Annotated in this window: 195 protein-coding genes, 20 tRNA genes, 1 other RNA gene and 5 pseudogenes (1 of these 221 only partly in view); 145 read left to right on the forward strand and 76 right to left on the reverse strand. The window is 42.8% G+C overall.

The window, feature by feature from the left end; translation table 11 throughout:
- From I1A42_RS12600 to I1A42_RS12655, 12 genes are all read left to right on the forward strand, one after another.
- On the forward strand, positions 1–205 hold the final stretch of the coding sequence (locus tag I1A42_RS12600) for an MSHA biogenesis protein MshP (protein WP_196123651.1). 227 nt of this gene lie to the left of the window's left edge; 205 of the gene's 432 nt are visible here — the last part of the coding sequence; its start codon lies off the left edge, out of view; it ends in the stop codon at positions 203–205.
- Positions 206–208: 3 nt separating this feature from the next.
- Positions 209–3,835, forward strand: coding sequence for a DUF6701 domain-containing protein (locus I1A42_RS12605; protein WP_196123652.1), 3,627 nt, complete (start codon positions 209–211; stop codon positions 3,833–3,835).
- A 156-nt stretch (positions 3,836–3,991) separates the two neighbouring features.
- Complete coding sequence (locus I1A42_RS12610) at positions 3,992–5,035, forward strand: rod shape-determining protein (RefSeq protein WP_161154020.1); 1,044 nt, start codon at positions 3,992–3,994, stop codon at positions 5,033–5,035.
- A gap of 97 nt (positions 5,036–5,132) precedes the next feature.
- Positions 5,133–6,023 (forward strand): rod shape-determining protein MreC, encoded by an 891-nt coding sequence (mreC, locus tag I1A42_RS12615; protein WP_161154019.1) that lies wholly within the window; start codon positions 5,133–5,135, stop codon positions 6,021–6,023.
- Positions 6,010–6,501 carry a rod shape-determining protein MreD gene (gene mreD, locus I1A42_RS12620; protein ID WP_329604823.1) on the forward strand — a complete coding sequence of 164 codons (492 nt, stop codon included), beginning with the start codon at positions 6,010–6,012 and terminating at the stop codon, positions 6,499–6,501. Before mreC ends, mreD begins: the two co-directional genes overlap by 14 nt.
- Complete coding sequence (locus I1A42_RS12625; protein WP_196123653.1) at positions 6,498–7,070, forward strand: Maf family protein; 573 nt, start codon at positions 6,498–6,500, stop codon at positions 7,068–7,070. Before mreD ends, I1A42_RS12625 begins: the two co-directional genes overlap by 4 nt.
- Before the next feature lie 251 nt (positions 7,071–7,321).
- Complete coding sequence (gene rng / locus I1A42_RS12630) at positions 7,322–8,791, forward strand: ribonuclease G (RefSeq protein WP_161154016.1); 1,470 nt, start codon at positions 7,322–7,324, stop codon at positions 8,789–8,791.
- An 11-nt stretch (positions 8,792–8,802) separates the two neighbouring features.
- Positions 8,803–12,696: a YhdP family protein gene (locus tag I1A42_RS12635; protein WP_196123654.1), complete on the forward strand. Its 3,894-nt coding sequence runs from the start codon at positions 8,803–8,805 to the stop codon at positions 12,694–12,696.
- A 12-nt stretch (positions 12,697–12,708) separates the two neighbouring features.
- A complete protein-coding gene (locus I1A42_RS12640) occupies positions 12,709–13,536 on the forward strand; it encodes a carbon-nitrogen hydrolase family protein (protein WP_196123655.1) in 828 nt (275 codons plus the stop codon).
- Between the two features lie 2 nt (positions 13,537–13,538).
- The gene (gene tldD / locus I1A42_RS12645; RefSeq protein WP_196123656.1) at positions 13,539–14,987 is read left to right on the forward strand and encodes a metalloprotease TldD; all 1,449 of its coding nucleotides are present in this window, start codon (positions 13,539–13,541) and stop codon (positions 14,985–14,987) included.
- Positions 14,988–15,146: 159 nt separating this feature from the next.
- Complete coding sequence (rraB, locus tag I1A42_RS12650) at positions 15,147–15,563, forward strand: ribonuclease E inhibitor RraB (protein ID WP_196123657.1); 417 nt, start codon at positions 15,147–15,149, stop codon at positions 15,561–15,563.
- 105 nt (positions 15,564–15,668) lie between these two features.
- A complete protein-coding gene (locus I1A42_RS12655; protein WP_196123658.1) occupies positions 15,669–16,457 on the forward strand; it encodes a glycosyl hydrolase 2 galactose-binding domain-containing protein in 789 nt (262 codons plus the stop codon).
- Positions 16,458–16,460: 3 nt separating this feature from the next.
- Here the strand turns inward: I1A42_RS12655 and I1A42_RS12660 are convergent, their stop codons facing one another.
- The 3 genes from I1A42_RS12660 to argR form a co-directional block, all read right to left on the reverse strand.
- Positions 16,461–16,847, reverse strand: a complete 387-nt coding sequence (locus tag I1A42_RS12660; RefSeq protein WP_196123659.1) for a DUF2061 domain-containing protein — start codon at positions 16,845–16,847, stop codon at positions 16,461–16,463.
- Positions 16,848–16,991: 144 nt separating this feature from the next.
- Positions 16,992–17,960 (reverse strand): TAXI family TRAP transporter solute-binding subunit, encoded by a 969-nt coding sequence (locus tag I1A42_RS12665; RefSeq protein ID WP_196123660.1) that lies wholly within the window; start codon positions 17,958–17,960, stop codon positions 16,992–16,994.
- 622 nt (positions 17,961–18,582) lie between these two features.
- Positions 18,583–19,053, reverse strand: a complete 471-nt coding sequence (gene argR / locus I1A42_RS12670) for a transcriptional regulator ArgR (protein ID WP_161154008.1) — start codon at positions 19,051–19,053, stop codon at positions 18,583–18,585.
- A gap of 335 nt (positions 19,054–19,388) precedes the next feature.
- Between argR and mdh the strand changes: the two genes are divergently transcribed.
- Positions 19,389–20,324: a malate dehydrogenase gene (mdh, locus tag I1A42_RS12675; RefSeq protein ID WP_161154007.1), complete on the forward strand. Its 936-nt coding sequence runs from the start codon at positions 19,389–19,391 to the stop codon at positions 20,322–20,324.
- Positions 20,325–20,422: 98 nt separating this feature from the next.
- On the opposite strand, the gene ispB is transcribed toward mdh, so the two are convergent.
- A complete protein-coding gene (gene ispB / locus I1A42_RS12680) occupies positions 20,423–21,394 on the reverse strand; it encodes an octaprenyl diphosphate synthase (RefSeq protein ID WP_161154006.1) in 972 nt (323 codons plus the stop codon).
- A gap of 272 nt (positions 21,395–21,666) precedes the next feature.
- Here ispB and rplU point away from each other — a divergent pair, with 272 nt between their 5' ends.
- The 6 genes from rplU (at position 21,667) to folA (ending at position 25,670) form a co-directional block, all read left to right on the forward strand.
- Positions 21,667–21,978 carry a 50S ribosomal protein L21 gene (gene rplU, locus I1A42_RS12685; RefSeq protein ID WP_008072988.1) on the forward strand — a complete coding sequence of 104 codons (312 nt, stop codon included), beginning with the start codon at positions 21,667–21,669 and terminating at the stop codon, positions 21,976–21,978.
- 20 nt (positions 21,979–21,998) lie between these two features.
- Positions 21,999–22,256, forward strand: a complete 258-nt coding sequence (rpmA, locus tag I1A42_RS12690) for a 50S ribosomal protein L27 (RefSeq protein ID WP_161154005.1) — start codon at positions 21,999–22,001, stop codon at positions 22,254–22,256.
- A 217-nt stretch (positions 22,257–22,473) separates the two neighbouring features.
- Positions 22,474–23,649 carry an Obg family GTPase CgtA gene (gene cgtA, locus I1A42_RS12695; protein ID WP_161154004.1) on the forward strand — a complete coding sequence of 392 codons (1,176 nt, stop codon included), beginning with the start codon at positions 22,474–22,476 and terminating at the stop codon, positions 23,647–23,649.
- 160 nt (positions 23,650–23,809) lie between these two features.
- Positions 23,810–24,571: a threonine/serine exporter family protein gene (locus I1A42_RS12700; RefSeq protein ID WP_196123661.1), complete on the forward strand. Its 762-nt coding sequence runs from the start codon at positions 23,810–23,812 to the stop codon at positions 24,569–24,571.
- Between the two features lie 4 nt (positions 24,572–24,575).
- Positions 24,576–25,043 carry a threonine/serine exporter family protein gene (locus I1A42_RS12705; protein ID WP_196123662.1) on the forward strand — a complete coding sequence of 156 codons (468 nt, stop codon included), beginning with the start codon at positions 24,576–24,578 and terminating at the stop codon, positions 25,041–25,043.
- Positions 25,044–25,124: 81 nt separating this feature from the next.
- On the forward strand, positions 25,125–25,670 hold the full coding sequence (gene folA / locus I1A42_RS12710) for a type 3 dihydrofolate reductase (protein ID WP_329604824.1): 546 nt from the start codon (positions 25,125–25,127) through the stop codon (positions 25,668–25,670).
- A gap of 48 nt (positions 25,671–25,718) precedes the next feature.
- Here the strand turns inward: folA and apaH are convergent, their stop codons facing one another.
- The 6 genes from apaH to lptD form a co-directional block, all read right to left on the reverse strand.
- The gene (apaH, locus tag I1A42_RS12715) at positions 25,719–26,534 is read right to left on the reverse strand and encodes a bis(5'-nucleosyl)-tetraphosphatase (symmetrical) ApaH (protein WP_196123663.1); all 816 of its coding nucleotides are present in this window, start codon (positions 26,532–26,534) and stop codon (positions 25,719–25,721) included.
- A 10-nt stretch (positions 26,535–26,544) separates the two neighbouring features.
- Positions 26,545–26,925 (reverse strand): Co2+/Mg2+ efflux protein ApaG, encoded by a 381-nt coding sequence (apaG, locus tag I1A42_RS12720; protein WP_196123664.1) that lies wholly within the window; start codon positions 26,923–26,925, stop codon positions 26,545–26,547.
- A gap of 58 nt (positions 26,926–26,983) precedes the next feature.
- The gene (gene rsmA, locus I1A42_RS12725; RefSeq protein ID WP_161153998.1) at positions 26,984–27,793 is read right to left on the reverse strand and encodes a 16S rRNA (adenine(1518)-N(6)/adenine(1519)-N(6))-dimethyltransferase RsmA; all 810 of its coding nucleotides are present in this window, start codon (positions 27,791–27,793) and stop codon (positions 26,984–26,986) included.
- 13 nt (positions 27,794–27,806) lie between these two features.
- Positions 27,807–28,805 (reverse strand): 4-hydroxythreonine-4-phosphate dehydrogenase PdxA, encoded by a 999-nt coding sequence (gene pdxA / locus I1A42_RS12730; RefSeq protein ID WP_202436353.1) that lies wholly within the window; start codon positions 28,803–28,805, stop codon positions 27,807–27,809.
- Positions 28,789–30,081: a peptidylprolyl isomerase SurA gene (surA, locus tag I1A42_RS12735; protein WP_196123665.1), complete on the reverse strand. Its 1,293-nt coding sequence runs from the start codon at positions 30,079–30,081 to the stop codon at positions 28,789–28,791. The genes pdxA and surA overlap by 17 nt, the downstream gene beginning before the upstream one ends.
- A gap of 65 nt (positions 30,082–30,146) precedes the next feature.
- Positions 30,147–32,501, reverse strand: a complete 2,355-nt coding sequence (lptD, locus tag I1A42_RS12740) for an LPS assembly protein LptD (RefSeq protein WP_196123666.1) — start codon at positions 32,499–32,501, stop codon at positions 30,147–30,149.
- Between the two features lie 154 nt (positions 32,502–32,655).
- Here lptD and djlA point away from each other — a divergent pair, with 154 nt between their 5' ends.
- On the forward strand, positions 32,656–33,513 hold the full coding sequence (djlA, locus tag I1A42_RS12745; protein ID WP_161153994.1) for a co-chaperone DjlA: 858 nt from the start codon (positions 32,656–32,658) through the stop codon (positions 33,511–33,513).
- Positions 33,514–33,865: 352 nt separating this feature from the next.
- Here djlA and I1A42_RS12750 read toward each other — a convergent pair.
- The 12 genes from I1A42_RS12750 to mutY all read right to left on the reverse strand — a co-directional run bounded on the left by I1A42_RS12750 (position 33,866) and on the right by mutY (position 38,155).
- A tRNA-Asn gene (locus I1A42_RS12750) sits at positions 33,866–33,941 on the reverse strand.
- Positions 33,942–33,967: 26 nt separating this feature from the next.
- Positions 33,968–34,043, reverse strand: a tRNA-Thr gene (locus tag I1A42_RS12755).
- Between the two features lie 38 nt (positions 34,044–34,081).
- Positions 34,082–34,157 (reverse strand) — tRNA-Asn (locus I1A42_RS12760).
- A gap of 26 nt (positions 34,158–34,183) precedes the next feature.
- A tRNA-Thr gene (locus tag I1A42_RS12765) sits at positions 34,184–34,259 on the reverse strand.
- A gap of 91 nt (positions 34,260–34,350) precedes the next feature.
- Positions 34,351–34,426: transfer RNA gene (locus I1A42_RS12770), tRNA-Phe, on the reverse strand.
- 652 nt (positions 34,427–35,078) lie between these two features.
- Positions 35,079–35,154 (reverse strand) — tRNA-Asn (locus tag I1A42_RS12775).
- 7 nt (positions 35,155–35,161) lie between these two features.
- Positions 35,162–35,237: transfer RNA gene (locus I1A42_RS12780), tRNA-Phe, on the reverse strand.
- A 6-nt stretch (positions 35,238–35,243) separates the two neighbouring features.
- Positions 35,244–35,319: transfer RNA gene (locus I1A42_RS12785), tRNA-Thr, on the reverse strand.
- 93 nt (positions 35,320–35,412) lie between these two features.
- A tRNA-Phe gene (locus tag I1A42_RS12790) sits at positions 35,413–35,488 on the reverse strand.
- Between the two features lie 106 nt (positions 35,489–35,594).
- Entirely contained in the window at positions 35,595–36,722 is a 1,128-nt protein-coding gene (gene mltC / locus I1A42_RS12795) for a membrane-bound lytic murein transglycosylase MltC (protein WP_196123667.1), read from the reverse strand.
- 89 nt (positions 36,723–36,811) lie between these two features.
- Positions 36,812–37,084: an oxidative damage protection protein gene (locus tag I1A42_RS12800; protein WP_161153992.1), complete on the reverse strand. Its 273-nt coding sequence runs from the start codon at positions 37,082–37,084 to the stop codon at positions 36,812–36,814.
- A 12-nt stretch (positions 37,085–37,096) separates the two neighbouring features.
- The gene (mutY, locus tag I1A42_RS12805; RefSeq protein ID WP_196123668.1) at positions 37,097–38,155 is read right to left on the reverse strand and encodes an A/G-specific adenine glycosylase; all 1,059 of its coding nucleotides are present in this window, start codon (positions 38,153–38,155) and stop codon (positions 37,097–37,099) included.
- A gap of 230 nt (positions 38,156–38,385) precedes the next feature.
- On the opposite strand from mutY, the gene trmB reads away from it, so the two are divergent.
- Positions 38,386–39,105, forward strand: coding sequence for a tRNA (guanosine(46)-N7)-methyltransferase TrmB (gene trmB, locus I1A42_RS12810; RefSeq protein WP_161153990.1), 720 nt, complete (start codon positions 38,386–38,388; stop codon positions 39,103–39,105).
- Positions 39,106–39,180: 75 nt separating this feature from the next.
- Positions 39,181–40,101, forward strand: a complete 921-nt coding sequence (glsB, locus tag I1A42_RS12815; protein ID WP_196123669.1) for a glutaminase B — start codon at positions 39,181–39,183, stop codon at positions 40,099–40,101.
- A 54-nt stretch (positions 40,102–40,155) separates the two neighbouring features.
- Here glsB and hemW read toward each other — a convergent pair whose 3' ends face one another.
- The 6 genes from hemW to I1A42_RS12845 all read right to left on the reverse strand — a co-directional run bounded on the left by hemW (position 40,156) and on the right by I1A42_RS12845 (position 44,579).
- Positions 40,156–41,331 (reverse strand): radical SAM family heme chaperone HemW, encoded by a 1,176-nt coding sequence (gene hemW / locus I1A42_RS12820; RefSeq protein WP_196123670.1) that lies wholly within the window; start codon positions 41,329–41,331, stop codon positions 40,156–40,158.
- A complete protein-coding gene (locus I1A42_RS12825; RefSeq protein ID WP_161153987.1) occupies positions 41,331–41,930 on the reverse strand; it encodes an XTP/dITP diphosphatase in 600 nt (199 codons plus the stop codon). Before I1A42_RS12825 ends, hemW begins: the two co-directional genes overlap by 1 nt.
- Positions 41,931–42,065: 135 nt before the next feature.
- Positions 42,066–42,362, reverse strand: a complete 297-nt coding sequence (gene yggU, locus I1A42_RS12830; protein ID WP_196123671.1) for a DUF167 family protein YggU — start codon at positions 42,360–42,362, stop codon at positions 42,066–42,068.
- Positions 42,362–42,919 (reverse strand): YggT family protein, encoded by a 558-nt coding sequence (locus I1A42_RS12835; RefSeq protein ID WP_161154040.1) that lies wholly within the window; start codon positions 42,917–42,919, stop codon positions 42,362–42,364. The genes yggU and I1A42_RS12835 overlap by 1 nt, the downstream gene beginning before the upstream one ends.
- A 77-nt stretch (positions 42,920–42,996) precedes the next feature.
- The gene (gene proC, locus I1A42_RS12840) at positions 42,997–43,815 is read right to left on the reverse strand and encodes a pyrroline-5-carboxylate reductase (RefSeq protein WP_196123672.1); all 819 of its coding nucleotides are present in this window, start codon (positions 43,813–43,815) and stop codon (positions 42,997–42,999) included.
- A gap of 56 nt (positions 43,816–43,871) precedes the next feature.
- Entirely contained in the window at positions 43,872–44,579 is a 708-nt protein-coding gene (locus I1A42_RS12845) for a YggS family pyridoxal phosphate-dependent enzyme (RefSeq protein WP_196123673.1), read from the reverse strand.
- A 25-nt stretch (positions 44,580–44,604) separates the two neighbouring features.
- Between I1A42_RS12845 and I1A42_RS12850 the strand changes: the two genes are divergently transcribed.
- Both I1A42_RS12850 and I1A42_RS12855 read left to right on the forward strand, forming a co-directional pair.
- Complete coding sequence (locus I1A42_RS12850; RefSeq protein ID WP_161153983.1) at positions 44,605–45,642, forward strand: type IV pilus twitching motility protein PilT; 1,038 nt, start codon at positions 44,605–44,607, stop codon at positions 45,640–45,642.
- 64 nt (positions 45,643–45,706) lie between these two features.
- On the forward strand, positions 45,707–46,813 hold the full coding sequence (locus I1A42_RS12855; RefSeq protein WP_196123674.1) for a PilT/PilU family type 4a pilus ATPase: 1,107 nt from the start codon (positions 45,707–45,709) through the stop codon (positions 46,811–46,813).
- Positions 46,814–46,878: 65 nt separating this feature from the next.
- Here the strand turns inward: I1A42_RS12855 and ruvX are convergent, their stop codons facing one another.
- The 7 genes from ruvX to metK form a co-directional block, all read right to left on the reverse strand.
- Positions 46,879–47,304 carry a Holliday junction resolvase RuvX gene (gene ruvX, locus I1A42_RS12860; protein WP_161153981.1) on the reverse strand — a complete coding sequence of 142 codons (426 nt, stop codon included), beginning with the start codon at positions 47,302–47,304 and terminating at the stop codon, positions 46,879–46,881.
- Between the two features lie 37 nt (positions 47,305–47,341).
- On the reverse strand, positions 47,342–47,905 hold the full coding sequence (locus I1A42_RS12865) for a YqgE/AlgH family protein (RefSeq protein WP_161154039.1): 564 nt from the start codon (positions 47,903–47,905) through the stop codon (positions 47,342–47,344).
- 38 nt (positions 47,906–47,943) lie between these two features.
- A complete protein-coding gene (gshB, locus tag I1A42_RS12870; RefSeq protein WP_196123675.1) occupies positions 47,944–48,900 on the reverse strand; it encodes a glutathione synthase in 957 nt (318 codons plus the stop codon).
- Positions 48,901–48,912: 12 nt separating this feature from the next.
- The gene (rsmE, locus tag I1A42_RS12875) at positions 48,913–49,644 is read right to left on the reverse strand and encodes a 16S rRNA (uracil(1498)-N(3))-methyltransferase (protein WP_196123676.1); all 732 of its coding nucleotides are present in this window, start codon (positions 49,642–49,644) and stop codon (positions 48,913–48,915) included.
- Positions 49,645–49,775: 131 nt separating this feature from the next.
- Entirely contained in the window at positions 49,776–50,480 is a 705-nt protein-coding gene (locus I1A42_RS12880; protein WP_196123677.1) for an endonuclease, read from the reverse strand.
- A gap of 135 nt (positions 50,481–50,615) precedes the next feature.
- A complete protein-coding gene (locus I1A42_RS12885) occupies positions 50,616–51,128 on the reverse strand; it encodes a SprT family zinc-dependent metalloprotease (RefSeq protein ID WP_161153977.1) in 513 nt (170 codons plus the stop codon).
- A gap of 115 nt (positions 51,129–51,243) precedes the next feature.
- A complete protein-coding gene (gene metK, locus I1A42_RS12890; RefSeq protein ID WP_161153976.1) occupies positions 51,244–52,398 on the reverse strand; it encodes a methionine adenosyltransferase in 1,155 nt (384 codons plus the stop codon).
- 319 nt (positions 52,399–52,717) lie between these two features.
- Here metK and tkt point away from each other — a divergent pair, with 319 nt between their 5' ends.
- From tkt to mscS, 5 genes are all read left to right on the forward strand, one after another.
- Positions 52,718–54,715, forward strand: coding sequence for a transketolase (gene tkt / locus I1A42_RS12895; RefSeq protein WP_196123678.1), 1,998 nt, complete (start codon positions 52,718–52,720; stop codon positions 54,713–54,715).
- Between the two features lie 240 nt (positions 54,716–54,955).
- Positions 54,956–55,984 carry an erythrose-4-phosphate dehydrogenase gene (gene epd / locus I1A42_RS12900; protein WP_161153974.1) on the forward strand — a complete coding sequence of 343 codons (1,029 nt, stop codon included), beginning with the start codon at positions 54,956–54,958 and terminating at the stop codon, positions 55,982–55,984.
- A gap of 169 nt (positions 55,985–56,153) precedes the next feature.
- On the forward strand, positions 56,154–57,314 hold the full coding sequence (locus tag I1A42_RS12905) for a phosphoglycerate kinase (RefSeq protein WP_196123679.1): 1,161 nt from the start codon (positions 56,154–56,156) through the stop codon (positions 57,312–57,314).
- A 160-nt stretch (positions 57,315–57,474) separates the two neighbouring features.
- A complete protein-coding gene (fbaA, locus tag I1A42_RS12910) occupies positions 57,475–58,551 on the forward strand; it encodes a class II fructose-bisphosphate aldolase (RefSeq protein WP_161153972.1) in 1,077 nt (358 codons plus the stop codon).
- Between the two features lie 249 nt (positions 58,552–58,800).
- On the forward strand, positions 58,801–59,661 hold the full coding sequence (mscS, locus tag I1A42_RS12915) for a small-conductance mechanosensitive channel MscS (protein WP_161153971.1): 861 nt from the start codon (positions 58,801–58,803) through the stop codon (positions 59,659–59,661).
- Between the two features lie 57 nt (positions 59,662–59,718).
- Here the strand turns inward: mscS and I1A42_RS12920 are convergent, their stop codons facing one another.
- Positions 59,719–60,357 (reverse strand): LysE/ArgO family amino acid transporter, encoded by a 639-nt coding sequence (locus tag I1A42_RS12920; protein WP_196123680.1) that lies wholly within the window; start codon positions 60,355–60,357, stop codon positions 59,719–59,721.
- Positions 60,358–60,484: 127 nt separating this feature from the next.
- Between I1A42_RS12920 and I1A42_RS12925 the strand changes: the two genes are divergently transcribed.
- The gene (locus I1A42_RS12925) at positions 60,485–61,381 is read left to right on the forward strand and encodes a LysR family transcriptional regulator ArgP (protein WP_161153969.1); all 897 of its coding nucleotides are present in this window, start codon (positions 60,485–60,487) and stop codon (positions 61,379–61,381) included.
- 622 nt (positions 61,382–62,003) lie between these two features.
- On the opposite strand, the gene pykF is transcribed toward I1A42_RS12925, so the two are convergent.
- Positions 62,004–63,416, reverse strand: coding sequence for a pyruvate kinase PykF (gene pykF, locus I1A42_RS12930; RefSeq protein ID WP_161153968.1), 1,413 nt, complete (start codon positions 63,414–63,416; stop codon positions 62,004–62,006).
- Positions 63,417–63,844: 428 nt separating this feature from the next.
- On the opposite strand from pykF, the gene I1A42_RS12935 reads away from it, so the two are divergent.
- From I1A42_RS12935 to hypB, 30 genes are all read left to right on the forward strand, one after another.
- Positions 63,845–64,615 carry a DeoR/GlpR family DNA-binding transcription regulator gene (locus I1A42_RS12935; protein WP_161153967.1) on the forward strand — a complete coding sequence of 257 codons (771 nt, stop codon included), beginning with the start codon at positions 63,845–63,847 and terminating at the stop codon, positions 64,613–64,615.
- A 68-nt stretch (positions 64,616–64,683) separates the two neighbouring features.
- The gene (gene glmS, locus I1A42_RS12940; protein ID WP_196123681.1) at positions 64,684–66,516 is read left to right on the forward strand and encodes a glutamine--fructose-6-phosphate transaminase (isomerizing); all 1,833 of its coding nucleotides are present in this window, start codon (positions 64,684–64,686) and stop codon (positions 66,514–66,516) included.
- Between the two features lie 549 nt (positions 66,517–67,065).
- The gene (locus I1A42_RS12945) at positions 67,066–67,341 is read left to right on the forward strand and encodes a hypothetical protein (RefSeq protein WP_196123682.1); all 276 of its coding nucleotides are present in this window, start codon (positions 67,066–67,068) and stop codon (positions 67,339–67,341) included.
- A 49-nt stretch (positions 67,342–67,390) separates the two neighbouring features.
- Entirely contained in the window at positions 67,391–68,179 is a 789-nt protein-coding gene (locus I1A42_RS12950; RefSeq protein WP_161153964.1) for a ParA family protein, read from the forward strand.
- Positions 68,180–68,207: 28 nt separating this feature from the next.
- Complete coding sequence (gene bcsA, locus I1A42_RS12955) at positions 68,208–70,313, forward strand: UDP-forming cellulose synthase catalytic subunit (RefSeq protein WP_196123683.1); 2,106 nt, start codon at positions 68,208–68,210, stop codon at positions 70,311–70,313.
- Positions 70,310–72,517, forward strand: coding sequence for a cellulose biosynthesis cyclic di-GMP-binding regulatory protein BcsB (gene bcsB, locus I1A42_RS12960; protein WP_196123684.1), 2,208 nt, complete (start codon positions 70,310–70,312; stop codon positions 72,515–72,517). The genes bcsA and bcsB overlap by 4 nt, the downstream gene beginning before the upstream one ends.
- Positions 72,518–72,609: 92 nt before the next feature.
- Positions 72,610–76,359: a cellulose biosynthesis protein BcsC gene (locus I1A42_RS12965; RefSeq protein ID WP_196123685.1), complete on the forward strand. Its 3,750-nt coding sequence runs from the start codon at positions 72,610–72,612 to the stop codon at positions 76,357–76,359.
- A gap of 32 nt (positions 76,360–76,391) precedes the next feature.
- The gene (locus tag I1A42_RS12970) at positions 76,392–77,402 is read left to right on the forward strand and encodes a glycosyl hydrolase family 8 (protein WP_329604825.1); all 1,011 of its coding nucleotides are present in this window, start codon (positions 76,392–76,394) and stop codon (positions 77,400–77,402) included.
- 109 nt (positions 77,403–77,511) lie between these two features.
- Positions 77,512–77,598 (forward strand) — tRNA-Leu (locus I1A42_RS12975).
- A gap of 308 nt (positions 77,599–77,906) precedes the next feature.
- Entirely contained in the window at positions 77,907–78,518 is a 612-nt protein-coding gene (locus I1A42_RS12980; protein WP_161153960.1) for a 4Fe-4S dicluster domain-containing protein, read from the forward strand.
- A complete protein-coding gene (gene hyfB / locus I1A42_RS12985) occupies positions 78,515–80,548 on the forward strand; it encodes a hydrogenase 4 subunit B (protein WP_196123686.1) in 2,034 nt (677 codons plus the stop codon). The genes I1A42_RS12980 and hyfB overlap by 4 nt, the downstream gene beginning before the upstream one ends.
- On the forward strand, positions 80,548–81,501 hold the full coding sequence (locus tag I1A42_RS12990) for a respiratory chain complex I subunit 1 family protein (RefSeq protein ID WP_196123687.1): 954 nt from the start codon (positions 80,548–80,550) through the stop codon (positions 81,499–81,501). Before hyfB ends, I1A42_RS12990 begins: the two co-directional genes overlap by 1 nt.
- A gap of 13 nt (positions 81,502–81,514) precedes the next feature.
- Entirely contained in the window at positions 81,515–82,954 is a 1,440-nt protein-coding gene (locus I1A42_RS12995; protein WP_196123688.1) for a hydrogenase 4 subunit D, read from the forward strand.
- Positions 82,955–82,964: 10 nt separating this feature from the next.
- Positions 82,965–83,612, forward strand: a complete 648-nt coding sequence (gene hyfE, locus I1A42_RS13000; protein ID WP_161153956.1) for a hydrogenase 4 membrane subunit — start codon at positions 82,965–82,967, stop codon at positions 83,610–83,612.
- A 4-nt stretch (positions 83,613–83,616) separates the two neighbouring features.
- Complete coding sequence (locus I1A42_RS13005; RefSeq protein WP_230389385.1) at positions 83,617–85,203, forward strand: hydrogenase 4 subunit F; 1,587 nt, start codon at positions 83,617–83,619, stop codon at positions 85,201–85,203.
- Positions 85,204–85,217: 14 nt separating this feature from the next.
- Entirely contained in the window at positions 85,218–86,960 is a 1,743-nt protein-coding gene (locus I1A42_RS13010; RefSeq protein WP_196123689.1) for a hydrogenase large subunit, read from the forward strand.
- A gap of 9 nt (positions 86,961–86,969) precedes the next feature.
- Positions 86,970–87,566, forward strand: coding sequence for a formate hydrogenlyase complex iron-sulfur subunit (locus I1A42_RS13015; RefSeq protein ID WP_196123690.1), 597 nt, complete (start codon positions 86,970–86,972; stop codon positions 87,564–87,566).
- Positions 87,563–88,378 carry an NADH-quinone oxidoreductase subunit B family protein gene (locus I1A42_RS13020; RefSeq protein ID WP_196123691.1) on the forward strand — a complete coding sequence of 272 codons (816 nt, stop codon included), beginning with the start codon at positions 87,563–87,565 and terminating at the stop codon, positions 88,376–88,378. The genes I1A42_RS13015 and I1A42_RS13020 overlap by 4 nt, the downstream gene beginning before the upstream one ends.
- Positions 88,365–88,796, forward strand: coding sequence for a formate hydrogenlyase maturation HycH family protein (locus I1A42_RS13025; RefSeq protein ID WP_161153951.1), 432 nt, complete (start codon positions 88,365–88,367; stop codon positions 88,794–88,796). Before I1A42_RS13020 ends, I1A42_RS13025 begins: the two co-directional genes overlap by 14 nt.
- On the forward strand, positions 88,796–89,254 hold the full coding sequence (gene hycI, locus I1A42_RS13030) for a hydrogenase maturation peptidase HycI (RefSeq protein WP_161153950.1): 459 nt from the start codon (positions 88,796–88,798) through the stop codon (positions 89,252–89,254). Before I1A42_RS13025 ends, hycI begins: the two co-directional genes overlap by 1 nt.
- Positions 89,255–89,486: 232 nt before the next feature.
- Complete coding sequence (locus tag I1A42_RS13035) at positions 89,487–90,035, forward strand: 4Fe-4S binding protein (protein ID WP_196123692.1); 549 nt, start codon at positions 89,487–89,489, stop codon at positions 90,033–90,035.
- A gap of 15 nt (positions 90,036–90,050) precedes the next feature.
- Complete coding sequence (gene fdhF / locus I1A42_RS13040) at positions 90,051–92,195, forward strand: formate dehydrogenase subunit alpha (RefSeq protein WP_196123693.1); 2,145 nt, start codon at positions 90,051–90,053, stop codon at positions 92,193–92,195.
- A gap of 87 nt (positions 92,196–92,282) precedes the next feature.
- Entirely contained in the window at positions 92,283–94,328 is a 2,046-nt protein-coding gene (locus I1A42_RS13045; protein WP_196123694.1) for a sigma 54-interacting transcriptional regulator, read from the forward strand.
- A gap of 18 nt (positions 94,329–94,346) precedes the next feature.
- Positions 94,347–95,177 carry a formate dehydrogenase accessory sulfurtransferase FdhD gene (gene fdhD, locus I1A42_RS13050; RefSeq protein ID WP_196123695.1) on the forward strand — a complete coding sequence of 277 codons (831 nt, stop codon included), beginning with the start codon at positions 94,347–94,349 and terminating at the stop codon, positions 95,175–95,177.
- A gap of 360 nt (positions 95,178–95,537) precedes the next feature.
- Positions 95,538–97,967: a carbamoyltransferase HypF gene (gene hypF / locus I1A42_RS13055; RefSeq protein ID WP_196123696.1), complete on the forward strand. Its 2,430-nt coding sequence runs from the start codon at positions 95,538–95,540 to the stop codon at positions 97,965–97,967.
- Positions 97,968–97,994: 27 nt separating this feature from the next.
- Positions 97,995–98,249, forward strand: a complete 255-nt coding sequence (locus I1A42_RS13060; RefSeq protein WP_196123697.1) for a HypC/HybG/HupF family hydrogenase formation chaperone — start codon at positions 97,995–97,997, stop codon at positions 98,247–98,249.
- Positions 98,246–99,379, forward strand: a complete 1,134-nt coding sequence (gene hypD, locus I1A42_RS13065) for a hydrogenase formation protein HypD (RefSeq protein ID WP_196123698.1) — start codon at positions 98,246–98,248, stop codon at positions 99,377–99,379. Before I1A42_RS13060 ends, hypD begins: the two co-directional genes overlap by 4 nt.
- On the forward strand, positions 99,376–100,374 hold the full coding sequence (gene hypE, locus I1A42_RS13070; protein ID WP_196123699.1) for a hydrogenase expression/formation protein HypE: 999 nt from the start codon (positions 99,376–99,378) through the stop codon (positions 100,372–100,374). Before hypD ends, hypE begins: the two co-directional genes overlap by 4 nt.
- A 9-nt stretch (positions 100,375–100,383) precedes the next feature.
- Positions 100,384–100,725 carry a hydrogenase maturation nickel metallochaperone HypA gene (gene hypA / locus I1A42_RS13075; protein WP_196123700.1) on the forward strand — a complete coding sequence of 114 codons (342 nt, stop codon included), beginning with the start codon at positions 100,384–100,386 and terminating at the stop codon, positions 100,723–100,725.
- Positions 100,726–101,805 (forward strand): hydrogenase nickel incorporation protein HypB, encoded by a 1,080-nt coding sequence (gene hypB, locus I1A42_RS13080; protein WP_196123701.1) that lies wholly within the window; start codon positions 100,726–100,728, stop codon positions 101,803–101,805. It begins immediately after the preceding gene.
- An 80-nt stretch (positions 101,806–101,885) separates the two neighbouring features.
- On the opposite strand, the gene I1A42_RS13085 is transcribed toward hypB, so the two are convergent.
- From I1A42_RS13085 to I1A42_RS13100, 4 genes are all read right to left on the reverse strand, one after another.
- The gene (locus I1A42_RS13085; RefSeq protein ID WP_196123702.1) at positions 101,886–103,640 is read right to left on the reverse strand and encodes a lysophospholipid acyltransferase family protein; all 1,755 of its coding nucleotides are present in this window, start codon (positions 103,638–103,640) and stop codon (positions 101,886–101,888) included.
- Between the two features lie 145 nt (positions 103,641–103,785).
- Entirely contained in the window at positions 103,786–105,177 is a 1,392-nt protein-coding gene (locus I1A42_RS13090; protein WP_196123703.1) for an NAD-dependent succinate-semialdehyde dehydrogenase, read from the reverse strand.
- Positions 105,178–105,609: 432 nt separating this feature from the next.
- The gene (locus I1A42_RS13095; RefSeq protein ID WP_196123704.1) at positions 105,610–107,076 is read right to left on the reverse strand and encodes a leucyl aminopeptidase; all 1,467 of its coding nucleotides are present in this window, start codon (positions 107,074–107,076) and stop codon (positions 105,610–105,612) included.
- Between the two features lie 234 nt (positions 107,077–107,310).
- A complete protein-coding gene (locus tag I1A42_RS13100; RefSeq protein WP_196123705.1) occupies positions 107,311–107,958 on the reverse strand; it encodes a glutathione S-transferase family protein in 648 nt (215 codons plus the stop codon).
- A gap of 111 nt (positions 107,959–108,069) precedes the next feature.
- On the opposite strand from I1A42_RS13100, the gene I1A42_RS13105 reads away from it, so the two are divergent.
- Positions 108,070–108,918: a LysR family transcriptional regulator gene (locus tag I1A42_RS13105; protein ID WP_196123706.1), complete on the forward strand. Its 849-nt coding sequence runs from the start codon at positions 108,070–108,072 to the stop codon at positions 108,916–108,918.
- A gap of 60 nt (positions 108,919–108,978) precedes the next feature.
- Here the strand turns inward: I1A42_RS13105 and I1A42_RS13110 are convergent.
- The 5 genes from I1A42_RS13110 to rpsU form a co-directional block, all read right to left on the reverse strand.
- Positions 108,979–109,054, reverse strand: a tRNA-Ile gene (locus I1A42_RS13110).
- A gap of 154 nt (positions 109,055–109,208) precedes the next feature.
- A complete protein-coding gene (gene rpoD / locus I1A42_RS13115; protein ID WP_161153934.1) occupies positions 109,209–111,092 on the reverse strand; it encodes an RNA polymerase sigma factor RpoD in 1,884 nt (627 codons plus the stop codon).
- Between the two features lie 102 nt (positions 111,093–111,194).
- Positions 111,195–112,943, reverse strand: coding sequence for a DNA primase (gene dnaG / locus I1A42_RS13120; RefSeq protein ID WP_196123707.1), 1,749 nt, complete (start codon positions 112,941–112,943; stop codon positions 111,195–111,197).
- A 96-nt stretch (positions 112,944–113,039) separates the two neighbouring features.
- On the reverse strand, positions 113,040–113,483 hold the full coding sequence (locus I1A42_RS13125; RefSeq protein WP_161153932.1) for a GatB/YqeY domain-containing protein: 444 nt from the start codon (positions 113,481–113,483) through the stop codon (positions 113,040–113,042).
- Between the two features lie 31 nt (positions 113,484–113,514).
- Entirely contained in the window at positions 113,515–113,730 is a 216-nt protein-coding gene (gene rpsU, locus I1A42_RS13130) for a 30S ribosomal protein S21 (protein ID WP_001145625.1), read from the reverse strand.
- A 255-nt stretch (positions 113,731–113,985) separates the two neighbouring features.
- Between rpsU and tsaD the strand changes: the two genes are divergently transcribed.
- Positions 113,986–115,008, forward strand: coding sequence for a tRNA (adenosine(37)-N6)-threonylcarbamoyltransferase complex transferase subunit TsaD (gene tsaD, locus I1A42_RS13135; RefSeq protein WP_196123708.1), 1,023 nt, complete (start codon positions 113,986–113,988; stop codon positions 115,006–115,008).
- A gap of 101 nt (positions 115,009–115,109) precedes the next feature.
- The gene (locus I1A42_RS13140; RefSeq protein ID WP_196123843.1) at positions 115,110–115,922 is read left to right on the forward strand and encodes an alpha/beta fold hydrolase; all 813 of its coding nucleotides are present in this window, start codon (positions 115,110–115,112) and stop codon (positions 115,920–115,922) included.
- A gap of 72 nt (positions 115,923–115,994) precedes the next feature.
- Here I1A42_RS13140 and plsY read toward each other — a convergent pair whose 3' ends face one another.
- Positions 115,995–116,600: a glycerol-3-phosphate 1-O-acyltransferase PlsY gene (gene plsY, locus I1A42_RS13145; RefSeq protein WP_161153930.1), complete on the reverse strand. Its 606-nt coding sequence runs from the start codon at positions 116,598–116,600 to the stop codon at positions 115,995–115,997.
- Between the two features lie 191 nt (positions 116,601–116,791).
- Between plsY and folB the strand changes: the two genes are divergently transcribed.
- The 11 genes from folB (at position 116,792) to rpoS (ending at position 124,620) form a co-directional block, all read left to right on the forward strand.
- Positions 116,792–117,145, forward strand: a complete 354-nt coding sequence (folB, locus tag I1A42_RS13150) for a dihydroneopterin aldolase (RefSeq protein WP_161153929.1) — start codon at positions 116,792–116,794, stop codon at positions 117,143–117,145.
- Positions 117,142–117,642, forward strand: a complete 501-nt coding sequence (folK, locus tag I1A42_RS13155) for a 2-amino-4-hydroxy-6-hydroxymethyldihydropteridine diphosphokinase (RefSeq protein ID WP_196123709.1) — start codon at positions 117,142–117,144, stop codon at positions 117,640–117,642. The genes folB and folK overlap by 4 nt, the downstream gene beginning before the upstream one ends.
- A gap of 4 nt (positions 117,643–117,646) precedes the next feature.
- A complete protein-coding gene (locus I1A42_RS13160) occupies positions 117,647–118,417 on the forward strand; it encodes an undecaprenyl-diphosphate phosphatase (protein ID WP_161153927.1) in 771 nt (256 codons plus the stop codon).
- A 329-nt stretch (positions 118,418–118,746) separates the two neighbouring features.
- Positions 118,747–119,028 carry a cell division protein FtsB gene (gene ftsB, locus I1A42_RS13165; protein ID WP_161153926.1) on the forward strand — a complete coding sequence of 94 codons (282 nt, stop codon included), beginning with the start codon at positions 118,747–118,749 and terminating at the stop codon, positions 119,026–119,028.
- Positions 119,028–119,729, forward strand: coding sequence for a 2-C-methyl-D-erythritol 4-phosphate cytidylyltransferase (gene ispD, locus I1A42_RS13170; protein WP_196123710.1), 702 nt, complete (start codon positions 119,028–119,030; stop codon positions 119,727–119,729). The genes ftsB and ispD overlap by 1 nt, the downstream gene beginning before the upstream one ends.
- Complete coding sequence (gene ispF / locus I1A42_RS13175; RefSeq protein ID WP_161153924.1) at positions 119,726–120,202, forward strand: 2-C-methyl-D-erythritol 2,4-cyclodiphosphate synthase; 477 nt, start codon at positions 119,726–119,728, stop codon at positions 120,200–120,202. The genes ispD and ispF overlap by 4 nt, the downstream gene beginning before the upstream one ends.
- A gap of 18 nt (positions 120,203–120,220) precedes the next feature.
- Complete coding sequence (gene truD / locus I1A42_RS13180) at positions 120,221–121,267, forward strand: tRNA pseudouridine(13) synthase TruD (protein ID WP_161153923.1); 1,047 nt, start codon at positions 120,221–120,223, stop codon at positions 121,265–121,267.
- A gap of 7 nt (positions 121,268–121,274) precedes the next feature.
- On the forward strand, positions 121,275–122,027 hold the full coding sequence (gene surE / locus I1A42_RS13185; RefSeq protein WP_196123844.1) for a 5'/3'-nucleotidase SurE: 753 nt from the start codon (positions 121,275–121,277) through the stop codon (positions 122,025–122,027).
- Entirely contained in the window at positions 122,020–122,646 is a 627-nt protein-coding gene (locus I1A42_RS13190; protein ID WP_161153922.1) for a protein-L-isoaspartate(D-aspartate) O-methyltransferase, read from the forward strand. Before surE ends, I1A42_RS13190 begins: the two co-directional genes overlap by 8 nt.
- Entirely contained in the window at positions 122,646–123,563 is a 918-nt protein-coding gene (locus tag I1A42_RS13195) for a peptidoglycan DD-metalloendopeptidase family protein (RefSeq protein ID WP_196123711.1), read from the forward strand. The genes I1A42_RS13190 and I1A42_RS13195 overlap by 1 nt, the downstream gene beginning before the upstream one ends.
- A 76-nt stretch (positions 123,564–123,639) precedes the next feature.
- Positions 123,640–124,620, forward strand: coding sequence for an RNA polymerase sigma factor RpoS (gene rpoS / locus I1A42_RS13200; RefSeq protein WP_196123712.1), 981 nt, complete (start codon positions 123,640–123,642; stop codon positions 124,618–124,620).
- A 78-nt stretch (positions 124,621–124,698) separates the two neighbouring features.
- On the opposite strand, the gene mutS is transcribed toward rpoS, so the two are convergent.
- A complete protein-coding gene (gene mutS, locus I1A42_RS13205) occupies positions 124,699–127,260 on the reverse strand; it encodes a DNA mismatch repair protein MutS (RefSeq protein ID WP_161153919.1) in 2,562 nt (853 codons plus the stop codon).
- Between the two features lie 84 nt (positions 127,261–127,344).
- Here mutS and pncC point away from each other — a divergent pair, with 84 nt between their 5' ends.
- The 23 genes from pncC (at position 127,345) to luxS (ending at position 143,618) form a co-directional block, all read left to right on the forward strand.
- The gene (pncC, locus tag I1A42_RS13210; protein WP_161153918.1) at positions 127,345–127,830 is read left to right on the forward strand and encodes a nicotinamide-nucleotide amidase; all 486 of its coding nucleotides are present in this window, start codon (positions 127,345–127,347) and stop codon (positions 127,828–127,830) included.
- A 157-nt stretch (positions 127,831–127,987) separates the two neighbouring features.
- On the forward strand, positions 127,988–129,031 hold the full coding sequence (gene recA / locus I1A42_RS13215; RefSeq protein WP_161153917.1) for a recombinase RecA: 1,044 nt from the start codon (positions 127,988–127,990) through the stop codon (positions 129,029–129,031).
- Between the two features lie 116 nt (positions 129,032–129,147).
- Entirely contained in the window at positions 129,148–129,621 is a 474-nt protein-coding gene (gene recX, locus I1A42_RS13220; protein WP_161153916.1) for a recombination regulator RecX, read from the forward strand.
- Positions 129,622–129,829: 208 nt separating this feature from the next.
- Positions 129,830–132,412, forward strand: a complete 2,583-nt coding sequence (alaS, locus tag I1A42_RS13225) for an alanine--tRNA ligase (protein WP_196123713.1) — start codon at positions 129,830–129,832, stop codon at positions 132,410–132,412.
- Positions 132,413–132,608: 196 nt separating this feature from the next.
- Entirely contained in the window at positions 132,609–133,796 is a 1,188-nt protein-coding gene (locus I1A42_RS13230; RefSeq protein ID WP_161153914.1) for an aspartate kinase, read from the forward strand.
- 90 nt (positions 133,797–133,886) lie between these two features.
- Entirely contained in the window at positions 133,887–134,084 is a 198-nt protein-coding gene (gene csrA, locus I1A42_RS13235) for a carbon storage regulator CsrA (RefSeq protein ID WP_004415691.1), read from the forward strand.
- A gap of 183 nt (positions 134,085–134,267) precedes the next feature.
- Positions 134,268–134,360, forward strand: a tRNA-Ser gene (locus tag I1A42_RS13240).
- A gap of 39 nt (positions 134,361–134,399) precedes the next feature.
- A tRNA-Arg gene (locus tag I1A42_RS13245) sits at positions 134,400–134,476 on the forward strand.
- Between the two features lie 26 nt (positions 134,477–134,502).
- Positions 134,503–134,595 (forward strand) — tRNA-Ser (locus I1A42_RS13250).
- Between the two features lie 65 nt (positions 134,596–134,660).
- Positions 134,661–134,737, forward strand: a tRNA-Arg gene (locus tag I1A42_RS13255).
- A 91-nt stretch (positions 134,738–134,828) separates the two neighbouring features.
- A tRNA-Arg gene (locus I1A42_RS13260) sits at positions 134,829–134,905 on the forward strand.
- 93 nt (positions 134,906–134,998) lie between these two features.
- Positions 134,999–135,075: transfer RNA gene (locus tag I1A42_RS13265), tRNA-Arg, on the forward strand.
- Positions 135,076–135,168: 93 nt separating this feature from the next.
- A tRNA-Arg gene (locus I1A42_RS13270) sits at positions 135,169–135,245 on the forward strand.
- A gap of 93 nt (positions 135,246–135,338) precedes the next feature.
- Positions 135,339–135,415 (forward strand) — tRNA-Arg (locus tag I1A42_RS13275).
- Positions 135,416–135,508: 93 nt separating this feature from the next.
- Positions 135,509–135,585: transfer RNA gene (locus I1A42_RS13280), tRNA-Arg, on the forward strand.
- Between the two features lie 247 nt (positions 135,586–135,832).
- Complete coding sequence (locus I1A42_RS13285) at positions 135,833–136,102, forward strand: oxaloacetate decarboxylase subunit gamma (RefSeq protein WP_161153135.1); 270 nt, start codon at positions 135,833–135,835, stop codon at positions 136,100–136,102.
- Between the two features lie 2 nt (positions 136,103–136,104).
- Entirely contained in the window at positions 136,105–137,892 is a 1,788-nt protein-coding gene (oadA, locus tag I1A42_RS13290; RefSeq protein ID WP_196123714.1) for a sodium-extruding oxaloacetate decarboxylase subunit alpha, read from the forward strand.
- Between the two features lie 9 nt (positions 137,893–137,901).
- Complete coding sequence (locus tag I1A42_RS13295; protein ID WP_196123715.1) at positions 137,902–139,032, forward strand: sodium ion-translocating decarboxylase subunit beta; 1,131 nt, start codon at positions 137,902–137,904, stop codon at positions 139,030–139,032.
- Positions 139,033–139,181: 149 nt separating this feature from the next.
- On the forward strand, positions 139,182–140,132 hold the full coding sequence (locus I1A42_RS13300; protein WP_196123716.1) for an NADP-dependent oxidoreductase: 951 nt from the start codon (positions 139,182–139,184) through the stop codon (positions 140,130–140,132).
- Positions 140,126–140,593 carry a YqaA family protein gene (locus I1A42_RS13305; protein WP_196123717.1) on the forward strand — a complete coding sequence of 156 codons (468 nt, stop codon included), beginning with the start codon at positions 140,126–140,128 and terminating at the stop codon, positions 140,591–140,593. The genes I1A42_RS13300 and I1A42_RS13305 overlap by 7 nt, the downstream gene beginning before the upstream one ends.
- 307 nt (positions 140,594–140,900) lie before the next feature.
- Positions 140,901–142,466: a glutamate--cysteine ligase gene (gene gshA, locus I1A42_RS13310; protein WP_161153131.1), complete on the forward strand. Its 1,566-nt coding sequence runs from the start codon at positions 140,901–140,903 to the stop codon at positions 142,464–142,466.
- A 1-nt stretch (position 142,467) separates the two neighbouring features.
- Positions 142,468–143,073, forward strand: a complete 606-nt coding sequence (locus I1A42_RS13315) for a transglycosylase SLT domain-containing protein (protein ID WP_196123718.1) — start codon at positions 142,468–142,470, stop codon at positions 143,071–143,073.
- A gap of 26 nt (positions 143,074–143,099) precedes the next feature.
- A complete protein-coding gene (gene luxS, locus I1A42_RS13320) occupies positions 143,100–143,618 on the forward strand; it encodes an S-ribosylhomocysteine lyase (protein WP_161153130.1) in 519 nt (172 codons plus the stop codon).
- A 66-nt stretch (positions 143,619–143,684) separates the two neighbouring features.
- On the opposite strand, the gene I1A42_RS13325 is transcribed toward luxS, so the two are convergent.
- Positions 143,685–144,968, reverse strand: coding sequence for an HlyC/CorC family transporter (locus I1A42_RS13325; protein ID WP_161153129.1), 1,284 nt, complete (start codon positions 144,966–144,968; stop codon positions 143,685–143,687).
- Between the two features lie 85 nt (positions 144,969–145,053).
- A complete protein-coding gene (locus tag I1A42_RS13330; RefSeq protein WP_161153128.1) occupies positions 145,054–145,848 on the reverse strand; it encodes a cytochrome C assembly family protein in 795 nt (264 codons plus the stop codon).
- 213 nt (positions 145,849–146,061) lie between these two features.
- Between I1A42_RS13330 and ffh the strand changes: the two genes are divergently transcribed.
- The 11 genes from ffh to I1A42_RS24745 all read left to right on the forward strand — a co-directional run bounded on the left by ffh (position 146,062) and on the right by I1A42_RS24745 (position 157,304).
- The gene (gene ffh / locus I1A42_RS13335; RefSeq protein WP_161153127.1) at positions 146,062–147,435 is read left to right on the forward strand and encodes a signal recognition particle protein; all 1,374 of its coding nucleotides are present in this window, start codon (positions 146,062–146,064) and stop codon (positions 147,433–147,435) included.
- Between the two features lie 223 nt (positions 147,436–147,658).
- Complete coding sequence (gene rpsP, locus I1A42_RS13340) at positions 147,659–147,907, forward strand: 30S ribosomal protein S16 (protein WP_161153126.1); 249 nt, start codon at positions 147,659–147,661, stop codon at positions 147,905–147,907.
- A 28-nt stretch (positions 147,908–147,935) separates the two neighbouring features.
- Complete coding sequence (gene rimM, locus I1A42_RS13345; protein ID WP_161153125.1) at positions 147,936–148,490, forward strand: ribosome maturation factor RimM; 555 nt, start codon at positions 147,936–147,938, stop codon at positions 148,488–148,490.
- 26 nt (positions 148,491–148,516) lie between these two features.
- On the forward strand, positions 148,517–149,260 hold the full coding sequence (gene trmD, locus I1A42_RS13350; protein WP_161153124.1) for a tRNA (guanosine(37)-N1)-methyltransferase TrmD: 744 nt from the start codon (positions 148,517–148,519) through the stop codon (positions 149,258–149,260).
- Between the two features lie 41 nt (positions 149,261–149,301).
- Complete coding sequence (gene rplS / locus I1A42_RS13355) at positions 149,302–149,655, forward strand: 50S ribosomal protein L19 (protein WP_161153123.1); 354 nt, start codon at positions 149,302–149,304, stop codon at positions 149,653–149,655.
- A gap of 242 nt (positions 149,656–149,897) precedes the next feature.
- Positions 149,898–151,355 (forward strand): gamma-mobile-trio recombinase GmtY, encoded by a 1,458-nt coding sequence (gene gmtY / locus I1A42_RS13360; RefSeq protein ID WP_196123719.1) that lies wholly within the window; start codon positions 149,898–149,900, stop codon positions 151,353–151,355.
- Positions 151,355–154,027, forward strand: a complete 2,673-nt coding sequence (gene gmtZ, locus I1A42_RS13365) for a gamma-mobile-trio integrase GmtZ (RefSeq protein WP_196123720.1) — start codon at positions 151,355–151,357, stop codon at positions 154,025–154,027. The genes gmtY and gmtZ overlap by 1 nt, the downstream gene beginning before the upstream one ends.
- The gene (gene gmtX / locus I1A42_RS13370) at positions 154,027–154,704 is read left to right on the forward strand and encodes a gamma-mobile-trio protein GmtX (RefSeq protein ID WP_196123721.1); all 678 of its coding nucleotides are present in this window, start codon (positions 154,027–154,029) and stop codon (positions 154,702–154,704) included. The genes gmtZ and gmtX overlap by 1 nt, the downstream gene beginning before the upstream one ends.
- Complete coding sequence (locus I1A42_RS13375) at positions 154,704–155,141, forward strand: VPA1267 family protein (protein ID WP_196123722.1); 438 nt, start codon at positions 154,704–154,706, stop codon at positions 155,139–155,141. Before gmtX ends, I1A42_RS13375 begins: the two co-directional genes overlap by 1 nt.
- The gene (locus I1A42_RS13380) at positions 155,138–156,916 is read left to right on the forward strand and encodes an AAA family ATPase (protein ID WP_230389386.1); all 1,779 of its coding nucleotides are present in this window, start codon (positions 155,138–155,140) and stop codon (positions 156,914–156,916) included. The genes I1A42_RS13375 and I1A42_RS13380 overlap by 4 nt, the downstream gene beginning before the upstream one ends.
- Positions 156,897–157,304, forward strand: a complete 408-nt coding sequence (locus tag I1A42_RS24745; protein ID WP_230389387.1) for an ATP-dependent DNA helicase — start codon at positions 156,897–156,899, stop codon at positions 157,302–157,304. Before I1A42_RS13380 ends, I1A42_RS24745 begins: the two co-directional genes overlap by 20 nt.
- A 229-nt stretch (positions 157,305–157,533) precedes the next feature.
- Here I1A42_RS24745 and I1A42_RS13385 read toward each other — a convergent pair whose 3' ends face one another.
- Positions 157,534–158,145, reverse strand: coding sequence for a LysE family translocator (locus I1A42_RS13385; protein WP_196123723.1), 612 nt, complete (start codon positions 158,143–158,145; stop codon positions 157,534–157,536).
- A gap of 116 nt (positions 158,146–158,261) precedes the next feature.
- Positions 158,262–159,182 (reverse strand): LysR family transcriptional regulator, encoded by a 921-nt coding sequence (locus I1A42_RS13390; RefSeq protein WP_196123724.1) that lies wholly within the window; start codon positions 159,180–159,182, stop codon positions 158,262–158,264.
- Positions 159,183–159,455: 273 nt separating this feature from the next.
- On the opposite strand from I1A42_RS13390, the gene I1A42_RS13395 reads away from it, so the two are divergent.
- Positions 159,456–160,472 carry an IS110 family RNA-guided transposase gene (locus I1A42_RS13395; protein WP_196123725.1) on the forward strand — a complete coding sequence of 339 codons (1,017 nt, stop codon included), beginning with the start codon at positions 159,456–159,458 and terminating at the stop codon, positions 160,470–160,472.
- Positions 160,473–160,911: 439 nt separating this feature from the next.
- Here I1A42_RS13395 and I1A42_RS13400 read toward each other — a convergent pair.
- From I1A42_RS13400 to I1A42_RS13415, 4 genes and pseudogenes are all read right to left on the reverse strand, one after another.
- Positions 160,912–162,074 (reverse strand): annotated as a pseudogene (locus I1A42_RS13400) (IS3 family transposase).
- Between the two features lie 752 nt (positions 162,075–162,826).
- Positions 162,827–163,774: pseudogene (locus I1A42_RS13405) on the reverse strand (IS30 family transposase).
- A gap of 257 nt (positions 163,775–164,031) precedes the next feature.
- Positions 164,032–164,778 carry a phosphatase PAP2 family protein gene (locus tag I1A42_RS25335; protein ID WP_196123726.1) on the reverse strand — a complete coding sequence of 249 codons (747 nt, stop codon included), beginning with the start codon at positions 164,776–164,778 and terminating at the stop codon, positions 164,032–164,034.
- Positions 164,775–165,773, reverse strand: a complete 999-nt coding sequence (locus I1A42_RS13415) for a bile acid:sodium symporter family protein (protein WP_196123727.1) — start codon at positions 165,771–165,773, stop codon at positions 164,775–164,777. Before I1A42_RS13415 ends, I1A42_RS25335 begins: the two co-directional genes overlap by 4 nt.
- An 81-nt stretch (positions 165,774–165,854) precedes the next feature.
- Here I1A42_RS13415 and I1A42_RS13420 point away from each other — a divergent pair, with 81 nt between their 5' ends.
- Positions 165,855–166,649 (forward strand): AraC family transcriptional regulator, encoded by a 795-nt coding sequence (locus I1A42_RS13420; protein WP_196123728.1) that lies wholly within the window; start codon positions 165,855–165,857, stop codon positions 166,647–166,649.
- 434 nt (positions 166,650–167,083) lie between these two features.
- On the opposite strand, the gene I1A42_RS24750 is transcribed toward I1A42_RS13420, so the two are convergent.
- On the reverse strand, positions 167,084–167,920 hold the full coding sequence (locus I1A42_RS24750; RefSeq protein WP_230389388.1) for a recombinase family protein: 837 nt from the start codon (positions 167,918–167,920) through the stop codon (positions 167,084–167,086).
- A gap of 65 nt (positions 167,921–167,985) precedes the next feature.
- Positions 167,986–168,435 (reverse strand): annotated as a pseudogene (locus I1A42_RS13430) (CobW family GTP-binding protein); the annotation flags it as partial.
- Positions 168,436–168,663: 228 nt separating this feature from the next.
- On the opposite strand from I1A42_RS13430, the pseudogene I1A42_RS13435 reads away from it, so the two are divergent.
- The 5 genes and pseudogenes from I1A42_RS13435 (at position 168,664) to I1A42_RS13455 (ending at position 175,191) form a co-directional block, all read left to right on the forward strand.
- Positions 168,664–169,536: pseudogene (locus I1A42_RS13435) on the forward strand (aspartoacylase).
- Positions 169,537–169,632: 96 nt separating this feature from the next.
- Positions 169,633–169,946: pseudogene (locus tag I1A42_RS13440) on the forward strand (transposase); the annotation flags it as partial.
- Between the two features lie 115 nt (positions 169,947–170,061).
- A complete protein-coding gene (locus I1A42_RS13445) occupies positions 170,062–171,084 on the forward strand; it encodes a nickel/cobalt transporter (RefSeq protein ID WP_196123730.1) in 1,023 nt (340 codons plus the stop codon).
- Between the two features lie 724 nt (positions 171,085–171,808).
- Positions 171,809–174,451 carry a TrlF family AAA-like ATPase gene (locus tag I1A42_RS13450; RefSeq protein ID WP_196123731.1) on the forward strand — a complete coding sequence of 881 codons (2,643 nt, stop codon included), beginning with the start codon at positions 171,809–171,811 and terminating at the stop codon, positions 174,449–174,451.
- 179 nt (positions 174,452–174,630) lie between these two features.
- Complete coding sequence (locus I1A42_RS13455; protein WP_196123732.1) at positions 174,631–175,191, forward strand: hypothetical protein; 561 nt, start codon at positions 174,631–174,633, stop codon at positions 175,189–175,191.
- A gap of 427 nt (positions 175,192–175,618) precedes the next feature.
- Here I1A42_RS13455 and degS read toward each other — a convergent pair whose 3' ends face one another.
- The 3 genes from degS to zapG all read right to left on the reverse strand — a co-directional run bounded on the left by degS (position 175,619) and on the right by zapG (position 178,818).
- Positions 175,619–176,680 carry an outer membrane-stress sensor serine endopeptidase DegS gene (gene degS / locus I1A42_RS13460; protein WP_161153122.1) on the reverse strand — a complete coding sequence of 354 codons (1,062 nt, stop codon included), beginning with the start codon at positions 176,678–176,680 and terminating at the stop codon, positions 175,619–175,621.
- A gap of 197 nt (positions 176,681–176,877) precedes the next feature.
- Complete coding sequence (locus I1A42_RS13465; RefSeq protein WP_161153148.1) at positions 176,878–178,245, reverse strand: Do family serine endopeptidase; 1,368 nt, start codon at positions 178,243–178,245, stop codon at positions 176,878–176,880.
- A gap of 123 nt (positions 178,246–178,368) precedes the next feature.
- Positions 178,369–178,818 (reverse strand): Z-ring associated protein ZapG, encoded by a 450-nt coding sequence (zapG, locus tag I1A42_RS13470; protein ID WP_161153121.1) that lies wholly within the window; start codon positions 178,816–178,818, stop codon positions 178,369–178,371.
- Between the two features lie 152 nt (positions 178,819–178,970).
- On the opposite strand from zapG, the gene zapE reads away from it, so the two are divergent.
- The 8 genes from zapE to sspB all read left to right on the forward strand — a co-directional run bounded on the left by zapE (position 178,971) and on the right by sspB (position 185,253).
- A complete protein-coding gene (gene zapE / locus I1A42_RS13475) occupies positions 178,971–180,074 on the forward strand; it encodes a cell division protein ZapE (protein WP_196123733.1) in 1,104 nt (367 codons plus the stop codon).
- Between the two features lie 267 nt (positions 180,075–180,341).
- Positions 180,342–180,770 (forward strand): 50S ribosomal protein L13, encoded by a 429-nt coding sequence (rplM, locus tag I1A42_RS13480; RefSeq protein ID WP_161153119.1) that lies wholly within the window; start codon positions 180,342–180,344, stop codon positions 180,768–180,770.
- A 15-nt stretch (positions 180,771–180,785) separates the two neighbouring features.
- A complete protein-coding gene (gene rpsI, locus I1A42_RS13485) occupies positions 180,786–181,178 on the forward strand; it encodes a 30S ribosomal protein S9 (RefSeq protein WP_161153118.1) in 393 nt (130 codons plus the stop codon).
- Between the two features lie 236 nt (positions 181,179–181,414).
- Positions 181,415–182,011 carry a ubiquinol-cytochrome c reductase iron-sulfur subunit gene (gene petA / locus I1A42_RS13490; protein ID WP_161153117.1) on the forward strand — a complete coding sequence of 199 codons (597 nt, stop codon included), beginning with the start codon at positions 181,415–181,417 and terminating at the stop codon, positions 182,009–182,011.
- Positions 182,008–183,270: a cytochrome b gene (locus tag I1A42_RS13495; protein ID WP_161153116.1), complete on the forward strand. Its 1,263-nt coding sequence runs from the start codon at positions 182,008–182,010 to the stop codon at positions 183,268–183,270. Before petA ends, I1A42_RS13495 begins: the two co-directional genes overlap by 4 nt.
- Positions 183,271–183,999, forward strand: coding sequence for a cytochrome c1 (locus I1A42_RS13500; protein WP_161153115.1), 729 nt, complete (start codon positions 183,271–183,273; stop codon positions 183,997–183,999). It abuts the gene before it with no gap.
- 98 nt (positions 184,000–184,097) lie between these two features.
- A complete protein-coding gene (gene sspA / locus I1A42_RS13505; protein WP_161153114.1) occupies positions 184,098–184,733 on the forward strand; it encodes a stringent starvation protein SspA in 636 nt (211 codons plus the stop codon).
- 10 nt (positions 184,734–184,743) lie between these two features.
- The gene (sspB, locus tag I1A42_RS13510; RefSeq protein ID WP_161153113.1) at positions 184,744–185,253 is read left to right on the forward strand and encodes a ClpXP protease specificity-enhancing factor; all 510 of its coding nucleotides are present in this window, start codon (positions 184,744–184,746) and stop codon (positions 185,251–185,253) included.
- A 71-nt stretch (positions 185,254–185,324) separates the two neighbouring features.
- Here sspB and I1A42_RS13515 read toward each other — a convergent pair whose 3' ends face one another.
- Genes I1A42_RS13515 through I1A42_RS13530 form a run of 4 tightly spaced genes read right to left on the reverse strand, consistent with a single transcriptional unit; the run spans position 185,325 to position 188,670 of the window.
- Positions 185,325–185,897 carry a BON domain-containing protein gene (locus I1A42_RS13515; RefSeq protein WP_161153112.1) on the reverse strand — a complete coding sequence of 191 codons (573 nt, stop codon included), beginning with the start codon at positions 185,895–185,897 and terminating at the stop codon, positions 185,325–185,327.
- 4 nt (positions 185,898–185,901) lie between these two features.
- Positions 185,902–186,492, reverse strand: a complete 591-nt coding sequence (locus I1A42_RS13520; RefSeq protein WP_161153111.1) for a phosphoheptose isomerase — start codon at positions 186,490–186,492, stop codon at positions 185,902–185,904.
- Between the two features lie 3 nt (positions 186,493–186,495).
- Complete coding sequence (locus I1A42_RS13525; protein ID WP_161153110.1) at positions 186,496–186,870, reverse strand: YraN family protein; 375 nt, start codon at positions 186,868–186,870, stop codon at positions 186,496–186,498.
- Positions 186,871–186,873: 3 nt separating this feature from the next.
- Complete coding sequence (locus tag I1A42_RS13530; RefSeq protein WP_161153109.1) at positions 186,874–188,670, reverse strand: penicillin-binding protein activator; 1,797 nt, start codon at positions 188,668–188,670, stop codon at positions 186,874–186,876.
- Positions 188,671–188,739: 69 nt separating this feature from the next.
- Here I1A42_RS13530 and rsmI point away from each other — a divergent pair, with 69 nt between their 5' ends.
- From rsmI to lpxC, 16 genes are all read left to right on the forward strand, one after another.
- Positions 188,740–189,597 (forward strand): 16S rRNA (cytidine(1402)-2'-O)-methyltransferase, encoded by an 858-nt coding sequence (gene rsmI, locus I1A42_RS13535; RefSeq protein WP_161153108.1) that lies wholly within the window; start codon positions 188,740–188,742, stop codon positions 189,595–189,597.
- A 110-nt stretch (positions 189,598–189,707) separates the two neighbouring features.
- An RNA gene (gene rnpB / locus I1A42_RS13540) (RNase P RNA component class A) lies at positions 189,708–190,100 on the forward strand.
- A gap of 179 nt (positions 190,101–190,279) precedes the next feature.
- Positions 190,280–191,230, forward strand: a complete 951-nt coding sequence (gene rsmH, locus I1A42_RS13545) for a 16S rRNA (cytosine(1402)-N(4))-methyltransferase RsmH (protein ID WP_161153107.1) — start codon at positions 190,280–190,282, stop codon at positions 191,228–191,230.
- 22 nt (positions 191,231–191,252) lie between these two features.
- Complete coding sequence (gene ftsL / locus I1A42_RS13550; RefSeq protein ID WP_161153106.1) at positions 191,253–191,570, forward strand: cell division protein FtsL; 318 nt, start codon at positions 191,253–191,255, stop codon at positions 191,568–191,570.
- Positions 191,567–193,342, forward strand: coding sequence for a penicillin-binding transpeptidase domain-containing protein (locus I1A42_RS13555; protein ID WP_161153105.1), 1,776 nt, complete (start codon positions 191,567–191,569; stop codon positions 193,340–193,342). The genes ftsL and I1A42_RS13555 overlap by 4 nt, the downstream gene beginning before the upstream one ends.
- Positions 193,343–193,357: 15 nt before the next feature.
- The gene (gene murE, locus I1A42_RS13560) at positions 193,358–194,851 is read left to right on the forward strand and encodes a UDP-N-acetylmuramoyl-L-alanyl-D-glutamate--2,6-diaminopimelate ligase (protein ID WP_161153104.1); all 1,494 of its coding nucleotides are present in this window, start codon (positions 193,358–193,360) and stop codon (positions 194,849–194,851) included.
- The gene (locus I1A42_RS13565; protein ID WP_161153103.1) at positions 194,848–196,206 is read left to right on the forward strand and encodes a UDP-N-acetylmuramoyl-tripeptide--D-alanyl-D-alanine ligase; all 1,359 of its coding nucleotides are present in this window, start codon (positions 194,848–194,850) and stop codon (positions 196,204–196,206) included. The genes murE and I1A42_RS13565 overlap by 4 nt, the downstream gene beginning before the upstream one ends.
- The gene (gene mraY / locus I1A42_RS13570) at positions 196,206–197,288 is read left to right on the forward strand and encodes a phospho-N-acetylmuramoyl-pentapeptide-transferase (RefSeq protein WP_161153102.1); all 1,083 of its coding nucleotides are present in this window, start codon (positions 196,206–196,208) and stop codon (positions 197,286–197,288) included. The genes I1A42_RS13565 and mraY overlap by 1 nt, the downstream gene beginning before the upstream one ends.
- A 25-nt stretch (positions 197,289–197,313) precedes the next feature.
- Complete coding sequence (murD, locus tag I1A42_RS13575) at positions 197,314–198,636, forward strand: UDP-N-acetylmuramoyl-L-alanine--D-glutamate ligase (protein ID WP_196123734.1); 1,323 nt, start codon at positions 197,314–197,316, stop codon at positions 198,634–198,636.
- Between the two features lie 15 nt (positions 198,637–198,651).
- The gene (ftsW, locus tag I1A42_RS13580) at positions 198,652–199,848 is read left to right on the forward strand and encodes a cell division protein FtsW (protein WP_161153100.1); all 1,197 of its coding nucleotides are present in this window, start codon (positions 198,652–198,654) and stop codon (positions 199,846–199,848) included.
- Complete coding sequence (gene murG / locus I1A42_RS13585) at positions 199,835–200,899, forward strand: undecaprenyldiphospho-muramoylpentapeptide beta-N-acetylglucosaminyltransferase (protein WP_161153099.1); 1,065 nt, start codon at positions 199,835–199,837, stop codon at positions 200,897–200,899. The genes ftsW and murG overlap by 14 nt, the downstream gene beginning before the upstream one ends.
- A gap of 10 nt (positions 200,900–200,909) precedes the next feature.
- The gene (murC, locus tag I1A42_RS13590) at positions 200,910–202,370 is read left to right on the forward strand and encodes a UDP-N-acetylmuramate--L-alanine ligase (RefSeq protein WP_161153098.1); all 1,461 of its coding nucleotides are present in this window, start codon (positions 200,910–200,912) and stop codon (positions 202,368–202,370) included.
- Positions 202,371–202,605: 235 nt separating this feature from the next.
- On the forward strand, positions 202,606–203,337 hold the full coding sequence (locus I1A42_RS13595) for a cell division protein FtsQ/DivIB (RefSeq protein WP_408063532.1): 732 nt from the start codon (positions 202,606–202,608) through the stop codon (positions 203,335–203,337).
- Entirely contained in the window at positions 203,330–204,595 is a 1,266-nt protein-coding gene (gene ftsA, locus I1A42_RS13600; protein WP_161153096.1) for a cell division protein FtsA, read from the forward strand. The genes I1A42_RS13595 and ftsA overlap by 8 nt, the downstream gene beginning before the upstream one ends.
- Before the next feature lie 30 nt (positions 204,596–204,625).
- Positions 204,626–205,822, forward strand: coding sequence for a cell division protein FtsZ (ftsZ, locus tag I1A42_RS13605; RefSeq protein ID WP_161153095.1), 1,197 nt, complete (start codon positions 204,626–204,628; stop codon positions 205,820–205,822).
- 96 nt (positions 205,823–205,918) lie between these two features.
- The gene (gene lpxC, locus I1A42_RS13610) at positions 205,919–206,836 is read left to right on the forward strand and encodes a UDP-3-O-acyl-N-acetylglucosamine deacetylase (RefSeq protein WP_161153094.1); all 918 of its coding nucleotides are present in this window, start codon (positions 205,919–205,921) and stop codon (positions 206,834–206,836) included.
- A gap of 104 nt (positions 206,837–206,940) precedes the next feature.
- On the opposite strand, the gene I1A42_RS13615 is transcribed toward lpxC, so the two are convergent.
- Positions 206,941–207,402 carry a DUF721 domain-containing protein gene (locus I1A42_RS13615; RefSeq protein ID WP_161153093.1) on the reverse strand — a complete coding sequence of 154 codons (462 nt, stop codon included), beginning with the start codon at positions 207,400–207,402 and terminating at the stop codon, positions 206,941–206,943.
- Between the two features lie 465 nt (positions 207,403–207,867).
- On the opposite strand from I1A42_RS13615, the gene secA reads away from it, so the two are divergent.
- From secA to I1A42_RS13645, 6 genes are all read left to right on the forward strand, one after another.
- Positions 207,868–210,582 carry a preprotein translocase subunit SecA gene (gene secA / locus I1A42_RS13620; RefSeq protein WP_161153092.1) on the forward strand — a complete coding sequence of 905 codons (2,715 nt, stop codon included), beginning with the start codon at positions 207,868–207,870 and terminating at the stop codon, positions 210,580–210,582.
- Positions 210,583–210,681: 99 nt separating this feature from the next.
- Complete coding sequence (gene mutT / locus I1A42_RS13625) at positions 210,682–211,080, forward strand: 8-oxo-dGTP diphosphatase MutT (RefSeq protein WP_161153091.1); 399 nt, start codon at positions 210,682–210,684, stop codon at positions 211,078–211,080.
- Between the two features lie 100 nt (positions 211,081–211,180).
- Positions 211,181–211,990, forward strand: a complete 810-nt coding sequence (gene dapB, locus I1A42_RS13630; protein WP_161153090.1) for a 4-hydroxy-tetrahydrodipicolinate reductase — start codon at positions 211,181–211,183, stop codon at positions 211,988–211,990.
- A 493-nt stretch (positions 211,991–212,483) separates the two neighbouring features.
- Entirely contained in the window at positions 212,484–213,623 is a 1,140-nt protein-coding gene (gene carA / locus I1A42_RS13635) for a glutamine-hydrolyzing carbamoyl-phosphate synthase small subunit (protein WP_161153089.1), read from the forward strand.
- 16 nt (positions 213,624–213,639) lie between these two features.
- A complete protein-coding gene (carB, locus tag I1A42_RS13640) occupies positions 213,640–216,870 on the forward strand; it encodes a carbamoyl-phosphate synthase large subunit (RefSeq protein ID WP_161153088.1) in 3,231 nt (1,076 codons plus the stop codon).
- A gap of 215 nt (positions 216,871–217,085) precedes the next feature.
- Positions 217,086–217,865: a TSUP family transporter gene (locus tag I1A42_RS13645; RefSeq protein ID WP_161153087.1), complete on the forward strand. Its 780-nt coding sequence runs from the start codon at positions 217,086–217,088 to the stop codon at positions 217,863–217,865.
- Here the strand turns inward: I1A42_RS13645 and I1A42_RS13650 are convergent.
- From I1A42_RS13650 to gltB, 10 genes are all read right to left on the reverse strand, one after another.
- Positions 217,807–218,661 (reverse strand): LysR family transcriptional regulator, encoded by an 855-nt coding sequence (locus I1A42_RS13650; protein WP_161153086.1) that lies wholly within the window; start codon positions 218,659–218,661, stop codon positions 217,807–217,809. The two genes, I1A42_RS13645 and I1A42_RS13650, sit on opposite strands and share 59 nt — an antisense overlap.
- Positions 218,662–218,706: 45 nt before the next feature.
- Positions 218,707–219,120 carry a VOC family protein gene (locus I1A42_RS13655; RefSeq protein WP_161153085.1) on the reverse strand — a complete coding sequence of 138 codons (414 nt, stop codon included), beginning with the start codon at positions 219,118–219,120 and terminating at the stop codon, positions 218,707–218,709.
- Positions 219,121–219,325: 205 nt separating this feature from the next.
- Positions 219,326–220,204, reverse strand: a complete 879-nt coding sequence (pdxY, locus tag I1A42_RS13660; protein WP_161153084.1) for a pyridoxal kinase PdxY — start codon at positions 220,202–220,204, stop codon at positions 219,326–219,328.
- A 376-nt stretch (positions 220,205–220,580) separates the two neighbouring features.
- Complete coding sequence (locus I1A42_RS13665) at positions 220,581–221,201, reverse strand: TRIC cation channel family protein (protein ID WP_161153147.1); 621 nt, start codon at positions 221,199–221,201, stop codon at positions 220,581–220,583.
- Positions 221,202–221,275: 74 nt separating this feature from the next.
- Positions 221,276–222,115, reverse strand: coding sequence for a vitamin B12 ABC transporter substrate-binding protein BtuF (btuF, locus tag I1A42_RS13670; RefSeq protein WP_161153146.1), 840 nt, complete (start codon positions 222,113–222,115; stop codon positions 221,276–221,278).
- Positions 222,116–222,140: 25 nt separating this feature from the next.
- The gene (locus tag I1A42_RS13675; RefSeq protein WP_196123735.1) at positions 222,141–223,094 is read right to left on the reverse strand and encodes a cobalamin biosynthesis family protein; all 954 of its coding nucleotides are present in this window, start codon (positions 223,092–223,094) and stop codon (positions 222,141–222,143) included.
- Positions 223,095–223,105: 11 nt separating this feature from the next.
- Complete coding sequence (gene mtnN, locus I1A42_RS13680) at positions 223,106–223,798, reverse strand: 5'-methylthioadenosine/S-adenosylhomocysteine nucleosidase (RefSeq protein ID WP_196123736.1); 693 nt, start codon at positions 223,796–223,798, stop codon at positions 223,106–223,108.
- 132 nt (positions 223,799–223,930) lie between these two features.
- The gene (locus I1A42_RS13685) at positions 223,931–224,335 is read right to left on the reverse strand and encodes a DUF1499 domain-containing protein (RefSeq protein WP_230389505.1); all 405 of its coding nucleotides are present in this window, start codon (positions 224,333–224,335) and stop codon (positions 223,931–223,933) included.
- Positions 224,336–224,542: 207 nt separating this feature from the next.
- Positions 224,543–225,955: an FAD-dependent oxidoreductase gene (locus I1A42_RS13690; RefSeq protein WP_161153080.1), complete on the reverse strand. Its 1,413-nt coding sequence runs from the start codon at positions 225,953–225,955 to the stop codon at positions 224,543–224,545.
- Between the two features lie 19 nt (positions 225,956–225,974).
- Positions 225,975–230,438 (reverse strand): glutamate synthase large subunit, encoded by a 4,464-nt coding sequence (gltB, locus tag I1A42_RS13695; RefSeq protein WP_161153079.1) that lies wholly within the window; start codon positions 230,436–230,438, stop codon positions 225,975–225,977.
- Between the last annotated feature and the right edge of the window lie 248 nt (positions 230,439–230,686).

Here is a 230,686-nt window from a genome sequence, read left to right on the forward strand (position 1 = left end):
TGCATGTAGTACATGGAATGCAAATTCATCTGCGGGGGCGGATGTTATGGCAAGTATTCCCAATTGCCAATGGACATCAACTTGCGCCAATGAAGGCACGTTGTCGATCAACAGTACGACCTACTATCGAATAGAAACGACGGTAACTTGTGGTAGTGGAAATTTCCAAGTTCAACGGGTTCAGGATGTTTGGATTAAGGAGTAGCCAGTGAGTAAATGTCTCCCTAGCGTTTGGTTGGCGGTATTATTAAGCCTGCTTTACAGCTCAGCCAGCTTTGCTCTCAGTTTTTCTGAATGTTCTGCATTACGCTCTGATCGAGATTTTGCCATTTCATTTAATATCACGAATGCTCAATTAAATGAGACGGTAGGCGTATTAAAAAGTTTAACTCTATTAGATATTATTCCCGATAATATATGGACCAACAGTTCAACGACTTATGCTGAAATTTATGATGGAACGATGCAGATTGGGCAAAATTATCGGATTTGGCTTGAGTATCGTGCGAGTGGCGATTTATCGAATAGCGGCACTCTAACCTATTACCGATTAGTCGGCAAAGTGTGGGAAATTTACAATCAGCAAATCGTTAATTTATATGGTCTGCTTTCTACTTCACTGGAAATTTATAGCGTCGGTACCACCATACAAAACCTTGGCTGTGATGTGACGAATGTTGCGCCACCAATGATAGAACAGCGCCCAGCGTTGTGTGATTTATTCCCTGAGCCAGCGCAAAGTTGGATCACGCAAGGTACATCTGAATATAGCTATTTTTCCAATAGTACACTAGATGTACGTAGCTCAACGATTGAAATTAACGGCTGGTCGGATGCTTATAAACAAAAGAACGCGGTACAACTTTATTATGTCAGTAATCCCAGTGTGCTATGGGATGCAGTGTGGGTTGGGTTTGATGATGTGCCACAGGATCGCGTTCAGGATACTTATGGTGCTCCAAGCGTTGATTTATGCGATGGCGTGAGCTGTTATCCAGGTGATGGAGATGGGCGCATTGATGAACGGAAAATACCATCCCCCCCGTTAGTGAGTGCGTCATATACGAGTAATCAAAATCTCACTATAACTAATGGGTTATTTGATTTTACTCGCTATGATCGTGTTTGCTCGTCCTCTTCAGCTACCACTGGTTTGTGTTATTACCAAAATCTGTCCAGTACGACCGTTGCCATTTACATTAAAAAAGATGTTCAGAATTTAACTATTTCGGGTTTAAGTAATGGTGGTAAGACACTTATTGTGCACTTTACCGATGGGATTAACATTGAGCATTTTGAATTTTTAGGGAAAACGGATCTTTATTTTGACTCAGATACAGAAGTTAATTTCCAAACTTTTTACTCTGATGATGCGGCGACAATGACATTTGGTAGTAATGTCTGGATTAATATCTCAGGGACCGATTCACTTTCCTTTGCTGCGGGGGATTTCCTTCTTTACGGTAATGTAAACTTTAACTACGTTGGTGAGTCTACCGATGGTTTTGCTTATCCAGTTATTTATGGCCCCAGAGCGACCTATGCTTTACAAGGGAATACCTTCAAGGGGTATTTGTTAGCTGAAAATGTTACGTTGAGTCAATCAATGGTGGTTCAGGGGGCTGTTACCGCTAATTATTTACTGATGGCCGATAACTCAAAGATTATTGCCTTAAATGGTGAAGCTCAATGTGCCATTTCTAATGATCAGACTCAATATTCATTAACTATTGAACCTGCTGAAGATTATTCTTTAATTTGTAAGGTTCAGGAAGTGGTATTTCAGGTGTTTGATGACGACGGTAATGCGGCGACAGATTTTGCTGGAACTATACACGTTTCTCCTTACAGTAATTTGTCGGTGACGACAGGAAGTGGCAGTGGTGGTGTGTATCAGCCTGATAGCACTGGTAAACTAGTGGTTAATCTTTCCTCTAGCCAAGCTGATGATGTGACTTTATCGACTTATCTTTCAACGCAAACTGATACTTCTCAGACTGTCTCGGGAACCTACCATTTTGTTCCTTATACCTTTGATGTTGATGATCAGTATGTAATTGCGAATAAACCTCAATCGGTGCCGATATCCGTCCAAGCTTGTGATGATAGTGGTGGTGTTATTGATGTTAGCTATACCAATACCCCTTCTTACTCATCAGACTGGGTGGCCCCAACGAGTGGGGTTGGGCAGTTGACTATGAGTGATCTTGCATTCTCTTCTGGGACTGCGACCGCAACGCTGACGATGGAAGATTCTGGTGTAAAAACGGTGACCTTAACCGATTCAAAATTTAACTGCTCTTCTTATAGTAGTGACTGCCCTATCAAAGGCAATGGGACTTTACAAGGAAGCTTTACGGTCTATTCACGGCCATGGACATTTGCGGTTTGTCCATCTGATGGTGATGCCATGAATGGCAATATCACCGATGCAACCAGTGAAGGTTTTAAAGCAGCAGGAGCAAGTTTCGCTCTACATATTAAGCCTATTCGGTGGGTTTCTAACGGCAGTGTGTCTGGGGCGATAGAAACAACGAACTATTGCGCTTCTCCAGTGACACAAAACTTTTTCTCAACCCACACTCAATTGGCCGCAACAGTGAACTTAGATCATGATGTTGCCGAACCCAGTGGCGGCGCTTCCGGAGTGTTAAAAGATGGCGACGGAGATACGTCAGTTACACTACTGAATACTGATGGCACAAGTAATAGTTACTATGATTTTAGTGGCTTAACTTGGAGTGAAGTCGGGGTATTACAGATACAAGCGAACACTCAAAGTAGTTACCTCGGACAAACAATTCAGACAGGCTATCGAAATATTGGACGTTTTTATCCCGCCTATCTAACCATTACGTCGAATAGTTGGACATATGCGAATAATTTAGATGAATTTGCTTATATGAACCAACCCATTAGCTATAGTTTTAATGTAGAAGCACAAAATATGTCGGGTGGGGCGACGACCAATTATGGCGACTTTGGGGCAAGCTTAATTGCCAATATAAAATTAGTGGCGGTTAACACAAATGCTGGTAATGAAAATAACGGAGCGCGGGTCGCCGATTATGATGAACACTATTGGGGGGATACCACAAGCTGGAGTGGGGCTGCGTTATCAGTCACTCGTTCATTTACATTATTAAAAAATGAAACGGTAAGTTCACCTTATACAACATCTCCAGATGGTCCTTTTACTTCGGGGTTTGGGCTAGAGGTGACAGATAGCATTGATAACGTTGATTTCACCGATAAATCTTTGGCGCGTTATACTAACCAAATTCTCGATAGTACTAATAAAGCATTTCCAACTCAGCCCGATTTCCGCTATGGTCGGATGGTATTATCGGATGTGGGAGGGAACTCTGAGTCCACTTTAAGTGTCCCACTGAAAACCCAGTATTGGAATGGAAGTCAATTTGTTGTGAATACCGAAGATTCAGGCTCGGTGTTCTCTACCGCTGGCGATGGACTCTGTAAACAGACGATTTGGCAAAATACTGTTCAGTCATCAAGTTCAACGTTGAGTGGTGCTTCGGCAGCGGTGGCTGTCACTAACGGACAAAGCTCCGTGGTAAAAGTACTGCCTGATAGCGATACCGATTTGAGAGAAAAAGTGCGTTTTTGGATTCGTTTGGATGATAGTTCAACGGTGTCTCCTCAAACCACATCATCAGCAGATATTGACTGCGGAAGCACTTACCTTAATCAACCATGGCTACAATATAATTGGCGTGGGGTTGGGGATGAAGATCCTTCTGCTGTTGTCACGTTTGGTATTTTTCGCGGCAATGACCGTGTGATCTACCGAGGTGAAGCGCGAATGAATAACTGATGCCCGAGCTTATTTTCGGGATGGAAGTTAGGAATTTGTTAGAAATTACCCGTTTCGCTCTATGTTTATGCACCAATGCCTTGCTGTGATCGCAAGGCGTTGGTACATTTAGAGCAATTTTTTATCTTCTTAATTCTTGCAGGACGAGCGAAGAATATGTTCAAAAAACTTCGTGGCATGTTTTCAAATGACCTATCTATCGATTTAGGTACTGCCAACACACTTATTTATGTAAAAGGACAAGGTATTGTTCTTGATGAACCCTCAGTGGTTGCGATTCGCCAAGACAAAGGTCGCGGTGGAAAAACAGTTGCAGCTGTAGGTCATGCTGCAAAACAAATGCTGGGTCGTACGCCAGGAAATATTTCCGCAATTCGTCCGATGAAAGACGGCGTTATTGCCGATTTTTACGTGACAGAAAAAATGCTGCAGCATTTTATCCGTCAGGTACATGACAACAGCGTATTAAAACCAAGCCCACGTGTTTTGGTTTGTGTTCCTTGTGGTTCAACCCAAGTTGAGCGCCGCGCGATTCGTGAATCAGCACTGGGTGCTGGCGCTCGTGAAGTTTATTTAATTGATGAACCGATGGCAGCTGCAATTGGTGCAGGCCTTCGTGTATCTGAACCAACAGGTTCAATGGTGGTCGATATCGGTGGTGGTACGACTGAAGTTGCTGTTATCTCATTGAATGGTGTTGTTTATTCATCTTCTGTTCGTATCGGTGGTGACCGTTTTGATGAGGCGATCATTAATTATGTACGTCGTAACTACGGCAGCTTAATTGGTGAAGCAACAGCAGAAAAAATCAAACACGAAATTGGTTCTGCATACCCTGGCGATGAAGTGCAAGAAATTGAAGTGCGTGGTCGTAACCTTGCTGAAGGTGTGCCTCGTAGCTTTACGCTTAATTCAAATGAAATTCTTGAAGCACTGCAAGAGCCGCTAACAGGTATTGTTTCTGCCGTCATGGTTGCTCTTGAACAATGTCCTCCTGAACTTGCTTCTGATATCTCAGAAAACGGTATGGTACTCACCGGTGGTGGTGCCTTATTGAAAGATCTTGATCGTCTACTTACTGAAGAAACTGGTATTCCAGTTGTTATCGCTGAAGATCCACTTACTTGTGTGGCTCGTGGTGGCGGTAAAGCTTTAGAAATGATTGATATGCACGGTGGCGATCTTTTTAGCGAAGAGTAACCGCTTGTCAGGTTCTTCTGGTATGAAGAACCTGCATTTAACTAAGGTCTTTGATGATATTGTTGAATGACCAGCGTTTAATTCTAGGATTATTAAGATGAAGCCTATATTTGGTCAAGGACCATCTCTGCAGCTACGTCTGTTCTTCGCTGTGATTATATCAGCCAGCCTTATGCTGGCTGATAGCCGTTTAGATACTTTTTCTCACGTCCGTTTTTTATTGAATAGCCTTGTTGCGCCTATTCAATTTGCTGCCGATCTTCCTCGAACTATGTTTGATGACTTTTACGAACGTATTAGTACTCATGAACACCTATTAGAGTCCAATAGCAAATTAAAACGTGAAGTGTTAACACTGAAAAGTGATCTGATTCTTCTTGATCAATATAAAGAAGAAAACAAACGTCTGCGTAAGTTGCTGGGATCGTCTTTCGTACGAGACGAAAAGAAAATGGTCACAGAAGTGATGGCGGTAGATACGTCTCACTATCGGCATCAAGTCGTGATTGATAAAGGTAGTATTGATGGTGTTTATGAAGGTCAGCCTGTTATCAATGAAAAAGGGATTGTTGGTCAAGTGACGTTCGTTGCCGCTCACAATAGCCGTGTATTGCTATTGGTTGATCCTAATAACGCTATTCCCGTTCAAAACATTCGTAATGATATCCGGGTGATCGCTTCTGGTAATGGTCAAAGTGATGAAATCCAACTGGAACATATTCCTACAAGTACCGATTTACGGGAAGGGGATATGTTGGTGACATCGGGATTAGGTGGCGTTTACCCAGAAGGGTATCCTGTCGCATATATCACTAATGTGGATAAAGACACGCGCCGCGAGTTTGCATCAATTAAAGCGAAACCTGTCGTCGATTTTGATCGGTTACGTTACCTATTGCTGATTTGGCCAAACGAAGATAGTCAGCACAAAGCATTACATGCTGATATTAAGCAGATGGAAAAAGAGGATAAGAGTGACTCTAACTAACGACTGGAAAGGGCGCCTAGTTATTTGGCTTTCTTTTTTGTGTGCACTGATATTTCAAACCATTCCATGGCCTGGGTCGTTAGATTTAATTCGCCCTGCTTGGTTATTCCTCGTTATCTGTTACTGGGTGTTAGCCATGCCACACCGAGTGAATGTCGGAACAGCATTAGTGCTGGGTTTATTGTGGGATCTCTTAGTTGGGTCGACGCTTGGCATTCGCGGAATGATGTTTTCTATCGTCGTGTATATCGTAGCGATGAACTTCTTGGTTTTACGTAATATGGCACTTTGGCAACAAGCGGTTGTGATCGGATTTTTGGTCATGGTGCTTGAAGTACTTATCTTCCTTGGTGAGTATCTCATTCAAGATGTGGCCTTTAATCCTATGTCTTTGTGGAGTGGGGTGATCAGCTGTGTTCTGTGGCCATGGATGTTTTTATTGTTACGAAAAGTGAGACGTCACTGGCATTTAAAATGAATAGGCATAAACTAGTATTGGCGTCTGGATCTCCCAGACGTCGTGAGTTATTAACTCAATTAGGCTATAACTTTGATGTCATTGTGACTGATGTCGAAGAAGCCAGACATGAAAAGGAGTCAGCCCGGGATTACGTGCAACGTCTCTCTTGTGATAAAGCGCTGGCTGGTGTCGCTTTATCGGCTCCTGATTCATTGGTCATTGGTTCTGATACGATTGTCGTGCTGGGAGAACAAGTATTAGAAAAACCAAGTGATTTCTCTGATGCTCAGCGAATGTTACGCTCCCTATCTGGCGGTGTTCATCAGGTGATGACCGCAGTAACTATTGCAAATAAACAGCAGCATCGTTCAATCGTCGTTGTCACCGATGTGTGGTTTAAGCCACTGACCGACAAAGAAATTGAAGATTATTGGTTAACCCAAGAGCCGCTAGATAAAGCCGGTAGCTATGGTATACAAGGTATTGGTGGGCGTTTTGTGACGCGAATAGAAGGAAGCTATTACGCGGTTGTCGGATTGCCTCTTTACGAAACTGATCAATTAATCCAAACATTTATCCAGTCTTAAGGTATTGTTATACTTAAATAAAATAACGAGTAGTACTTCTTGCTGCTCTTTATTTTACTCGAATGTGTTGATGCAATATTGAACCGAATATTTACACATCATATGGGTATAATTAAAAGGCCTTGTTTCACGTCAATAATGTAATTAAATCATTATGATATGACGTAATTTTCATTCACCAAATCGTATTGCCTTCTCTTGCTCTGTTATGAACATGGTTTGGTAAAAAATTAATTTATTGAGGTTTATCCATGTGTGCAGAATTGCTTTTAAACGTGACACCTAGTGAAACGCGGGTGGCGATGATTGAAGGCGGAGTCCTTCAAGAAATCCATGTCGAGCGCGAAGCTAAGCGTGGTATCGTTGGCAATATTTATAAAGGAAAAGTAAGCCGAGTTTTGCCAGGTATGCAAGCGGCTTTCGTCGACATTGGCTTAGAAAAAGCAGCCTTTCTTCATGCTTCTGACATCGTACCGCACACAGAATGTGTGTCAGAAAATGAAAAACAACAATTTCAGGTGCGCGACATTTCTGAATTAGTGCGTCAAGGACAAGACATCGTCGTCCAAGTTGTGAAAGATCCACTGGGAACGAAAGGCGCACGTTTAACGACGGATATCACCCTTCCTTCACGTTATCTTGTGTATATGCCTGGCGCAAGTCATGTGGGCGTTTCGCAGCGTATTGAGAGTGAAACGGAGCGTGATCGTTTAAAATCAGTCGTCGAACATTATTGTGATGAGCATGGCGGATTTATTATCCGTACTGCTGCCGAAGCGGCGAACGAAAAAGAGTTAGCCCAAGACGCCGCCTTTTTGAAACGGCTTTGGTCAAAAGTAATGGAGCGCCGCCGCAAATATAAGACGCGCTCAACGTTATACGGTGAACCCGGATTAGCGCAACGGTTACTGCGAGATTTCGTTGCGACAGATATCACCAAAATATTGGTCGACTCTCGTCAAGAGTTCGAAAACCTGAAAGAGTTTACTTCAGAGTTTGTTCCTGAACTGACGAGTAAGTTGGAGCTTTATGAAGGTGACAAACCTATCTTTGATATGTACGACACCGAAAATGAAATCCAACGAGCTTTAGAACGAAAAGTCGAACTTAAATCTGGTGGCTATCTGATTATTGATCAAACTGAAGCCATGACGACGATCGATATTAATACCGGGGCTTTTGTTGGGCGACGAAATTTAGAAGAAACGATTTTTAATACTAACGTTGAAGCGACCCAAGCTATCGCTCGTCAACTTCGTTTACGTAATTTAGGTGGTATCATCATTATCGATTTTATTGATATGTTATCTGATGAACACCGTAAGCGAGTACTAACTTCGTTAGATGCAGCTTTGAGTCAAGATCGAGTGAAAACCAACATCAATGGTTTTACCCACTTAGGCCTAGTTGAAATGACACGTAAGCGCACGAGAGAAAGTATTGAACATGTATTGTGTTCTACTTGTCCTACTTGTGAAGGGCGCGGTACGGTAAAAACGGTCGAAACCGTTTGTTTTGAAATTTTACGTGAAATCACACGTGTTAATCGTGCTTATGATGCGGATAAGTTTGTTGTCTATGCATCTCCTTCAGTGGCAGATACTTTACAAGGTGACGAATCACATTCACTGGCAGAGTTAGAAGTGTTTATTGGAAAAGAAGTACGTATTCAGGCTGAACCTCTTTATATTCAAGAGCAGTTTGATGTTGTCATGATGTAATAGGACATTGAGTGATCTCGAGATTAACCCTTTTAGGGCGGTTAGTACTTTGGCTACTGGTTAGCTTAATCGTATTGCTTGCGGTAGCAGTCACTTCTCTGCGAGTGCTGCTGCCTAATATGAACCATTTTCAAGGTGAAATTGAGCAATGGGTTAGTCAACAGACCAACATCCAATTTGATATTCAAGATGTGCGGGGTTTCTGGCGAAACACGCACCCTTCCATTGCGCTGCAGGGAGTCACTGCTGATTTTCCTGATGGTAGCGATATCCATTTTTCCTCGGGTCAACTAGATATAGAATTTGACTTGATGGAGTCTCTTTGGGAGCAAAAACCTGTCATTGCTGATCTGACTATTCATAAATTGAAACTGGATGTGAGTTCAGTGGATTGGGTGAATATGCAGAAATCAGATGAGGAAGAGACTGCTCCGCAAGATAAAACCAAGACTCAGCAGCGTATCCTTAATCGTATTGATAGTCTGTTTCTTCGACAGTTAGATAATTTTTCGTTACGTGATTCTACGGTGAAGTATCGAACAGTATCTGGTGAAACACGTCAATTAGATATCGATAAACTTCGTTGGAAGAATCAAGGAAAGCATCACTTCGCTGAAGGTGTGGTAAGCATCGCTGAGGCCAACATTAATTCACTCTCTATTGCGGCTCAATTTGAGGATCACGGTTCATTACGTGATGTTTCAGGGCAGTTTTATGCTGATGCCAAACGAGTGGAAGTTCGCCCATGGCTTACGAAGTATGCCAAAGATAAAACGGGCATCAAAAACGGTGTGGTGAATTTCAATGCTTGGGTAACATTAAAACATAACCAACCGGTAGATGGTTACCTAGAGTTACAACCTTCGGAGCTGACTTGGCAAGATGATACTGCCAATCACGAGTTGTTTATTGAATCTGGGATTGTGAATTTATCCCCGACTCATGATGGTTGGAAAGTAAGTGGGCACTCACTAAAGATTAGGACAGATGATCAATTATGGCCTGATTTAGATGTGGCGTTGGATTGGAAGCCTCATTCATGGCGGCTCAATTTGTCACAACTAGATATCGGCGCGGTTTTACCTTTGACCCGATTGTTTTCTGATTCAACTCAGGCTCAAGATCTCATTAAAAAACTGAAACCGAATGGCACTATTGAAGACTTAAGAGTTTCACGTGGTGATAGTTGGGAATCGCTTCGTTACTCAGCTCGTTTAGCCGATGGTGCTATAGCTCAATGGGATTTATTGCCTGAAGTTCACCACTTACAAGCCACCATTAGTGGTTCAATCAAGAAGGCGAATATCAAAGCATCATTAGCTGATGATGTTCTACCATACGGTGATGTGTTCCAAGCGCCATTACAGATTAATCACGGCAACGTTAATCTTACTTGGCAAAATCAAGCAGATGGTTGGTCTTTGTGGAGTAATAAGGTTGCGGTCGCCACGCCTGATATGAGTGCTGTCGGACAGTTTCGTCTTGATATGCCAAATCAGCAAAGTCCTTTGCTCTCTTTTTACGTAGAAACTGACTTGTACAAAGCTGGCGAAACTTGGCGTTACTTGCCTCGTTTGGCATTAGGTCAAGAGCTAACGGACTATCTATCAACTGCCATTCAAGCAGGTAAAGTCAATACAGCGAAGCTTTTATGGTATGGAAGGTTAGGAGATTTTCCTTATCACAAGCATAACGGTATTTTCCAGGCTTGGGTTGGCCTTAAAGATGGTCGTTTTAGTTTTGATACGGCCTGGCCACCTTTGACTGATCTGCAGTTGAATATGCTGTTTGAAAATGACGCCATGTATTTGGACTCACATTCAGCCAAAATGATGGATGTGACCGCTAAAAGGATTACCGGTCAGATCCCGGCTTTGGTAGAAAATGGTCATATAGAGCTAGAAGCCCAAACAACAGCGGAAGGGAATGCTGTTCGTGACTATATGACGGCGACGCCTTTGGTTGATTCTGTTGGTGCTGCTCTAACTGAAGTTAAGATTAATGGGCAGGTTAAATCTCACTTTCGTTTAGATATTCCATTTACGACCAAAAAACAGCCTCGAGCATGGGGTTGGGCCGACTTGACCAAAAGTACGGTTGATATTGATGCTCCTCCCATTCATATGAAGGACGTGTCTGGACGTATCCATTTTGATAATGATGTGGTTAGCGCTGCAGGTATCACTGGGCAACTTTTAAATCAGCCTGTCTCTCTTGATTTTAAAGGTGAAAGTAATACCAAAGGTTATGGTGTGCAAATTGATACTGTCGGCGATTGGGATGTGAAACCCCTTGCTCCTTATGTTGGCAAGAAGTGGATCGAGCCTCTCAATGGGCATGCACCATGGCAAATGGGAGTGCATTTACAACTGAATGATGTTGGGTTTACGTATCAGGTGGATTTACGCGCTGGATTAACAGATGTGGTTAGCCAGTATCCTTATCCTTTGTCGAAAGCTGAGCGTATTCCAGAAGTGGCTCGTCTTGAAGCTTCGGGCAATCAAGAAAAGATAGCGGCGCGTGTTGAACTGCCGCAAGCAAAGTATCAAGCGAATATTGATATCACGAAACCAACCCCTGTTCTTGAAGCAACGAATTTAGTTCTGGGTAAAGGTAAATTCAAAATCAATCCTATTATGGGCCATCAAGCCACAATCAATACGGATAAATTTAATTTAGATAAGTGGATTGAGTTTTTAGCGAGTGACGATCAAAAGCAGAGCTCAACCGCTACATCCGCCACGAGTGATATTAAAATTCCTGAACCGCAACAGGTCGATTTGCAGGTGAAGGAACTTACTTTAGGTAGCTTAGATTGGCATGACGTGGATTTTTCAGCAAAAGAGAAGAATGCTGGTTGGTCCATGTCTTTAAATAGTCAGGAGGCAAGTGGGAAAGCGACCTACTTAATGTCGAATGATCTCACCGTGTCTCTCGATCGTTTACATCTTTATGTTCCAGCTTTAGATGATCGCGATCCCAAAAAACCATTGATAGTGGATGAAGTAAAAAAGGCAGATCCCCTTATTACTAATTTTGATCGCGAGTTTCACGAATTGATGCCAAACTTAACTTTAGCGATCAATGACTTTTGGTTCCAAGGTTATAAAGTCGGTCAGTTGAATATGGACTTTATCCGCCAAGGCGATTTATTGCATTGGAAAAGTATTGATATCAATAGCGGTACAAATGAAGTACATGCTGATATTGATTGGAAATTAGGTAAAGATACCAGCCATACACGTCTGTCATTGGAAATGAAAGGTGAGAATAATAGTGATCTGATGGATAGATTTGGTATCAGTTCTGGGATTCAAAAAGCTCCCTTTGAATTGAAAACCAATACAGAGTGGGATGGTGCTCCTTGGTCTATGCGTATCAATACCTTACAAGGGGACGTTAGCACTAAGCTTGGCAAAGGGGTTATCTCTGATGTGAGTGGGGCTGCAAACTTATTAGGTATATTTAGCTTAGACTCTTTAATAAGACGAATGAAGTTGGATTTTAGCGACGTATTTGATGATGGGATGGCATTTAACTCGATTACCGGTAGCGGTCGAATTTCTCAAGGTGTCTTCCTGACTAACGATATTGAAATGGATGCTGTTGCGGGAGATTTATCTCTAAAAGGGATGGCTGATCTCAATAATCGTACTGTCGATGCTCAAGTCCATTTTGTTCCAGATATGACATCCGGTATCCCGGTATTAAGTGCTTTTGCTGTCGCACCGCAAACCGCACTTTATGTCTTGGCTATCACAACGGTCATTTCTCCTGTGGTAGAAGTGTTTACTGAAGTGAACTACGAGATCAAAGGTCCTATGGACTCACCAACGGTGAAAGAAATTTCACGTAGTAAAGGAGAGTACACCTTGCCCAAGGAGCTAAAAAAAGTCATTGAATGACAAGGAGGGAATATGGAAAGAGTCGGTGTTATCCAAATGACATCGGGCCCTAATGTCGCAGACAATGTCACCTTTATTGAAAAACAAATTGCTCGATTAGTAAAACATGGGGCACAGTGGATAGTGACCCCTGAGAATGCCTTATTATTTAGTCAACGCACGGATTATCATGCTTATGCTGAACCTCTCGGTCGTGGCCCTATTCAGCTTCGTTTAGCTGAAATTGCCCGCCATTATGGGGTATGGTTGTTAATAGGGAGTATGCCTATAAAACGTGATGATAGCGTGACTTCCACTTCTATTTTGTTGGATTCTCAAGGTCAATGTCAGGCGTATTATGATAAGCTGCATATGTTTGATGTCGATGTTGCAGATAGCCAGCATCGATACCGAGAATCAGAGACGTTTCAAGCAGGAAGCCAAATATCATTAACACAGACGCCATTCGGTGCATTAGGTTTATCCATTTGTTACGATATTCGTTTTCCTCATCTTTACTCCGAATTAAGACAGCGGGGCGCTGAGATTTTTATTGTTCCGGCTGCGTTTACGGCGGTGACGGGTCAGGCTCATTGGGAGGTTCTACTCAGAGCAAGAGCCATAGAAAATCAATGCTGGGTTGTTGCCGCTGCTCAAGGAGGAAAACATCCTTGTGGAAGAGAAACCTGGGGGCATTCCATGGTCGTTAACCCTTGGGGCGAAATTGTTGCTTCATTAGAGCAGCAAGCAGGTAGTTTGATCGTCGATATAGACAGAAGTGCATCGGCTGAGGTTCGTCAGGCGATGCCTATTATCGAGCACGCTCGATTTTCCAATCAATTTCAATCAACAAAGAGCTAGATATGAGTATTAACCGCATTGAAGAAGCACTACTTACACCCGCAGGGCTGACAGAGCAAGATATTGCGGATACCTTGTCGAGCATTGCTACTCGTCAAATTGATTACGCTGACATCTATTTTCAGTCCAGTTGGCATGAGTCTTTAGTATTAGAAGATAGCATTATTAAAGACGGTTCTTTTAATATTGATCGCGGTGTGGGTGTGCGTGCCATCACCGGAGAAAAAACGGGTTTTGCCTACTCAGATCAAATTGAGTTAGCGGGATTAAAGCAGAGCGCAAATGCAGCACGAGGTATTGCTCAAAGTGGTCAAAGCGGACAGGTTCAGGCATTCAAACGTTTGAATGATAGCCAAGCTTACTACGCTGATGTGAATCCTCTCGATTGTTGGGAAAAACAACAAAAAACAGAGTTATTGAAGCAGCTTGATGCATACATCCGTACTAAAGAACCTCTTGTCCAAGAAGTGTCTGTGAGTTTAAGTGGTGTTCATGAGCAGATGCTTGTTGCGGCGACTGATGGCACTTATGCAGGAGATATTCGTCCACTGGTTCGTTTATCTATTAGTGTTATCGCACAAAAAGGCGATCGCCGTGAGCGTGGTAGTTCAGGTGGTGGTGGTCGTTTTGATTACGATTACTTTTTAAATGAGATTGAAGGACAAAAAATTGCCTTCTCTTATGCAGATGAAGCAATTCGTCAAGCGCTTGTGAATTTGGAAGCCGTTGCAGCGCCAGCGGGAACAATGCCGGTAGTACTTGGCTCTGGTTGGCCTGGTGTTTTACTTCATGAAGCTGTGGGGCATGGTTTAGAAGGGGACTTTAACCGGAAAGGTTCATCGGTGTTTTCTGGCAAGATCGGTCAGAAAGTCACATCAGATCTTTGTACTATTGTTGATGACGGTACATTGAAAGATTTGCGTGGTTCATTAAATGTTGATGATGAAGGTGTTGCTGGTCAATACAATGTATTGATTGAAAAAGGCGAACTGAAAGGTTACATGCAAGATAAGTTAAATGCGCGTCTTATGGGTGTGAACCCTACGGGCAATGGTCGCCGAGAATCTTATGCACATCTTCCAATGCCGCGTATGACCAACACATATATGTTACCAGGTGAGCATACTCCGGAAGAGATCATTTCTACCGTTAAGAAGGGGGTTTACGCACCGAACTTTGGCGGCGGTCAGGTGGATATTACTTCTGGTAAATTCGTCTTCTCTGCATCTGAAGCCTATCTTATTGAAAACGGTAAGATTACTACTCCCATTAAAGGTGCCACTCTTATCGGTTCTGGCATTGAAGCAATGCAACAAGTGTCTATGGTGGGTAATGACCTTGGTATCGACCGTGGTGTTGGTGTTTGTGGTAAAGCAGGACAAAGCGTACCTGTAGGTGTTGGTCAGCCAACGTTGAAACTTGATGCTTTGACGGTTGGTGGTACTGAATAATCTAACGTGTCGTATTATAAGCTGCGTTATCAACGCAGCTTTTTTATTTATAGAAATGAAAGATCGGCTAATGATCGTTTTGTAGTGGTAATTCAACGCGATCCATGCCATATTTCGACCCACAAAAATTGATCCTATTTTTACTGTCTGGAGCACACTATGTCTCATGAAGATGATTATCTATCTGTGGAAGAATTGATCGAGATTCAAAAGGAAGAGACTCGCGATATTATAGAGGCCTTACTTGAAGATGGCAGTGATCCAGAAGCGCTCTATGAAATTGAACACCACTTGTTTGCTGAACAGTTTGAAACGCTAGAAAAAGCAGCTATTGATGCTTTTAAAATGGGTTTTGAAGTATTAGAAGCAGAAGAAACTGAAGATGAAGATGGCAATAAATTGCTATGTTTTGACGCGACAATGCAATCAGTATTAAACCCTGAAGCCATTGATGAACAAGTGGAAAAGCTAGTTAACCTCGCTGAAAAGTATGACATCATCTATGACGGATGGGGTACCTTCTATGAAGGTGAAGATGCGCTTTATGACGAAGAAGATGACGACGACGAAGAATAGACTCCGTCTCACTCTTTTCTAAAAGTACCAGCCTTTGTGCTGGTATTTTTATATCTGCTTGGGTATAAAGAAACAAATTCATTACAATAAAATTACTATTTGTTTATGCAGCTTTCGTTAGCCGGTCTGTGGCAACTTTCTCCTCTTACTGATCTCTCTATTCCTCAAGACGATATTACCTTCCCTGCGCCGCTGAGTAAGGTACTACCGGATTCCATCACAGAACAAGAGATTGCGGCTCAAGAGTGGCATCTTATGCATGATGTAGAAATGGATGAAGAGATGATGCGTGCTCAAGCCATTGATTTGGTGCTTGAGGGAATTGATTTCCATGCAGAGGTGCGAGTCAATGGTATTGCTGTTTTTGACTGTGATGGTACACAGGCGATCTACCGTAAAGATGTGAAACCGTATCTGGATAAAGGGGGAAATCGGATTGAAATTCTCTTTTTAGAGGAAGAAGAACCCCTTCTTTTTGAGGAAGATATTACGGATTTCGCTCGTTCAGAGCCTATTAAGCATTATGATACTCGTATCGGAATATGGCGCGCTCCCTATCTGCAATTTATCAATAATACTCGTCTTGATAATGTCACAACGGAGCAAGTTTGGCACTACAGTGGCGGCTGTGAATTACTTGTTCATGTTTACTTTACGAATTTACATCCTGAGCTAGTTTCCGCCTCCGTGAAATTTGATGGTATGACTTATCAAGTCCCTTTGGATGTTCGTTCTCATGAGGCTAGTGTACTTTTTCAAGTAGAAGCTCCAAAAGCATTTAATCCTCAGGATCCTCAACAAGAGGATATGTATCAAGTGGAAGTCGATCTTGATGGGCAGTCGGACTCTCAGTGGATTGGTTTGCACCATTCCTTATCGCAAGCGCTCTTCTGAGCTTCACATACCATGTATTGGGCAACGCCATTGAGTTTGGCGTTGCCATAGTTTCTCGTGTAGATAAAAAATAACGGTATTAATGCTCGGTTCTATCGTTGCCATTATTCCCCCCACTAACCAACTTCCTGATAGTAAGTAAGAGACAGAAAAAGCGATGCTGAAGTGGACAACGGCAAAACTGATTGTTTTTATAGACGTTTGGTTGTGCCATTTCTTAAGCGATGGGAATTTTTGCCAAGCCTGGTCATGCAGATAAAATGCACCGGTATTAATTAAAGGCTCTAGCATTGCAATTAAGCTGCCTAGGATAATATCGCCAGTAAGAATATAGGCAACGGTAAACGCAACCGTAAAGTGGATAGTGGCGAAACTCAATGTCTTTTTCATGGTGATACCTCAAGCTCAATCTACCTTAGGTATATTATTAAGAATGATTATCACTAACGCGAGCTGTTCCTAACGATTAGTGAAATAGGTATCACCGATGAATTGCGATAATGAAGCTATGAATCCTCATCTTGAGAGTTGCAATTATTTGATAAGGCCTATTTCTTTATAATATTTTAGCGCTCCGGGATGCAGTGGAACTGATAAGCCATTTTTTACCATGTCTTCTTTTTTCAAATTAGCAAAAGCAGGGTGTAGGTGTTTAAACGTGTCAAAATTTTCAAATACCGCTTTAGCGATGTTATAAGCAACGTCATCGGGGAGATCACTGCTTGCGACTAGTGTCGCTGCTACACCAAAACTTTTTATGTCTTGATCGGTGCCACGGTACATTCCTGCTGGTACATCAGTGTATGTGTAGTAGGGATGTGAACTTACTATTGCGTCTATTTGTGAACCCGTTGCTGGGATCAGTTTAGCATCGCACGATGTAGTGGCTTCTTTAATGGAGCCATTAGGATGACCAACCATATAGATAAACGCATCTATCTTATTGTCACACAGAGCTTGGGAGCGCTCAGAACCTTTAAGTTCAGACACATATTTGAAACTGTGCTTAGTCCAGCCAAATTCTTTCATTACGACTTGCATTGTTGCTTGATCGCCAGAACCGACATTACCAATATCAATACGTTTACCAGCAAGATCTTTGATATTTTTAATATGCGAATCAGCCCGAGCGATAATATTGAAAGGTTCTGTATGAAGTGAAAAGATCGCGCGCAGTTTTTTGTACGGACCTTGCTGTTTAAATTCACTGCTTCCATGGTAGGCATGGTATTGCCAATCGGATTGAACAATACCTAAATCTAAATCCCCAGAACGAATGCTATTCACGTTGTAAACTGAACCGTTAGTCGACTCAACAGAGCAGCGAATTTGGTGTGTTTTACGCTCTTGATTCACCAGTTTACAAATAGCTCCGCCAGCTGGGTAATAGACGCCAGTGACAGATCCTGTACCGATGGTAATAAACTCTCGTGCGCTAGCGGGAGTAATAGTCGTAATGGCTGAGGCTAGTACAGCAAGATGAAGTAACTTACGAAATGCCATGAATTCCTTTCCTTCATTAATGTTCTGTAAAGAACGAGAGCGCTATCTATTAGCAAAGAACAATGCTAATGGAATTTACGTACCGTCCCTGAATACGCTTTAAAAAGTGGCGGAATAATAACAAAAAAACAGTGAAAAAATGATCAAAATATCGATCGTTAAATAGTTATACCCAAGTAACCTCAAGATGCTGTTTCTGCGAGAATGTATTCGCTCTTAGGCAAGGCACTGATTTGAAGACATAGTCATTCTACGTTGAGAATCAGTAACACAGCCTAGGAGCGAATACAACTCGCCCTTTGGGAGCTCATCAACAAACCTATTTCTGCGCTCAATCACGTTGAAAGGGAATACCATTCCTGCCGTGATTGAGCTTGATCTAGGCTCGTTGATGAAGCTTTGAATCCTGCATCTTGAGGTCATTTGGGTATATTGGATTGTTTTGCGAGGAATAACTCGATCATCCTAAAATGGATGACCGAGGAAGATCATATAATCAAGCAGTGGCTTAATCATCGTTACGAGGCAATATACTCAAATGTCCTATGTCCTCAGCTACACCGTTCAGAGTTTCAGCAACGAATCCTGAACCCGCATTTTGAGGTGACTTGGATATCTGTAATTAGCCTGCATATTCAAACAGTTCACAGACAGAAGCAAAGAGTTGCTCTGTGGGAACTGCTGCCGTAGGAGTAATAAAAATAGTATCGTCACCAGCAACAACGCCAAGGATACCTTCGGATTTACCTAGGGAATCAAGCAAGCGAGCAATTAGCTGTGCTGCACCTGGACCTGTGTGAATAACAACAAGTGCAGGGTTGTGATCAATATCTAACACGAGTTCTCGTAGCGAGCTCGATACCGTTGGGACGCCGAGTTCTGCCGGTAGGCAGTAAACCATTTCCATCTTGGCGTTACGCGTACGTACTGCGCCAAATTTCGTCAGCATCCGTGAGACTTTGGACTGGTTAATGTTCTCGAATCCTTCGCTTTTCAGTGCATCAACGATATCACCCTGTGACCCAAATCTTTCTTCTTTGAGTAGAGCTTTAAAAGCACGAACGAGGTTATCTTGTTTGTCTGTATTGCGCATTTTTCTCTTTATTAGGATTCTATGATGGATTTGCTGCATATTTTCGCATAGATATGCAGGTTTCGCCAAATTATCCCATAAAAATGTCATAAAGGTCACTTAAAGACACAAAAACTACTATATTTATTAGAGGTCCTCTTGAGGTTTCGAGAGAAATTTTCATAATAGCGCCCCCGATTATCGTGTGATGGCTAGTTATGTGTTGAGCGATCTCTCAAAAAGCAAAAGTTAAATTTATGTAATCAAAATGTGATTACTATACTTGCGATGAGTGAACTCACCATACCCTACCAAACACATATATAAGAGACCTGAAGTCTCTAGGAGAACTTAGAATGAAAGTCGCTGTTATTGGTGCCGCTGGTGGCATCGGTCAAGCCCTTGCATTGTTGCTCAAGAATCGTCTACCAGCAGGAACCGATCTTGCTCTTTACGATATTGCTCCGGTGACTCCCGGTGTGGCTGCAGATTTGAGCCACATTCCAACCCCTGTATCAATCAAAGGTTATGCAGGTGAAGATCCTACTCCTGCTCTAGAGGGCGCGGACGTTGTATTGATTTCCGCTGGTGTTGCTCGTAAACCAGGGATGGATCGTGCTGATCTTTTTAATGTTAATGCTGGTATCGTTAAGTCGATAGCAGAGAAAGTCGCTGCGACCTGCCCAACAGCTTGTGTGGGTGTGATTACTAACCCGGTTAACACAACGGTTCCTATTTTTGCCGAAGAGATGAAAAAAGCAGGTGTGTACGATAAACGTAAACTGTTTGGTGTGACGACTCTTGATGTGATTCGTGCCGAAACGTTTGTTGCTGAATTGAAAGGTAAAGACCCTAGCAACATTCGCGTTCCTGTGATTGGTGGTCACTCAGGAGTTACTATTTTGCCATTACTTTCCCAAGTAGAAGGGGTAAGTTTTAGTGAAGAAGAAGCAAAATCGCTCACTTATCGAATTCAAAATGCGGGTACAGAAGTTGTTGAAGCGAAAGCGGGTGGTGGTTCTGCGACACTGTCGATGGGTCAAGCTGCATGTCGCTTTGGATTAGCACTTGTCAAAGCTCTACAAGGTAGTGAAGAGGTTATTGAATACGCTTATGTCGATGGTGGTAGTGAACACGCACCGTTCTTCGCTCAGCCCGTTAAACTTGGCCAAAATGGCGTAGAGGAAGTGCTTCCATACGGCAAACTGAGTGCTTATGAGCAAAAAGAGTTGGCGGATATGCTGCCGACATTGAATAAAGATATTCAAACTGGCGTAGATTTTGCCAAATAATTCTGACTTTTTCAGAGTATTCTGAGTACACAGAAAAACGAAAGCCGACGTTGAGTCGGCTTTTTTATTCCGTAGAACCTAGAAATCAATACTCGGTTCTATTTCGTGCGATTCACAGACATGTGAGCAAGGGTAATCAATGCTTCTTTATATTCGCTGTCGGGAATTGCGCTGAGTTCAGCAATTGCTTTATCTGCTTCTTCTTTTGCTTTATTCGTGGTGTAGTCTAATGATCCTGCTTGATCCATTGCAGATAATATTTCCTCAAGACGATCCATGCCGTTGGCTTTTTCGATCGCTTCACGGATCATTGCCGCTTGTTCAGGTGTTCCATTACGCATTGCATGAAGCAGTGGCAGTGTCGGTTTTCCCTCTGCGAGATCATCTCCAACGTTCTTACCCATCTCTTTTCCGTCTGATGTGTAATCCATCACATCATCGATAAGTTGAAAGGCGGTACCCAAATAGCGGCCGTAGTTCTGCATAGCCAACTCTATTTCTTTAGGCGCTTCTACAAGTAAAGCACCAATTTGAGTTGCCGCTTCAAACAGGCGAGCTGTTTTTGAATAGATAACCTGCATGTAGCTTTCTTCGGTAGTGTCAGGATCGTTACAGTTCATCAGTTGTTGAACTTCACCTTCCGCAATCACGTTTACCGCGTCGCTCATGACAGTCAAAATTGGCATGGAACCAAGTTGAGTCATCATTTGGAATGAACGAGTGTAAATATAATCGCCAACTAGCACGCTAGCTGCGTTACCAAATGCTGCGTTCGCTGTTTCTTTGCCGCGGCGCATATCTGATTCATCGACCACATCATCGTGCAATAATGTCGCCGTATGAATAAATTCAATAAAGGCGGCTGCGAGTGTATGTTTTGTCCCTTGATAGTCTAAAGCGCGTGCAGAAAGAACGGCAAGTAGAGGACGTAGACGTTTACCTCCGCTACTGACGATATAAAAACCAAGTTGGTTAATCAGTGATACATCTGAGTTTAATTGCGCTTGAATTGTTTCATTCACTTTTGCCATATCATTGGCAGTAAGCGCTTGGATAGCTTTAAAATCCATCGTAAATCCGGCTGAAGTTAGAGCCTTTATGGCGTTTAGTTCTTCGATAATTGTTGAATAATACACTAAAAAACGTTGATAAATACATGGTTGAAGGGCATGATCTCGCCACTTTTCTTTGGCGATTAGGTTTTCGCCAATTTTTTTAAATTATGGCTTGTCTTAAGGGCGTCCTTCGAGTAGAATCTGCGCCCTATTGATGATTAGTTTAGCGCACACCCAAAATGCACATTATGTAAGCATACGGCTGTGCGGAAAAAGCGGAGTAAAATATGTACGCTGTTTTCCAATCTGGTGGTAAACAACACCGTGTAAGCGAAGGTCAAACTCTTCGTTTAGAAAAATTAGACGTTGAAACTGGCGCAACTGTAGAGTTCGATAAAGTTCTTCTTGTTGCTAACGGTGAAGATGTTAAAGTTGGTGCTCCTCTAGTAGAGGGCGGTAAAGTTGTAGCAGAAGTTGTACAACACGGTCGTGGCGATAAAGTTAAAATCGTTAAGTTCCGTCGTCGTAAGCACTCTCGCAAACAGCAAGGTCACCGTCAGTGGTTCACGGAAGTGAAAATCACTGGTATCAACGCTTAAGTTATTAGGAGAGTCTAACAATGGCACACAAAAAAGCTGGTGGTTCTACTCGTAACGGCCGCGATTCTGAAAGTAAACGCCTTGGTGTTAAACGTTTCGGTGGTGAATCTGTTCTAGCAGGTAACATCATTGTTCGTCAACGTGGTACTAAGTTCCACGCTGGTAATAACGTTGGTATCGGTAAAGACCACACTCTTTTCGCTCTATCTGAAGGTAAAGTGAAATTTGAAGTTAAAGGTCCTAAAAACCGTAAATTCGTTAGCATCGAAGCTGAATAATTTTAGTTTCTAATGAATCCAAAAGCCCTGCCGTTAGGTGGGGTTTTTTATTTATTTGCGGCTTATAAAATTAGAGCCCATACCAAGGTACTCATCTGAGAGTAGCTTGTTATTTGTTCCATAGTAGTAAGCGATATGTCCTGAGTCGTCGGCTTCTGCTAAAATTAATAGCATTCTCAGTAGATGATATTGCAACGCAAATGATGCGGAGTAAAAAATGAAATTCGTTGATGAAGCGGTAGTGAAGGTTCAAGCTGGTGATGGCGGCAACGGTGTTGTTAGCTTCTGGCGTGAAAAATTCGTTGCCAAAGGTGGCCCTGATGGTGGCGACGGCGGTGATGGCGGCGATATTTATATCGAAGGCGATGAAAACCTTAACACCCTTATCGATTATCGTTTTCAGCGCTTCTATGACGCAGAGCGCGGTGAAAATGGTCGTGGCGGTAACTGTACTGGTAAACGCGGCAAAGACAAAGTTTTACGTGTACCGGTTGGTACGCGCGCGGTTGATATCCACACTAATGAGATTGTGGGTGAAGTTGCAGAGCATGGTAAACGTGTGATGGTTGCTAAAGGTGGCTGGCACGGTTTAGGTAACACTCGTTTTAAATCGTCAGTTAACCGTGCACCTCGTCAGAAAACCATGGGGACTAAAGGGGAAGTTCGTGAACTTCGTTTAGAACTATTGCTGTTAGCTGATGTGGGTATGCTTGGTTTACCTAACGCAGGTAAATCTACTTTTATCCGTTCGGTTTCAGCGGCAAAACCAAAAGTCGCTGATTATCCATTTACCACTTTGATCCCTAGTTTGGGAGTGGTAAGTGTAGTGCCAGAGCGTAGCTTTGTGGTCGCTGATATCCCTGGTTTGATCGAAGGGGCGGCAGATGGTGCAGGTCTTGGTATTCGTTTCTTGAAACACCTTGAGCGCTGTCGTGTACTGCTACATATGATCGACATTATGCCTGTGGATCAAAGTGATCCTGTGCAAAATGCATTAACGATCATTGATGAGCTTGAACAATATAGTGATAAGCTGGCAACTAAACCACGTTGGTTAGTGTTCAATAAAGTAGATCTTCTGCCTGAAGAAGAAGCGGATGAGATCATTCAAAACATCATCGATGCTTTAGGTTGGGAAGAAGATTACTACAAGATCTCTGCAATCAATCGTCAAGGCACGAAAGAGCTGTGTATGAAGTTAGCGAACTTCATGGATGAACTTCCTCGTGAAGTTGAACAAGAAGTGACTGCTGAAGAGTCTGTTGACTTTATGTGGGATGACTACCATAAAGATGCAATGGCTGGTGATAATGTTATCACTGAAGATGATTGGGATGATGAAGATTGGGATGACGAAGAAGATGATGGTCACGTCATCTATGTTCGTGAATAATCTTTACTCGTCTAATTAAGTCGAAGCCGCTGTCAGTTAATGACAGCGGCTTTTTTATATTTTGCGATCTCAATTGTTAGATTAAACCATCGTTGCTGTTTACCGATTGATATATCATCGGCTTTAATATGAATGAGATGATTAAATAGGAAAGGATTCAATGGCCTCTAGACAAAGAGCAGTTTCTCGGCTGATTGCTCATGCCGGAAAGATGCTACTTGCCCATGGAGCAGAGAGTACTCTGGTCGGTGATATTATGCGCCGGATGGGATTTGCCTGTGGAATGAGTGAAGTTGAAGTCTCGCTGTCTGCTAGCTCGCTCGTCGTTACCACTGTGTATAAAGGGCACTGTATTACGACCGCAAGGCGTTGCACCGATAAAGGCCTAAACATGCGTGTTGTGACTCAAGTACAGCGTATTTGTATCATGATGGAACGAGGTTTACTCGATCACACAATGGCGCAACATAAGCTCGATACGGTGAGCCCTAAGCGCTATAACCGCTGGCTGGTTGTTATCATGATTGGATTGTCTTGTGCCTCATTCAGTCGTTTAGCGGGAGGTGATTGGCCTGTATTTGGTATGACTTTTCTAGCTTCAGCGATAGGAATGATGGCGAGACAAGAGATGGCCGCGCGTCACTTTAACCCTTTACTCACGTTTTCTGCGACTGCATTTGTAACTTCTTTAGTCTCAACTCAAGCGATTAATTACCATATTGGTAATACACCAACACTAGTTATGGCTTCCTCTGTATTGATGTTGGTTCCTGGTTTCCCATTAATAAACGCTGTCGCAGATATGTTAAAAGGGTATGTGAATATGGGCATTGCTCGGTTCACGTTTGCCAGTCTACTGACGTTATCGATTTGTCTTGGCATTATCGCAGCAATGCGAGTGACGGGTGTATGGGGATGGTAAGTATATGATTGATCTGATGTTAGGCCTGTTAAATGATATGTTTTTTGCATCAATTCCTGCGGTCGGTTTTGCATTGGTATTTAATGTCCCAGTTCATGCGTTACGATTTTGTGCCATATTGGGGGCTGTTGGCCACGGCTCGCGCTATTTAATGATGCACTTTGGCATTCCCATTGAATGGGCTACATTTTTTGCTGCTTCGATAGTGAGCTTTATTGGTGTGTATTGGTCTAAGAAGTTTTTAGCCCATCCTAAGGTCTTTACTGTCGCGGGGATCATTCCAATGGTACCGGGCGTTTTCGCTTATAAAGCAATGATTGCTATGGTACAGATTAACCATGATGGGTTTTCATTGTTGCTTCTCCAAACGTTGATGGAAAACTTCTTAAAAGCGATGTTTATTATCGCAGGGTTAGCTGTTGGTCTTGCTGTGCCTGGGCTGTTATTCTATCGCCGTAAACCCATTGTCTAGTCATGATGCTTTATACTTCATTGTGCTATTAATATATTCTTGTATAATTTCGAATCTTTCCGTTCACTGAAGGTATTTAAAGTGAAAATTAGCATGATTGCAGCTCTCGCTCATAATGGAGCAATAACTAAAGAAAATGGGTTTATTAATCCCCCACAGAGCAGAGTTATAGGAAGTGATAATGCTATGCCTTGGCATTTACCAGAAGATTTTAAATGGTTTAAAGAGAATACTCTTGGTAAGCCTGTTGTTATGGGAAGAAAAACCTATCAGTCGATAGGACGATTATTACCAAATAGAAAAAATATCATTATTAGTCGAGATCCTAATTTTGACGTCGATGGCGCTATAATAGTACCTTCTATAGAGCAAGCTATTGAGTCGGCTTCTGGGGCTGAAGAAGTTATGGTTATTGGCGGAGGAAGTGTATACGAAGCATTTCTTCCTAAAGCTGAAAAGCTTTATCTTACATTTATAGATGCCGATGTCGATGGTGATACTCATTTCCCTGATTGGAGCAAAGTCAGCGGATGCTGGGAACAGATTTATAATCGTGAGTATAAATCTGATGGAGAAAAGAATATATATGATATGACTTTCGTCATTTTAGAACGTCCAGTGCCATAGAGCTATTTAACTTTCAAAAGTAAAGCCAGTGTCATACTGGCTTTATGTTTAAGATACGTTCTCAAGGGCTTTTTGAGTAAACAGCTTTTTATCTTCCCATCGCAACATGGTGAGTTTTCCTCCCCAAACACATCCTGTATCTAATCCATAAAGGTCGGTGCCAGTGTAGCCTTCTAACGCAGCCCAGTGACCAAAGATAATTGTTTTAGGGAAAGAGACTCGGTTCGGTACTTGAAACCAAGGCATCAATTCTTGGTTATGTACTTCTTTAGGCGGTAGTTTACATTGCATGTCTAAACGAGCGTCTGTGTAGCAAAAACGCATGCGAGTAAAAGCATTGATAATGTATCGGTAGCGATCAATCCCCTGTAATTCATCGGACCATTGATCAGGCAAATTGCAATACATCTCTTTTAAAAGCCACTGCCAGTCGCCGTGATGTAGTATTTCTTCCACTTCTTGTGCCGCACTGCGAGCTGTTACTAAATCCCATTGTGGTGAAATTCCAGCGTGACACATGACAAAATCTTGATGTTCCAGCATCAGAGGTTGATGACGAACCCAGTCGAGTAGTTCATCTCGATCTGGCGCATCTAAAATAGGCTGGGTTTTATCCTTAGGTTTCGCTTTATGAATCCCTAGTGATACGGCGAGTAAATGAAGGTCGTGGTTACCTAAGATAACCTTAGCAGATGACCCCAGAGAGCGAATGAAGCGGAGCGTCTCTAATGATTTTGGACCTCTAGCGACTAAATCGCCAGCGAGCCAAAGTTCATCTTTTTTTGCTTTGAAGTTTGCTTGTTTGAGTAAGAGCTTGAGCTCGTCTAAACAACCCTGAATGTCACCAACGATATAGGTCGACATAATCACTCCATTAATTTAATACATTTGGAACGGCTAAGCGGAAGGGATCTATTTCCGCGAGAAACTCTTTCCCATCTGAATTATGCATGATGTAGTGACCTTGCATGACTCCTACTGGCGTTTCTATAGCGGTACCACTGCTATAGGTGTATTCGTCGTTACCTGGAATAAAAGGTTGTTCCCCAACAACACCATCGCCTTCTACGTTCATCTGTTTGCCATTAGCATCAGTGATTAGCCAGCGACGTCCAATTAATTGAACGGTTTCAGTGCTGAGGTTTTTAACCGTGATGAGATAAGCAAACACATAGCGATTTTGCTCAGGGGTTGATTGTTCAGGGATATATTTTGTGTGAACTTGGATTTTGATACAAGGCTTAGAAAAATCCATATCAACTCCTTGAAATAGTGAGAAAAGAAAATAGGACGACTTTCGTCGTCCTATCTCATTATGCACTTTGGTTGGCATCTAGCCAATTTGCCATTGCAACAAATTGTTCCAGAGTGAGGTTTTCTGGACGCATAGCTGGGTTAACTCCCAAGGCTTCAAGTCGTTCTACGTCGATTAAACCCTTATAGCAGTTACGAACGGTTTTACGGCGTTGGTTAAAACCATCACGAACCACTCTGTCGAGCCATTTTAGACTCGTAGTTGGATGAGGTAGAGTCTCGTATGGCACTAATCGTACAACTGCTGAATCCACTTTTGGTGGTGGAACAAAGGCAGTGGGTGGTACTTCTAAAACAGGAACGACTTTACAGTAGTATTGAGCCATCACGGTTAAACGACCATACGCTTTACTACCTGGTCCAGCAGCAAGACGTTTTACCACTTCTTTTTGTAGCATAAAGTGCATATCTTGGATGTCTTTATGAAACTCAAATAGGTGGAACATTAACGGCGTAGAAATGTTGTACGGTAAGTTACCAAAAATACGCAGCTTGTTGTCTGGCTTCACCAACTGGGTGAAGTCAAAGCGCATCGCATCACCTTCATGGATGGTCAGTTTCTCACCTAATTCAGGATGATTGCGTAGACGTTCTGCTAGATCTCTGTCCAGTTCGATAACCGTTAGTCTATCGATTTCTTTGCCGACAGGTTCAGTCAATGCGCCTAAACCAGGACCAATTTCAACAAGATTTTGCCCAGGTCTTGGATTGATAGCAGAAACGATCCCATCGATGATATATGGATCGTTTAGAAAGTTTTGGCCAAAGCGTTTACGCGCTTTGTGTCCCATATGGACGTCATTTCTCATAATGTTCTCGAAATTAATTCGCTTTCTTATCAACTAGCTCGATAGCTTGTCTTAATGCTGTTTTGAAGCTTCCCATATCAGCAAGACCCGTACCTGCTAAATCAAGCGCAGTTCCGTGGTCAACGGACGTCCGTATAAATGGTAAACCTAGAGTAATGTTTACAGATTGTCCAAAACCTTTGTATTTTAGTACCGGTAGCACTTGGTCGTGATACATGCCTAAAACAGCATCGGCGTTTTGTAAGTATTTGTCATTAAAAATGGTATCTGCTGGTAAAGCCCCAATCAGTTGATAACCTTTTTCTTGACGCAATTTTTCTAATGTTGGGTTAATGGTGTCGATCTCTTCATGACCCAGAACACCATCTTCTCCTGCATGAGGGTTCAACCCACATACGTAGATATTAGGTCGTGCTATAGCAAACTTATTGACTAAATCTGCGTGGAGAATATCAATGATTTTCTCTAAGCGTTCGCTTGTCACCGCTTTAGACACGTAGGCCAAAGGAATGTGAGTGGTAACTAACGCAGTTCTTAAGCCTTCAGTTGCTAACATCATGACGACGAGTGGAGTATTGGAGAGTTCAGCAAAGAACTCTGTATGACCACTAAAGGCCACCCCGGCACGATTTATTACCCCTTTATGCACAGGGCCGGTGACAATAGCATCAAATTCACCATTCATACAGCCTAAAGCGGCTCTTTCTAAGGTTTTTAATACATAACGGCCATTAGCTTCATTAAGTTGGCCAGCTATTGTCGGCTCTTGCTGTGCAATATGATCAACCACTAAGGTTCCAGCTTGCTGCGCACTTGCAGGGCTGTTTGGATTGTAATCGAGTAAATTAACGTGAATACCGAGCTGTTTGGCTCGGTCTTCAAGTAATGATTTATCTGCGCAAATAATTAATTGATGTGGCCAGTCATGTTTGGATAATTCCAAAACCAAATCAGGGCCAATACCAGCAGGCTCCCCCGCTGTTACCACCAACTTTCTAACTGTCACTGTCATCACCTTTTTGAATTTCAATATAAGCGCTTGCTCTTAGTTCTTGTAACCAAGCAGTCGCTTCTTCATTGAATTTACGGTTAAACAAAATGCGATAAGCTTTGTTTTTCATTGCTGCGTCTGTTTTATCTACTTTGCGTCGATCTAACACTTGCACAATATGCCAGCCATGCACGGTTTTAAATGGTTGGCTGATTTGTCCTACCGGTAATGTTTCCACTTGGTGCTTAAACTCAGGAACATACATATCAGGTGTTTGGTAACCCAATTCGCCTTTTTGAGATGCAGAGCCAGGATCTTGGCTGTATTGCTGCGCTAACTCACCGAACGTCGCTTCGCCATTTTTAATACGGCGAATGAAACTATTCAGCTCTTTTTTCGCGCCTTCATCGCTGAGAATTACACTCGGTTTTATTAAGATATGACGGGCATTAACTTCTGTTACAGCAACAGATTTTAGCCCTTTAACTGCTGTGATTTTCAGGATATGAACGCCTGCGCCACTAGTAAATGGGCCAATAATATCACCTTGGTGCTGGTCACTAATATGATCAGCAAAGATGGTGGGCATTTCCTCTTTACGCATCCATCCCCAGTCGCCACCATTGAGGGCTTTAGGACCTTTTGAGTAGCTCATGGCTAATTGGCTAAAGTCTGCACCTGATTTAAGTCTTTTCACTAAATCCTGTGCTTTCTTTTCCATTTCATCTTTATTGTCATCGTTATAACGCAGTTGGATGTGACTGATTTTATATTGAACCGTCGCATTTGTTTGCTGCGCTAACAGTTTAGCCATGTTATCGACTTCAGCAGGAATGATATTAATACGACGGCGAACTAATGCATTGCGAGCTTCACTAATTTCCATTTCCTTGCGGATTTGGTTGCGAAACTCTTCGTAAGTTAAGCCTTCGTTTTTAACGGATTGTTTAAGTTGCTCTATCGATTGTTTATTACGTTGAGCAATATCTTTAATCGCTGCAGTTAGTCGAGCATCATCGATTTTGACACCAATACGTTTCGCTTCTTGTTCTTGTAATTTATCAAGAATAAGTTTATCGATGACTTGATCATGAAGAACAGCAGCCGATGGTAAAGATTTACCACTCTGTTTAACGTTCGCTTTTACCGTTTTTATTGCGTTATCGACATCACTTTGCAGGATCACGCCATCATTGACGATAACGGCAACCTTATCCAGTTCTACCGGTCTAGCCAGTACGTTAGTGCATGTCAGCAGGGTCACTAAACAAATTAAAGCGTGTTTCCACAATTTCATTTTAGATCCTATTGAAATTGAAGGGCTGAATTTTCAGCCCTTAAGTTTAACTATTTGAAAATAGTCTAGTTATTTAAGAAAAATGGTCGTCCGTAGCCTAATGAGCTACTGCTTGATATCAGGTCAGTACCCATATTGGTACCTAATCCAATGATGCCAAAGCTTAAGCCAAAGTTATTTTCGTAGACTGGGTCTGCATCTGGGTAGTTATATAAGCTGCTTTCCCAGTGGTCTAGCTCTCGACTATAGGTAAAGCCCATATACCAACAATCAGAGGTATAACGTAGACCAGCAATCCACTCTAAAGGTTCATCCGTTGTTAAATCATAGAAATATTGCCCGGTCGCGTACCATTTTGGGGATAACTGATAAGCGCCTAACAATCCAACCTGCGATAGACCATCTGTCGTGTAATACTTGTAGTTGTCTTTGGTGATAAAGCTCGCTTGCTCTTGGATGTAATCTAAGCTCACATAGCGATAGTTTGCTTGAACGTAGCCTTTATCGAAGCGATATTCCAACGTGCTGTTTGCTGTTTGTACGTCATTTTTATCAGTATCAAACTGAAGGCCGCCATGATAGAACAAGTAATCATCGTAGTTAAAGTCACTTTCTAATGCCCAAGCTGAGAAGTCAGAGCTGCTCTCTTCATCATCAACGTCTTGAGGTGTTGAGGCTGAATGGAAGTAGAAAATCTGACCAAAAGATAAGTTAAAGCGCTCTTTATACTGGTCATCAAAGAAACGGGTGGTCGCACCGTAACTCACTTGGTTTGCTGACGCTATGTAATCGATACTGCTGTATGGATTAGAACGGAATAACCCGTAATAGTCAGTTTGCAATAGAGTTGTATCGTAGTAAGAGTAAATTTCTTTTTGGTCACGCTTTGGAATATAGAGATACTGAACTTGAGGTTCTAGCGTCTGAGTGTATTCCCCTAAGAACTTATCATTACTTTCTAAGGTAATACCCGCGTGACTTCGAAACTCAGGAACAAAGCGTGAGGTGCTTTCTTTAAGATCGTAACCGTCTGCTTTGATATCCGTGAGATCAACACCAGTGAGATCTTGTTGATAATACGTCCCTAACATGCGAGCTTCAGTTGTCCAATTACCCCAGGTATTTGCCAGTGGAATCGTCAATCCTGGTTCAACGTGAACACGAGTCGCTGATGGCTTGTTATCTGAATCATTTTCAAAACGCGCAATATGGCTTTTTACATCGAAGTCTAGATAACGCATCAATTCTGGTGCGTAGTAGTTATAAGACAGCTCTGGCAGCAATTTGTATGGAAGATCACTGTCACTTTCGGTTAATAACTGGAAGTTACGTACTAGCAGTGAAGCATCCCAGTTATCTGAACGGTATTTTGCTTCACCTTCTTGCATTAGCTGGCCATCTTCACGATTACCAACACTAGAACTCAAATCTGTAAAGTAATCAATATCACTGACTTTTGAGTAGTCGATCGTGAATTTCCAGTTTTTATTGTAAATGCCATTGTGTTCATACTGGAAGCCCCAGCGAGCGCCGTCACCATCATAGTCTTTATCATCAGGGAGATATTCTGAGGTGATTTCCCCAGAGCCTAGTTCAGATAAGTAACGGAATTTACTATTTAATTGTACGCCTCGTTTTTGCATATAGTGCAAAGAGGTTTCTAAATCGTAATTTGGAGCTAAGTTCCAGTAAAATGGCACCTCCATTTCCATACCGTCTTTCGAACCATAGGAAACGCTAGGGTATAGAAAACCTGTTTTACGTTTATCGCCAATAGGCACGGTTAAAAGAGGTAAATACATCACTGGGACGTTTTGAATTTCAAAGCGTGGGTTATAAAAAGTTGCCTCTTCTTCATCTTGGTCGACATCGATGCTTGAAGCAACGAAACGCCACGAGCTATCACCTTCAGGACATGAGGTAATAGAGCCATCTTCAATTTGATAAACTTTTTTACCTGTACGAGCGACATAAACGGCATGTCCACGTCCAGGTTGACAGAGAAATTTATAATCTGTGTTCTCTAATGTCATCTCATCAGAGTTAAGGTTGTTTGTTGCTTTATCTGAACGGGTCTTGACTTGTCCATCATTAAATTGCACATCACCTTCAGCAACGACAACATTTTCTTTTTGATGGAGCGTAACACTTTGCGCTTTGATACGCTTTTTACCCTGAGTGACAACAACATTGCCAGAATAAGTGGCTTTATTACCATTAATTGCTTCTAGCTTATCGGCCTCGACATTGATAGGCTGTTCCTTCGAGTTTTCCTGCTCAGGTTCATTGATGATGCATTGATCAATGGCAGCCGGTTTTAGCGAGCTATTAACTTGAGTGTCTTCAGCAGCTTGAGTTAGAGGCGCGAATAGAGCCGCGCTAATAGAAGCGGCTAAAAACGTGCGGGAAAAACGTAACATTGAATTGTACTATCCTGTTGAGCTTAAATGATTCCTAAAAAATCGGGAGCGAATGCGAAAATTTAATAAAACGATTCATATCATAAAGGAATTTAGCGCTTCCGACACTATCAGACTGCTTTACAACTTAAAAATTCACAGATGAGAGCACATAATGCAGATTTTTGGCAAAATTCTTGGCGCCTTTTTCGGGTTTCTGTTTGGCGGACCGATCGGATTATTATTTGGATTATTTCTTGGCCATCAATTTGATAAAGCTAGACGCTTAAGTCAAGCTGGTTTTTCCTCCGGGGCATTCAATGGCCCGAGTCAGGCCGAACGTCAACAAGAGTTTTTTAATGCGGCATTTGCCGTGATGGGACATGTAGCGAAAGCAAAAGGGAAGGTGACTCGGCAAGAGATTGAGTTAGCGACTCAAGTCATGGATCGTATGGGGTTATCTGGCGAACAACGTCGTATTGCTCAGGATGCATTTCGCCAAGGTAAAGAAGCTGATTTTCCTTTAGACCAAGTATTGGAAAAAATTCGGATTTTAACTTCTGGCAGGTTTGATCTACTCCAAATCTTTATTGAACTTCAAGTTTCATCAGCGTTTGCTGATGGTGAGTTAGATCCAAGTGAACGAGAACTACTTTTTAAAATTGCAGCAGGACTGGGTTTTTCGGCTCAGCAACTCGAACAGCGTTTACGTATGCAAGAAGCTGCGTTTCGTTTTCAACGAGGTGGCGGCTTTGGTGGTCAACAGCAATATTCAGGTCAGCAGCAATCAGGAAGCTGGCAGCAGGAGTCTGCGGCGAGTCAGCTCGAAGATGCTTATGAGATTTTAGGTGTATCGGCCGATGCGGATGCTAAAGCGATAAAACGTGCTTATCGCAAACTGATGAATGAGCACCATCCTGATAAGCTGATTGCAAAAGGGTTACCTCCAGAGATGATGAATGTTGCTAAAGAGAAATCACAGCAGATACAGCATGCTTATGATGTGATTAAAAAAGTGAAAGGTATTCATTGATACCTTTTACAACAAACGAAACCGGCCTTGAGCCGGTTTTTTTATATTGATATCCAAGTAACCTCTTCAGCCTAGAATATATTCGCTCTTAGGATGAAGACATTGTGATTCTACGTTGAAAGGGAATGACCATTCCTGCCGTGCTTGAGCTGGTCCTAGGCTCGTTGATGAGGCTCTGAATTCTGCATGTTGAGGTTATTGGGGTATAGGATTAGAGCTTTTTATTTCTTGCATTCGTAATATGAGATGGCTTTAAACGTGGTAAAGAGGAGGGGGGCTTTATGAATATTCGAGAACGATTAACCTAGGCTAAAACGAAAAAACCACAGCGATTGCTGTGGTTTTCGAAAAGTGGCTCCCCCTGCAAGACTTGAACTTGCGACATACGGATTAACAGTCCGCCGTTCTACCGACTGAACTAAGGGGGAACAGATTGTGTTTCTCGTGAGAGAAATGGTGCCGACTACCGGAATCGAACTGGTGACCTACTGATTACAAGTCAGTTGCTCTACCTACTGAGCTAAGTCGGCACTGAGGTTAAACAGTCAATTAACTATTTAACGAAAAGTGGCTCCCCCTGCAAGACTTGAACTTGCGACATACGGATTAACAGTCCGCCGTTCTACCGACTGAACTAAGGGGGAACAGATTGTGTTTCTCGTAAGAGAAATGGTGCCGACTACCGGAGTCGAACTGGTGACCTACTGATTACAAGTCAGTTGCTCTACCTACTGAGCTAAGTCGGCACACTTTATTTATGTTGTGATGAATAACATCAACCAACTAAATCATGTTATCTGTCGTTGCGTTAACTACGAAACACCAGATTATAAATCGTGGTGCCCGGAGGCGGAATCGAACCACCGACACGAGGATTTTCAATCCTCTGCTCTACCGACTGAGCTATCCGGGCGACGAGGTGTATTAAACGGTTTTTCCGATTTGTCGTCAACACTAAATTGCAAAAAAAAGTTTGTTTGTTGTTTTTATATACTCAATGACTTGTTTTTAGTCATTTATATACAAAAAAAGGGTGAAAAAAACCTTTCAAATTGCAATGGAAAGGGAAGCGATACAGATGGCTGATCGTTTTTAATCCAGTGTTTTAATATGGCAGTGGCTAATGAATTTGCTATACCCTATCCATATTACCCGCCTAAAAAGCAAATCCGTGCTTTACCTAAGAGCGAAACCATTCTCGCTGAAACAGCATCTTGAGGTTACTTGGGGATAAAATCTTATAAAAAGGTCACAGATTTCATATTGTCGCAGTGGCCTTATATTTTTATCACAGTGATAGCAGGCTTAGATCGGCTTTATGTCTCAATTTAGAGTCTGAAAATAGATGAGGTATATAGGGCAGATAAGCTTGTGGTGCTCACGATACTAAATGGTGCAATTTTCTTAAGCTAACTTAAAGAAGGGGGAACTTGTTGATGAACAAGGAACAAGTCTGAGTTCTCTTCCTGAAAAATAGAACGGTAGCAATTGCGCTTTTGGGATAATGCGGAAGAGTGTAACGTAGAAACGAAAAAACCACAGCGAATGCTGTGGTTTTCGAAAAGTGGCTCCCCCTGCAAGACTTGAACTTGCGACATACGGATTAACAGTCCGCCGTTCTACCGACTGAACTAAGGGGGAACAATAATGGTGCCTCGAGGCGGAATCGAACCACCGACACGAGGATTTTCAATCCTCTGCTCTACCGACTGAGCTATCGAGGCAATAAATGGTGCCGACTATCGGAATCGAACTGATGACCTACTGATTACAAGTCAGTTGCTCTACCTACTGAGCTAAGTCGGCACACTTTATCTATTGCGGTTGATGTATGACATCAACAAACCAAATTGTGCTATCTGTCGTTGCGTTAAGTACGAAACACCAGATTATAAATCGTGGTGCCCGGAGGCGGAATCGAACCACCGACACGAGGATTTTCAATCCTCTGCTCTACCGACTGAGCTATCCGGGCAACGGGGCGCTATTAAACGGATTTTCGGTCTTCACGTCAACTTGTTTTTGCAAAAAAAATAAAAAAAAGCGTTAACTGTCGGTATTTTGGACGATTTGCTGCTTTTTTATTTATTATTGAACTCTTTTTGGTAACGAGTGACCTTTTCAAGATAGCGACGTGATTCTGCGTTAGGGTGCTTTTTAGTCAGTGCCCAGTAAACTTGATTAGGCTGGAGACGATTAATATCACTGACTGCTCGACTTTTATTACGGCTAAAAGTATTTAGTACACCGCCTGCGCCACCGTTGTATGCAGAAATCATACTATATTCAAGTGATAGGGGATTATTCACTTCTCTTAAGTAACGATTTTTAAGCAGATAAAAATAGGCCGTCCCTGTGTCAATATTGTTTTCTGGATTAAATAAATATTTTGGTGAAGGTTGGCCTGAACGGTTTTTGACTAAGCGGAATACATCACGTCCCGCCGTTTTGGGTACCACTTGCATAAGCCCATAAGCATTAGCCCAGCTCACCGCGTATGGGTTAAAACTGCTTTCTGTCTTTATTATGGCGTAAATTAGGTCTTCATCGATCCCATAGCGTTTAGCCGCTCTTCTTACGATGTTTGCATACTTGTAACTACGTATTTCAATTTGATCAGCTACCATGGGGATTTCCACATAGTAAGACTTTTTAAAATCGACCTTTTTAACTTTGAGTTGATGTGTAATCAAGTAATCGGCAAAGCGTTTTGCACGCCACGACCATTGGATGGGCTGATGATCTTGATCGACAACCTGTTTATACAAGAACGGTTGTCCTTGAAGTTGTACGTTTTTGGAAGAGAATAAATCGACTTGAGAAGGGTTATCTGGGGTTAGAAGAGTGGTGATAATTGCCTGACGCAAATGTTGCTTTGGTTCTGTCGTCGCAACAGTTTCAACCAAGATTGTCCCTTTATCAAAGTTGACTTCTGTCCGGCTCAGGTAGTTATCTATGTACTTTACGTAGTTACGTTTCCCTGCGATTTTGATTTCTTTACGGCCCCATTTCTGCTCGATTTTGCCGGAAAAACTATTGATTAAGGCATCTAGTGCTGCAGTATCTTTTCTATATTGCCCTGGAAGTTGGGCAAGATTTTTGGCAAAGCGGTTGGTTGGCTCGTAATCTATATCATAGAGTTTGGCTATCATCTCTCGACTACAACCGGTTAAGAGAAACAGAACTAAACAATATAGGTAAGGCTTCATCGCTTCCTCGTCAGGCCATTAGTACGGTGCTTTAATAATTGAGTATCCAAAATAAAAGGGTGAAAGAATCCGTCTTTCACCCTACGCTATTATTCACTTGGTGGGGTATAACCTTCAATGTGGACGTCTTGTCCTTCAAATAGAAACTTAACCATTTCTTCTTCTAGTAATTTACGATGTTCTGGATCCATCATATTTAATTTTTTTTCATTGATCAGCATGGTTTGTTTGTGTTGCCATTCTGCCCAAGCTTCTTTAGATATTGAATCAAAGATGCGTTTACCCAATTCACCTGGATAAAGTTGGAAGTCGAGACCTTCCGCTTCTTTTTGTAGGCGAGCACAAAATACAGTGCGGCTCATAGAGATATCCTCTTAATTATGCATCAATTCAAATGGCAGGCTGTCGAGCAATTGCTTTACAGGGGCTGCCAAACCGATTTGTTCGGGTTGAGTTAAGTTATACCAAAGACCTTTAGTTCCTTCCATTATCATGTCAGGTTTTGCTGACAATTCGAATAAAACTGGCGTGATATCGAGATGATAATGGCTAAAAGTATGGCGAAAAGTGATCAATGTTTCTTGTCTAAGGATCGTGGAGTCTTTGATCCCTCGAGTATCAATCATAGTTTGTAGATCATTGTGGGTATTTTCAGGAAAACAGTAGAGCCCACCCCAAATACCAGTTTGTGGGCGTTGCTCTAACCAAATTTCATTGTCGTGATGGAACATAGCAAACCAAGCTTGTTTCACGGGTTTTTCTTTTTTCGGCTTTTTACCAGGATAATTGAGCGGTGTGCCTTGTTTATAAGCCTGACAACTTTTTTGGACTGGGCAGAGCAAGCATTTAGGATTACTCCGAGTGCAAACCATTGCGCCCATATCCATCATTGCTTGGTTGTATTTATCGACATGTTCTTTTGGGGTATTGAGCTCAGCAAATTCCCACAATTGGTTTTCGACTTTTTTTTGTCCAGGCCAACCTGAAACGGCATAATGGCGTGCTAACGTGCGTTTCACATTGCCATCTAAAATAGCATGAGGCAATTGGTAGACAGAAGAAAGGACCGCTGCTGCTGTTGATCGTCCAATACCTGGTAGGGCATTCATTTCCTCAATATCTTGAGGAAATTCGCCCCCATGTTTTTCAACTACCATTTGAGCGGCTTTATGCAGGTTACGCGCTCGAGCGTAATAACCCAATCCAGTCCAAAGATGCAGTACTTCATCTTGAGGTGCTTGAGCTAAGGCTTGCACGGTAGGGAAGCGCTCCATAAAACGCTCGAAATAAGGAATCACGGTAGCAACCTGAGTCTGTTGCAACATGATTTCCGATAACCAAACGCTGTAAGCAGTTTTATTTTGTTGCCATGGTAAGCTCTTACGTCCGTAAGCGTCATACCAATTGAGGATCGACTTTGCAAAAGGAGTCACGACATGCTCTTTTATTATGATAATGATATAAAATTTAATCACAGTGTAATGGATAGCCAAATACTATGAAAAGACACCAGCTGTGATTTCAGTGGTTCTATCATGGCGAATAATGGTCGAATAACAACACACAATTCATGTGGGATTAGCATTTTTTCGTTTAATACTTGCACCGAAGGCAATTCTTTGGATAATTCCCGCTCTGTTTAATCAATGCGCAGGCAAAACCAATGAGTGAAGTAACCACTAACGAGTTCACTGACGACGGTAAAATTGTACGAAAAATTCGTAGTTTCGTTCGTCGTGAAGGTCGACTAACAAAAGGTCAGGAAGCCGCTTTAAATGAGTGCTGGCCAACAATGGGAATTGATTACCAAAAACAATTGCTAGATTGGAAGGCAGTGTATGGTAATGATAATCCGGTGGTTCTGGAAATTGGTTTTGGTATGGGAGCGTCTTTGGTTGAAATGGCCAAAAATGCACCTGAGAAAAACTTCTTAGGTATTGAAGTACATAGCCCTGGCGTTGGTGCGTGTTTAGCGTCTGCTCGTGAAGCAGGAGTCACTAACTTACGCGTGATGTGTCACGATGCGGTTGAAGTGTTCGAGCATATGATTCCTGATAGTAGCCTGACTACATTGCAACTGTTTTTCCCAGACCCTTGGCATAAAAAACGTCACCATAAGCGCCGTATTGTTCAGCTAGAGTTCGCCGAAATGGTGCGTCAAAAACTGCAAGTGGAATCCGGTATTTTCCACATGGCAACAGACTGGGAAAACTACGCAGAACACATGATTGAAGTGATGAATCAAGCTCCTGGATACAAAAATATCGCTGTAGAAGGCGATTATGTTCCTCGTCCTGATGATCGTCCATTAACCAAATTTGAAGCGCGTGGCCATCGTTTAGGCCATGGTGTTTGGGATATTAAATACAAACGCATTAGCTAATTGAGTCTCGTTACTCGCTAGTTTCTTAATGCCAACATTTACCATGTTGGCATTTTTTTCCCTTGGAGAAAAAGAATGAAACCGACACAAAAGATTTTAACCACTATTTTGGACGAAGTACGTCCTTTGATCGGACAGGGAAAAGTAGCGAACTATATTCCGGCGCTAGCTGAAGTATCAAATCAAAAGCTTGGTATTGCTGTCTTTACCAATGAAGGTGAGGTGATTAAAGCGGGCGATGCTGAAGAAGGCTTTTCTATTCAATCGATTTCGAAAGCGTTGAGTCTCACCCTTGCTATGCGCTTATATGAGCCTGAAGAAATGTGGCGTCGAGTAGGGAAAGAACCATCAGGACAAGCGTTTAACTCTCTTATTCAGTTAGAAATGGAGCAGGGGATCCCGCGTAATCCATTTATTAATGCTGGGGCCATTGTTGTTGCTGATATGCTGCAAAGTCGTTTATCCGCTCCTAGACAACGTTTACTCGAGTTTGTTCGTCAACTGTGTAGTAACGAGCACGTAGTATATGACAAAGTGGTTGCTAATTCCGAGTTGCAGCATAGCGATCGTAATGCGGCGATTGCCTATCTGATGCGTTCATTTGGTAATTTCGAAAACGAAGTATTACCGGTATTGAACAACTATTTTCATGCTTGTTCTATTACGATGAGTTGTGTTGAGTTGGCAAAGACGTTCAGCTATTTAGCGAACAAAGGTCGATCGGTGATTAGTGGTGAACAAATCATTACGCCAACACAAAGTAAGCAGGTGAATGCATTACTTGCCACTTGCGGTTTGTATGATGGCGCTGGAGAGTTTGCCTATAGGGTCGGGATGCCGGGTAAATCCGGTGTTGGCGGTGGGATTATCGCGATTGTTCCTGGGGAAATGACGATAGCAGTCTGGTCGCCAGAATTGGATAAATCAGGTAATTCATTAGCGGGTACGAAGGCGCTAGAGCTATTAGCAAAACGGATTGGGCGCTCCATTTTCTAACGAAATGAACAACGCCACATACTGTTATGTGGCGTTGTGCTTTTTTAGGTTGTGCTACTCATCTTCATCAGCCATAAAGGCTTCGAGCAAATCATTAAGGAACAGTTTTCCTTTGCGAGTAATTTGCCAATGAGTGCTGTTTTCGTCTAAGTACCCCTGATCTATTGCCCAATTGATAGTCGGTCCAATAACCTCTAACGGTAGGCCTGTTGTCGTAACAAAATCTTGTTTGGGACAAGGTTCAATCAAGCGAAAACGATTCATAAAAAATTCAAATGGTCGGTCGATATCGGCGACAAGTTGTTCGCTATCAAGATACGGTTTCACCATATTCTGATAAGCCGATAAGTAGCCTCTAGGATGTTTAATCTTAGTGGTACGAACGATTCTTCCATCAGTAAAGCTGAGCTTGCCGTGTGAACCACAGCCAATTCCTAGGTAGTCACCAAAACGCCAATAATTTAAGTTATGCTGACATTGATAACCGGGTTTACTATAGCCAGATATTTCATATTGAACGTAGCCAGCAGCTGTTAACTTTTGATGACCAGATTCAAAAATATCCCATAATTGATCATCGTCGGGTAATTCAGGCGGTTTTGAATAAAACAGAGTATTGGGTTCGATCGTCAGTTGATACCAAGATAAATGCGGAGGATCTAGCTTGATCGCCTGCTCAAGATCATTCAGTGCTTGATCTTGAGTCTGATCGGGCAAGCCGTGCATCAGATCTAAGTTAAAGCTTTTCAGTCCGATTTGATGGGCAAGGTGCGCCGCATTGATCGCTTCAGCTTGACCGTGAATACGTCCAAGCGCTTTCAATTTATCCGGGGCAAAGCTTTGTACACCTATCGAAATACGCGTAACCCCCACTTTTCGATAAGCGGCAAATCTCTCAGCTTCGATAGTTCCTGGGTTGGCTTCCATGGTGATTTCAATATCTTGCTCGAATGGAATACGCGCTTCTATCCCAGAGAGTAATGCACCAATTCCTTCTGAGGAAATAAGGCTTGGAGTTCCTCCACCGATGAAGATGGAGTGCAATAATCGTGGGTTATCATTGAGGCAATAGCGCTCAATATCACGATCTAAATCTTCAAGTAGTGCTTGAATATAATCGTGTTCAGGGATGTCTTCTTTTAGTGCGTGTGAATTAAAGTCACAGTAAGGGCATTTCTGCACACACCAAGGAATATGGACATATAAACTTAAAGCAGGAGGTGTCAGCATTAAGCGTGTTGCTCTTCTAGGGCTGTAAATAATTTTTTCAGGGCAATGCCGCGATGGGACAGTTGCTTTTTACGAGCAGGTTCTAGCTCAGCAGAAGCACATTGTTCTTCTGGTACCCAAAAAATAGGGTCGTAACCAAACCCGTTTGTACCATGAGATTCCGTTAAGATATGACCTTCCCATTGACCGTGGCATACGAGTGGCGTTGGATCCTCGGCGTGGCGCATGTACACCAATACACAATGGAAACGAGCGGTACGTTGCTCTTGAGGAACACCTTCCATTGCGTTAAGTAGTTTATTCAAGTTCTCTTCATCGGATGCATCTTCACCCGCATAACGCGCTGAATAGATACCTGGCGCCCCTTTTAGATAGTCGACTTCTAAACCTGAATCATCAGCAATAGCAGCAAAGCCCGTTTCTTGTGCAGCATGGCGAGCTTTTATAATGGCATTTTCGATAAACGTTGTGCCTGTTTCAGGAACAGAAGATACGTTCAGTTCAGTTTGCGCCACTACGTCGAAACCAAAATCAGCCAATAGATCGGACATTTCACGAACTTTACCTTGGTTGCCAGTCGCTAATACAATTTTTTTCATTGGGGCTTTTACCTTACTTAAAAGTGGGCTGCGTTATGGCTGCCAAGAATACCAGAATCTAAGTGTAGCCACGAGTCCTACTCTAGATAAAACAATCCCCACGCAAAGGTGGGGATGATGAATGGTGAATACTTATTATGATGGATTGAGGAATGCCAATAGTGACTCTGGTATTTGGCTTGGTTGAGCGATCCTGAGCTGTTTATGTCGGCCCAATTCGCCTTTTTCTATCAGCACGTTACCTTTTGCCACTTTGCACTGTTTGGCCAAAAACTTGGCTAAATGTGCATTGGCTTTACCATCAACCGGTGGCGCGGTAATCGCGACTTTTATTTCATCGCCATGTAATCCTACAATCCTGTCTCTACTGGCTTTCGGTTGGATGTAGAGCCTTAAGATAAGGTCATCCTTGTCCAGCCAAATGGCATCCATTATAGCTGATACCAAATTGGACCAATGATATCGCCCATAAGGAAATTAGCGAATTGCAGGATAATAAATAGCGCTAATACACTCAGGTCTAATCCACCCATTACCGGGATAATGCGGCGCAAAGGGGCTAGCATTGGTTCGGTTAGTTGATGGAATAGATATTCGATAGGGCTACGGCCTTGGCTTACCCAACTTAAAATTGCGCGAATAATTAATACCCAAAATAGCAATCCACCTGCTGCTTTTACGAGAGCCAATAGCCCTAAAAACAGATAGAAAGTGCTGAAGTTCATCGCTCCGCCTGTTGAAATTAGCGTGAGCAATACGAATTTCACAACACATAGTACGTAAGCAAACAAGAGAGTCGCTACATCAATACTACCTATTGAAGGGATAAAACGGCGTAGTGGACCGACAATCGGTTGTGTCGCTTTTACGACGAACTGAGAAAATGGGTTGTAGAAATCTGCACGCGCTGCTTGTAGCCAGATGCGGAGAATCACAACCATGATATACAAGTCGAGCAAAGTGGAGATTAGAAAACTCATTGCGTTCATATAAGGCCCTTTTTGTTGCCATGTATTTAATTGTTCAGCGTGATAGCGGGTACGCATCACGCGTCAAAACACATTCGTTAGAATAGTGTTTCCATTTCTTCAGCCCGTTTAATGGCTGCTTGCATTGCTTTTGCCACAATGCCAGTTAAATCATTTTGATTAAATGTTGCTAATGCTTGAGCTGTTGTGCCACCTTTTGATGTCACTTGTTCACGCAAAGTGGCTAGCTCAAGTTCTGGATTTGCTTGAACCATTTCAGCAGCCCCTAATGCTACTTGTTGAACGATCTCTCTCGCTGTTTGGGTGTCAAAACCAAGGTTGATCGCCTCTTGCTGAATGGCTTCCATAAATAGGAAAAAATAAGCAGGAGCACTTCCCGCTGCTGCTGTAATGTTATTGATCCCTTGTTCTTCGTCGACCCAACATGCTTTGCCTACGGCTGACATTAGATCTTGCGTAAAGGTTTTATCTGCATCAGTGACTGATGGTACAGCGAATAAACCGCTCATACCGCGATTGATTAGTGAGGGGGTATTCGGCATTACGCGCACCAAATTCAATTTGGTATCAAGCAATTCATCGAGTCTTGCCGCTGTCACCCCCGCAGCAATAGAAATTACTAGTTTATTGGTAAAATCGATAGCTTGAAGAGGCTTACAAACATCGGCCATCAATTGCGGTTTCACTGCTAGAACAACCACATCTGCTTCGGTAACGGCTGCGATATTATCCGATGTTGTGCGGATACCATAATCTTGTTCTAGCGGTAAACGGCGAGTCTCTGTTGGAGATGTAGCTAAGATATTTTTTGCAGGGTAGCCGCTTGATACTAAACCAGCAATGATGGCTTTAGCCATATTACCTGCACCGACAAAAGTGATTTTTCTTTGTTCCATCTTAGTCTTATTCTCCAAAAGTTATAGGCTGTTACTGAATGACGATTTGTTCGTTATTACTGTTTGTTGGAATAGTCACGTTGACCAAATATAGCAGTGCCAATTCGTACGATAGTACTACCCGCTTCGATGGCTGCTTCCATATCCCCAGTCATTCCCATAGATATCGTATCGATATCTGGGTAGCGTTGAGCTAATTTTTCCTTCAATTGCGTCAGAGATTTAAATGCTGCAAGTTGCTGTTGATAATCTGACACATTTTCTGGAATCGACATGACTCCTCTTAACGTGAGGTTGGGTAGCTTAGAAATCAATTGGGCAAGTTCAAATAATTGTTGCTCATCGATACCTGATTTCGACGTTTCACCACTCGTATTTACTTGAATAAGTACTTGTAGTGGTGGCATGCCCTCTGGACGCTGATCGTTCAGACGTTGAGCAATTTTAGCTCGATCGATGGTGTGCACCCAAGCAAAGTGTTCTGCAACTGGGCGGGTCTTATTGGACTGTAAAGGACCGATAAAGTGCCACTCAAGATTAAGCTCAGGGTGATGTTGTGTGAAATACTCGACTTTATTCACACCTTCTTGTACGTAATTTTCACCGAATCGAACTTGTCCTGTTTGAGCGGCTTCTAAGACGGCTTCGACAGGTTTAGTTTTACTTACCGCGAGAAGTTGCACCGAGCCTTTTGTGCGTCCAAACTTAGTTTGAGCGCTTTCGATTAGTGATGTGATATGTTCAATATTTTGTTGAATACTCATAGCCAGACTTTAGTAAGGATAATAAATGGATATCGCTGAATTACTGGATTTTAGTGTAAAGCATAACGCCTCAGATCTACATCTTTCCTCAGGCGTGCCTCCCATGGTTCGGATTGATGGTGAGGTTAGGAAGCTCGGTGTTCCTGCATTTACTCATGCCGAGGTACACCGGCTCGTCTTTGAAATCATGAATGATGCTCAAAGGCGAGAATTCGAAGAAAATTTGGAAGTTGATTTTTCCTTTGAACTTCCGAATGTTGGACGCTTCCGTGTTAACGCTTTTCATCAGTCCCGCGGTGGTTCTGCCGTATTTAGGACAATCCCCACTGAGATACCTACCTTAGCACAATTAGATGCTCCAGAGATCTTTAACAAGATCACTCAATACGAAAAAGGGTTAGTTTTAGTAACAGGACCAACCGGATCGGGTAAATCGACAACCTTAGCGGCGATGGTTAATGAGATAAATGCGCATTATAACAAGCACATTCTTACCATCGAAGATCCTATCGAATTTATCCACAACAATAATAAATGTCTGATCAACCAAAGAGAAGTTCACCGCGATACGCTAAGCTTTAAAGCAGCTTTACGATCTGCTCTGCGTGAAGACCCTGATGTGATCTTGGTTGGTGAATTACGCGATCAAGAGACCATCAGTTTGGCGTTAACGGCTGCTGAAACGGGTCATTTGGTGTTTGGTACTTTGCATACCAGCTCCGCTGCTAAAACCATTGATAGGATTATTGATGTGTTTCCGGGAGAAGATAAAGGCATGGTGCGTTCCATGTTATCTGAATCACTCCGCGCCGTTATTGCGCAGAAGCTATTAAAAAAAGCGGGAGGTGGTCGTGTTGCTTGTCATGAGGTTATGCTCGGTACTCCTGCTATTCGTAATTTAATCCGCGAAGACAAGGTGGCACAGATGGTATCCATTATCCAAACAGGTGCCTCACATGGGATGCAAACGATGGAACAGCATGCACGCAAGTTAGTGTCTCAAGGTTTGGTCGATTTGGCAGAAGTACAAAGTAAAATAGAAACGGAGATGGGCAGTTTTTAGTTATCGGATTACGTCTTCGCGCTCTCTCAATAATCCTAGTTGATGGATTTAAGGACAATGCGTTATGTTTCTCGAACAGTGTTTAAGTGGAATGCTTACCCGTAAAGCATCTGATCTGTATATCACAGTGGGGGCTCCCGTTCTTTATCGGGTAAATGGTGAACTGCAAGGTGATGGTGAAAAGCTTACGTTTTCTGAAGTGAATAATCTTCTCAACCGGATGATGGATTCAGAGCAAGTGGAAGATTTTCATCATACTCACGAAGCGAATTTTGCCATAGTTAGAGACAGTGGGCGGTTTCGGGTGAGCGCTTTCTTTCAGCGAGAGTTACCCGGCGCCGTTATACGTCGTATTGAAACGACCATTCCGAGCTTTGAAGAATTGCATTTGCCCGATTTACTTAAAGAACTGGCCATGAAAAAACGTGGTTTAGTGCTGGTGGTAGGCTCGACAGGGTCTGGTAAATCGACCTCCATGGCTGCTATGGTTGGCTACCGAAATCAACATTCGTCTGGACACATTCTTACGGTGGAAGATCCGATTGAATTTGTGCATGAACACGCCGGTTGTATTGTAACGCAACGGGAAGTAGGGCTTGATACGGATAGCTATGAAGTCGCCTTGAAAAACTCACTGCGCCAAGCACCCGATATGATTCTTATCGGAGAAATTCGCTCCCGAGAAACGATGGAATATGCGATGAATTTTGCTGAAACAGGTCACCTCTGTATGGCAACGTTGCATGCGAATAACGCTAACCAAGCATTAGAGCGTATTTTGCATTTAGTACCCAAAGAACAAAAAGATCAGTTTCTATTTGATTTGTCGATGAACCTTCGTGGAGTGATTGGCCAGCAGCTGGTTCGAGATAAAGAGGGTAGTGGACGCCATGCGGCGTTTGAAATTTTACTCAATACTCCACGAGTCTCAGATTTAATTCGTCGTGGTGAACTGCATGAATTGAAAGAAACCATAGCCCGTTCAACAGAATCGGGTATGCAAACTTTTGATCAGTCGCTTTATCAACTAGTGGTTGATAATAAGATTTCTGAGCAAGATGCTATGCATTGTGCTGATTCTGCAAATGATTTACGGATTATGCTCAAGACAAAGCAGGGGAGTGGTTATGGCAGCAGCTCTTTAGCTGATGTCAAAATTGATATGGATTAGCCAGAGTTGCTTTTGTGTTAGTTAATAAAAAAGGTGCTTAAAGCACCTTTTTTGATAGACAGCTCTTATTCGCCCCACTGCGCTTCAAACCAGCTTTCGAGAATGACAACAGCTGATTGACAGTCAATATTACCTTTACTTAGCGCTTTGTAACCACCAAAAGAAAACAGGTCAGCTTTCGCTTCCGCGGTAGATAATCGCTCATCATGTAACTCCACAGGCAAGCCAAAACGACCATGCAGTCGATTTGCAAACTTTTTCGCTCGTGGCGTAATAGCATCTAAGTCTTTACCCCGTAAATCTGTGGGTAACCCCACTACGAGTAAATTGGGCTGCCATTCTTTAATCAGCTTTTCGATATCATCCCAATTAGGAATCCCCTCTTTGGCTTTGATCGCTTTTAGCGGTGAAGCGGTACCGGTAATATCCTGACCAACGGCGCTTCCAATACTGCGAGTGCCAAAGTCGAATGCCATAATTGTTCGTGACATAGTGCTGCTCTATAACTGAATTCGGGATAAAAAGTGGTTAAGCATGGCCAGCTTGGCTGGACAAATGTGCTGGACTAATCCCTAATCGAGCAATGGCTTTGTTCCACTTTTCACTAACCGGCGTATTAAAGATTAATTCCGCATCAGCTTCAATGGTTAGCCATGAATTTTCTGCTAATTCTGTTTCTAACTGCCCTGCATCCCAACCTGAATATCCTAATGCAACGATATATCCAGTAGGCTCAGCATCCGTACCTAATACCGTCAAAATATCTTTTGAAGTGGTCACTGCGATATCATCGGTCATGTTGACACTTGATTCATAGTGATCGTGGGGGCGATGCAGAATAAACCCCCGATCTTCAGATACCGGGCCACCGTTCAAAATAGGTTTATTCAGACTCTCTGTATGAGACTGAGGGTAAGCCGATTCCACTTCAACTTGTTGAAGCATGCCACCGACGGTGACATCGATTGGTGCATTGATGATAAGCCCCATCGCGCCTTCTTCATTATGTTCGCAGATATATACCACGCTGTTTTTGAAGTAAGGATCTTTCATGCTTGGCATGGCGACAAGAAAATGATTGGTCAAATTCATCATATTCTAATCCTCTCGCGTTCAGGAGCTTGGCGCTCCTATTTAGCTAATGCTTTTACGTGGCGTTCTACGGCATCCATCAGTTTACCGATAATCGAAACATCAAATGCTTTTTCGATTTCACGCACGCACGTTGGGCTTGTTACGTTAATTTCTGTTAGTTTGTCACCAATGACGTCAAGACCGACGAAAATCAGGCCTTTTTCTTTTAAGATTGGCGCCACTGTTTCGGCAATTTTGCGGTCCGTTTCGCTGATAGGACGAGCTTCACCGCGTCCCCCGGCTGCTAGGTTGCCACGTGTTTCACCTTCTGGTGGAATACGTGCTAAGCAGTAAGGCATTGGCTCACCATCAACAACCAAGATGCGTTTATCGCCGTTACTTACATCTGGAACAAAGCTTTGTGCCATACAGAAGTTTTTACCGTGATCAGTTAGTGTTTCAATGATAACCGATACGTTTGGATCGCTCTCTTTAACACGGAAGATAGATGCACCACCCATGCCATCAAGAGGTTTCAAAATCACATCACCATGCTTTTCTTTAAATGCTTTAATGGTTTCTGCTTTACGCGTCACAATGGTGTTCGGTGTTAATTCTGGGAACCAAGCTGTGAACAATTTCTCGTTGCAGTCACGTAGACTTTGAGGTTTGTTAACAATCAGAGTCCCTTCAGCTTCTGCTCTTTCTAGAATATACGTAGCGTAAATGTATTCAGTATCAAAAGGAGGATCTTTACGCATTAAAACGGCATCTAATTCAGACAGGCGAATGGTTTGCTCTGAATGAAATTGATACCAACCGTTTGGATCTTCTTGCACGATAACAATTTTAGTATCAGCAAGAGCAACACCTTGATCTAAGTGTAGATCATTCATCTCGATATAATGGATCTCGTAGCCACGACGTTGTGCTTCTAGCATCATGGCAAAGCTAGTGTCTTTCTTGATGTTAATGGATGAGATAGGATCCATTACGATGCCGAGTTTAATCATTATTCTTCTCCATTAGCCTAAATCGCCAAAGCGAACTTGTAAGGCTGTTATAGCGGTTAAGGCGGCGGTCTCGGTGCGTAACACTCGAGGCCCTAACAGCGTTTCTTCAAATTGATATTGGCGAGTCATTTCAATCTCTTCAGCGGAAAGGCCGCCTTCAGGACCGATCAATAATCGCACTTTGGTTACCGGCTCTGGTAACGTATTGATGGAGTAGCGCGCTCGCGGATGTAAGTTGAGCTTTAACCCATCGCTGTGTTCCGCACACCACTCTTCAAGAGACATAATTGGTCGAATTTCTGGTACACGATTGCGGCCGCTCTGTTCACAAGCGCCAATAGCGATTTTTTGCCACTGTTGTAATTTTTTCTCAAAGCGCTTGGCATCAAGCTTAACGCCACAGCGTTCAGAAATCAGCGGAGTAATCACATTTACCCCTAATTCAACTGACTTTTGAATGGTGAATTCCATCTTATCGCCGCGAGAAACGACTTGGCCTAAATGTAAATCGAGAGGGGACTCACAACCATTTTCGACCCGCTCTGAGACATCAACGAGCACGCGTTTCTTCCCTGATTCGGTAATAATGGCCGGAAACTCAGCACCGCTTCCATCAAAAAGAAGGACTTCTTGTCCTTCTTGCATACGAAGTACTCGGCCAATGTGGCCTGCGGCATCTTCGCTTAATGTTACTGTGCCTAGATGTTCAATCGTTTCCGGGTGATAAATACGGGGAATGCGCATGCATGAGTCCTGGACAAATGTGTTTTTCTACTAGCGTCTAACATGGATGCTTTACAGCAAAAAAACAAGGGCAAATGCCCTTGTTACGCTGAGTTTTTCGTTGCAATTCTTTGTGTTGTCGAGAGATAGGACTATTTGTGGCACTGACCTTCAACAAACGGGTTATGATTCCCTTGAATCGCTGCAATTTTTTGATCGCGTTGACATTCCCATGAGCTCACAGGGTAACGGTGGTCCCAAACATTCATCAACTGTCGTTGGGCTTTAGACAGTCTAAAATTATAGCGTTGGCTCATATAGAGATAAGTACGAGCGATGGGCCCGCGCGCTTGTTCTGGAGGCATTGCTTTACGCTGTTTAAAGTCGACCTGCATTGAACACTGACCATAAGTTACCCCTTCAACACCATTCCACTGACTAAAATTGTAATTGGAGCGATCGCCATTGACCTCGCCGATGGCCGGTGTGAGGTTGTGCATATCTGCTTCTATTTTTTTAAAGCCTTTATCATGTCGTTCACAATAACTTCTTCCACCCTTTTGCCAGCACAAACGCTGGTGGCCAAATTGCCACGCAGGAACAACGTGTTCCCACTCAATGCGGTGTGCTCGACGAGGTTGCTTGCGAACATGGTAACCGCAAGATTGTAAATTGGGTTCTCCTTTACGACCATGCCAAGTAATTGCGCAGTCGCAATAAAATGTCGTTGGGTGTGTCTTATACAACTTAACCGCTTGGGTTTTAGCCTGATAAAAACTGGTTGGAGCGTGAGCTGAGCTAAAAGAAGAGAAAGCCATCATCATGATGGAGAGCATTAATGTTTGAAATTTGTTCATTACAAGACTGAAAAAAGTATGATTTTTTTCAGTCTAACACTCAAAAATATGAAATCTATCGGTAACAGAAACGGATGATGAGAAAACACATAATACTGACATAAGGTTAGATATTTTGTTCTTAATCACAGGGGGTTAACTCAAACGTTTTCCCGTAAAGCGTATTTCTTGATGGCAATGTTGGCAGCGATACACTGCTTGACCACGTTGGATTTTATTATGACGGCGGATTGAGAGTTGGTGATGTTGACAGGCGCAAGCATATTCAAAGGTTTTGCCTTGTACTGATAGCACGGAAAATTGATGGGTTGTATCCGGTGCTAAATGGAATACTTGCGTCATGACTGCTTGCCACTCTTTACCGTGCGGACGCACGCGGCCAAACAATTGGTAGGTGACTATATGAGCCACTTCATGTGGGATCACTTGCTCAAGAAAGGCAGTTTTATTTTCATTAAATAAAACGGGATTGAGCCGAACTTCATTAAGGTGCATGTAAGCTTTACCTGCCGCTTTACCACGTAGTTTATAGCTTAACGAGGGGGTAGGCAGAGCAGTAGAAAAATATTGATTTGCTTGTTCTGTACAGCGTTGTAGAACGCTTTGAGCTTGTTTGGTTAAGTCTGGGCCTATGGTAGGTTGAGTCATGCAGTGCTCTAACTTCGGGGGCATTTCTGCTTGGTATACTAATCGAGCTGGCAATATAAAAAAAGCCCTGACGGAGTCAGGGCCTTCTATTCATTTTCAATCTAGCTGCGACGGTTTATTTCAAACCTGCGAATTCACGCAATAGAGCCGCTTTATCAGTCGCTTCCCAAGGGAATTCTTCACGACCAAAGTGACCGTATGCTGCAGTCTTTTTGTAGATAGGTTGCAGTAGGCTTAACATTTCTTGCAGACCGTATGGACGTAAGTCGAAGAATTCACGTACTGCTTTAACAATCACGTCAGTTGATACTTTTTCAGTACCAAATGTTTCGACCATGATTGATGTTGGATCGGCAACACCGATTGCGTAAGAAAGTTGGATTTCACAGCGATCTGCAAGGCCAGCTGCAACGATGTTTTTCGCTACGTAACGTGCTGCGTATGCTGCGCTGCGGTCCACTTTTGATGGATCTTTACCAGAGAATGCGCCGCCACCGTGGCGAGCTGCACCGCCGTAAGTATCAACGATAATTTTACGACCTGTTAGACCACAGTCACCCATTGGACCACCGATAACGAAACGACCGGTTGGGTTAATGAAGTATTTAGTTTCTTTATCTAACCATTCAGTAGGAAGGATTGGTTTGATGATCTCTTCCATCACACCTTCACGAAGGTCAGCGGTTGAAACGCTGTCGGCGTGTTGAGTAGATAGAACGACGGCATCAATACCAACAATTTGGTTATTATCGTATTTGAAGGTTACTTGAGATTTAGCGTCTGGACGCAACCAAGGAAGTGTGCCGTTTTTACGAACTTCTGCTTGACGCTGCATTAGGCGGTGCGCGTAAGTAATTGGCGCAGGCATTAACACGCTAGTTTCGTTTGTTGCGTAACCGAACATGATACCTTGGTCACCAGCGCCCTGTTCTTTAGGATCTGATTTATCAACGCCTTGGTTGATATCTGGTGATTGTTTACCAATAGTGTTGAGAACAGCACAAGAGCCGGCGTCAAAGCCCATATCTGACCCTGTGTAACCAATTTCACGTACGGTTTCACGAGTGAGTTCTTCAATATCTACCCATGCTGAAGTTGTTACTTCGCCACCGACCATAACCATGCCGGTTTTTACATAAGTTTCGCAAGCAACACGTGCTTTTGGATCTTGTTCCAAAATAGCATCTAGGACCGCGTCTGAGATTTGGTCTGCGATTTTATCTGGATGGCCTTCTGATACAGATTCAGAAGTGAACAGGTGCTTAGCCATGATAACTCCAATATTTGTCAAATAAGAGTAGCTTCAAGACCGCGCTACTCCGCACTATCGATTAATATGTAGGCGTTTCTACATCTAGACGTCTATTCTAGGATCCCATAATCAAATTACAAGTTCTTTTTGTTATGAGAAATAAGTAAACGTTTGCAGATTGTCATATAGGCGAGGTGACTGGTGCTGAAAAACTGAGATAGCAACGGGCAAATAAAGCCTAAAAGGATTGCAAAAGGTTTGCAGTGTTACAGGGGCTTTGCGACAATGCAGAGCACATTATTATGGATAATTTATTTCTGCTTTTTTAGGAGCTGACATGTCTTCTCGCAAACAACTCGCGAACGCAATTCGTGCATTAAGCATGGACGGAGTTCAACAAGCTAACTCTGGCCACCCTGGTGCACCTATGGGGATGGCAGACATCGCCGAAGTTCTATGGCGTAGTCACTTAAATCACAACCCTAAAAACCCTAACTGGGCCGATCGCGACCGTTTTGTTCTTTCAAACGGCCATGGTTCAATGCTGATTTATTCACTATTGCACCTTACTGGTTACGATCTCTCTATTGAAGACCTGAAAAATTTCCGTCAGCTTCACTCTAAAACACCAGGCCACCCTGAATACGGTTATGCGCCAGGTATTGAGACAACGACTGGACCGCTAGGTCAGGGGATCACCAACGCTGTTGGTATGGCATTAGCTGAAAAAGCGTTAGCTGCTCAGTTCAACAAAGAAAACCACGATATCGTTGACCACTACACTTATGCCTTTATGGGCGACGGTTGTATGATGGAAGGTATCTCTCATGAAGCGTGTTCACTAGCGGGAACACTAGGTCTTGGTAAACTGGTTGCTTTCTGGGATGACAACGGTATTTCTATTGATGGTGATGTAGAAGGCTGGTTCTCTGACGACACACCAAAACGTTTTGAAGCTTATGGCTGGCATGTTATTCCCGCGGTTGATGGCCATGATCCTGAAGCGATCAATGCAGCGATTGAAGCAGCAAAAGAAGAAACATCTCGTCCAACATTAATCTGCTGTAAAACAATTATTGGTTTTGGTTCGCCAAACAAAGCGGGTTCTCACGATTGTCACGGTGCTCCTCTTGGCGCTGATGAGATTAAAGAAGCGCGTGATTTCCTTGGTTGGAACTACGGTCCTTTTGAAGTTCCAACTGATATCTACAATCAGTGGGATGCTAAAGAAACAGGTGCTGCATCTGAAGCGGCTTGGAATCAAAAATTCGCGGCTTATGAAGCGGCATACCCTGAATTAGCGGCTGAATTCAAGCGTCGTGTTGCGGGTGACTTACCCGCTAATTGGGAAGAAGCAACCACCCAAGTTATCGCTGATCTTCAAGCAAATCCTGCAAAAATTGCATCGCGCAAAGCATCACAAAATGCATTAGAAGCATTTGGTAAATTACTGCCTGAATTTATGGGTGGTTCTGCTGACCTTGCGCCATCAAACTTAACCATGTGGTCTGGTTCGAAGTCATTAACTGCTGAAGATGCATCTGGCAACTACATCCACTATGGTGTACGTGAATTTGGTATGACAGCCATCATCAATGGTATTGCACTTCATGGTGGCTTTGTTCCTTACGGCGCAACGTTCCTAATGTTCATGGAATATGCTCGTAACGCAATGCGCATGGCTGCATTGATGAAAGTTCAAAATATCCAAGTTTACACCCATGATTCAATTGGTTTGGGTGAAGATGGTCCGACTCACCAACCAGTTGAGCAAGTTGCTTCATTACGACTTACTCCAAACATGAGTACGTGGCGCCCATGTGACCAAGTGGAATCTGCTGTAGCTTGGAAATTGGCAATCGAACGTAAAGATGCACCAACAGCACTTATTTTCTCTCGCCAAGGTCTAGCACAACAAGAGCGTACGGCTGAGCAAGTGGCTGATATTGCTAAAGGTGGTTACATCTTGAAAGACTGCTCAGGTAAGCCAGAGTTGATTCTAATTGCAACAGGTTCTGAAGTTGAACTTGCAGTCAACGCTGCGGCAGAACTTGAAAAACAAGGTAAAGCTGTTCGCGTTGTTTCTATGCCATCAACAGATACGTTTGATAAACAAGATGCGGCTTACCGTGAAGCTGTTCTACCTGCTGACGTAACAGCACGTGTTGCTGTTGAAGCGGGTATTGCTGATTTCTGGTACAAATACGTTGGTTTGAATGGACGTATCGTGGGTATGACGACCTTTGGTGAATCTGCGCCGGCAGAGCAACTGTTCGAACAGTTCGGTTTCACCGTAGAAAACGTTGTGGCTAAAGCAAACGAAATTATTGCTTAAGCTAGCTTCAACTCAAATTTTAAAGGGCCGCTTGGCCCTTTTTTTATCCTTGAAATTCAAGTCATGTCTCAATTATCTGCTCTATCTGTATAGGCATCAATTTGCTTATCTGCGTACTTAAATGTAATTAATTTTTAAAGCATTATTGGTTTGGTTAATGAATTTCACTTTCCAAGTGATAACTGTCAATGAATGGAGTAGTATCTGTGCAAACCAACAACAGATATTGGCGCAGGATAGATGCTAAGGGTAGCAATTAATGGATTTGGTCGGATAGGACGTAATGTATTGCGTGCTGTCTATGAAAGCGGCAAAAGTCAGCAGATTAAGGTTGTGGCAGTGAATGAACTTGCCAAACCAGATGCAATGGCTCATTTACTCCAATACGATACCAGTCATGGTCGTTTTGGTAAGAAAATTACAAATGATCAAGAACATATCTATGTTCATCACGATCAAGAGCATTTCGATACTATTCGAATTTTACATTTGGAAGACATTCCAATGTTACCTTGGCATGATCTTGGTGTGGATATCGTACTCGATTGTACCGGGGTGTATGGTTGTCATGCTGATGGAATCAAACATATTGACGCTGGGGCGAATAAGGTACTGTTTTCTCACCCTGGTGCGAGTGATCTCGACAATACGATTATTTATGGCGTTAATCATGAGACGTTAACCAACGAACACCGTATTGTTTCTAATGGTTCTTGCACCACAAACTGCATCGTTCCGATTATCAAAGTGCTTGATGAAACATTTGGTATCGATTCTGGGACAATCACCACAATTCACTCTTCAATGAATGACCAGCAGGTCATAGACGCGTACCATACAGATCTACGTCGAACACGTGCTGCAGGACAATCTATAATTCCTGTAGATACGAAGTTACATAAAGGTATTCAGCGGATATTCCCGAAATTTTCCAACAAATTCGAAGCAATTTCTGTGAGAGTGCCAACGGTTAATGTTACGGCAATGGATTTAAGTGTCACAGTTAACACAAAAGTGAAAGTTAATGACGTAAATCAAACCATTGTGACAGCGTCTCAGTGTACATTACAAAACATAGTTGATTATACTGAAGCGCCACTTGTTTCGATCGATTTTAATCATGACCCACATAGTGCTATTGTGGATGGGTCGCAAACGAGAGTGAGTAACGGGCAGTTGGTCAAGATGCTCGTTTGGTGTGATAACGAATGGGGATTTGCTAATAGAATGCTCGATACGGCATTAGCAATGCAGGCAACTGAGTCATAGCCCACATTTCGAGGAAAAAATATTTATTTTCTGCACTGAAATAAATATCCTCTATCCCGGTTCGAAAAATAGAACATCAAAAAACAGTAGAACACGAAAGAATATCAGAGCCCGGCCTAGGGGCGGGGTGAACAAACTTTATTTCTTTGAAAATTTGAGAGGACAAATCATGTCTGTAATCAAGATGACTGACCTGGACCTAGCAGGTAAACGCGTATTTATCCGTGCCGACCTTAACGTACCAGTGAAAGATGGCAAAGTGACTTCAGATGCACGTATCTTGGCATCAATCCCTACAATCAAACACTGCTTAGCTGCTGGCGCTAAAGTAATGGTGACTTCTCATCTAGGTCGTCCTACTGAAGGCGAATACGCTGAAGAATTCTCTCTACAACCAGTTGTAAACTACCTAAACGACGCACTAGATTGCGACGTTAAACTAGCTAAAGATTACCTAGACGGTCTTGAACTAAACGCTGGTGAATTGGTTGTTCTTGAAAACGTTCGCTTTAATAAAGGCGAAAAGAAAAACGAAGACGAACTATCTAAAAAATACGCAGCACTATGTGACGTATTCGTAATGGATGCGTTCGGTACAGCTCACCGCGCTCAAGCTTCTACTTACGGTGTTGGCGTTTTCGCTCCTATCGCTTGTGCTGGCCCTCTACTTGCTAACGAACTTGAAGCTCTAGCTAAAGCAATGGACAAACCAGCTCGTCCAATGGTTGCTATCGTCGGTGGTTCAAAAGTTTCTACTAAGCTGACTGTTCTTGAATCACTATCAAAAGTTGCTGACCAACTTGTTGTCGGTGGCGGTATCGCAAACACATTCATCGCAGCTGCAGGCCACAACGTAGGTAAATCACTTTACGAAGCTGACCTAGTTGATACAGCGAAAAAACTGATGGAAGAGTGTTCAATTCCAGTAGCAACTGACGTTGCATGTGCTAAAGCATTCGACGAAAACGCAGAAGCTGAAATCAAGAAAGTTGAAGACGTTCAAGATGACGACATGATCTTCGACCTTGGTCCAGATTCAACTGCACAACTAGCTGAAATCCTTAAAAACGCGAAAACTATTCTTTGGAATGGTCCTGTTGGTGTATTCGAATTTAAAAACTTCGAAGCTGGTACTAAAGGTATCTCTGAAGCGATTGCTCAATCTGAAGGTTTCTCTGTTGCTGGCGGTGGTGACACACTAGCAGCTATCGATAAATTCGGCATCAAAGCTGACGTTTCTTACATCTCAACTGGCGGCGGTGCTTTCCTTGAATTTGTTGAAGGCAAAAAATTACCAGCGGTTGAAATGCTAGAGTCTCGCGCTAAATAATAGATAAATAAAAGGAGCGGGAAGTATAGTTCTCGCTTCTATTTGGCTACTTCTCTTAGTCACTATTTTGGTAAATTTGCGCTAGGATTGTTGTGGTAGCCGTAAACAAGATTTAACTAACCGTTTTGTTTTTAAAACGAGAAAATATAGGATCAAATCCATGTCTAAGGTCTTCGATTTCGTAAAACCAGGTGTTATTTCTGGTGATGACGTACAGAAAGTATTTGCAGTAGCAAAAGAAAACAACTTTGCTCTTCCGGCAGTTAACTGTGTAGGTTCTGACTCAGTAAATGCTGTGTTAGAAGCTGCTGCTAAAGTTAAATCTCCTGTTATCGTTCAGTTTTCTAACGGTGGCGCGGGATTCTTTGCAGGTAAAGGTCTAAAACTAGAAGGTCAACAAGCTCAAGTGCTTGGTGCAATTGCTGGTGCAAAACATGTACACACCGTTGCTGAAACTTACGGTGTTCCTGTTATCCTTCACACTGACCACGCAGCGAAAAAACTACTTCCTTGGATCGATGGTCTACTAGACGCAGGCGAAAAACATTTCGCTGAAACTGGTAAACCTCTATTCTCTTCTCACATGATCGATTTGTCTGAAGAGTCTCTAGAAGACAACATTGCAATCTCTTCTAAATACCTAGAACGCATGTCTAAAATGAACATGACTCTAGAAATTGAACTAGGTTGTACTGGTGGTGAAGAAGACGGTGTTGATAACTCAGATATGGACACTTCAGAGCTTTACACTTCACCTGAAGATGTTGCATACGCATACGAAAAACTAAACGCAATCAGCCCTCGTTTCACTATCGCTGCTTCATTTGGTAACGTACACGGTGTTTACAAACCAGGCAACGTTGTTCTGACTCCAACTATTCTTCGTGATTCTCAAAAATACGTTTCTGAGAAATTCAATCTTCCAGAAAACTCTTTGAACTTCGTATTCCACGGTGGTTCAGGTTCTTCTGCAGAAGAAATCAAAGAATCAATCAGCTACGGTGTTATCAAAATGAACATCGATACTGATACACAATGGGCTTGCTGGAATGGTATCCGCGAATACGAAGCGGAAAACCACGATTACCTACAAGGTCAAATCGGCAACCCTACTGGTGAAGACGCACCAAACAAAAAATACTACGATCCACGTGTATGGCTACGTGCTGGTCAAACAGGTATGGTTAAACGTCTTGAAGAAGCGTTCTCTAACCTTAACGCTGTTGACGTTCTATAAGAGGCCGTCGATAACAACCTGTTCTGGTTTAAACCCGCTTTTACGAGCGGGTTTTTTTATATCTAAAAAACGTTAAATTTTGGTCAATCCCTAGAGAATAGGCATAAATTTGCTTAATCTGATGTTAAACTTTTTATAAATATATAACCTTTTGTTTTGTAATGATTTGGTCAATGTCGTGATATTCCATCCTTTATGTGAAGCGGTGATCACAATCAAACATAGTAATGACATCTAGAGGAAATTAAGATGGCGAACGAATCGGGAGTGGATACTTCCATAGTGGACAACTTAGACCATGTCAGCTCATGGGTTCAGAACAACTCGGATATGTTGATTCAATATGGCATCAATATTATTTCCGCAGTGTTGATTTTGGTACTAGGTAATGTAGCCGTAAAACTGGTTTCCGGTAGTGTGGCGAAAGTACTAACAAAGCGGAAGATGGATAAAGCGGTGGTCGATTTTATCAGCGCAATTATTCGTTACTTGTTGTTTATTGTGGTGCTTATCGCCGCCCTAGGTAAAGTAGGTGTTCAAACCGCCTCCGTTGTCGCTGTAATTGGTGCAGCAGGCTTGGCTGTCGCTTTAGCTTTGCAAGGTTCTCTGTCTAACTTTGCGGCCGGTGTGTTGATTGTGGCATTCCGTCCATTTAAGTCGGGTGATTACGTAGAGGTTGGCGGTGTAGCAGGTTCAGTGGATTCAATTCAGATTTTCCAAACAGTTTTAAAATCGCCTGACAATAAAATGGTCGTGGTGCCAAACTCTTCCATTATTGGTGGACCGATTACTAACTATTCACGTCACCAAACTCGTCGTATTGACTTGGTCATCGGCGTATCTTACAAAGCGGATTTACGCAAAACCAAGCAAGTATTACTAGAAACTATTGAGAAAGATGAGCGGATTTTGAAAGATCCTGCTGTTACTATCGGTGTACTTGCTTTGGCCGATTCATCCGTTAACTTTGCGGTTCGTCCATGGGTCAAAACTGAAGATTACTGGCCAGTGTACTGGGACTTAATGATGAACATCAAAGAAGCTCTGGATGAAAATGGTATTGAAATTCCATTCCCACAAATGGATGTTCATTTAGAAAAATTGGACTGATTCTGAGAAGAGTAATAGTAAAAATGGAGGCATTTAACGCCTCCATTTTTTTATGGATTATTTTATGAAATGTTCAAAATACAGATTCTTCGCTAATGAATAAGCAATAATGAACATCGTAGTTGCTACAATCATATCTATGATTTGTTGAGAGCGAGGCCGTGATAAAACAGAGCTGAGTTTAGCGGCACCAATGGAAATGGTAAAAAACCATACGAATGATGCTGTGATGGTACCGATGGCAAATGCGATACGATCATTACCATGAAATTGCCCCCCCAAAGATCCTAAGATAACCACAGAATCCAGATAGAGATGTGGGTTAAGTATTGTTACAGCGAGTGCCCCGATAATCACCATTGAGCGACTTTTAGGCAGGGCTGATTCTTGTGTTTGCGGCTCATTACTACGATATGCAAGCGCACTTTTAAGTGATAGATAGCCATAGACTGATAAGAATACTATTCCTGCGACAGTAATGGCCATCAGGACATTTTCATGCTGACTAAGCAGAGTACCAGCACCAAAAATACCAATTGACATAAAAATAAGGTCAAGAAAACTGCATACAGTCGCGGTCGTTAAATGATGGTTTCGTTTGATGCCTTGATTGAGCACATAAGCATTTTGGGCACCGACGGGAATGATCATTGTTGCCCCTAAAATAAACCCTTGTAGTGTTACCCAGTAGTTCACAATAACCTCTATATATTGCGCTGTTCAAAGATGAGGAGCGCAAGATAGCGGTGAAATTGAAATAAGTATAATTAATCATTTTAATATATTATTAGACTTACTTATTTTTTACGTGGTTGGTGTAATAATGCGCGGATTAGATTACAAATGGATTGAAGCTTTAGATTCTGTGCTGAGTCATGGGAGTTTTGAAAGAGCTGCTGATGACCTTTGCCTATCTCAATCTGCTGTCTCACAGCGGATTAAACAGCTAGAAAAGTTTCTAGCTCAGCCTGTATTGATTCGTAGTGCACCACCCCAGGCTACGCCAATAGGAACAAAATTATTAGGATTGTATCGTCGCGTTAGTTTGCTTGAGCAAGAGGTTATTCCTGAATTAACGAATCACAGCACATTACGCCCGATCAATTTAACGATTGCAACCAATGCAGATAGCTTGGCAACGTGGGTACTTCCTGCTTTGAAGCCGATGATGAGCGACAATTCTTTAGCATTGCATTTTGCTATTTTAGATGAGAACCGCTCGATTCAAAAAATGAAGAGTGGTGAAGCGGTTGGTGCGATTAGTTTAGAATCTCAGGCACTAGTGGGATGCTGCGCTGAATATTTAGGTAAAATGGAATATTTGTGTGTAGCAAGTCCAGAGTTCATTGTTCGTCATTTTGCTGGTGGCGTTTCTCATGATTCATTACTCAAAGCGCCAATGGTTTCTTTCGACCAGCAAGATGAGCAACATAAGCAGTTTCTGCTTAAACACTTTGGCATAACCCAAGAATTATTTATCAATCATAAAGTCGGCAGTTCTGAAGCCTTTGTGGAGATGGCAAAAATGGGGATTGCTTATTGTTTGATCCCAAAACTACAAATTATTCAGGAGCTAGAGCTAGGAACATTGGTTGATATAACGCCCGGAATGTCCATCGTCAACCAAATTTATTGGCACCATTGGCAGCTAGAAAATGGTATTTTGAAAGAGATTTCTGCCGCTATCGTACAAGGAGCCAAAGAGGCATTGGAACAGTGAATGGTTGTCTCTAATTTAAACTATTAATTTTTATATCAATAATTTATGTGGGAATTAATCTAATTTAGATTAAGGTTTAGAACAGCCTATACCAAGTAGCTTATCAATTGAGTGATGAGAGTTGGTCATATATTGCATATAAAGTTTGTGTCAATTTTTGGTAATTTAATTGATAAAATCTTCTTGAGTTGTGTAAGAATTAAGCTAAACTGTGTTTTTTTTAAACACTTTGACCCGTGTATATAGGGATTTTAGTAATAAAATTACGCTAGATGCTCGTTTATATTGCATATATCAGCGAGAATCATAAGGACATCAGACACTCTGGGTTGTATGAGGCAGAGCATGTTGAATCATTTTGTTGTTAGGCTCACGATTAGTAGTCTATTAATCTTAGGAATTAAATTGAGTGCTATCTATTTTCTTCCTATGGTCTTGCTGTTAAATACCCATCACCGCGAATTTTTTGGTTGGTAAACGAACTTTCATCTTACTCAGTTTGAGTCGTTATTATTCATTGAGTTTATGATGACTACGGGCGTTTAAACCTTATGGTTTGGAACATAAAAAAACCGAAGCATACGTTGCTTCGGTTTTTTATTATCTGCGTTATCGCGTTCTATTAAAGAACGTGAACAGATGCAGTGTTGGTTGTGCCTGAAGCAACAAGTGCACCAGAAACCATGATAGCGATATCGCCTTTCTTACCTAAACCAGATGCTAGAGCAAGCTCTTTACCTTGGTGGTAGAAATCATCAGTACTCGCAATTTGGTCTACAACAACTGGAGTTACACCTTTAGTTAATACTAATTGTGCCGCTGTTTTCTTGTTTGTCGTTACAGCAAGAATGTTTGCTGTAGGGAAGTACTTACGAACTGAACGTGCTGATTTACCCGCTTCAGTAGCAACGACGATAATTGGTGATGCTAGTTTCTCAGCGGTATCAACTGCACCTTTACATACTGCTTCAGTGATGCGTAAACGTGGGCTGTCTAGACGAGAACCTAATTCTGCTTTTAGCGCTGAATCAGTGCGAGTTGCGATTTGGTTCATGATGGTAACAGCTTCGATAGGGTATTTACCTTTCGCTGTTTCACCTGAAAGCATTACAGCATCAGTACCGTCCATGATTGCGTTGGCAACGTCGCCTGCTTCTGCACGAGTTGGGCGAGGGTTTTTGATCATTGAATCAAGCATTTGTGTCGCAGTAATTACTTCTTTACGAGCACGGTTACATTTTTCAATCATCATTTTTTGCGCGAAGATGACTTCTTCTGCAGGGATTTCAACACCAAGGTCACCACGAGCAACCATGATACCATCAGATGCTTCAAGGATTTCGTCGAAGTTATCAACGCCTTCTTGGTTTTCAATTTTAGACAGAATGCGAATGTTTTCGCCGCCGTTTGCTTTTAGAACTTCACGAATTTCGCGAACGTCTGAAGCTTTACGGATAAATGAAGCAGCAACGAAATCAACGCCTTGCTCGCAACCAAATTTAAGGTCGTTCTTATCTTTCTCAGCCAAGGCTGGAAGATTAACAGATACACCAGGAAGGTTTACACCTTTGTTTTCACCTAGTGAGCCATTGTTTTGCACCTGACATTTCACTTCGGTATCAGTGGTTGATAGAACTTTCATTTCAATCAAACCATCATCAACAAGGATAGTGTTGCCTTCAGTTAAATCTTGAGCAAAACCAGGGTAAGTCACTGCTACGCGGTCTTTATTACCGATAACAGTTGCGTCTGTTGTGAATGTGAACTCTTGACCAGCAACGAGATCAACGTCTTCACCGTTTTCTAGTTTAATGGTACGGATTTCAGGACCTTTAGTATCCAAAAGGATCGCTAGAGGTTTACCAGTTTCTTCCATTACGCGGCGGAAGTTAGTGATACGAGTACCATGCTCAACAAAGTCACCGTGAGAGAAGTTTAAACGCATAATGTTCATGCCTGCGTTCACTAGTTCAGTAAGCTTCTCATATGACTCAGTTTTTGGGCCAATCGTACAAACGATTTTGGTCTTTTTCATGGAAAATTCTCTCCGGTAAATAATATCAATTTGAAAATTATTTCACTGCCATAAGTGCTCGTGGTGGCAGGTGTATAGCTCTCACTGCCTATCAAGTGTTCTTTTCGAGATGTTTATCACTTATGGCTGAAAGTCTTTCAACAGATTTGATCAATTTGCAACTACATCTGTTAGGTAAAATTTCAGAATTATCGGCATTTCCCTAGGTTACACCGGGAAAGTTACAAAGATACTACGCGTAGTTCTGTAATTTTTTTTCTTTAGGGCTGGAATTCTATCATTTTATTTTAACAATATCACTGCCCAAGAATTGTCTTAGGACAAGGTTTTAGCGCGAAATATTAATTTTTAGGATCAAAATAAATGGACAATAATGTTTCGTTTTAACTATAATAACTTTCGATTCGTAAATTGTAAGTAAAAATAAAATGTCGAAACGAAACACTCAACTGAGAAGACACACAATAACCACTTTAGTTAATGAACAAGGTGAAGTCAGCGTAGAGTCGCTAGCAACTCGATTTGAAACATCAGAGGTCACAATTAGAAAGGATCTTGCTGTTCTTGAAGAGAGTGGGCTTTTATTACGTCGTTATGGTGGTGCTATCGCCTTACCTAAGGAAGTGGTCAGTGAAGAGTTAAGTCCTAAAGTTTCGATTCATAAGTTATCAATTGCAAAAGAAGCCGCTAAGCTCATTCGAGATCATAACAGAATTGTGATCGATAGCGGCCGCACGACCGGCGCTTTAATTGAGCAACTTAATGAGAAAAGAGGATTAGTTGTTATGACGAATTCTCTGCAAGTCGCGAATGCTCTCAGTGAATTAGAAAATGAGCCAACATTACTTATGACAGGAGGAACTTGGGACACTCGTTCTGAATCTTTCCAGGGCAATGTTGCTGAATCGGTGTTGCGTTCTTACGATTTTGACCAACTATTTATAGGTTGCGATGGTATTGATATTGACCGTGGCACAACAACCTTCAATGAGCTTATTGGGCTTAGTAAAGTCATGGCCGAAGTGTCGCGTGAAGTGATTGTCATGGTCGAATCAGAAAAGTTTGGTCGCAAAATTCCAAACTTGGAGTTGTCTTGGGATTGTGTGGATGTACTGGTGTCTGATCCCGAGCTTTCTGATGATGATGTACACCAGATTGAATCTCATGGGGTGCGAGTGATTCGTGCTTCTTTCGCTTAAAAATAATTTTTCGTTAGGCAGTTTGAAAGTAAAAGCTGTCGCTCAAAGACAAAATCTAGGAGCTTGATATGTGTGGAATTGTTGGTGCAGTTGCGCAACGTGATATTGCTGAAATCTTAGTTGAAGGTTTACGTCGTCTTGAATATCGAGGTTACGACTCAGCTGGTGTGGCCATTGTTGATGCCGACTGTAATCTTGAGCGTGTTCGTCGCTTAGGAAAAGTTCAAGAGTTAGCGGATGCGATTGAAACCAAACACGTACATGGAGGAACCGGAATTGCTCATACGCGTTGGGCGACTCATGGTGAACCTTCAGAAGCGAATGCTCACCCACACATTTCTGGTGATATCGCCGTTGTTCATAATGGTATCATTGAAAACTATGAAGTTTTACGTGAAGAATTACGTGCACGTGGTTACGTATTTGAATCTCAAACAGACACGGAAGTGATTGCTCACCTTGTTGAATGGGAACGTCGTACATCTGAGACGTTACTTGAAGCGGTGCAAAAAACGGCAAAACAGCTAGAGGGCGCCTATGGCACTGTAGTTGTTGATCGTAAAGATCCTGAACGTTTAATTGTTGCTCGCTCTGGTAGCCCTATTGTGATTGGTTTAGGGGTGGGTGAAAACTTCCTCGCCTCTGATCAACTTGCTCTTTTAAATGTGACTCGCCGCTTCATTTATCTTGAAGAAGGGGATGTTGCTGAAATCACTCGTCGTGACGTCAATATTTTTGATTTGAATGGGGCGAAAGTAGAACGTGAAGTGACTGAATCAAACGCAGAACATGATGCGGGTGAAAAAGGTAAATACCGTCATTTCATGCAAAAAGAGATCTTTGAACAGCCAACAGCATTAGTGAAAACCATTGAAGGTCGTGTAACCAAAGACTCTGTAATTACTGATAGCATTGGGTTACATGCGACTGAGATTTTGAACAAAGTAGAACATGTTCAATTGATTGCTTGTGGTACTTCATATAACTCAGCAATGGCATCTCGTTACTGGTTTGAATCAATTGCAGGAGTAAGCTGTGATGTCGAAATTGCATCAGAGTTTCGTTACCGAAAATTTGTTACTCGCCCAAATAGTTTATTGATTACATTGTCTCAATCTGGTGAAACAGCTGATACTCTAGCGGCTCTGCGCTTAGCAAAAGAGAAAGGGTATATGTCAGCAATGACTATTTGTAATGTTGCTGGTTCTTCATTAGTTCGTGAGTCAGATTTTGCCTTCATGACACGCGCTGGAACGGAGATCGGTGTGGCTTCGACTAAAGCGTTTACCACACAGCTCGCTGCTTTACTAATGCTAGTGGTTGCTTTAGGTAAGCAGAAAGGTACAGTGGATAAAGCGTTAGAGGCTGAAATCGTAGGTGAGATTCATAAATTACCAAAACAAATCGAAGCAGCTTTAAACTCTGAAAAAGAAATTGAAGTGTTGGCAGAAGATTTTGCGGATAAGCACCATACTCTATTCCTAGGTCGTGGCGAGTATTACCCTATTGCTTTAGAGGCAGCACTGAAACTAAAAGAAATTTCCTACATTCACGCAGAAGCGTATGCTGCAGGCGAGTTGAAACATGGTCCACTTGCTTTGATAGATGCAGATATGCCAGTGGTTGTGGTTGCACCAAGTAATGATCTTTTAGAAAAACTGAAATCGAACATCGAAGAAGTTCGTGCTCGTGGCGGTTTACTCTATGTATTCGCCGATGAAGCTGCTGGCTTTGTGAGTGATGAAACGATGAAAGTTATTACGCTGCCACATGTTAGTGAAATCACAGCCCCAATCTTTTATACCGTACCAATGCAGTTACTGGCGTATCACGTTGCGTTGATTAAAGGAACCGACGTAGACCAACCTCGTAACTTAGCGAAAGCGGTGACTGTTGAGTAATTAAGTTTGCTCTAAATTTAAATGTGGTAGAAGAGTGATAGAGGTGTGGCTTAGGTCACACCTGATCTGATACTTGATTGCTCTTCTACCGTTCCAACACATGTTATGTCCTTATCTTCACTGTGTATCGGCTATCCATTCTTCAGTCAGCCCAATTTATAAGTAGCGCTTTAGAGCGACTTAAAATATCCATCCAAGTAAGCAAATAGTTTAATATTATGTCATTGGTTTTATATTTACAGGGTTTTTTTAGCCAATAGTGATTATATTAATTGTCGCTTCGACGCATTGATTATTTATGATTAAAGTAATCAATCCTATCATTTCCTATTAATCTGAAATTAAAAAATATTACTTCAGTAATGCCTGAAGTAATATCAGATAAAAGAGCAATCATGCTGCAAATTCTCATATTTGAGAATGTTGATATTTTCATCAATTTCCCCTTCTTTACAATTAGATACATTGCTATAGTTCGCTCCCTTCTCAACATGGACTTATATGAAGAGAGGTGAGTATTATTATTATGGGATTATTTAAGAGTTCGATATGACTATGTACGATGATTTACAACGTTTTAATTCAAAGATAGATGGACAAAATGTCAGTTTTAAAACGTTTAATTCTCAAGATGTTTTTTCTGTTCTAGATACGTCATCTCCCATTTTTTTACAAATTAAAAATATGAAGAATTCTAATAATGAATTGTCAGAGTGTAATAATGATATTACATCTATAACTGGTATAAATTCAGAAGATGCTTATATAAAGTTAACATCAAAAAGAAAAGCTTCTATTTTCGATTCACTATCAAAAAATAACTAATAACTATCCAATCATTTCCTTTTTAAATGGGTTTAGTAAGGAATATTAAATGCCACTTATTGCAGTTTATTCACCAAAAGGTGGAGTTGGCAAGACAACACTTGTTGCCAATTTATGTCATTCATTCTCTATCATGGGACTTAAGTCTGTAGCAATTGATTTTGACCCACAAAACTCATTGAAATTACACTTTGGTTTATCAGTTTCTGATGAACGAGGTTTCTATAATAATATTTCTGAATTTGATGATTTAAGTAAATACATTATCTCTGAACAAGATAATGTTTATGTGTTACCTCATGGTCCTCGTCACTATGTAGAGAGCAGTGGTTCAAAATCTGTGGATTTTAAATATTCAAATTTAATCAATGGACTAGAAAAGTTACTGCAGCAGAAGAATCTAATGATTGTGGTTGATCTACAAACCGCGAATGAAGAGGTTGCAAATTTATTAGCACCATTCACTGACATATGTTTGATTCCTTTACTTTCTGAAACCGCATCTCTTGCCTTATTACCTGATGTTGAAAAATTTATAGAAGAAATGTCATCAAATAAGAGCGTTATTGCTCCTCAAGTTATCCTTAATCAAATGGATTATAGAAGTCAAATTAGTATTGATGTTGAATCCTTTGTTAAAGATCATTTAAGAGATAATTACTTTGGTGTTATTCATAAAGATCAGACTGTTATTGAAGCGAATGCCAACCAGACTTCTGTGTTTGATATTAATTCATCTTCAATGTCTGCATTTGATATTAATGCTATCTCACAAAAACTCATGGATAGTCTAAGTGTAAGTATTGGTGATGGATTCGTTCATCAAAATATTGTTTGATGAAATTATAATCTGAGAAAAGCAACTAATGAAAAAATTGTTTTTTTACTTACTATTTATTATTGTTTGTCCATTTTTATGGATAATTATATCAACTCCAATGGGGAGTCATGAGCAATATATATTTGGTATTTTAAGTCTTGCACTTTTATTTATTGCAAATAGAAGTAAACGTAAAGATGTCTCTATTGCCTTAGTGATGATATCTATATTGACTTCAAGTCGATATCTCTACTTTCGCGCAACACAAACGCTCTATTTTAATTCTCAAATAGAAACCGTGTTGGGGTGGGTTCTATTTTTAGCAGAAGTCTATTCTTGGATTATGCTGTTACTTGGCTACCTTCAAACATCAAGTCCTCTCGAAAGAAAAATTGAGCCCCTTCCTGATGATGAATCATTATGGCCAACAGTCGATGTTTATATTCCTACTTATAACGAAAATCTCGATGTAGTACAAGATACTGTATTAGCAGCACAATGTATTGATTATCCTAAAGACAAAATAAAAATTTATATTCTTGACGATGGTAAACGCCGAGAATTTGCTGTTTTTGCAGCAAAAGTAGGAGTGGGATATATCACCCGTTCTGATAACTCGCATGCTAAAGCAGGCAACCTTAATAATGCAATGAAATTAACCAAAGGGGAATTGATTTGTATTTTTGACTGTGACCATGTGGCAACGCGCATATTCTTGCAGGCGACGGTAGGTTCTTTCTTAAAAGATCCTAAATTAGCTTTAATTCAGACACCTCACCATTATTACTCTCCCGATCCTTTTGAGCGTAATTTATATGGTGAGCGCGACATTCCTAACGAAGGTGAGCTATTTTATGGCCCGCTACAAAAAGGGAATGACATGTGGAATGCGACCTTCTTCTGTGGTTCTTGTGCTGTAATTCGTCGTACAGCTCTAGAAGAAATCGGTGGCGTAGCCGTAGAAACTGTTACCGAAGATGCTCATACTGCGCTAAAAATGCAGCGATTAGGTTGGAATTCTGCCTATTTAGGATTGAAGTTGTCGGGTGGCTTGTCCACAGAGCGTATGACGTTGCACATTATTCAGCGTAACCGCTGGGCTCGTGGCATGGTGCAAATTTTTAGAATGGACAATCCGTTATTAGGTCGAGGCCTGACGCTGCCACAAAGGTTATGTTATCTCAGTGCAATGATGTATTTCTTCTTCCCGTTGCCACGATTAATATTTTTAACCGCACCGCTCGCATTTTTGCTGTTTAACTTAAATATTATTCACTCGTCAGCCAGTTTGATTTTTGCTTATGCACTGCCGCACTTTGTTATGTCAACGGTGGTATCTTCACGCTTAAATGGCAGTTCACGATACAGCTTTTGGGGAGATATTTACGACTTAGCGTTAGCCTTCCATTTGGTTATTCCGACTATTGTGACAATATTTGCTCCTAAGCGTGGCAAATTCAACGTAACAGATAAAGGTGAGTTGTTAGATAAAACTTACTTTGACCATAATATTGTAAAACCTCACCTTATTACCGCATGTATTTTAACGGTGGGTATCGGTTGGGGAATATACCGTATGTTAGGTTATTCATCCCTTGTTGCTGATACAAGCGTTGTTGGTTTGAATATTGCGTGGACCGCTTATGGCCTATTCTTCTTAATCGCAGCCATTATGGTTGCACGAGAAACTCGCCAAGTCCGTAAAACGATTCGTTTAAATGTCAGTATTCCAACGGTGCTTCATTATTCAAGTGGCATGCTTGCTCGTACCTATACCAAAGATTTATCTATGGGTGGCTGTTTTGTTAATACGCCAGACGATAGACATTTGACAGATGAAATCGAGGCAATTGAACTGCATTTAAGTTCTGGTGTGGTTGCTATTCCTGTTAGTCAGTTGAAATCTAAAAAAGATTCTTCCCGTTTAATGTTTGGTGATATGTCATTGTCTTCACGTAGAGAACTGGTTCGTATTGTTCTGTCTCGCGCAGATGCATGGATAGATAAACCAAGAGCTAAAGACCGACCATTACGTTCTTTAGGGATGATTATTGCGTGTATGTGGCAAGTTATTCGTTCATTAAAATCAGACAAAAAATATCAAACCCCAGTCAATTTGAATCAGACTGTGGCCTCTAAGGAGTCGTTATGATGGGGCAGTTGAAGTCTCTTACTGGGCTGTTGTGTTTGCTATGTATACTGTGCCAGGCTGTCTATGCTAAAAACCTTGATTCGTTAACCAGCAGTAGCGATATTACCTTTAGTCGCATGGGGTTAACGAATGGCATTACTTTCACTGGTGGCCAAAAAGACGCGGGTTTGGAGTTTCGTTTACCTATCGATACATTAGTATCCAAAGCCCAATTAGTTCTTGACCTAAAAACCAATGACACTATCTCCGATAGCCTGTCATCTCTGGCTGTTATGGTGAATGGTCAGTCGGTTGGGGCGATTCCACTTAATTCAGTAAATAATAAAAAAACGACGTATGAGTTGAATGTTCCAGCTCTATTAGTGACATCTAGCAACAAGCTGAGCTTTAAGATTGTTGGTACGGATGATCAGGTAACGTGTATCAACGATGACACAGCCTCGACCATTCATATGCTACCAAGCTCGATGATTAAGCTGGATTATCGTCCACTCAATATCGCAGCTGATTTACATCCATTCCCTCAGCCATTTTGGGATAGCCATGAAATGCTTGGTCGAGATGTGACTTTTGTTTTTGCGAACAATGTGAATTCGACTCAGGTTTCTGCTGCTTCCATATTAGCATCGTGGTTGGGGATCCATGCGAGTTATCGTGGTGTGGATTTCCATGCGTTAAAAGGTCAACTTCCTGATAGTAATGGGATTGTCTTTGGTAAGCCTGGACAAACTATTGGTTCATTGACGCTGCCAAAAACGGCAAAACCATTACTTAAAGTCATTCCGAACCCAGTCGATGCTAATTACAAACTGTTATTAGTAGTGGGAGAGAGCGAAAGTGATTTACGTAGTGCAGTCTATCGCTTAGCTCAAGGTAATTTTGCCTTGCATACCGCGCAATTGGAGGTCAAACGCACCTCGTTACCGCAAAGCAAACCTTATGATGCTCCTCGTTGGATACCCACCGATAAGCCAGTTTTACTCAAAGATCTGATTCAAGACGGGCAGAGTATGCATGTGAAAGGTGTATGGCATAACGCCGTAAACTTCAATTTCCGTGCGGCACCAGATCTGTTTTTGTGGAACGGAAAAACAATTCCTTTAAATCTGCATTATCGTTTCCCTTCTGAACCTTGGATTGATGAAGATAACTCATTCTTGAACGTGGTGTTAAACGACCAGTTCCTTGAAGATTTAATGGTTAATAAACAGGGGTATTTAGAAGGACTTTGGCGCTCTTTAGGTATAGATACACGCCAAGAGAAAGCCCAAATTGGTGTGCAACCTTATATGTTATATGGTGACAACCAATTGTCTCTTTATTTTAACTTGCATGCTAAACCGGATACTCCGTGTGATGTGAAATATGGCGATAACATTACCAGCTTGATTGATGACGATTCGTCATTGGACTTGCGTGGTGCGCGTCATTTTTCATTTTTGCCTAATCTTTCATTCTTTATTGGGGCTTCTTTCCCGTACTCACGTTTGGCTGATTATTCCGAAACAGTACTGCTACTTCCTACAAATCCTACTGCGGCTCAATTGCAAACTATGTTAGGACTGAGTGCCCGTGCAGGTGCTTCAACAGGAAAAATGATTGTTCGTGTTCAAACTCATCTTGGATATCCCGCGGGAACAAATAGCTTAAAAGGCAAAAATGTACTGGCTGTCAGTTCTCTAAATGATGCCCGTTTTGTTGATAACTTGCTTAAACGTTCGCCATTTTCTTCCACAGGGCAAACATTGCATGTGAAACCTGAATCTTGGTATCGCCAAGTAGAAAATTGGCTCAAGGGTGATTTCCATACCAATACAGAGCAGGCTGATCGCTATCTTTCTTCAAACCGAAATTGGCGTGGGTTCTTAAGTTTTGAATCACCTTGGCAAGATGGAAAAGTGGTGATCGCCGCTGTAGCAACCTCTGATAAAGAGCTGGTTAAACTGCATAGTGATCTTAATAACAGCGAGATTAATGCTGGTATTCGTGGTGATTTAGCTGTGATTACGGATAACAGCGGCGTTCATAGCTTCCAAACCTCTGAACAGTTCGCGACTGGGCAGGTTTCTTGGTATGAGAAGCTGATTTGGTATGCGAGTCAATACAGCTCTTTATTTGCCATTTTTATGGTTTTGTTTTCGTTATTTTTGGGCATGGTGTTTTTCCGCTTGTTAAATAGTCATGCACGAAACCGCTTGAAATAAGATTGAGATTTTTTAATACAATGAACAATAACTTCCTTAAGACTTTCTCTTTGTTATGTTGTGTAGAGTTGATGCAATTGGGTTCATCTTCAATGGCTTTAGCAGATACACAAACGGATTCATCGGTATCGTCATTAATTAAACAAGCCCAATATTGGCACGAAAAAGCGAATGATAAGTTAGCCATTGAATCATTACAAAAAGTGCTGATGGTGGATGCGAACAACGCTCAAGCGTTGTATATGATGTCTCTTTTGGCACGTCAGCGTGGTGATAATTTAGCGGCTGCCCAATGGAAAAAACGTCTCACTATTGCTCATCCAGATTCATCTGAGCTGCAGTTACTCAATACGTCGATCTCATTACAAAAACTGCCTAAACAGCAGGTTGACTTAGCACGCGAGCAAGCCCGTCGAGGGGATGTAAGCGGCTCGATTAAGACATGGAATAAAATCTTCCCTAATGGGAAGGTTCCGTTATCACTGGCTGCAGAATATTACCTGACTATGTCAGGTGATAAATCGTTGTATAACAATGCGGTTAAAGGGTTAAGAAGCGTTACCAAAAGTCATCCTAACGATGTTCAACTTGGCATCGCCTATGGCAAAGTGCTGACTTATCGCGAGCGTAATCGTCGTCAAGGGATTCGTATCTTAGAGCATTATGCGCATGACAATAAGTCAGCTGATGATGCGTTAAAACAAGCATTGCTATGGCTCGCTCCTAAAGCATCCGATAAGTACCATTATCAGAAGTGGGATAAACGTCATCCTAATGAACATAAGGTAATGGCCCACTATCAACGTAGTACAGGTAGCAAAGCAATTAGCACCGCTTTTAATGAGTTGAATCGTGGTAATTTGGCGAAAGCAAAATCCATTTTTAATGATATTTTACGACGTTCTCCGCGAGATGCAGATGCATTGGCTGGTTTAGGTTACGTATATTTACATGAAAATGATTATCCTAACGCAGCTAAATATCTAAATCTTTCTGCTAAGCAAGGTGGTCACCAGGCAGCAAAACGTAGAAAGCAAGCGCATGAGGCGTCTTTCTACGCAGATCTTGCAAAAGCAAAATCTGCGTATGCAGAAGGGGATGTCACCCAGGCATTATTGATCAGCTCGTCATTAGTTGAAGAGAAAGGCGATGCTGGTGTCTCCGCTAAACTTTTCAGAGCCGACGTTCTACGCCATCAAGGGAAGTATTCCGCGGCAGAAGAGTTATTACGCCAAGTCTTATCTGAAAAACCAGCAGACTCGCAAGCGAAAGAATCGCTGTATTATGTGTTAGCTGAACAGAATCATTATGATCAAGCGAATCTACTTTTACGTAGTATGCCTAAAGATTTTCAGCGCAAGGTCCAAGCAGCAGATAAGTATTCGCACATTCGCGATTTAGCTCATGAAGCGATTAAATTTGGTGACTTTGATACGGCGACTGTGATTTTAGAGAACGGTCTTAAGCGTATTCCGAATAACCCTTGGTTGCGCCTTGAATTAGCACGTTTGTATAAAAAACAGGGGTATACTGAAGCGGCTGAAGCAACGATTCGTCCACTTGAACGAGATGGGGTCAGTAATGAATCTCTATATGCTGCGGCTATTTTTGCTAGTGAAGATAAAAAATGGCGTCAAGTTCATGATCTGATTGCTCGAGTTCCTTTAGATAAGCGCGATGAGAAAGAAAAGCAGCTGTTTGAAGAGTCTGGTTTCAACTTATCTCTAGATAATGCCCGCTTGTTCTTGGCAAAAGGTAACAAGAAAGAAGCGCTTTCTTTACTGCTTTCTCTTAAAGAAAAAACAGGCTCTAATCCACTCAGTGTCGGACGTGTTGCCCAGCTATTGATGAAGGCTGGCGATAAAAGCGGTGCGGTTGTCATGGTACGACATAACATCGAATCTGGCATAACCAGTAATGCTGGGGATTACGCAAATCACGTGGCGGTTCTGTATCAAGCTGGATTATTAGATGAAGCGCAAAACTTGCTTAATGATCCGCGTTTGATCGCCAATAGTACCCCTGAGCAGTTATCGATTGCACGTAATGTGTATGTGATTAATGAAGCGGATCACCTGCGTGAATTAGGAGATTATGCACCTGCGTACGATATGTTAGCTCGGGCACTTCAGGATGAACCGAAAAATACGGCGTTAATGTTAGCAATGGCGCGCTTGTACCAATCTGGAAAGATGAACAATAAAGCGATGACCGTTTATCGTTACTTGATTGATAATCAGTTGGATACGACTCAGGAAGCTCGACTAGGTGCGATCAATGTCTACCTCGCTGAAGGAGAAGCGGATAAGGCTCAAGCGCTTTATGCACAACTCCCTGAAAGTAACGCCCCTGAACGTTTACTGCTACATGCTCGTATCTATCAAGCTCAAGGAAAACCCCGTTTAGCATTGGCTGAATTACGTAGTGCTCGTGGGCAATTACTTGGCTTTAAATCAAATGGTAAATCAACCTCGCCACTAGTGGGAGGTATGGTAATCGCTGATAACCCGTTCACTTCTCACACGACTGAGAAGAATGATGAGCCGTCTAGCTCAGTGTATGGCACGGCAATGCCTTGGCAAGTCAATGGTCAGGCACAAAAGACGTCGCAGAATTATTCTGAACGTACTGATTTACCAGCTCTGAGTGCAGATCAGCAGACGCTGACAGAGGTCGACTCCTTATTGACTCAAATCCATAAACAGAACTCAACATGGGCTCAAGGTGGTATCCAAGTTCGCAGCCGTGATGGCGAAAGTGGTTTAAGTAAATTAACCGAAACAAGAGTACCATTACAGTGGTCTACTGTGCCTTTTGGTCATTCTCGCTTAGCTGTCAATATTGATGCGGTTAGCCTTGAGTCTGGTGCATCTTCTGATGAAGCCAGCCGTCGTTTCGGTACTGGGGCTCTCATCCAAGGAGAAGTGGCTGAATCTGAGGGAGTTTCAACTACCTCCGGTGATGACTTACCAGATATCGATTCTCAAGGTGCCAAACGAGAAAATGGTGTTGAGGTAAAAGCAGCACTAAGTGGTGATAACTATGATGCGGATATTGGTACCACGCCTTTAGGTCTTGAGTATGTTACTTTGGTTGGTGGTGCAACTTATAAAGCGCAACTCTCAGATCATGCTTACTTATCATTAACCGGTGAACGCCGCTCAGTGAAAGATAGTTTGCTTTCTTATGTTGGGGTTAAAGATAGTTACTCTGGTAAATACTGGGGACAGGTGACTAAAAATGGTATTCATGCCCAACTGGGTTATGACGATGGCGATGCGGGCTATTATGCTGATGCTGGAGCTTGGAAGTACTTAGGTCATTCGGTTCAAGATAACGAAAGCATGGAATTTGGTGCCGGTTTCTATGTACGACCGTACAAATATGACGATCGTAGCTTACAAGTAGGCATGGATGTTCGATACAAGGACTTTACGCATAACTTGAGTTACTACAGCTTTGGTCACGGTGGTTACTTCAGTCCTCAGAACTACATCAGTTTCACTATTCCGGTGGATTACACCCAAGACTACGACAAGTTGTCTTTGAAGCTAGGCGGTTCCGTTGGCTTTCAATCCTATAGTCAAGACAAAGCGGAATATTTCCCAGGGCAGAGTACGTTGCAATCAGAATTGCAAACTTATGTCGACTCTGGTTACGCTGAAGAAGCGTATTACAGTGCCAAGAGTACCTCTGGAATGGGCTTTAACATTCATGCCAACCTTGAGTACCGTTTACAAGATGATCTGACGCTTCAAGCGAAAGTGAGTTATGACACCTTTGGTGACTATAATGAGTCTCTCGCCTCTATCATGTTGCGTCGCTCGTTTGGTGGTAATTAATGATCGTGACTGAAATAAAGGATTAGTCATTGGTGAAAAAACGATCTTATTTTATGGCCCTATTGATGTGGGGCCTTTTATCCTTCGTTCCTGTATCTGCAATGGCAACATCATTGGATTGGTCAACATTCAAAGCTCGTTTTATGGCTCAGGATGGGCGAATTATTGATACTGGAAATCATAATATCAGTCATACAGAAGGTCAGGGATTTTCGATGTTATTTGCGGTTGCAGCAAATGATAAACGGAGCTTTGACCAAATTTGGCACTGGACGCGAAAATACCTAAGAGATCCTCATTCTGGGCTATTTTATTGGCGGTACAATCCAATTGCTGCTAACCCTGTGGCTGATAAAAATAATGCTTCAGATGGTGATGTCATGATCGCTTGGGCTTTATTAAAAGCGGCGCATCGCTGGCATGTCCCTCAATATCTGACGGAATCGGATACGATTGTTAAAGCAGTATTGAAGTATGTGGTTGTGGATGTCGCTAACTATAAAGTCATGCTACCTGGGCGATACGGATTTGAAAATGATACATCAGTAACGTTAAATCCATCCTACTTCATTTTCCCTGCTTGGCGAGATTTTGAACGTAGGACGCACCTAGCAACGATTTCGCAATTGATTGATGACGCTCAAAGGTTGATGAACACTATCAACTGGGGAACGTATCGTTTGCCGACGGATTGGATTAGTTTATCGAGAACTGGCACTACCAGCCCAGCATCGGCTTGGCCCGCTAGAGTCAGCTATGATGCGATACGTATTCCTCTATATACCAAATGGGCAGATAGAGATAATCCGATTTTGATGCGTTGGCAGCAATGGTTTGCTCATTATCCTCGCGCTCAAATGCCTGCTTGGGAAAATATGGTTAATCATAACAAGGCGCCTTACGCTATGAATGGTGGATTATTGGCTATTCGTGATTTTACGATGGATCAATTGGCGTACAGCAGTACGAAAATTGTGCCAAAAGATGATTACTATTCGTCAAGTTTGAAGCTATTAACTGCTCTAGCGGACCAAGGATTTTAATTTCTGCATAAAAAACAGCCTATTGTGATGGTTTCTTGTGATTTAAGTCACCTTTTATTCATATGCTACTTTTCACATTAGGGGATTAGCAGGATATTAGCGCCATCACGCAGATGTGGTGGAATTGGTAGACACGCTAGCTTCAGGTGCTAGTGGCCTCACGGCCGTGGGAGTTCAAGTCTCCCCATCTGCACCAGATTGAAAAGCCCGTTTTTTAACGGGCTTTTTTTATGTCTATTATCCGCTGACTTTTCACCAGTATTACGTTTTCCTTCTTCTATTTTTCCACTCTAAAGACTTCTGTTATGCCCATTTTTCTGATCGACACTAGTGTCGATACTGGGTGTCGAAGTGCTTGATTTAACGTTAATTTTTTGTATTTAATCCTGTTTCTTTTATTAACATTGCTCTTCTATCCTTATGATTAATAAGGAATAAAATCTTGTGTGCAAAATCTGGCATACAAGTTGCTCTTAGGGGCTTATTTAATCGACAGGGTATGCTATGAAGAGCTTTGTAATTGCAGATCCCCAAAAATGTATTGGCTGTGGTACCTGCATGGCAGCGTGCTCCGATGTACATAAAAAACAAGGTCTGCAAAGTCATCCCCGTTTGACGGTCGTCAAGCATCAGGATGCGACTGTTCCCGTAATGTGTCGCCATTGCGAAGATGCACCATGTGCCACGGTGTGTCCTGTGCAAGCTATCACTAAGGAAGAGGATCGCATTCTGCTTAATGAAACCTTATGTGTCGGCTGCACGTTATGCGCAGTGGCTTGCCCATTTGGTGCTATTGCTCTGGATGGTAGTCGTCCGGTTGCGATGGCAAATAGTTACGATACCTATATTCCTTCCACTCCACGTTCAAGTAGTCCTTGTACCTCCTCTCCTCAAACATTTGGCCATGACCTTTTGGCTTGGGAACCGGGCGTGAAGAGCATCGCAGTGAAATGTGATTTGTGTGGTTTCCGGGAAAATGGTCCTGCATGTGCTGAGGTTTGTCCAACCGATGCGATTGTGCAGGTGACTGATGGTGAAATCAGCCAATCCAGTTCGCAAAAACGTGCAATGGCCGCGGATATGTCCCAAGCCGTCAACATGGAGAAACAGCAATGACAAATACGCTCGAGTTGTTAGCGATATCCATTGGCTGCTATGTCATCGCCAGTTTGGTCGCTTTGTTAGGAAGTGGAGAGCGGGAAGCCAGCATTGTTAAAGTGTCTGGTGTAATCGGCTTTATCGGTGGGGTGTTGGGGCTTATCAGTTCTGCTCAAGCACTGCTTGGTGGCGCGCCATTGACTGCCCAGTTATATAGCCCGTTTCAGTTCGCACAGTTGATCATCAATATGAACGCTCTTGGTGCCTTTATGGTGCTGGTGATTTCATTAATTATGGTCGCCGCTTCAATTTACTCATGGCATTACATGAACGAGTACCTAGGTAAAGGTGCTTGGGGAATTAGCTTTTTCTTACATCTATTCGTGGCTTCTATGGTCGCGTTGGTGGTGGTCGATAATGCGTTCTACTTCATTGTGTTCTTTGAAATGATGTCGTTGGCTTCTTATTTCTTAGTGCTGGTGGAACAAAGCGAAAGTAGCGTAAAGGCTGGGCTGCAATATTTCTTTATTGCTCACGCGGGTTCTGTCTTGATCATGATTGCCTTCTTTATGCTGTACCGTGCATCAGGTTCATTGAATTTTGCTGACTTTACCGGTCTGAATCTTCCTGCTTGGGAATCTTCGGTTATTTTCTTGCTGGCGTTCTTTGGTTTTGGTGCCAAAGCCGGGATGATTACCTTGCACGGTTGGTTACCACAAGCTCACCCTGCAGCCCCTTCTCACGCATCGGCATTGATGTCTGGCGTGATGGTAAAAATCGGTGTATTCGGGATTATTAAAGTCGGTGTGGTTTTCTTAGGTGCAAGTGAAGCGTGGTGGGGCTATGTGGTACTGGCCTTCGGCGCGGTTTCTTCTGTACTCGGCGTAATGTATGCGTTAGCAGAGCATGATATCAAACGCTTGTTGGCTTATCACACGGTTGAAAACGTCGGCATTATTTTGATGGGCGTTGGCGTGGCACTAATTGGTATGGCAACAGGGCATCCCGTATTTGCTGCGTTAGGTCTGTTAGGTGCGCTATACCACTTGTTAAACCATGCAGTATTTAAAGGCTTGCTGTTCTTAGGTGCTGGTTCTGTGATTTATCGCATGCACACCAAAGATATGGAAAAAATGGGTGGCCTTGGCAAATTAATGCCTTATACCGCTTTAGCTTTCTTGATCGGTACCATGGCGATTTCAGCACTGCCACCACTTAATGGATTCGTCAGCGAATGGTTTATTTACCAGTCTCTGTTTGATCTTAGCCATCAGACGCAATTGAGTATGGTCATTGCTGGTCCAATCGCCGTGGTTATGCTTGCCATTACCGGTGCTTTAGCCTGTATGTGTTTCGTTAAGGTTTACGGCATTTGCTTTACCGGTGCTCCACGTACGCAGAAAGCTAGCGAAGCTCGTGAAGTTGGTTGGCCAATGGTGGTGGGCTGCGCTTTTCTTGCTGTGATGTGTGTGATTTTAGGTGTGGGTTCTCCATGGATCTCGCCCATTATTTCCGACATTGCCACTACAACATTATCCGCAACACCGATTGTCGTTCATCAAGGTATGGCGCTTCATCCGGTTTCTACCACACAAGCCATTCTTTCTACTCCAGTTATCACCATCAGTCTACTGATCTTGCTGGTGATTCCTGCCGTTATGTTGGCTCTGTTTAAAGGCCGTCGTCTCGATAACCGTCAACAAGGTGACCCATGGGCATGTGGTTACGCTTACGAAAATCGTATGAATATCTCAGCGAGTGGTTTTACCCAACCATTACGTCACATGTTCTCTCCGGTGTATCGCATTCGAGTATTGCTCGATCCTAGTGGGTGGATGCAACGCTCCTTAAGTGCTGTCACTCATTCAGCAGCAGCAATTGAACCAAGCTTTGATCGTTATTTAGTGCAACCAGCGTGTCGCGCTTCAATGACGGTAAGCGGTTGGATTACTCGCATGCAAGGCGGCGACTTCCGCGTTTACTGCTTATATATCGTTGTCGTGCTGTTGGCGTTGCTTTTTCTTCCCATTGAACCAGGAGTGAAATAATGGCGGAACTTCATATGCCCAGCTTAGGCTGGATAGTGCTCGCAGTAGTTCAAGTTCTATTGATGTTATTGCTGGCTCCTTTAGCAACGGGTTTCTCTCGGATGATTCGTGCTCGTATGCACTCTCGTCGAGGTCCGGGGTTACTGCAGGATTATCGCGATATCGCCAAGTTGTTGCGTCGTCAATCAGTGTCACCTGCGAATGCCGGGGTCATCTTCTGGATCATGCCTTGGGTGCTGATTGTCACAATGTTGTTGGTCGGTATGGCGCTGCCAACGCTCACTCAAACCTCACCTTTTCCTATTTCAGGTGATGTGATTACCGATATTTACTTGTTAGCGATTTTCCGCTTCTTCTTCTCTTTAGCCGGGGTGGATTCTAACAGTATGTTCAGTGGGGTCGGGAGTGCGCGTGAATTAACTTTAGGCGTGCTGATTGAGCCGATTTTTGTGCTATCGATTTTCATTATGGCGATGGCAGTCGGTTCCACCGATTTAGGCTATATCAGCCAAGGCATGTTGGGCGAAATTATGCTCCAACCCGTCACGGTGGTACTTGCTGGTGTCGCGTGTGCCTTTGCGATGTTCGTTGAGATGGGCAAATTGCCATTTGATGCGGCAGAAGCTGAACAAGAGTTACAAGAAGGTCCAGTCACTGAATACTCAGGCTCGGGTCTGGCCATGGTCAAATTAGGTTTAGGCCTAAAACAGTTAGTCGTGGTGCAACTCTTCCTCGCCATTTTTATCCCTTGGGGTAAAGCTGAAACTCTAGCCATTCCTGATCTGCTGTTTGCGGCAGTCATGCTGCTTTGCAAATTGATCGTCGTGTTCTTTTTAGCTGGCATTGTTGAGAACGCAATGGCTCGGGTTCGTTTCTTAAATACGAGTCGACTAACGTGGTCTGCATTTTCGTTTGCAGGTTTGTCGTTAGCCTTCTACGTCATCGGATTGTGAGGTCTTATTTACAATGGAGATGATAGGTTTATTCACAATTTTAGTCCCTTTCCTTGGGGCCATTCTGACTCTGCTTGTGCCGCGTTCATCGGCTAAGTGGGTATGTCAGTTATTCGCTGCACTCGCCACATTAGGTACTTGGGCTCTGGCATACCATTTCTTCCTTGAGGGAGGGCATGCGGAATCAATTGCTATCGTACAGTTTGACCATTTACTGATCTTTGGTTTGATGGTAGACAAAGTCAGTACTTTGATTGCGGCAGCGGTTGTTGGGCTTGGCTTAATCGTGGCGATTTACTCGCTAGGATATATGAGCATAGGTAACAAAGAGCACCCACATGAAGGGGACCCGCGTTACTACTCATTCCTATTGGTGTTTATCGGTGCAATGGCGGGGTTAGTGCTCTCTTCTACCTTAGTCGGTCAGTTGCTGTTCTTCGAAATCACCGGTGCTTGTTCTTGGTCATTGATTGGCTACTACCAAACGCCAATCGCCTTTCGATCCGCGTTAAAAGCATTGATTGTGACTCATATTGCATCATTGGGTCTGTTTGTAGCAGCAGCGACTCTGTTTATCCAAACCGGCACGTTTGAACTCACAGCCATTGCTAGCCTGACACCAAGCGCCAAGATGATTGTACTGTTCGGTATCTTGTTTGCTGCTTGGGGTAAATCAGCCCAGTTACCAATGCATATGTGGTTACCAGATGCGATGAATGCACCAACCCCAGTGAGTGCTTACTTACACGCGGCATCAATGGTGAAAGTTGGGGTGTACATATTTGCGCGCGGTATTTTGTCTGCTGGCGATGTGCCAATTGAAGTGGGTGTCGTCGGGGTCATTGGCGCCATGATCACCATGATTTATGGCTTCGTGATGTACTTGCCACAAAAAGACATGAAGCGTTTGTTAGCTTATTCGACCATTACTCAGCTTGCGTATATTTTCCTTGCGCTATCCATGGCGGCAATGGGCTCATCCTTAGCGATGAAAGCGGGCGTCAGTTACATCTTTAACCATGCGTTTGCAAAAAGTTTATTCTTCTTCGTTGCTGGTTCACTGAGCTTTGCTTGTGGTACTCGCATGTTGCCACAACTGCGCGGCATCATTACCAAATCGCCACTGCTTGGGATTGGCTTCTGTGTCGCAGCAATGGCAATTGCTGGTGTTCCTCCATTTAACGGATTCTTCAGTAAATTCCCGCTGCTTGAAGCTGGCTTTCAGTTGTCAGCGGCTCACAGTTGGTTAACGCCTGTGTTAGTGCTCGCGCTGATTGAATCTGTCGCAACATTTGGTTGGTTACTGTTCTGGTTTGGTAAATCTGTGATTGGTAAACCATCCGACGTTGTCGAAAACATTTCTCCGCTACCTGCGTCAATGAAAAGCATGTTGGTTGTTTTGATCGCCATGTCAGTGCTATCCAGTTTCATTGCCTCAGCGTGGCTTAATTAGGAGGTAGGTAATGAGTGATTTAATGATGAATAACTTAGCTGGCCTACTGGTTGTAACTTCATTTTTGGTCGTGATAGCGCGCAAAGCGCAAACCGCTGCTTGGTTATATGCCTTGCAGTCTTTAGTTCTGGTGGGGCTATTTGTTGCGATCGCCCATCGCTACGATGCACATGAGTTATACAGCTGGTCGGTCACCGCGTTTATTTCCAAAGTCATTTTAGTCCCAGCGATCTTATTTATTCAGCTAGGAAAAATGAGAGATGCAAAAGCTGAGCAACCGCTGATCCGCCCGGTGTGGATTGCCTTGATTGTTGCGGTGATCAGTATTGCTTGTCTGTATGTTATCGAACCCGTTCAGTTGCCGCTGGTGGCGTCATTGAAACCTATTCTTGGGGTTTCCTTAGCGCACTTCTTTATCGGTTTGCTGTGCATTATCAGTCAGCGCAATATCCTCAAACAAATTTTTGGTTACTGCCTGATGGAAAACGGCTCGTCGTTAATGTTGGCGTTAGTGGCTCACAGTGCCCCTCACTTGGTGGAAATTGGTATCACCGTTGATGCCTTATTCGCCGTGATTGTCATGGTGATTCTGGCGCGTTTGATTTACGCCAAATTGCGTACGTTGGACGTGAAACAACTGACAGTATTAAAAGGGTAACGGCATGATGTCTATAAGTACTATTTATCCCTACCTGCTGGGCATTCCGTTGTTTGTTGCTGCGGTAAGTCTGGTTTGTGCTTGTTTAAAAGGGGAGTTTCAGAAGCTGTCATCGTTGATGCACTGTGTGAGTGTGGTTGCGACGTTTGTAATGAGCTGGATGGTCACAATACAAGTCTTTGAACACGGTGCATTAGAAAGTGCAGGTCACTGGTTGATCTTAGATAGCTTGTCTGCGCTATTTATGGCCGTGCTTGGATTAGTGGCGCTCATTACAGGATTGCACTCACTGGGTTATATCGGTAACGAGTTCAAAAATGGTGAGCTAAGCAGTCGTCAGGTGTCTCTGTATTACGGCCTGTTCAACCTGTTTTTAGCCACTATGTTGATCGCCTTGACGGCAAACAACATCATCATGATGTGGGTTGCCATTGAAGCCACCACCATTAGTTCAGTGTTCTTGGTCGGTATTTACTATCAACGCTCATCGCTTGAAGCTGCATGGAAATACATCATGCTGTGTAGTGTTGGGGTGGCGTTTGGCTTGTTCGGTACAGTGATTACTTACTCTAATGCTGTGGCGGTATTTACTGATCCTTCACAAGCGATTTTTTGGACCGCTATTCGCGATAATGCCGCGCAATTTGATCCCCGTTTAATTCAAATTGGTTTCATCTTTATCATCATTGGTTTTGGCACCAAAGTGGGCTTATTTCCGATGCACACTTGGTTGCCAGACGCGCACTCAGAAGCGCCAAGTCCTGTTTCTGGATTACTCTCTGCTGGCTTATTAAATTGTGCTTTATTGGTGATTCTGCGTCACTTAGTTGTCGCTCAAGAGGTTTTGGGTCATGGGTATACCCAAGCTCTAATGCTGGGTTTTGGCCTGTTATCTGTAGCGGTGGCTGCCTTCTTTATTCTGGTGCAAAAAGACATAAAACGTCTGTTGGCTTATTCCAGTGTGGAAAACATGGGCTTGATTACATTTGCGATTGGCTTGGGGCCTTTGGGTGTTTTCGCTGCGATGCTGCACGTGATTAACCACAGCTTAGGTAAAACTCTGATGTTCTGCGGCGCGGGTAATGTGATGTTGAAATACGGCACTCGTGATATGAGCATTATTAAAGGGGTTGTGCGTGTCGCACCTTGGACTGGTGTCTTATTTGGTGCTGGTGCTTTAGCGTTAGCTGGCGTGCCACCTTTTAACTTATTTGTGAGCGAATTCCTGATCGTCTGCTCTGCGCTATATGCTCAGCATCCTGCTCTAATCATTATCTTATTGCTGTTATTAACGCTCGTGTTAGCTGGACTCGCTCGCTTAGTTGCCGCTTGTGTGCTGGGCAAAGCACCGGAAGGCGTTGATAAAGGCGAAGTGAATGTGATGACCGTCGTCCCACTTGTCGTCATGATGGGCTTAATGGTGCTTATGGGCACTCATATCCCTGAAGTAGTATTACACGGCGTCAATCAAGCGGCTCAAGTTATCTCACATCAAGACTTCTCCACTGTTTTACAACAACTGCATTTGCCATTTCAGTCAGCGAGCGCGCTGACTCAAACTACCGATGCTGCCACTCACCTAGTTCAATAAAGAGAGAATGTTGAATGGATATGAAAACTCAAACTTACTCGCAACGTCAGATCGGTAAACAGTACGTTGATGGGGTACGTCATTTATTCCCTTCTGCCATTCTTGAAGAAGAGTGGCAGGCTGATAACCAAGTTACCATTACGGTAAAAATGACCTCTTTAGTCGAAGTCATGAAATGGCTTTACTACGATCAAGGTGGTTGGTTATCGGTCAGCTTTGGTAACGATGAACGCAGCCTAAACGGCCATTTTGCTGTTTATCATGCGCTTTCTATGGAAGGCGAAGTGAAAAGCTGGGTTGTGGTTAAAGTGCTGGCGGATGCCAATACGGAAGAATTTATTTCTATCACGCCACACATTCCTGCTGCAGTTTGGGGGGAGCGTGAAGTACGCGATATGTTCGGATTGCGCCCTGTGGGCTTACCGGATGAGCGTCGTTTGGTGCTACCCGATGATTGGCCTGATGATCTTCATCCTTTACGTAAAGATGCGATGGATCATCGTCAGCGTCCAGAACCTACGACTGATACAGAGAATTACCCATTCCTCAATGAATTAGGTGATGAATCTAACCGTATTGTTCCTATTGGACCGCTGCACATCACTTCTGATGAACCGGGACACTTCCGTTTATTCGTTGATGGTGAAGACATTGTCGATGCGGATTACCGTATGTTCTATGTTCACCGCGGAATGGAAAAACTGGCCGAAACCCGTATGGGCTATAACGAGATTGGTTTCCTCGCTGACCGTGTGTGCGGCATTTGTGGTTTTACTCATAGTGTAGGTTATAACAACTCCGTTGAAACGGCTCTGCAAATCGAAGTGCCGGAACGTGCCAAGATGATTCGTACGGTATTACTTGAAGTGGAACGTCTGCACAGTCACCTATTGAATATTGGTTTATCGAGCCACTTCGTCGGTTTTGACTCAGGTTTCATGCAGTTCTTCCGCGTGCGTGAAAAAACCATGGAACTGGCTGAGCTATTAACAGGTGCTCGTAAAACTTACGGAATGAATCTGATTGGCGGTGTGCGCCGCGATATTTTAAAAGAGCAGCGCCAAAAAGGCATTGCCTTGATTCGTGAAGCGCGCAAAACCTTCAGTGAATTAGTCGATATGCTTTTGGCCACGCCAAACATTGATAGCCGCTTATGTGGCGTTGGTGTGTTAGCAAAAGACATCGCGCGCGATTTTAGTCCTGTTGGTCCAATGATTCGAGGCAGCGGCTTTGCGCGTGATGCGCGCATCGTGCATGGCGCTCACCTAGAAGCGTATTCACAAGTGCCAATTGAATTGCAGCACATTGATACTGGCGACGTACAAGCGCGTGTTCTTGTGCGTATTCGTGAAGTATTTGATGCGATGAACATCGTTGAGTTTGGTTTAGATCACTTGCCGGCTGGGGCAATTCTAACCGAAGGGTTTGACTACGTTCCGCATAAATTTGCCTTGGGGTATACCGAAGCACCTCGCGGTGAAAACGTGCACTGGAGTATGACTGGCGATAACCAAAAAGTGTTCCGTTGGCGTTGTCGTGCGGCGACTTACGCGAACTGGCCAACACTTCGTTATATGTTGCGTGGTAATACCGTGGCCGATGCGCCATTGATCATCGGTAGTCTTGACCCTTGTTATTCTTGTACTGACCGCGTCACCATCGTGGATACGAAGAAAAAACGCAGCCAGACCATTCCATACAAAGCCATTGAGCAATATAGCGTGAATCGTAAAAACTCACCGCTCAAAGCATGGTAAGGGGGCGTTATGATTAAGTTACTCAAAACCATTCTTAAAGCAGGGGATGTTACTGAAAAATATCCCTTTGCTCCGCTGGAAGTCTCTTCTGATTTTCGTGGTAAACCCGAGCTGAATGCGAGTCAGTGTATCTCTTGTGGTGCGTGCACACGCGCCTGTCCTGCTAATGCATTGATCATGGAAACCAATGAACTTAAAGGTACTCGCCGTTGGGAGCTATCTTTGGCTCGGTGTATTTACTGTGGTCGTTGCGAAGAGGTGTGCCCAACTCATGCGATTGAGCTAACGCCAAACTTTGAATTGGCTGTCACCAAGAAAGAAGATTTGTATGAAAGTGCAGAATTCAAATTGGCAACGTGTTCATGTTGTGGCAAGCCTTTTGTCGCGCAAAAACTATTGGATTACACCATGGCTACTCTAGAGCAATCTGGTTTAACGGGTGAGCATCTTGAGATGCGTCGTCAGCAATTAGCAACCTGCCCAGAATGTCGTCGTAAAGCCAATATGCTCGATGGTGAAAACATTACCCACCAACGTTTTATAAAAACACCTGTGCAACAAATGCAGGCAGTTGCTCAATCTGAGTCTGAGAAGGAGGAAGCATGAAAGGTATAAAACAGCTTTCTGGTTCCAACCATACTGAAACTGTTCCAGTTCCTGTCTCGCCTCAACACGAGAAATTAAAAGAAGTTCTACTTAAGCAAATTAAACGTTCTGCCTATGTTTATCGTGTTGACTGCGGTGGTTGCAACGGCTGCGAAATTGAAATTTTTGCAGCGACCACTCCGGTTTACGATACCGAACGTTTTGGTATTAAAGTGGTGGCATCCCCTCGTCATGCCGACATCTTGTTGTTCACTGGCGCAGTCACCCGTGCTATGCGTGCTCCTGCGTTACGCGCTTATGAAGCTGCTCCAGATCCTAAAATTGTGGTCTCTTACGGCGCATGTGGTTGCGATGGCGGTATCTTCCACGACCTTTACTGTGTGTGGGGGGGAACAGACAAGATAGTGCCCGTTGATGTCTATATTCCTGGTTGCCCTCCAACACCTGCTGCGACTATTTACGGTTTTGCGGTTGCCTTGGGTTTGCTTGAGCAAAAAATGCACAGTAAAGAACATCAAGCAGATAAAGAGCCAGCGACACTTCGCCACACCGGAATTCCGACCGATATTCGGGTGATGGTTGAACGTGAAGCTCGCGTGTTAGCTGGATACCGCGCAGGTAAACGTATTGCCAATGAATTGCTGGATGTACTGGTTACATGCGACTCCAGCAATGTTGACCAGAACGTTAAAGCCTATTTAGAGAAAAACGATGATCCACGGTTAACTGAGATTGTGAATACCTTGATGCGTGAAGTGATGAATCAAATCACTGGCGGTCAACCACAAGGAGCTTGCCATGGATGTCGCTGAGTCTCGCCATTTAAAAGGCAGCGTCTATTTCTATCGCTTAACTCGCAAATTTATCGATGAAAAAGACAACATTCCCCAAGATGCTAAGCAAGTCATGTATTACAGCTTAGCGATTGGTCACCACCTTGGCATCGTTGATTGCTTGAGTGCAGCGATGGTCTGTACTGGGCCTGAATACTTGGAATGGATTTCTGCTTTAGACACGGAGAGTGAAGCGTATCGCAAGATGAAAGGCTTTTTGATGTTTGGTGAAATCACCATTTATCCCGAACATATCAATATGCTGGCACTGGCGTTCGATGCCATTGATGCGAATGCACAAAGTGTGAAAAGTCGTGAGCTGACAGTCGGATTTATTGAAGTACTCACGGCAATCTATAACGAACCAACCATGTATTTGATGATTCGAGGTGGGTAATGAGTCAACAAATTTTATTAACGGTCGGTAATTACATGATGGGGGACGATGCGGCCGGTCCTCTACTTGCCAAAATGTGCAAAGAAAACCCACTTGATGAGTGGGAAGTGTTGGATGGCGGAACAATGCCAGAAGATGTTTTGCACTTAATCCGTAAAGCCCAACCGCACCGAATTGTCATCGTCGATGCGGCTGACTTTGGAGAAGAAGTCGGTGAAATTCGGGTGATTGAACAAGAAACCAGTGCCGATATGTTTTTGGTTTCTACCCACAGTTTACCGCTTAATTTTCTTATCAATGAGCTAAAGACCTTCGTACCTGAAGTCACTTTTCTTGGTATTCAGCCAGAGATGGTTGGCTTTTCCTACCCAATGAATCCGTTGGTCAAGCAAGCTGTTGAGCAGATCTATCATGCCCTTCCTAGTTGGGAAGGTGATGGTGGGTATGCTCACTGCTAGATAAGACTTCTCGTCACTAGTGTCACTGTTTTCGTCACTAGTGTCGAGTGACGGGGAGTTTTGTCGTGATGACAACAATGAATAACGATATTAATCGTGAGCTTTGTCTTTAAGTAATTATAAAACAGTAACTTATGTTAACCATAAAGTTATTAATAACATTGGCACGTCTCGTGCTTAATAGCCATCAGAGTTTTATAACTCTGGTGTACCGACACTAGAAGGATATCGCATGAATCGTTTTGTCTTTGCAGACGCCACTAAATGTATTGGTTGTCGAACTTGTGAAGTAGCATGCGCGATTTCTCACCAAGAAGGATGTACAGGCACATTGCAAAGTACCGAGGGCTTTCAACCTCGTTTGCAATTGGTGAAAAATGCACAGGTAACCACTCCTGTCATGTGTCGTCAATGTGACGACGCCCCTTGTGCTCAAGTCTGTCCTAACAATGCCATCGTTCATGAAGATGGATTCGTTAAGGTGATTCAATCTCGCTGTATTGGTTGTAAAACCTGTGCTGTTGCTTGCCCATTTGGCGCAATGGCGGTCGTTACCACTATGGTGGAAGAAAATAACGGCCATGCTGCTTTGTTTAGCCGTAAAGTGCCTAAATCACAGGCTGTTAAATGTGATTTATGTTCTCACCGTGAAAACGGACCGGCTTGTGTAGAAGTTTGCCCAACTGGTGCTATCAGTCTGATTAATTCTGATGAACTTCAACAAACCAGCCAGCAAAAACGTGAAGAAGCTGCAACTCGTGCAGCTGGTATTACTGTCTGATTGAAGAAGGTTGATATGAAAAAATCCATCGTAGTTTGCCCATACTGTGGTACTGGCTGCAAACTGAATCTACTTGTGGAGAACGACAAGGTTGTTGGTGCTGAACCGGCTATGGGCCGCACTAACGAAGGCAACCTATGTCTTAAAGGTTATTATGGTTGGGATTTCTTAAATGATACTAACCTACTGACTCCACGTCTAAAACACCCAATGATCCGCCGTACACGTGATTCAAAATTAGAAGCGGTATCTTGGGATGAAGCGTTAGATTTTGCTGTTGAGCGTCTAACGGCGATTAAAGAAAAATATGGCGCCGATTCTATCATGACCACTGGTTCTGCTCGTGGTCCAGGTAACGAAGCAAACTATGTGATGCAAAAATTTGCTCGTGCTGTCATCGGTACTAACAACGTCGACCACTGTGCGCGTGTTTGTCACGCTCCATCGGTATCAGGCTTAGAATCCACCGTAGGTAACGGTGCGATGAGTAACTCAATCAATGAAATTGCAGAATCTAAATGTCTGTTGTTCTTTGGTTATAACGTTGCGGATTCTCACCCTGTTATCGCTCGCCAAGTGTTTAAAGCAAAAGCAAACGGTGCGAAAGTGATCGTTTGTGACCCGCGTAAAATTGAGTCTGTACGTATCGCCGATCAATGGGTTCCATTGAAAAACGGTTCAAACATGGCTGTGGTTAACGCAATTGCTTACACCTTGATTGACGAAAACTTGTATGACGTTGATTACGTTCAACGTTACACAGAAGAGTTTGAAGAATTCAAAAAAATCGTCATGAACTACCGCCCAGAAGAAGTGGAACACATTACTGGTGTTCGCGGCGAAGAAATTCGCCAAGCAGCGCGTACTTATGCTGCGGCTTCTGAATCTATGATTCTATGGGGTATGGGTGTGACTCAATTTGGTCAAGCAGTGGACGTGGTTCGTGGTTTGGCTGGCCTTGCAATGATGACGGGTAACTTTGGTCGTCGCGGTGTGGGCGTAGGTCCGGTACGTGGTCAAAACAACGTACAAGGGACTTGTGATATGGGGATGCTTCCTCATCAATATCCTGGTTACCAAGCGGTAACTGATGATGCAATTCGTGAAAAATTCGAACAAGCATGGGGTGTGAAACTGTCTCACAAACCGGGCTACCGCATTACTGAAGTGGGTCATAAAGTGGCTGAAGGCGTATGTAAGGCTTACTACATCTTTGGTGAAGACCCTGCACAAACAGAAGCTGACTTGAACGCAATGCGTAAGACATTGAGCGATCTCGAACTGGTGATTGTGCAAGACATCTTCATGACTAAGACTGCAGAACGTGCCGACATCGTGTTCCCATCAACCAGTTGGGGTGAACATGAAGGGGTGTACTCAAGTGCTGACCGCGGTTTCCAACGCTTCTATAAAGCAGTGACTCCGCCACCCGATGTGAAACCTGACTGGGAAATCTTCAGCTTGTTGGCGACTCGTATGGGTTACCCAATGCATTACAACAATACTGAAGAAATCTGGGATGAAATGCGTCATCTAGCACCTCTTTATGAAGGTGCAACCTACGAAAAAATGGCTGGCCTTAAAGGCGTGCAATGGCCATGTGTGGATGAAGAAGACCCAGGTACTCCATACCTATTTAAAGGCAATAAATTCTCTATGCCTTCTGGCAAAGGTAAATTTATTGGCGCGGAATGGCGTCCACCAGTAGAACAACCCGATGCGGATTACCCATTGGTATTGTCGACCGTACGTGAAGTGGGTCACTACTCTTGCCGTTCTATGACAGGTAACTGTACTGCATTAACCACCTTGGCTGATGAACCTGGATTTGCGCAAATTCACCCTGATGATGCGGCTAAGTACGGCATTAAAGATCAACAGTTGATCTGGGTGTCTTCTCGCCGTGGTAAAGTCATTACTCGTGCTAACGTGAACCCTCGTGTGAACCAAGGCGCAATCTACATGACTTATCAATGGTGGATTGGTGCTTGTAATGAGCTGACTATCGAACGCGTTGACCCAATTTCTAGTACGCCAGAATACAAATACTGTGCGGTGAAAGTGGAAGCGATCGCAGACGCAGCTTGGGCTGAAAATTACGTGAAAACGGAATACAGCGAGATGAAAGCGCGCTTAAGATCACATGTTGAACAGGCATAAATAAGTTCATAGTGAGTTAAGATCAAAAAAGGTTCTTTATGCATGCGGTATTATACGTGCAACTAAAGAGCCTTTTTTATTGTAGCCATGAATCAAACAGCCCAAGAATTAATGATTTTCTCCAAGGCGATGCTATCGATTAATGATACTGCCGACTTGTTGAAATTTTTAAATAGTGAAGAGTGTGCATTCTTACAAGTAGAAAAGATCAATATTATATTACGCTGCGGTCAATCTGATGAGTCGGTACTTTATTATGTTGATGATCAAGAAAAAGTGCACCGTGAAGCGTTTTATCATCAGGAATACGATATATACAGTATGCCTTATGATGATGGTATTTATAATTTAGATGGTGTGAGTTTCTATTATTCTCATCCTTATTTTACCGAACATCCCGCCTACGAAAATATTCATCATTACTGCAAAGTACCTTTAAAATCGACCAATCAGCAAATTGGTTTCATTGAATTCATTAATCCTCAAGTGGATGAATTGGAGGATGGTGAACGTCAGTTTCGTCTCCAAAACAGCATGATCGTGTCGTTTGTCACTCATGTTTTGGATCACGAATTAGCATCGAACATGACTCAACAGCTGAGTAATGAACGGGATAACTACCATATTCTGGTTGATGTTACGAATGCGGTGATCAGCCAAAGTAATAAAGAGATGTTGCTCAGTTCTCTTCAGCAGTGTTTGTTCCAGCATTTTTCTATTACAGATGTAGCCCTGATTGACATTAATCAGGGGCTTTATACACAGAATACCGGGCGAATGGTTGATGGCAAAGTGTATCAACAGAGCCACTTTTTTAATGATGATTCGGTATTTCAAGCTGCGGTTAACCATAATGAAATAGTCTATTTAGACCATAAAAAGCTAGCGTATTTGAGTGATCAAAAAAACACGCTTCAGTTTGCCGATGACATCACTAAAATTATCATCATGCCGCTGATTTTTAGGCGGATGAAAGTAGGTTATATCGCTTACATGATGCGTGATGATAAGCAGATGCCAAGTATGGATATTGATACGTTACAACAAGTGGCAGCGCGTGTTGCGTTAGCCATGCACAGTGTTAATGTTCATGAAGCTCACAGCAAAATGATGCCTAAAGGTCAATATGAGTCGATTGATGAAAGTTATGATAACCATCTGATATTTGATGATATTATTAGTCAAAGTGAGTCGATGAACCGTGTGTTAGACCAAGTAGCGATGGTGGCTGATTGCGACAGTACGGTGATGATCCTTGGTGAAACAGGGACTGGTAAAGAGTTGATTGCTCGTGCGATACATAAGATGAGTCGCCGTAGCCAAAAACGCATGGTGAAAATGAACTGTGCAGCGGTGCCTGAAGGTTTGTTTGAAAGTGAATTATTTGGCCATGAAAAAGGGGCATTTACTGGGGCAGTGAGCAGTCGTGTCGGACGCTTTGAGCAAGCCAATAATGGGACACTGTTTCTCGATGAAGTAGGGGATATGCCCCTCTCTCTGCAACCTAAGTTATTACGTGCACTGCAAGAAAATGAGATTGAACGGGTAGGGCGTAATCAACTTATCCCAGTTGATGTGCGTATTGTTGTTGCAACCAATGCCAACTTACTGGAAATGGTTGAAGAGAAAACATTCCGCAGTGATCTCTATTATCGTATGAATATTTTTCCAATCATTATTCCTCCTCTCAGGGAGCGGCCTGAAGATATTCCACTATTGGTGAAACATTTTACCCGTGTGATTTCGAAAAAAATGGGTAAGAATATCACCGCCGTTGCTAATAATTCGATGCGGGCGTTAAGTGCTTTTGATTGGCCTGGTAATGTTAGACAATTACGAAACTTTATAGAGCGCTCGGTCATCTTAACTCGTGGGGATGTGTTGAATGTTCCCGTGGAAGAGCTCGTGAGTTTAGGACTTGAACTTGACGATAGCGACGATGAAAAGCCAACCGTTCCTGTGGCTGCAGCAGATATGGATCGCGATGTGGTGATCCAAACATTGCGTGATTGCAATGGTATTGTAGCTGGGGCTCGGGGCGCTGCGGCCAAGTTAGGATTAAAGCGAACTACGTTGCTGTCTCGCATGCAGAAAATGGGTATTAGCAGCAAAGATTATTTACCAGAAGTGTAACCCGCTAAGGAAAACAGCATGAGTGTTGAGTTGTCTCCCGTCGATTTCCCAGCTTACAAGATCAAGCCAATGATCCGTTATCAACAGGGGAATGATGGGCAGCAAGAAGAAGACGCCCTGATTCAAGAAACGCCAGTGGCGATTGAGTTTAATGGTGTTGCGTACACTGTCATGATGTGTACGCCGATGGATCTAGAAGAATTCGCGGTTGGATTTGCTTTGACTGAAGGGATTATCGATCAGCTCAAAGATGTTCATGATGTTGATATTGAACAGCAAGACAATGGTATTACCGTTAACGTGCGAATTGCTAATCGTTGCGTTGATCGCTTGCAACAAAAGCGCCGTTCACTCGCCGGTATGACAGGGTGTGGCATTTGCGGTACAGAAAAACTCGATTCGGTATGCCGTTATAGTCAACCTCTACCTACCGCAACGTCTTTTGATATCGAAAATTTGCAGTACGCTTTAGACAACTTACATGCTCATCAAGTGTTAAATCAGGTGACAGGTTCATCTCACGCCGCGGCCTATTTGTCTGCTGAAGGGGAGATAGAGGCAATATTTGAAGATGTTGGTCGCCATATTGCGTTAGATAAGTTAGTGGGATGGGTTTTGCGTCAGCAAAAATCGCAAGGAGCCATACTGGTAACCAGTCGAGCCAGCTTTGAAATGGTACAAAAAGTGGTTGCAAGTGGGGTGCAGTTCCTTTTTGCTGTATCAGCTGCAACCAATATGGCGGTGGAAATGGCGGATCAGCTGAATCTTACTTTATGTGGTTATTGTCGACGTGGTCGTGCCAATATTTATACACACCCTGAAAGACTCAAATTTCCAAGTGAAAAATAATACGTTGATGCAATGTAAATTTTCATTATATGCAGTTATCCCTCAGTCACTTATTAATTAGTTATTTTTAATAATACATATGGATAATAACTGCATTTTTTAGATCTAAATATAATAAAAACAAGCACGAAAAAAATGTTTGCCATGTGCTTGATTTGGGTCAATTAACAGAACTGTATATTCCCACTCTCTTCGATAAAATAGGCGTCAGTTAAATATTTATAACTGGTTGGTTTTATTTTTCTTCACGATATTTAATTAATTTTAATATTCATTGTTTGCATTAGGTGGATATTAGTTTTAGACGTTAATTATGTCGATTATCAATAAAATATGCTGGTGTAACTTGGAGCACTAATTATGCTATCCCGCCGTTTAATTCATATCACTGGAGTGGTTCAAGGGGTTGGGTATCGACCTTTTATTTATCAGTTAGCCACCCAGTATGAATTGGCAGGATCGGTGTGTAATGACACGGCTGGCGTGCAAATTGATGTGCAAGGTCAGTGGGAAAACATCGATGCTTTTATTGATCAGGTACAGAAGAAAACACCGCCTTTATCCCGAGTTGATCGTATCAGTATTAAAGAGCATCAGCTTCATGCGGTGAGTGAGTTTTCGATCGTCACGAGTGACAGACAGCATGATGTGATGGTTAGTGTGGCACCTGATCAGGCCATGTGCCCTGATTGTTATCGAGAGTTACATGATCCCACTTCGCCCTATTACCGTTATCCGTTTATCAACTGCACAAATTGTGGTCCACGTTTTACGATCATCAAACAGCTGCCCTATGATCGTGAATTTACCTCGATGGCAAACTTCGCTTTATGCCCAACGTGCGAAAGCGCTTATCACGATCCAAACGATCGTCGTTACCATGCTCAGCCAGTCAGTTGTGATCATTGTGGTCCACATCTGTCATGGTTCTATTCTGCGGAAGATTTAGAACCCGCTCAGATAAAAGAGCATGCGTTGCAAGAGGCGGTAAGTTGTTTAGCCAAAGGCGGCGTGATTGCGCTAAAGGGCATAGGTGGTTTTCATCTTGCTTGCGACGCCACCAATGAGTTAGCGGTACAACGGTTACGTCAATTAAAGCATCGCCAGCGTAAACCGTTAGCCATCATGGCGACTGATTTACAGACTGCGCAGCAATTGGTCGTGGGAGAGTCGGCGGAGTGGCAGGTATTACAGTCACAAGCAGCTCCCATTGTACTGATGCGTCGGCGCGACGATGGGCTTAGTCTTGGGCAGTCGGTTGCGCCCAATATGGCTTTTTTAGGGGTGATGTTGCCTTATTCACCTTTGCACGTGTTGTTAATGGAAGCGTTGGCTGATTTGGGTGTACGGGCGTTAGTCATGACCAGTGCCAATGTTTCAGGCGTGCCACTGGCGACACAACGTGACGAGATTGCTCAGCAATTTGGCGGTCAACTCGATGGTGTTCTCGATCATAACCGAAAGATTGTGAATGCTTGTGATGACAGTGTGGTGCATTTAGCAGCTGGGGAAATACGAGTATTACGTATGGCGCGAGGGTTTGCACCCTATAGCCAGGCTTGTGATGGCATTCAAATGCCAATTATCGCAGTCGGCGCGCAGCAAAAGTCGAGTGTAGCGTTTGCCCTGCCCGAACAGTGGATGCTCTCTCCTTATATCGGCGATATTGACAATATTGATACGCAAAGCCGTTTTATCACCATGAGTGAGTATTTTCCTCACCTCTATCAAACTCAGCCTAAGCAATGGATCAGTGATTGTCATCCTGGTTATTTCTCTACTCAATTTGCGACAGAACAAAACGAATCAGTGATTTCACTGCAGCATCACTACGCCCACCTTCTTTCAGTGATGGCTGAACATCAATATACCAAGTCCATCTTAGGCTTCGCTTTTGATGGTACTGGCTGGGGAGAAGATGAAACCGTATGGGGTGGGGAAGTGATGGTTGCTGATATCGATGGTTACCAACGTATTGCTCAGTTAAAACCTTTTCGTTTGATAGGACGTGAACAAGCCATTCATCAACCCGCACGAATTCTTTACGCCATGCTGCTGGAACATCTGTCTATCGAACAAATTAGAGCGCTCGATTTAGCCATTTTTAAGTCGTGGAGCCCTGACTATTTCGACAACTTATATCGGTTGTGGGGCAGTGAAAAACATTCCCCTTATACCAGTTCGATTGGGCGTTTATTTGATGGTATCGCTGCATTGCTTGAATTGGTGTCGACGCCCGATTTCGAAGGGGAAAGTGGCTTAATGATGGAGCAGCTTGCTGGGCTTTTAGATCATAGGTGTCCAAATGATCCTAAAGCTGTACATGAGTGCTGTGATTTAAATGAAAATCTCATTAAATCAATGAATAATGAGTGTTTGGATCATGATGTTCTAAATGCTAGTAAAGCTGAACATAACGAAAAAGGTGAACCATTCTGTCTGCCTTGGAATGAACAGAATCAGTTAGATTGGTGGCCAATGTTAGAGGTGCTGATTCAGGATAAAACTCAGCATGATAAAGGGTGGCAGAGTCAAGTCAGTGCGGGGTTCATTGACGCCTTAGCGCATGCCATCGTGGTAAAAAGTCAGCAATACCTTGAGCTGCCTGTTGTGCTTTCTGGCGGTGTATTTCAAAACCGCCGTTTATTAAATGCGGTGGCTCAGGATTTTACGCAACAGGGTCGGCAGTGGATGAGTGGAAAAGTTATCCCAGTGAATGATGGCGGTATTGCAGCCGGCCAGCTCTGGTATGGCATTCATCACCAGACTCAAACCGATAGAGCGAACTGAGCTCTGTCATCAACAAGAGAAAAGATTATGTGTTTATGTATTCCATCCTGTGTGGTCAGTGTTGATGTAGATAACGCTACGGCCAAGGTTGAAACGTTAGGCGTAATACGAGAAGTCAGTATTAGTTTGATAGAAGAGCCTGTCATCGTTGGTGAACACCTGTTGATACATGTTGGCTTTGCTATCAGCAAAATTAATCAACAGGAAGCAGAAGAGAACCTAAAGATGTACCAGTCTTTGCTCAATGAAATGGAGCAAGATCATATGCAGGTTATGTTATGAGTTTGAGCAGCCAATTGTATGATGGGTATCGTCAACCTGAGGTGGTGAAAGCGTTAGCGGACAAGATCGCGCTAAAAGCCCAAACACTCACCAAGCCTCTCTATATCATGGAAGTGTGTGGTGGCCATACTCATACAATAATGAAGTATGGTTTGAAGCAGTTATTACCCGACAATTTGCACTTTGTGCATGGTCCGGGCTGCCCAGTATGCGTGATGCCTAAAGAGCGAATTGATCAAGCGATTGCGTTAGCCATGACCGAGGATGTGATTTTGGTTTGCCTTGGCGACATGATTCGGGTTCCGGGGTCTCAATTATCACTGGCTCAATGTCGCGCTAAAGGGGGCCGAGTCGAACCGGTATATGATCCGATGGATGCACTGCAGATTGCGGCGCAGAATCCAGATAAAAAAGTGGTGTTTTTTGCGATTGGATTTGAAACCACGACGCCAATGACTGCTGTGCTGGTGGATATGGCGGAAAAACGCGGCTTAGATAATCTCTATTTTCATATTAACCATGTTCTTGTGCCACCAGCTATGCAAGTGGTTATGGCTGACAAAGAAACCCCTATCAACGCGTTCATTGGCCCTTCGCATGTGAGCGCAATTACTGGCGCAAAAATCTACCAGCCGATTGTTGATGAGCATCATATCCCTATTGTGGTCGCCGGGTTTGAGCCTGTTGATGTGTTGGAATCTGTTTTGATGTTGGTCGAACAAGCGGCCGAGCGTGAACATCGTTTGGATATTCAATACAAACGTGTGGTTTCTATGGCAGGGAACATGGCTGCCCAAAAGCTCATCGATAAAATCTTTACTGTGCGAGAAAGCTTTAATTGGCGTGGGTTAGGTCCTATTCCTCATTCTGCTCTTCGTCTGCAAGATCGTTACGCTCATCGCGATGCAGAAATTGAATTCAAGGCTATTTTACCGACTCATGCTGTTGCTGATCATAAAGCGTGTCGTTGCGGAGATATTTTACGTGGCTTAGCGACACCTGCTGATTGCAGAGTATTCGGGAAAGGATGTACTCCAACTCGCCCAATGGGGAGTTGTATGGTCAGTTCAGAAGGGGCGTGTAACGCCTATTATCGCTATGCGGGAATAATGGAGGAAAGCTTGTCATGAGTCGCCCACAACAGGTTCAACTTAGCCACGGCGGTGGCGGACGTGAGATGAATGATTTCATCCATAACCTTTTCTTTCGTCGGTTTGAAAACCCATTATTAAAAGCGGAAGATGCGGCCACTTTCACTTTGAATGGACCAGTAGCGATGACAACCGATAGCTTTACGGTTGAACCGCTATTCTTTGCTGGTGGCAATATTGGTTCTTTGGCTATCGCAGGAACTACCAATGATTTGGCCATGGTTGCCGCTCAACCCAAATATCTCACCTGTAGCTTCATTCTTGAAGAAGGTTTTCCATTTAGCGACTTAGAGCGCATTGTCGATACGATGGCTAAGGAAATCGTGCCAACCGGTGCGCAAATTGTATGTGGTGACACGAAAGTTGTGCCGAAAGGGTGCGCTGATAAGGTGTTTATTAATACCACGGGTATCGGTGAAATTGTGCTACCGAATGTCTCAGCGAGCCAGTTGCAGCCTACGGATGTTTTATTGGTTTCTCGCGATATTGGTCGTCATGGCGCTTGTGTATTAGCGGCACGTGAATCTTTGCGTTTAGAGAGTGAGATTGAAAGTGATTGTGCAGCTTTATGGCCAATTGTGAACACTTTACTGAACAAGGGGATTACGCCACGAGCAATGCGTGACGCCACTCGAGGCGGTTTGTCGGCGGTACTTAACGAATGGTGCCAAAGCTCGAACGTGCAAATGCGTTTAGATGAGCAAGCCATTCCTGTAGATACTGCGGTCAAAGGGGTGTGTGAGCTGTTTGGCTTTGAACCTTATGATCTAGCCAATGAAGGTACCTTTATTCTCGCGGTTCCTGCTCAGCAAGCGCAAGATGCCTTGTCTGTGTTGCTGGTCTTTCAATCGCAGGCTGCGATCATCGGTGAAGTCACCCAAGGTTCTCCAGCTAAGCCTATCTTGTGTAGTCCTTGGGGAAGTAAGCGCTATTTGGATTTTCCTGTCGGCGAATTGTTACCAAGAATTTGTTAGGAGCACCTGATGCACGAATTATCCATGAGCATTAAAACGGTTGATATCGTGGTTGAGCAAGCCAAGTTACACCATGTCAGCAAGGTCACCGGATTAACGTTAAGTATTGGCGCTCTCTCTTGTATAGAACCCGATGCGTTGCGCACCGGTATTGAATTTGCCAGTCGAGATACTGTGGCAGAAGGGGCGAGATTGATGATTGAAACCATTGCTGCCAGTGGTACCTGCTTGGATTGTGGCACCCATGTGGATATTCGTAGCCATATGGATGCTTGCCCAAAATGTCAGAGCTATAACTTGCGTATTGAAACGGGTGAAGAACTTCAGATTAAAAACATTGAGGTAGAATAAATGTGTACTGTTTGCGGCTGTGGTGACAGCCATATTGAAGGTCACCAGCATGAACACGATCATGCCCATCCACATGTTCACGAGCACCATCATGGACATGATCACCACCACGATGCGGAACACGCATCAACTCAATCTGTGGTCATTCACCATCACTATTATCACCATGGTGATGTACATCATCATGTGCATTATCACATCGAGGGCTCTGCTGGCTCAGAACCTCACTCACATGATCACAGTCATAGCCATCCCCATCCCCATCCCCATGATCACTCTCATCAACATCCCCACGATCATGAACATGAGCATGCTCATCGTCATCATGAAAGTGACGGCGTGGTTGCGAGTAATGGCGATCTACATTTTGGTCAAGGTGAAGCCCAGACTCATGTTGCAGGGGTTTCACAGAAACAGTTGATCAGTATTGAGCAAGATATTTTAGGTAAGAATAATCAAGTTGCTGAGCATAATCGTCAGCATTTTATCGCCCAGAATCAGTTAGCTCTGAATTTAATGTCTAGTCCTGGTTCAGGTAAAACAACGCTTCTTACTGAAACGATCGAGCAGATCAAGAACCAAATCGGTTGTGCGGTGATCGAAGGCGATCAGCAAACCAGTAATGATGCGGATCGGATCCGTGCGACACAAGTGCCTGCTATTCAAGTGAATACGGGAAAAGGGTGTCACTTAGACGCCGATATGATCCACCAAGCGTACCATCAATTAGGAGACTTAGAGCAGGGGGTACTGTTTATTGAAAACGTTGGTAATCTGGTTTGCCCTGCAAGTTTTGACTTGGGTGAGTTTTCGAAGGTGGTGATCCTATCGGTGACTGAAGGAGCGGATAAGCCGTTGAAATACCCAAATATGTTTGCCGCCTCTAACCTAATGATCATTAATAAAATCGATCTCTTGCCTTATGTCGATTTCGATATTGATGAATGCATTGCGAATGCGAAAAAGATCAATCCAACTATTCAAATCCTAAAGCTTTCTGCTCGTACGGGAGAGGGGATGGAAGCATGGACCAGTTGGTTGATTGAACAACAACAGCGTGTGTCTCTTGTTGCTGCGTAACAGGCGTTGTTGGAGAGAATAGAAAGAATAAACGGCTACTTTGAGTAGCCGTTTATCTTGTTCAAGAGAGTAAGCTGAGGCTATTTGTGTCGAGTTAAATATTCGCCAGCTTGCTCACACCCCATGTATCGTCCCAATGTTCTTTTTGGAACATGACGCAGATCTACAACGATTAAGCCATCAAGAGCGTCATTAAAGTCAGGGTCAACGTTAAAGCTGACCAGTTTGCCATTCAAGCCAAGATATTGCCTTAACAGTACCGGTACGCCTTTCCCTTCATCAATACGAGCAATAACACGACTAAGAAGCTGCAAGTCGGCTAACGAAGTCAGTAAGCTAGAGTTCCACTGTGCTTGACCTGTAGTAGGGAGTGGGTTTGTTGCTGAGACAAAATCAGCTTGTGTATTATCGTAGTAATGCAGTGTCATGGTATCGGCTAATAAACGCCGAGCCTGCTCACTGTAATCATTACTGATACTCACAGGGCCAAAAAGGTGGGTATATTCCGGATGTCGATAGACATATGTAGCAATACCTTTCCATAACAAGAGTAGTGGAGCCATCGATTTTTGGTAGTGATGGTCAACAACAGAGCGTCCCATCTCTATCGCTTTACCCATGTTATCCATAAACTGCCGATCATAATGAAATAGCGTACTTGAATAGAGACTATCGATATCCCGATGAGCAAGCAGTTGATCGACTAACCCAAGCCGATAGGCACCGACTAATTGCTGTTGTTCATGATCCCAGATGAAAAGGTGTAGGTAGTCACGATCAAACTCATCGATATCAACGGCGAGGCCCGTGCCTTCTCCTACTAAACGAAAATTCTCTTCTCTAATGCGACCAATCTCCAACAGGATGGACGGAATTTTGTCTGCTGTCGTGCAGTACACATCGAAATCGTTGTGGCTAAGTAGCTTATCGTCTGTTGGTAGGTGATTGAGATCGTGGAGAAGATCGGCAAGTGGTAGGCGAGGAGCAATAGGCGCTAAGGTCGTATCACCGCTGGTTTTATTACGTTTTTCACTGGATACCTGTTGTAGAAGATAGGTATTAAGACGCAGATAATTCACCATTTGTTCATCGCAAAGGTGGTGAACCTCTTTATAGTGAATGGCTTCGCCAATTGAGATTTGAATACGGGATTGTGTTTTGTTGAGCAGTTCTCGGCCGAGCATTAGAGTGCGTAGCAGCGGGTGGATTTTTCCAGCCATATAGAAACGTTTCGAGTTATGGCCATCAATGTAAACAGGTACTGTGGTCGCTTTGTGTTTTTTCACTAAGCGGCTCACTGATTGACTCCATTCTTTATCTTCTAAACGGCGCTGTTTGTGATCAACTAATTGGGAGACTTCTCCTGCTGGGAAGATTAACAGCAGTCCACCTTGATCCAAGTGCTTGTGTGCTCGGCGCATTGCCATCAGATTCGCTTTCGCCGCTTTTGGCCCTTCAAACACATCAACACCGATGAATAGCTCATCTAATTCCGGTACAGTTTTTAGGTAGTGGTTAGCGAGAATTTGCACATCTGAGCGTTTCTCTAGCAATAACTCCGCTAGGATAACCCCTTCGACACAACCTAACGGATGATTTGCTACCACAACGGTCGCGCCACTTTCTGGTACGTGGTTAATCGATCCGCGAATGACTTGGTAATCAATATTGAGTACTTCTAGAGTAAAGCGCAGGAACTCTCTCGTATTACAACCCGCAGGGCGTTGAGCGTAAAATTTATCGAGCTGACTTAGGCCTGTCGCCCATTCAGCAAAATGTTCACCAAGACCAAAAGGTGTTTTCCTTGGCAGTTTAAACGGGCTAGTTGATAGCATATTAACAACCTCACACTATGGGTGATATTGAGGCTTATGCTAGAGAGCGTCTATGTCAGTAAGGCTGCAGATTGGTGAGGATTTGGTGGCGATTTAATGACAAAATGATGAAGGGCATAATGTATGCCCTTCAATTTATTGAGATTTAGAAAGGTGCGTCGATATCAACGATATTAATTAATTTGTGGTTCACAAATTCTTTAATCCCTAAATCGATCAGTTCACGGCCGAAACCAGAATTGCGTACCCCACCAAATGGTAAGTCAGCTTTTACCATTGTTGGGTGGTTTACAAACATCATGCCGGTTGAAACCTGTTGTGCGACTCGTTCACCGCGTTTTTCATCAGCAGTGAAAACAGAACCACCTAAACCAAATGGTGAATCGTTAGCGATTGCAATGGCATCCGCTTCGTCTTTAGCGCGCAGAATCATGGAAACTGGGCCAAAGAATTCCCAGTAATACGCTGGGTTGTCAGGTGTGACATTGGTCAAGATAGTCGGTTGAACAAAGGCACCATTAGCTGGCACTTTAGTGCCTACTTCTGTTGCGGTTGCTCCATGTTTGACTGCTTCGGCGATTTTTTCTTTCACTTCATCAGCTGCGCCTTGTGAAGAGAGTGGTGCTAACGTTGTGGTTGGGTCCATTGGATCACCCGCTTTGAGAGCAGCAACGCCCTCAGTGTATTGAGTCAAGAATTCATCATAAACATTATCTTGAATGATCATGCGTTTAGATGACACACATACCTGACCACCATTCCAGTGACGACCAAACACAGCCCATTTTACGGTTTTATCCATTTCAGCGTCATCGAGTACGATGAAGGCATCTGCACCGCCCAGCTCAAGTGTTGATTTCTTCATTGCTTTGCCTGCTTGAGAAGAGACAATGGCACCTGCGCCTTCAGAACCTGTGAGTGCCACACCGCAAACACGTGGATCGTTAATGATGGTTTCTACTTGGTGACGAGTTGCGTAGAGATTTTGAAATGCACCATTTGGTAGGCCAGCTTCAAGCATGATATCCACAAAAGCGGCAGCAGATTGTGGTACATTTGAAGCGTGTTTTAGTAATAAGGTATTACCTGCTGATAACTGCGGCGCAAGGATACGAGCAATTTGATAGAACGGAAAATTCCATGGTTCGATTGCAAGCAACACACCAAGAGGATCGTGGACAACTCTTGCTTTACCTTCTGCTGGATCGGCAACTGGAAGCTCTACCGGCGCAAGTAATGTCTCTGCATTTTTTACATAGTATTCCATGATTTGCGCAGACAATTCGACTTCTGCTTCTGCTTCACCAATAATTTTACCCATCTCTAAGGTAAGAATTTCTGCATATTGGCGTTTGTTCTTACGCAGGATATCTGCGGCTTTTTGTAGAACATCAGCACGGTGAGTGAAGGAGGTTTCTTTCCAACCAAGGAAAGCTTCATGGGCAGCCGCTAGAGAATGTTGCACTTCTTCATCAGTGGCATCCGGAAAAGTTTTGATTAGTTCCCCAGTGTATGGGTTGGTTGTAGAGTAACTCATTGATAATTCCTTTTGACGTCTTTACTTATTGTTAGACTTTTGGGTCACGGTAAATGGAGTCGTGCTGCTACGCAGTGTCGACTGTTAGTGCTCTGTCACAAGTTGTTCTTATCGATTGAGTATTTGTTTTAGCAGATAAGCTGATAGTGAATACTGCAGGAATAAGAGCGGCATCAGGTTGGACTGACGGTGACTTATAGTTCGGGCAATCACGGTGTATCGTGGCCACATTAGTTATATTCGTACGGTTTAAAAAGGGTATGGCACCCGATTAAAAACCATACGGTTACAGTTGTTATAAAATATCCAAATAGAGTTTACAACCCTTTAACAGTATTAAATTTTGTGCGTATTGTTGTATATTATTGAACACAATAAAAAAGCAGCTATAAAAGCTGCTTTATCAGTATGAAATGTTGATAACTCAATTAGTTATGCTTCGAATTGCTCTTTAACTAAGCGATCAAGAAGACGAACGCCGAAGCCTGTCGCACCTTTTGGCTTATTTGGTAGACCTTCTCCAGTCCACGCTGTACCTGCAATATCGATGTGTACCCAAGGTGTTTCATTTTCAATAAAACGGTATAGGAACTGAGCAGCGACGCTCGAACCACCGATACGCAATTTATTGCCATTGTTACGCATGTCAGCGATTTCGCTTTTGAGTAAGCGATCAAATTGGCCACCCATAGGTAAACGCCATACAGGTTCTTGTTCTGTTTCACCCGCCGCGGTGATTTGCGCACTTAACGCATCATCATTTGAGAAGATACCTGCAATTTCTTCACCAAGAGCAATTAGCACTGCACCTGTTAGTGTTGCAAGATCAAACATCGCCTTAGGTTTAAAAGTTCGTTGGGTATACGTCATTAAATCACACAATACGAGGCGACCTTCGGCATCGGTGTTCATTACTTCGATGGTTTGGCCCGACATACTGGTCACAACATCACTTGGGCGTTGTGCTTTATCACTTGGCATGTTTTCAACTAAACCGAGTACACCGATAGCGTTGACGTTGGCTTGGCGTTTCGCCAGTGCCACCATTAAACCAGTAACCGTAGCAGCGCCGCCCATGTCTTCTTTCATGGTGTTCATCGAAGAGTTAGGTTTAAGAGAAAGACCGCCGCTGTCGAAAGTGACCCCTTTACCTAAGAAAGCCACAGGAGCCTCATCGTTATTCGCACCGTTATATTTCAAAATCACCATTAGGCTCTCATGCATAGATCCTTGGCCTACACCAAGTAGAGCGCCCATGCCGAGTTCAGCCATTTGCTGACTATTAACGACATCAATCTCTAGTCCGTAGGGAGCGAGTTTTTGGCAAAACTCAGCAAAAGACTCAGGATAAACGACGTTAGCAGGCTCCCAAACAAGATCACGAGTAATCGTAATCCCTTCAGCAACGGCTTCTAATGGTGCGTAAAGAGCTTGTGCTTGTTCTGGATTCGTAGTGAGGAGGTGAGCTTCTGTGAGTAGATATTTAGCCTGAAGCTCATTACGAGTGCGGTATTTATCAAAACGGTAGTTAGACAGTTGCAGGCCATAAGCGAACTGTGCGGCTTGTTGCTCTTGCTCAGCCAAAACCGTGATAGTCGTTAGTTGGTAAGTCTCGATTTGTTTTACCAATGCATCTGCGGCATGTTGAATATCAATATCACTACCATTACCTGTACCTAAAATGACAATGCGGTTCAGTTCACTATTGGCAGGAGCAACGATATTGATCAGGCTATTTTTTTTACCTGAAAATTGTTCTACCTGAATCGCTCTAGTTAATGCGCCTTGAGTTTTTTCATCCAGTTGTTTGGCATACTCAGAAAGAGGCGCATTGTCATTGACAAGAACAACAAGTGTTCCCGAATTGGGTAAAGCGATTGAGGAAAAATGAATCTTCATCTGTGAGGTATCCTTACGTAATTATTGTGTCAGTATCAAATGGAAAGCGCTGTCGGTAAACCGAAATATCACGCTATTGATACTTTTATAACAAAAAGAACCAGAACACGGTTCTGATTCTTTTGATTCATTAGGGTAAGGGATGAGAGATCGCTTCGCAACCTCATTCAATGATGCCCAATGGCATGATAAGAAGGAATAAATAAGTCTTATCACGCCGTGGAACGAAGCGATTTAAACCGGTGTACCCACTTCATCTTCATCAACAATATCGGTTTCGATACTGGCTTCTTGCAACCAACGTTGGATTTCCGGGCTATTAAGCACTTTTTGTTGATATTGCTTGGCGGGAGCTGAAAGCTTGATGCCATAAGTGACAAAGCGCAGGGCAACAGGGGCAAACATAGCATCGGCAATAGACCAATCACCGAACAACCAGCCTTCTGGGTATTGCTCCATCTGTTGTGACCATAATTGCTCGATACGTGCGATATCTTTTTGCGCGGCTTCACTGAGAATGACCTCACGACGAGCTCGGCAGTTCATGGGCATTTCATTGCGTAGTGCAACAAATCCTGAATGCATTTCACAGCTAACCGCTCGAGCATGGGCTTTTTCGTTCGCTGATGCAGGCCACGCTTTACCTGCTAAGTAGGTCTCGTTGATATACTCCAAAATTGCCAGAGACTCCCATACTGCAATCTTTCCATCGACAAGCGCCGGAACTTTAGATGTCGGAGTAATATCACCTAAGGTATCGTAGAACTCGGGAGTGAATAGTGAGAGTTTCTTACATTCAAAATCAAGATCGTAATGTGCAAAGATAATCCATGCTCGAAGTGACCACGTCGAATAATTTTGGTTTGCGATATAAAGTTGCATAACATAACTCCTTGTCCTTTGGTTATGAGTTAGCATAGGGAAGAGTTTTGATGCTGACTAACGGATAGTATTGATAACAACTATTAATAAAAACGATGGGTGATCGAATACATGGATATTGATTCTTTACGTAGCTTTCTCGCCTTTGTCGAAACAGGCAGTTTTACTCGAGCTGCGAAGCAGATTTGCCGCACCCAATCAGCATTTAGCGTACAGATGCGCAAACTAGAAGAAGAAGTGGGCAGTGAATTATTTGTTCGTGATGGGCGTAACCTTGCTCTTAGTGAAGCTGGCATTAATCTGATCAATTACGCCAGTGATTTAATTGAACGTCATGACAGTGCGTTAGCGGACTTAAAAAAATATAAAAATAAACAGCCACTGCGTTTGGGGTGTCCAGAAGATTACAATGACAAGGTGCTACCTAAGGTTATTGAGTCTCTGATGATGGCAAAGCCTGCATGTTCTATTCAGATCTTCAATGAGCCTAGCTCAGTGCTTCGCAGTTGGCTGGATAACGGGAAACTGGATGCTGCGATAGTCACGCGTCACTCTAATAGTGAAGAAGGGTATTGGATTACCAGCGATCAAGGTGTGTGGATTGGTGCAAACCCTGATTCAGGCAAGTACGGAGACGTACTTTCGCTCGCCTTATTTCAATCGGATTGTCGTTATCACGCAGCTGCGATTGATGGACTAAACAAGCGTGGTATTCCGTTTCGTTTGATTGCCTGTAGTAATACCTCATCGGCGCAAAGAGCCATTGTTCGTCAAGGCTTAGCCATAGGTGCTATGGGGCGACTGAGTGTGACGGATGATTTAACGATTCTGTCTGACCTACCCGTATTACCTGCCGTGGATGTTGTGCTATTAGTAGGTGCGCGTGCTCATCCACTTCTACCCAGACGGTTTTTAACGTCGCTCAGCGAGTTATTTACCAGTGAGCCTTCAATCGCTTAATAGTCTAAAAGCTAGAAACGAAAAAAGCCTGATGAGTTTCCTCATCAGGCTTTCGTAATTTGGTGGCCCCTCGCAGACTTGAACTGCGGACCAATCGATTATGAGTCGACTGCTCTAACCACTGAGCTAAGGGGCCAAACTGGTGAATGATTATAGGGGATGGGATGGGGCGTGTCTAGATGCTATAGGGGTCATTTGCGCTTAGTTTTTATTCACTTAGAACGACAAATAAAAAAAAGGTGAGCCAACGCTCACCTTTTTTCTGTTTTTGCTTAAAAAGTCATCACGACTTATTCGTCTAGGAAGCTGCGCAGAGTTTCTGAACGGCTTGGGTGACGAAGTTTACGAAGCGCTTTTGCTTCGATCTGACGAATACGTTCACGAGTTACGTCGAACTGTTTACCCACTTCTTCAAGAGTGTGGTCAGTATTCATGTCGATACCGAAACGCATACGTAGTACTTTTGCTTCACGAGGAGTCAAACCCGCTAATACATCACGAGTTGCTACTTTCAAGCTAGTTGAAGTTGCAGAATCAAGTGGTAGTTCTAGCGTTGTATCCTCAATAAAATCACCTAGATGCGAATCTTCGTCGTCACCGATTGGTGTCTCCATTGAGATTGGCTCTTTCGCGATTTTCAGTACTTTACGAATCTTATCTTCAGGCATTTGCATGCGCTCTGCCAATTCTTCAGGTAATGGTTCGCGGCCCATTTCTTGAAGCATTTGACGTGAGATACGGTTCAGTTTGTTGATCGTTTCGATCATGTGTACTGGAATACGAATCGTACGTGCTTGGTCTGCGATCGAACGAGTGATTGCCTGACGAATCCACCATGTCGCATAAGTTGAGAACTTATAACCACGACGGTATTCGAATTTATCAACCGCTTTCATTAGACCGATGTTACCTTCTTGGATTAAGTCCAAGAATTGCAGACCACGGTTGGTGTATTTCTTAGCAATTGAAATAACCAGACGTAAGTTCGCTTCAACCATCTCTTTCTTCGCTCGGCGAGCTTTCGCTTCACCGATAGACATACGGCGGCTGATGTCTTTAATACGACGAACTGACAGTGATGTTTCACGTTCGATGTTATCCAATTTTTGGATAGAACGACGAATATCATCTTCACGTACGCGGACTTTTTCTGCGTACGGTTTATCAGATGCCAAGATTTCATCTAACCATGCTTCACTAGATTCATTACCAGTAAATAATGCGATGAAAGACTTCTTCGGCATTTTTGCGTATTCCACAACGTTCTTCATGATAAGACGTTCTTGAGTGCGAACGCGATCCATTGAAGTTCGTAGTGTATTAACAAGATGATCGAACTGTTTTGGTGTTAAGCGAAATTCGCGGAACACTTCTTGAACGAGATCCGTTGCTTTTTTAGAGGCTTTACTTTCATCACCGTGCTCATTGATAGCAAGTTGCAGATTCTGGAACTCGTTACGTAAGTTAGTGAATTTCTCTAAAGCAAGCTCAGGATCGATACCAACATCTTCTTCTTCTTCAGAATCGTCGTCGTTATCTTTCTCATCGTCGTCTTCATCGTCGTCATCGTTTTTCGAGATGTCGTTACTTTCTTCTTTTAGGTCTTTTGCTGAAAGTTCTGAACCGATGTGAGTAGCAGTTGGCGCTTGGCCATCTTCATCGTCAGGATCAACAAAGCCTGTAATAAGGTCAGTAAGACGAAGTTCCTCTGCTTGAACTTTATCAAATTGTTCAAGGATGTACGGAATCGTACCAGGGTATTCCGCCACAGCGCTTTGAACTTGGTTAATACCATCTTCAATGCGCTTAGCGATATCAATCTCACCCTCACGGGTTAACAGCTCAACGGTACCCATTTCACGCATGTACATGCGAACAGGATCGGTCGTACGACCGATTTCATTTTCTACGCTAGAAAGTGCGGCTGCTGCAGCTTCGGCTGCATCTTCGTCGGTGATATTGTTATCATCGTTTAACGCGAGATCATCGGCATCTGGAGCTGTTTCAACAACCTTGATACCCATGTCGTTAATCATTTGAATAATATCTTCTACCTGCTCTGAATCTACGATTTCAGCGGGTAGGTGGTCATTTACTTCGGCGTAGGTCAGATAGCCTTGCTCTTTGCCTTTAACAACAAGTAGTTTCAGCTGTGACTGCGGATTTTGATCCATAGACGGTATCCAACTTCGTATCTGGTGAAGGAATAAAGTATGCGAAATGCAAACCACGTATTATAACAAATTGAGACTCTGCTGACTATCTATTAATCAGGGTTACGCTTTCAGGTCGTTCATTAACGCCAGAAGCTCCCTCTTTTCATCGACTGATAAACCGATGCTTCTGTCTTTAGCGAGCAAGGTTTCAATTTGTTTCTCTACACACTGGGCTAAAATTTTGTCCAATGAGTCTAAAAATAGTTCTTCTTGATTGTCTTCAACAAGAGGTATATCCCAACTTGCTAGACGAGAAAGAAGTATCTCGTTTTTTTTGTTTCGCCAGTGCTCCATGAGCTGGCCAGTAGTGATATGGGGATGTTGCTGGCATTTATCAAGGACCTCTACTAATAGAGATAATCCCGGAATCTCCAGACCTCTGACAGCTGATAGATTTGGCACCATTTCAGCATAGCTCGGATTCTGGAGAAGCAAAGCTATTACTTCCCTCATCGGGGTACGTTTTATCTCTTTATGTGGCTGCGGACGTGCATTAGTTTCCTGATTCACGACCGGTTTTTTGTAAATGCCTGTTTTTTGTTCAAGAAGTCTAAGTAGTTGTTCTTGAAGATATTCATCAGGAACTTTACGAATTAAAGGTAGTGCTAATGCTTCAAGTGCTGCTTTACCTTCGTTATTGCCCACATCAACCTGTGTCAAAAGATTGCTAAATAAATATTTCGATAGAGGTTCTGCTGTTTGAACTTGTTGTTCAAATGCATCTTTACCATATTTTCGAATATAACTATCCGGATCTTCGCCATCAGGTAAAAAAAGAAATTTCAGTACATTACCGCTTTTCAGGTAGCCCAATGCGTTTTCTAAAGCACGCCAAGCGGCTTCACGACCCGCACGGTCTCCATCATAGCAGCACACGACGGTATTTGTTTGGCGAAACAGTAATTGTAAATGGTCGCCAGTCGTCGATGTTCCTAATGATGCTACGGAATAATCCACACCATATTGTGCTAATGCCACCACATCCATATATCCTTCGACCACCAAAATTTGTGGTGGTTCACGGTAGGATTGGAGCACTTCATAAAGGCCATATAGCTCTTTGCCTTTATGAAAAATTGGCGTTTCAGGCGAGTTTAGGTATTTCGGTGTACCATCACCTAATACCCGCCCACCGAAGCCGATCACTCGACCTCGGCGATCTCGAATGGGGAACATTACCCGGCCGCGAAAACGATCGTATCGATTGCCTTTGTCGTTCTCGATGAGCATCCCGCCAGTGACGAGCATATCTTGAACATTTCGGCTTTGACCAAAGTTTTTGCGGACCGAATCCCATTCATCAGCCACATAACCAATACCGAATTTTTGAACAATTTCCCCCGAGAGACCGCGATTTTTTAGATAATCGATAGCGACTCGATTGGAGGGGACTTTTAATTGTTGACGGTAATACTGAGCAATACTGCCCATTAGGTCATAGAGGCTACGTTTTTCTTCACTATTCGCTTTCGGTGTATTGGAGCGATTTGATGAAGGGGTGGAATTCGCTTCTCTAGGGACTTCTAATCCTAGTGATGAGGCGAGTTCTTCAATGGCTTCTGGAAACTCCAGTCGCTCATATTCCATAAGAAAATCAATGGCATTACCATGCGCCCCACATCCAAAACAGTGGTAAAACTGCTTTTCTTGGCTAACGCTAAAAGAGGGGGTTTTTTCATTATGGAATGGACAACAAGCAGAGTAGTTTTTGCCCTTTTTTTTAAGTTTTACACGTGCGTCGATAATATCGACAATATCAAGTCGAGCCAGGAGATCATCAATGAAACTACGAGGAATGTGTCCTGCCATAAAACCTAAAAGAAAGTCCCAATTTATTGAAGAGAGATACAAACAAGCCGTGCATTCCAGAGGATAGCACGGCTTGATGTAATTAGGGTTGGATAACTAAGCGAGTTGAGCTTTCACTAAACCACTTACTTTACCCATATCAGCGCGCCCTTGAAGTTGCGGTTTCAAAAGAGCCATCACTTTACCCATGTCTTGCATACCTTTAGCCGAAGATTCTGTAACTGCATTAGCAATTAATGCTGCAACTTCTGTCTCAGTCAAAGGCTGAGGCATAAATTCCTCAAGTACAGTGATTTCAGCTTTTTCCGCGTCAGCTAGATCTTGACGACCCGCTGATTCATATTGAGCAAATGAATCGCGACGCTGTTTAACCATCTTAGTCAATACAGCAACGATCTCATCGTCAGAAAGAGTAATTCTTTCGTCGACTTCACGCTGTTTAATGGCTGATAAGGCCAAACGAATTGTGCCAAGGCGTATTTTATCCTTGGCTCTCATCGCAGATTTTTGCTCTTGTTTGAGTTTATCAATAAGAGCCATAACGGATTTCCTTAGATTTGGAATTCAGTTATTAGTACAAGCGAACGCGACGTGCGTTTTCGCGAGCAAGCTTCTTAGCGTGACGCTTTTGAGCTGCTGCTTTAGCGCGTTTGCGAACTGTAGTTGGTTTTTCATAGTGCTCACGACGACGCACTTCAGAAAGGATACCTGCTTTTTCGCAAGAGCGCTTGAAACGACGTAGAGCAACGTCGAACGGTTCGTTTTCACGTACTTTAACTACTGGCATATGCCTTTCACCTCAGGGGTTAATTCGTTAATGCTGGTATTTCTTCACCAAAACGTGCTCAGTGTTTTTTGCAAAACAGTGAGCTGTTGGGTTTATAACCAGCGAGATCAAAAATGGTGAGGAATTTTAATCCGAACCTCACCTCTTTGTAAAGGGTTTTGTCGCCCATAGTCTGTACAAAATTTGTTTGTAATGCAAACCCGAGGTAACATGGCGCCAATTTTGAATTCTTAATGGCAGCGTGCGAAGAAAATTATGCGCATTATTGGTATTGAAACCTCTTGTGATGAAACGGGTGTAGCGATTTACGATGATGAGAAAGGCCTCTTGGCTCATCAGCTTTATAGTCAAATTAAACTCCATGCCGATTATGGTGGTGTGGTGCCAGAGTTGGCATCACGTGATCACGTTAAAAAAGCTGTACCATTGATTAAACAAGCGATGGCAGATGCCAATTTGACGCCTGCAGATATTGATGGTGTGGCCTATACAGCGGGCCCAGGTTTAGTCGGCGCATTGTTAGTGGGTTCTACCATTGGTCGTAGTTTAGCTTACGCATGGAATGTGCCTGCAGTACCGGTTCATCATATGGAAGGACACCTGCTTGCGCCAATGCTAGAAGATACGCCACCGGAATTCCCATTTTTAGCCTTGTTGGTGTCTGGTGGGCACACCATGATCGTTGAAGTACGAGCTATTGGTGATTATAAAATTTTAGGCGAGTCGATTGATGATGCCGCAGGTGAAGCCTTTGATAAAACGGCTAAGCTCATGGGGCTGGATTATCCTGGCGGTCCATTGCTAGCTAAATTGGCCGAGAAAGGGCATGCGGGACGTTTTAAATTTCCTCGCCCAATGACGGATCGCCCTGGCTTAGATATGAGTTTCTCTGGATTAAAAACGTTTACTGCGAATACAATCGCAGCACAAGGTAATGACGAACAAACTCGTGCCGATATTGCTTATGCATTCCAAGAAGCGGTTTGTGATACGTTAGTGATTAAATGTCGTCGTGCCCTTGAGCAAACGGGACTAAAACGAATTGTGATTGCTGGTGGTGTGAGTGCGAATAAGGCGCTTCGTCAGGCATTGGAAACGCTTGCGGCTAAACGCGGTGGTGCGGTGTATTATCCTCGTACTGAGTTTTGTACTGATAACGGTGCGATGATCGCCTACGCAGGCATGCAACGTTTGAAAAATGGTGATGTGACCGATTTGAGCTTGGAAGCAAAACCTCGTTGGCCAATAGACCAATTGAACCCAATTACGAATCAGTGATTTTATTGGGTTTGATCCAAGAGTGAACGATGAACGGCTACCTGTATTGGTGGCCGTTTTATATTGAAATGAAACAGATAGATAAAGATAGGGACTCTATGATGAATACCTTTGTAATCGATGGTTGCACCATGAGTTATATCGATCAGGGTGAAGGTGAAGTGATTGTGCTCGGCCACAGTTATCTTTGGGATAGCCAAATGTGGGCACCACAAATTGAGGCACTTAGTCAGCATTACCGCTGTATTGTTCCTGATTTATGGGCTCATGGGCAGTCAGATATGGCGCCTAAAAGCACACGCGGCCTACGCGATTATGCGCTGCATATTCTGGCTTTAATGGATCACTTAGGGATTGAACATTTCTCGATTGCAGGTTTGTCGGTGGGGGGAATGTGGGGAGCGGAAGTCGCTTTAAGTGCTCCAGAGCGAGTTAAGAGCTTAGTATTGCTAGATACCTTTTTGGGCTTAGAACCACAAGTCACACACGATAAGTATTTCGCGATGCTGGATGCTATTAGCCAAGCAAAATGTATCCCACAGCCAATCGTTGATAGTGTTGCTCCGCTGTTTTTCTCCCATCAAGCGGAACAAACACATCCTCAATTAGTGTCTGCTTTTAGAGAGCATTTAAGTCGATTAGAAGGAGAAGCTGTCGTTAATATTGCTCAAGTCGGTCGTTGGGTATTTGGACGTCGTGATGCATTGGATGAGTTAGAACATTTGGCTCTACCCGTATTGATTGCGGTAGGAGCTGAGGATAAACCTCGACCAGCTTTGGAGTCGTATTTGATGCAAGATGTGATTGATGGCAGTCAGTTAGAGATTATCCCTGCAGCGGGGCATATCAGTAATTTGGAACAGCCTGAAATCGTTTCTGAGATGTTACTCAAATTCTTCGCTAAGTTTGCTTAGTTATTGTTTATCTATATAAAAGCCATGAAATACATGGCTTATTTATCACGTCTAGTTTGGGCTAGAACACGTTTAATCTTCACTTACGAGCTTTTTTTCGCCCACCTTAGGTTCTGTGCCTAAAAATAGCCGTTTAATATTTTGGTGATGGCGCAGTACGATCAAACAGCACAACATCGCAACTGGTAGTGTGTATTGAGGTTTGATCATCCAAGTGTAAAGCGGTGCAAGAAGCACGGTGACTAATGCAGCTAATGATGAATAGCGAAATAAAACCGCGATTGCGAGCCAAGTTGCCATAATGATTGCGGTAAGATCTAATCCGATAGGGGCAATGGCTCCTAATGCGGTCGCAACACCTTTTCCACCTTTAAAGTGAAAGAAAATAGGATACATGTGACCTAAGCACGCGGCTATCGCAATGATACCTAAGACAAAGGGAGGAATTTCGAGAAAGTAGCTGCCCCAAACAGGAATAGTTCCTTTAAGCATATCGAAAAAAAGGACTGCAGCGGCTGCCTTTCTGCCGCCGATTCTAAGCACATTCGTTGCTCCTGGGTTTTGAGACCCTGTTTCTCTTGGATCTGGAAGGCGCAGTAAACGACAGATCAATACGGCACTGGATATCGACCCAAGCAAATAGGCGAAAATCGTCATAATCAGTGCCAATGGAGTCATAATTGCCTCTAAGTCGATATTTATCTACATAAATCGCCGTCTATTTGACCAGATAATTAACCAAAAATAAAAAACTATCTGAAATTTACACCTAAGTTTGGATTCGGTATATGATATTGCGACTAACAGATAGTACGATGTTTTCATCGATTTGGGTATCCGACCTGTATGTAAAAGGAAACAAATAAATAATGGATAAAGTTTTTATCGACCAGCTTGAAGTTATTGCCACCATTGGTGTTTACGACTGGGAACAGCAGATCAAACAGAAACTCATCCTCGATATCGAGATGGCTCATGATAATCGTCCCGCAGGTTTAAGTGATAACGTTGTTGATGCGTTAGATTACTCGACAGTTAGTACTGCAATTATTGAACATATTGAATCTGGAGCATTTTTGTTAGTTGAGCGTGTAGCTGAGGAAGTGGCTGAGCTCATCATGACAAAATTCTCAGTGCCTTGGGTTCATATTCGTTTAACTAAGCCAAAAGCAGTTGCTCAAGCGCGTGGTGTAGGAGTGATCATTGAACGGGGAGAGTTATGATCGCAACCTATGTTGGCATAGGCTCAAATATTGATCGTCACAATCATATTGAATCCGCACTCGCCGAATTAAAAAGGCTAGGGAAAGGAGTTACTCTTTCCACCATCTATGAGTGCGAGGCAATAGGGTTTAAGGGGCAACCATTTTATAACTTAGTGGTGGAGTTCCAGACCCAATTATCTTTACAGCAGTTGGCTAGCGAGTTAAGAGACATTGAGCTTCGATTAGGCAGAACGGTTGATGCACAGAAATTTCAACCGAGAACCATCGATCTTGATATTATTTTGTATGGTGATATTTGTTCAAAACAGAAACCAGAATTACCGCGCTCTGACATATATCGCTATCCCTTCGTTATACAACCTCTATATGAACTTTGTCCGGAACTTATTATCCCAAATGACGGTCGTTCTATTCGGGATGTTTGGTCACAAGCCAAAGATTTAGATGTTCTTAATGCTATCGAACCTTGGTTCGACTTAACGATAATCGAGTAAATACATGGATATAATTCAAAGCGCAATTCTAGGCCTTATTGAAGGCGTTACCGAGTTTTTGCCTATTTCGTCAACAGGGCACTTAATTATTGCGAGTGAGTGGCTAGGTTTGCCGCAAACTGACAGTAACAAAGCCTTCGAAGTTATCATTCAATTGTCCGCTATTTTGGCGGTGTTAACGAACTATAAAGAACGTTTTCATCCTAAATATGTGTCATTGTGGGTCAAAGTTTTTATTGCCTTCTTACCGATCGCCGCAATTGGCTTCTTATGTAAAGACATCGTGAAGTCTTTATTTACGATTGAAGTCGTACCTGTGATGTTCATCATTGGCGGTATTATCTTCCTGATCGTTGAATGGTATATGAAGAACCGTCAACCGACGACACACACACTGGATGATATTTCATACAATCAAGCGATAGCGATTGGTATTGCGCAGGTATTTGCATTGATTCCAGGTACTAGCCGAGCTGGTTCAACCATTGTTGGGGCTCTACTGGCTGGGGTGAGTCGTACGGCGAGCGCTGAATTTTCGTTCTTGCTTGCTCTACCTGTGATGTTAGCAGCAAGTGGTCTAGATTTAGTGGAACACTATAAAGATTTTGCAGGTAGCCAAGCGACAACCCTTATTGTTGGTTTTGTGGTGGCTTATATTTCTGCATGGATTGTGATGAAGTTATTCCTCGCATTCCTTAATCGTTTCACCTTCAATGCGTTCGGTATCTACCGAATTGTGTTTGGTGCGGCGCTATTGTATTGGATTTATGCATAATCTAATGTACTGATACCATGATGCGTATAGGCCCTGTAAATGGGCCTTTTTTATGTCTAATGTAAGGCACGCGCTAATTTCTCGCATTGGCATGACACCTTTTGTGATTTAATGGTTAGGCTTTACTACGAAGTAGCTTCAAGATATTTGTTTAGCGATAAGTCTTGGTTATTTTTAAGTGTGTCAGGATATTGAGTAAATATATGATGTGACAACGGCCTTAGCTCGCCTATCGAGCGAGCATATGCTATAAGAAGGCCGTTTCCCCCAGTGTTAATCTATTAATGCCGCTTCTTTACGGCATTAAACTAAGTAATGAGTGTTGAGTTATGCGTGCATTTGCCCTGACCTTAGTCTTACTGCTTGGCTGTCTGCAATATACATTGTGGTTTGGCAAAAATGGTATTTCTGATTATAAAACGGTCTCTAGTGAAATATCAGCCCAAGAGCAAATCAATGCTAATTTGCATCAGCGCAACCAAGAAATGTTTGCTGAAATTGATGATCTAAGAAAAGGTTCGGATGCGATTGAAGAGCGCGCGCGTCATGAATTAGGTATGGTGAAAGAGGGTGAAACGTTCTACCGGATTATTGGTGAGGATAAAGATTAATGAATGAATCTATTACCGCTATTGTTCCTGCTGCTGGTGTAGGCAGTCGAATGAAAGCGGATCGCCCTAAGCAGTATTTAACCTTGTTAGGGCAGACCGTACTTGAGCATACGGTCACAAAATTATTATCTCATCCTCTTATTAATCAAGTTGTTATTGCTATCAGCGACGATGATCCTTATTACTCTACACTTGCTTTAGCCAATCATGATCAAATCGTTCGAGTCAGTGGTGGTACTGAGCGAGCGGGCTCAGTTCTTTCTGCATTAAATTATGTATGCCAAAATAGCCACAGTGAGTGGGTATTAGTACATGACGCCGCGAGGCCTTGCTTTAGATTAGATGATGTATCGAAACTTATTGATACCGCAACTCAGCACAAGGTGGGCGCTATTTTAGCTTCACCGGTACGTGACACAATGAAACGTGCTAATGATGAACAGGATATCGATCATACGGTTGAACGTGTGGCTTTATGGCATGCTTTAACCCCGCAAATGTTTCGTGCTGAGCCGCTAAAGCACGCTTTAAGTACCGCAATACAACAAAGTGTGACAATTACCGATGAAGCTTCGGCTTTTGAATGGTTAGGTCATAACCCAGCACTGGTCGCAGGACGAGCGGATAATATAAAAATAACTCAACCAGAAGATCTCGCGTTAGCCGAGTTCTACCTACGACGAGATGAGGAAATGAAATGATTAGAATTGGCCATGGATTTGATGTCCATAAATTTGGTGGTGAAGGCCCTGTCATTATTGGTGGTGTTGCCGTTCCTTACGAACAAGGTTTGATTGCACATTCTGATGGGGATGTTGCTTTACATGCGCTATGTGATGCATTACTTGGTGCTATTGCTGCTGGTGATATTGGACGTCATTTTCCGGATACAGATGACAAATGGAAAGGGGCTGATAGCCGTGAATTACTCAAAGATGTCTATCGCCGTGTACAAGAGCAAGGTTATACCTTAGGTAATGCAGACATTACGATTATGGCGCAAGCGCCTAAAATGGCTCCGCACATAGAGGCTATGTGTCAAGCTATTGCTCTCGACCTCAATACTGATTTACACAACATCAATGTAAAAGCAACAACGACGGAACGTCTAGGATTTACAGGACGTAAAGAAGGCATTGCATGCGAAGCCGTCGTGTTACTAACCCGCTCGTAATCAATAGCGAACAAAAGAATGACAGATATTTTAGCGCCGTTTGCTTATCTATGTGGTAAGCCAACGGCTAAAGCAAAATTAAAAGCTCAACCTGAACATTTTCGAGTGATTGAAAATCTTGGCTATCCTCTTTTAGGTAAAGGGGAACACCTGATGGTTCGAATCCGTAAAACGGGTGAAAATACCACTTATGTTGCGAATGAGTTGGCAAAAGCTTGTGGGGTTAAATCGAAAGATGTCAGTTGGGCTGGCTTAAAAGATCGCCATGCAGTCACCGAACAGTGGTTAAGCGTGCATTTGCCTGATGGTGGTTTACCAAACCTTGCGCAATTTGAGGTCGAGCATCCTACGATCGAAATTCTTGAAATGACACGTCATAACAAGAAACTTCGTCCTGGAGAGCTGAAAGAAAACCACTTTGTGGTGACTTTATCCGAAACCACAGATATTGATGATGTGATACAACGCCTAGAAGTGGTTAAAGAGCAGGGAGTACCAAATTATTTTGGTGCTCAGCGTTTTGGCAAGGAAGGTAATAACCTTCATGAAGCTCGCCGCTGGGGGCGCGAAAACGTACGAACTCGAAATCAAAATAAACGCAGTATGTATTTGTCTACGGCGCGTTCTTGGATATTTAATCACATCGTTTCTCAGCGCATTGAACAGGGGGTGTTTAATCAATTTATCAGTGGTGATATTGCGTTGCATGGCAAAGAGGCAACATTAGTTGACCAAAATAATCTTGTGTCTCTTCAAGCTGAGCTAAATGCAGAGCAAGTACAAATTAGTGCTGCTCTAGCTGGTGACAACGCGTTACCTACTCAAGATCAAGCCCTCGCGATTGAGCAACCATGTCTCGATAATGAAAAGGATTTGATGGCGTTAATTTGTGGTAATCGTATGAGACATGATCGCCGTGTTATTTCATTAAAAGCAAAAGATTTGGTCTGGAGTGTCGATAACGATATGATAACGTTGAACTTCACTTTAGATTCTGGCAGCTTCGCCACATCGATTGTTCGTGAGTTGATTGAGGAAATTCCGGTAGAACGCCACTATGACTGATAAAAGAATGAAAATCCTTCTGAGTAATGACGACGGTGTTTACGCTGAAGGTATTCATGTCCTAGAGCAATTATTACAGGATATTGCAGATATTGTTGTCGTTGCCCCTGATCGAAATCGCTCTGGGGCGTCCAACTCATTGACACTAGAACAGCCTCTGCGTGTTAATCAAGTTGCACCTAATCGTTACTCAGTACAAGGTACCCCAACTGACTGTGTTCATTTTGCATTAAATGAGTTACTAAAAGATGATATGCCAGATTTGGTATTAACTGGTATCAATCACGGTGCAAATTTAGGTGATGACGTGCTTTATTCAGGCACGGTTGCTGCGGCAATGGAAGGTCACTTTCTTGGGGTTCAGTCCATCGCGTTTTCATTGGTTGGAACACATCATTTTTCAACGGCCGGCCATATTGCGCGTCAGCTAGTTGAGCAACACCTTTCTCAGGCTGTACCAACTAACCGATTGTTAAATGTGAATATTCCAGATGTATCGATGTCGGGATTGCAAGGGTTTCAAGTGACGCGACTTGGTGCACGTCATCATGCAGAAAGTATGATTCGTCAAAAAGATCCTCGTGGCCATGATATATACTGGCTTGGGCCTCCCGGCGAAAGACAAGATGCGGGTGAAGGTACTGATTTTTACGCAATTGACCGAGGTTTTGTGTCGGTGACGCCACTGCAAGTAGACCTCACTGCACATGATGCGCTCGGTAGTATGAACCAATGGTTAAAGGGAAAGGTGGATGGCTAATCCAAAAGCTGAAAAATTGATTCAGTTTTTAGCCGAACAAGGCATTACAGATCAACGTGTGCTCGCTGCTATTTATGCATTGCCGCGCGAGTCTTTCGTTTCTCAAGCTATGATGCATCAAGCCTATGACAATAATGCATTGCCAATAGGACAAGGGCAGACTATATCTCAGCCTTATATCGTGGCTAAAATGACACAAATGTTGGAATTAACTCCACAAAGTAAGGTCCTAGAAGTAGGTACAGGGTCAGGTTATCAAACGGCAGTATTGGCCAATTTGGTAGAACACGTTTTCTCCATTGAACGGATTAAATCGTTGCAATGGGCTGCCAAACGTCGTTTGAAGCAACTTGATATCTATAATGTTTCAACCAAGCATGGTGATGGTTGGCAAGGATGGGTGAGTAAAGGCCCTTTCGATGCCATTATCGTCACGGCTGCGGCAAATCAGGTACCACAAGCTTTATTAGACCAACTAGCAGAAGGTGGGCGTTTGGTTATTCCAGTTGGTGAAGATCAACAGAAGTTGTATAAAATTGTTCGTCAAGGGGATGAGTTTATCTATCATTCCATTGAAGATGTACGCTTTGTTCCCCTTGTCGCAGGTGATCTAGCGTAATGAAGATGTCCCGATTAAGACAATGGCTCATGATGGGGTGTGTATCCAGTTTTTTACTTGGATGTGCCCCACATATGCCTGCGCCTGTCTCGGGACTAGGTAAAGATTACAGTTCGATTAAGCGTGGGAGCTACCGTGGTAGTTACTATCAAGTAAAACCCGGTGATACATTATATTTCATATCTTATGTCACAGACAAAGATGTAAAAGACATAATTAGTTACAATAATCTCAGTCCGCCTTATGTGATACATCCTGGTGATAAGCTCAAGCTTTGGCGACCAGTATATACCCCTCCATCTTATGGCTCTCGACATTCCAATACCAAGGTAGCATCTAATGTTGCAAGTACTGCTGCTGCATCTAGCACAGTATATCCCCATGTAGCAAAGGTGCCTTCTTCGTCTAATAGTTTGAAAAATACCTCTAAAGTGGGTGGAAAAACCACGAATAAGGGGATTGATCAAGGCAAAGCAAAAGAGTATGTTGGAAAACAGAGTAAACATAATGTTAACACTAATATAAATAAAGCTAATTTAAGTAATCGGAAAATATCGAAATGGGTTTGGCCAACCAAAGGCCGGGTCATTAAGAGTTTTTCTGCTGGTAACCAGGGGAACAGAGGGATAGATATTGCTGGGCAGCGAGGTCAATCCATTCTCTCCACTGCAGCAGGAGTGGTAGTGTACTCAGGGAACGCACTACGAGGCTACGGTAACTTAATTATAATAAAGCACAATGATGATTATATCAGTGCATATGCCCACAACGATCGGTTGCTAGTCAAGGAAGGACAAAATGTTAGGGGCGGTCAGAAGATCGCGACAATGGGAAGTTCGGGGGCAGCTAGTGTCCGCCTGCATTTTGAAATTCGTTATCAAGGTAAGTCCGTCAATCCAAAACGTTACTTACCGTAAACATACTTTATAGATAGAGTCATGTCGCGACATTGAATGTTGTAATGTCTTGCTTAACTCGCCATGGGGAGGCGCTATGAGTATCAGCAATACAGCCACAAAAGTCGAAGAATTCGAATTCGATCATGATGTAATCGATTCCATCGAAGTTGAAGACGATAGTTCGACCACTACCGAAGATTCACGTGACGATTTTGAGGTGACATCTAAGAGTTTAGATGCAACCCAAATGTATTTAAGTGAAATCGGCTTTTCACCACTTTTAACTGCAGAAGAAGAAGTTCTTTATGCTCGTCGTGCTCTACGCGGTTGTGAAGCTGCTAGAAAACGTATGATCGAAAGTAACCTTCGTTTAGTTGTTAAAATTTCTCGCCGTTATAGTAATCGTGGGTTAGCTCTTCTTGATTTAATTGAAGAGGGTAACCTTGGATTGATCCGCGCAGTAGAAAAATTCGACCCGGAACGTGGTTTCCGCTTTTCAACTTACGCTACTTGGTGGATTCGTCAAACGATTGAACGTGCTCTAATGAATCAAACCCGTACTATCCGTTTACCTATTCACGTGGTAAAAGAGCTCAATATCTATCTTCGTACTGCACGTGAATTGTCTCAACGTTTGGATCACGAGCCAACAGCAGAAGAAATCGCTCAAGAGCTAGACAAACCTGTTGATGACGTGAGTAAAATGCTTCGCCTGAATGAGCGTATCAGCTCTGTTGATACACCGATTGGTGGTGATGGCGATAAAGCGTTACTGGATATTATTCCTGATGGTCACAATTCGGATCCAGAAGTATCAACTCAAGATGATGACATTCGTACATCATTGATCGATTGGTTGGACGAGTTGAATCCAAAACAGAAAGAAGTATTAGCTCGCCGTTTTGGTTTACTTGGATATGAGCCATCCACATTGGAAGAAGTAGGTCGAGAAATTAATCTAACTCGCGAACGTGTTCGTCAAATTCAGGTTGAAGGACTACGCCGCCTTAGAGAGATTCTTCTGAAACAAGGTTTGAGTATGGAATCGCTATTTAATGTTGAAAACGATAACTAATCATTACCGAAAAAATTAGACAGTTGTTTATTCAAAAGGCACTCCAAAGAGTGCCTTTTTATATGGTGTATTTTTATCTTAAACAAGCTTTTTCAGATGATAGATCAGATCTAATGCTTGGCGAGGAGTGAGTTCATTTGGGTCTACTTCAGCTAAACGCTGTTCCACTTCACTAGGCTCAGGTATTAAGCTGAGCTGATTAGCGACATCAACAGCAGTTGCCGTGAGTGACTTTTTCTCATGACCAAGTTGCTCTAATTGATTCAGTTTTTGGCGAGCGTTTTGAATGACACTTTTGGGAACTCCGGCTAACCCTGCAACGGCAAGCCCATAAGATTTGCTCGCGGCGCCTTCATGAACAGAGTGCATAAAGGCGATGTCATCACCATGCTCAACGGCATCTAAATGAACATTGACCAAATTAGGAAGTTGTTTAGGTAATTCGGTTAACTCAAAATAGTGAGTGGCAAACAGCGTTAGCGCGCCAATTTTCTTTGCTAACCATTCAGCACTTGCCCAAGCGAGCGATAAACCATCATAAGTACTTGTACCACGTCCTATTTCATCCATTAGTACCAAACTTTGCGTCGTCGCATTATGTAAGATATTCGCGGTTTCAGTCATTTCGACCATAAAGGTTGAGCGCCCAGAAGCAAGATCATCCGAAGCTCCAATACGAGTGAAGATCCGATCAAGTTCTCCAATAGTGGCAGACTCGGCAGGCACGTAAGAACCAATATGAGCCATCAATGCGATTAATGCGGTTTGTCGCATGTAAGTCGATTTACCACCCATGTTTGGACCAGTAATGATCAACATTTGACGCTTTAGATCGAGATCGATCGGGTTGGCAATGAATGGATCGTCCATCACCTGTTCAACCACAGGGTGACGCCCAGCTTTGATATGTAATCCTGTTTGTGTGGTTAATTGAGGACGGCAATAATCTAGCGTTTCTGCACGTTCAGCCAAGTTCTGCAATATATCTATTTGAGCGAGAGATGATGCAAGATTTTGCAGACGCTCTAAGTGAGGCAATAGCAGATCAAATAGTCCTTCCCAAAGCTGTTTTTCTAACGCAAGTGCTTTGGATTTTGAGTTTAGAACTTTATCTTCATGCTCTTTAAGCTCAGGAATAATATAACGTTCAGCATTTTTCAATGTTTGGCGACGAATATAATTTGGTGGTACTAAGTGGCTTTGACCACGGCTAACTTGAATATAGAAACCGTGAACATTGTTGTAACCAACTTTGAGGCTATCAATTCCATGGCGATCACGTTCTTCCGCTTCTAGTTTTGCTAAATACTCGGTCGCGCCATTCGCTAAATCGCGCCATTCATCAAGTTCTTGATTGTATTCAGGGGCGATGACTCCGCCATCTCGAATGACGACTGGAGGATTGTCGATAATCGCAGCTTGAAGTAGTTCATGTAACTCATCCATTGGGCTGGCGTACTGCGCCAATTTCTGTAAGTAAGGATGGGTTAAATCTGTCACAATTCCTGCTAATTCTGGTAACTGCTCTAGAGCGTTACGTAGGCGAGCAAGATCACGTGGGCGAGCTGAGCGTAGCGCTAGACGAGCCAGAATACGTTCAATATCACCAATTTGTTTTAATACAGGTTGAACATCTGCAAAAATCCCTGTGCTTTTTAATTCACCGATGGAATCGAGACGCTGATTTAACGCATCCATATTACGCATTGGCTGGTGAATCCAGCGTTTGAGCATACGGCTTCCCATCGGGGTTGCACAGTGGTCGAGTACTTCTGCAAGGGTATTATCGGTGCCACCTGAAAGATTTTGCGTCAGCTCTAAATTACGTCGAGTGGCGGCGTCTAAAATGACGGACTGATCCTGCCTATCAAGAGTCAATGAACGAATATGAGGTAGTGTGGTTCTTTGCGTATCTTTGACGTATTGAATCAAACAGCCTGCAGCACAGAGGCCTCTGGTGGCATTTTCGACCCCGAAGCCAACCAAATCTTTAGTTCCAAATTGCTGATTTAGCTGTTGCTTAGCTGTGTCAATTTCAAATTCCCAGACAGGACGGCGTCTATTTCCTTGGCGATGCTCCATTAAATGTACTGGAGTAAAATCTTCAGGGAAAAGTAATTCACGAGGCGCTGTACGTTGCAGTTCTGCAGCCATTGCTTCTTCAGATTCAGGTTCACTTAACTGGAAACGCCCTGAAGTAAGATCTAATGTGGAATAGCCAAATTTACCATCTTGGAAATAGATGGCGGCAATTAGGTTATCGACTCTTTCTGATAAAAGAGCTTCATCTGTCACTGTTCCGGGGGTGACAATGCGAACGACTTTTCGTTCGACCGGACCTTTACTTGTTGCTGGGTCACCGATTTGCTCACAGATAGCGACAGATTCACCCAAATGAACCAATTTAGCTAGGTAGTTTTCTACTGCATGAAATGGAACGCCGGCCATTGGAATGGGTTCACCGGCTGAAGCGCCACGTTTCGTTAGTGAAATATCAAGCAACTGAGACGCTCGTTTAGCGTCATCATAGAATAATTCGTAAAAATCTCCCATACGGTAAAAAAGCAAAATATCTGGGTTTTCTGCTTTAAGCTTCAGATATTGCTGCATCATGGGAGTATGTTTTTTCTCTGCAGTCACGGGTTACTTCTTTTGTTTAAGGACGTTGCGGCTTAGGATACGTGAATCACCACCATGCGAAAAGATGAAAAAGGTTTTTTGATTATGCAATCACAACAGAAATTGAGTGAACATCTCGGACAGCAACTATTAAATGCCAATCAGGTTTTAGTCACCGCAGAATCTTGTACTGGTGGCGGTGTCGCAGCAGCTATCACGGATATTGCGGGCAGTTCACAGTGGTTTGACCGAGCTTTTGTCACTTATACCAATGATGCTAAGCAGGAGATGATTGGGGTTAAAGCGGATACGTTAGCTCAATTTGGAGCCGTGTCTGAGCCCGTTGTTATTGAAATGGTGCAAGGGGCATTACGCTCTTCTCATGGCTCTATAGGTGTTGCGATTAGTGGTATTGCTGGACCTGGTGGTGGCTCCGAAATTAAGCCAGTCGGCACAGTTTGTTTTGCTTGGGCTGATAAAAAAGGGTGGCAAAAAGTGGCTACTGAGCATTTTACAGGTGATCGCGCTAGTGTGCGTCAACAAGCAATTTTTTATGCATTACAAACAATTAGTGAATACTTATCTGAGTGAAAAAGTGATATCTGTCGAGTGAGAGGCAAAAAATTGTTATACAGGGGTGGACACTGTATGAATCAACAGTATAATGAAATCCATCAAGACATTTATTGTCGAACCGATTTTGACGCATTCATTGATCACCAAAAAGAGTGACAGTCTGGAGAAAGTAATGGACGAAAATAAACAGAAGGCTCTGGCCGCAGCATTAGGTCAGATTGAGAAACAATTCGGTAAAGGTTCCATTATGCGTTTGGGTGATAACCGCGCAATGGATGTAGAAACTATCTCTACAGGCTCTCTTTCTCTAGATATTGCCTTAGGCGCAGGTGGTTTACCTATGGGACGTATCGTAGAAATCTACGGTCCAGAATCTTCAGGTAAAACAACACTGACTCTTGAATTGATTGCTGCTGCGCAACGTGCGGGTAAAACCTGTGCTTTTATCGATGCTGAACACGCTCTTGATCCAATTTATGCGGGCAAACTTGGTGTTAACATCGATGAATTGTTGGTATCTCAACCAGATACAGGTGAGCAAGCTCTAGAAATCTGTGATGCTCTAGCTCGTTCTGGTGCTGTCGATGTGATGGTTGTCGACTCTGTAGCTGCACTAACACCTAAAGCGGAAATCGAAGGTGAGATGGGTGATAGCCATATGGGTCTTCAAGCACGTATGCTTTCTCAAGCGATGCGTAAGCTGACTGGTAACCTAAAAGCGTCTAACTGTATGTGTATCTTCATCAACCAAATCCGTATGAAGATTGGTGTGATGTTTGGTAACCCAGAAACAACCACGGGTGGTAACGCACTTAAATTCTACGCTTCTGTTCGTCTAGATATCCGTCGTACTGGTGCGATCAAAGAAGGTGATGAAGTAGTCGGTAACGAAACTCGCATCAAAGTTGTTAAAAACAAGATTGCAGCACCATTTAGAGAAGCGCATACACAGATCATGTATGGTCAAGGGTTTAACCGTGAAGGTGAATTAATCGACCTTGGTGTGAAGAACAAGCTTATTGAAAAAGCGGGTGCTTGGTATAGCTACAACGGTGACAAGATTGGTCAAGGTAAAGCGAACTCTTGCAAATATCTGCGTGAAAATCCAGAAATATCAGCAACGATCGATAGTATGTTACGTGACATGCTTTTGAATCCGACTAAGCCAGCAGAAGAGCCTGAATTTGGTGCTGTTCCAGAGCAAGAAGAAAAATAGTATTTTTGAGCATACTCATTGATATTAATGTAACAAAGCCCTGCAATTGCGGGGCTTTGTTATTATTAGCTGATCTCATTTCATCCAGTCTATTTTGTAGCCATTGAGAGAGTGTTATGTATTCTAAAAAAAAGCCAACGCTTACTGCTAAAGAATCTGCAATCCAATTATTGAGTCGGCGCGATCATGGCGTGTTTGAGTTGCAGCAGAAATTGGCTCAGAAAGGGTATGAAGAGGCTGATATTTTGCAAGCAATCGCACTTTGCCAAGAGTATGGCTATCTAGATGATCTGCGTTTTGCTAAAAGCCAAGTTCGCCAACATGTATTCAAAGGACATGGTAAAAGACGTATTCAGCAAGAGTTAAACTTAAAACGAGTGGCAGACTTAACAATAGAAGTAGCATTAGAAGAAGAAGGGCCTGATTGGTTTGAGTTGGCGAAAGAAACTGCGTATAAAAAATTTAAAGGAAAGCCAGCAGCTGATCAAAAGGAATACGCAAAGCAGGTGCGCTTTTTACAATATCGCGGTTTTAGTTTCGATCAAATTCAATATGCGTTAGGCGAAGACGACAATGAAGCGTTGTACTAGGTATTAATTCGTTGATTGAATCAGATTTTTATCATGCCTAATGGCTGATGATATGGCTCATTTGGCACTGTATCTCATTGTAGCGAGATAGCATATTTCTCTCATCACTAGAAAGATTCCTTTCTTTTCTCTTAGAAAACTATGCGAACCCTTTTCCATGCTTTACAATAGCGCAAAAATCTAACTTGAGAATTTCAGGAAGAGCTGCATGTATATGAGCACGGATGAGGTTCGCAACGCGTTCCTATCATTCTTTGAAAGTAAAGGACACCAGATTGTCGATAGTTCGTCACTGGTTCCACATAACGATCCGACCTTGCTGTTTACTAACGCAGGGATGAACCAATTTAAAGACTGTTTCCTAGGTTTAGAGAAACGCTCTTACACTCGAGCGACCACAGCCCAGCGTTGTGTGCGAGCGGGCGGTAAACATAACGATTTGGAAAACGTTGGCTTTACAGCGCGTCACCATACATTCTTCGAGATGCTGGGTAACTTTAGCTTCGGTGATTATTTCAAAGAAGATGCTATCAAGTATGCATGGGAATTTTTGACAACAGTTCTTAAACTTCCTGAAGATCGTCTTTTGGTTACTGTTTATAAAACAGATGACGAAGCCTTTAATATCTGGAATAAGATTATTGGCCTTCCAGAAGATCGTATTGTTCGTATTGGTGATAAAGAAGGCGGTAAAGCTTACGAGTCAGATAACTTCTGGCAAATGGGTGATACAGGCCCTTGTGGTCCATGTTCTGAGATCTTCTATGATCACGGTGATCACATCTGGGGTGGCCGTCCTGGTACACCTGAAGAAGATGGCGACCGTTTCATCGAAATTTGGAACAACGTTTTCATGCAGTTTAACCGTAAGGCCGACGGCACTATGGAAGAATTGCCAAAACCATCTGTGGATACAGGTATGGGGCTTGAGCGTATTTCTGCCATCATGCAGGAAGTACACTCCAACTACGAAATCGATGTTTTCCAAACGCTAATTAAAGCGTCTGCTGATGTTATTGGTTACGAAGATCTCTCTAATCAATCGCTGCGCGTAGTGGCTGACCACATTCGTTCATGTTCGTTCCTTATCGTTGATGGTGTTATGCCTTCAAACGAAGGTCGTGGCTATGTGTTACGTCGTATTATTCGTCGTGCGGTTCGCCATGGTAACAAGCTTGGTGCAAAAGGTGTCTTCTTCTATAAACTTGTTGGTATCCTCGCTGATGTAATGGGTACTGCGGGTAAAGTTCTTAAAGAACAACAAGCTGTAGTTGAAAAAGTATTACGTATTGAAGAAGAAAACTTCGGTCGTACTCTTGATCGTGGTATGGCTATCTTAAATGAAGCACTAGATAACCTAAATGGTGATGTGCTTGATGGTGAGACGGTATTCAAACTTTATGACACTTATGGTTTCCCAGCGGATTTAACGAATGATGTTGCTCGTGAACGTGGATTTACGATCGATGAAGCTGGATTTGAATCTGCAATGGAAGCTCAGCGTCAACGTGCTCGCGAAGCTGGGCAGTTCGATACTGACTACAACGACAAAATTAAGACAGAAACTAACACTGAATTTTGTGGCTATACAGCAACACAAGGGCATAGTGAAGTTGTTGAACTGTTTGTCGATGGTCATGCAGTCGATTCTTTATCTGCTGGTGATAAAGCCATTGTGGTTCTAAAAGAAACACCATTCTATGCTGAATCAGGCGGTCAAGCGGGTGATGCTGGTGTGATTGAAACCACCTCTGGTCGTTTTGTTGTCGAAGATACTCAAAAATTGGGTAATGCCACTGCACACCACGGTGTTTTACAAGAAGGTGTGTTGGCGAAAGGCGATGACGTGAAAGCGTTGGTTAATGAAGCTCGCCGCGTAGCAAGTTCTTTAAACCACTCTGCGACTCACTTACTTCATGCTGCATTACGCCAAGTATTGGGTACTCACGTTGCGCAAAAAGGCTCACTAGTTCGTGCTGAAGCGTTGCGTTTTGACTTCTCTCACTTAGAAGCGATGACTGCAGAAGAATTGAAGAAGGTAGAGCGTTTAGTTAACGAGCAAATTCGTCGTAACCATGTTATTCAAACTGAAATCATGGATATTGATGCTGCTAAAGAGAAAGGTGCGATGGCACTGTTCGGTGAAAAATACGATGACCAAGTTCGTGTGTTATCTATGGGAGATTTTTCTACTGAACTATGTGGTGGTATCCATGCAACGCATACTGGTGATATCGGTCTGTTCAAAATTGTTTCAGAGAGTGGTATCGCAGCTGGTATTCGTCGTATTGAAGCGGTTACTGGTGAAGCTGCTCTAGATTATCTAGAAGCGCAAGCTGAAAAATACGAAGAGAAAGTAGATGAAATGGCTCACAAAGCCAAGTCACTAGAGAAAGAAATTCACCACCTGAAAGATCAACTTGCTTCACAAGCTGGTTCTAACCTAGCGAACCAAGCAAAACAGATTTCAGGGGTTAATGTTTTAGTTGCTCAATTAGATGGTGCGGATAACAAAGCTCTGCGCGGTATGGTTGATGAACTGAAGAACCAATTAGGTAGCGCTATCATCATGCTCGGTAATGTAGCTGATGGTAAGGTCGGCCTAATTGCTGGTGTGACTAAAGATCTTACTGGCAAAGTTAAAGCGGGCGAACTGGTTAATATGGTTGCTCAGCAAGTTGGCGGTAAAGGCGGTGGTCGCCCTGATATGGCTCAAGCTGGTGGTAGTGATGCAAAAGCACTCCCTGCGGCATTAGAGTCTGTAGATGCTTGGCTTGCTGAACGTCTATAAATTTGTAATTTAGATAAAAATAAATCGCGCTCAGTCTAATTTTAGCGGAGCGTATCATACGTGAACCAAGCGGTTTAATTAGTGTAAAAGCTAGTTACTGCTTGGTTTTGTTTTTGCTACTACGTAATCGATAATCAATTAGTTGATTAAGGTGTTTTAGTTTTAAGAAGACTTTGTCTTAGGAAGGTGGATAACGGTGAAAAAGCCCCTTATCGTGCAAAAGTTTGGTGGTACATCTGTGGGTTCAATTGAACGAATCCATGCTGTTGCTGAACACATCATTAAAGCGAAAAATGATGGTAATCAAGTTGTGGTTGTGGTTTCAGCAATGTCTGGTGAAACCAATCGTTTGTTAGGTTTATCCCAGCAAATAGATAGCGTGCCAACGGCACGAGAACTTGATGTTTTGCTCTCTGCTGGTGAACAAGTATCAATGGCTCTTGTGGCTATGACTCTTAATAAATTAGGGTATTCAGCTCGTTCACTAACCGGAGCTCAAGCGAATATTGTGACAGATAATCTGCACAATGACGCGACGATTAAACATATTGATCCACAAGTTATTAATAGATTACTAGAACAAGATCACATAGTTGTGGTTGCTGGTTTTCAAGGGGTCAATGAAAATGGGGATATCACAACACTTGGCCGTGGCGGTTCAGATACAACAGCGGTTACGCTGGCTGGAGCCTTGCAAGCGGATGAGTGTCAGATTTTCACCGATGTAGATGGTATTTATACGTGTGATCCAAGAGTTGTTCCGAGTGCTCGGAAGTTAGATGAGATAGATTTCCCATCAATGGAAGAGATGGCTCGTAAGGGCGCTAAAGTACTGCATCTGCCATGCGTACAATATGCTTGGGCACACAAAGTACCGCTACGAGTACTATCCTCTTTCGAAATGAATAAAGGCAGTTTAGTTAAAGGTGAAGTGGGCTCTAAGTCTATCTGTGGAATTGCATTGCAACGAGACATGGCAATTGTTCGTGTTGATACTACTTCTTTGTCGAGTTTGACCAGTCAGTGTCAAATGTTAGGTATTGACGTATGGAATGTGATCGAGGAAGCAGAATGGGCAGGAGTGGTGATAAAACACGACGCTTGTGCGAAATTAGCGCTGGTTTTCAGCGATAAAATCCGTAACACTGAGACTGTGAGTTTATTAACCACGGTAGGTTTACAAGCACCACGACTCGTTAATGACTTTTATCAGTTATTAACTGGAAATACGATTGATGTACGTTATATTTCAACCACGACTCAGTCCGTTATGTTCACTTTAGTTCCGCACGATATCGATCGAGCTGCTAACTTATTACATAATGCTTATCTAGCAACAGATGATTTGATGTCTAACCAAGCTAAGCAAGTTATCTTGGGTTAAAGGGCTATTTTCGAGAGTTTACCGAAATATAACTTTTGATCGATAATAACGTAGTTGCAATAAAAACAGAGATTACTCAAGGAGCATAGAATGCTAATTTTGACTCGCCGTGTTGGCGAAACACTCATGATCGGTGATGAAGTGACGGTCACAGTACTAGGCGTTAAAGGTAACCAAGTTCGTATTGGTGTAAACGCACCCAAAGAAGTATCAGTACACCGTGAAGAAATCTACATGCGCATTCAAGCAGAAAAAGGTAACGGTAACGTTGCATCAGGCAACTACTAACTATCTAAAGAGGCTGACAGTTTTTGTCAGCCTTTTTTGTTTTTAAGGTGATTTAGTTTGCGGAAAAGAGCAAATTCACACCGCTTTGATTAAATACCCAACGGTTAAGCGTTTTTTTACTATTTTTACCAAGAAAATGTTTGACATATTTTTGGTAAATCGTAATATGTGCCTCCGCAAGACGGTGAGGTGGCCGAGAGGCCGAAGGCGCTCCCCTGCTAAGGGAGTATACGGTTTGTAGCCGTATCGAGGGTTCGAATCCCTCCCTCACCGCCATTCTTGCACTGCTTATCAATTAGCATGAAAGCAGATAGTGCGCCTGTAGCTCAGCTGGATAGAGTACCTGGCTACGAACCAGGCGGTCAGAGGTTCGAATCCTCTCAGGCGCACCATATTCTTATGAATATGATCAAAAGACGGTGAGGTGGCCGAGAGGCCGAAGGCGCTCCCCTGCTAAGGGAGTATACGGTTTGTAGCCGTATCGAGGGTTCGAATCCCTCCCTCACCGCCATTTTTGACCTAAGGTCAATTTTTTTGGTCCATAAGAATGTTTTTGTGATGTAGATCACACGTTGTGCGCCTGTAGCTCAGCTGGATAGAGTACCTGGCTACGAACCAGGCGGTCAGAGGTTCGAATCCTCTCAGGCGCACCATTATTCAATCGGGAAGATGTATTTAGCGATATAACTTCTTGATACGAGAAAGGGTAATGCCCTGATGTTACTTGGTAATATCGAAAACAGTGCGTCTGTAGCTCAGCTGGATAGAGTACCTGGCTACGAACCAGGCGGTCAGAGGTTCGAATCCTCTCAGGCGCACCACTATTGATTGAGAAGATATGATTTAGGGTTATAATTTCTCGATGTAATTTAAAGGGTAATGCCCTGATGTTACTTGGTAATATCGAAAACAGTGCGCCTGTAGCTCAGCTGGATAGAGTACCTGGCTACGAACCAGGCGGTCAGAGGTTCGAATCCTCTCAGGCGCACCACTATTGATTGAGAAGATATGATTTAGGGTTATAATTTCTCGATGTAATTTAAAGGGTAATGCCCTGATATTACTTAGTGATATCGAAAACAGTGCGCCTGTAGCTCAGCTGGATAGAGTACCTGGCTACGAACCAGGCGGTCAGAGGTTCGAATCCTCTCAGGCGCACCATTATTGATTGAGAAGATATGCTTTAGGGGTATAATTTCTCGATGTGATTTAAAGGGTAATGCCCTGATGTTACTTAGTGATATCGAAAACAGTGCGCCTGTAGCTCAGCTGGATAGAGTACCTGGCTACGAACCAGGCGGTCAGAGGTTCGAATCCTCTCAGGCGCACCACTATTGATTGAGAAGATATGATTTAGGGTTATAATTTCTCGATGTAATATAAAGGGTAATGCCCTGATATTACTTAGTGATATCGAAAACAGTGCGCCTGTAGCTCAGCTGGATAGAGTACCTGGCTACGAACCAGGCGGTCAGAGGTTCGAATCCTCTCAGGCGTACCATCATTGATAAAAAGCCTCACAGAAATGTGAGGCTTTTTTTATGCTTCATTTTCTTATCCGTAGATTCTTCACTCTTCATTCCTCACAAAATTGAATACTCTTGGTTAAACGTTAACCGTTTTGTGATGGTGGTGAAGAAAATATTTCACTGTTTATGGATAAATAGCAGGCGTGTATTTCGTTTTATTCCAACGTTTGTAGAACGTTATCTTATATCTAGATAACGCCTTCATGATAAGGATCTTACATGACGAATATCGGAAACCTGCTCACTGATGCAGTGACACTTATGTGCACTGGGATGATCGTTGTTTTTCTATTTTTGACAGTGTTGGTTTATGTCGTACAGCTCATGTCGAAACTGTTACCTAAAGAATCCCCACCTTCCTTTTCTACCGAACCTACGATGAATCAGGTTTCCTCTTCATCTCTTGATCCTAAAGTGATAGCGGCTATATCTACCGCCATTCATCAGTATCGAACATCTTCGCAAAATAAAACAGACAAGGAGATATAAGAATGTCTAAACCTTTAGCGGTTACCGATGTGGTATTGCGTGATGCCCATCAGTCATTGTTTGCAACTCGTATGAGAGTTGAAGATATGTTGCCGATTGCCCAAGCATTGGACAAGGTTGGCTATTGGTCATTGGAAACTTGGGGCGGGGCAACATTTGATTCATGTATCCGCTTTCTTGGTGAAGATCCTTGGGAACGCTTAAGGTTGTTAAAAAAAGCGATGCCAAATACACGGATGCAAATGCTATTGCGTGGACAGAATCTATTAGGTTATCGCCATTATGCGGATGATGTTGTGGCTAAGTTTGTTGAACGAGCCCATAGCAATGGTATGGATGTATTCCGCATTTTCGATGCGATGAATGATGTTCGTAATTTTCAACAAGCAGTGAAAGCGACTATCGATGTCGGTGGGCATGCTCAAGGCACGTTGTCATATACGATCAGTCCCGTTCATAACGTTGATACTTGGGTGGATTTAGCCAAACGCCTGGAAGACCTCGGATGCCATTCTTTGTGCATTAAAGATATGTCGGGTCTACTTAAGCCTTATGTTGCTGAAGAAATTATTACGCGTATTAAGGCTTCCTGTAATGTCCCTCTGGCGTTGCACTGTCATGCAACGACCGGGCTTTCTACTGCCACTGCGATAAAATCTATCGAGTCTGGTGTTGATATACTCGATACGGCAATCTCGTCCATGAGCCAGACTTATGGGCATACACCAACAGAGACGGTTGTAGCAATGCTTGAAGGAACTGAGCGTGATACAGGATTAAAACTGCAAGATCTAGAACCGATCGCTGCTTATTTTAGAGATGTGCGAAAAAAATATGCGCAATTTGAAGGTCAGCTAAAAGGTGTTGATTCGCGAATTCTTATCGCCCAAGTTCCTGGTGGTATGCTGACTAATATGGAACGGCAATTGAAGGAGCAAGGGGCTGCTGATCGTTTAGATGAAGTGTTAGATGAAATCCCCAAAGTTAGAAAAGACTTAGGATATATTCCGTTAGTGACTCCAACCTCGCAGATCGTAGGGACTCAATCTGTCTTGAACGTATTAACCGGAGAGCGTTATAAAAGTATCACCAAAGAAACCGCTGGCGTTCTTAAAGGTGAATATGGAGCGTCTCCTGCGCCAGTCAATGAAGAGTTAAAACAGAAAGTGTTAGCTGGTGCACAAGCGATCACTTGCCGCCCGGCTGATTGTCTTGAACCGGAAATGGAACATCTATCAGCAGAGCTAAAACAAAAAGCCCAAGCAGATGGCATTTCCCTAGCAAAAGATGAGGTCGATGATGTCCTTACTTACGCTCTTTTCCCTCAAGTCGGTCTTAAATTTCTAAAAAATCGCGGTAATCCAAGTGCATTTGAGCCTGTTCCTACTGCAAAGGCAGTCGCTACTGTCGCTCCTAATCAAACTGCGCCTAAGGTTGGAGTTGAAAGTTATAGCGTGCGAGTCGATGGTCAGGTGTTTGATGTTGAAGTGGGGCCTAGAGGTGAACTCACTTCCGTAACCCCTGCGGTGACAACGCCTCAACAACCTCAAGTCTCACCTGCTCCTGTTTCTACTCAGGAAGTCCCTGTTACTGCCCCTCTTGCTGGGAATATTTTTAAAATCAATGTTCAAGTAGGTGGGCAAGTGAGTGAAGGCGATGTTCTACTTGTGCTTGAAGCCATGAAGATGGAAACAGAAATTAGAGCAGCTCAAGGTGGTCAGGTTTCCTCTATTTTAGTAAAAGAAGGCGATGCTGTTTCAGTTGGGGCACCTCTGTTGAATCTGGCTTAGGAGGCCGATATGGACGGATTATTGACTTTATGGGCTGAAACGGGAATCGCTAACTTCCAGTTAGGTCAAATAGTGATGATCTTAGTGGGCTGCTTATTACTGTTTCTCGCCATTCATAAAGGATTCGAACCGTTATTATTATTGCCCATTGGTTTCGGTGCTATTTTGGCGAATATACCTAACGGCGGTTTCACTGAGCCTGGAGGTGTACTCTACTATATCTATCATGCAGGGATAGCAACAGGGATCTTCCCCTTACTGATATTCATGGGGGTAGGGGCATTAACGGATTTCGGGGCGTTAATTGCGAACCCTAAAACCTTGTGGTTAGGTGCCGCTGCACAATTAGGTATTTTTGCCACCTTGTTTGGGGCGGTGATACTGAATCTAGTACCGGGAATGGAATTTTCACTTGCTGATGCTTCATCGATTGCAATTATCGGTGGTGCTGATGGACCCACGGCTATTTTCTTAGCGAGTCGTTTGTCTCCAGATTTACTAGGAGCGATTGCTGTTGCAGCTTATAGCTATATGGCTCTGGTACCTATCATTCAGCCTCCAATCATGAAGCTTCTTACGACTAAGCAAGAGCGCACGATTCAAATGGCTCAATTGCGTCATGTGAGTAAGTTAGAAAAAATGTGCTTTCCTCTGATGGTGTTGTTAATGGCGTTGTTATTTTTGCCATCATCCACACCTTTAGTGGGCATGTTTTGCTTAGGGAATTTAATGCGTGAGTCTGGTGTTGTGGATCGATTATCAAAAACAGCTCAAAACGAGTTGATCAACACGGTGACTATCTTTCTTGGACTTGGGGTCGGCTCTAAGTTGCAAGCTGATAAGTTTCTTAATGTGGAAACCTTGGGAATTCTGCTGTTAGGTGCGATTGCGTTCAGTATCGGTACCGCTGGGGGCGTTATGATGGCGAAGTTACTCAATAAAGTCTCTAAAGATCCCATTAATCCACTTATTGGAGCGGCCGGCGTTTCTGCGGTGCCAATGGCCGCTCGAGTTGTGAATAAAGAAGGATTAAAAGAGAACCCACAAAATTTCCTACTCATGCATGCCATGGGACCTAATGTTGCTGGTGTATTGGGGTCTGCTGTCGCCGCTGGCATATTGTTAGCGTTGGTTGGGTAGATATTTATCAGCATGCTGGTGTCTAAGTCTGATGGCTGACTGGTTTTTTGCTTAGCAACTGAGCAGATTTGGGTATAAGTATAAATTGGTATATATTCAAAGGGATGCCCAGACATCCCTTTTTATGTTGCTACGACAGGGAACCAGATATGGAAAATAAACAGGTCGCAATTTCACACTTTGGGGGCACTGAAGTGTTAGAGATGCAAACATCCGAGATTCCAGAGCCAAAAGATGGTGAGGTGTTAGTTAAAGTTGCCTATGCCGGTGTTAATCCGATAGATGTAAAAACTAGAGCGGGGATTGGCTGGGCTGCTGAACAGAATAAGGATAACTTACCGTGGGTTCCTGGTTATGACATTTCTGGTCAAGTCGTGAAAGCAGGCAGCAATGCTGAGTTGTTTAATATCGGAGCTAACGTAGCCGGTTTTATTGGCTTTCCTGTGCAAGGAGGTGGTTACAGCCAGTATCTTTGTGTACCAGAAACAGAATTGAGTTTAGTACCTGATTCTGTCACTTTAGAGGCGGCGGCGGTACTTCCTCTAGCCGGGCAGACTGCTGCTCAGGCTTTAAATAAAGCTCAAGTGCAAGAGGGGGATCGAGTTCTTATATTGGCTGGTGCTGGTGGTGTTGGCCATATTGCAGTGCAAATAGCGGTTGCTGCCAAAGCAGAAGTCTATACCAGTTGCAGTGAAGATAATCTTGATTACTTAGCGACATTAGGTGCACATGCTATTAACTATAACTTTGCTCCAGTTTCACAACGATTAGAGCAGGTTGATGTATTAATAGATTTAGTGGGTGGTGATGCCGCACTGGATGCATTGAAATGCCTGAGTGATGATGCTCGTGTGATTACCGTTCCCACTATTACTGCAGAATTGATCTGTGAAAAGGCAAAATTGCTAGGATTTGATGCATCAGGTATTTTGGTTGATCCCAACAAGGAACAGTTAGATACCATGCTTTACATGGTGAGTGTTGGGCTGTTAAAAACTGAAATTTATCATATATACCCATTAACTGAAGCAGATAAAGCGCATCAGCAAATTGAGACTGGCCATACCCGAGGGAAGGTACTCCTTGATATGAAATGCTAGATTGGTTCAACTCCGGATTTTCCGAATTATGGTGGTATTTTTCTGGTTCAGCTCTTTGGGTACTGTTTTTTAGTGGATTTTTAAGTGCTACTTTATTGCCTGGTGGCTCGGAAGCGGCGTTCATTGCGACCCTATCCCTACACCAATATCCAGCGGGTATTGCCGTTGTGATCGCTACAGTAGGTAATACGTTAGGAGGTCTTACCAATTATTTGCTTGGGCGGTGGCTCCCTAAACCTAAAATGAATAAACCTTATATCGTACGTTCTATTGCTTGGTTAGAACGGTATGGTTATTGGGCACTTTTACTCAGTTGGTTACCGGTTATCGGCGATCCCTTGTGCCTTGCTGCTGGTTGGTTAAGAGTTCATTTAGGTTTATCGACGGTGATGATCGCATTAGGAAAAGCACTTCGATATGGCTTGCTAGCCGCACTGTATTTAGGGCTATTTTCCTCCTAAGTTGGATTTCTGATGCATGTTAGTTCTTTCTTCAACAAGTTTTCCGTACATTTTGTTCAAAAAAAACGATAGCCAACCAGCACATTTATTAAGTAGCATAACGCCCCAGAGTTCTATCTAGTGGATAGGTGAGTAGGGGGTATGCCATCATATTTTCATTATGTAAAACAATTTGAACGATGAAGTATGCCTAGAACCGATTTGAAATCGCCCACTAGATACATATAAAAATAGGTGAAAATCACCGTCCAGTTGGGCTCTGTTCTCAGCTTCAATAGGATCACGACAACAATAAGTGAGTCATATTTTGACTAAATTTGCCGAGCGACTTCAGCGAGTCGCAAAAAGACCAGAAGTGTTTAAAGCATTCGGCCGTGGCGTCGAACGTGAGACATTACGTTACAATGACGATGGAGCTATTGCTCAGACACCTCACCCAAAAGAGTTGGGCGCGGCGTTAACCAATAAATGGGTGACCACCGATTTTGCAGAGTCCCTACTTGAGTTCATTACGCCCGTGTCTAACGATGTGGATACGTTACTGAATCAACTGTCGGATATTCATCATTTTACTCAAACCAAGTTACATAACGAGCAGATGTGGCCAATGTCGATGCCATGTTATGTGAATAAAGAAGATGATATTACTATCGCGCAATTCGGACAGTCTAATTCAGGTCGTATGAAGACACTTTATCGAGCTGGACTAAAACGTCGGTATGGCAGTTTGATGCAAATTATTTCTGGTGTGCATTTTAACTTCTCTTTTCCTGAGTCGTTCTGGGATGCCCTTTATGGTGAGCAGAGTGATGAACAGCGGCAGGCAACAAAGTCCAAAGCTTATTTTGGTATCATTCGTAACTATTATCGTTTTGGCTGGCTTATTCCTTATTTCTTTGGGGCATCACCGGCTATTTGCTCATCGTTTATCCAAGGTCGTAAAACAGACTTACCATTTGAAAGTATTGGTAAAACTTTATATCTACCTTACGCGACATCATTACGTTTAAGTGATCTTGGTTATACTAATCACGCACAGAGCGCATTAAAAATTGGCTTCAATAGTATTGATGAATATTTAGATGGCTTAAATCGAGCGATTCGCACGCCTTCTGAAGAGTTTGCTCAATTGGGTATAAAAGTGGATGGGGAATATCGTCAATTAAACGGCAATGTTCTGCAGATCGAGAATGAGCTGTATGCTCCAATTCGTCCTAAGCGAGTAGCTAAACGTGGTGAAAAACCTTCCCAAGCCTTGTCTCGTGCTGGCGTAGAATATATTGAAGTTCGTTCATTAGATGTTAACCCATTTAGCCCTGTTGGTATTACTGAACAACAAGTTCGCTTCTTAGATTTGCTGCTTACTTGGATGGCTCTTTCTGATTCAGACCCAATGGATGAGTGCGAATTAGGATGCTGGCGAGATAACTGGCGTAAAGTTGTGATTGAAGGTCGCAAACCAGGCTTGATGCTACAAATTGGCTGTCATGGTGAACAACTGACGCTGCAAGAGTGGGCAAAACGAGTGTTCTCAGACCTAAAATTGGTTGCTGAGTTAATGGATTCGGTCAATGGTGAGACCCACTATCAATCGGTATGTCATGAACTAGAACGCTGGATAGATAATCCAGAACTGACATTGTCGGCGAAGTTCTTAGAAAAAGTGAAGCAAGCTGGTGGTCTCGGTAAGCTTGGCTGTGAACTAGGAAAAGCGTATCGTAAAGAAAATGCGGAACATGCTTATCGCGTTTATTCTGAAGAACTGATGCAACAAGAAGTGACTCGTTCCTTAGCAGCGTTACAAGAGTTAGAAGCAAGCGATACATTAAGCTTCGATGACTTCTTAGAACAGTATTTTTCATATTTAAAGTAGTATGCAGCAGGTAATACGTCGGTTGACGTTAATGGTTATGTTAGTATTAAGCGGTTGTGCAACTTCGCCACCGAGTAACCAGAACGATATCTGTGCAATCTTCCGTGAAAAACCTGATTGGTATGAAGCGGCATTAGATATGAACAAAGAGTGGGGAACGCCCATTCAAATTGCAATGGCGATTATCAAACAAGAAAGTTCTTTTCATCATGATGCGAAACCGCCAAAAGATTACCTCTTAGGGTTTATCCCGTGGGGGAGAGTTTCTAGCGCTTACGGTTATGCTCAGGCCCAAGATCCTGCCTGGGATGACTTTCAAAATGCTACGGATAATGGAGGCTCTCGCAATGATTTTGAAGATGCGATGATGTTTGTTGGTTGGTATACCCGTGAAACTCATCGTATCCTTGGGGTATCAATGTGGGATACTTATCATCAATATTTGGCGTATCATGAAGGTCGCGGTGGACTAAAAAGTCATTCGTACCGTTCTAAGCCTTCTGTGATGAGAGTTGCACGTAAAGTTGAACGTCAAGCCAAAACCTATGGTTGGCAACTAAAGAAATGCCGTAAAGAGCTGGACGATAATTTAAGTTGGTTCTTCTAAATCAACAAGCAATGGAGAAATTAATTATGCCACTATTAGACAGTTTCACCGTCGATCACACTCGTATGCACGCACCAGCAGTGCGCGTGGCGAAAAATATGAAAACTCCAAGCGGTGATACTATCACTGTTTTCGATTTGCGTTTTACAGTGCCTAACAAAGACATTTTGTCAGAAAAAGGGATTCACACTCTAGAACATTTGTTTGCGGGCTTTATGCGCGCACATCTAAATGGTTCTGATGTTGAAATTATTGATATTTCTCCAATGGGATGCCGTACTGGTTTCTACATGAGCTTAATTGGTGCTCCTGATGAAGCTCGCGTAGCTAACGCTTGGCTAGCAGCAATGAAAGATGTGCTGACAGTAGAAGATCAAAACAAAATTCCTGAATTGAATAAGTACCAATGTGGCACGGCTGCTATGCACTCTTTAGATGAAGCAAAACAGATCGCACAAAACGTGATCGATGCCGGTGTTCAAGTGAATAAAAATGATGACCTTGCGCTACCTGAAGAGATGTTAAAAGAGCTTAAAGTTCACTAAGTAATGATTAAGGTAAAACCTTAAAAGAAAAGGGCTTGGTATCACCAAGCCCTTTTTGTTTCTCAATTATTTCTGCTTTTTCTTCTTCAATTTAGAAGGGAATACCTTAACCAATTTAATGCGGTTTTCTTCTAACTCAAGAATTTCCATTGGGTGTTTGGCGACTTCGACACTCAGTTTACTTTCTGGTATTTCTTCTAAATGTTCCAAAATCAAACCGTTCAACGTACGAGGACCGTCGGTGGGTAATTTCCAACGTAAGCTCTTGTTGATATCACGAATGTTGGCACTGCCCTCGATTAAGAAACTACCGTCACTTTGCGGAGTGATCTCTTCCGCTAGGCTTGGCTGCATAGAGGTAGTAAATTCCCCAACGATCTCTTCTAAGATATCTTCTAACGTTACAAGGCCAACAATGTCACCATACTCATCAACAATAAGACCAATGCGTTCTTTATTACGTTGGAATTTTAGTAACTGAACGTTTAACGGTGTACCTTCTGGAATAAAGTAGACTTCATCTGCTGCGCGTAATAACGTTTCTTTATTGAGCTCGTTTTTTTCCAGCATTAAGCGGGAGGCATCACGCAAACGTAAGATACCTACCACTTCATCAATTTGATCGCGGTATAGAACCACTCGGCCATGAGGTGAGTGGGTCAACTGGCGAACGGTAGATTTCCAATCGTCGTTAATGTTGATACCGGTTATTTCATTACGAGGAACCATAATGTCATTCACAGTGACATGCTCTAGGTCCAATATCGATAGCAGCATGTCTTGGTGACGACGAGGAATCAGTCCGCCAGCTTCATTTACAACAGTGCGGAGTTCTTCTGAGTTTAGTGATTCGTCATTATTCGCTTGGGGCTTAAGCCCCAATATCATGATAAAACCATTAGTGATGAAGTTCATAAATATTACGAGTGGGGATAAGAACTTCAACAAAAAGGAAAGTATGTAGCTACTCGCATAAGAGATTTTTTCTGGATAGAGCGCTGCAATGGTTTTAGGTGTCACTTCGGCAAATACCAATACCACCATAGTCAGAACACCTGTTGCAATTGCAACGCCCATGTCGCCATATAAACGTTGACCAATAATAGTCGCTATGGCAGAGGCCATAATGTTGACTAAGTTGTTTCCAATAAGGATTAAGCCAATGAGACGATCTGGACGGTTTAACAGCTTCTCTACGCGTTTAGCCCCTTTATGGCCAGTGTTAGATAAGTGTTTTAGTTTGTAGCGGTTCAGAGACATCATGCCTGTTTCTGAGCCGGAAAAATACGCAGATATAACAATGAGACAAGCAAGTAGCGTAAACAATATACCCAAAGATATGTGGTCCAAAACGATCCATTTCCTTAAAATAATTTGAGTAATTAATGACCTAACCTAGGTTAGGTGTCAATGATGAAAAGGTCTAAAATCGACCTTAACTAAGAATGAATTCTTTTACAAATCGACTACCAAAGTAAGCAAGGGTCAAAATGAAAGCGCCAAGAACTGATAGCCAGGTCACTCGCTTGCCACGCCAACCATTTTGATAATGTCCCCACAAAAGGATGGCGTAAACAACCCACGCGATGAATGACAATATGCCTTTGTGAGCTTTCCCTTCAGCAAACATATCAGTAATAAACCAGAAACCAGTGATTAAGGTTCCTGTCAGTAAGGCTTCACCGACAATAATGATTTTAAATAAATGCCGCTCAACTCGTAATAATGGAGGAAGGTTAGGGTTAATCGCTAAGCTTTTTTTGCTCTTTAATTTATGATCAAGCCAAGCAAGCTGAATGGCATAAAGAGCACCGATACACATCGTAGAATAAGAGAACAATGCGAAAGAAATATGAATCAACAACGCTGAATTATGTTCGAAGTGAGTCATGAATGTATTGGGTACAAAGTTAGCGACAACGAGGATGATTGCCGAAAAACTGTACACAATTGGAAGGAGAAACCATAATCGTGCTTTGAACATGGAAGCAGTCATTAGCACCGAAATTAAAAAGCTCGCAACAGAGGCAACATTGAGAATACTCAGGTTTTGTCCATTGTTATGGAAAATAAGATCGCCAAGTAACCATGCGTGGAATATGACAGCAAGGGCTGCGCTACCAAAGACGGTTTTGGTTTTGATTCCGGTTTGATTGACCACACCTGGAACAATCATTGCTATTGATACAAAGTATAAAACGGCGGCAACGACTGTAATTAAGTTGTCCATGTTTCTCACTAAATCGATGAATGAATTTGCTGATTATACCTTGAGTGATGGTAATGAGCTATGTGGTTTCGTCAATGATTTTTAACCGTTGAGTTAGAAAAAATTGCCCCAATGTCATAGTAAATGTTTACGCTGGTCTCTCACGGGTATGACTATGAGGCAGGCTAAGGTATACTCACGTTAGATTATCGCCTGATAGCGAAGAGAATAGAGATGTTTGAGAATTTAACCGATCGATTATCCAAAACGCTGAAGAACATCAGCGGTAAAGGTCGTCTTACTGAAGACAATATTAAAGAAACACTGCGTGAAGTGCGCATGGCGTTGTTAGAAGCGGACGTGGCACTTCCTGTTGTTCGTGATTTTGTTAAACGCGTTAAAGAAAATGCGGTGGGTGTTGAAGTCTCTAAGTCACTGACACCGGGCCAAGAGTTCATCAAAATAGTTCAAGCACAGCTTGAAGCTGTGATGGGTGAATCTAATGAAGCTCTTGATTTAGCCGCGCAACCGCCAGCAGTGATTTTAATGGCTGGTTTACAAGGTGCTGGTAAAACGACCAGTGTCGGTAAGTTATCTAAGTTATTAACTGAGCGCGATAAGAAGAAAGTCTTGGTTGTTTCTGCCGACGTTTACCGTCCTGCAGCAATCCAACAGCTTGAAACTTTAGCAAGTGATGTGGGCGTTGATTTCTTCCCTTCTTCGGCAGATCAGAAACCCATTGATATTGCGAATGGTGCCATCGAGCATGCGAAGAAGAAATTTTACGATGTTGTGATCGTCGATACTGCAGGCCGTCTAGCCGTTGACGAACAGATGATGGCTGAGATTAAAGAGCTGCACCAAGCGATTAATCCAGTAGAAACCCTGTTTGTTGTCGATGCCATGACGGGTCAAGATGCGGCGAATACGGCTAAATCATTTGGCGATACGCTTCCGTTAACTGGTGTGATTCTTACTAAAGTTGATGGTGATGCTCGCGGTGGTGCGGCGCTATCTGTTCGACATATTACCGGTAAACCGATCAAATTCTTAGGTGTCGGTGAAAAAACAGATGCTTTAGAACCTTTCCATCCAGATCGCGTAGCATCGCGAATTCTTGGTATGGGCGATGTGCTTTCTCTTATCGAAGACTTGCAACGTAACGTCGATCATGAAAAAGCGGAAAAGCTAGCTAAGAAATTTAAGCAGAAGAAAGGCTTTGATTTAGAAGACTTCCGTGAGCAATTAGGTCAGATGCAGAACATGGGCGGTATGATGGGAATGATGGATAAGCTTCCTGGTATGTCTCAACTTCCTGCGGGTGTTAAAGATAAAGTTGACGACAAAATCTTTAAACAAATGGAAGCCATCATTAGTTCAATGACGATGAAAGAGCGTCACAACCCTGATTTAATCAAAGGTTCACGTAAAAAACGCATTGCAGCAGGTTCGGGGACACAAGTTCAAGACGTTAACCGACTGCTAAAACAGTTCACCCAGATGCAAAAGATGATGAAGAAAATGCAGAAAGGTGGCATGAAAGGTATGATGCGCAACATGCAAGGCATGATGGGCGGAATGGGGGGCGGAGGCTTCTTCGGTCGTTAAGTAATAGGATTAGAAATGAATTTTTTGATCTTTGTTTAACAAACCGTTATCTCTGTCACAGATTTTTTACTACTTCTGAGTGGTGAAAAAGTAGCTAAACCCCTTGCAATGACCCGGAATAAGAGTAAAATTCCGGGGCTTTATTTTGGCACGAGACCCCAAACTGTTTTTTAAGAGCGGTTGTTGGGGTTAATTTTATTATTGAGAAAGCAAAGAGGACGACATGGTAACCATTCGTTTGGCACGTCACGGCGCTAAAAAGCGTCCATTCTATCAAATCGTTGTTGCAGACAGCCGCAACGCAGCTACTGGCCGCTTCATCGAGAAAGTAGGTTTCTTTAACCCTACTGCAACTGGCCAAGAAGAAGGTCTACGTCTAGACCTAGATCGCGTTAAACACTGGACTGATCTAGGCGCGACAGTATCTGACCGCGTAGCTAAGCTAGTTAAAGACGCTCAAAAAGCGGCTTAATTCTATCTTAATAAGAAGTAACTAGTTTATGTCGATGAAAGGTAAAGAAACGATGAGTGAGCAACAAGACAGAATCGTTGTAGGTAAATTTGGTTCTACTTATGGCATTCGAGGCTGGCTTAAAGTTTTTTCCTACACAGACAATCCAGAAAGCATTTTTGATTACAGCCCTTGGTTTGTAAAACAAAAGGGTTCGTGGGTTGAATACAAAGTAGAAAGTTGGAAGCGCCATAACAAAGGTATGGTTGTGAAACTAGACGGACTCGATATTCGTGAAGATTCGCATTTGCTGACAAATTTCGAAATAGCTATTGACCCTGCAGTGCTTCCAGAACTGTCAGAAGATGAGTTCTACTGGCGAGAATTGTTTGGTATGCAAGTGTTTACAACAAAAGGTTACAACCTTGGTGAAGTAACTGACATGTTGGAAACTGGCTCAAATGATGTTTTGGTTGTAAAAGCAAATCTGAAAGATGCTTTTGGCCAAAAGGAACGATTAATTCCGTTCCTTGAAGAGCAAGTGATCAAAAAAGTTGATCGCGAAGCTCAACGGATCGAAGTTGACTGGGATCCTGGATTCTAGCTCTGAAGACGAGAAGGCAAAGAACAATGTGGGTTGGCGTAATTAGCCTATTTCCCGAAATGTTTCGCAGCATCACGGATTTCGGAGTAACAGGTCAAGCGGTAAAAAAAGGGTTATTGTCAGTAGAAACATGGAATCCCCGTGATTTTACACATGACAAACGTCGCACGGTCGATGATAAGCCCTACGGTGGTGGCCCTGGTATGTTGATGATGGTTCAGCCTTTGCGCGATGCCATTGCAAACGCTAAGCAAGCCGCACCGGGAAAGACGAAAGTCATCTATTTATCACCTCAAGGTCGCAAACTCGACCAGCAAGGGGTTGAAGAGTTGGCTACTAATCAAAATGTTATTTTGATTTGTGGTCGCTACGAAGGAATAGATGAGCGCATTATCGAATCAGAGGTTGACGAAGAATGGTCAATCGGCGATTTCGTAATGACAGGTGGGGAACTCCCAGCCATGACGTTAATTGATTCTGTCTCTCGGTTTATTCCGGGGGTATTAGGAGATTTTGCGTCAGCAGAAGAAGATTCTTTTGCTAATGGTTTGTTGGATTGCCCTCATTACACTCGTCCTGAAGTGTTGGATGGAAAAGAAGTACCAGCGGTACTGAAATCTGGCAATCACGAGGACGTTCGTCGCTGGCGACTAAAGCAGTCGTTAGGCCGTACCTGGACTAGAAGACCAGAACTCCTGGAAAACCTAGCTCTGACTGACGAACAGGAACTATTACTGGCTGAGTTCATTAAAGAGACTCAGAACCCGTAACCTATTTTATTTAGTATCAGTTTATTCTAGGAATTTAAATAATGAGTAACATCATCAAAGCTCTTGAAGAAGAGCAAATGAAAAAAGACCTACCTAACTTCGCACCAGGTGACACTGTTGTTGTACAAGTTAAGGTAAAAGAAGGTGACCGTGAACGTCTACAGGCGTTCGAAGGTGTTGTAATCGCGATTCGTAACCGCGGTCTACACTCAGCTTTCACTGTTCGTAAAATCTCTAACGGTGAAGGTGTTGAGCGTACTTTCCAAACTCACTCACCAGTTGTTGATAGCATTGAAGTGAAACGTCGTGGTGCTGTACGTCGTGCCAAACTGTACTACCTACGTGAACTATCTGGTAAAGCTGCTCGTATTAAAGAGAAGCTTGCTAAGAAGTAATGCTAGAACTCGCGTTCTCATAAAAACGGAGCCCTTTGGGCTCCGTTTTTTTATATCTGTAAATAGCGAAGAAGTGAAAACTGAAGAAGTAAAAACTAAAAAATGGCTTCACCAGGTAATATATAGTAACTTTCAGAGTGTATATTGTATATTAAGGCAGAGAAATCTGCCTTTTTATTGTACAATCTACATTGTAGGTATATAGTCAATGGTATGTACTATATGTATAGGGAAAGCATAATTTGTCATCAGTAAAAGTCAGAGCGACGATTGTAGAGGACAATACGGGCATCAAAAGCCAACTGCCTATCTTGCTAACCGAGCAAGGAGAGTTAGGTACGGTCACGGACTACCTACTCAAGCTAGAGGCGGACGGGATGAGTAACTCCGTCATGAATGGATTTCTTCAAGCGGTGTCCTTGTTGCTGGATTATATGGAAGCAAATAGAGGATTGTTTGACGATCCGAAGTTGCTCTTCCAGACCTTTTCTAAGCGGTTGTATACAGGAACGATTGGTGAAGATGGACTTGACCCCTCTGGTTTATATTGGGTGCCAAGCTCAAACAATAACGTGAATAAGCACATTCACCGACTGACGGCATTCACCGATTGGTTGGTAGACAAACAAGGTTCTGCGTCAATGAATCCCTTGCGTGATGCCACACCTCATGAGCAGCGATTGAATTACGCCGCATGGTATCGAAAAAATCAAAATGATTTCCTTGGTCATATCGAAGATAAGACCGTCAATAAAACCATCCGTAAGGCGCGAACCATTAAGGGGCGCACACCACTCACCAAAACCGAAGATGATGTTATCGCCTTTCCTGAAAAGCATTGGGAGGATTTTTATATAAACGGCATTGGTGGTGCAAGTGACCCACGCGTGGCTCTCAGGGACAAATTAATACTCCTGCTCATGCACGGTGGCGGACTGCGCGAAAGTGAAGCTTTAACGCTTTGGGTGACAGATGTGTTTGAAGATCCCTATGAGCCAGGTAGTGCTATCGTTCGAATTTATAATGAAGTCGATGGCAAAGCTCCAAGTGACCCTGAAGTTCGCTCTAAAAATCAGAATAGAGAAACGTACTTAAAAGAAAAGTATGCGCGTATCCCTCGCCAACGCATGAAAGGCACTGCGCATCTTGGTTGGAAGAACCGTGTGGTTGACCATAAAGACAACTACATACAGGTTCAATGGTTTCCCACCGACTATGGCAAAGTGTTTATGTCACTGTGGAAAAACTATCAAAAGTACCGCGCCAGTATAGACTGTCACCACCCTTATGCATTTATTTCGTTTCATCACCGCGCCTTCGGTAATCCTTATACCATCAACGCTTTCCATGATAACTACGCCACCGGCTTGAAGCGCATTGGTTTAGAGCCAAACAAAGCAGAAGGCAAAGACCCTCACGGGCATCGACATAATTACGGTAGACGACTGGAGCGTTCAGGTCTGAACCCTTTGGTGATCCGACGTTGTATGCACCACAAATCTCTGGACTCACAAATTCCCTACACAGGCAAAGGCCAGCAAGAAATCTCTGACGAACTGACCCAAGCCACGCTGCAACTGGCAAACCCTGAATCCAAAGTCAAAGCACTGGACTGGAAAGCTCTGGTTGAGCATGGCTTTGATGACATCGACCCGCAGGGATACTTCACAGGCAAACATCCAAAATTGAGTGGTAAATAATGGCAGGGAAAAAAGGTAAAAAACATGACGGACGTTCATCGGATTTAACCTTCTCTTGGATGCTCACCACGCTTGGTGCTGAGTGGCAGCAATGGCAGGAATTGGCCGCAGAGTGGATGGTGACACAAAAAACTGGTACTCAACACAAGCAGAAGGCGTTAACCCGCTTCTTTGAGTCTTATGTTGCTGAATATGTGACTTATGCGGTTGCCGATATAGATTTGTTTTTTAAGGGCTACAAAGGACATCAATGCTCCAGTGAAGAGTTGGAGAAACTAGCAAAAGCTCGATTAACAAATGCGTATGAAATTTCAGCGAGCGTCAATATCCCTTGCGACTTCATCGACTTTGTTATTGAAAAAGTGTTCTCGGAAGAAGATGACAATGGCAAGCTAGTACCGCTGGTTCAAAATCCGCTTAGCAAAATTAAAAGACAAAACTCCATTACCGAAACCGTGCGTAACCCCTTGCCATATCGCTATATTCAGGACTTACGCCAAATCCTCTGTCCACTGCCTGACAAAACTGAACTGACCGTCATTGAACAAAACCTCAAGGACGATGAACAACTTCTTCCTGCTTATCATTACCGCCACTTCAAGCACTGGACGTGGGCGCAGCAGCAGACAGGACAAACTAATGAAGGTCGTAGTGATGGTGACTGGTTTGAGGTTGAGCCAGAGCTGATTGATAAAACCGACCCGGATTGTGTTTGGCGCACCAAAGAAGTGACGCGAAATAATAAGAAAATCACTATCAACCAAATCTGGTCGCCTGTCAAAGCGATGGTGATTTTCATGAAACTTCACCTACCACTGCGTACCTATCAGGTACGGATGCTCGACAGTGGTGAAGCCGATACGTGGCGCTATGAAAACGGTCAATGGGTAGTGAACACCCAACATGATTTTGCACTTGGTAGCGAAAAACGCCCCTTCGGAAAAGGCATCTTCCACCGCATTCACGACACCATGACAGGGCTGTATTCAACAGGTCTATACATCAACACCAACAAAACCGCCGACCAGAACAAAGACGAACTGGAGCGAGGTTACATCATTCCTTGGCAGAACGAAGAAGCGCTGTACTGGCTGGAAAAACTGCGCAACTGGCAAGAAAAATACAACCCCATTGCAAAGCCCACCGAGTGTACAACATTGCTGCGCAAGCATGTTGGCGCTAAGAAATCGGATAAGCAGCTAGAAAGCATGGGTGAGATTTCGTTTTTGTTTCGCGATGCTTCAGCAAAAGGTATGGACAAACAAAAGCCTTGTAGAGACCAAGCGGTAGACCCTTTCTGGTATCAACTCCTACTGACGCTAGAAAACCAACTCGCAGAGCAAGGCAACACCCTTGATAACGGTGAGCGCTTGAAACTGGTTGTGGATTATCCAGAAGGTACTCGGAAGACAGTCAGGGTAGCCACACTCTTTCCTTTGCACAGTTTACGTGTCTCACTCATCACGGCGTATACGATGGATACACAACTGCCACTGCCTGTGATTTCTAAGCTATTGGCAGGGCATACGCGCCTATTGATGACTATCTACTACAACAAAATCACCCCATCGGTGATGGCTGAAAAAATGGACGAAGCACATGGAGAGTTGGATGCGAAATCCAAGCAATCGGTGCGCAACTTCCTCAAAAATGCCTCAATGGAGCAAATCCAATGCAAGATGGTGTATTACAGTGATGATAGCATTCAGGCGGCATTGGCTAACCGCAATCCAATCGGTTGGGAAGATCGCTCGTGTGGGATGTGTCTGGTTGGTGGTAACACCGCCAAATCGGATGAAGTCAGCACCCTTGGTGGCTGCTGGAACGGTGGTGAATTGCTCAAAGATTCATTCAACATACATGCCAGAGTTTACACTAGCGTACCTCACGGCCCTGAAAACTGTCCTCGCTGCCGCTGGTTTATTACCGAAGCACGCTACCTTCCCGCGCTCAATGCCCAATTTAACCAACTGAGTTACAAAGCGCATCAAGCGGCTAACCTCTCTGTGGAAATTGAAGGTGAGCTGGAAGCGTTGAAAGACGAGCAGTTCTTTTGTGAAGAGCAAGGTAAGCCGTTTATCAAGCACGATGAACTGCAAGCCCTACAGCGCCGCTGGGAAAAGCAGCAAGTCGAAGCCGATGAATACGCAAAAGATTGGATAGCGAGCTTTGAACTTATTAATAAAATCATACGAGTCGAAGAAGACAGAAATGAGGACGACACCAAAGATAAGCTGATTGCAGTTGGCTCTGAGCAGGATGTCAGTTATGCCTTAAAGTTTGTTGAAACTGATTCAGAGTTATTGCACCTCTCCTTGATTTGTGAAGATGCAGAGATTTATCCAGATTTGCAGGACGAACTTCGTAAAACACCTGCTATTCAAAAGCGTTCAATGCAACTCAGTCGTGTGCTAATGAAAAAAGGTTTTGAGCCGATTTTCATGGAAATGGACGATAAACAGCAACTTATCGCCGCCAATGCCATGCTGCGCCAGATGGTAAAAATTGCTGACCCTGACGATAAGCTTGAAGGCTACCGCAAGGTTGCTAACTATATTGAGGCGGGTGAATACCTGACTGATAATAAACTATTTTCTGCGGGTATCTATGCCCTGACCGATAAAGCGATTCGCCTTGATAGCATCGTTTTACCCAAATTATTGGAGGACTAATGGAACTCGATATTGATGTTATTCTGGCTGACTTAAAAGAAGGCAAAGTCCCTCGCACGCAGCAAAGCCTCGATAAGCTCAACGACATACTGAAAGCCTATGCGGAATCAGGTCAGCGCGACTTCTCCATTACGCAAATTGGCCGAGTGTCTGCTGAAAATGGCGGATTGGCGTATGAGGCTTTGCGTGCTACCCGTAACAAGCACTACCGAACACTCATCGAAGCATGGGCGGCAAAATGTAATACCAATACCAAAAAACCGCTATCCAACACCTCTCGTTCTAAATCCATTCCTGCGGATAATAAGTTGTTAGAGCGCATTCCAGACCCTGCGGTACGCGCCTTGTTTGGTCAAATCATTGCTGAGCGTAACCGCTACCGCAAAGAGGTCAATTTGCTCAAGCAGCACGCTAATATCACCATCGACAAACGCCCTGTGCGCCAGTTTGATACCAGAGCAGAGCCAAGTGTGGAAGTGCTGCCATCCCTATCAGGTGTACTAATCGAATCAGAGAAAAAAGCCTTAGCGTATGCTATTTCTGATGAATGCATGGAGAAGAACGACTGGCAAACCACTCAGGCAGGTCAGGTGAAGAACATGGAGGACAACAACGAAGTATTCCCTAGAGGCTTTGTCACAGGACTTCGCAAACTGTTGGGTAAGGTAGATGACTAATGGCAAGTGGGCAGCAAAAAGCACAGCAAAACCTTGAGGCATTTGAAGTCTGGAAAGCCACACAGACGGACGATGAGTTTAAACAAATCGTGTTCCGAGGTCAGCTTAACCGTATCGAAGTGGCAAAGGGTATCGGTTGTGGAAAATCGGCTTTAAACCAAAATCCCGCCCTCAAAAAAGCACTCAAAGCACTAGAGGGCGAGTTACGTGATAGAGGTGTGCTTCCGCCTCTTACGGAAGCTGCCAAGAAAAACGCGGATAAGCTCAAAGCCTACGACAACACAGCCAATCGCAAGCTGATCGACTCAAAGCGGGTGTCGTCATTAGAGGCTGAGAATATTGAATTGAAAGCTAAGGTCAAGGAGCTTGAAAAGCGACCTGAGCGCTTTGGTGAGCTGTCTGAAACCTTATCTGTAATGGGGTTGATGCCACGATGAATACCGCTTTGCATGAAGACCAGATGCGTGTCACCAGTGTCCCTTATCGCTCGAATAAACTCGTGATATTCAGCGGTGTGCCGCTGGCGAAAAACTCTTACAAAACCAATAGCGGCAAGTATTACGTCACCATCAAAGCCAACCCCGATAGCATCCCTGTACAACCTACGTTGGGTCAGCATTGGTCAGTCAAAGGCACTCGCCAGATAGAAAACATGGAGGTAGGCGATTATGTAATGCAGCAGCACACTTATGAATCACCCAAGCATATTGAATGCACTTTACCCGAAACAGGTGAGCAACTGATACGCTTTATCGCCAGAGAAAGTGACTTCAAGGGTATTGGTGAAAGCAAAGCCAGGGCGCTCTGGCAGCTCCTAGGTAAAGACTTTCATGCCACACTGAAAAATGACACCCCAGAGTCCAGAAAGCGTCTGACATCGATTCTGAGTGAAGATTCAGTGGAAGCGCTCTTTAAGGGGTACGACAAATACAAAAATCTGGCACATTGCAACTGGATGAGTGAGTACAACATCCCCGCCAGTGTGCAGCAACGGCTGCTCAAGCATCACGGTGAAGCCTCCATAGAGGTAATTAAGGGTAATCCTTATGCTTTGATGGGCTTTGGTCTTTCGTTCAGTGCCATTGAAGATATTATCAAGGTAACGGATTTTAAGAGCGATGTTGCGCAGGATGACCCAAGAAGGCTCAGCGCTGCTCTGGAAATGGCGATTCGCAAGGAGATTGAAAAAGGTCACACCTATACCACTCATGCCAATGTGCGCCCTTATCTCAACAAACTACTGAAAGACAAAACACTGGTCACTCAGGCGTTCCAATCAGGTCATGATAAAGCTCAGTATATTTTAAATCCCGACACCGGAGCCTACCATCCAACGGCGCAACTTCTGATGGAAAGTGTCGTAGCCAAACGGCTAAATATACTGATTAAGCGAAATGACTTGTTTGACGAAAACGCCAATGCTGCGTATTGCTCTGCGGCTGCCGAGCTTCCCTACGAATTAACTCCTAAACAAATCGAAACCGTAACAACGTGTCTGGATAATTCGGTAAGCTGTATTACGGGCGGTGCAGGAACAGGCAAGACAACGGTACTCAGAACGGTTCTCAGGGCTTACCATCAACTTGGATTTGAAATACACGCCGTTGCGCTCAGCGGTCGTGCTGCCATGAGACTTCATGAGTCCATCGGTTTTGTTACCTCAACCATTGCCAAATTGCTGCGTGAAGACCCCATAGAACCCAGTGTCGAGAAAACAAATCACCTACTGGTGATTGATGAGGCAAGCATGATTGACTTGCCAACCATGTATCGTCTTGTGAATCACATTCACCCCTCTGTACGATTGATATTCACTGGCGACCCCGACCAACTTCCACCAATCGGCTGCGGCAAGGTGTTGGCAGACATCGTTGAAGCAAAAACGGTGGCGAATACGATACTAGATATCGTCAAGAGACAGGAAGGTTCAACGGGTATCCCCGAATACTCAAAGCTCATCAATCAAGGTGTGATGCCTGAACAATTAAGCACAGGTGCAATACACTTTCACGAAACCGATAAAACAGACATTGCCAAAGTCTGTTGTGAGCTTTACCAAGAATCCCCTAAAAGCAGTCGTGTCATGGCTCCAACCAAGGCGCTCGTATCAGAAACCAATAAACTCATCCAGCAAGCGGTCAACCCAGACAGTGACAGCCTTGAGTTCGAAATCAATGGTGACAAAGTTCTTTTTGCCACTTCGCCTCAATGATGCGGTGTTATTTACGCAGAATCATTACGACAAAGGCATTCAGAACGGCTCACTTGGGACACTAACCAGCGTCAAACCTTCTGGTGATAGTTACGGGGAAGTCTCACTGGATACGGGTGAAAAGGTCGAGATAACACAATCCGTTCTTGACTGCATGGAACTGGGTTATGCAATCACCTTGCACAAAGCCCAAGGGTCACAGTTCCCACGCATCATTATTGCCCTGCAAAAAGGTAGGATAGTCGATAGAGCTTGGCTCTATACGGCAATCACGAGAGCGGAAAGTGAAATCCATATCGTTGGTAGTCGTGATGATATGAAGCAGATCACCGAGGCACCTAGTCACTCTCATAAGCGGAATAGCTACCTAAAGGAACTGTTGAGTTAGCAATTTCAAACTCGTTTTTGCCCCAAACCTTCTCAGCCTACAATTTAGGGCACGTTTCTCTTTCCACTAATTGACCTACTTTTTTTAATGTGAGGTCCATATTGGGGCGAATTTCTCTTGAATGTACACTTAAACTTTTTGGAAAGCATAACTTAGCAATTTAACAAGAACTTCTTAGAGAAATAATTTTAAAGTCGTTATTCATCGAGCCTTGAGTCAGAACCAACAATTAAATAAATATAACTTTAACTGCTAACGATAATAGAATTATGCCTGAGATTTTATCAATCAGTGAAGCTTTAGCTCGTATTCTTTCTATCACATTGCTACTTGAAAGAATAATCGCTATCAATGTATACCAAAGACCATCTAGTAATGGCGGAATAACTGAAATTATCGCCTTATCTTGTACTGCTTGAGACACTCCAATAAATTGGCTAAATAATGCTATGAAAAACAATGCTATTTTTGGATTTAAAATCGATATAGCAAACCCATCTCTTATTGCTTCGAGTATGCTACTTTTTTCTCCAGACTTCAGTTTGTCCTCAATTCCCCCTTTCGATAAAAGAGAACGAACACCTAAATAGGCCAAATAAGCAGCTCCTAGATAAGTTATGGATTTGAATGCGAAAGGTGAACGTTCGAGCACTAGTGATAAACCGCTAATCGTCAATATTGCATAAATTAATATACCTAATGAATGTGACCATGCAGTTGTTACTCCGTATAAACGCCCTCCGGAAAGTGAATGCTTGGCTACAACAGCAAGGCTAGGGCCGGGAGACATTGCGCCAAGTAAACAAATACTTAATAAGGTACTAAAGAATGTGAATGTCATGATTTTCTCCTTTTCTGGTAAGGATAATTAAGCCAGTCCATGCAAGGAAATCATAATTAATCATGATTGGTATGATGCAAGGTAATAGTGCTGTTAATTTGATTTATTTAGATCCATTACGATAGATGGATAGAATTTTCGCTATCTTGCATTGAAAGTACAATTTGCTCCCTGACCCATTTATGGCTAACGTCATTATCAAATTTTGGATGCCAAATTAACCAATATTTATTGATATCCACATCAAATGGGAGATTTTTATGCGTTATAGCCCAGAACTTTGATAGGTTTTTAGCAATGTGTAATGGCACAACCATTAAAGCATCAGTTTGTATCAATCGACTGACTGCTGCGGTAAAAAACGGTACTTGAAGGGAAATTTCCCGATGTAGGTTCAATAAGCTTAATTGCTGATCAATCATTGAGTCTTTATCTGCTCCTCCTGTGATTTTTATATGAGGATACGACAGTAGCTCTGTAACACCTAAATTATTCTTACTCGATAATGGATGCTGTTTGCGCATTACGAGAACTGAATGGTCACTGCCTATGAATAGACTCGATACGTCCTTGGGCTTTTCTGGAAGCATTGTTGAAGCAATATCGATACCTAACTCATGTAATCGCTCGATATTGACCGGATGCCATAGTTGGTAATTGATTTTCAGCTGTGGGGCTAATGAATTAAGTCTAGAGCAAATGTCGGGTAAGACGTATTGAGCAACATAATCACTGGATGAAATGATCAATTCTCCTGACCAATTTTCAGGTTCAAATGTAATGTCAGATAATAAGTGTTCAAAATCCCCAAAGAATGAGTCTAATTTTGCTTTAAGTATTTCGGCTTTAGGAGTCAGAACAAAATAATTAGAACTGCGCACTAATAAATCGTCGTTACACATTTCCCTTAACTGAGCTAACTGTCTGCTAACTGCCGATTGGGTGATATGAAGCCGCTTCGCTGCATTACTTACATGAGCTTCTTGTAAGAGAATATGTAGTGACTTCAATAAATTTAGATTGGTATTTTGAAACATAATTTGAGTGCTCAAATATCCTAATTCTTTGTTACTTATGAATAATGTACTAGCGATCTTATACTGCCAATCTTGATGTTATCATGTAAATAAACATTTAGTATTGAGAGGGAACTGAATCCGTGGTTTAAGACATGTTAGTAAGCCACTTTCCTATACAAAAAGTAATGTATTACTTGCTAATTTAGTAAAGTTGCTGTCACGATAATAAGATGGTACGCCCCACACCTACACTAAAATCAGTCTTATCACTGCAAATTGGAGGGTGCCATCATGTCAGATATTAATATTATTGGTATTGATATTGGGAAAAATCTTTTTCATTTAATTGCTCATGACAGAAAAGGAAATGAGATTTTCCGAAAAAAATTAAATAGAGCAAAATCAATTCAGTTCCTTTCTACATTAGAGCCTACAATCATTGCTATGGAAGCTTGCTGCGGTGCTCATTGGCTCGCTAGAAAGTGTCAAGAATTCGGGCACGATGTAAAATTGATTCCACCTCAATATGTAAAACCTTATGTAAAAACTAATAAAAATGATTTCATTGATGCGGATGCTATAGCAGAGGCCGCTATGCGTCCGAAAATGCGATTTGTCTCTCCTAAAAGTGAACAAGCTCAAATAGGTGTATTGATTCGAAGAATACGTTCTGGCTACATAAGAGAAAGAACAACATGTATGAATAGAATAGGTTCCATCTTGTTAGAGTTCGGACTCAGTTTTCCCCGAGGATACCACCATATGAAGAACCTATTGCAATGGTTAGCTGAGCAAAAAGAGCCTATACCACCTATGGTGATTGCAGAAGTTACGAACTTACTAGATTATTATCATTTACTTAATAAATGGGTAGCAGAGCAAGAACGAAAATTAGATGAGATAAATAAGGACAATGACCTTATGGATTTACTACAAGGGATACCAGGTGTAGGTCCTATGACTGCTTCTTGTTGTTTATCGGCAGTAGGTGAGCCTAAAGATTTTAAGAATGGAAGAAATTTTTCAGCTTGGATAGGTTTGGTACCTCATCAATATTCAACTGGAGGTAAATCCAAAATGTTGGGAATATCTAAGCGAGGGAACAAAGAACTTCGAGAATTGTTTGTTCATGCAGCAAGGTCAGTTATGTGGCGAGATAAATCTGCAGAGCATTATTTTGGATCTTGGTTACTTGAGTTAAAACGACGAAAACCGTTTAACGTAGCTGTTGTTGCATTGGCAAATAAGCTTGCAAGGATAGCGTGGGCTGTGATGTCCAACCATAAACCTTTTGAATTAAGAAATTAAATCAGATTTGCAGATGATAATGAAAGATGACAAAACGGTTAGACCACCAGATTGAAAACCTGTGGGGCAGTTAAGCAATTTAATGCTTTCACGATAATGAGGACAATCTGGCGCGGATCTCATCGAAGAGCTGGGACTAATTAGTGTCTCAAATAGACTCTGGATACATTAGCGCAAACCAACTCCGTTATTTTGAATTTGTCACTTGCAAAACGGGGCGTACCATACAAACTGCCCCTAAATGTGTTAGATTAAATATCTCTACACAGTTTAAGGAGCTTGCGTTTTTCCTACCAAAAGTTATCTGAACTCACAAACCTCTAAGCTATGCACATAAAGCAATCTAACCCACTCTCATTTAAACTGACTTTTATCACTTGCCATAGAGAAAGCGTTAGACTACAAACAATAGTTCTCGTCTCATATATGAGTATAGAGGTCAACTAAAACAGGACACACGGTTAGGCCGATTCTCGGCGATTGCAGGCGGAACTCCATCATTATGTTGGTGAGGTCGTTGCCAGTTGTAATAGTCCATCAGGTAATAACTGATATCTTGTTTTACTTCACGGACTGATAAGTAACCCATTTCTGGTATCCATTCCGATTTTAAACTGCGGAATAATCGCTCCATTGGTGCATTGTCCCAACAGCTCCCTCGGCGACTCATGCTTTGGCGGATTTGATACCGCCAAAGTCGTTGCCTGAATTTGCGGCTGGCATATTGACTACCCTGATCTGAATGGAACATGACATCTTTTGGGCAGCCTCGCTGCTGATAAGCTAAATCTAGTGCTTTAACGACTAAGTCCGCATCGGGATTGTCCGATATTGCCCAACTGACCACTCGACGCGTGTATAAATCGAGAATGACAGCCAGATAACGCCAGCGACCTTCAGCCCAGATATAAGTGATATCACCACACCAAACTTCATTTGGCGCATGGACATAAAACTGTCTGGCGAGATGATTGGGTATATCTGGTCGTTCAACACCACCGGCTTTATAACGGTGAGCGCCTGGCTGCTTTGATGTTAAGCCCGCCTCTTTCATTAAGCGACGGACTTTGAAGCGACCAACCTGATATCCAATGGCTTGCATCATAGAAACGAGCATGCGACTTCCAGCGGAACCTCGGCTAATTCGAAACAACCTTTTCAGTTCACTACGTAGTTTTATTCTATTTAAATCAACATATTGACGACGATTTAAATAATCATAAAAACAAGATGTGGCGATGTCGAATGATGCGCAGACCAATTCAGTGTCTTCATGCTCCCTCAATTGGTCTATCAGCGCGTACGTTCTAATTCGTCCGCCATTAAGAGAGCCGTAGCCTTTTTTAATATGGCTTTTTCTCGTTCCAAACGATTAATTCTGGCTTCAAGCTCCTGAATTTTTTGTTGTTCAGGCGTTAACGCTTTATTGCCTGGAGTTACACCAGTTCTCTCTTGCTAAAGCTGTTTAACCCAACGTCGGAGAACGGTTTCACCGATATCAAGGGAACGACTGGCTTCAGGTATAGAATAACCTTGGTCAAGGACCAAACACGCAGCTTCAAGTTTAAACTCTGCTGTAAATGAACGACGCTTTTTTGTCATAGAACACCTCTTGCTATGGCACGTACTTTACCATCTTAATTGGTGTCCGGGATCATTAAACCACTATACTTCTTCTTTTGCTACTTCCGCCACTGAACGAGAATATGGAGGTAATAGTTTTTTCAATATTGCTTCTTTTCTTTCCTGCGGATAACGAGACATTTTTACTCTGCTACCGCCCTCAACGGGTTAAATTTTAACAGTGACAACTATCCTGCCAGAGGGGGATTCTTTCAAGTTGCAAAGTGATAGAAAGAATACAAGCTAAAGCCTCTCTGATTGATAAAATCTCAGGCATAATTCTATTATCGTTAGCAGTTAAAGTTGTATTTAATTAATTATTGGTTCTGACTTAAGGCTCGATGAATAACGATTTTAAAATTATTTATCTAAGAGGTTCTTGTTAAATTGCTAAGCTATGCTTTCCAAACAGTTTAAGTGTACATCCAAGCGAAATTTTCCCCAAATATGGAGCTCACATTAGAAAAAGTAGGTCAATTAGTGAAAAGAGAAACGTGTCCTAAATCTTAGGCCGAAAAGGGATGAGGTAAAGGCGTGTTACATCATTCAGTCAACACATCTATGGATATTTTTGCGATAGCAATCTTGCTAATTTAGCAATTATTGAATAACTTTAAGTATGTCAAAATTTGTTTAATGACATGTTCAGTTTTACAGGTACAGTTCAGTGATGGGGAAATGTCATTTCAAAATAGCCCGAATTCAACTGCGAAGTGCGACACTCGCCAATATCAAGCAGCTAACGTCATTTCTTTAAATACAATCGCTGGCTGCTTGAAGTCTAAACACTTTCTTGGTCTATAATTTATCCGCGTTAGAGCGAATTCAATATCGCTGTCCGTTACCGTTGTTAGGTCGGTGCCTTTTTTCACGTATTGCCTTAAAAGACCGTTAGCATTCTCATTGGCTCCACGCTCCCAAGAGCTATAAGGGTGGGCAAAATACACATCTGCCTCCAACTCCTTTGCGATGGTTTCATGACCTGCAAACTCTCTCCCGTTATCTGCCGTGATAGTATGCACATGCGCCTTATAAGGCATGAGTAGCTCTATTGTTGCTTTGGTGACATCATCCGCTGACTTGGATGGCACTTTCTTTACTACGTAAAAGCGTGTTTTACGCTCTAAAATCGTCACCATAGCTCCAGTGCCGTGCTTGCCTAATACGGTGTCGATTTCCCAATCACCAAATCGCTCCTTACTGTCAACGATTCTTGGTCTATCATCAATCGAAACCGCATTTTTGATTGCTGGCGCTTTCTCTTTTTTACCGCGACGGTACCGCTTGTGTCCTTGCCTCAAGTGCCGATATAACTGACCACCCAAGCATTTATCCTGAGCAACAAATCGGTAGATCCACTCATGGCTAACAGCGGCACCGGCTTTAGTTAATACACTGGAAATCTGCTCTGGACTCCAATCCGCTTCTAAAAGGAAGCGGATAAAATCAACACGCTCCTGAGGTATACGGTATTTACGCGTTTATGTTCGTTTTTGGATTGATAACACCTGAGCTTCGTTTGGGCAATAATGACGCCCCTTACGGCCGCGTTTAAGTTCCCGATATACCGTAGAGCGATGGCATTGAACAGTTTTAGCTATTTCAGAAACCGAAATTCCCCGTTCCAAAAGAGCAGAAATCTGGTATCTTCTGCCCTCGGTCAACTGCTTATAATTCATGGTAGTACTGCTTATAATTCATGGTAGTACTGCTTGTTTCTTTGGCGAGAAGAGCGTACCACTTTCAGCAGTTGGCTTCCTCTTCTACACCGTTCCATGAATGTCGCACTTATTATCTGAAATCGGGAGTCTATAGTTATTTGCATGAAAAACGGCAAAAGATGAGACATACATCGAATTATAGATGCAAATTCGCCTATTAAAACACCCTATAAAATTGCAGAGCGCTAATTTTATATTCATGCAATGATTCTAAGTTATAGTTTTATAATTCTAATGAGCCACTGGGTTATACGGTACTGATCAGGTACAAGTATAAATATTAAATTTTCTAATAATACTGCACCATACAGGTCTGCTGGACGATGCATTCCCAACCAAAGTCTCGAGCAAGCTACACTGCAACTCCAAATAAGTAGCAGACTAAAAAGAATATACTTTTTTGATTCCAATAAAATACGACCGAAAAATAGTAAGCATAATGTCACGAAAACTGTATGTCCCGAAGGAAATGAATAATTCATTTCCTGCCGCCAATTAGAAAGTCGACTATCTGAAACTATATCATTCATCTGCGATATTTTTTTTATTTTATCTGTATGATTTAAGCTGTAAAATTCATTAACAGAAGATATAACCGAAGATTGAACCATAAATTTAGTGTAGGGTCTCGGACTGTGTGTCAGTTGTTTTATCCCCGTTTTTAAACCCAGGCTTATTACGAGCAATATGAACAATTGGATCATCGAATTAATTATTTTCTCCCAACTTTTATCCTTTTTCCGAAAACAAAAAACTATAAATATAAGTAATGTCAGAATAGCACCTTTACTTGATGCCGTTTCGGAAATAGTCCTCCACAATAATCCTATTGCAACTTCATGTGAAGATGAAAGTTCTACGGGATAAAGATAAAATGACAATAAGGTAAGTATCAATAAAAAAGTCAAAGAAATAACGATATTATATTTAAAATTTTCTATCATGTGGATAATTTTACTCATTTGATATTAGCTGGCTTTGTCTGAAGTGAGTTTCTTTTCTCATATTTATTTGCTATGACTGCACAGTAAAACAATTGAATGGGATGATATAGCATTATCGGTAATAGAATCATGCCCAAATTCGGATTAGCGATAAAAATTATTTTTGCCATAGGAATACCTGCAGCGAGAGTCTTTTTGGTTCCGCAAAATACTGAAGCAATTTCATCATCAATCTGAAATTTAAAAATATGTGCCATTATTTTTATAAAATGAGTGATAGAATAAAGAACGATTAAGCAAATTACAATACTTAGAAATAACTGTTTTATAGAAAAACCCGACCAGATTTGTTCAATCACTGAATCACTAAAAGCATTGAGAACGATTGATATAATGACCCATTTATCGACTTTATTAGTAATATTGCTATAATGCTTTAATATCGGCAACAACAAAGGACGGCTTAATTGTCCCATAATCATTGGAATTAATATTATTTTTGTTACTGATATTATAGTGTTAGTGATCGGTATGGATTGGCCTGAAAATGTCGAAAATTGTTCAATAATCAGTGGTGTTAAAATAACACCGAGTACACTTGAGAAAGAAGCATTAAAAATAGCTCCTGGAACATTACCTTTTGCTAAACTCGTCATAGCCACGGATGATGAGACGGTACTAGGCAGTGCAAATAAATAACAAAAACCTAATGCCAAAGCCGGTGGAAAAAGTAAATTAAATCCATGAGAAAATACAACCCATATTAATGGGTAAATGGCAAATGTTGTTACCTGGATGAGCAAATGCAACCGCCAGTTACTCATTCCTTCTCTCATTTTTTGGGGAGATAGATTAATGCCATGTAGAAAAAAAATTAATGCAATTCCAAATTGAGTCAATTGATCTAAATGCAGCCACCCATCACTCTTACCCAAATTTGGCAACACGGAAGAAACTACGATTGCGCAAACCATCCCGAATAAGAACCATTCTTGTCTTAATCTTGCTAACATTGATAAATCTGATCATATACATAAATTTTCAATTAATGTATATTGACAAGAAATGTCGCGCTAACGGTTGTGAGACAATAAATGACGGATAAAAGACAAAAACGCGCAATTCCAAATCTGGAAACGCTACCACGGCCAGTTTGGGCTCGTCCTGAAAATTGGGGAAAAAATGGAACCATAACAGAATGGCATCAGCATACCTGGGGGCAATTATCTTATGCTGCATCAGGCGTATTAAAAGTCAAAACGATGACTTCGTATTATGTTTCTCCTCCGAACTTTGGCATCTGGATCCCCACTAATACTCAACATCAAGTAATTTCAGATGATGCGGTTGAAATGCGCAGTCTGTACATTGCTGACAATAAATTAAAAAATTCCATATGGCAGAGTCCTTTAGTATGTGAAATAACACCTTTAGTTAGAGAATTAATCATTCACTTTTGTAACCATTCGCCATATTACGATAAAGACTCAAAACAGGAGAGATTGGCTCAAGTTATCATTGATCAGTTGGAATCACTTTCAACCTTAGAGCTGGAATTACCATACCCTACCGATAAACGCTTGGCTCAAATATGTGAATTGTTACAAAAACAACCATCAACTCGTTTAAATATTAATGAATGGGGGAAACGAGTTGGGCTGACAGGTCGAAGCATTAGTCGATTATTCATGAGCCAAACCGGAATGACCTTTCAACGATGGAGGCAGCGGGTAAGATTAATTCATGCATTGTCTTTATTACAAAAATCAGAACCAGTTACTCTCATTGCCTATCAATGTGGCTACGATTCCTTATCTGCATTTAATGAAGCTTTTAAACAACAATTTGGTTGTACTGCAGGACAATTTCAGATTCGAAATTCTATTTAACTGCCAATCTGATGATAACGCCATATCTTCAGCCAGAAAATCAATGAAACCTATTTGTAATGAATGATTTGTTTACGATTAGCATATATTCAAGTGATATAAAATTTACGGACAAAATTCAAATTGTCATAAACACTGATAACTTTATTCATTAGTTTTATTATTGAATATAATGTAACCGCCCCCTAATTAGTGACACTCATTATTGGGGTCTGAAGCCCAATGGAACGAAAACGTACGCTAAGCTTCTTACCCCGCTGAACGCTCACTTGCTAACTTCTTAGCCACGTGAATTACTGTACGATCTGAAACATTGGTAAGTTTGGCGGTATCACTGATACTCAACTTATTGATAACTCGTAACTGATAGATTTTTTCGTGTAGATCGGAATCGGCTTGTCGTCCTCTGTATTTCCCTTCCTTTTTGGCTTTCTTTATTCCTTCAGCCTGACGACGGCGGCGATCTTGGTAATCTTTTCTGCGATAGCAGCTAGCATATCCATCATCATGCTATTTATCGCTTTGATCATCGATCCGGTAAATTCATCGGTGATTTGGGGAGAAAATGCAATATGACTGGTTGGCAAATCTAGGCTGATCACTTTGAGTTCTTTTTCGTGCAGCATTTCTTTTAATGTGAACCAGCTTTTTTCATCCAGACGAGAAAGCCTATCTATCTGTTCAATGATGATTGCATCTCCTTTCGCAGCATCATCAAGTAAACGAAGAAGTTCAGGTGTACTTTCACAATGTGTGGCGACCAGAACCGGGCTGTCACGAAAAATAGCCTCGATAACCGCCGGATGTTCGACCAGTAGATCTCCGGCTGAAGCCCCCATAAAGACTTTAACACCGCATACCAGTCGTGGTGGCAGGGATTTGATTTGCTCCAGATTGTTTTCAGTTGCGCCGAGGTAAAAGGAATAGTTGGCCATCGAATTTTGCTGCGCGATGGCATATTTCTGTTCAAGTGCTCGAAATGAAGTCGTCGGCGGACTGACGTTAGGCATCTCCATATAGCTGGTGATCCCTCCGGCTACGGCTGCCCGGGATTCACTGGCTATCGTACCTTTTTCACACATGCCAGGATCACGATCGTCAATCATGCCCGGAAGGAGCCATTGACCTTTGGCATCAATGATATGATCGGCATACCCAGCGTTGATACTGGTGGCAATCTGGTCGATAAATGGACCTTTAATTTTCATATCGCCTTGAAAACGAGTGCCCTCATTGATCATTTGAGCATTTTTGATGATTGTTGTTTGCATGATGATAAGCCTTACTGCCAGATCGGGAACGGATCAGGCAGTGTTCCCCAGTCCTCTTCGTATAGTTCTTGGTCACGCATAAAGTTATAGGCATCTACCACAGTGACCTTAGTAACAATGCGGTCAATATCCGAGAGAGAAATGCCTTCATCATCTGCGAAGGTAAAGGTTTCTGCTACCGGCATTGGTTCAGAAACTCCCGTAGATTCAATGACCAGGTAATCAAAGCGTTTTTCTTTAGCTAATCTGCTGACTTCATCCAGTAAATCTTCGCGCAGGGTACAGCAGATATAGCCACTGTTCATGGAAAACAGTTTTTTTTCACTACGGTTGAGGGAAACTTCTTTTTCAACGATCTCGCTGTCAATATTTATTTCTCTCATATCGTTAACGATGACAACAACTTTACGCCCCTGGCGGTTGTTGAGAATGTGACTGAGTACGGTCGTTTTTCCTGCGCCCACAAATCCAGATAGCACCGTCACAGGGAGTTTACTATTGGCTTCTTCCAGCATTTTTATATCCTTATTTGGCACCAAATATGTTATGTTATAATATATCAATAAAGATGGTAGCAACCATGTTAACAAAATGGATATTAAGTAATTCCTGACTAGGTTCAACAGGCTTAGATTAATGAATATTGGCTATATCGAATGTCTTTACTGAGATGGTCGGACAAGAAAGGCGAGTGGACAGTAAGTAATGATTTTGTGTGTGCTCTCTCTAGGAAACTAAATAAAATGAATAAATTTAACAGCGTTGTGCTTGCAGTTGGAACTCATGGTAACGAACTCTCTGGTATTTATGTACATAAACTCATAAAAGACGGATTTTATGATGTTAGACGGTCAACATTTTCCACATCCCCAGTGATTGCGAATCCATAAGCCATCAAGCAGTCTATCCGTTATGTTGAAACAGACTTAAATAGTGAGTTTTCAAATATTGGTGATAAAAGTGTCGATAGTTTGCATGAGGCTGTATTAGCCCGGCAATTTATTGAAAAGTATGCACATAATAGTAATCAGCTTATTATTGATTTGCACAACACGACCAGTAATATGGGAGCGACATTAATCCTGCTTTCTAACGATAGCTTCTATCAAAATATGGGCGCATACGTTAAGCATCGAATGCCTGAATCAAATATTCTCTTTGAAGATAAAAAACCATGGTCAGCTCAACCTTATCTTTGCACAGCAGGACAGTATGACATCATGATAGAAGTGGGTAGCCAAGCCCACGGTGCTCTCAAATACAGTACGTTAGAACTGATGAAAAAGATGCTGACAGTTGTACTTGACTATATTGAAAAACACAATCTGAACCAAGTGGGTATACTGAATGATTACAGTGCATTTTACTTTACAGAAGAAGTAAATATTCCTGTTGATGATAATGGTATGCGTCAGGCAACAGTCCATCCAATAATTTGTGGAAGGGACTTTGAAGTGGTGAGAAGTGGTGAACCACTGTTGGCTACTTTTGTTGGCTATGACGTGCATTGGGAAGGGAACAGTGACATTTACCCTCATTTTATAAATGAGAGTGCCTATTGCAAAGCAAATATTGCGATGGCATTGGCTGAAAAACGCATAGTTTCAGTTAGCTAAGTTTGCAGAACCTGGAAAGAACTGACCCCCGAATTTCGGACATGACTTTAAGTGATTGATCTGTTTTGATAGTACCCAGAATTACTGGAGCAGATTATGACTAGACAACCTAGAGACCACTCTCCTGAATTTAAAGCTAAGATGGCACTGGCCGCCGCTAAAGGGGATAAAACTGTCGCTGAGTTAGCGCAGAAGTACAACCTACACCCTAACAAAATCTCAACATGGAGAAGGAGCTGGTTGAAAATGCAGCCATGATTTTTTGGCCAAAGTGCTCGGTCGTTAGACCGGGCACAGCGAAAGCATTCGTTGGATAAATCCATCCAACTACCGTTTACTAGCAGCCTATCGGACTCTCTGCTGAAGAGGTTGAATTGCGCCGTATGATTGACGAAATTCACCTTCAGTACAATGGTGGCTTAACACCCAATCAATTAGAACGATTGTATTGGGAAAACTCTAAAACAGTAGCCAATTTTTGTTGACCACTTGTCACCCTTCCCACTAATATTAAGGAGCAGTTCCATGTCCTCTACCCATCATGCCCACCACGTTGACCCTCAAACAAAAAAACGTTACCTAACCCCTGCTAGGGTTGTAACACTATGTGTTGTGTCAGTGACACTTATCGTTATATTGCATTTACTTTATCAACTTTGGCCACAAATTTTAATGTTTAGTATTCATTGGCAACGCAATACCGTCGATGAATTAAGCCAACTGATATACTCGTCTGTACAAAGCCATCAAGCGATGTATTCCTTGATTGAAATTAGTTTTTTATATGGCATTTTCCACTCAATTGGTCCTGGTCACGGAAAACTCATAGTCAGTTCTTATCTGTCAACCAATCCAACAAAAATTAATACTGGGCTAGTGATCACCGTTGTATCTGCTTTTGTCCAAGCCATTGTAGCAATTGCTATTGTATCAATATTTTTGTTTGTCATGCATCTCACTATGCGCCATGTAAACCACTTCGTTGGGGAAATATTTAATGTCAGTTACCTTGGTGTGTTGATTATTGGAATCGTTATTTTCATTCAAGGAGCAAAATACTTTTGGCAACATCGTGGTGGTGCTCATTCACATAATGCCCCCCCCCATGAACATCATCATGTCGATGAAAATGGTTTATGTAGCTGTGGTCACAAACACACAGCTACACCAGATGAACTCAATCAAGCCACTTCGATGAAAGAATATGTCGCGATCATCATGAGCATTGGTGTTCGCCCATGCACTGGGGCTATCTTGGTGCTATTTTTTGCAGAGTTAGCCCATCAATATTGGATTGGTATTTTTAGTGCCTTACTCATGGCTTTAGGCACAGCATGTACAACATCCACAATCGCACTACTGACAGTGTCTGGCCGTAAAATTATGCAAAAATATATGCGTGATGAGCATCATAGTCATCCTTGGATAGCACCTGCTGTTAGGTTAATTTCTGGAACCGCATTAGTATTTGTCGCATATGTAATGTTCCATCAAAGTGGTTTTGGTATGTCACCAGTTTTTAATGTGCACTCAAAAGGACTATTTTAAAGTGATCTGCACCATCAATACTGGACCAAGTTAAGTGAGTTTTGATACTTGTAGTTAACCATCCTGACTCAGTTAGGGTGGATAACAAGCGGCCAAGTGTGAACTGTGGAAGAATACAGGGTTACGGTGTTAAACATGCAGCTCTGAATGAGTTTGCTGGCACGATCAACTATATTGTTTTAGAAGCCTCAGAAAATAAAGAGCTTATTGTAGTTTACCCTGAAAGAACACAGACATTCTTCTTGTTTATTTCTAGCAAAATACCCCAGAGTGACTTTTCCAAGGCTGATTTGAATTTCATATATGCAGACTAAGGGAAATATACATAACAAACGGTCCACGGCACCAACATACTTTTCCTAATCTGACAGAAGTGAGTTAGAGCAATAGTTCTACCTTATTTCTGTCCATCAACGTGTCAGCTTGATCTTAGCTGGCACGAAAATGCCCCAAAACTTCTTTGGCCCAACGAACTGATCATCTATATAACATCGCAATAGACCAAATTAATGTAATACGTGTTTGGGGGCTTATGCGGAAACTTTCCTTAGTTCTATCACGAAATTCTCTTTCGATTCACACAACTAGTTGATAAAAATTGAGTTTCATAGTGAATGACCGCAACATAGACGGAATACAAACACGGGAGAATGCTGGTTACAAAGCGTTAGTGTCCAAGAACCCCTCAATCTAATAAGGTTTATTGAAAGTAATAGGAATGATTATGGAAGATGTAGAAACAAACGCTTTTGTGAACGGAAATGCATGGGTAAGGGCTGACTTTCATCTTCATACAAATGCAGATAAAGAGTTTAAATATAATGGAGAAGATAATTCCTTTGTTAGGGACTATATCAAAAAATTACATTCAGAGGGAATTAAACTTGGAGTAATAACGAATCACAATAAGTTTGTTTTGGATGAGTTTAAGGCATTAAAAAGGAAAGCAAAAAAATTAAATATTGGCCTTCTCCCGGGCGTTGAGCTTTCAGTAAATGATGGTGCAAATGGAATCCATGTTCTTGTCGTATTTTCTGAAGAGTGGATTTCAGAAGGACAAGATTATATTAATAATTTTCTTAATGTTACATTCTCAGGAAGAACCCCATCTCAATATGAGCAAGAAAATGCTCGATCTAACGATGATTTAGTAGCCACACTTAAGATACTTGAAAGTTATAACAAAAGTTTCTTCATTATATTTGCGCATGTTGAAGCACCAAGCGGTATTTGGAACGAGGTTGCAGGTGGAAAAATGCAGGAAATAGCTAGAGAACCTCTAGTTAAAAAATACTGCAAAGGTTTCCAAAAAGTCAGAACGATTGATAATCCAAATAAGGTTAATAAAAAAAAGGTTTCCTTATGGTGGGGGGAGTCATATCCTGCAGAGCTAGAGGGATCTGATCCAAAAAAAATAGATGAAATTGGAAGAGGTAAAACCTGTTATATAAATATAGGTGACTTTTCTTTTGATGCGGTTAGATATGCTCTTTCAGATCATACATATCGAGTTTCTTTTGGAGATAAAGAAATTAGGCACTCCTACATTAAGAGTGTTCGTTACGATGGAGGTTTATTAGATGGAGTTAAAATTCCGCTTTCATCGAGTTTAAATTGCCTAATTGGTATTCGTGGTAGTGGTAAATCTTCAATTTTAGAAAGCTTACGCTATGGTCTTGATATACCAATGGGAGATACGCCCCAAGATAAAAAGTATAAAGAATCGCTTCTTCCACATGTATTAAAAAGTGGTGGTAAAATAACGATAGAAGCAGTTGATAAACATGGGGAAACTTATGAAATATCTAGAATACTAAACAACACGCCAGATGTTTTTCAAAATGGAAATCATATTCAAGACATAAAAATATTGGGAGCTATTATCAATAATCCTCTTTATTTCGGTCAAAAAGACTTGGCATCAGCTGGTGATGGTTTTGGACACGATTTAGTCGAAAAAATAGTACGCGATGAATTGGTTGATGTCAGAAAACGTATAGCTCAAAAGCAGACTAACGTAACCAACTGCATTAAAAGCCTATCTGCAATTGAAGAAGATGCAGAACAGCTAGATAAGGACATGAATGAGCTGGGGACAGTAAAATTTAAGCTAGAACAATTGGATAAGTATGGAATTAAAGAAAAGCTTACTAAACAAGTTGATTATGACAATGACTCGCAATACTTCGGTGAGATAGAGAAAGCTATTTCGGAAAAGATAGACTCGTTAATAGAAGCACGGAATGAACTTCTGAATGCTTTAGATGAAATTCAAGAGAAAAAATCTGAAACTAACCAACCCAAGATAGATGAGCTTTTTAAAAAAATTTCCCAATTGAAGACGGTTGTGCATGATGCTTCGCCAAGTTTTAAAAAAATTGAAGCTAAATTGACTGAAATTTCCAACGACAAAGACCTGCTAGAGAAAGAAAAGGATGGCTTGAAAGAGGAATTTGCAGAAATCGAAAGGGGTTTGGTGAAAGAACTAGAAGATCAGGGCGTGCACTCTGTTAAACCAGATGAATATCTAGATCTTTCAAACAAGAAATCAGAGTTAGAAACTAGTATTAGTGAACTACAAAAAAGAACAGGTACTTTAGAGGATAAGAAATGCCTTTTGCTGACAGAAATCAGTGAGCTAAATATCGCTTGGTATAAAGAGTTTAAGGTAATAGAGAACGCACTTAGCAGGATAAATGAGGCTCAAGACTCCCTGACCATAAATTCTATATTCAAAGGTGATAAGTGTTACTTTTCAACAAAGCTTGAAGAACACTTGAGAGGCCATAATATTCGAAGGGATACATACGAGTCCATATCTGAAAAATATTCTGACTTTGGTGAGGTTTATAAGGATATAGATAATGCAAAAACTGAAGCTAGAAGTAAAAGCGGTGAATTTAAAACTAAATTTCTTGAGTGTTTAAAAGATCTACTTACGTGCCAAATACCAAACAAATATGATGTTACTTATAGAGGAAAAGCCCTTCGTTCGCATTCATTAGGGCAGCGTGCTTCTGCTATGATGTTGTTCATATTGAGTCAGAATGAGAATGATATACTCCTTATTGATCAGCCAGAAGACGATCTTGATAATCAGACAATTTATGAAGATGTTGTAAAGCTTGTTAGAAAGTTGAAGCCTAATCAACAGTTTATATTTGCTACTCATAATGCTAATTTTCCAGTATTAGGTGATTCTGATCAGCTTGTTTCATGTGAGTTAAGTGAAAACAAAATTGAACTGCATATTGGATCTATTGATAACAAAGTGTCTCAACAAAAGATCGTAAAAGTAATGGAGGGTGGCGCTGAGGCCTTTAATCGTCGTAAATCCATCTATCAAATTTGGAAGGCAGATATGTAGAATACTAACAAATTGTTTTACGGGGAAAATTACTCGATACGCTCCCTAATTTTACGGTTAGCATGGGTTTATTTATCAGGATAGCAAATTTGGTTCTAGAAAAAGAATTTAAAAACATAATGGTTCTCGGGCAGTATGCTCATTAGGCAAGGCTCCAAGAGCAAACATGCAAAGCAAGCTTGAATTGGGAAACTCCTGATAGTGAATCGATAGCAAGGCTAGCACACTGGCTCGCAGCTCTTTATGTTGTGATCGAAGGGTGGAAGGACTTTAAAATTGACGATAAGCGAGTGAACGCTTTATTAGAACTATATGCTGAGAACGTTGATCTCCTCCGTAGATGTAGAAACGCAGTTTATCATTGCCAAAAGGAGCTATTTGATCCGAAAATTCAAAAAGCACTTCAAGGTAAAGAAATGGCAGTGTGGGCAGCTGTTTTACAAGATGAAATTGAGTGTTTTATTTATATGTGGCCGTTCTTTCAGTACGGTGTATCCCAGCAATCTTATAAGTTACATGAAGAATTTATAGGTTGTATCGGTTGGCAACCAAACAACACCCTCTCATCATGGAACGAAACATATTTAAAGTGTGCTGATTATTTGTCAAATAATGGTAGGTCTGAGCTAGAAAAGACAAATGAGAATGATGCTTTAATACAAAATACTTTGCAAAAGCTCATTAGGATTAGAAGCTCATTGATTCAGCCCCTAATTGAATCGCGGAGAGATGATACATAACAAACGAATAAGGCACACATCAATGTACTTTTCCTAATCTGAAATGCGCATTTCGAGCAACTATGCTAAAACATTTCTGTCCAAAAACGTGTTTCAGCGGATGGTCAAGAAAAATCATAAATGCCTAGCGAGTAGTGAGCTGTGCGAGCGTCAGGAGTGGCTTTATTATTTTACTTTACCATCATTCCCTTAAATACCCTTTTGGCAAGGTGATGGTCTTCACGCAGTGAGACCATCACCTTGCTAAGCCTTCAGGGATAAAAAAGCGTACACACCATTATACATAGTATGTACGCTTTATAGACCCAAAAGAAGCATTGCCAGTAAAGGCTTGTCACTCACTCACACGCAAATAGACATGTTTCTTACTGTATACTCCTGAAAGGAAGCCATTAAAAGAATCGTTTCTATGCTTAAATAAGAATAATTAGTCGTGAGTGTCTTCTGCAATGGTTACAGGAACGGTGATTTCTTTACCTTTACGTAGTAATGTCACTTGCACCTTCGTACCTGGGCGTAAGTTGGTCACCGTTTCCATAACACTTTGTCTTCCGGCAATTTTTTTACCATCAATTTTGATAATAATATCGTTCAACTGGAAGCCTGCATCATGAGCTGGACCATGTGGATCAACACCAACAACGAGAATACCACCGATATGTTCTCCGTTAAGCCGACGCGCTGTTAACGCATTCATGTCTTCGCCATCGACACCAATATATCCCCGAATAACACGGCCATCGGCAATGATTTTTTGCATGATGGTATTAGCAAGTGTAAATGGAATAGCAAAAGAAATTCCGTAGCTTTCGATATCATTAGACTGCTGATATGAGGCGGTATTGATACCCACTAATTCACCTCGAGAATTGACTAATGCTCCTCCCGAATTACCCGCGTTAATCGCCGCATCCGTTTGGATAAATGCTTGACGACGTCCTTGACTAATTGAAGAGCGGCCTGTAGCTGAAATAATACCAAACGTTGTCGTTTGACCAAGGTTATATGGGTTGCCTATCGCTAACACTACATCGCCAACACTCGGCTTATAGTTAGGGTTAAGAGGAATAACTGGGAGATTATCTCCTTCAATACGAAGTACTGCTAAATCCGTACGTTTATCTTTACCAACCAGTTGTGCGGCTGCAATCCGACCATCTTGCAAAGCGACAATGATCTGGTCGGCTTCTGCAATAACGTGGTAGTTGGTGATGATATAGCCCTTTTTACTGACTATAACGCCAGAGCCTAATCCTTCTGTAGAAAGCTTTTGGTGATTATTTCGATCGTATTGGCGACTATAAATATTGACCACGGCAGGAGCGGCACGATGAACGGCTTGATTAAAAGAAAGCTGTACCGTGGAAGCCGTTGCTGGGTCGGCTTTACCTTTCGGCATAATATGCGCTCTGAGTGATGGTACGGTTAAGATCACTGCAATTGCAGCTACGATACCAATACCCACTGAGCGAAGCCAAAATTTCAGCATAAAGTCCCCAAAAATACAAAATCAAGATAGATAAAGAACGACTAGAATCTGATATTGTATGCTGAATTGCTATTCTATCGCTACTAGGTTTTCATTCCATTACGTGGAAAATGTGTTCACGTTTTTATTTAACAAATAAAAAGGGTATGGTGAATTCACCATACCCTCGACTATTTCTTTTAGTATCAGTGTGTTAATTAACGAATAACAAGATAGATAGAGCGATCGCCTCGTTGGATATTGAGGGCCAGTACGCCTGGTTTTTTCTCAAGAACTTTGCGTAAATCAGCTAGATTCTTAATACGTTGACGGTTAACACCAATAATGATGTCGCCTTCTTGTAATTGATACTGCTCTGCAGGTGAGTCTTTAGCAACAGAAGTCACTTTCACCCCTTGAATTGCATCGCTGCTGGTGGTGTTACTAAACTCTGCACCAGCGAGACCTTCGTGTAGATCTGCCGCTTGAGTTTTAGTTTGCGTTTGTTCACCCAGCGTGACGTCGAAGGTTTTCTTATCCCCATCTCGAATCACACCAAGGGTAATTTTCTTACCAGCACCCAGGGTTGCGACTTTAGCTCTTAGTTCTGCAAATGAATCAATGTGTTTATCGTTAACCGACACAATGACATCACCTGCTTTCAAACCTGCTTTATCAGCGGCTGTGTCTGGGATAACTTGGCTGACAAATGCCCCTTTGCTGGAATCTAGTCCCAGAGCATCAGCAAGTTCTGAATTCACTTCGCCGCCTTGAACACCTAACATGCCGCGTTTTACTTCGCCGTATTTCAAAATCTGATCGGTTAAGTTCTTCATCATGTTTGATGGGATAGAGAAGCCAATGCCGACGTTACCACCGTTAGGACCTAAAATGGCGGTATTGATACCAATAAGGTCACCATTAAGGTTAACTAATGCGCCGCCTGAGTTACCGCTATTGATTGCAGCATCGGTTTGAATGAAGTTTTCAAAATTCTCAATGTTCAAACCACTACGGCCTAAAGCTGAAATAATACCGGAGGTTACTGTTTGGCCTAAGCCGAATGGGTTACCGATAGCAACAGCAAAATCACCAACACGAAGTTTATCTGAGTCAGCAATCTTAATCTGAGTAAGGTGTTTTGCATCTTTTAACTGGAGCAAGGCAATATCTGACATTTTGTCACCGCCGACCAGTTTTGCATCATATTCACGTCCGTCATGAAGCTGAACTTTTATTGAATCAGCCCCTTTAATTACGTGATAGTTAGTGACGACGTAGCCTTTATCAGCATTGATAATAACGCCGGAACCTAGTCCTTTAAATGGACGTTTTTGAAGTTGTTCGGTTGGAAAATCTGGACCGAAAAAGAAACGGAATTGCTCTGGAATGTGTTGTCGAGAGACTTGAGTTCCTTCTACTGCGATACTAACCACTGCTGGCGTCACCTTTTCTAGCATGGGCGCTAAACTAGGTACTTGCTCTCCTTGTACTGCTAGTGGAAGAGCGGCGGATGCCGGTAGTGGGGTAATGATGGAACTTAAGCTTAAAGATAGAGCGGTTAAAACAAGCAAAGGTTTTTTCATCATAGACTCCTCAAAGATACACACCTGTATTGTCGAATATTTGTGCCAAACGAAAAAATTCAACAGGCTCGATGAGGTTTATGACTCAAAAACCTTTGTAAAGTTCAGTTACAATTTTTACATTTAACTGGCTTTGCCATTAATTACCTCTGAAGAATCAAGAAATTCTTTCTCTTCATCACGTAATAATCCAGTTGCACCAGAGGCGTAATCCTTTGGTGGCAAGCTTTCTTCTGATTCACCATCTAATTCAGATTTATTTTGAGAGTGTTGGGCAAGCGCTTTTTCGAAAGGGTTGTCTTGCTCTGGTAGGTTAGGCAATAAATCAGAAGAACTTTGTGCCATGTGTTGGTAAAGCTTAGTGTATTCTTTGCCCAGAGTATCTAGCATTTCTGCTGAATGTACGAAGTGGTCAGCAAGTCCATGGCGTAGCTGATCTAGCTCGAATTTGGTGCTCTGAAGCTCTTTGTGTAGGGACTTCTGAGATTTATACTGAGGTGTAGTTAGGCGCGCGATGATAATACCGACTACGATACCTACCAGCAGTCCTACAATAGCATATATCCAAGGCATAACAGCTCCTTATAGTTGTTATTTAACATGTTTTTCACCACTCGGTTACACATGTCCATGTCCCATGTTACTATGAGTTCATGGTTGGGATAAAGCAAAAAGCATGTGCGCTGTGCGTCAGTTTTTCCCTCTTTTATAGAGATTAGACAGTAATGACTCCAAAGCAACGATATGAACAGGATTTAACCCAGGAAGAATTCAAGCGAGATGACGCGCAAGCATTGGCTGTTAATGCATTAGATACGCTTTATCATCAATTAGTCGAATTTGATCAAAAACCCGATGTTAAGCCGACTATGTGGCAAAAGTTATTTGGTAAAAAAGTACCTTCTCAACCGGCGCCAAAAGGTTTGTATTTTTGGGGGGGCGTAGGACGAGGCAAAACCTACCTTATGGATACCTTCTATGACGCTTTACCAATCAAACACAAAATGCGCAGCCATTTTCACCGGTTCATGTTACGGGTTCATAATGAATTAAGCTTATTGCATGACGTGAGTGATCCCCTAGACATAGTGGCTGATAAGCTAGCAGCGGAAACAAAAGTTATTTGCTTTGATGAATTTTTTGTTTCAGATATCACTGATGCGATGATTTTAGGTACTTTGTTTCAGGCTCTATTTGAGCGTCATGTCATTCTGGTCGCTACCTCCAACATTCCACCCAAAGATCTATACCGTAATGGATTGCAGCGTGCGCGGTTTTTACCTGCTATCGCTTTGATTGAAGCAAATTGCCATATATTAAATGTTGATGGTGGTGTGGATTATCGACTGCGGACTTTGACACAAGCTGAGATTTACCATTCACCACTAGATGACCAAGCTAACGCTTCCCTTCAACATTATTACCAACAGTTTACTGGCTTAGATAAACCCCATCAGCAGCAAATAGAAATTAATCACCGTCAGATCGATGTGACGAGTACTTACGATGGGGTCTTGTTCGCGACGTTTGCGCAGTTATGTCAAACCGCACGGAGTCAGAATGACTATATTGAAATGTCTCGCCTATATCATACGGTGATTTTGGCTGATGTAAGGCAAATGGGGGAAAGTAACGATGATGCAGCACGACGTTTTATCGCACTTGTCGATGAATTCTACGAAAGGCACGTTAAACTGATTATTTCTGCTGAAGTTGAGTTAGAAGCACTGTATACTCACGGCCTGTTGGAGTTTGAATTCCAACGGTGTCGTTCACGGTTGATAGAGATGCAGAGTCAGGAATATCTCGCACGTGATCACTTGATTTAGTCAAGGTTTATAGCAGGGTTGCATAAATACAGTGTTTATTGCGCTGTCTGGCAGCAAGGCTATTTTTTCTCAAAAAATCCAGTTTTTTTATGAAAAAGAGGTGATTTTTTCCTCGCTCTTCTCTATAATCCTGCGACCCACCGTTACTGCAGGTCCTTTTGGGGACCGAGAGTGCCATCCACTCGAAGGGGTGATGACTGGGCTCTTAGACAGTGGGAGCATTTTGCTCCTTGATGTGTAAATTTAAATTAACGGGTTATTATTAGCATGAAAACTTTCGTTGCTAAACCAGAAACTGTAAAACGCGACTGGTATGTTGTAGACGCAGAAGGTAAAACTCTTGGCCGTCTTGCAACTGAAATTGCATCTCGCCTACGTGGCAAACACAAACCTGAGTACACTCCTCACGCTGACGCTGGTGATTACATCATCGTTATCAACGCTGAGAAAGTTACTGTAACTGGTAACAAAGCTAAAAACAAAGTGTACTACCGTCACTCAGAATTTCCTGGTGGCCTAAAATCAATCACTTTTGAAAAACTGATTGATCGTAAGCCTGAAATGGTAATTGAAACAGCGGTTAAAGGCATGCTTCCACGTGGTCCTCTAGGCCGTGCTATGTACCGTAAACTGAAAGTTTACGCGGGCGCTGAGCACAACCATGCTGCTCAACAACCAAAAGTACTAGACATCTAATTGGGGATTTCGAAAATGGCAGAGAATCAATACTACGGCACTGGCCGTCGCAAAAGCTCAGCTGCACGTGTTTTCATTAAACCAGGCAGCGGCAACATCGTAATCAACAAGCGTAGCCTTGATGAATACTTCGGTCGTCCAACAGCTCGTATGGTTGTTCAACAACCACTAGAACTAGTTGAAATGACTGACAAACTAGACCTTTACATCACTGTTTCTGGTGGTGGTATTTCTGGTCAAGCAGGTGCTATCCGTCACGGTATCACTCGCGCACTTATGGAATACGATGAGTCTCTACGTCCTGCTCTACGCGCAGCTGGATACGTTACTCGTGACGCACGTCGCGTTGAACGTAAGAAAGTTGGTCTACGTAAAGCACGTCGTCGTCCACAGTTCTCAAAACGTTAATCTTTTCTTACGAAAAGGTCATCGTTCAGAATTTCTGGATTGTGGTTCAAAAGCTCGGCTTATGCCGGGCTTTTTGTTTTTTTGGCGGTTATTTTATCCATTGACTGTTTTCATCCTCTCTTTATTGATTTAACTCCTTTACCTCTTTCTCAATTTGCGTATAAATTAACTGATTGAAAATACGTTATTCATGTGAATTCTGCCGCAGAATTACACCATTTAGGAATGAGTTATTAATGAGCAATCCAGAGCACTCTATGACCCGACGTCGTTTCTTAACAGTGACAACTGCTGTCGTAGGTGGGGTTGGAATAGCGACAGCCACCATTCCGTTTATTCGCGCGTGGCGTCCCAGCTATCAGGCTGAGGTAGCCGCTGCTCCAGTAGAAGTTGATGTCAGTAAATTAGCTCCGGGGCAGCTTGTGACTGTGCGTTGGCAAGGCAAACCTGTGTGGATAGTTCGCCGAACTCAGACAATATTACAAGCTTTAAAGAATCAAACGGATCAATTGTTAGATCCTAATTCCCAGGAACCTCAACAACCCCGCTATATCCAATCTCCTTTTCGATCCATTCGTCCTGATATTTTTGTTTCTGTTGGTGTCTGTACTCATCTAGGGTGTTCCCCTAATTATTTACCACATTCACTCACTTCTCATATCGAAGGGGTTAAAGCTGGATTCTTTTGTCCTTGTCATGGTTCAAGCTTTGATATGGCAGGAAGAGTATTTTCTGGCGGTCCTGCTCCGCTCAATTTGTTGATTCCTAAGCATATGTATATCAATGACAATAAATTATTGATTGGTAAAGATGAGCAGGGGAGTGAATCATGAAGTCTTTATTGGCTTGGTTAGAATCTCGTTTGCCTGTGATGGATGCTTTTCGTCGCCACCTCTCTGGTTATCCCATCCCGAAAAATATTAATGGCTGGTGGGTTTTTGGCTCGCTATCGTTGTTAGTGTTGGTCATTCAAGTTGTCACTGGTATTTGGCTTGCAATGAATTATCAGCCGAGCGCTGAGCATGCGTTTGATTCAGTGGCTTATATTATGCGCAATGTCGATTATGGATGGTTAATTCGCTATCTCCATGTTGTTGGGGCTTCTGCTCTGTTTATCGTGATGTATTTACATATGTTCCGAGGTTTGATTTACGGTTCATATCAACGACCTCGTGAACTTGTTTGGTTGATCGGTATGGTTAGCTTTGTGGTGTTAATGGGTGAAGCCTTTATGGGGTATTTATTACCTTGGGGGCAAATGTCATATTGGGGCGCTCAAGTTATTACATCATTATTCGGTGCTATCCCCTATGTTGGTGATACAGTCGCTGAGTGGGTTAGAGGGGATTTTGTTGTATCGGGATTTACCCTAAATCGTTTCTTCGCTTTGCATGTGATCGGATTGCCATTAGCTTTATTGTTTCTTATTTATTTGCATATTGTCGCTTTGCATCAAGTGGGGTCGAATAACCCTGATGGTATTGATACGAAATTACCTAAAGGGAGTGTTACCCCAGAGCAGCGTTCGCCTTTTTTATATCATTCAGCCTATACCAAGGAACATGATATTGTTGATTCTGTCCCATTCTACCCTTATGGAGTAGTGAAGGATTTAGTCGGTGTGGGGCTGTTCCTGCTACTCTTTTGCACGGTACTGTTTTTTGATCCCAGCTTACATGGCTATTTTCTTGAATCGGCGAATTATTTTCCTGCTGATCCGCTGCAAACTCCGTCTCATATTGCTCCCCTGTGGTACTTTACTCCATATTACGCCATCCTTCGCGCGGTGCCTGATAAGCTTTTAGGGATTATCGCGATGGCTAGTGCTGTGTTGGTTGTGTTCTTTCTGCCATGGATTGACCGCTGTCGCGTTCGTTCTATTCGCTATCGAAGCCGTTTTCATTGGTGGAATATTGTTCAGTTTAGCGTCTGTTTTATTGCACTAGGTATTCTGGGGGGGCAACCTGTCACATCGATGAATATCCTTTTGGCCCGGTTATTTGCCTTAGGTTATTTCATGTTTTTTGTCTTGCTCTATTACTACAGTAAGCACGAGAGAACCAAGCCAGTTCCTAGCCGGATTGGAGGTTAAATGAGAGCGACACTAATAGTAGCTATTGTGTTGATTTTTATGAATGCGTCGGTCTTGGCTCAAGGACAAACACTCACTTTATCTAGCGCTAATATTGATCCTAGCGATCATGCTTCTTTAGTCAGGGGAGCTAAAGCGTATTCACGTTACTGTTTGAGTTGCCATAGTTTGCAATATCAACACTATAAGCAAGTCGCGAAAGGGCTGCAGCTATCACACGGTGAGTTACAAAGGGATATCATGATTACCCCAAATACCCATTGGACGATGCCAATGAATGCTGCTTTTTCAAATGAGAATATGAAACAGTGGCTAGGGAGACCGGCACCTGATTTAACCTATATCACTAAGCAGTATTCACCCGACTGGTTATATACCTATTTACATGCCTTTTATACCGATCCTACTCAACCATTAGGTGTTAATAATTGGCTCGTGCCTAATGTTTCTATGCCGAATGTATTACAAGGATTACAGGGGCCCACTCAAGCCATATACTCAAAATCATCGACGAATCTGCTTCTCGGGGTAAAGGTGTCAGGGGCGGGCGTTCTAAATCCTAAGCAGTATGATCAGTTTGTCCGCGATCTCGTTAACTATCTTAATTACACCGCTGACCCTTCAGCAGAGCAACGGTACAATATAGGCTGGTGGGTTTTAGGCTTTTTGTCACTATTTACCATGCTAGCTTGGTTGCTTAAGAAAGAGTATTGGCGTGATGCACACTAAATGTGCTATTATGCCGTGCTAAATTCTAATTTTTGAATATTCGGTGAAAGCAGGTGTTTTCGCCGACTTTTGTTTGTTTAAGTGTGCTGGAGGGCTCCATGGCTGTAGCTGCCAATAAACGTTCTGTGATGACACTGTTTTCAAGTGCCTCTGATATGTATAGCCATCAGGTTCGCATCGTGCTGGCTGAGAAAGGCGTCAGTGTTGAAGTTGAGTTGGTTGACGAAAATAACCTGCCAGCGGATCTCGTTGAGCTAAACCCTTATAAATCCGTGCCTACTCTAGTAGATCGCGAACTGGCTTTATACGATTCAAAAATCATCATGGAATACCTTGATGAACGATTCCCGCATCCACCATTGATGCCGGTATACCCTGTTGCTCGTGGTAACAGCCGTTTGATGATTTACCGTATCGAACGTAACTGGTATTCACTAGCAGACAAAATTGTTAATGGTTCTGCAGAAGAGGCTGAAAATGCTCGTAACCGCTTACGCACTGACTTACTAACCTTAGGTCCTGTGTTTGCTGAATTCGAGTACTTCATGAGCGAAGAGTTCAGCTTGATTGACTGCTATCTAGCTCCTCTATTATGGCGTTTACCTGTATTAGGTATCGAACTTGTTGGTCCTGGTTCTAAAGAACTGAAAGTTTACATGAACCGTGTTTTTGAACGTGATTCATTCTTAGCTTCTTTAACTGAAGCAGAACGCGAGATGCGTCTGTCTCGTTAATGGTTGCCTAATGGATATCGAGCAAATGACCCCACGCCGTCCTTTTATGCTTCGTGCATTTTACGATTGGCTACTGGAAAATGATTTAACACCACATTTGGTTGTTGATGCAACGCTAAATGGAGTTCAGGTTCCCCTGGAATACGTGCAAGATGGGCAGATTATTCTTAATGTTGCCCCTCGTGCTGTTGGTAACTTGCAACTTGGTAACGATGAAGTGACGTTTAACGCTCGCTTTGGTGGGCGTCCTCACGTGGTGATTGTACCGCTATATGCAGTTCAAGCTATTTATGCCAGAGAGAATGGTGCTGGTACTATGTTTGAGCCTGAGCCCGCGTATATGGAACAATTAGAAGCGATGGATGAATTAGAGCAGGACGAAGCAAACAGTGAAGAGAGTATTTCTCTTGTTTCTGACACTATGCCTGACTCCGAAGACTCTAATGAAGATGGTTCATCAGATCCTGATGATGAGCCGCCACGTCCAAAAGGTCGACCAAGCTTACGCGTGGTTAAATAACTCCAGTTTTGGCAGCTAGATAAATAAAAAGCAGCGTTTACGCTGCTTTTTTTATTGGTTCACGATAGGAGTTAATCGGCATAGTTGAATGCACGAATTACCTGTTTAACACCAGAGATATTACGAGTGACTTCTGTAGCAATGTCGGCTTTTTCATGCGTAATATAACCAAATAGATACACAACGTTATCGTCAGTTTCTACTGTGACTTTTACGCCATTTAAGTCGGAATTTGTTAGCAAAGCAGATTTTACTTTGGTCGTGATCCAGCTATCCTCGCTCACTGCTGCAATGCCAAGAAGCGGTTTGACCTGAATGCGGTTATGTAACTCTCTCACTCCTTTGAGCTGATGTACGTCATTGACGAACTTTTCCATGACGTTTGGTTGTATCGCTTGGCCTATCAATACTACCTTGCCTTGATAAGAAACGGCTGTCACGCGAAGCTGGTTTTTATATGGGGCTTTATGCGCGAGTCCACCAATTTGCAATTCAAGATGATTATCATCCCAGATTTGCTGGGTCGAGCGAGGATCTGTGACCAGGTTAGCTGTGGTTGCAGCGCCTGCGATAAAAATACCAGCACATCCAGAAAGGGACAGCAAAATAGAGCAAGCAAAAAGAAGTCGGAGCATTTTTTTCATAACATCAATCTTCGTGAGCAGGGAAAAGTACCTGATCGATTAAGTCACACAAACAGTGCAGAGTCAGCATTTGCACTTCGTGAATACGAGCAGTACGTTGAGATGGAATACGAATTTCCACATCGTTTTCACCGAGTAATCCTGCCATTTCACCGCCATCTTTGCCAGTTAGTGCGATAATGGTCATATCGCGAGTTACCGCCGCTTCCATCGCTTTTATGATGTTTTGGCTGTTACCACTGGTAGAGATAGCTAATAGAATATCTCCAGGTTGGCCCAACGCTCGTACTTGCTTAGAAAACACTTCTTGATAAGCGTAATCATTCGCTACTGCAGTGAGAGTTGTAGTATCAGAAGCCATTGCTAAAGCGGGTAGGCTAGGGCGCTCAGTTTCAAAACGGTTAAGTAGACAAGAAGTAAACTGTTGCGCATTGGCCGATGATCCACCGTTACCACAGCAGAGAATTTTATTACCATTAAGCAGAGTGGCTACCATGGCTTGTGCTGCATGCATAATGGCATCAGGAAGTGCTTCTGCCGCTGCAATTTGAATTTGAATACTTTCAGTAAAACTATCTTTAATGCTATCTAGCATCGATTATCCTTCGGTTATTGCGTTTTTTATCCATTCTATATGGTGGCCACTATCGTGGATCGCAACCACATCAAAACGGAAATCTGTCGCATCTATATTAAGGTGTTGTTTTTTCATCCACAACGTAGCTGTTCTGATAAGGTGACGCTGTTTGCTACGTGTTACTGTTTCTGCTGCATGGCCATGGCGTTGGTTTTGTCGGTATTTCACCTCAACAAACACTAATGTTTGGCTCAGGCCATCTTGCATGATTAAATCTATTTCTCCACCACGAATAGTGAAGTTTTTTTCAATAAGGGTTAAGCCTTGGCGACTTAAATAGTTTGCCGCCAATTGCTCATAATGGCTACCGGTTTTTCTCCGGTTAAATAGCCCCATATATCAGTGTTTCGTCCAGCTAATTTCACGCTGCACAACACAAGAATCATCAATGCTTAACACACCGGTTTCGCCATTGATTGTGTATCCTTGCACTACTTTCATCTGTGGCAGTTCGTTCATCAAACGGTACGCGTCCATGCCAAGAGCCTGTAGGCGACGTTCACCATTGGTATCATTTGGCCATAAACGTTCCATCTGATTACTGATGGAGTTACTTGGGTGAACCAGTAATGGAATATCACTGTAAGTGACTCCAGTTAAATCTTCATATTGACGACCACCACCATTACTGGTCGAGTTCGAAAACAGGCGTGGTGGTTGAGTATCTGGGTTGATCGCCACTTCGATAAACGGTTTGATCAAGGTTAGCTCTGCGCTGTTTGCTACGATGTAGACTGCGTCGATATCACGGCGACTGCGCGGTTGGCTTTTTAACTTCATCCCTGTTAACTCTTCCATCTGAGCAATATTTTGTTGGCTATCTTGCAAACCGAAGACGGAATTAATATTACGCTGTAAAGTTCGTTTGTTGCTGAAAAGGCTCACTGCGACTTTATTCTTGCTGTATTTACGCCACTCTTCGTTGAATGCTTCTACAACACGTTCACCATAGCTGCCTTCTGGAGCAAGAATAAGAGGGTATTGATATCCTTCGCTAAAGAGGTGTTTGGCTGCTTGTGCTACCTCTTGTTCTGGAGAAAGAGTGAGATAACAAGTTTGATAACCGCTTTCAACGGTTTCTGGAATATTGAGTGACAAGGTTTTGATTGGATTATCACTGTCTTCTTGAACTTTTTGCAGCGCTTCCACTTTGTCTTTTTCTAGCGGACCAACCACAAAATCAATGTGCTTTTGTTCCAGTGTCTGCTCAATTTTTTCTAGCGATTCAGCATTGGTATCAATCACCGTTAATTTTGCACTAGGCAGACGAGTTTGATCGTTCATCATTGACATAATAAACCCGTCGCGAATTAACTGTGCCTGACGAGCATATTTGCCCGTTAGCGGTAACAGCAACGCAGTATTGTTTGGTTTCGAGATGTTCATTGCCAAAATATCCTGCACATCTTGCGGCGTGTTTAATGCCGCAGGGTGGTTGGGATTTTCTCTTAACCAGTTCTTCAGCGTGTTTTGCAACTGAGGTAGATCGCTGCCTAGCGTTTTCATATAAATGGCTAATTGAAGCCAGCCATCTAAAACGTCTTCGTCTGGAGTTGTGGTGAGATCGGTAATGGAGTGACTGTTGTAATGGCTAAGGTTGTTCCATATTTGATCGGAAATCGCGCCCCATTGATTTTGCATTGTGTATTGATAAAGGGCGACCAGCTCTCGACTAGAGTCAAATGGTTTATCTAATGAGGTATAAATATCAGCTTTTAGCTGATGGTACTCTTTCCATTGTTGATCGGCTAACTTCCAGTATGGTTTGAAATCAAGCTGTTGCATTGCTTTGTCATACTGCTCAACGTTAGTCAGCAACTGTGCTTTATTGAGTTGCCACTCAGCAGTTTGTTTATTACTCAGTTTTTGTTTGGATAGTCGTTTACTGATTAACTCTGCTTGTTCGGTGTTGTTTGCTGCGATCGAAGCTTTCATCGCCATGATTAACAAATCATTTTGCAAACTACCTTGAGTGGTATCCGCTTGCATGATGTAGATTTGCGCAGTCTCACTTGGTTCACTAGTGATATCAACATAATCAGGTGCTGAAGGTTTAGACGAACACGCCGCCAACGCAATTGCTAATGCAACAGGAGTGAGTAAGCGTGGTACACTGCGTCTCTGATGGTTTTTCATAGCCATGAGTTCTTAAGTTAATCCGTGTAAAATTGTCTCTATATTAATCGTTGAAGTGATGGTAAACAAATGACAGATAGCAAAACCTTGGACGTCCCGACGTTATACATAGTTCCGACGCCAATCGGGAATCTGGGAGATATCACCCAAAGAGCCCTAGATGTACTTTCAACTGTTGATATCATCGCCGCTGAAGATACACGCCATACTGGCAAGTTACTCTCTCACTTCAATATTCAAACTAAGACGTTCGCTTTGCATGATCACAATGAACAGCAAAAAGCTCAAGCATTAGTTGAGAAATTATTAGCAGGGCAATCCATCGCATTGGTATCCGATGCGGGTACGCCGCTTATCAGTGATCCAGGGTATCACTTGGTTAGTCAATGTCGTCAGGCGGGTGTTAAAGTTACGCCACTTCCTGGTGCCTGTGCTGTGATCACTGCGCTAAGTGCGTCAGGTTTACCTTCAGATCGTTTTAGTTTTGAAGGGTTTTTCCCTGCGAAAAGTAAAGGTCGTAAAGACAAATTACTTGAAATCGCTAAGGTAGAGCGTACGTGTATTTTTTACGAGTCGCCACACCGAATTAGTGAATCATTAAAAGACATGCTGGAAATTTTAGGTCCAGAACGTGAAGTGGTGCTCGCCCGTGAACTCACCAAAACATTCGAGACTATCCAAGGGTTACCTTTAGGTGAATTGGTTGAATGGGTTGAAGAGGATAATAACCGTAAGCGCGGTGAAATGGTTATTCTGATTCATGGTCACCGTGAAGAAAGTCATAGTGAGCTTCCTGAAGAAGCGTTGCGAACCTTAGGTATTTTAACTAAAGAGTTACCTTTGAAAAAAGCAGCAGCCATGACGGCAGAAATATACAATTTGAAAAAAAATGCTCTATACAAATGGGGTTTAGAGAATCTCGATTAAGACCGAGATAGATGTGGAGTTGCTGGAAGTTTGACCGGTTGAAGCCTATTTAAGCTTGAATGGTGATTCTTCCTAGACAGTGCGAGTGGTTAACTATATTATTCGCGCTCGGAGTTGGCTGGGTAGTCGCTGCTTCATTGACGTCCCTTAACCTCGTGTTAGGGAGACTGATGAAGGGGAGGAAAGTCCGGGCTCCATAGAGCAGGGTGCCAGGTAACGCCTGGGGGGCGCAAGCCTACGACAAGTGCAGCAGAGAGAAAACCGCCGATGGCCTTCGGGCACAGGTAAGGGTGAAAGGGTGCGGTAAGAGCGCACCGTGCGACTGGTAACAGTTCGTAGCAAGGTAAACTCCACCCGGAGCAAGACCAAATAGGCTTCCACATAGCGTTGCTCGCGTTAGGAAGCGGGTAGGTTGCTTGAGCCAGTGAGTGATTGCTGGCCTAGACGAATGGCTACCGCCGCGCAAGCGGAACAGAACCCGGCTTATGATGCCGACTCCACCTATTCTAAACCCATCATAGCTCTCGAGTTATGATGGGTTTTTTGCTTTATATTGACTCAGCCGATGCTAAAAGCTTTAAACTTAGCGTAATGTCACGTCTTAGATAAGTTAATGGTTAGCAGCAGTGTCGGAAATCAGTACACTAAACAGACACAAGCCGTTAGGCGAAATGAGAATATTATGACTGAATCATTCCAACATATTTCTGTGCTTTTGCATGAATCCATCGATGGTTTGGCCATTAAGCCAGACGGTACCTATATTGATGGTACTTTTGGTCGCGGTGGTCATAGTCGGACAATTTTATCTAAGCTTGGGCCAAATGGTCGTCTGTTTAGTATCGACCGTGATCCGCAAGCAATTGCCGAGGCGCAAAAAATTGATGATCCGCGCTTTACTATCGTACATGGCCCGTTTTCAGGTATTGCTGAATACGCAGAGCGTTACGATTTAGTCGGAGAAGTTGATGGCGTACTGTTTGATTTAGGTGTGTCGTCACCTCAACTTGATGATGCAGAACGTGGGTTTAGCTTTATGAAAGATGGCCCACTGGATATGCGCATGGATCCAACATCAGGTATCCCTGTATCAGAATGGTTAGTGAATGCTGATTTAGATGATATCACGTGGGTAATTCGCGAGTTTGGCGAAGATAAGCATGCTCGTCGTATTGCGAAGGCGATTGTGGCTTATAGAGAAAATGAAGAAAATGAACCATTGACTCGTACTAGTCAGTTAGCCAAATTGATCTCTGATGCAGCCCCAAAAAGCTTCAAAGAGAAGAAACATCCAGCCACTCGCTCATTCCAAGCGTTTCGTATCTATATCAATAGTGAACTTGAAGAAATTGATAAAGCTCTTAACGGTGCAATGAACGTGCTAGCGAAAGAAGGACGTTTGTCGGTAATCAGCTTCCACTCTCTGGAAGACCGTATGGTGAAACGTTTTATGCGTAAAGAGAGTAAAGGGCCGCAAGTGCCTCATGGTATCCCAATGACGGAAGACCAAATTAAAGCGCTTGGAAGTGCTAACCTTAAAACGGTTGGTAAAGCGATTAAACCTAGTGAATCTGAAGTGGAAGTGAATCCTCGTTCTCGTAGTTCTGTATTAAGGATTGCGGAAAAACTGTAGATTGCGAAAATAAACGGTAATTATGTCTCAAACTACTCCTAATCTTGCAAAATTAATTTTGATCGATTTGCTGACAGTCGGTCGAGTGCCTCTCATTATATTGGTTCTGATATTTGCCAGTGCCATGGGAGTAGTTTTAACAACACATGATACTCGCCAAGCGGTTTCTCGTTTAGACCGAGTGCAGAGTGAACGACTTCGACTCGATAATGAGTGGCGCAACTTAATCATTGAAGAAACTGCACTAGCGGAACATAGTCGTGTGCAAGACATCGCCCAAAATCAGCTGGACATGAAACGTCCGGATGCAGACAAAGAAGTAGTGATTAATATCAAATGAAGAAACCGTCTAAATCGAAGAAGGCTCAGTCAGCACCCGCAAAGAAAACGTCATCTCAGCAATCTGCCATTTTTATTCGATGGCGTTTTTATCTTATCTTATTTTTTATCTTTCTCGCTTTTGCCACTTTGGTGGGGAGAGCCGCCTATATTCAGATTATCGAACCCGATAATTTAATTCATCAAAGTGATTTACGTACTGTTCGCGCTAAAACGATTCACTCAGCCCGTGGCATTATTTCTGATCGTAATGGTGAAGCATTAGCAGTTTCTGTCCCGGTTGACGCTGTATGGGCTAACCCTGCCATCATAATGAAAAAAGGGGCTCTAAAGGATAAAGATCGTTGGTATGCGCTCGCTGATGTGCTTAATCTTGACCGTGAAGGGTTAATCAACAAAATTCGAAATAGTAAAAATGATAAGGACGAACCTCGTCAATTTATCTATTTGCAGCGTCAAGTAAATGCGGCAATGGCCAATTATATTCGCCAGTTAAAGCTCCCTGGGGTTGGTCTAAAAGCCGAGTCGAGACGTTATTATCCCGCTGGGGAAGTGAGTGCTCATACGGTAGGAGTTACCGGTATTGATGGGCATGGTTTAGAAGGGGTTGAGCGCAGTTACGATAAATGGCTCACTGGAGAAGCCGGTAAACGGATTATTCGTAAAGACCGTTACGGACATGTTGTTGAAAATATTTCACTGGAGAAAAGTGAAGCAGGTAAACCCCTAACATTGACTATCGACCAGCGAATTCAAGCCATTGCTTTTCGAGCGGTGAAACAGGCCATGGCTGATTATCGAGCGACCTCTGCATCAGCGGTGATGGTGGACGTCAAAACCGGCGAAGTGCTGGCGATGGTAAATGCCCCATCTTATAACCCGAACAACCGCGCTGATTACCAAAGTTATAAAATGCGTAACCGGGTGATTACCGATGCTTTTGAACCAGGCTCGACAGTGAAACCTTTTGTTGTACTCGCTGCTCTCGAAAACGGAGTTGCGGATGAACACACCATTATTGATGTAGGTAACGGTACTATGCGTATAGGTGGCGCTCGTGTTCGAGATTCGGATCGTATTGTTGGCGGTAAAGCATCGCTGCAAATGATCTTGAAAAAATCGAGTAACGTCGGGGTGTCTAAACTATCACTGCGTATGCCAATTGAAGCGTTATTAGGCATGTATAACTCAGTAGGATTGGGGGAAACGTCAGGTCTAAACCTACCCGGTGAAAGTACGGGGATTTTCCCAACCCGTACACGTTGGTCTGATTTTGAAAGAGCCACCATTGCGTTTGGTTATGGATTGGCGATTACTCCTATTCAATTAGCTCATGCTTATGCGACATTGGGAAATATGGGTAAATATCAGCCATTACATTTAATTGAAGGGCATCGCCAAGCCAATTTAGAACATCAAGTTGCTGATCCTAAATATGTTCGTGAAGTCTTGGATATGTTGGAAACGGTTACCCAACCAGGTGGTACTGCTGTTAAAGCCGCTGTGCCGGGATATCGTATTGCGGCCAAAACCGGGACCTCGCGTAAAGCGATTGCTGGTGGCTATAGTGACGAATATTTTGCCTATACCGCAGGGGTCGCGCCAGTGAGCAATCCACGATTATCTTTAGTGGTGATGGTTAATGAACCGCAAGGGGATTCTTATTATGGTGGTGCGGTTGCTGGTCCCGTCTTCGGCGAGATAATGAAAGGTGCGCTGCAGATTTTAAATATCGCACCAGATGAGAACAAAGTTACAGACGATCAAAAATAGATAAGTGTGGATATTATGAGAAACACGGGGAAAGCGCTTTCGAGTCTTTTATCTCCATGGCTAGTCATGGAACCGTCTACTGCCACTCAAGTTCAGGTGACAGCATTACATTTAGACAGTCGCCAAGTCCAACCCGGCGACACTTTTGTCGCTGTCATTGGTCACTCCGTCGATGGTCGTCAGTTTATCGACACTGCGGTGAATCAAGGAGCCAATGCTGTTATTGCTCAAGCAGACGACGACATTCACCCTCACGGTTTTGTCACAGAGCACAACCAAACTCCGGTGATATATGTTGAGCATCTTAATGAGCATCTGTCCGAACTAGGGGCGCGTTTATACGGTGAACATCATAACAAACCCATTGCAGTAACAGGAACTAACGGCAAAACAACGATAACGCAGCTTATTGCCCAATGGTTAACACTCGTGGGTAAAAAAGCGGCTGTGATGGGAACCACCGGTAATGGATTTCTTGACTCTCTGAAAACGGCGAAGAATACCACAGGTAGTGCGTTAGACATTCAAGAGCAACTATTTGAACTCGCACAGCAAGGCGCTGAATATACAGCACTAGAGGTCTCGTCACATGGTTTAGTTCAAGGGCGCGTTAGAGTGTTGCCTTTTGCTGCGAGTGTATTCACCAATTTAAGTCGTGACCATCTTGATTATCATGGCACGATGGAAGCTTACGCTAAAGCCAAGCAATCACTCTTTACCGAGCATCACTGTGAAGCGGCCATTATTAATAGCGATGATGCAATTGGTCACCAGTGGCTTAATGAAATACCGAATGCCATTGGTGTGTCATTGTATCAAAAACCTGCAACTGACAAATTCGTTTGGGCAACTCAAGTTGAGTATGTTGATAGTGGTATTAGTATGCAGGTTGAAGGTACTTGGGGCCAAGGAACACTGACGGTGCCTTTGATTGGCGAGTTTAATGCTTCTAATGTCTTACTCGCCTATACATGTTTGCTTTCATTGGGTTTTTCTGCTCAGCAATTATTGAGTACGGCTCCGAAATTACAACCTGTCATTGGACGCATGGAGCTATTTCAACACCCTGCCAAGGCAAAAGTGGTGGTCGATTATGCCCATACTCCAGATGCACTAGAAAAAGCGTTACAGGCACTGCGTGTGCATTGCAAAGGTAAACTTTTTTCTATCGTGGGTTGCGGTGGTGACCGTGATTCAGGTAAGCGCCCGATGATGGCTCAAATTGCGGAGCAGTATGCCGATAGCGTCGTGCTTACTGATGATAACCCGCGCAGCGAATCTCCTGAGCAAATCATTCAAGATATGCAAGCAGGTCTGGCTCATCCAGAGCATGTTTTGGTTGAACATGATCGTTTCAAAGCCATAGCACTAGCACTTTCTCATTCAACCAAAGACGACATTATTCTTGTGGCGGGTAAGGGCCATGAGGATTACCAAATTTTAGCGGACAGAACGATACATTATTCTGACCGTGAATCGGCACAAACCTTGTTGGAGTTAACCGCATGATAACGATGACATTAAGTACCATCGCTGCAGAATTAAATGGTGAATTAATTGGTCAAGACTGCGAAATTAAAACGGTATCGACGGATACTCGTTATATTGAAGGTCAGTCGTTATTTATCGCATTAGTGGGTGAACGTTTTGACGCGCATGACTTTGTTGCTCAGGCTCAAGAGAATGGTGCTGCAGCTTTATTGGTGTCAAGAAAAGTGGCATCGTCACTTCCACAGGTGTTAGTGACTGACACTAAACAAGCGTTAGGTCAGCTAGGGGCTTATGTACATCAACAATGTGCAACCCCAACGATTGCAATTACTGGGAGTTGTGGGAAAACAACTGTTAAAGAGATGGTCGCAAGTATTTTGTCTGAAAAAGGGAAAGTGCTATTTACGTCCGGGAATTTTAATAATGATATTGGCGTGCCTTTAACCTTACTGCGCTCCACCCCTGAAGATGACTACGCAGTGATCGAACTTGGCGCGAACCATATTGGAGAGATTCAATATACGGTGTCACTTGTTCAACCTGATATTGCGTTGGTTAACAACGTTGCCGCTGCTCATCTTGAAGGTTTCGGCTCGATTGATGGGGTGAAGCAAGCCAAAGGTGAGATCTACTCTGGGTTAAAAGCCGGGAGCTGTGCTGTTGTGAACCTAGATAGCAATGGTGGTGATCGATGGAAAGCGACGCTGGCCAATAAAAAAGTAAAAACTTTTTCCATTACCGATCACAATGCTGACTTTTACGCTCAAAATATCAGGCTTAATGAAGATGGAAGAGCTAGCTTTACTCTGGTTACTCCAAAGCAGCAAGTACCTGTCACACTTGGCATTATAGGTAAACATAATGTCGCGAATGCATTAGCTGCTACCATTTTAGCGACTGAGATGGGCGCAAGCATTGAAAATGTCGTGACTGGTCTTGCCAACATTACGCCAGTAAAAGGGCGTGTCGCGGTATCAATGTTAACTGACAAAATTAAGTTGATTGATGACAGCTATAACGCCAGCGTTCCTGCAATGAAAGCGGCCGTAGATTTGTTGGGTGGTTTCCCATCTATGCGCTGGTTAATTTTAGGCAATATGGCGGAATTAGGTGAGGAAAGTCTTGCACTTCATCGTCAAGTCGGTGAACATGCTGCACCATTCAAGTTTGAGCATGTCTTGACCTATGGTCAGGATACAAGAGTGATCAGTGACGTTTGCCAGGGTAAACATTTTGACACTCATGAAGATATGATTTTATACATCAAGCAGCAACTCGAAAAATACAACGATCAAACTCATACCTTATTGATCAAGGGTGCCTTGAGCTCAAGTATGGGAAAAGTTGTTGCTGCGCTTAAGGAGATATTCTGATGATTATTTGGCTTTCGGAGTTACTCCAGCCATATTTTTCTTTTTTCCGTTTGTTTGAATACCTATCTTTTCGGGCGATAGTAAGTATTTTGACTGCCTTGTCTCTCTCTTTGTGGATGGGGCCTCGTTTAATTAAGCGGTTACAGTTATTACAGATTGGTCAGGTCGTTCGTAACGACGGGCCTGAGTCCCATTTTAGTAAACGTGGTACGCCAACAATGGGCGGTATCATGATTCTTGCTGCCATTACCATTACTGTTCTGTTGTGGACTGATTTATCTAACCCTTATGTATGGGCGGTACTGGCAGTATTACTCGGCTATGGGGCGGTCGGTTTTGTCGACGATTATCGTAAGGTCGTGCGCAAAAATACCGATGGTTTGATCGCGCGCTGGAAATATTTTTGGCAATCATCAATCGCGCTTGTGGTGGCATTTGCACTTTATGCCTATGGTCATGACACGTCAGCGACTCAATTGGTGGTGCCATTTTTCAAAGAAGTTATGCCACAGCTTGGTTTAATGTACATCGTACTCACTTACTTTGTCATTGTAGGGACGAGTAATGCGGTGAACTTGACTGATGGGCTAGATGGTTTAGCCATTATGCCGACGGTATTAGTCTCTGCCGGCTTTGCTGTTATTGCTTGGGCTACCGGCAATGTGAACTTTGCTAATTACCTTCATATTCCTTATGTACCTAATGCTTCTGAACTCGTAGTGGTTTGTACTGCGATTGTCGGAGCTGGGTTAGGCTTTTTATGGTTTAACACTTACCCAGCTCAGGTGTTTATGGGCGATGTTGGCTCATTAGCGCTAGGTGGTGCTCTTGGTATCATCGCTGTTTTAGTTCGCCAAGAATTCGTCTTGGTTATTATGGGCGGTGTGTTTGTGATGGAAACCTTGTCTGTGATTTTACAGGTAGGTTCATACAAACTTCGAGGTCAGCGTATTTTCCGTATGGCGCCAATCCACCATCACTATGAACTTAAAGGCTGGCCAGAGCCTCGCGTTATTGTGCGATTCTGGATTATTTCAATCGTTTTAGTTTTGATTGGTTTAGCGACTTTGAAAGTACGTTAATCCGTTCGAGGAGCAAGAAAATAAAATGGACCGTTGGCAAGGCATTCAGCATGTTGTGGTCGTAGGGCTCGGTATGACCGGGCTCTCAGTCGTTAATTACCTCTCAAAATATCATCCGGAAGTGACGGTGAAGGTAATCGATACGCGTGAAACACCGCCTGGTATCGATAGACTTGATGACCATATTCCTCTGCACCATGGGAGTTGGAATCTCGAATGGCTATTGTCTGCCGATCTCGTGGTTACGAATCCTGGTATTGCGCTTGCTACCCATGAAATTCAGCAAGTATTACAAGCTGGCATTCCTGTTGTTGGCGATATTGAACTGTTTGCTTGGCATGTTAATAAACCCGTGATAGCTATTACCGGATCAAATGGTAAAAGTACTGTGACGGATTTAACGGGCGTGATGGCCAATGCCAGTGGCATAAAGACTGCGATAGGTGGCAATATCGGTGTGGCAGCATTGGATTTACTTGAGCAAGATGCTGAACTCTATGTGCTTGAGTTATCAAGCTTTCAATTAGAAACAACCTCATCTTTAGAGCTTGTCGCTGCCGCGTTCCTGAATTTATCTGAAGATCATATGGACAGATACAACAGCAGTCTGCAAGCGTATCGTGCTGCTAAATTACGTATCTTTGATCATGCCAAAATTGCGGTGGTGAATGCCGATGATCCGCAAACATTTCCTGAATCTTCTATTGCTGATGTTCTTTCCTTTGGTCTCGATAACCCAGCTAATTATGGTGAAGAACTCAAAGATGGACATATGTGGCTAATGGCAAAAGGCCACCCTGTAGTGGCCATTTCTGAGCTAAGCTTAGTTGGACGCCATAATGTGGCAAATGTTCTTACCGTATTAGCATTACTTGATGCAGCTCACATCGATTATACCCCCGCGTTAGAGACACTGAAGTCTTACACTGGACTGACACATCGATGCCAAGTGGTTGCGGATAATCAGGGTATAAAATGGGTTAACGATTCGAAAGCGACAAATGTAGCTAGCACGTTGGCAGCACTGTCTGGATTACAACTTAAAGGCAAGCTGTACTTGTTAGTGGGTGGGGTTGGTAAAGGGGCGGATTTTTCACCTCTAAAACCTGCATTAGCCGCTCTTCCGCTGCAACTATGCTGTTTTGGTCGAGATGGTGAGCAATTTATGTCTTTGCATCCTTCAGCTAAATCATTCGAATCCATGGAAGTCATCATTAAAGCGATACGTCCAGAACTAAAATCTGGAGATATGGTGTTGCTGTCTCCAGCCTGTGCGAGTTTTGATCAGTTTAATAGCTTCATGCATCGAGGTGAGGTTTTTGCTTCACTTGCAGAGCAGTATGCGTAATAAAAGGTAAGTGTCTTGGTGTTATCCAAACCGTGGAACAAATTTTGGCATTGGCTAAAAACGCCATCTCCAGAAGCGCTGTTTGATCGTCAATTGGTCTGGATAGCATTAGGGCTAATGCTGATTGGCTTAGTGATGGTAACATCCGCATCGTTTCCGATCAGCTCACGCCTGACTCATCAGCCGTTCCATTTTATGTTTCGGCATGCACTGTTTTTGCTGTTATCCATAATTACATCATCCGTCGTGCTGCAGATACCAATGGCTAAGTGGATGAAATACAGCTCAGCGATGTTGGCAGTTTCATTCTTTTTATTAGTGGTGGTATTGGTTGCGGGACACTCGGTAAATGGCGCTTCACGTTGGATTCCTTTAGGCTTATTTAACTTGCAGCCTGCTGAGGTGGCGAAGCTATCACTATTCCTGTTCATGGCGGGCTATTTAGTCCGAAAACAGGACGAAGTTCGTGAAACCTTCTTTGGCGGCTTTATGAAGCCAATTATGGTGTTTGGCACACTTGCGGTGTTGCTATTAGGACAGCCGGATTTAGGTACTGTGGTCGTCATGCTCGTAACGCTATTTGGTATGTTATTCATTGCTGGAGCTAAACTGACTCAGTTTATCTCGTTAATGGTGGCGGGTATTTTAGCTGTTGTGGCTCTCATTGCAGCAGAGCCGTACCGTATTCGCCGTGTGACGTCGTTTTGGGACCCTTGGGAAGATCCATTTGGTAGTGGCTATCAGTTAACTCAGTCACTTATGGCGTTTGGTCGTGGTGAGTGGTTTGGCCAAGGGTTAGGAAATTCAGTACAAAAATTAGAGTATTTACCAGAAGCTCACACCGATTTTGTGTTCGCAGTGTTAGGTGAAGAACTCGGTTTTGTCGGCGTAGTTTTAGTACTTATGCTGATTTTTAGTTTGGTGCTTAAAGCGATTTTCATTGGTAAAAAAGCCTTTGAACACAAACAAGATTTTGGCGGCTATTTAGCATTTGGGATTGGTATCTGGTTTGCGTTCCAGACACTGGTTAACGTGGGTGCAGCAGCCGGTATAGTGCCAACCAAAGGTTTAACCTTGCCCTTGATCAGTTATGGTGGTTCAAGTTTGATTATCATGTCTGTGGCGGTATCGATTCTATTGCGTATCGACTACGAATGTCGTTTGCAAAGTCTCCAAAAAGTAGAAGAAACAACGATAGATGAAGAAAAATAAACGTTTAATGGTAATGGCTGGTGGGACGGGAGGACATGTTTTCCCGGGGCTAGCGGTTGCTAAACAATTACAAGACCAAGGTTGGGAAATCCGTTGGTTAGGTACTGCTGATCGTATGGAAGCAGACTTAGTACCAAAGCACGGAATTGACATTGATTTTATTCGCGTGAAAGGATTACGCGGTCAAGGATTCCTGCGCTTACTAAAAGCACCATTTCAAATTGTGAATGCAGTACGTCAAGCTCGCGCCCATATGAAACGCTGGCAGCCTGACGCAGTGCTTGGCATGGGTGGCTATGTGAGCGGTCCCGGCGGTATTGCTGCATGGTTAATGGGTATTCCAGTTGTGTTGCATGAACAGAACGCAGTTGCAGGCCTGACTAACAAATGGTTGGCTAAGGTTGCTACCAAAGTGTTTCAGGCATTCAAAGGAGCATTTCCTAACGTCCCTGTCGTGGGTAACCCAGTGCGCAGTGATGTTGTGTCTATTGCTTCTCCAGAGGAACGTTTTGCCGATAGAAATGGTCCTATTCGCATTTTAGTGATGGGGGGCAGCCAAGGTGCTCGCATCTTGAATCAAACGATGCCAGAGGTCATGGCGTTGCTAGGCGATGGTTATGAAATTCGCCACCAAGCTGGTAAAAATAATCAACCAAGTGTTGAACAAGGCTACCAAACACTAGGGGTCAAGAACGCCAGTGTGACCGAATTTATCGATGATGTGGCAAGCGAGTATGCTTGGGCTGACGTGTTAGTTTGTCGCTCAGGCGCTTTGACCGTATCTGAAGTATCAGCTGCAGGGGTGGGGGCTATTTTTGTTCCCTTCATGCACAAAGACAGACAGCAGGCATTAAATGCCGATCACTTAGTGGAATCCGGTGCTGCACTGATGATCGAACAGCCTGATTTAAGTGCTGAAAAAATGGCAAGCGCGATTCAAAAGCTCGATCGCAGCGCACTTAAATCTATGGCGATTAAAGCTCGTCAAGCGGCAAAAATTGATGCGGATAAAGTTGTGGCAGATGCCATCATCGCACTAAGTGACAATTGAGAAAAAATTCATGACAGTTAAACATACTCCAGACTTAGCTCAGATTAGAGCAATCATCCCTGAAATGCGTCGTGTTAAATGCATTCACTTTGTTGGTATTGGTGGCGCAGGAATGAGCGGTATCGCCGAGGTTCTTCTTAATGAAGGTTACCAGATTACGGGGTCTGATATTGCTGAGAATGCGGTGACGCAGCGTCTAACTGAAAAAGGCGCTTACATCCATATTGGTCATGCGGCTGAAAACATTGATCAGGCGAGTGTTGTTGTGGTCTCTACTGCGATTAATGAGAGCAACCCGGAAGTATCCGCGGCTCGTGAAAAACGTATTCCAGTAGTACGTCGTGCTGAAATGTTGGCTGAATTAATGCGTTATCGCCATGGTATTGCTGTAGCCGGAACACATGGTAAAACCACCACAACAGCACTTGTCACTCAAATTTATAATGAAGCTGGCTTAGATCCTACCTTTGTTAACGGTGGTTTGGTGAAAAGTGCAGGTACAAATGCGCGTTTAGGTTCAAGTCGAATCCTGATTGCTGAAGCTGATGAAAGCGATGCGTCATTTTTGTACCTACAGCCTATGGTGACAATTGTAACTAACATCGAAGCTGATCATATGGATACATATGGTGGTAATTTTGAAACCTTGAAGCAAACCTTTGTGGATTTTCTTCATAACTTACCTTTTTATGGTCAAGCTATGATGTGCATTGACGATCCTGTTGTGCGCGAGTTAATTCCACGAGTCAGCCGCCAAGTGATTACCTATGGATTTTCGGAAGATGCTGATGTTAGGATTGAAAACTATCGTCAAGAAGGTCAACAAGGTAAATTTACAGTGGTACGTCAAGGACGTGATAACTTAGATATAACCTTAAATATCCCTGGACGTCATAATGCACTTAATGCGTCTGCTGCCATTGCAGTGGCAACCGAAGATGATATTAGTGATGAAGCCATTCTTCGCGCCATGGAAAGCACACAGGGCACCGGGCGACGTTTCGATCAGCTTGGAGAGTTTGAAACTGGCCATGGTAAAGCTATGCTAGTTGATGACTATGGACATCACCCAACAGAAGTTGGTGTGACTATTAAGGCAGCACGTAATGGATGGCCTGATAAACGTCTAGTGATGATCTTTCAGCCGCATCGTTATACACGAACTCGCGATTTATATGATGATTTTGCTAACGTTTTAGAACAAGTTGACGTGCTACTTATGTTGGATGTATACCCAGCAGGCGAAAAACCAATATCAGGTGCTGATGGGCGCTCTTTATGTCGGACGATTCGCAGTCGAGGTAAAGTTGACCCCATTTTTGTTCCAGATAGCCATACTTTACCGTCGGTATTAGCAAATGTATTACAAGATGGTGACTTAGTATTGACTCAAGGGGCTGGGGATATAGGCAAAGTAGCTAAACAATTAGCTGCATTGCAATTAAACATCGAAAAGATGCAACAAAACTAAGATAAGTTATATGGTTTCGGTTTATTTGCTGCTCATCTTTGTATCAATCGCAGATTTCTTTATAACAGTGTTTGATACTTTTAATGACCTCAGTATAATCCGAAAGTTACAGCTAATGATTTTACCTCTATTACAATTAAAAATAGGGAATTAAATTGCCAGTCGTTAACAGGATAATCGGACTTTGATATATCAAGCTTTAGCCAAAGGCCGTCGACTATCCAGTTCTCCGCTTATGAGACGTCACGCCCCTGGCGGACTGTTTTTACTCGCGGTATTACTGTTGATTGGCATTTTGTTGTACTCAACGGTCAGTTGGATGTGGGATGATCAACGTCTTCCTCTCTCAAAAATCGTATTGCAAGGTGATTTAAAGTACGTGACTCCACAAGACGTACAGCACGCTTTCGGACAGTTAGATCATATTGGCACTTTTATGTCGCAGAATATTGATGACTTACAGAAAAGCGTCGAAAGCATCCCTTGGGTGGAACATGCTTCTATTCGCAAGCAGTGGCCCGATACGATCAAAGTCTTTCTGACCGAATATCATGTTACCGCTTTCTGGAACGGTAACGCTTTACTAAATGGTAAAGGAAAAGTGTTTCACGGTGACGTTTCCTTAGTCAAAGATGAGCACGTTAAGCTGTATGGACCTAAAGGGACCGCTCCTGAGGTTCTAAAAGTATGGCAGAAATATAATCCAGAATTTAAGCAATTAGGTTTACACATATCTTCATTGCTGCTTAATGAACGCCGCGCATGGCAAATTATTTTAGATAACGGCATTCGTTTAGAATTGGGTAAAGAATCGTTAGACGAACGTATTCAACGATTCTTTTTACTGTACAAAAAATTAGGCGATAGCGTTGAGCGTATCAGTTATATAGACCTACGCTATGATACAGGAGCCGCTGTAGGCTGGATTCCTGAGCAAGAGTTAACACAAGAGAAGGCTGATGACTAAAACTGCCGAAGACAACCTCATTGTTGGTTTGGACATTGGTACTGCCACCGTATCTGCGTTGGTAGGAGAAGTGCTTCCTGATGGTCAGATTAATATCATTGGTGCGGGTACGAGTCCTTCACGTGGAATGGATAAGGGCGGTGTCAATGATTTGGAGTCGGTCGTAAAATCGGTACAAAGAGCTATCGATCAAGCTGAATTAATGGCGGAATGCCAAATTAGTAATGTTTTTCTTTCGATTTCTGGCAAGCATATTGCAAGTCGTATTGAAAAAGGTATGGGGGCCATTTCTGACGAAGAGGTGACCCAAGACGACATGGATCGTGCTATTCATACCGCTAAATCAATTAAAATTGGTGAAGAGCAGCGAATTTTGCATGTCATTCCGCAAGAATTTACGATTGATTACCAAGAAGGAATTAAAAATCCGCTAGGCTTATCAGGAGTACGCATGGAAGTGAGTGTGCACCTGATCACTTGTCATAATGATATGGCAAGAAACATCATTAAAGCTGTTGAGCGTTGCGGGTTAAAAGTTGAACAATTAGTATATTCAGGTTTAGCAGCAAGTAATGCTGTTATCACCGAAGATGAGCGTGAGCTAGGTGTGTGCGTGGTTGATATTGGCGCGGGCACCATGGATATCGCAGTTTGGACCGGTGGAGCATTGCGACATACAGAAGTGTTTTCGTATGCAGGTAATGCCGTCACTAGTGATATCGCATTTGCCTTTGGTACTCCGGTCAGTGACGCGGAAGAAATCAAAGTCAAATATGGCTGTGCTTTAAGTGAACTGGTTAGTAAAGATGATACGGTGAACGTTCCGAGTGTCGGTGGTCGCCCATCAAGAAGTTTACAAAGACAAACCTTGTCGGAAGTGATTGAGCCTCGCTACACTGAATTAATGGGTATGGTTAATCAGACGATTGATTCGGTGCAAGAACAATTGCGTAAGGATGGTATAAAGCATCACCTTGCTGCAGGGATTGTTTTGACTGGCGGTGCTGCGCAAATCGAAGGATTAGTTGAGTGTGCGGAACGCGTATTCCGCAATCAAGTAAGAGTAGGCAAACCACTCGAAGTGAGTGGCCTTACTGATTACGTTAAAGAGCCGTATCATTCTACGGCAGTGGGTTTACTTCATTATGCAAGAGATGTGCAGATGAGTGATGAGACGGATTATCAGGAGCCTAAACGCCAGATTCCGTCTTCAAGCCTCTTCAGTCGCTTGCGTAATTGGATACAAAAAGAGTTTTAACCTGAGTTGCAGGAAAAACGGAGATAACACATGTTTGAACCGATGATGGAAATGTCTGACGATGCTGTAATTAAAGTCGTTGGGGTTGGTGGTGGCGGCGGTAATGCCGTAGAACACATGGTGCGTGAGTCCATCGAAGGCGTGGAATTCATCAGTATCAATACAGATGCACAAGCACTTCGCAAGGCCAGCGTTAGCACTGTCATTCAAATTGGTGGCGACATCACAAAAGGTTTGGGTGCGGGTGCAAACCCTCAAGTTGGACGTGATGCAGCTCTCGAAGATAAAGATCGCATTAAAGAAGTTCTAACTGGTGCCGATATGGTATTTATCGCAGCTGGTATGGGCGGTGGTACAGGTACTGGTGCTGCTCCAGTGATCGCTGAAGTTGCTAAAGACCTAGGTGTATTAACTGTCGCTGTTGTGACTAAACCATTTAGCTTTGAAGGTAAGAAACGCTTATCTTTCGCGGAGCAAGGAATTGAAGAGCTTTCTAAGCATGTTGACTCTTTGATTACTATTCCTAACGAAAAATTGCTAAAAGTGTTAGGTCGTGGCATTACACTACTTGAAGCTTTTGCTAGCGCGAACGATGTACTGAAAAATGCAGTACAGGGTATTGCTGAGCTGATTACTCGTCCGGGTATGATTAACGTCGACTTTGCTGACGTTCGTACTGTGATGTCAGAAATGGGTCACGCGATGATGGGTAGCGGTGTAGCAAATGGTGAAGATCGTGCGGAAGAAGCGGCGGAAATGGCAATTTCCAGTCCACTTCTAGAAGATATCGATTTGGCTGGCGCTCGTGGTGTTCTGGTTAACATTACTGCTGGTTTGGATATGCGTCTAGATGAGTTTGAAACAGTGGGTAACACCGTTAAAGCTTTCGCATCAGATAACGCAACTGTGGTTATCGGTACTTCACTTGACCCAGATATGGCTGATGAAATCCGAGTTACTGTTGTGGCAACCGGCATCGGCACTGAAAAACGCCCTGACATCACACTAGTCGCTGGTGGCAAAGCAAAAGCTTCTGCTCCAGCACAACCACAGCAACAAGTGGCTGCGAAAGTGGAAGAAAAAGTGGCACAGCCTGTGCAAGAGAAAACGGAAACTCCGGCTTCGACTGCAAACGCTTCTTCTGGTAATCAGAGCACAGCTCCAAAACCAGAGAAAGAAAGTGGGTACTTGGATATTCCAGCATTCCTACGTCGTCAGGCTGATTAAATAATCGCCACAATTTGACACTGTTCAAAATTCTGGTAGGATGTCGCTCGGCTCACCTATGAGTCGAGCTTTGTGGCACTAATTTGAGGCAAGTAGATGATCAGACAACGTACTCTGAAAGAAATAGTGAAAACAACTGGGGTGGGATTACACTCTGGTCGTAAAGTCACATTAACTCTTCGCCCTGCTGCTGCAAATACTGGGATTATCTACCGTCGTACCGACTTGAATCCACCAGTTGATTTTCCTGCTAATCCTGAAGACGTTCGCGATACTATGCTGTGTACAGCACTAGTGAACGATGAAGGTGTGCGCATCTCCACGGTTGAACACTTAAGTTCAGCATTGTCTGGGATGGGAATTGACAACCTGATTGTTGAAGTTGATGCACCAGAAATCCCAATCATGGATGGCAGCGCGAGTCCATTTGTGTTCCTTCTACAACAAGCGGGTGTAGAAGAACTCAATGCGCCAAAACGTTTCATCCGTGTTAAGAAACCAGTTCGTATCGAAGATGGTGATAAGTGGGTAGAAATTCTTCCCCACAATGGTTTCAAAATGGATTTCGAGATTGAATTTAATCACCCTGCTATCGATAGTGATGGGCAGCACATGGTGTTTGATTTTTCTTCTCAAGGTTTTGTGAAAGACATTTCTCGTGCACGTACCTTTGGTTTTATGCGTGATATTGAGTACCTTCAATCACAGAATTTATGTTTAGGTGGTAGCTTTGACTGTGCAATCGTTCTTGATGATTACCGAATCTTGAATGAAGATGGTCTGCGCTTTGACAGTGAATTTGTTACGCACAAAGTATTGGATGCAATTGGCGATTTATATATGTGCGGTCACCCAATTGTTGGGGAATTCCGTGCCTTTAAATCAGGTCATGGTTTGAATAACCAACTATTGCGTGCATTGTTAGCAAATCAAGAAGCTTGGGAATGGGCAACATTCGAAGAAGAAGTTGGTTCTCCGGTAATGTTTGCTGAACCTAATACTGTACTAGCATAATTGAAATAGATTTAAACGGTTGGATTAAACGCTTTTATCTGTTTTAACTGAAAGAATTATTTGAAAAGCCAGACGTAAGTCTGGCTTTTTTGATCCTAAGATTTTTATCTCTTCTTTGCCATATCGGCAAGTCGCTGGAGTCGCTTCTGGATTTTGTCTGGAGCATGTTCAGCCACTGCCAATAAATATCCAGCGGCATCTTCCGAAATTGGGGGGCGTGACTTTGCCTCTTTTTGCGTTTCAACGTCATTGTTCTTAATTCGGTAAATCGCTGGGTTTATGCGTATTTCAATTGAAATTAATTTAGCAAATCCATGATTTCGCAATTGATTTAGGATATTTAATCGATCACGTTCGATCTTCATTTTTAACCCAGCACTGGCTGCTTCGATCACCAGTTGACCATGGCGAATATTTGCCGCACGAATATGATCTTCTGTCCCTCTCGGCAAGATCTTTTTTAGTGCTTGGTTGATCATTAAGATCTCACCTGCGTGTTCTTGTAGTTTTTTAAAGCGAGACCCATCAACTAACTCAGTTGTTGCGGTCGGTCTATGATCTCTCATTGGGATAATCCTATGATGGTCGTCTTTATTATATAAACATAGCCTATGATCGCATGTCTAATAGCCGTGAGGCTAGTCATTTGTTGATGGCAAAGTTTTAGTCGAAAATATCGTCAAATAACAATAATGAGTCTTGTCCAAACATTACTTGCCGATATGTGCGTTTTTTGCTCATTTATACGGCATTCAAACTGCTCAACTATTGATAGATCAAGTGAAAAACCTTAGGTTAAGTACACAAATTCCCAAGTAAGATCGAAACACAGAGGATTGTTGTTGGTCGTAGGGACAAAAATTCCTTAAACTAGGCGCTACTTATATCTAAATGCCTTGAAAATGAACATTGTCATCACCATATATCAAGACATATGACTTATCTCAGTATCCTTAGTTGATAACAGAAAGAGACTAAAGGCATTAAGAAGTCGATCGATGACGATCTAATTACAGAGAGATCCACAAGAAATGATAACTAAGTTACTGACAAAGGTAATTGGCAGTCGTAATGATCGTACATTGCGTAGCTTGAGAAAGATTGTTAAAGAAATCAATAACTACGAGCCAGCTTTTGAAGCTTACTCCGATGAAGAATTAAAAGCAAAAACTGCAGAATTTCGCCAACGTCTAGAGCAAGGTGAAACTCTAGACCAACTTCTTCCTGAAGCATTTGCAACTGTTCGTGAAGCCTCTAAACGTATTTATGGTATGCGTCACTTTGACGTACAGCTTATTGGTGGAATGGTGCTAAATAGCGGTGAAATCGCTGAAATGCGCACTGGTGAAGGTAAAACCCTTACCGCGACATTGCCTGCCTATCTTAATGCTCTTCCTCAGAAAGGGGTTCATATCGTTACAGTCAATGATTACTTGGCTAAACGTGATGCGGAAACTAACCGTCCTTTATTCGAATTCCTAGGTATGACCGTTGGTGTTAACGTGCCAAACATGCCGCCTCATGAGAAACAACAAGCGTATAAAGCGGATATTCTTTACGGAACAAATAACGAATTTGGTTTCGACTATTTGCGTGACAACATGGCATTTCGTGTTGAAGACCGTGTTCAAGGTGAGCGCTTCTTTGCCATTGTCGATGAAGTTGACTCAATATTAATTGATGAAGCGCGAACTCCTCTTATTATTTCGGGTCCTGCTGAAGACAGTTCAGAGCTGTATGCGCGCATCAATACCCTGATTCCATACCTGAAATTACAAGATCAAGAAGACTCAGAAGAATACCGTGGTGATGGCCACTACACCGTTGATGAGAAATCTAAGCAAGTTTACTTGACTGAAACGGGTCAAGAGTACGTTGAAGAATTACTTGTCACTAACGGTCTAATGGAAGAAGGCGATACGCTATATTCTCCGACCAATATCAGTCTGCTACACCACGTGAATGCAGCGCTGCGTGCTCACGTATTGTTCGAACGTGACGTTGACTACATCGTAAATGAAAAAGGCGAAGTGGTTATCGTTGATGAACATACAGGCCGTACGATGGAAGGTCGTCGTTGGTCTGATGGTTTACACCAAGCGGTAGAAGCAAAAGAAGGCGTAAAAATTCAAAACGAGAACCAGACTCTGGCATCTATTACGTTCCAGAACTATTTCCGTTTGTATGAAAAACTGTCAGGTATGACCGGTACTGCTGATACTGAAGCATTTGAGTTCCAACAAATTTACGGTTTAGAAACCGTGGTTATTCCGACTAACCGCCCAATCCGTCGTATTGATATGCCTGATATGGTTTATCGTACTGAAGCGGAAAAATTTGCTGCAATCATTCAAGATATTCAGAAATGTGTTGAGAAAGGTCAACCTGTTTTGGTTGGTACGGTTTCGATTGAAAAATCAGAGCTGTTATCAAACGCATTGAAGAAAGCTAAGATTAAACACAATGTACTGAACGCTAAATTCCATGAAAAAGAAGCGGAAATTGTAGCAAGTGCTGGTATGCCTGGTGTTGTGACTATTGCAACTAACATGGCAGGTCGTGGTACCGATATTGTATTGGGTGGTAGCTGGCAATCTAAAGTTGAAACTCTGGATGAGCCGACTCAAGAGCAGATCGACAAGATCAAAGCGGAATGGAAAGAAATTCACGAGAAAGTACTAGAAGCGGGTGGTTTACATATCATTGGTACTGAACGTCACGAATCTCGTCGTATCGATAACCAGTTGCGTGGTCGTTCTGGCCGTCAAGGTGACCCAGGTTCAACTCGTTTCTACTTATCGATGGAAGATACTTTATTACGTATCTTTACCTCTGACCGTATGGCCAGCCTAATTCAGAGCGGTATGGAAGAAGGTGAAGCGATTGAAAGTAAAATGCTATCGCGCTCCATTGAAAAAGCTCAGCGTAAAGTAGAAGGTCGTAACTTCGACATTCGTAAACAATTACTTGAATACGATGATGTCGCTAATGATCAACGTAAAGTGGTTTACGAACTACGCGATGCTTTACTTGGCACTGATGATATTAGTGAAATGCTTAATCAACATCGTGAAGACGTACTGCACGCTGTTATTGACCAATTTATTCCGCCACAAAGTTTGGAAGATATGTGGGATATTTCTGGTCTAGAAGAACGCTTGAAAAACGACTTTGATCTAGAACTTCCGATTCAGAAATGGTTAGACGAAGACGATAGTCTTCATGAAGAAACGCTACGTGAACGTGTTGTAGAAGAAGCGGTTCGTGTCTACGGTGAAAAAGAAGAAGCGGTTGGCTCTGAAGTGATGCGCAACTTCGAAAAATCAGTCATGTTGCAAACACTGGATACATTGTGGAAAGAGCACTTGGCTGCGATGGATCATTTGCGTCAAGGTATCCATCTACGTGGTTATGCTCAAAAAGATCCAAAACAAGAGTACAAACGTGAATCGTTTGAACTGTTTGAAGGTCTGCTTGATGCGTTGAAAGCGGATGTCATTATGGTGCTGTCTAAAGTTCGAGTTCAACAACAAGAAGAAGTCGAACGAATGGAAGCTCAGCGTATTGCTCAGGCAGAAGAAGCTGCTCGTTTGGCTAAAGAACATAATGGTGAAATGAGCGAGCAAGATAATGTGAATGATGGACAACCGATCACTCGTGATTATCCAAAAGTTGGCCGTAATGATCCATGCCCATGCGGTAGTGGTAAAAAATACAAACATTGTCACGGTAGAATCACTCACTGATCCTATTGATAAATAAAAAAGAGTCGCTAAGGCGACTCTTTTTTTAGATAAAATGACGTCCCAGATGAGTTTTACGCTTCAATGAGTCGAAGGAAGAATATGAAACGCACGCATATTGTTGCTGGTATTATTTTAAACCCAGCCCAAACACATGTATTTATTACCAAGCGTCCAAGTGATAAACATAAAGGTGGCTTTTGGGAGTTTCCTGGTGGAAAAGTGGAAGCGGGTGAATCTGTTGAAGTAGCAATGAGTCGAGAATTGTTTGAAGAGATTGGCATTGAAGTCACAGCGCAACAGTCTTTCCAACAGTTAGAGTTTGATTATCCTGAGAAGTCACTCAAATTTGATTTTCAAACAATTACTGCTTTTAATCATGAGCCTTATGGAAAAGAAGGGCAGGAAGGCCTTTGGGTCGCAGTCGAATCGTTATCTGATTACACTTTTCCTGAAGCGAATGTGCCAGTTTTAGAGCAAGTGATGAAAGAGTTTTGCTAAGTGCTAGCAAGACATTCGGATAGTTGGTAGTTTAGATAGATACAGTTGGAACACCGAGCAAACAATATTAAGCCGGTTTAAGAGAATGGAGAATAATGCAATGGTAAGAATTGCAATTGCTGGCGCTGCTGGTCGAATGGGAAGAAATCTTGTAAAAGCGGCAAATCACAACCCTAACTCAAGTGTTGGTGCTGGTTCAGAGCGCCCTGAGTCTTCTTTAGTTGGAGTTGATATTGGTGAACTGTGTGGTGAAAGCCGTTTGGATGTATCACTCGTCGATAATTTAGAGCAGTCCATCGAACAATTTGATGTAATTATTGATTTCACAGCACCTAAAAGTACTCTGGCAAACATTGAGCTTTGTAAGAAATATAATAAAAAACTGGTCATTGGTACTACTGGTTTTAGTGATGAAGAACGTACTTTAATCGACGAAGCAGCGAAAGAAATATCTATCGTAATGGCTCCCAACTACAGTGTTGGAGTAAACCTTGTTTTTAAACTGCTTGAAAAAGCGGCGAAAGTGATGGGTGATTACTGCGATATCGAAATTGTTGAAGCGCATCACCGTCATAAAGTCGATGCACCATCTGGTACTGCTATCGGTATGGGTGAGGCTATTGCAGGAGCGATGGGCAATAAGCTCAGTGATGTTGCTGTTTATGCTCGTGAAGGTATTACGGGTGAACGTACTCGTGACGAAATTGGTTTTGCGACAATTCGAGCGGGTGACATTGTTGGTGAACATACTGCGATGTTTGCTGATATCGGTGAGCGTGTAGAGATTACTCATAAGGCGACCGATCGTATGACATTTGCTAATGGTGCTGTGCGTGCAGCTATCTGGTTAGCGGACAAACCAGCAGGCTTTTATACGATGACCGAAGTTCTTGAACTGAATAGTTTGTAAAATACATAATTATGCGTCACCTAAGGGTGGCGCTTTTTTTTATCTATCCATTACTCGTTTTTTTATTAGAAAAAATAACTGGTCTAAAAAAGCAATTTCTGGTGCATTTAATTGTGTTTTTTGTCGCTTATGAATGCTTTTTTGTTTCTAGTTCCTATTTTTTATTATTAAGTTTGTGGTGATATCGTTTGCTTATGTGGGTAAATTCGCTATCGTTCTCTGGGGAGTATGTGGTGGTGGTTTTTTAGTCATATCTCATTCACATTAGAAAGGGATAATAGAAAAAGCATCGTTTTCACCTTTTTTACGCAAAATCTTTAAATAAACCAAGAAATATTCATTTTATTTTTTACTCAATATTGACAGGTTTCGTTGTGCTAATTAGAATACCGCCAATTTGTCTGTAAGACCCAAAAGCAATTTTAAATCGCGAAATGGAAGGCAAATGTGAAGTTTAATTTAAATTTTTTGCATTTTTATTCTGGAGGTTGTCTTGAGTAAATCAGCACTGTTAGTCCTAGAAGATGGGACAGTGTTCCGCGGAGTGTCCATCGGCGCAGATGGTTCATCCGTTGGTGAAGTCGTTTTTAATACCTCGATGACGGGGTATCAAGAAATCCTCACTGATCCTTCCTATTCTCAACAAATCGTTACTCTTACTTATCCTCACATTGGCAATACCGGTACCAATACCGAAGATGAAGAATCCACTGCGATTCATGCTCAAGGCCTTGTGATCCGCGATCTCCCTCTTATTGCTTCTAACTTCCGCAGCGAAAAATCCCTTTCTGATTACCTTAAAGATAACAATATTGTTGGTATTGCTGATATCGACACACGTAAGTTGACTCGTCTATTACGTGAAAAAGGTGCTCAGATCGGTTGTATCGTTGCTGGTGATAACTTGGATGAAGCTTTAGCTCTAACTAAGGCAAAAGAATTCCCAGGCCTAAAAGGCATGGATTTAGCGAAAGTAGTAACCACAAAAGAAGCTTACCCTTGGAAACAAGGCTCTTGGTCACTAGAGAATGGTTTACCACAAGCAAAAGATGATAGTGAATTACCTTATCATGTTGTTGCTTATGACTTTGGAGCAAAACGTAACATCTTACGTATGCTTGTTGACCGAGGCTGTCGACTAACGGTTGTTCCTGCTGAAACTTCAGCAGAAGAAGTGTTAGCGTTGAATCCTGACGGTATTTTCTTATCAAATGGCCCTGGTGACCCAGAACCATGTACTTACGCGATTGAAGCGACTAAGACTTTCTTAGATAAAGGTATTCCAGTATTTGGTATCTGTTTAGGTCACCAAATCTTGGCTTTGGCGTCTGGCGCTAAAACTATCAAAATGAAGTTTGGTCACCACGGTGCTAACCACCCAGTAAAAGACTTAGATCGTGATGTAGTGATGATTACTTCGCAGAACCATGGTTTTGCTGCTGATGAAGCGACGTTACCTGACAATCTACGTGCGACTCATAAATCGCTGTTTGATGGTTCTCTACAAGGTATTCATCGTACAGATAAGCCAGCATTTAGTTTCCAGGGTCACCCAGAAGCGAGCCCTGGTCCACATGATGCTGCGCCATTATTTGACCACTTTATCGATTTGATTCAACAACACCGCGCTTAATTTGGAGTAGTAAACAATGCCAAAACGTACTGACATAAAGAGCATTCTAATCTTAGGTGCTGGTCCTATTGTTATCGGTCAGGCTTGTGAGTTTGACTACTCAGGTGCTCAAGCTTGTAAAGCGCTGCGCGAAGAGGGTTATCGAGTTATCCTTGTGAACTCAAACCCTGCAACTATCATGACTGACCCAGAGATGGCTGATGCGACTTATATCGAGCCAATCAACTGGGAAGTTGTGCGCAAAATTATTGAGAAAGAACGCCCTGATGCCATTCTGCCAACCATGGGTGGTCAAACAGCACTGAACTGTGCTTTGGATTTAGAAAAATACGGTGTATTGGCTGAATTCAATGTCGAGATGATTGGTGCAACTGCTGACGCGATTGATAAAGCGGAAGACCGTTCTCGTTTTGATAAAGCGATGAAGTCGATTGGTCTTGAATGTCCTCGTGCTGATACTGCAAAAAGCATGGAAGAAGCCTACAAAGTCCTAGAGATGGTTGGCTTTCCTTGTATCATCCGCCCTTCATTTACCATGGGTGGTACTGGTGGTGGTATCGCATACAATAAAGAAGAGTTTGACGATATCTGTCGTCGAGGTTTAGACCTATCTCCAACCAATGAGCTATTAATCGATGAATCACTTATCGGTTGGAAAGAGTACGAGATGGAAGTGGTTCGTGACAAAAACGACAACTGTATCATCGTATGTTCTATCGAAAACTTTGACGCAATGGGAATCCACACTGGTGACTCAATCACAGTGGCTCCTGCGCAAACGCTTACAGATAAAGAATACCAATTAATGCGTAACGCTTCTCTAGCGGTATTGCGTGAAATTGGTGTTGAAACAGGTGGTTCAAACGTTCAGTTTGGTATCAACCCGAAAGATGGCCGCATGGTTATCATCGAGATGAACCCTCGTGTATCTCGTTCTTCTGCACTTGCATCGAAAGCAACAGGTTTCCCTATTGCAAAAGTGGCAGCAAAATTGGCGATCGGCTACACCCTAGACGAGCTAATGAACGACATCACTGGTGGCGCTACCCCAGCATCATTCGAACCTACTATCGACTACGTTGTTACTAAGATTCCTCGTTTTAACTTCGAGAAATTTAATGGCTCTAACGACCGTCTCACCACTCAGATGAAATCAGTGGGTGAGGTGATGGCGATTGGTCGTAACCAACAAGAATCACTGCAAAAAGCACTTCGCGGCCTTGAAGTAGGCGCGACTGGTTTCGATAGTATGGTTGATCTTGAAGCGCCTGATGCATTAACTAAGATTCGTTATGAGCTAAAAGAAGCTGGCGCTCAGCGTATCTGGTATATTGCTGATGCATTCCGTGCAGGTATGTCTGTTGATGGCATCTTCAATCTAACTAACATTGACCGCTGGTTCTTGGTTCAAATTGAAGAGCTAATTCAACTAGAAGCTGATATTAAAGCGGGTGGTTTTGCTGGTTTAACTGAAGATGTACTGCGTCGTGTTAAGCGTAAAGGTTTTGCCGATGCTCGCTTATCTAAACTGCTTGGCGTAGCTGAAAAAGAAATTCGTCGAGTACGTGACCAATACAATATTCACCCTGTATACAAACGCGTGGATACTTGTGCGGCTGAATTTGCATCAGATACTGCTTACATGTACTCATCTTACGATGAAGAGTGTGAAGCAAACCCAACTGATCGTGAGAAAATAATGGTTCTGGGTGGTGGTCCAAACCGTATCGGTCAAGGTATCGAATTTGATTACTGTTGTGTACACGCTTCACTAGCACTGCGTGAAGACGGTTACGAAACCATCATGGTGAACTGTAACCCAGAAACAGTATCAACTGACTACGATACATCAGATCGCCTGTACTTCGAGCCCGTTACTCTGGAAGATGTTCTTTCAATTGTACGTGTTGAAAAACCAAAAGGTGTGATTGTTCAATACGGTGGTCAAACTCCTCTGAAATTGGCTCGTGAACTTGAAGCATTTGGTGTGCCAATTATCGGTACTAGCCCAGATGCTATCGACCGTGCTGAAGATCGCGAACGTTTCCAACACGCTGTTCAACGTCTAGGTTTGAAACAGCCTGAAAACGCAACGGTTACAGCGATTGATCAAGCAGTAGAAAAAGCAAGAGAGATTGGTTACCCATTAGTGGTTCGTCCTTCATATGTATTGGGTGGCCGTGCAATGGAAATCGTATACGATGAAGCAGACCTGCGTCGTTACTTCAATGAAGCGGTAAGTGTTTCTAATGAATCACCAGTCCTTCTTGATCGTTTCCTAGATGATGCAACGGAAGTGGATATCGATGCTATCTGTGACGGTGAGCGTGTGCTTATCGGTGGTATCATGGAGCATATTGAACAAGCGGGTGTTCACTCTGGTGACTCTGCATGTTCGCTTCCTGCTTACACGCTAAGCCATGAAATTCAAGATAAAATGCGTGAAGAAGTTGAAAAACTGGCATTTGAACTTGGCGTTCGCGGTCTAATGAATACTCAGTTTGCAGTTAAAGATAACGAAATCTATCTGATTGAAGTGAACCCTCGTGCTGCACGTACGGTTCCATTCGTATCAAAAGCAACGGGTGCTCAGTTAGCGAAAATTGCTGCTCGTGTCATGGTTGGTCAAACACTTGAACAACAAGGTTACACGAAAGAAATTATCCCACCTTACTACGCAGTGAAAGAAGTGGTTCTGCCATTTAACAAATTCCCTGGCGTTGACCCACTGTTAGGCCCTGAAATGCGCTCAACGGGTGAAGTTATGGGGATTGGTGAAACATTCGCTGAAGCCTTCGCAAAAGCAGAAATGGCTTGTGGTAGTTACTACCCAGAAGCGGGGCGTGCGCTTCTTTCTGTTCGTGATGGTGATAAAGAGCGTGTTGTAGACCTTGCATCTAAGCTCGTTAAGCTTGGTTACAAACTTGATGCCACTCACGGTACAGCTGTTATTCTTGGCGAAGCTGGTATTAACCCTCGTCTTGTTAACAAAGTACATGAAGGTCGCCCTCACATTCTTGACCGTATCAAGAACAATGAGTATACCTACATTGTAAATACGGCAGCTGGTCGTCAAGCGATTGAAGATTCAAAAGTACTTCGCCGTGGTGCTTTGCTTGAAAAAGTGAACTACACTACGACTCTTAACGCGGCATTTGCAACCTGTATGGCACACACTGCAGACGCAAAAGCAGCAGTTCGTTCAGTACAAGAGCTGCACGCATTAGTTCGCGAAAATCAGGCATGATACTAACTAGTTAGTCAAGCATTGAACTTAATTTAGCCCACCTTATGGTGGGCTTTTTTATTGCTATTTTGCTGATTATAACCAAATATTCGATTATTTTAGAACCTAGTTAAATAATGAAAAATTGGAATAGATCAGTGTCGCCACTTTCGCTGTTTATTGATTAATGACAGTGATAATTTGCGCCTTTTGTTAGTTGTATCTTCAGAGGGTTAATGGACGTTTCGTTACAAGTACTTACGATGTTGTTTTTTGTTGCAGGTGCCGCGGGGTTTATCGATGCGATGGCTGGTGGTGGAGGGTTAATTACTTTACCTGCTTTGCTTGCTGCTGGTGTCTCTCCAGCTCAAGCGCTGGCAACGAATAAATTACAAAGTTCATTTGGTAGTTTTTCTGCTTCGCTATATTTTATCCGTAATGGGCACGTCAAACTAAAAGAAATGGGGCTTGCGATTGTTTGCACTTACATTGGGGCAGCAACGGGGGCCGAGTTAGTCCAGCGCATTGATGCCTCAGTACTGACCACGCTTATTCCTGGCTTACTCATTTCCATATCTTTGTATTTTTTATTAGCGCCACAAACGCGCAGAGATAGCAGTAAACAACCACTAAACCCTTTGTGGTTTGCCCTTACTGTGGGAACTTGCATTGGTTTTTATGATGGATTTTTTGGGCCAGGAACAGGCTCAATTTTTGCCGTATGCTTTATCTTATTGGGGCATTGTAATCTGGTGCAAGCCACAGCGCGGGCGAAAGTTTTAAATTTTACCTCTAATATTGCAGCGCTAACTTTTTTCTTAATTGCTGGTTTGCCAATATGGAAAATCGGTTTGGTGATGGCTGTTGGACAGTTCTTAGGTGGGCGATTAGGGGCGAAGGTCGTTATCGCCAAAGGACAAAAGTGGATTCGTCCATTGGTGATTATCATGTGTCTAATTATGGCGTTAAAGTTGCTGTTGGAACAGTACCAGCAATGGTTTCAATCCATCTTTTAACACGTGTTGAACGGTAAGTATTCGCTCGAACACAAATGTGTATCGGGCGAGTTAATTGCGCTAATTGCGGAAAATCAAAACAGTATTTGGCATCGATGCGTAACGTTTGTACCACTGAGAGAGGAACAAGGGCTGGAGCGGTATCCCCAAGAGCTAATTGCGCCGCTGCTGTGTAAGAGTCCATTTGCATCATTGGGTGAATTCCCAGCTTTGCCAATATGGAACTTTGATATGTATTGGCCGTATTCACTAGGTCATTGGTGATCAATTCACTAGGGAGTGTGGTTAAAGGTTGATGACTGACGATCAAGAAAGGCTCGTCACAGAGGTGAAAAGCCAGTAAACCATGGTTTGCTGATAAATGCCCAGCACAAAAACCAATGGTTGCTCGTCCTGATTTTACATTATCAATAATTCGCGGAGTGTGGTTGGTCGTGATCGTAAAGTGAGGATCGAGTTTTCTATATTCACCAATTACTTGATTAATATAACCTGCAACCAATGTTTCAGAACAGTCGAGCCTGATCGGGGTGTGATCCTCAAGAGTTTGTTGATCAAACATCAATCCGCGTAGTTCATTAAATGTTGGTTCGATATTCGCAATTAACTGTTCGGCATCAGCGGTGAGCTTAATATGGCGCCCGGCTGGAACGATAAGTTTTTTACCTAACTTTTGTTCTAGGTTGGCGATGCGCTTACTGACAGCGGATTGGCTGATATATAGTAATGCCCCAGTTCGGCTCATGGTTTTTTCTTTACTAAGTACCAGTAATGTTTCTAATCCTTCCAATAACATTGCGCTTTCTCATACTGCTGACGGCCTCATTTAAGCAAATTAGTCTTAAGATGGGTAGTGATTTTTTAGCGCATTATCAGCTGAAAAATATTGGATAAATTCCCATTCGATCCCGCTGTTATCAAAAAAGTAGACTCGTTTTCTATATTGGCTGTTTTCATTAATTTCATTAAGTCGGTAACCCGCATCTAATAGTCTTTGCTCTACAGCAAGGGCATCGTCTACGACTATTCCAATATGATTAATACCCACATCGTTATATGGTGTGCGATTGCTATTTTCTTTATCGGTCATTTCCTGTAATGCAATGTAGCTATCCTGTGTTCCGATATGTGCCCAGCGGTAACCATTTTCTCCTTGATGACGTACTTTAAAATCAGGTAATGCCAATTGAATAAACTCAATAGCTTCATCGATATTTTTTACAGTGACATTGGTGTGTTCAACATAGCTTGGCATATAACATTTCTCCACTTAAATAAAGTTTTTTGTTTATATAGTCACGTGGAGCTATATAAGTAAATAAAAAACTTTATTTAAGTGGCTTGGTCAGATGGAATTGTGATCAATATCTTGGTTGATATGATCAAATAGAGTTTGGAGAGCGATAAAAAGCCCCGCGTAAATAGCGAGGCTCGATGGGATAATTAAGCATTATGATAGATTACGCGTAACTTTCGGAATGTTGTTCGACTAATTCTGCCGGGAAGTGTTCACTAGGATTGATGAGTTCATCTTGTGCTGCAATCGTTTGCAATTCCCATTCTCCGCTTTTAAAGGTTGTTTTTAGAACGCCATGCACTGCATCATGGCAGTGTTGGAATGCTTGTAGTGGAGACCAGCCTTTTAGTAAACCTGCAGTAAAGATTGATGTGATTAAATCGCCTACACCGATGGGCTCTTTACAAATCTGATAAAGAGGGCGTTTTGCCAAATAGACGCCATCTTTGGTGGCTAGCATCATATTGAAATTCTGTTTATCGATACCATGTAGATGTTTAGCAATGATAAGTTTAGGTCCTTTAGTCAGCGCCTTATGACAAGCTTTGACGGCATCTTCTAAGCTATTAATTTCCATATTCGCAATTTGTGAAAGCTCGAACTGGTTTGGCACAATGACATCAGCAATTGGAATCAAGGTATTAATCAATTGTTCAGTGATCCCCGGTGCCACAATACATCCTTTCTCAGGATTACTCATAACCGGGTCACAGACATAAAGAGCATTTGGGTTGGCTTGTTTTACTTTCGCTACTGTATCGGCGACGACAGAACATTGCTCTGCAGTCCCTTGGTAACCTGTAACCACAGCTTGGCATTCGGTTAATACATCAAGGTTAGCCAAACCACGAACGACTTCAGCAATATCGTCAGCAGTAAAGGCATGTCCAGTCCATCCTTGTGTGTAATGAGTATGATTAGAAAATTGGACAGTATGGATTGGCCAGACTTCAAACCCCATTCGTTGCATTGGAAAAACAGCGCTGCTATTCCCTGCATGGCCATAACTCACATGTGATTGGATGGATAGAATCCCTTGCATAACAATCGTATCTCTTTTGATTAACTTTGATATATAAATAAACGGTGAACACCGTCAGTTGTTGATTGAGTCTGTGCTTCAGACCATGTCATTAAGGCTACACCTAAGTGGTGAAAAGCAACAGTGATATTTATTCATTAACAGCGAATATTACAAATGGTTTCAACTGCTGTTAACTGATTTTACCGAGTTTTCTTATTCTATACCCGACTAACCTCAAGAGGCTGTTTCAGCGAGAATGTATTCGTATTTGGGCATGAAGCTCCAGTCACTCCACATTGAAAGAGAATGAGCATTCCTACCTTGATTGAGCTTGATCTAGGTTCGTTGATCAAGCTCTGAATTCTGCATTTTGCGAGCATTTGGGTATAGGTTATTAACGTTGTAGAGCAAAGATTGGTAGTGATAAATGCCAGCGAATAGCGCCTAACCGAATAATAAGTGTCGACGATATACCAGATAAAAGGGCAGTTTCGGATGAATAGCCTAATGCGAGCGCAGAGGTGTGAAATACACCGCCTATAATACAAGCTGTTGCGTAAACTTCACTACGCAACACCATTGGGATTTCTCTCGCCAGCACATCACGAATGATACCACCGCCACAGCCAGTTAGAACGCCCATAATAATTGCAACGAGCGGTGAACTTTGATAACTCATGGCTTTTTCGACACCAATACCGACAAAAACAGCAAGCCCAATAGCATCGCAGACAGGCAGAATCCACCAAGCTACTCTTTTAGGGCGTCGAACGATCAACATAGTAATAATACAAGTGATTAGAATAACCCACAGGTAGCTGGTGTTACGAATCCAAAAGACAGGGGTTGCGCCCAAGGCCATATCACGAATAGTACCGCCGCCAATCGCAGTAACACTGGCGAGAACGATTACCCCAAATGGATCCATACGTAAGCGACCAGCAAGTAGGACACCAGAAACGGCAAATATCGCCGTACCAAATAGGTCAATAGAGTAGAGTAATGAAATATCCACCGTTAATCGCGCTCTTGTCATTTAGGGAAGTCAATCGGCCACGGATTGTACGAGATTTAGTGGGCGATCGGCTACTATTTTCTGGTCAGATTTTCTCGTGCTTGAGCGAAATATTGGCAGACTTCTTTAATCGCGCGTAAGGTGCGCGGAGTTGGGCGATTAAGCCAGTCAGAATGAAGCGACCAAACCCGATGATGACCGACAGCTGGAATTTCATTTTTCCATTCTTGCCACATTGAACCGTCAGTCATCGCATGTTCTGAGGTGAAAATAACATCGGGTTGGGCGAGGACGACCTGTTCTATACCAACTTGCGGATAGGGACTGGGGCTGTCACCAAATACATTTTTACCGCCACAAAAAGAGAAGACTTCACTCGGCCAGTTATCTTGAGCCACAGTAATAATCGGTTTTTGACTGAGCTGATAAAAATAACGAACGGGTGTTTGATGACTATAACGTTGCTTGAGTGCTTTCAGTTGTGAGTTAAATGTTTTAGCTGCTTGTTGGCCAATACTGGGATTAGTTGCAAACTGGCTTAAATCGATAAGATTTTTGCTGATATCTGCCAGTGTTTGGACATGGGATGCGTAGAGATGAAAGCCCATCTGCTTTAATTTATTGATCTCTCGTACCGGATTGCCTTCTGGCCAAGTAATAATGAGATCGGGTTGTAGCGCTACGATCCTATCGACATTGATGCCTTTGTAGTTCGCAATCTTTTCCAGCTTTTGCGCTGCGGGGGGATAATCGCTGTAGTCACTAACAGCAATCAGCTTATCTCCTAGTCCAGCAGCAAAGGCTAGCTCTGTAGCATGAGGTGATAAGCTAATGATTCTTTGCGGGGTAGAGGCATAAACAGCAGAGCTGGCAATAAACAATAATGCGGTTAAACATATTGCGCCATAAGACATAAATAGGCGAATAAACAACAAGAAATTATACTCCGTGGTAGATAGCAAGCATGAGCAGGCTTTCTAGCAGAATCCAGATAAATGATCGCCAAGCAAGCAGGCTTTGAATTTGGGAAAGATGAAGCGCGGCAGGAGCGATTCGTCCACCAATTTTACTACGCACAGCTTTCTTTTTACCGTAAATAGCGGGACCGCCAAGTGCCAACTGGAGTTTGTTACCAACGACGCAGAGCAGCCATGCTGGCCCTGGAAGCGGCCATGTCGGTGCTTGTTCGCGCATTTTTTGCCATACATATCCGCTCTGCTTTCCAACGAGTAGCAATAAGCTAAATAAACGCAGAGGGATAACATCTAAAACCGCGACAACTCGAACAACAGGGAAACCAAACGGGGAATAATTATCCCGTGTTGGTGACCAAGCGCGAGCCAGTTCGGCTAATAGTCGGTAGGTGAGAGCCCCAATCCCGCCAAAAATCCCATACCAAAATAATACGGCAATGACATTACGTCCAAAGCCCATGATTAGAGTTTCGGCGGTAGCTTTTCCTAGGCCAAGAGCGGATAGACGTGAAGTATCACGATTGACATAAACCGAGAGTTTATCCCTTGCTGCCACCTTGTCTTGTTCGGCTAGGGCGAGTGAAATGTGTTTGGTTAATCCCTCTTGTGTGCGCCAATCAATTGCGAGCAATAACAGTGCAAGTTCAAATAGAGCGGGTTGCCAAACTAACATTTTTAATGCAATCAATACCGCTAATGTTGGTAACAACATAAATAACCAAGCGAGTGTGCCGGATATATAACTTTGTTGATATGTATTATTACGGTTGACCTTGTCAGCTAATAGCTCTGCAAACTTATGCCATAAGGTAACAGGGTGAGCACTATGAGGAATGGGGATGATTAAATGAAATAGTAGTGCGCCCCATAAGGCTAAGAGCGCACCATTGGTATAGACAGAATGAAAAAATTCGTCCATTTAGCCTGCACTTATTTTAATAGTTCGATCATCTTCAGAACCATTTCTGAAGAGCTTTGTGCTGCAAGTGGTAAGAATTCATCAAATGACATTGGTGACTCTTTATCCGCAACATCAGAAATAGCGCGAACAACGACAAATGGCACATTAAATTGGTGACAAGTTTGGGCGATCGCGGACGCTTCCATTTCAACAGCAACCACTGATGGGAAGTGCTTACGGATGTATTCTTGTTGCTCTGACTTACAAATAAAGGCATCACCAGTACAGATCAAGCCACGTACTGCGTGTTTATCCGTTGTACCAAGGGCTTTTTCTGCCACTGACATAAGGTTTTCATCAGCCATAAATGCTGCAGGTTGGCCTGCCATTTGCCCCATCTCGTAACCGAAAGCCGTTACGTCTGCATCATGGTGACGAACTTCACTTGAAATGACTACATCACCCATTGTTAGGGAAGTATCAAAGCCGCCCGCAGAGCCAGTGTTAATCACGACATCCGGTTGGTAATCACTAAGTAAAATGGCAGTGCCGACAGCAGCAGATACTTTACCAATCCCTGATTGAAGAAGTACAACTTCTGCGCCATTGATTTGACCACAGTAGTATGTGCAGCCCGCTTTGTTTACTTGCTCAGCGTTTTGCATTGCGTTTTTAAGGATTGCGACTTCTTGCTCCATCGCGCCAATGATGCCAATTTTCATGGATAATCTCTATCGGTTGGAAATCATGTTGAGAGCACAACTTATCGTTAAGTTGCCGCCACTCTCCACTCATTAAATTCAAATATAAATATAGTTTAACACGACCTTTCTATTTGAATCGATACGTTTAACTTAGGGCTCGTCTAAAAGTCCCGCTAAATCCAATTTGTCACGTAGCGTTTCAGCTCGACGTCTGTTGGCGCCAAAATCGGGATAATCTGCACGAGATTGAGAGCGTACGACTAATTGAAAATCCGTTAACTTTAACTCCAAGTCATCAACTATACGGAGTATTTTTGAGGTGCATTCAACTCGTAAATACTGAGAGTCTTTGTCTCTATCCGCTATTTTTGTTCCGGGAAGGGTCAGCACTACTCGTTTGACTTGGTCTAATGTCACACCGGGTCGCAAAATATAGGGCGCAAGATAAAAATCTTCTCGGCTGTCTGATGTGGAAACGCAGCTGGCTTTTTGGCTACAGGGAATATCAGTACGGTCTTTCGCTGGCGCGATTCCTTGACTGCATGCTCCTAGCATTAAACAGCAAATAATGAGTGTAATACGATGAATCATGACTGCACCTCGGGTGCTTAATCAAACTATCGATACCAATCCTTTGTGCTAACTCTTTGGACTGGCACACAAAAAATAAACAATTGCTGCGATTATAGGCTCAGATATAAAAAAAAGGATCCATATCACTATGAATCCTTTAATAAATTATGATTTATGTGCGCTAAAACACTAAATATCGAGGAAATCTAGGATGCCATTTGCAGCTTTTCGACCTTCATCAATCGCTGTGACGACCAAATCAGAGCCTCGAACTGCATCACCGCCTGCAAATATTTTTGCGTTCGACGTTTGGTATTGGAACTCTTGTTCACTTGGCGCTTTAATTCGGCCACGATCATCAAGTTCTACGCCATAAGGTTCTAACCAAGTCATTTGATGAGGTTGGAAACCAAAGGCCATGATCACAGCATCAGCGGCAAGAACATGCTCACTACCTGGTACTGGTTCTGGACGGCGGCGGCCAGCTGCATCAGGTTCACCTAGCGCTGTTTTGACCACTTTCACGCCCGTGACGTTACCTTGACCATCAACTTCGAGAGCAAGTGGTTGAACGTTAAACATAAATTCAACGCCTTCCTCACGCGCATTTTTTACTTCTTTACGAGAGCCTGGCATGTTGGCTTCATCGCGGCGGTAAGCACAAATGACTTGTTGGGCATTTTGACGAATGGAAGTCCGTACACAGTCCATCGCGGTATCACCACCACCAAGAACGACCACTTTTTTACCAGCCATATCGATGAAAGGTTCGTTGTTCCCTATTTCCATCACTTTGTAAGTGTTAGAAATAAGGAAAGGAAGGGCATCGTAAACACCTGATGCATCTTCATTTTCTAAACCTGCACGCATGTACTTGTAAGTCCCTACACCAAGGAATACGGCATCGTATTCATCGATCAGATCTTGCATTTGTACATCTTTGCCCACTTCTGTGTTCAAGCGGAATTCAACGCCCATTTCAGTAAAGATACGGCGGCGGTTTTCCATGACCGATTTTTCTAATTTGAACGAAGGAATACCAAACGTGAGGAGACCGCCAACTTCAGGGTAGCGATCAAACACAACAGGTTTTACACCGTTACGAATTAAAATATCTGCGGCAGCAAGACCAGCAGGCCCAGCTCCGATAATGGCAACTTTTTTATCTGTCCATGTCACACTAGACATGTCAGGTTTCCATCCCATCTCAAAAGCTTTATCGGTGATGTATTTTTCAATATTACCAATAGTCACAGCACCGAAATCTTCACTCAGGGTACAAGAACCTTCACACAAACGATCTTGTGGGCATACACGGCCGCATACCTCTGGCAAGCTGTTTGTTTGATGAGAAAGCTCAACCGCTTCTAGGATTCGACCTTCGTTGGCAAGTTTCAACCATTGAGGAATGTAGTTATGTACAGGACATTTCCATTCACAGTATGGGTTACCACAGTCTAAACAGCGATCCGCTTGTGCGGTCGCTTGTTGTTTAGTAAAGGGTTCGTAGATTTCTACGAACTCGATTTTACGAATGTTGAGTGGCTTTTTAGCCGGGTCAACACGGTTTACATCAATAAACTGGTAAACATTCTGGCTCATTGTTTTTGGCTCCTTCCAATTACTGTGCCTGAACGCGAAGTTCAGCTGCACTACGGCTTTGGTGACCCAATAGAGTCTGAAGATCCGCGGCCTGCGGTTTCACTAAATAGAACTTAGGAATCCATTCATCAAAGTTCGCTAAGATAGATTCAGCGTAAACCGAACCTGTCTCTTCTAAGTGCTCTGCAATCAGACCACGTAGATGTTCTTGGTGAATGTATAGGTCTTCTAAAGACAGTGCTTCAACAGACTCTTCGTTAACACGACCTTGGAAGTCGCCATTTTGGTCAAGTACATAAGCGAATCCGCCTGTCATACCTGCGCCAAAGTTAACACCTGTTGCCCCTAGAATTGCTACAATACCGCCTGTCATATATTCACAAGCGTTATCACCCGCGCCTTCGATAACCGCAATAGTGCCAGAGTTACGAACACCAAAACGTTCACCTGCTTTACCTGCCGCAAAGAGCTTACCGCCCGTCGCACCATATAAACAGGTGTTACCAATAATCGTTGCTTCATTACAAGCGAATGCTGTACCTTGGTGAGGTTTTACAACCAGCTTACCGCCAGCCATACCTTTACCCACATAGTCGTTTGCATCGCCAGTTAAAATAAGCTCAACACCACCTGCATTCCAAACACCAAATGATTGCCCCGCAGTACCTTCAAGAATAATTCGAGTCGGTGAGCCTGCTAGACCTTGGTTACCGTATCGTTTAGCAATTTCACCTGATAGGCGAGCACCAATTGAACGGTCGGTGTTAATAACGCTGTAGTAAAGCTCTTGAGATTCTTCTCTTTCCACTGCTGCTATCGCATCTTTAACAATGCGTTGGTTTAGCTCACCGTTATCAAACGGTGTGTTTGGTTCAGTGCAGTAGAATGGAAAATCTTCTGGAGAAACTGGTTTTTCTAAGATGTTAGATAAATCTAGTTTGCTCTGTTTCGCTGTTAAACCTTCGATAGTTTCCAGTAAATCGGTACGACCAATAAGGTCTGTCAATTTCTCTACACCCAGTTCAGCAAGATATCCTCGTACTTCTTCTGCAAGACCAGTGAAATAGTGCATCACCATTTCAGGTAGGCCTTTGAAGTACTCTTTACGCAGTGTTTCATCTTGTGTCGCTACACCTGTTGCACAGTTGTTTAGGTGACAGATACGAAGGAATTTACATCCCATCGAAACCATTGGTGCAGTACCGAAACCGAAGCTTTCAGCACCTAAAATGGCACCTTTAATGACATCTAACCCTGTTTTTAAACCGCCATCGACTTGCAAGCGAATTTTATGACGAAGACCATTAGCAACAAGAGCTTGCTGAGTTTCAGCTAGGCCAAGTTCCCAAGGGCAACCCGCATATTTCACGGAAGTTAATGGACTTGCTGCCGTACCACCGTCATAACCTGAGATAGTGATAAGGTCTGCATAGGCTTTAGCAACACCTGTTGCGATAGTCCCTACGCCTGGTTCAGAAACGAGTTTTACCGACACGAGAGCATCTGGGTTAACTTGTTTTAAATCGAAAATGAGCTGAGCCAAATCTTCGATAGAGTAAATATCGTGGTGCGGTGGTGGAGAAATTAGGGTAACCCCTTGCACCGAGTGACGCAGTTTAGCTATTTCTGCAGTCACTTTATGGCCTGGTAGCTGACCACCTTCACCCGGTTTTGCACCTTGAGCAACTTTAATTTGAATGACATCTGCATTCGTTAGGTAATGTGGTGTCACCCCGAAACGACCTGATGCAACTTGCTTGATACGAGAGTTACGTTCAGTGCCAAAACGACGTGGATCTTCACCACCTTCACCAGAGTTTGAGAAGCCGCCAAGGCGGTTCATCGCTGTTGCAAGTGCTTCGTGAGCTTCAGGGCTTAATGCACCAATCGACATTGCCGCCGAGTCAAACCGTTTAAATAGGCCAGTTGTCGGCTCTACTTTTTCTAGTGGAATAGATTGGTCAGATTTTTTCAGCTTCATCAAGTCACGCAGTGTTGCCACTGGGCGATTGTTGACTTGGGCAGAGAAGGTTTTGTAATCCGATTGTTCACCTGATTTAACCGCTTTTTGCAATGTTTGCACGACATCTGGGTTAAATGCGTGGTATTCACCGCCGTGAACATATTTCAGTAAACCTCCGTGCTCAATTGACTTACGTTTGGTCCATGCTTTACGAGACAAGTTGTACAAATCTTGTTGGAAATCAGCAAAGTTTGCACCTTGAATACGAGTAACCACACCTTTAAAGCACAGCTCAACAAGTTCAGAATTCAAACCAACGGCTTCAAACAGTTGTGAACAACGGTAAGACGCTACAGTTGAAATCCCCATTTTCGACATGATCTTATACAGACCTTTGTTGATGCCGTATTGGTAGTTTTGCATGACGGTACGGTAGTCTTTCTCTATCGCACCATCGTCAACCAACTTGCCTAGTGTTTCATAGGCGAGGTAAGGATAAATCGCAGTAGCACCAAAGCCGATTAAAACGGCAAATTGGTGTGGGTCACGAGCCGCAGCGGTTTCAACAATAATGTTGGCATCACAACGCAATTGTGTTTTCACTAAGCGAGTTTGAATCGCACCGACAGCCATAGCTGCTGGAATTGGCAGTTTGCCTTTGGTGAGTGCGCGATCAGAGAGTACCAGTAGTACTGTACCATCGCGAACTAATTGCTCAGCTTCATCACAAAGATCTAAAACCGCCTGTTTTAAATCTTTCTCTTCAGGATCAAAATTGATGTCGAGAATGGTATTGCGGTAGTGTTCATCATTGAGTGTCAGTAGTTGCTGCATGTCTGAGTAAAGCAGCACTGGCGAATCAAATGTCACTCGGTAAGCGTGTCCGTCGGTTTCATTGAACACGTTCATTTCTTGGCCGATACAAGTGGCAAGAGACATCACGTGTTTTTCACGTAATGGGTCAATCGGTGGGTTAGTGACCTGAGCGAATTTTTGACGGAAATAATCCGTGACTAACCGTTCTTTTGAAGACAAAACGGCCATTGGGGTGTCATCACCCATAGAGCCGACCGCTTCTTGTCCCATGTCGCCAAGAACACGAAGAATCTGATCGATTTCTTCATTACTCATCGCGAATTGCTTTTGGTACGTTTTCAGCAGATCGGGTTCAAATTCACGTTGACCCACTTTATCGTCCGGTAAATCAGAGAATGGTGTTAGTGGGTAGACACAACGGCTTAACCATTCTTTGTATGGGTGACGCACTTTTAGGTCGTTATCGATCTCGCTGGATTGCCAGATTTTAGCTTCTTTCGTGTCGATAACGAGCAGTTCACCTGGACCAACACGGCCTTTTTCAGCCACTTCATCTGGTGCGTAATCCCAAATGCCGATTTCGGAAGCCAGTGTAATTAACTTATCTTTAGTGATCACATAGCGCGCAGGACGTAGGCCGTTACGGTCTAAGTTACAGGCAGCAAAACGGCCATCAGATAAGACGATACCAGCAGGGCCATCCCATGGTTCCATATGCTTTGAGTTGAAATCATAAAAGGCGCGTAAATCTTCATCCATGTCTGGGTGGTGCTGCCAAGCTGGCGGCACTAGCATACGCATTGCACGGAACAGGTCCATACCGCCTTGTAGAAGCAATTCCAGCATATTGTCTAGGCTAGATGAGTCTGAGCCTGTTTCGTTGACAAACGGTGCGGCACTTTGCAAATCGGGCAGTAATGGTGATGAGAATTTGTAGCCACGAGCGCGCGCCCATTCTCGGTTACCTTGAATGGTATTGATCTCACCGTTGTGGGCAAGATAACGGAATGGTTGAGCTAACGGCCAACGAGGTTGGGTGTTGGTCGAGAAACGCTGGTGGAATAGACAGATGGCAGATTCCATACGTAAATCAGCCAAATCTTTATAGAAGCGGGGAAGGTCTGCAGGCATACATAGGCCTTTGTAGACGATCACCTGAGTGGACAATGAACAGATATAAAAATCGTCATCTTCCGTAATTTGTTTTTCGATACGACGGCGAGCGATGTATAAACGACGCTCAATATCTCGAGCTTGCCAGCCAGCAGGTGCAGAAACAAAGACTTGCTGAATATCAGGCAAAGAGCTGCTTGCGATAGGACCTAGGACTTTTGCATTTGTTGGCACAGTACGCCAACCTGCAACAGTTAAAGTTTCTTGCGCAAGTTCTTTGTTGATAATATCGCGAGCTGTTTGTGCTTTGATAGGATCCTGGCTGAGGAAAATCATGCCGATAGCATATTGTTTTCCAAGCTTCCAGTTCTGCTCATCAGCGATTAAACGCATGTATGAGTCAGGTTTTTGTAATAGTAGGCCACACCCGTCACCGGTTTTACCATCAGCAGCAATACCGCCACGGTGTGTCATACGATCAAGAGCTGAAATAGCGGTTCGAACAAGCTTATGACTTGCTTGCCCTTCCATATGGGCAATTAACCCGAATCCGCAGTTATCTCGTTCAAAACTTGGATCATATAGAGCCATTGCAATTCTCCCTTCTTGCCTTTGTTCTGTCTTCCAGACAGTAAATGACTAGATATTCTTGTAAATTATACTTATATGAATGTTTATATTTAAAATATGATTAAAACTGTAAAAGAGCTCTGTCTAAAATTTTTCACTGAGCTCACAACCTATAGCTTATTGTACAAAAGGTCAAGTTACTGGTGAAAAATCGTTCGTAGATGAGATTTACTATTAAATACAAATATAATCATCTATATATCAATGTG

Source organism: Vibrio nitrifigilis, from assembly GCF_015686695.1.
GTDB classification, from domain to species: Bacteria; Pseudomonadota; Gammaproteobacteria; order Enterobacterales; family Vibrionaceae; genus Vibrio; species Vibrio nitrifigilis.

Bases quoted from the DNA above. Each gene is read 5' to 3' on its own strand.
- I1A42_RS12610 (WP_161154020.1), top strand. From the start codon at position 3,992: ATGTTCAAAAAACTTCGTGGCATGTTTTCAAATGACCTATCTATCGAT.
- mreC (WP_161154019.1), top strand. From the start codon at position 5,133: ATGAAGCCTATATTTGGTCAAGGACCATCTCTGCAGCTACGTCTGTTC.
- I1A42_RS12625 (WP_196123653.1), top strand. From the start codon at position 6,498: ATGAATAGGCATAAACTAGTATTGGCGTCTGGATCTCCCAGACGTCGT.
- rng (WP_161154016.1), top strand. From the start codon at position 7,322: ATGTGTGCAGAATTGCTTTTAAACGTGACACCTAGTGAAACGCGGGTG.
- I1A42_RS12640 (WP_196123655.1), top strand. From the start codon at position 12,709: ATGGAAAGAGTCGGTGTTATCCAAATGACATCGGGCCCTAATGTCGCA.
- tldD (WP_196123656.1), top strand. From the start codon at position 13,539: ATGAGTATTAACCGCATTGAAGAAGCACTACTTACACCCGCAGGGCTG.
- rraB (WP_196123657.1), top strand. From the start codon at position 15,147: ATGTCTCATGAAGATGATTATCTATCTGTGGAAGAATTGATCGAGATT.
- I1A42_RS12655 (WP_196123658.1), top strand. From the start codon at position 15,669: ATGCAGCTTTCGTTAGCCGGTCTGTGGCAACTTTCTCCTCTTACTGAT.
- I1A42_RS12660 (WP_196123659.1), bottom strand. From the start codon at position 16,847: ATGAAAAAGACATTGAGTTTCGCCACTATCCACTTTACGGTTGCGTTT.
- I1A42_RS12665 (WP_196123660.1), bottom strand. From the start codon at position 17,960: ATGGCATTTCGTAAGTTACTTCATCTTGCTGTACTAGCCTCAGCCATT.
- argR (WP_161154008.1), bottom strand. From the start codon at position 19,053: ATGCGCAATACAGACAAACAAGATAACCTCGTTCGTGCTTTTAAAGCT.
- mdh (WP_161154007.1), top strand. From the start codon at position 19,389: ATGAAAGTCGCTGTTATTGGTGCCGCTGGTGGCATCGGTCAAGCCCTT.
- ispB (WP_161154006.1), bottom strand. From the start codon at position 21,394: ATGGATTTTAAAGCTATCCAAGCGCTTACTGCCAATGATATGGCAAAA.
- rplU (WP_008072988.1), top strand. From the start codon at position 21,667: ATGTACGCTGTTTTCCAATCTGGTGGTAAACAACACCGTGTAAGCGAA.
- rpmA (WP_161154005.1), top strand. From the start codon at position 21,999: ATGGCACACAAAAAAGCTGGTGGTTCTACTCGTAACGGCCGCGATTCT.
- cgtA (WP_161154004.1), top strand. From the start codon at position 22,474: ATGAAATTCGTTGATGAAGCGGTAGTGAAGGTTCAAGCTGGTGATGGC.
- I1A42_RS12700 (WP_196123661.1), top strand. From the start codon at position 23,810: ATGGCCTCTAGACAAAGAGCAGTTTCTCGGCTGATTGCTCATGCCGGA.
- I1A42_RS12705 (WP_196123662.1), top strand. From the start codon at position 24,576: ATGATTGATCTGATGTTAGGCCTGTTAAATGATATGTTTTTTGCATCA.
- apaH (WP_196123663.1), bottom strand. From the start codon at position 26,534: ATGTCGACCTATATCGTTGGTGACATTCAGGGTTGTTTAGACGAGCTC.
- apaG (WP_196123664.1), bottom strand. From the start codon at position 26,925: ATGGATTTTTCTAAGCCTTGTATCAAAATCCAAGTTCACACAAAATAT.
- rsmA (WP_161153998.1), bottom strand. From the start codon at position 27,793: ATGAGAAATGACGTCCATATGGGACACAAAGCGCGTAAACGCTTTGGC.
- pdxA (WP_202436353.1), bottom strand. From the start codon at position 28,805: ATGACAGTGACAGTTAGAAAGTTGGTGGTAACAGCGGGGGAGCCTGCT.
- surA (WP_196123665.1), bottom strand. From the start codon at position 30,081: ATGAAATTGTGGAAACACGCTTTAATTTGTTTAGTGACCCTGCTGACA.
- lptD (WP_196123666.1), bottom strand. From the start codon at position 32,501: ATGTTACGTTTTTCCCGCACGTTTTTAGCCGCTTCTATTAGCGCGGCT.
- djlA (WP_161153994.1), top strand. From the start codon at position 32,656: ATGCAGATTTTTGGCAAAATTCTTGGCGCCTTTTTCGGGTTTCTGTTT.
- mltC (WP_196123667.1), bottom strand. From the start codon at position 36,722: ATGAAGCCTTACCTATATTGTTTAGTTCTGTTTCTCTTAACCGGTTGT.
- I1A42_RS12800 (WP_161153992.1), bottom strand. From the start codon at position 37,084: ATGAGCCGCACTGTATTTTGTGCTCGCCTACAAAAAGAAGCGGAAGGT.
- trmB (WP_161153990.1), top strand. From the start codon at position 38,386: ATGAGTGAAGTAACCACTAACGAGTTCACTGACGACGGTAAAATTGTA.
- glsB (WP_196123669.1), top strand. From the start codon at position 39,181: ATGAAACCGACACAAAAGATTTTAACCACTATTTTGGACGAAGTACGT.
- hemW (WP_196123670.1), bottom strand. From the start codon at position 41,331: ATGCTGACACCTCCTGCTTTAAGTTTATATGTCCATATTCCTTGGTGT.
- I1A42_RS12825 (WP_161153987.1), bottom strand. From the start codon at position 41,930: ATGAAAAAAATTGTATTAGCGACTGGCAACCAAGGTAAAGTTCGTGAA.
- yggU (WP_196123671.1), bottom strand. From the start codon at position 42,362: ATGGATGCCATTTGGCTGGACAAGGATGACCTTATCTTAAGGCTCTAC.
- I1A42_RS12835 (WP_161154040.1), bottom strand. From the start codon at position 42,919: ATGAACGCAATGAGTTTTCTAATCTCCACTTTGCTCGACTTGTATATC.
- proC (WP_196123672.1), bottom strand. From the start codon at position 43,815: ATGGAACAAAGAAAAATCACTTTTGTCGGTGCAGGTAATATGGCTAAA.
- I1A42_RS12845 (WP_196123673.1), bottom strand. From the start codon at position 44,579: ATGAGTATTCAACAAAATATTGAACATATCACATCACTAATCGAAAGC.
- I1A42_RS12850 (WP_161153983.1), top strand. From the start codon at position 44,605: ATGGATATCGCTGAATTACTGGATTTTAGTGTAAAGCATAACGCCTCA.
- I1A42_RS12855 (WP_196123674.1), top strand. From the start codon at position 45,707: ATGTTTCTCGAACAGTGTTTAAGTGGAATGCTTACCCGTAAAGCATCT.
- ruvX (WP_161153981.1), bottom strand. From the start codon at position 47,304: ATGTCACGAACAATTATGGCATTCGACTTTGGCACTCGCAGTATTGGA.
- I1A42_RS12865 (WP_161154039.1), bottom strand. From the start codon at position 47,905: ATGAATTTGACCAATCATTTTCTTGTCGCCATGCCAAGCATGAAAGAT.
- gshB (WP_196123675.1), bottom strand. From the start codon at position 48,900: ATGATTAAACTCGGCATCGTAATGGATCCTATCTCATCCATTAACATC.
- rsmE (WP_196123676.1), bottom strand. From the start codon at position 49,644: ATGCGCATTCCCCGTATTTATCACCCGGAAACGATTGAACATCTAGGC.
- I1A42_RS12880 (WP_196123677.1), bottom strand. From the start codon at position 50,480: ATGAACAAATTTCAAACATTAATGCTCTCCATCATGATGATGGCTTTC.
- I1A42_RS12885 (WP_161153977.1), bottom strand. From the start codon at position 51,128: ATGACTCAACCTACCATAGGCCCAGACTTAACCAAACAAGCTCAAAGC.
- metK (WP_161153976.1), bottom strand. From the start codon at position 52,398: ATGGCTAAGCACCTGTTCACTTCTGAATCTGTATCAGAAGGCCATCCA.
- tkt (WP_196123678.1), top strand. From the start codon at position 52,718: ATGTCTTCTCGCAAACAACTCGCGAACGCAATTCGTGCATTAAGCATG.
- epd (WP_161153974.1), top strand. From the start codon at position 54,956: ATGCTAAGGGTAGCAATTAATGGATTTGGTCGGATAGGACGTAATGTA.
- I1A42_RS12905 (WP_196123679.1), top strand. From the start codon at position 56,154: ATGTCTGTAATCAAGATGACTGACCTGGACCTAGCAGGTAAACGCGTA.
- fbaA (WP_161153972.1), top strand. From the start codon at position 57,475: ATGTCTAAGGTCTTCGATTTCGTAAAACCAGGTGTTATTTCTGGTGAT.
- mscS (WP_161153971.1), top strand. From the start codon at position 58,801: ATGGCGAACGAATCGGGAGTGGATACTTCCATAGTGGACAACTTAGAC.
- I1A42_RS12925 (WP_161153969.1), top strand. From the start codon at position 60,485: ATGCGCGGATTAGATTACAAATGGATTGAAGCTTTAGATTCTGTGCTG.
- pykF (WP_161153968.1), bottom strand. From the start codon at position 63,416: ATGAAAAAGACCAAAATCGTTTGTACGATTGGCCCAAAAACTGAGTCA.
- I1A42_RS12935 (WP_161153967.1), top strand. From the start codon at position 63,845: ATGTCGAAACGAAACACTCAACTGAGAAGACACACAATAACCACTTTA.
- glmS (WP_196123681.1), top strand. From the start codon at position 64,684: ATGTGTGGAATTGTTGGTGCAGTTGCGCAACGTGATATTGCTGAAATC.
- I1A42_RS12945 (WP_196123682.1), top strand. From the start codon at position 67,066: ATGACTATGTACGATGATTTACAACGTTTTAATTCAAAGATAGATGGA.
- I1A42_RS12950 (WP_161153964.1), top strand. From the start codon at position 67,391: ATGCCACTTATTGCAGTTTATTCACCAAAAGGTGGAGTTGGCAAGACA.
- bcsA (WP_196123683.1), top strand. From the start codon at position 68,208: ATGAAAAAATTGTTTTTTTACTTACTATTTATTATTGTTTGTCCATTT.
- bcsB (WP_196123684.1), top strand. From the start codon at position 70,310: ATGATGGGGCAGTTGAAGTCTCTTACTGGGCTGTTGTGTTTGCTATGT.
- I1A42_RS12965 (WP_196123685.1), top strand. From the start codon at position 72,610: ATGGCTTTAGCAGATACACAAACGGATTCATCGGTATCGTCATTAATT.
- I1A42_RS12980 (WP_161153960.1), top strand. From the start codon at position 77,907: ATGAAGAGCTTTGTAATTGCAGATCCCCAAAAATGTATTGGCTGTGGT.
- hyfB (WP_196123686.1), top strand. From the start codon at position 78,515: ATGACAAATACGCTCGAGTTGTTAGCGATATCCATTGGCTGCTATGTC.
- I1A42_RS12990 (WP_196123687.1), top strand. From the start codon at position 80,548: ATGGCGGAACTTCATATGCCCAGCTTAGGCTGGATAGTGCTCGCAGTA.
- I1A42_RS12995 (WP_196123688.1), top strand. From the start codon at position 81,515: ATGGAGATGATAGGTTTATTCACAATTTTAGTCCCTTTCCTTGGGGCC.
- hyfE (WP_161153956.1), top strand. From the start codon at position 82,965: ATGAGTGATTTAATGATGAATAACTTAGCTGGCCTACTGGTTGTAACT.
- I1A42_RS13005 (WP_230389385.1), top strand. From the start codon at position 83,617: ATGATGTCTATAAGTACTATTTATCCCTACCTGCTGGGCATTCCGTTG.
- I1A42_RS13010 (WP_196123689.1), top strand. From the start codon at position 85,218: ATGGATATGAAAACTCAAACTTACTCGCAACGTCAGATCGGTAAACAG.
- I1A42_RS13015 (WP_196123690.1), top strand. From the start codon at position 86,970: ATGATTAAGTTACTCAAAACCATTCTTAAAGCAGGGGATGTTACTGAA.
- I1A42_RS13020 (WP_196123691.1), top strand. From the start codon at position 87,563: ATGAAAGGTATAAAACAGCTTTCTGGTTCCAACCATACTGAAACTGTT.
- I1A42_RS13025 (WP_161153951.1), top strand. From the start codon at position 88,365: ATGGATGTCGCTGAGTCTCGCCATTTAAAAGGCAGCGTCTATTTCTAT.
- hycI (WP_161153950.1), top strand. From the start codon at position 88,796: ATGAGTCAACAAATTTTATTAACGGTCGGTAATTACATGATGGGGGAC.
- I1A42_RS13035 (WP_196123692.1), top strand. From the start codon at position 89,487: ATGAATCGTTTTGTCTTTGCAGACGCCACTAAATGTATTGGTTGTCGA.
- fdhF (WP_196123693.1), top strand. From the start codon at position 90,051: ATGAAAAAATCCATCGTAGTTTGCCCATACTGTGGTACTGGCTGCAAA.
- I1A42_RS13045 (WP_196123694.1), top strand. From the start codon at position 92,283: ATGAATCAAACAGCCCAAGAATTAATGATTTTCTCCAAGGCGATGCTA.
- fdhD (WP_196123695.1), top strand. From the start codon at position 94,347: ATGAGTGTTGAGTTGTCTCCCGTCGATTTCCCAGCTTACAAGATCAAG.
- hypF (WP_196123696.1), top strand. From the start codon at position 95,538: ATGCTATCCCGCCGTTTAATTCATATCACTGGAGTGGTTCAAGGGGTT.
- I1A42_RS13060 (WP_196123697.1), top strand. From the start codon at position 97,995: ATGTGTTTATGTATTCCATCCTGTGTGGTCAGTGTTGATGTAGATAAC.
- hypD (WP_196123698.1), top strand. From the start codon at position 98,246: ATGAGTTTGAGCAGCCAATTGTATGATGGGTATCGTCAACCTGAGGTG.
- hypE (WP_196123699.1), top strand. From the start codon at position 99,376: ATGAGTCGCCCACAACAGGTTCAACTTAGCCACGGCGGTGGCGGACGT.
- hypA (WP_196123700.1), top strand. From the start codon at position 100,384: ATGCACGAATTATCCATGAGCATTAAAACGGTTGATATCGTGGTTGAG.
- hypB (WP_196123701.1), top strand. From the start codon at position 100,726: ATGTGTACTGTTTGCGGCTGTGGTGACAGCCATATTGAAGGTCACCAG.
- I1A42_RS13085 (WP_196123702.1), bottom strand. From the start codon at position 103,640: ATGCTATCAACTAGCCCGTTTAAACTGCCAAGGAAAACACCTTTTGGT.
- I1A42_RS13090 (WP_196123703.1), bottom strand. From the start codon at position 105,177: ATGAGTTACTCTACAACCAACCCATACACTGGGGAACTAATCAAAACT.
- I1A42_RS13095 (WP_196123704.1), bottom strand. From the start codon at position 107,076: ATGAAGATTCATTTTTCCTCAATCGCTTTACCCAATTCGGGAACACTT.
- I1A42_RS13100 (WP_196123705.1), bottom strand. From the start codon at position 107,958: ATGCAACTTTATATCGCAAACCAAAATTATTCGACGTGGTCACTTCGA.
- I1A42_RS13105 (WP_196123706.1), top strand. From the start codon at position 108,070: ATGGATATTGATTCTTTACGTAGCTTTCTCGCCTTTGTCGAAACAGGC.
- rpoD (WP_161153934.1), bottom strand. From the start codon at position 111,092: ATGGATCAAAATCCGCAGTCACAGCTGAAACTACTTGTTGTTAAAGGC.
- dnaG (WP_196123707.1), bottom strand. From the start codon at position 112,943: ATGGCAGGACACATTCCTCGTAGTTTCATTGATGATCTCCTGGCTCGA.
- I1A42_RS13125 (WP_161153932.1), bottom strand. From the start codon at position 113,483: ATGGCTCTTATTGATAAACTCAAACAAGAGCAAAAATCTGCGATGAGA.
- rpsU (WP_001145625.1), bottom strand. From the start codon at position 113,730: ATGCCAGTAGTTAAAGTACGTGAAAACGAACCGTTCGACGTTGCTCTA.
- tsaD (WP_196123708.1), top strand. From the start codon at position 113,986: ATGCGCATTATTGGTATTGAAACCTCTTGTGATGAAACGGGTGTAGCG.
- I1A42_RS13140 (WP_196123843.1), top strand. From the start codon at position 115,110: ATGAATACCTTTGTAATCGATGGTTGCACCATGAGTTATATCGATCAG.
- plsY (WP_161153930.1), bottom strand. From the start codon at position 116,600: ATGACTCCATTGGCACTGATTATGACGATTTTCGCCTATTTGCTTGGG.
- folB (WP_161153929.1), top strand. From the start codon at position 116,792: ATGGATAAAGTTTTTATCGACCAGCTTGAAGTTATTGCCACCATTGGT.
- folK (WP_196123709.1), top strand. From the start codon at position 117,142: ATGATCGCAACCTATGTTGGCATAGGCTCAAATATTGATCGTCACAAT.
- I1A42_RS13160 (WP_161153927.1), top strand. From the start codon at position 117,647: ATGGATATAATTCAAAGCGCAATTCTAGGCCTTATTGAAGGCGTTACC.
- ftsB (WP_161153926.1), top strand. From the start codon at position 118,747: ATGCGTGCATTTGCCCTGACCTTAGTCTTACTGCTTGGCTGTCTGCAA.
- ispD (WP_196123710.1), top strand. From the start codon at position 119,028: ATGAATGAATCTATTACCGCTATTGTTCCTGCTGCTGGTGTAGGCAGT.
- ispF (WP_161153924.1), top strand. From the start codon at position 119,726: ATGATTAGAATTGGCCATGGATTTGATGTCCATAAATTTGGTGGTGAA.
- truD (WP_161153923.1), top strand. From the start codon at position 120,221: ATGACAGATATTTTAGCGCCGTTTGCTTATCTATGTGGTAAGCCAACG.
- surE (WP_196123844.1), top strand. From the start codon at position 121,275: ATGAAAATCCTTCTGAGTAATGACGACGGTGTTTACGCTGAAGGTATT.
- I1A42_RS13190 (WP_161153922.1), top strand. From the start codon at position 122,020: ATGGCTAATCCAAAAGCTGAAAAATTGATTCAGTTTTTAGCCGAACAA.
- I1A42_RS13195 (WP_196123711.1), top strand. From the start codon at position 122,646: ATGAAGATGTCCCGATTAAGACAATGGCTCATGATGGGGTGTGTATCC.
- rpoS (WP_196123712.1), top strand. From the start codon at position 123,640: ATGAGTATCAGCAATACAGCCACAAAAGTCGAAGAATTCGAATTCGAT.
- pncC (WP_161153918.1), top strand. From the start codon at position 127,345: ATGCAATCACAACAGAAATTGAGTGAACATCTCGGACAGCAACTATTA.
- recA (WP_161153917.1), top strand. From the start codon at position 127,988: ATGGACGAAAATAAACAGAAGGCTCTGGCCGCAGCATTAGGTCAGATT.
- recX (WP_161153916.1), top strand. From the start codon at position 129,148: ATGTATTCTAAAAAAAAGCCAACGCTTACTGCTAAAGAATCTGCAATC.
- alaS (WP_196123713.1), top strand. From the start codon at position 129,830: ATGTATATGAGCACGGATGAGGTTCGCAACGCGTTCCTATCATTCTTT.
- csrA (WP_004415691.1), top strand. From the start codon at position 133,887: ATGCTAATTTTGACTCGCCGTGTTGGCGAAACACTCATGATCGGTGAT.
- I1A42_RS13285 (WP_161153135.1), top strand. From the start codon at position 135,833: ATGACGAATATCGGAAACCTGCTCACTGATGCAGTGACACTTATGTGC.
- oadA (WP_196123714.1), top strand. From the start codon at position 136,105: ATGTCTAAACCTTTAGCGGTTACCGATGTGGTATTGCGTGATGCCCAT.
- I1A42_RS13295 (WP_196123715.1), top strand. From the start codon at position 137,902: ATGGACGGATTATTGACTTTATGGGCTGAAACGGGAATCGCTAACTTC.
- I1A42_RS13300 (WP_196123716.1), top strand. From the start codon at position 139,182: ATGGAAAATAAACAGGTCGCAATTTCACACTTTGGGGGCACTGAAGTG.
- I1A42_RS13305 (WP_196123717.1), top strand. From the start codon at position 140,126: ATGCTAGATTGGTTCAACTCCGGATTTTCCGAATTATGGTGGTATTTT.
- I1A42_RS13315 (WP_196123718.1), top strand. From the start codon at position 142,468: ATGCAGCAGGTAATACGTCGGTTGACGTTAATGGTTATGTTAGTATTA.
- luxS (WP_161153130.1), top strand. From the start codon at position 143,100: ATGCCACTATTAGACAGTTTCACCGTCGATCACACTCGTATGCACGCA.
- I1A42_RS13330 (WP_161153128.1), bottom strand. From the start codon at position 145,848: ATGGACAACTTAATTACAGTCGTTGCCGCCGTTTTATACTTTGTATCA.
- ffh (WP_161153127.1), top strand. From the start codon at position 146,062: ATGTTTGAGAATTTAACCGATCGATTATCCAAAACGCTGAAGAACATC.
- rpsP (WP_161153126.1), top strand. From the start codon at position 147,659: ATGGTAACCATTCGTTTGGCACGTCACGGCGCTAAAAAGCGTCCATTC.
- rimM (WP_161153125.1), top strand. From the start codon at position 147,936: ATGTCGATGAAAGGTAAAGAAACGATGAGTGAGCAACAAGACAGAATC.
- trmD (WP_161153124.1), top strand. From the start codon at position 148,517: ATGTGGGTTGGCGTAATTAGCCTATTTCCCGAAATGTTTCGCAGCATC.
- rplS (WP_161153123.1), top strand. From the start codon at position 149,302: ATGAGTAACATCATCAAAGCTCTTGAAGAAGAGCAAATGAAAAAAGAC.
- gmtZ (WP_196123720.1), top strand. From the start codon at position 151,355: ATGGCAGGGAAAAAAGGTAAAAAACATGACGGACGTTCATCGGATTTA.
- gmtX (WP_196123721.1), top strand. From the start codon at position 154,027: ATGGAACTCGATATTGATGTTATTCTGGCTGACTTAAAAGAAGGCAAA.
- I1A42_RS13375 (WP_196123722.1), top strand. From the start codon at position 154,704: ATGGCAAGTGGGCAGCAAAAAGCACAGCAAAACCTTGAGGCATTTGAA.
- I1A42_RS13380 (WP_230389386.1), top strand. From the start codon at position 155,138: ATGAATACCGCTTTGCATGAAGACCAGATGCGTGTCACCAGTGTCCCT.
- I1A42_RS13385 (WP_196123723.1), bottom strand. From the start codon at position 158,145: ATGACATTCACATTCTTTAGTACCTTATTAAGTATTTGTTTACTTGGC.
- I1A42_RS13390 (WP_196123724.1), bottom strand. From the start codon at position 159,182: ATGTTTCAAAATACCAATCTAAATTTATTGAAGTCACTACATATTCTC.
- I1A42_RS13395 (WP_196123725.1), top strand. From the start codon at position 159,456: ATGTCAGATATTAATATTATTGGTATTGATATTGGGAAAAATCTTTTT.
- I1A42_RS25335 (WP_196123726.1), bottom strand. From the start codon at position 164,778: ATGAGTAAAATTATCCACATGATAGAAAATTTTAAATATAATATCGTT.
- I1A42_RS13415 (WP_196123727.1), bottom strand. From the start codon at position 165,773: ATGTTAGCAAGATTAAGACAAGAATGGTTCTTATTCGGGATGGTTTGC.
- I1A42_RS13420 (WP_196123728.1), top strand. From the start codon at position 165,855: ATGACGGATAAAAGACAAAAACGCGCAATTCCAAATCTGGAAACGCTA.
- I1A42_RS24750 (WP_230389388.1), bottom strand. From the start codon at position 167,920: ATGCAAACAACAATCATCAAAAATGCTCAAATGATCAATGAGGGCACT.
- I1A42_RS13445 (WP_196123730.1), top strand. From the start codon at position 170,062: ATGTCCTCTACCCATCATGCCCACCACGTTGACCCTCAAACAAAAAAA.
- I1A42_RS13450 (WP_196123731.1), top strand. From the start codon at position 171,809: ATGGAAGATGTAGAAACAAACGCTTTTGTGAACGGAAATGCATGGGTA.
- degS (WP_161153122.1), bottom strand. From the start codon at position 176,680: ATGCTGAAATTTTGGCTTCGCTCAGTGGGTATTGGTATCGTAGCTGCA.
- I1A42_RS13465 (WP_161153148.1), bottom strand. From the start codon at position 178,245: ATGAAAAAACCTTTGCTTGTTTTAACCGCTCTATCTTTAAGCTTAAGT.
- zapG (WP_161153121.1), bottom strand. From the start codon at position 178,818: ATGCCTTGGATATATGCTATTGTAGGACTGCTGGTAGGTATCGTAGTC.
- zapE (WP_196123733.1), top strand. From the start codon at position 178,971: ATGACTCCAAAGCAACGATATGAACAGGATTTAACCCAGGAAGAATTC.
- rplM (WP_161153119.1), top strand. From the start codon at position 180,342: ATGAAAACTTTCGTTGCTAAACCAGAAACTGTAAAACGCGACTGGTAT.
- rpsI (WP_161153118.1), top strand. From the start codon at position 180,786: ATGGCAGAGAATCAATACTACGGCACTGGCCGTCGCAAAAGCTCAGCT.
- petA (WP_161153117.1), top strand. From the start codon at position 181,415: ATGAGCAATCCAGAGCACTCTATGACCCGACGTCGTTTCTTAACAGTG.
- I1A42_RS13495 (WP_161153116.1), top strand. From the start codon at position 182,008: ATGAAGTCTTTATTGGCTTGGTTAGAATCTCGTTTGCCTGTGATGGAT.
- I1A42_RS13500 (WP_161153115.1), top strand. From the start codon at position 183,271: ATGAGAGCGACACTAATAGTAGCTATTGTGTTGATTTTTATGAATGCG.
- sspA (WP_161153114.1), top strand. From the start codon at position 184,098: ATGGCTGTAGCTGCCAATAAACGTTCTGTGATGACACTGTTTTCAAGT.
- sspB (WP_161153113.1), top strand. From the start codon at position 184,744: ATGGATATCGAGCAAATGACCCCACGCCGTCCTTTTATGCTTCGTGCA.
- I1A42_RS13515 (WP_161153112.1), bottom strand. From the start codon at position 185,897: ATGAAAAAAATGCTCCGACTTCTTTTTGCTTGCTCTATTTTGCTGTCC.
- I1A42_RS13520 (WP_161153111.1), bottom strand. From the start codon at position 186,492: ATGCTAGATAGCATTAAAGATAGTTTTACTGAAAGTATTCAAATTCAA.
- I1A42_RS13525 (WP_161153110.1), bottom strand. From the start codon at position 186,870: ATGGGGCTATTTAACCGGAGAAAAACCGGTAGCCATTATGAGCAATTG.
- I1A42_RS13530 (WP_161153109.1), bottom strand. From the start codon at position 188,670: ATGAAAAACCATCAGAGACGCAGTGTACCACGCTTACTCACTCCTGTT.
- rsmI (WP_161153108.1), top strand. From the start codon at position 188,740: ATGACAGATAGCAAAACCTTGGACGTCCCGACGTTATACATAGTTCCG.
- rsmH (WP_161153107.1), top strand. From the start codon at position 190,280: ATGACTGAATCATTCCAACATATTTCTGTGCTTTTGCATGAATCCATC.
- ftsL (WP_161153106.1), top strand. From the start codon at position 191,253: ATGTCTCAAACTACTCCTAATCTTGCAAAATTAATTTTGATCGATTTG.
- I1A42_RS13555 (WP_161153105.1), top strand. From the start codon at position 191,567: ATGAAGAAACCGTCTAAATCGAAGAAGGCTCAGTCAGCACCCGCAAAG.
- murE (WP_161153104.1), top strand. From the start codon at position 193,358: ATGAGAAACACGGGGAAAGCGCTTTCGAGTCTTTTATCTCCATGGCTA.
- I1A42_RS13565 (WP_161153103.1), top strand. From the start codon at position 194,848: ATGATAACGATGACATTAAGTACCATCGCTGCAGAATTAAATGGTGAA.
- mraY (WP_161153102.1), top strand. From the start codon at position 196,206: ATGATTATTTGGCTTTCGGAGTTACTCCAGCCATATTTTTCTTTTTTC.
- murD (WP_196123734.1), top strand. From the start codon at position 197,314: ATGGACCGTTGGCAAGGCATTCAGCATGTTGTGGTCGTAGGGCTCGGT.
- murG (WP_161153099.1), top strand. From the start codon at position 199,835: ATGAAGAAAAATAAACGTTTAATGGTAATGGCTGGTGGGACGGGAGGA.
- murC (WP_161153098.1), top strand. From the start codon at position 200,910: ATGACAGTTAAACATACTCCAGACTTAGCTCAGATTAGAGCAATCATC.
- I1A42_RS13595 (WP_408063532.1), top strand. From the start codon at position 202,606: ATGAGACGTCACGCCCCTGGCGGACTGTTTTTACTCGCGGTATTACTG.
- ftsA (WP_161153096.1), top strand. From the start codon at position 203,330: ATGACTAAAACTGCCGAAGACAACCTCATTGTTGGTTTGGACATTGGT.
- ftsZ (WP_161153095.1), top strand. From the start codon at position 204,626: ATGTTTGAACCGATGATGGAAATGTCTGACGATGCTGTAATTAAAGTC.
- lpxC (WP_161153094.1), top strand. From the start codon at position 205,919: ATGATCAGACAACGTACTCTGAAAGAAATAGTGAAAACAACTGGGGTG.
- I1A42_RS13615 (WP_161153093.1), bottom strand. From the start codon at position 207,402: ATGAGAGATCATAGACCGACCGCAACAACTGAGTTAGTTGATGGGTCT.
- secA (WP_161153092.1), top strand. From the start codon at position 207,868: ATGATAACTAAGTTACTGACAAAGGTAATTGGCAGTCGTAATGATCGT.
- mutT (WP_161153091.1), top strand. From the start codon at position 210,682: ATGAAACGCACGCATATTGTTGCTGGTATTATTTTAAACCCAGCCCAA.
- dapB (WP_161153090.1), top strand. From the start codon at position 211,181: ATGGTAAGAATTGCAATTGCTGGCGCTGCTGGTCGAATGGGAAGAAAT.
- carB (WP_161153088.1), top strand. From the start codon at position 213,640: ATGCCAAAACGTACTGACATAAAGAGCATTCTAATCTTAGGTGCTGGT.
- I1A42_RS13645 (WP_161153087.1), top strand. From the start codon at position 217,086: ATGGACGTTTCGTTACAAGTACTTACGATGTTGTTTTTTGTTGCAGGT.
- I1A42_RS13650 (WP_161153086.1), bottom strand. From the start codon at position 218,661: ATGTTATTGGAAGGATTAGAAACATTACTGGTACTTAGTAAAGAAAAA.
- I1A42_RS13655 (WP_161153085.1), bottom strand. From the start codon at position 219,120: ATGCCAAGCTATGTTGAACACACCAATGTCACTGTAAAAAATATCGAT.
- pdxY (WP_161153084.1), bottom strand. From the start codon at position 220,204: ATGCAAGGGATTCTATCCATCCAATCACATGTGAGTTATGGCCATGCA.
- btuF (WP_161153146.1), bottom strand. From the start codon at position 222,115: ATGTCTTATGGCGCAATATGTTTAACCGCATTATTGTTTATTGCCAGC.
- I1A42_RS13675 (WP_196123735.1), bottom strand. From the start codon at position 223,094: ATGGACGAATTTTTTCATTCTGTCTATACCAATGGTGCGCTCTTAGCC.
- mtnN (WP_196123736.1), bottom strand. From the start codon at position 223,798: ATGAAAATTGGCATCATTGGCGCGATGGAGCAAGAAGTCGCAATCCTT.
- I1A42_RS13685 (WP_230389505.1), bottom strand. From the start codon at position 224,335: ATGCTAGGAGCATGCAGTCAAGGAATCGCGCCAGCGAAAGACCGTACT.
- I1A42_RS13690 (WP_161153080.1), bottom strand. From the start codon at position 225,955: ATGAGCCAGAATGTTTACCAGTTTATTGATGTAAACCGTGTTGACCCG.
- gltB (WP_161153079.1), bottom strand. From the start codon at position 230,438: ATGGCTCTATATGATCCAAGTTTTGAACGAGATAACTGCGGATTCGGG.